We start from the raw sequence: 230,686 nt of genomic DNA, 5'->3' as shown, positions 1-230,686 counted from the left end.
TCCTGGCCTTCAGCGTCGCGCTGTAGGAAAGTACAAAAAATGGTTCTGGCCATACTCATTCCTCTTTGTCTTGCCGATGCTAAACCATTGCACCGACACGTAATTGCTGTAACAGGCGCTCCACGGGAGCCGCCAGCCCGACTGATGGCGGTTGCGCTAAGTTATACCAGATAGCGTTGCCTTCATCCATGCACGACGTGAATGAGGACACGGGAAGCCACATCGGCACAATATCCAGATGGAAATGGCTGAAGGTATGACGGAACGCGTTGAGTTGCGTCAGGGTATCGGCCGCAATGCCGCGCTGTTCAAGCCATGCCCGAAGCGAGGCTTCATCCTCAAACTGTGGGAAGCAGTATAGACCACCCCACAGGCCACTCGGCGGGCGCTGAGCGAGAAACACCTCGTCGCCATGCTGCATCAGCAGCATGTACCCGGTGCGTTCAGGCAGCGTCTGCTTCGGTTTTTTCCCCGGATACTGCGCCCAGGTGTGGTTCGCATACGCCACGCAGAGGTTGTTTACCGGGCAGAGTTCGCACTTCGGTTTTGAACGGGTGCAGACCATCGCGCCCAGATCCATCATCGCCTGGTTAAAACGCTCCACTCCTTTCGCCGGAGTGACCGCTTCACTGATCTCCCACAGGCGTTTCTCAACCTCTTTCTTGCCCGGCCAGCCATCTACGGCGTAGCAGCGTGCGAGCACGCGCTTGACGTTGCCGTCGAGAATAGGGAAATGTTTGCCTAAAGAGAGGGAGAGGATTGCGCCTGCGGTTGAACGCCCGACGCCGGGCAAATCCGCCACCTCGTCAAAGGTCTCCGGGAATTTACCGTTGTGGCGGGTGGCGACCTGCTGTGCGGCTTTGTGCAGGTTGCGCGCGCGGGCGTAATAGCCGAGGCCGGTCCACAGGTGCAGTACCTCGTCCAGCGGCGCGTTGGCCAGATCGGTGATTGTCGGGAAGCGCGCCATAAAACGCTCGAAGTAAGGAATGACCGTCGCGACCTGCGTTTGTTGCAACATCACCTCAGAGAGCCATACTTTGTACGGCGTTTTTTCAATTTGCCAGGGCAGGGTTTTACGCCCGTATTTGTCGTACCAGTCCAGCACCTGGGCTGAAAATTGAGAGGCTTGCATGGTCATCGATTCGCTTAATCAGGGACGCAGATTGCAGCACAGCGTCAATCTGCTGTAAACCGGATCTTTCCCATGCTTGCATAGAAGCCTTAACTTTGGATAATGCCCGTTTCCCGAACATTCTCACAAGCAGACAACTCTTTTATGAAAAACGACGTCATTTCACCGGAATTTGATGAAAACGGTCGCCCGCTGCGCCGTATTCGCAGCTTTGTCCGCCGTCAGGGGCGCCTGACAAAAGGGCAGCAACACGCGCTGGACAACTACTGGCCGGTGATGGGCGTTGAGTTCAGCGAGCAACCGCTCGACTTCACCGACCTGTTTGGCCGCGACGCGCCAGTGACGCTGGAGATTGGTTTTGGCATGGGCACCTCGCTGGTGACCATGGCGAAAGCGCGCCCGGAGCAGAACTTCCTCGGTATCGAAGTACACTCGCCGGGCGTCGGCGCGTGCCTGGCAACGGCCCACGAAGAGGGCGTTGAGAACCTGCGCGTCATGTGTCACGACGCGGTGGAAGTGCTGCACAAAATGATTCCTGACAATTCTTTGAACATGGTTCAGCTCTTTTTCCCTGACCCATGGCACAAAGCGCGTCATAATAAACGCCGTATCGTTCAGGCACCGTTTGCCGAGCTGGTGAAAAGCAAGCTTAAGCTGGGCGGCGTCTTCCACATGGCGACCGACTGGGAACCTTATGCGGAACATATGCTGGAAGTGATGTCGTCCCTGGACGGGTATAAAAATCAGTCTGAAAGCAACGACTACGTACCGCGTCCGGATTCACGTCCGGTGACAAAATTTGAACAGCGTGGCCATCGTCTTGGTCACGGTGTATGGGACTTAATGTTCGAGAGGGTGAAATAATGGCAAAGAATCGTAGCCGTCGTCTGCGTAAAAAGATGCACATCGAAGAATTCCAGGAAGTGGGTTTCTCCGTTGCCTGGCGTTTCCCGGAAGGCACCAGCGTTGAGCAGATCGATCAGGACGTTGATGCATTCATCAACGAGGTGATCGAGCCAAACAAGCTGGCCTTCGACGGTAGCGGCTATCTGGCGTGGGAAGGTCTGATTTGCACCCAGGAAGTGGGGAAATGCACCGAAGAGCATCAGGCGCTGATACGCAAATGGCTTGAAGACCACAAACTGGAAGATGTCCGCGTTAGCGAACTTTTCGACGTTTGGTGGGACTAATAAAGCAAGAACGGGGCCAGCATTAGCTGGCCCATTTTGTCTGAGGGAGTGTTAAAGATGCGCAAAACGTTGCTGGCTGTTGCATTACTGGCAATCGGATCCACCGCCCATGCGGAGTATAAATGTAGCGTCACCCCGCGTGATGACGTGGTGCTGAGTCCGCAAACCGTGCAGGTTAAGGGCGAGAATGGCAATCTGGTGATTACGCCGGATGGCAACGTGACCTTTAACGGCAAACCGCAAAACCTGACGGCCGCTCAGCGCGAGCAGGCGATGGACTACCAGGCCGAGTTGCGTACCGCGCTGCCCTGGATCAACGATGGCGCGCTGACCCGCGTCGAGAAAAGCCGCGTGGCGCTGGATAAAATCATCACCAAAGAGGTGGGGGAGAGCAGCAATATGCGCACCCGCCTGACGAAGCTGGATAAACAGCTGAAAGAGCAGATGAACCGTATTATCGAGACGCGCTCTGATGGCCTGACGTTCCACTATAAGGCGATCGATCAGGTGCGTGCCGACGGTCAGCAGCTGGTGAACCAGGCGATGGGCGGCATTCTCCAGGACAGCATCAACGAGATGGGCGCCAAAGCGGTGCTGAAGGGTGGCGGTAATCCGTTGCAGGGTGTACTGGGTAGCCTGGGCGGACTGCAAACCTCGATTCAGAACGAGTGGAAGAATCAGGAAGCCGATTTCCAGCAGTTCGGCAAAGACGTGTGTAAACGCGTGGTGTCGCTGGAAGACAGCCGGAAGGCGCTGGTGGGGACGTTGAAGTAACGCCTCTGCGCGAAGGACCCCTCACCCCGGCCCTCTCCCACAGGGAGAGGGAGTAACCAGTTCCCTCTCCCTGTGGGAGAGGGTTAGGGTGAGGGCATCAGGCATTGCAGTCGTTGAAGAATGATATTTAACACTTCATCTTCGTTAACGCGAAATTCATTATTCCAGAACCGTACGACTTCCCATCCGTTCGTATTCAAAAACGCGGTACGACGTGAATCATAGTTCTCCTCATCCTGATGCTGCCCACCGTCCAGCTCAATAATCAGCTTCGCCTTAAAGCAGGCAAAATCCACGATATACGGCCCAACCGGCATCTGACGACGAAACTTATACCCGAAGAAACGACGACCTCTGAGCAAATACCAGAAGCGTAATTCTTCGGGTGTCATTTGTTTGCAGAGTTGTTTTGATTTTTCCATCCCCACACTCTGCCAGCCTTTCCCTCAGCCAGCAGAACGGGATGTAAAATCCTGAATCAGCCTTCAGGATTTTCAGCGAGGAACAGCTCAAGAAGGGAGTTTAAGAACAGCTTGCCGTGCTCGGTGATCTGCCAGGACTCATCACACTCGGTCAGATACCCCTGCGCCAGCGCCTCGTCAATCTGCGGACGAATCACCGACTCCGGCAGCCCGGTGTAGAGCGCAAACTCCGCGCGCGGTGCGGCTTCCAGCAGACGGAAGCGGTTCATAAAGAACTCAAACGGTTTATCCGCCGCCTCGACGTCGTGCTGACGCTCCAGGTAGCGGCCTTCCATATACCCGCGCGGGTGACGCGTTTTGGCGGTACGCAGAATGCGTCCGTCCGGGAAGGTCACTTTGCCATGTGCGCCGCAGCCAATTCCCAGATAATCACCAAAACGCCAGTAGTTCAGATTGTGCTGACACTGATAGCCCGGCTTCGCATACGCCGACGTTTCGTATTGCTGATACCCCGCCGCGGTCAAAAGCTGGTGGCCCTGCTCGAAGATATCCCACAGCGCGTCGTCATCCGGCAGCACCGGCGGGCGCGAGCCAAACAGGGTGTTTGGCTCGATGGTGAGCTGATACCACGACAGGTGCGGCGGGTTCAGTTCGATCGCCTGACGCAAATCGTCCAGCGCTTCTTCGAGCGACTGATCCGGCAGGCCATGCATCAGGTCGAGGTTAAAGCTGCGCAGCCCAAGCCCCGTTGCCAGGTTTGCCGCGCGCTTTGCCTCTTCCGGGCCGTGGATACGCCCCAGACGCTTCAGCTTTGGCTCGCTAAAGCTCTGCACGCCGATAGAGATACGGTTCACGCCCGCACGCTGATACTCGACAAAACGGTCGGCCTCAACGGTACCGGGGTTGGCTTCCATCGTAATTTCAGCATCCACTGCCAGGTTCAGGCGTGCGCGCACGCCATCCAGCAGCGTCTGCATCGCCGGGCCTGACAGCAGGCTCGGTGTACCGCCACCAATAAAAATGGTCTTCACTTCACGTCCCTGCGCGTACGGTACATCGGCATCCAGATCGGCCAGCAGATGCGCGACGTAATCATCGTGCGGCACTTCGCCCTTCAGCGCGTGCGAGTTGAAATCGCAGTACGGGCATTTCTGCACGCACCATGGGATGTGAATATAAAGACTCAGAGGCGGCAAATTAGCCATTACGCAGTGCTTCCAGTAACAGTTTCAGGGCGCGTCCACGGTGGGAGATCGCGCTTTTCTCTTCGCGGGTGAGTTCCGCAGCGGTTTTTCCCTCGGTCGGGACAAAGAAAATCGGGTCGTAACCAAAGCCGCCGTTGCCCGCCGCTTCACGGGTGATCACGCCCGGCCAGCTGCCGTGACAGACAATCGGCGTGGGATCTTCCGCGTGACGCATGTAGACCAGCACGCAGTGGAACTGCGCGGTACGCTGTTCGTCAGGGACGTTTTTCAGGGCCACAAGCAGCTTTTCCAGATTCTGCTGGTCGGTGGCGTCCACCCCGGAATAGCGGGCGGAGTAAATCCCCGGCGCACCGCCCAGAAAATCCACGGCCAGACCGGAGTCATCGGCTATCGCGGGCAGTCCGGTGATCTGCGCGGCGTGGCGCGCTTTCAGAATGGCGTTTTCGATAAACGTCAGGCCGGTCTCTTCGGCGGAGTCCACGCCCAGCTCGGTCTGGGCCACCACGTCCAGCCCAAAATCATTTAATAGCGAGGCCAGCTCGCGCACTTTACCGGCGTTACCGGTGGCGAGAACAACTTTCTGCATGGTTTAGTCCTGTTCTTTCAGAGCCGCGACTTCCGTCGGGATAGATTGCGGGTTAAGGATTTTTACCTGTTTATGCCGGCCAAGTTCACCTTTCTCAATGATGACCTGGCTTTTAGCGACGCGAAACTGTTTAGCCAGATATTTGGTCAGATGCGCATTCGCCTGGCCGTCAACCGGCGGGGCAGTGATGGCGACTTTTAGCTCGTCGCCATGCAGCCCAACAATACTGTCGCGGCTGGCTTTCGGCTGAATGTACAGCCGTAAAACCAGCCCGTCGGCGCAGGAGCTAACTGCACTCATAACGCCATCCACAGCCCCGGCAGCAGCATATTACCCGTCGCCTGTAACAGTTCCGCGATACCCATATTCAGCACGTACAGCAGCAGAACGAGAAGCATCGGGGAGAAGTCGATTCCGCCCATTGCAGGCAGCAGGCTACGAATCGGACGCAGCAACGGTTCAGTCAGCTGAATCAACGCGTACTCCACCGGGCTACGGCCCCGGCTTACCCAGCTCATGATCGCCATCACCAGCAGGACCCAGAAGATCAGCGAGCCGACGGTTTTAACCAGGATCAGAACGGCTGAAATCCAGATAATCGGCTGGAAAGTGATGACCATAAACAGCACGATCGCTTTGATAACGCTCAGAATAAACGCCATCAGCAGAGATGAACTGTCAATTGGCCCCATTGCCGGAATGACGCGGCGAAGCGGCCCCACAACGGGCTGCGTGATTTTCACGATAAATTGTGAGAATGGATTGTAAAAATCACAACGGGCCCACTGCATCCAGACGCGCAACAGCAGCGCCATCGTATACAGTTCAATGACCGTTGAAAGCAGGAAAGTCAACGTCTTCATGGCGTTCCTCAGGTTTCCTTATTATTGGGGGTAATCGCGCGCACCGAAAATTGCCGTGCCGATGCGCACCATGGTGCTGCCTGCCGCGATGGCGGCTTCCATATCGTCCGACATGCCCAGAGAAAGCGTGTCTACCGTGTCATAGCGCGCCTTAAGCGCCTCAAATGCTACAGCCATTTGCTGTGCCACGGCAAACTGCCTTTCATAACTTGACTCTGGCGCCGGGATAGCCATCAGCCCGCGCAGGGTTAAACGCGGCAGCGCCGCCACGTCCGCCGCCAGCGCATCCAGTTCGCCCAGCGTAATGCCGGACTTGCTGTTTTCATCACTGATGTTGATTTGAATCAGCACGTTAATCGCTGGCATCTCCGCCGGGCGCTGGTCGCTCAGACGGGTGGCGATGCGCAGACGATCGATCGTGTGGCACCAGTCAAAGTGCTCTGCTACCAGACGGCTTTTGTTCGACTGTAGCGGACCGATAAAGTGCCATTGCAGGTCTGTATTTCCCCGTTCCCGGAAAGCGCGAATTTTATCCACGCCTTCCTGCACATAGTTTTCGCCAAAGGCACGATGACCGGCGGCTATCGCTTCTGCGATGGCGCTCGCAGGCTTGGTTTTGCTGACTGCAAGCAACGTAATTTCTTCTGGAGCACGGCCGCAACGCGTTGCCGCGGCTGAGATTTTGTCCCGGACCTGTGCCAGGTTATGCGCAATGTCGTTCATTTTCCGAGGAGTAGTCTATGGATGTGGAAGAAATTGTGGCCCTTAGTGTAAAGCATAACGTCTCCGATCTACACCTGTGCAGTGATTCGCCACCGCGCTGGCGCAGGTCAGGCCGTCTTGAACCTGCGCCGTTTCCGCCCCCGGATGTGGAGGCATTATTAAAAGCGTGGCTCAACGATGAACAGCAGGGCGCATGGTGGGCAAACGGGCAGGTGGATTTTGCCGTTACCCTCGCAGACGGTCAGCGGCTGCGCGGCAGTGCGTTTAAGCATATGCACGGCGTTTCGATTGCGCTGCGGCTGTTGCCGCTGACGTGCCCGCAGCTCTCTGCGTTAGGTGTGCCGCGAGCGATCCCGGAACTGCTGTCTAATGACAATGGCCTGATTCTGGTCACCGGCGCCACCGGCAGCGGAAAATCGACCACCCTGGCCGCGATGGTCGATTTCCTCAATCATCAGACAGACGGGCATATTCTGACCCTGGAAGATCCGGTGGAGTTTATGTACCAGAGCGAACGTTGCCTGATCCAGCAGCGGGAGATAGGCCAGCACAGCCCGTCCTTTGCCGAGGCGCTACGCAGCGCGCTGCGTGAAGATCCGGATGTGATTCTGCTTGGTGAGCTGCGCGACAGCGAGACGATACGCCTGGCGCTGACGGCGGCGGAAACCGGCCATCTGGTGTTAGCCACGCTGCATACGCGCGGCGCGGCGCAGGCGATTGAGCGCCTGGTCGACACCTTTCCGGCGCAGGAGAAAGATCCGGTGCGTAATCAGCTGGCGGGAAGCCTGCGTGCGGTCCTGGCGCAGAAGCTGCGTCAGGATGTCCAGGGCGGGCGCGTGGCGCTGTATGAGCTGCTGGTGAATACGTCGGCGGCGGCCAACCTGATCCGCGAAGGCAAAACCTGGCAACTGCCGGGCATTATTCAAACGGGGCAGCAGGCGGGAATGCAGAACTTTGAGCAGAGTCTGGCGGAGCGACGGGCGCAGGGGCGGCTGTAGGCCCCGGCGCTCAGTAACCCTGTTCGAAATAGCTTTCGAGGATAATGACGGCTGAAGCGGAATCCACGCTGCCTTTGTTCAGCGCCCGGAAGCCACCGTGCTCGAACAGGCCAGCGCGTGCCTCGACGGTGCTTAAACGTTCATCGTGCAGCTTAACGGAGACGCCAAAGCGGCCATGGATTTTGTTCGCGAACTTGCGCGCGCGGGCGGTAAGCGGTTGCTCGGTGCCGTCCATGTTTAGCGGCAGGCCGACAATCACGTCGTCCGGCTGCCACTCTTTGAGCAAGCGCTCAATAAGGTTCCAGTCCGGCGTGCCGTCGTTAGCTTTCAGCGCCGTGAGCGGGCGGGCGGTGCCGGTGATCCGTTGACCCACAGCGACGCCGATGCTTTTGGTGCCGAAGTCGAAGGCGAGAAGGGTGCCGCTCATTACGCGTGCCCCGCAACGCCAGGCATGGTCAGAATATCAATGCCAATCAGTTTTGCCGCGTCACGCCAGCGATCGGCGATAGGGGTTTTAAACAGGATATTCATATCCGCAGGGGCTGTCAGCCAGGCGTTGTCCAGAATTTCTTGTTCCAGCTGCCCTTTTTCCCAGGAGGCGTAGCCGAGCGCAACCAGCACCTCAGAAGGCTGACTGGCAGTGCCCAGCGTTTCAAGCACGTCGCGAGAGGTGGTGACGACGGTGTTATCGGAGATACGAATGCTGGACGAGAAAACCGGCGGGGTATGCAGGATAAAGCCACGATCTTCTGCAAGCGGGCCGCCGAGCATCACCGGTTTATCGAGACGGATTTCCGGCAGCCGCGCTTCAGCAGGGATTTTCAGCTTGTCCAGAATGCCTTCCACATGGAGGTTTTCCAGCGGCTTATTGATGATAATCCCCATCGCGCCGTCTTCGTTGTATTCGCAAATATAGACCACGGAGCGGCGGAAAATCGGATCCTGGAGAGCAGGCATGGCAATAAGAAAGTGATGCTGTAAATTCATTGTCAGAGGTACTGTTTCCTGGTTTAAAAAGCGACAGCGCCCAGTATGGGGATAAACACAGGCGCTGTCACAGGTTATTTCTGTAAACGTTTTTCGATAGCGTCCATCAGCATTCCGGTGATCGAGATCGGGAATTCCGCTTCGATTTCACGAATGCAGGTCGGGCTGGTGACGTTCACTTCGGTCAGACGATCGCCGATGATATCGAGACCGACGAAGATCAGGCCTTTGGCTTTCAGCGTAGGGCCGACGCGGCGGGCAATTTCCCAGTCGCTTTCGCTTAACGGACGCGGTTCGCCACGGCCGCCAGCCGCCAGGTTGCCACGGGTTTCCCCTCCCTGCGGGATACGCGCCAGGCAGTAAGGCACCGGCTCGCCGTCTACGACCAGCACACGCTTGTCGCCGTCTTTAATGGCTGGCAGATAGTTCTGCGCCATGCAGTAGCGGGTTCCCAGCTCGGTCAGCGTTTCGGCAATCACGCCAATGTTCGGATCGCCCTCTTTCACGCGGAAGATCGACGCGCCGCCCATGCCGTCCAGCGGTTTCATGATGATGTCGCCGTGCTTCTGCCAGAATTCTTTCAGCTGCGTTTTGCTGCGGGTGACGAGCGTTTCCGGCGTCAGGTCAGAGAACCATGCGGTATAGAGCTTCTCGTTGCAGTCGCGCAGGCTCTGCGGCTTGTTGACGATCAGCGTTCCTTTCTCTTCGGCACGCTCAAGGATATAGGTGGCGTAAATGTATTCGGTGTCGAACGGCGGATCTTTACGCATCAGGATCACGTTAAGGTCGGCCAGGGCAATATCCTGCTCGGTACCGAATTCGTACCATTTTTCGTAGTTCTGCTCGACGTTAACGATGCGGGTGCGTGCGCGGGCTTCACCGTTGATCAGGTAAAGATCGTTCATCTCCATATAGTGGAGTTCATAGCCGCGACGCTGCGCTTCCAGCAGCATAGCGAAGCTGGAGTCTTTCTTGATGTTAATGTTTGCGATGGGGTCCATCACGATGCCGAGCTTAATCATCTTCTTCTCCGGTTATGGGTCAGGCTTTGCTTCAACCCAGATCGCCAAATCGCACCTGTAGCGCGGTAATGGCGGTGAGTGCCGTTGTCTCAGTGCGCAGAACGCGAGGTCCCAACAGAATATCAGTAAACTGGTAACGCGCCGTCATGGCAATTTCGTCAGCCGACAGGCCGCCTTCCGGGCCAATCAGCAGGCGTACACGCTCAACGGGCAGCGGCAGCGTATTGATGCTGGCGCTGGCGCGCGGATGAAGATTGAGCTTAAGCCCGCTTTCCTCTTCTGCACACCAGTCCTCCAGATCCATCGCCGGGCGGATCTCCGGGATACGGTTGCGGCCGCTCTGTTCGCAGGCCGCAATGGCAATTTTTTGCCACTGCTGGATCTTTTTGTTCAGACGTTCCGCATCCAGTTTAACGCCGCAGCGCTCAGAAAAAAGTGGCGTAATGAGGCTTACACCCAGTTCAATGGATTTCTGAATGGTGAACTCCATCTTTTCCCCACGCGACATCACCTGGCCCAGGTGAATGTGCAGCGGGGATTCCCGGTCGTCCACGTCGCCACGCAGCACCTTCACGTGCACGCTTTTTTTATCGGCGCGCGTAATTTCAGCGTCGAAAACCTGATTAGAGCCGTCAAAGAGCTGAATCGCCTGGCCTGCCCCCATGCGCAGCACGCGGCCTACATGGTTTGCGGCATCATCAGACAGGGCGATTTCGCCGCCTGGGGTAATCAGTTCAGGGTGATAGATGCGAGGGATGCGCATAGTCAGAAATTCCATGTGTCATGCGATATAAGCGAATTGCCGTAGTGTAGGTTAGCTCTTTTGCGCCTGGCAAGCCCGCTGGACGTAAGGGTTGTGATTCCCCTGGACTTTGGCGATACGTTCGTCGCGCTGGCATTCCCAGTCCGTCACCGGGTAGAGCTTGTCCCAGGCATTGAAGAGCTGCGTCTGCTGGCGGGAAAGATTGAGATCGTAGCGGTCGCGCATATAGAAATAAGTGCGGGCGATGCTGCCGCGTGCGCGGGCAGGTGGTTCGGCGACTTTCTCTTTGAAATCGACCTTCATGGCGCACTGACCGTACTGGCCTTCGCCACCGTTCCACTGGCTGTACATGAAGTTTCCGCGGTCGCCATTAACCTCACCCACGGCGGGTTGCAGGTTGTGCATATCGCTTTCCATCTGGCGGTAGACCGGATCTTTTGCGCAATTTTTACGTCCACCGTCCTGCCAGCACTGGCGCTGGTGGCCAAACTGCCAGGCCGGAACAACGTGTTCCCATTCGATTCGGCTGGCGCGGTTCTCGTTCTTGCGCACCTTATAGCCGCAGGATCCCAGATCCACGACCCCTTTCTTACCCTGCCAGTTAATTTTACAGCCGCAGTAGAAATCACCCGGTACGTCGGCGTTAATCTTTACGCCCGCGGTTTTTGCCTGAGAGAAACTGTGAATACCGTCGGCCAGAGCATGGCCGGAGAGCGCTGTCGCCAGAAAAGCGACCGCGAGAGAAACATTACGGGACATCTTACACTCCGTGTCAAAACGAGCCCGCAACGTAACGAATGTTGTTCCCGTATGCAATCAGTCAGATCAGGAAAGTTCCTGAAAGTTCGAGTGATTATTCCGCAACCAGCGGTTCGCCGCATTTAACGCAGCGATAGGTCGCCTCGCCGCGCACCACGCGGTTATGGCGGCGGACGGTAAGCTGGTGCTGCTGACACTGGCAGCGGTAGGGGAAGGTATTGCGGCGTACCGATTCCAGCTCGAACTGATGGGTGCGGCGAGCCGGAACCCCGAGCACCGCCTCCATCATCCATTTCCACTCTTTGCCGTGCGGCGCGACGCGGCCAAAGTGTTTCCACACCAGCAGGTGCGCCAGTTCGTGCGGGACGACTTCGTCGATAAACGCCTGCTGGTTTTCCATCATCAGCACCGGATTCAGGCGGATCTCATACGATTCCAGCCAGGCGGTGCCTGCCGCGGTGCCACGCTGCTGATAGACCAGCTTCGGTTCAGGATAATTGCGGCCGAGCTTCAGGTTGGCCTGGGCGAGTTTTTCCCGCAGGCTGCGCATGACGGCTTGCTGAATGGCGATGGGGAGACGGGGAGCTTTCATAGGGGCAGAGCATAAAGCGGGAAGCGGGGAGGCGCAAGAGGCGCCTCCCGCAGGAGGATCAGTCGTGTGCGCCGATTTCGCGCAGAGGACGACCTTTCATCAGGTTACGTTCAATGTGTTCCAGTGAAACATGTTTGGTTTCAGGAACCAGCCAGATAGTGAGAACGATAAAGAACAGGTTCAGACCGGCGTAGACCCAGAAGGTATTGGCGTTACCCAGGGTATTGAGCATGGTCAGGAACGTTGCGCCGACGATCATGTTGGCAATCCAGTTGGTTGCGGTAGAACAGGTGATACCAAAATCACGCCCTTTCAGCGGCTGGATCTCAGAGCACAGCACCCAAATCAGCGGACCGGCGCTCATCGCAAACCCAATGATAAACATCAGCAGCATCGCCACGGCGAAGTACTGTGCCGTTGGGGAATGAATGCCCATGTGCATCATGGTACCCAGCACGCCCATCCCGACGGCCATCACCAGGAAGCCTAGCGTCAGGGTTGGCTTACGTCCCCAGCGGTCCACCAGACCGATAGCGATAAAGGTCGCCAGCACGTTGGTCAGGCCGACGATCACGGTGCCCCACATCTGCTCGGTGGTGTTGGTGTAGCCCGCCAGTTCGAAGATTTTCGGCGCGTAATACATTATGACGTTCATCCCGGTGAACTGTTGCATGATCTGTAACAGCACACCGAGGAACACCGCGCGACGGAAGTTGCTGTTCTCTTTAAACAGCGCCCAGCCGGACTGTTTGACCTTCAGGCTTTCGCGGATCTCTTCCAGCTCGTTTTTGGCTTCGGCGCTGGTATCACGCAGGCGTAAGAGCACGCGTTCGGCATCATGGAAGCGGCGTTTGGCGGCGAACCAGCGTGGACTGTCCGGCAGGAAGAAGACGCCAATCAGCAGCAGGATGGCAGGAATGATGATTACGCCCAGCATCCAGCGCCATGCGCCGCTGTAGCTGAATGCGGTATCCGAGAGATAAGCCCCCAGAATACCGATGGTGATCATCAGCTGATACATGGAAATCATGCTGCCGCGGATTTTTTCCGGAGCGATTTCAGACAGGTACAGCGGGGCAGTATAAGACGCCACGCCCACTGCCAGACCGAGCAGCACGCGGGAGATGATCAGCACTTCAACGTTAGGCGCAGCCGCAGAGAACAGTGAGCCGGCAACGAACAGGATCGCGCCGATCATCAGGCTCTTTTTACGCCCGAGCTTAAAGGAGAGCCAGCCGCTGCCGACCGCGCCGACGGCGGCACCGAACATCATGGAGCTAACCACCCATTCCTGGGTGTGTGCGCTAATCTGGAACTCATCGGTGATGAAAGGTAATGCACCGGCAATTACGCCAATATCCAGGCCAAAGAGTAATCCTGCCAGAGCGGCGAGGAAGCAGACGAAGAACGTCATTGCCTTATTGGACGTACGCCCCTGTTTATTATTGTCAGGCATTATGCCCTCCAGTTGGGTTATCAGTTTTTACGATATTAAGAGTAGGTGAGCGGCTCATAAAAATATGTGAGTCAAATCACAACGGTGTAATCGGTTACACTGGCTTGTAACCGTAAAAATAATTAAAGCTTTGAAAATATAGAGGTAAATTAATTGATGTGCATCGCGTTTGCACAAATTTCAGACTTAACTGAAAGGGAATGTAACAGCAGAAGAAATGCGTTCATGCAAAGAGAATATTCTGAAAGCGGGGTATAGAGAGTGAGGTGTAAACGGTTCCAAACATTGCCGGGTGGCGGCTGCGCCTTACCCGGCCTACAAAAACTCACTACCCGTAGGTCGGGTAAGGCATAGCCGCCACCCGACATAAAAAAGGCCAGCACAAAGTTATATACAGTTAACTTAAACGTGTATAAAGTGTACTAAAGCAGATGGATCTGCTTTTTTTTCACCCAAAAACTAAGCAAAGTATACAGTGTGTATTGTGTATTCTACTTAAAGGAAAACATGATTTGTCATCAGTTAAAGTCAGGGCAACGATTGTAGAAGATAACACTGGTATCAAAAGCCAAATCCCTATCCTTCTGACAGAGCAGGGAGAGTTGAGTGTGGTAACAGATTACCTGCTTAAGTTAGAAGCCGACGATGTAAGCCACTCGGTAATGAATGGGGTCCTCCAGGCTGTGTCCTTATTGCTGGATTACATGGAGGCAAATAGAGGCGACTTTGACGACCCAATGCTGCTCTTCCAGACTTTTTCTAAGCGTTTATATACCGGAACGATTGGCGAGAATGGGATTGACCCTTCAGGTTTGTATTGGGTGCCGGCCTCAACCAGTAACGTGAATAAACATATTCAACGACTGACTGCCTTCACCGACTGGCTGGCACACAAACAAGGTGTAGAGCCTGTGAATCCGTTGTGTGAAGCGACCCGGCATGAACAGAGGTTAAATTACGCCGCATGGTATCGCAAAAATCAGAACGATTTTTTAGGTCATATTGAAGATAAAACTGTCAACAAAACCATCCGTAAGGCTAGAACGATCAAAGGCCGTACTCCTCTCACAATAGCTGAACATGATGCTATCGCATTTCCCGAAATGCACTGGGAAAAATTCTATATGTGTGGTGTTGGTGGCTCTGGCGATCCACGAGTGGCACTAAGAGATAAATTAATTCTTCTGCTTATGCACGGTGGTGGGGTGCGCGAAAGTGAGGCGTTAACACTTTGGGTGACGGATGTATTTGAAGACCCGTATAACCCAGACAGTGCTGTGGTCAGGATCTATAACGAGACTGATGGTAAGGCCCCTGAAGGTTGGCGTAATCGCTCTGGTGCATCAACCAGAGCGGCATATTTAAAAGAACAATATGCCCGGATACCACGACAGCGAATGAAAGGAACTGCCCGACTTGGCTGGAAGAACCGCGTGGTTGATCATAAAGATAATTACCTACAGGTTCAGTGGTTTCCTGCCGACTATGGAAAAGTGTTTATGTCACTATGGAAAAACTATCAAAAGTATCGCGCCAGTATCGACTGTCACCACCCTTATGCATTCATTTCTTTTCATCACAGCGCCCTCGGTAACCCTTACACAATTTCCGCTTTTCATGACAACTACATCAATGGATTAAAACGAATTGGTTTAGAACCAAACAAGGCAGAAGGTTTAGGCCCTCACGGACATCGACATAACTACGGAAGACGATTAGAACGTTCAGGGCTGAGCCCGCTGGTGATCCGCCGTTGCATGCATCACAAGTCTCTGGATTCACAAATCCCATATACAGGCAAAGGTCAGAAAGAAATTTCGGACGAACTCACTAAAGCTACACTGCTGCTGGCAAACCCTGATTCGAAAGTCAAAATTCTTGACTGGAAAGCTCTAACTGAACATGGCTTTAATGACATTGACCCGCAGGGTTATTTCACAGGCCGGAATCCAAAGCTGAGAGGTAAATAATGTTGCCACCAAAAAGCAAAAAAAATGATGGGCGTACATCCGATTTAGCTTTCTTATGGATGCTGACTACGCTTGGAGCAGAATGGCGGCAATGGCAGGAGCTGGCAGCAAAGTGGATGGCAACACAAACCCTCGGTATAAGTGATAAACGCGAGGCCCTGGGACGCTTCTTTGAGTCCTATATTGCTGAGCACGCCCCGTATGCAATAAGTGATTTGTCATTATTTTTTAAAGGCTACCAGGGACATAAGTGCTCCAGTGAAGAGTTTGAGCAAATTATAAGGAGCACTGTTGTCGCATCCGCGAACATTCAAAAAGGCATGAACTATGCTTATGAATTCATTGATTTTGTCGTCAGAGACGTTTTTTCGGAAAAAGATAACTATGGCAATTTAGTTCCATTGGTTTTAAATCCACTCCGAAAAATTAAAAAAGGATATGTTGCTACAGAAACAGTGCGCAACCCCTTACCATATCGCTATATTCAGAACCTGCGCCAGATCCTTTGTCCATTACCGGATAAAACTGAACTCACCATTATCGGTCAGAATCTTAAACAGGAAGAAAAATTACTTCCTGCCTGGCATTACCGTCACTTTAAATACTGGATTTGGGCGCAGCATGCTGGAAGCGACTGGTTTGAAGTCGGGCCAGAACTGATTGATAAAAATGACCCCGACTGCGTATGGCGTACCAGAGAAGTGACCCGTAAAGGTAAAAAAATCACCCTTTATCAAATCTGGTCGCCTGTAAAAGCAATGATGATTTTCATTAAGCTCCACCTGCCTCTTCGTTCCTCGCAGGTTCGTATGCTGGACAGCGGAGAAGCTGATACGTGGCGCTATGAAAATGGTCGATGGATTCTTAACACTCGACATGATTTCGCCCTTGGCAGTGCAAAGCGCCCATTTGGAAAAGGCATATTCCGTCGGATTTACGATACCATGACTGGACTATACTCGACGGGGTTGTACATCAATACCAACAAGACTGCTGACCAGAATAAAAATGAACTGGAACGTGGTTACATCATACCGTGGCAAAACGAAGAAGTGCTGTACTGGCTGGAGAAATTGAGGAACTGGCAAGAAAAATACAATCCGATTGCGAAGCCTACCGAATGTACTTTGCTGCTGAGAAAGCATATACACCACCAGGGATCAGACAGACAACTGAAAAGTATGGGAGAAATCGCTTTTCTGTTCCGTGACGCATCTGCCAGAGGCGAGGATAAACAAAAACCTATTCCTTATAACGCGTCAGATTCATTCTGGTATCAATTGCTGCTTGAATTAGAAAATCAACTCGCAGCCCGCGGGGATACCCTGGATAACGACGAGCGTTTAAAGCTGGTTGTGGATTATCCCGAGGGAAGAATGAAAGGTACAGCTACGCTGTTTCCTCTTCACAGCCTGCGTGTCTCTCTCATCACTGCGTACACAATGGACACACAACTGCCATTACCTGTGATTTCAAAACTCCTGGCAGGCCATACTCGCCTGTTGATGACCATCTATTACAACAAAATCACACCTTCTGTCATGGCAGATAAAATGAGCGAAGCACATGACACTCTGGATGCTAAATCCAGGCTGTCGGTTCGCAACTTTCTCAAAGATGCTTCAATGGAGCAGATTCAGTGCAGGATGGCATATCACAGCGAGGGGAGTATTCAGACAGCTCTGGTTAATCGTAACCCGATTGGCTGGGAAGAGCGTTCGTGTGGGCTGTGCCTGATGGGAGGTAACACCGTGAAGCCTGATGAAATTAATACCCTAGGAGGATGCTGGAATGGTGGGGTATTGATGAAAGACTCAGGCTCCGCTGCCAGCCGTATTTATGAAAGTGTCCCCCATGGCCCTCAAAACTGCATTCGTTGTCGATGGTTTATCACTGAGGCCCGGTTCCTTCCTGCGCTCAATGCCCAATTTAACCAGCTGAGTTACAGGGCACACCAGGCTTCTGCCTTATCTGTGGAAATTGAAGGTGAACTGGACATACTTAAAGATGAACAGTTTTTCTTTGAGGAACAAGGAAAACCCTTTATCAGACATGATGAACTGAAGGCACTACAGCGCCGTTATGAAATACAGCAAGCAGAAGCAGATGAGTATACGAAAGACTGGATTGCGTGTTTTGAACTTATTAACAAAATCATTCGTGTCGAAGAACTCAGGAAAGACGGCGACCTCAAAGATAAATTGATTGCGGTTGGTTCAGAGCAGGACGTTTGTCATGCTCTGAAGTTTATCGAAACTGACTCGGAATTATTGCATCTGTCCTTATTGTGCGAGGATGCTGAGTTCTATCCAGATTTGCTGGATGAACTTCGCAAAACACCGGTCATTCAAAAGCGTTCTGTGCAGCTGAGTCGGGTATTAATGAAAAAAGGTTTTGAGCCTGTTTTTATGGAAATGGACGATAAACAGCAGCTTATTGCTGCCAACGCAATGCTGCGCCAGATGGCTAAAATAGCTGATCCTGACGATAAACTTGAAGGATACCGCAAGGTGGTCGGTTATATTGAGGCAAGTGAATACCTGACTAATAATAACCTTTTTTCTGAAGGGATTCAGGCCCTTACCAGCAAAGCCATTCACCTTAGTCACATTGCCCTGCCTGACTTACTGGAGAACTAATGGAATTAAATATTGATATCATTCTTGCTGATTTGAAAGAAGGCAAAGTAAAGCGGACTCAGCAGAACCTTGAAAAGCTTAATGACACCTTGAAGAAATATGCTGAATCAGGCCAGCGAGACTTCTCCATCACAAAAATTGGGTTGGTGTCCGCTGCCGATGGCGGTCTTGCTTATGAAGCCCTGCGGGCAACCCGTAACGAGCATTACCGCACACTGATAAAGGCCTGGGCAGCCACGTGTAATACCAGTATCCAAAAGCCATTATCCGGTACCTCCCGGTCTAAATCTGTTCCCGCAGACTATAAGCTTTTAGAGCGCATCCCGGACCTGGCGGTACGCGCCTTGTTTGGCCAAATCATTGCCGAGCGTAACCGCTACCGCAATGAAGTAAATCTGCTCAAACAACATGCCAATATCATCATCGACAAACGCCCCGTGCGGCAGTTTCATACGACACCAGAATCTACGGTGGAGGTATTACCGTCCCTGTCAGGAATTCTCACTCACTCAGAAAAGAAAGCCCTGGCGTATTCCATATCTGAGGAATGCATGGATAAGAACAACTGGCAGATTACCCAGGCCGGGCAAGTAAAAGACACGGACTACAACAGTGAAGTTTTTCCACGAGGTTTTGTCACAGGGCTTCGAAAGTTATTGGATGTGGCAGATGAATAACGGCAAATGGCTATGTAAGCATCCCACATAATTGTCACCATTTCTCCCGTCTGGCGGGAGAAAATTCATATTTGTCTTTCTCTTCTGTTGAGGAAGCTGGAGTTGAAGGTTTGTTCGAAGATAAAGAAAGCTCAATCCCTAAAACAGTAAACACTCTGAATAGCCTTTCAAAACTGGCACTCGATGGATTGGATTCGAAACGTGCATAAGCTTGCTGCGACACTCCTAATCGCTCTGAAATAGCTTTCTGTGTGAGCCCATTAACTTTGCGAAAACCAATCAATATTGGACGTAAATGATCAAGATGCTTTATCGGATAGGCTGTATTCATTTTGAGATAACCACGCGTTGTTGCGTCTGAAACATGCTTCTGGAGTCTCATTTAACAACGTACAGGGTGTTAAAACAAGAATACAAACTATAAATTGTTAAACAAACATGTAGTAGCACTTAAACCCTTATTGAAAGGGCTTTCTGCATGATGCTCGACTCAGAGAACATTATCAGTATGTTGCAGGATCTCTAAAGGTGAATAGTTCGTTTGCGAGAACTTAAGCAGTATGGAGGAAGAGATCCTGAAAGAAGGCGTGGATTGCGGTCACTCGTTAAAATGGATAGCGCCTGCGTCCTTGTTGCCTAAGGATGGAGAATAGCGCAAGTCAGCCGCGCCTTGTGCGTATCGCGTGGGCAGTTGTCACTACGAGTTAAACTTTCTGCCGGTTAGCAGGGCAAGCGCTGTGACCCGCGTAACGACGAAGCACTTCCCCCATGGATGGACAGATAAGTTCTCTGATAGAAAGCAATTTATTATATTTAAAATACCATCCAATAATTCACAAAGTAAATATTAAAAGACTCTCTAAATTAAATTCAGAGTCTCGTCATGAGATTTAAAAATACATGATTGAAATGAATCGCTTTGAAACTGGCTGTTTAGACCTGATTAAACCTGCAAATTGTTTTTGCTCAGGGTGTCCCTAAGTTAAAAACTACTCACAAGTGCATGAACAGGCTCTATTTTTATTATCTGGATAATTTGCCTTTTCCTTTCAAAAGTTAGAAATCAAACCCAAACAACTCTTCCTTTTTTTATCCAGAAATGAGATTGACAACCATCTTTTAACCATACAGAAGGATACAGGGAAGGTAAGCTGTTATCGTCAAGAGCATAATCCCATCTGGGGTTGGCTTCTTCTATAACCAGTAACTCAATGGTTCGCTCACATCCACAGGGACACTTAAATCCAATACACCAATCCTCCGTGCCCTCTCTGGCGAGAATTATGGAACGAAGAGGCATCTTATCCGGTAATGAATCTTCATTAACGATAATCAGTTGCCTTGCCGGAAGTAAATATTCAAACTTGCGTAGAAAATAATAAAGAACCTTGTTGAAAAAAGACATTACATATCTCCCAGTTCAGGAATACCCAAAAGTGGTTCTTTCCTGCCAGCGGCTATACGGGGATTGGGAGCCCTGGCAATTGCATCTTCATCGATATAGTCCTCTTCAACGCCAGAAAGGCTGAACAACGTTCGCGCATATCCCTTGTTAGGGTATTCACGAAAAGGGAAACATCTGGCGATATATTCCAGTACACATGCTGACGCTGCCCTCATATTCAGTGTTATTACAGCTGGAGCCTCTTCCTGTAGCCCTGTGATGTAACCTCTTTCGACTTGCTCGTCATACTCTTCTTCGCTCAGGTTTTCACGGTAGATAAGCTCCGGGGTGTATACATGCCGATCAGATAACGTAGAGCCACCGGGTTTTACATAGTCTATCCGTCCCGTGACATCCGTAATTTTTCTTCCATCCTCAGGATCAACATGCGTTGGTATTTTTACACCCACATCAAGCAGTGGGATTAAAAATGACGAAGCAATGCGATCTGCAATCATCCGAGCCTGGAAAGTATCAACACAGCAAAAAATCACATCTGCATTTGCCGCTGACAGAACGGCTTCTCGCGAGAAGATGGTGTCCTGAATGGGTTGGGCAATATCTTTTCCCCGTATATTGCGAATAGCTTGCGCAAACATATCAACCTTCGACCGGCCGTTCAGGGCATCATCAAGAGTCGAGTTCAGGATCCTGTTCAGATTTTTCTTTTCAATATGATCATGATCAATAAGAACTATTTCCCCAAATCCTAGCCGGGCAACCTGTTCGGCCACAATTGAACCTGTGCCAGATACACCAATGATAGCTGCGGTAAGTTTGTTAAAGGTGTCAGTCATACCCGATGTAAAAGCTATCGGTTGCTGGCTTAACTCATAAATACCATCCCACCAGTAGTGAATATCATCACCTGCGACAGTTACTAAATCCACATTCTCAGCGTATTTCCCCTTACGATAGAGCCGTGCACGCATGCTTCCTTCAGAGACCATAATTGCTGAACCATGAACAGTGTCAACGCCCTGATAAAGAGAAAGCATCGTCTGAGCATCACTTGCATCATCCGTATCCGAGAATTCAAGCAAACCGCCGGGATGTGAATGTACAAGAATAACAGTCATTAAAGTTTCTTCAGCGGCATCAATGGCTTTCTCCAGATAGCTACCAGGCCATGATATAAAGTCACTCGTCCTGGATACGCACTCTTCATATGGAACCGGAATTAGCTCCTTTGCCATGAGCTTCAGACGAACTCCTTCATAACGGTTACACACCAGGATTGCAGCAGCCTCTTTTCCGTCTCCTGGAAAAAGATGTTTCTTCAGAGAGGTATGGAGTTCCTGAGTTAAGATTAGACGACTTCCGTGGCTCATTGCTCCACCTCCTTTTGCAGACAACCATCAGCCATGGCCAGTTGAGAAATAACTGAATCGGTCTCAGGATCCCATGAGCGATGGCGAGACCATCGCTGATACGCAACATTATCAATAACTGCCGTAGCTTCCGTAGCCGGAATGTTGACGCCATTGACCCGAGCCAATGGTGGAAAGACATAAAACATATCCAACATGTTTACGGGATAGCCAGATGTTATCGACAGCGCCAGATTTACCTGTTGAAGATTATATCCTTCCGGCACCTCAAAACCGTGAATAATCAGCCATCGTGCATTGCCGTTCAGGCTGGTCTCCCAAAAATACCCCATTTCGTTAAGATAGCGCTCATCACTGGGTAGAAGACTGAACTCACGGCGCTTGGCAGGGGACTCTTCGCCATTGTTCACATCTTTCGGCGTAAGTCGCAGTTTCTCTATCCCGGGCGTGCGCAAATCGATGACATCATCAATATTCTTCTCAACTTTTGGCTGCCCTTCAACTTTGAGAAAGATATGCCATGCCTGATTGGGATTCAGCCCTGCCCGGATAACGGCATCTCGGATGACAACGGTCGGGGTATCAAAAGTAAATTCCTTACCCTGAACATTCAGCTTCCACGTTGCCTTTCTGCTGATGAAATGCTCAATCCCATCACCATCCAGATCGATAATCTGGTCATTTTGTATTTCAAGATCGGCTTCGTCTTCACGTTCAAGAAGAAGTTTTTTATTGTCGTCAATGTTTCCGAGCTTACGGACGTTATAACCAGTGATAAAGCGGCATGGCCACTCAAGACGTGCCCCGTCAATTGTAAAAAAATACGTGCGATCTGATTCAATAACGATGAAACGGCGAACATCAGAGCCAAGATGGACAACTTCATCAGGACGGATATCTTCCAGTGAACCATTCGGAAGAAACATCAGGACAACAGGCATTTGATCTGGTTTAAAACCTGATGCAGCAGAAATCTGTGAACCGTTTGGTGTACGGTCCTCAAGCGCGACCTGACGGAAAACGAGATGTGCATCTGCCACCTCAATGAAGTGGTCGTGGGGGTGTTGGAAACGAATCTCTTGCATAAATATCTCCAGGATTTCTTCAGCAGTAGCGCTTCAGAATCTCATTAAATAAAGCTGTTTAACCAGGTATCAGAAAAAAACTGAACCACTGCGGTAACTATACATGCGGTAATCTGGTTAAATCAAGCTGTTTAAGCGGAAATATTTGGACCGGAGTATATAAACTCAATGCCTCCTGTTGGTGAGGACACTTCAGACCTCATGATAACCCCTTCACTGGAAAGTTTTTTTAGCCTTGTGCTCGCATTTTGAACTGATATGTTGAGAGACTTAGCGACATTTGCCGTACTGACGCCATTACGTCCTAACACGACGTCAAGCAACGCCTTTGTTGAGCTTTTCGCTTCAGGGCCAATAACCCGCACTCCGCCAGCCAAAACCACTATCATAGACTGTTGCTTTGCAATGGCAGCATAGTCCCAGTTATCGATGAGATCTGTTGAGCTGACATCGGTGATAAAGAAATACTTTTCCCCACAAAGCTGCTTTGCAAGCGCAATGACACTTTCACGTGGAAAAGAGGAATCGGTAGCCACAATTCCTTCAAGAGAGATTTCAAAAGACTTGCAGCCAGGGTTTGAGTCAACAACATTTTGAAGTCGCTTAAACACTTCCCGCCCCAAAACATTTCCAAATGGATGGTTATTGTTTTCAGTGAGTTCCAGCAGTTTGACTTTCATACAATCCTGCTTCTTATGGTTAATTTAAGGAGATGATATTAATCATAGCCCAGGAAAAAATCAAAGCAAACTTGTGTGCCCTTAATCAACGCGAGCCTTTTTTTGCTGGTAATTTCTGTTATAACACCATTCTTGTAGGTAATTCTCAACTCAAAGTCAGGTTGTCGGACAAGTACAACAGCATCATATTTTGCGGCCAGATCCTGAGAACGCTTCAGACCCAGTCCCCGAGCTGCCTCGTCAGGTGCAGACCCAAATTGGCTCAACCCACCATTTTTAAGCGCATGGGTAACCAAGAATAAATCAGCATCTTCGCCTGATGACTCCAGTTCCTCGAAAATTTCAGGATAATGTTTTTTAAGATTACGTTTCAATGTCGTGGCAATACCCAAACCACTATCTGAAATGACGGTCTGAATGTGGCGCCTCTTACCTTTATATAACTGTAATGCTGCAAACCCAGGAATAGGGCTCTCACTATGATCCCGGACATTACCAATCAGCTCTGAAAATATGGTGAACACCGCCATGTAGTACTTTTGGCCGGCATGGACTACAAACTTCTTAGTTAACTTTACAGGGATAGAGTTATCAAAATCATCAAGGTCTATAGAGGCTATCTCAACCAGATTGTCACTGTTGCCCTGATAGCGTTGTGCCCTTGAATTCGTTGGTCTCTCAGGCTTGACTAACACATCAGGATGCAAATGATCAAAAAAACCTAACCGGTTCAGGTAGTTTTTCGCAGAAGGGCATTTGCTAAAATCGAGTTCTATGGATTTTCCAGAATATGCAGCCTGATTTGCCAATGCAATTATCCTTGCTCCAGCCGCCAATAAAATAGAGCAACTTTCCGGGAAGCTTATGCTGCATCTGCGCGCAGATGCGCTCAACAGACATCCCGAAGCTGATAAGTTAGCTTCAAAAATATTTTCATCGATCCAGGCGTCGCCATCCAGAACCAGAACATATTCATCGTCAACATACCATTTCCATTCGACCCGTTTGAGTCCCTCTGCATGGCTATATAAAAATGAATTCAGGGCTGACTTGTCAGCATATCCGAGAGTTTTAGCTATCTGTTTGCCTGTCAGGCCGGGAGATTCCCGAAGCAGCTCTTTGATTTTCTCTGTATCGAACAGCATTCGATAAAATCCTTAAAGAGAAATTATTCCTTTCCCTGTCCGGCAACTACCGGCCCCCTGTAAAAATTCACAGGCTGAGAAAGAGCAGAGGGGTGCATCTGATGTAACAAAGCGATAATTATATGTGGTGCTCCGGTTCGAGGTAAACAGCCGACAAGATAAAAATGCAGATCCTGCGAGTCCTTTACATCTCAGCGCCTGGAGTATCTGTAGTAACACTTCATATCAATATCAACTGATGAGTAGACGAGGGATGCCTGTTTAGTGACCTGAGTGCATTTTACGCATGGGATCTGAATAAATGTGATGAATAATTGCGAGCAATAGAACAGAAAATATGAAGGAGATATGCATATAAAAAATCATTATTAGGCAACACGCCGGACTGAGTTATTGTCGCCTAATACTAATGATATTCATTTAGTTTAAATGTGAATAGTTACATTATTAAGACACAATAGTAAGGTGTATGAGGCAACAGGACCGCCACCTTTGAAATCTTTAGGAAGAAAATCGTACACACCAATATACACAGTGTGTACTCTTAAGATGCAGGCCAACAGATTGATATGTAATCATTATTTTCAAGCCACAATCAATAAACACCCTATCAACTGTATACTCAAGTATGCTGGCCTGTTTAAGCTACTGGCAGTCGATTATTTCAGACCGGCAGCATCACGCAGCAGGGCGGCTTTGTCGGTTTTTTCCCATGGGAAATGTTCACGACCAAAGTGACCGTATGCAGCCGTTTCCTGGTAGATTGGGTGCAGCAGATCCAGCATCTGAATCAGACCGTATGGACGCAGGTCGAAGAACTCACGCACCAGCAGGGTCAGCTGTTCAGAAGGCACTTTTTCAGTCCCGAAGGTTTCCACCATGATGGAGGTTGGCTCAGCCACGCCGATAGCGTAGGAAACCTGAATTTCACAGCGGTCAGCCAGACCGGCAGCAACGATGTTTTTCGCTACATAACGTGCAGCGTACGCCGCAGAACGGTCAACTTTAGACGGATCTTTACCGGAGAATGCGCCGCCGCCGTGACGTGCCATGCCGCCGTAGGTATCTACGATGATTTTACGACCGGTCAGACCGCAGTCACCCATTGGGCCGCCGATAACAAAGCGTCCGGTTGGGTTGATGAAGAATTTGGTCGCAGAGCTCAGCCATTCAGTTGGCAGAACCGGCTTGATGATCTCTTCCATCACCGCTTCTTGCAGGGATTTCTGGTCAATCTCTTCAGCATGCTGCGTGGAAAGAACCACTGCATCGATACCGACGATTTTCCCGTCGTCATACTGGAAGGTCACCTGGCTTTTCGCATCCGGACGCAGCCACGGCAGGGTGCCGTTTTTACGCACTTCAGCCTGACGCTGCACCAGACGGTGGGCGTAGGTTACCGGCGCTGGCATCAGCACGTCGGTTTCGTTGGTTGCGTAGCCGAACATCAGGCCCTGGTCACCCGCGCCCTGTTCCAGCGGATCGGCACGGTCAACGCCCTGGTTGATGTCCGGAGACTGTTTGCCAATCGCGCTCAGTACGGCGCAGGAGTTGGCATCAAAGCCCATATCAGAATGTACATAGCCAATCTCACGCACCGTGTTACGGGTGATCTCTTCGATATCAACCCATGCGCTGGTGGTGATCTCACCGCCAACCAGAACCATGCCGGTTTTGACATAGGTTTCACACGCTACGCGCGCCTTTGGATCCTGCGCGAGGATCGCATCCAGCACCGCATCGGAGATTTGGTCAGCAATTTTATCAGGATGTCCTTCTGATACGGACTCGGACGTAAACAGGTGTTTTGCCATGTTTTATTTCACCTAAGAGGAATTTGGTTAGCTCAAGCTGCTGTGTGGAATAGCCATAGGAGATAATTCTACCAAGGCCTACAGGATTTTGACACTGGCAGTCTGAGTGTTAATCGGTATGGATGGATTAACATCTGGACGTCTATTTTAGGTCACTTCTTCACCTGATTTCCAGTTTTTTTTGACTCACCTCTCACTGTGTTGAAAACGCTGCTGGAAATTTTTCCTGACGACGCTGGCAACATGCGCATTTTTGTTTTGCTTTTTAGCGACCTTCTCGGTATAAAACGCGGCGCGCGGCTCATATAAAATAAGCGCTCGATGAACACATCGTGTCGCCACTTCCAGCCGGGTTAAGCAGTGAACTTTTAGCTTTGGCTTGTGGTCCGTTTCAGCAGAGGCGGCCGTGGAGGTGATACGAGATAATGAACCATCGTTTTCCGCTCATTCAGCGCAGCCGTTCTGGCGCGCATTTGATTCCCACCCGCACTTCTGGTCTAAACACCTGCCGATGTTATACCCATCTCGGTGCTTCTCAGGATTCCAGAGCCGGTCACGCTTTGTGAAAACTGAACAAGGGCGCTCTTGTTAATACAGGAGTTTTCTCGTGGTTTCGCCGAACCTTGTCATACAGAGTTCGGATACGTGTTTTACAATGATATGAATAAGAAACCGGTCGCACGGTCTGGATTTCAGCATACTCTGCTGGGAAATGGAGCCGTTAATGGGTTGTTATCGCCGTATAACGCTGCGATAGTAGTCAACTGTTTTACACTTAATACAAAGAGTTGAGGTTCGCTATGTCTGACGACATGTCTTCGCTTTCGCCTTCGTCAGCAGGCGAACAGGGTGTACTACGTTCTATGCAGGAGGTTGCGATGAGCTCCCAGGAAGCCAGCAAGATGCTGCGCACTTACAATATTGCCTGGTGGGGCAATAACTACTACGACGTTAACGAGCTGGGCCACATCAGTGTCTGCCCGGATCCGGACGTCCCGGAAGCGCGCGTGGATCTCGCTAAACTGGTGAAAACCCGTGAAGCGCAGGGTCAGCGCTTGCCTGCACTGTTCTGCTTCCCGCAGATCCTGCAACATCGCCTGCGTTCTATTAATGCCGCGTTCAAACGCGCGCGGGAATCGTATGGTTATAACGGCGACTATTTCCTCGTTTACCCGATCAAGGTCAATCAGCACCGTCGCGTGATTGAGTCCCTGATCCACTCCGGCGAGCCGCTGGGCCTGGAAGCAGGCTCTAAAGCGGAACTGATGGCGGTTCTGGCGCACGCGGGCATGACCCGGTCGGTGATCGTCTGTAACGGCTATAAAGACCGCGAATACATTCGTCTGGCGCTGATTGGCGAGAAGATGGGCCACAAGGTCTATCTGGTGATCGAGAAGATGACCGAAATCGCGATCGTGCTGGAAGAGGCCGAGCGTCTGAACGTGATCCCACGCCTTGGCGTGCGTGCGCGACTGGCGTCGCAGGGTTCCGGTAAATGGCAGTCTTCCGGCGGTGAAAAATCCAAGTTCGGCCTCGCGGCGAACCAGGTGCTTCAGCTGGTGGAAATTCTGCGCGAGCGCGGTCGTCTGGACAGCATTCAGCTGCTGCACTTCCACCTCGGCTCGCAGATGGCCAATATTCGCGACATCGCCACTGGTGTGCGTGAATCCGCGCGTTTCTACGTTGAGCTGCATAAGCTCGGCGTGAATATTCAGTGCTTTGACGTGGGCGGCGGCCTGGGCGTGGACTACGAAGGGACCCGCTCGCAGTCTGACTGCTCTGTAAACTATGGCCTGAACGAATATGCCAACAACATCATATGGGCGATTGGCGATGCCTGCGAAGAGCACGGCCTGCCGCACCCGACGGTGATCACCGAATCCGGCCGCGCGGTCACCGCGCACCATACGGTGCTGGTCTCTAACATCATCGGCGTTGAGCGTAGCGAAATCACCGAAGCCACGCCTCCGGCAGACGATGCCCCACGTTCCCTGCAAAGCATGTGGGAAACCTGGCAGGAGATGCACGAGCCGGGCACGCGTCGTTCCCTGCGCGAATGGCTGCACGACAGCCAGATGGACCTGCACGATATTCACGTCGGCTACTCGTCAGGCACCTTCAGCCTGCAAGAGCGCGCGTGGGCCGAGCAGCTCTATCTGAATATGTGCCACGAAGTGCAGAAACAGCTCGACCCGAGCAACCGCGCGCACCGTCCGATTATCGACGAGTTGCAGGAGCGTATGGCGGACAAAATGTACGTCAACTTCTCCCTGTTCCAGTCGATGCCGGATGCCTGGGGTATCGACCAGCTGTTCCCGGTTCTGCCGCTGGAAGGGCTGAACCACGCCCCGGAACGCCGCGCCGTGCTGCTGGACATCACCTGTGACTCCGACGGCGCAATCGACCACTACGTCGACGGCGACGGTATCGCAACGACGATGCCAATGCCGGAGTACGATCCGGAGAACCCGCCAATGCTGGGCTTCTTTATGGTGGGGGCGTATCAGGAGATCCTCGGTAACATGCACAACCTGTTCGGTGATACCGAAGCGGTTGACGTGTTTGTCTTCCCTGACGGCAGCGTGGAGGTTGAGCTGTCCGACGAAGGGGACACCGTGGCGGACATGCTCGAATACGTTCAGCTGGATCCGAAAAAACTGCTCACCCAGTTCCGCGATCAGGTGAAAAACACCGGTCTGGACGATGCCTTGCAGCAGCAGTTCCTGGAAGAGTTTGAAGCGGGTCTGTACGGGTATACGTATCTGGAAGACGAGTAAGAAAACCTCCCTCTCCCTGTGGGAGAGGGGCGGGGTGAGGGCATCAGGCCGCTGTGCCGCCGATGCCCGGTGGCGCTGCGCTTACCGGGCCTATGAATGTAGGCCGGAGAAGGCGAAGCCGCCATCCGGCAGAATGCTATACTCACTTGAACCCATATGGATTAACGGCGATAATTCGCCCCAATATGCGATTTACGAATCAATCCCTTCCTCGTCGGGTTTAACGACGCGGAGGGGATTTTTTTTCATCTGTTTTTAATGTATCGACTTTATAAGAGGTCAGGACATGAGCACTTTAGGTCATCAGTACGATAACTCTCTGGTATCTAACGCGTTTGGTTTTTTACGCCTTCCGATGAACTTCCAGCCGTACGACAGCGATGCGGACTGGGTGATCACCGGCGTACCGTTCGACATGGCAACGTCCGGTCGCGCGGGTGGACGTCATGGCCCGGCGGCGATCCGTCAGGTTTCCACCAACCTGGCCTGGGAGCACAACCGCTTCCCGTGGAACTTCGACATGCGCGAGCGCCTGAACGTGGTGGACTGCGGCGATCTGGTGTACGCCTTCGGTGACGCGCGTGAAATGAGCGAAAAATTGCAGGCGCACGCCGAGAAGCTGCTGGCGGCCGGTAAACGCATGCTCTCCTTCGGCGGTGACCACTTCGTGACCCTGCCGCTGCTGCGCGCCCACGCGAAGCACTTCGGCAAAATGGCGCTGGTGCACTTCGATGCGCACACCGACACCTACGCGAACGGCTGTGAATTCGACCACGGCACCATGTTCTATACCGCGCCGAAAGAAGGCCTGATCGATCCAAACCACTCCGTGCAGATCGGCATCCGCACCGAGTTCGACAAAGACAACGGCTTCACCGTACTCGACGCGGGCCAGGTGAACGATCGCGGCGTGGACGATATTCTGTCTCAGGTTAAGCAGATCGTCGGCGATATGCCTGTCTACCTGACCTTCGACATCGACTGCCTTGATCCGGCATTCGCACCGGGTACCGGTACGCCGGTGATCGGCGGCCTGACATCAGACCGCGCCATCAAGCTGGTGCGCGGCCTGAAGGATCTGAACATCGTCGGGATGGACGTGGTGGAAGTAGCTCCGGCCTATGACCAGTCCGAGATCACCGCGCTGGCCGCGGCGACCCTGGCGCTGGAAATGCTCTACATCCAGGCGGCGAAAAAAGGCGAATAAGCCTTACGCGCTGATTGCTGCTGCGCGCCGCATGCGCAGCAGCAACATTCCCCCGGCAAGCAGGGTGACAACCTGCGAGACGACCAGCACCGAAAAGCCTGAACTGACCGACCCCACCGATCTCATCACCATCCCCATCAGCAGCGGAATAAACGCCGCGCAGATATTGCCTATCCCATTAATAATGCCGTACGCGCTGCCCACGGCGTCCCGGGCGGCGTGATGCTGGATTACCGCAGGAATAGCCGCTCCCTGAAGTCCCCAGAACACGTTGGCAGACAGCATAAAGAGCGCCAGCCATGCAGGCTGATGGCTGAGCATCAGCGCGACCACGGACAGCGCCGTCATCGCCCCGCCCACCACAAACAGCACCGGTGCCTGTTCCGGCCGCATTTTGTCGAGCAGCACGCCGCCCAGAAACTTTGACCCCAGGCTCAGCAGGAAGGGGACCGCCGCAAGCATGCCCGTCGCGTGCAGCGAGAAGTGGTGCTCGTCACGCAGCCATGCGGGCAGCCACGCGCTGCTGCCCCACAGATAGCTCAGCGTGGCGATTTCAACCAGCAGGATCCAGCCCAGCAGCGGCGTCTGCCAGGCCAGCGTGAAGGTGTGAACAAACCCCGGTTTTTTCATCTTCACTGGGCTGTGTGGCGCGGGCAGAAAACGCCAGATGAGCCCGCCGCCCAACACCAGATTCATCACCGCCAGCGCGTAAAACGACCCGGCCCAGCCGAGATGCGACATCAGCCAGGTCACCAGCGGAAAGCCCACGGCCAGCCCGAGCGAGACGCCCAGCGCGGTCACGGCGTTGGGTTTGCCGATCTCTTGCGCGCTAAAGTTATCGCTGATAAAGCGCGTTTTCAGTGAAAAAAGCGGTCCCTCCGCGATCCCCAGAATCACGCGGGCGATGAGCATTCCCGTCAGCGAGCCGAGCAAAGGTGAAGCCGCGCAGACCGCGGCCCAAATCGCAATGCTGCTTAATAATCCCTGCCGATAATGAAGTTTGCTTTCAATAACCGGCGTTAATAATAAAGCGGAAAATCCATAACCCAGAAGAAAGCAGGTCATGAGCAGGCCCTGTAACATTCTGTTTTCATTTAACTGAAAATGTTCGGCAAATTCCGGGTTTAAAATCATTACCGAGATATTTACCCGATCGACGTAGGAAATAATAATGAGTAATAAAAGTGCAATCGTGCCTTGCCATCTTGCCGTCATCATGTCCGCCTTACGTTTTTTGTAACTTATATTTTTCATCAATGTGATTGTCACGGAGCTAAAATGGTTCGCCTGTGAAACTCTTTGTTTAATAAAGATAAATAAAAAATAAGTTTCACAGGTGAAACGCGATAGAGGTAACGTTCATTTATTTTTAGAGAGTAAAAAGAAAAGAAGTCAATCTGTTTTATTGAAAATAAGAGACCATTAAAAAAAACTATTTCTCACGCTGCAATAATGAAAATTTCATATCGCTGCATTTTTTCGTGATCCCTTGCACACTTAGTTAATTAATTGCCGATCGATTAACAAATTCGTCACATTGTCGCTTGACGAAACATTCATCGCTTTTATATTGACCGTATTAAATAAGAAACAGAGTTTCATATATGAAACAAAAGCCTGGAGGATCGTGATGAGCTGGATAGGCGTATGTGACGCAGAACAAGTACAGGAAGATTTCCCTTTTAGCGGCAACGTCGACGGTAAAGAGATCGGCGTTTACCTGATCGACGGTGAATATTACGCGCTGGAGGACGTATGCCCGCACGCCTATGCCCTGCTGAGTCAGGGCTTCGTGGAAGACGGCAAGGTGGAATGCCCGCTGCACGAGGCGGTGTTCGACGTCAAAACCGGCCAGTGTCTGCACGGCCCCGGAGGACGCAACCTCAATCGTTACCCGGTTCGGGTTTTTGAAAACCAGATTCAGATTACCTTCGTTGAGGAGACCGTGGCATGAGCGACACGCTGAACTACAACCCGGCGCTGCCGGAAAGCCGCCAGTTTACCCCGCCGGCAGAGGGCGGTAATGGCGCCATTCATAAGCCGGGTGATTACACCAACCTGATCTGGCAGACCCGCAGCCGCGAGCCGGAAAGCTGGGAAGTGAAGCTGATTGCGACGCTGGAAGATCTCTTCGAGCAGGGCGTTGAAACCTTGCCGGAGCTGGTAAGCGGGCTGAACGCGGTGCGTATGCACGACCAGCAGGGCGAGCCGTGGAGCGACGCCAGCTTCCAGGCATTCTTACAGGTTAACGGCTACTGAGGGCAACGCGATGACGACGACCGTACAAAACTATCTTGATAAAGGCCTGCGCGGCCTCTGGTATCCGGTGCTGGCGAGCTGGGAAGTGCAGTCTGCGCCGGTGGGCATCACCCGCCTGGGCGAGCAGATTGTGGTCTGGCGCAATAAAGATGGACAGGTTCAGGCGCTGGAGGACCGCTGTCCGCATCGCGGTGCGCGCCTGTCGATGGGCTGGAACCTCGGGGACCGCATTGCCTGCTGGTATCACGGCGTAGAGGTGGCGGGCAACGGCGAGGTGAAAGACGTGCCCGCCGTGGATAAATGTCCGCTGGTCGGCCAGCAGTGCGTGCGCAGCTATAACGTGCAGGAGGCGCACGGCGCCATCTTCCTGTGGTTTGGCGTCACCGCGGACCAGCAGCCGGACGAACTGACCTTCCCGGATGAACTCGCCGACACGGAAAACTTCAGCAACTTCCTCTGCACCGCCGCGTGGAAATGCAATTACCAGTACGCGCTGGAAAACGTGATGGACCCGATGCACGGCACCTATCTGCACTCCTCGTCGCACTCGATGGCGGAAGGGGATCGCAAGGCCGACATGGTGCTCCAGCCGACCAAAACCGGTTTTATTTTCGAGAAGAAAGGGCAGAGCGGCGTCAATTTTGACTGGGTGGAGCTGGGCAACAGCGGCACCTGCTGGATGCGCCTCTCCATTCCGTACAAGAAGCGCTTCGGACCGGGCGGCCACTTCTTTATCGTCGGCATGGTGGTGCCGGAAGATAACGACAACTGCCGCGTCTTCTTCTGGCGTATCCGCCGCGTGCAGGGCTGGCAGCGCGATATGTGGCGCTTCATGTACCGCAACCGTCTGGAAAAACTGCACTGGGAAGTGCTGGAGCAGGACCGCGTGGTGCTGGAGAGCCTGGCGCCAAACGCGCGCGATCATGAATACCTGTATCAGCATGACGTTGGCCTCTCGCGCCTGCGCCGCATGATGCAAAAGGCCGCCAAAGAGCAGTTGGCGATGCGTGAAGCACAGCAGGGAGCCGCCTGATGAATGGGCTGCTGAGCGGCAAGCGCATCGTGGTGACCGGCGCCGCGCGCGGGCTGGGCTACCACTTTGCCCAGGCCTGCGCGGAGCAGGGCGCGGCGGTGGTGATGTGCGACATCCTCAAAGGCGAGCTGGCCGAGAGTGCCCACCGGCTGCGCGAGCAGGGCTATGCGATCGAATCGCACGTTATCGATCTGGCCGATCAGCACTCTATCGACCAGGTGTTCAGCGCCATTGGCGAGCAGGGGCAGATTGACGGCCTGGTGAACAACGCGGCGATGGCGACGGGCGTGGGCGGCAAAAACATGCTTGATTACGATCCGGATCTCTGGGATCGGGTGATGAGCGTCAACGTCAAAGGCACCTGGCTGGTGACGCGCGCCGCCGTGCCGCTGCTGCGCGAAGGGGCAGGCATTGTGAACGTGGCGTCCGACACCGCGCTGTGGGGCGCGCCGCGCCTGATGGCCTACGTTGCCAGCAAGGGGGCCGTGATTGCCATGACCCGTTCAATGGCGCGCGAACTGGGGGAAAAACGTATCCGGATCAACGCCATCGCACCGGGGCTAACCCGCGTCGAGGCGACGGAATATGTCCCCGCCGAACGGCATCAGCTCTACGAAAACGGACGCGCGTTAACCGGCGCGCAGCAGCCGGAAGATGTCACCGGCAGCGTGGTCTGGCTGCTTAGCGATCTGTCGAGGTTTATCACCGGACAGCTGATCCCGGTCAACGGCGGTTTTGTCTTTAACTAAGGTAGGGCGATGATGGCAAACGATCAGGAAGTGAAGTATCTGGTGCCGGGGCTAGAGCGCGGTTTACAGCTGCTGTTGGCCTTTGGCGAGCAGCATCGCGATCTGACCTTTGCCGAACTGCACCGGCTGGTGGATATGCCGAAGGCCACCGCCTATCGCGTGGTACAGACGCTGGAGTACATGGGATTTCTGGAGCGCAACACGCGCACCAATACCTTTTCGCTGGGCATGAACGTGCTGCGTCTTGGCTTTGAGTACATCGCCTCGCTGGACGTGGCGCAGGTCGGCCAGCCAGTGATCGAGCAACTGCGCGACGTGAGCCAGTGCAGCAGCCATCTGGCGATCCGCGACGGGCGCGACATTATCTACATCGCCCGCGTCAGCGCCGCCGGGTCGCGCATCAACCAGGTCAGCATTGGTACCCGCCTGCCGGTGCACTGCACCTCGCTGGGCCGCATGCTATTGACCGATATTTCCCGCGCTGATTTCGAACAGCTGTTCCCGCATGAGCGTCTGCCGGGCAACACGCCGGGGCAGCTTCACGACCGCGAAGCCCTGTGGCAGATGGTGCAGCAGGACAAAGCCCGCGGGTATGTCATCGGCGAATCCTTCTTCCGCCACGGCATCTCTTCCATCGTCTACCCGGTGTATGACCGAAGCGGCCGCGTGGCGGCGGTGGTCAGCATTCTGGTGCCGTCGGAGGAGATCCCGCAGAGCGACCGCGAGCGCCTGCAAAACGAGGTTCGCCTCGCGGCGGATAAAATTTCTGGCTTCTTAGGGTATTTGTCACAGGCCAGTTAAATCAGTGAGTTAACGTCAGGCGCTTGACTGCGTCGGGCATGTTTTACGCCCAATCTGGGCCAGATGAGGCAACGAACGATGAGTGTAACCGGAATTGAAAAGCTGGAATTTGGTGTGGAAGACCTGACGCACTGCGCCAAATTTATGCGTGATTTTGGCCTGACGGGCGATGCCAGCGGCCAGCGTTTCACCACCCTGAGCGGCGCGCGCGTGGAGCTTAACCCGATCGACAGCCCCGACCTGCCGCCCGCGTTTGAAGCGGGCAACACCCTGCGCCGCATGACCTGGGCGGTTGCCAGCCAGTCAGATCTGGACGCGCTGCGCTCGAAGCTGGCACAACAGCCAGGTTTTCGCGAAGTGGGCGACGCGCTGGAGTGCCTGGACCCGAACGGCATGACGCTGCGCGTGCAGGTCAGCCAGCAGACCGACGTGGAGCTTAACGTCGAGCCAATAAACCAGTGGGGCGACGCCCGCCGTATCGACACCCCCAGCCCGGTTTACGATCGCGCCCAGCCGATCAACGTGGGGCATGTGGTGTTCTTCGTGGAAGAGCTGGCGGCAGTGGAGAAATTCTACCGCGAGGTGCTCGGCTTCCAGGTCTCGGACCGCTATATCAACCGCGCCGTGTTCCTGCGCTGCGGCGTGCGCGGCGGCCATCACAACCTGTTCCTGCTGCAACTGCCGAACCGCAAGCGCGGCCTCAACCACGTGGCCTTCACCGTGCGCGACATCCACGAGGTGATCGGCGGCGGTATCGCGATGAATAAACATGACTGGAGCACCTTTATCGGGCCGGGCCGTCATCCGGTGTCGTCGGCGTACTTCTGGTACGTCAACAGCCCGACCGGCGGGGCGTTTGAGTATTACACCAACGATGATTACCTGACGGAAAACTGGCAGCCGCGTGAGCTGGAGCATTCCCTGGTCTCCTTTACCGAGTGGGCGGTGGAAGGCGGGATTGACCATGACACACGCCGCCAGCAGAAAAAGCCGGAGGCGGTATGACGTCGCGCATTGTCATTATCGGCGGCGGCCAGGCGGGCGGCTGGGCGGCGAAAACCCTGCGCGATGAGGGTTTCGACGGCGAGATTTGCGTGGTAGCGGAAGAAGAGTGGGATTTCTACGAGCGCCCGCCGCTGTCAAAAGCGTCTTTGCTGGAGCCGGACGCGGCGCTCCCAAGGCTGTTTAGCGACGAGGTGCAGCAGGCGCTGAACCTGGCCTGGTACCGGCCGCTGCGCGCTGAATCTGTCGATCGCGATGAGAAAAAAGTCGTTCTTAGCAACGGCGAGCATCTTAGTTACAACATCCTTTTAATCGCTACCGGCGGTCGGGCGCGCCTGCCTTCGCAGGCGTGGGCCAGCCATCCGCAGGTCTATACCCTGCGCCACTGGCAGGACGCGCAGCGCCTGAAAAGTCGTCTGGCGGAAAGTAAAAAACTGGCGATCGTCGGCGGCGGCTGGATCGGACTGGAGATTGCTGCCTCGGCGCGGAAAAGCGGCGTGGCGGTCACCCTGTTCGAGCAGCAGCCAGCGCTCTGCATGCGCTCAGTGAGCGGCGAGGTATCGCAGCGCTTAGAGGCCCTTCACCGCGAGCAGGGCGTGGATATCCGTACCGGCTGCGGTGCGCTGGAGCTGGAGGACGACGGCGGCCTGCCGGTCATCCACTGCGACGGCCAGCGTGAAACCTTTGATGCGGTCGTGGTCGGGATCGGCGTCGATCTCAATCTGGAGCTGGCGCGCGATGCGGGGCTGAAAACCGGGCGCGGGATCGTGGTTGATGCCCAGGGACGCACGTCGGATCCGTTCATCTTTGCCGCAGGAGATGTCGCCCAGCACCATCACTACGGGCTGTGCATCCAGTCCTGGGCCTTCGCCCAGAATCAGGCTGCGGCGACGGCGAAAGCGATGCTCAACCCCGATGCGCCAGGTTACGACGACGCGCCGTGGCTGTGGTCGGATCAATATCAGCACAATATTCAGATCCTCGGTATTCCGCAGCCAGGCAGCAGAACGGTCGTGCGTGAAGAGGCGCTGTACTTCTCGCTGGACGACAACGGGAGGCTGACGCAGCTGGTGGCGTTCGACGATGCGCGTACCGTCAAGCTGGCGAAGCGCTGGATGGCGGCGGGGCGGGATCTGTCCGACGTGCCGCTCGCCGACCCGACCTTTTCACTGATGTCACTGCGATAGCTAACCCGCACCCGTAGGGGGAGAGATGACCACACTAGAGACTAACACCGCACCGGTTGAGGCGAGCGGTGAGGGGACCCGCACGCCCGAAAAAGCGGTGCGCTGGGCCATCCCGCTGTCGCTGCTGGCCTGCGTGCTGCTGGCGTTTTTCGACAAAATCAGCATCGCGGCGCTCTTTTCGGATACCCATTTCCAGCAGGCGATGGGCATTGATTTCGACACCACGCGTCTCGGCATTTTGATGAGCGCTTTCCTGCTGAGCTATGGCTTCTCATCGGTGTTTTTAAGCGGTTTAGGCGACAAAATCGCGCCGCTGCGCCTGCTCACCGGGATGATGGCGGTGTGGTGCGTGCTGATGGTGGCGATGGGCTTTACCCATAACTACACGCTGATGATCGTCCTGCGTATTCTGCTGGGCGTGGCGGAAGGACCGCTGTTCCCGCTGGCCTTTGCCATCGTACGTCACAACTTCCCGCAGCATTTACAGGCACGCGCCACCATGCTGTGGCTGCTGGGTACCCCGGTGGGCGCGGCGATTGGTTTCCCGCTCTCCCTCTGGCTGCTGAACACCTTTGGCTGGCAGAGCACTTTCTTTGTGATGGCCATGCTTACCGTGCCGGTGCTTATCTTTGTGCGCATTGGTCTGCGCGGGATCCGCCTGGAGGCAAAACCCGGCACCTCGCAGGCGTCCCGGGACGAGCGGCGCGCGGCGCGGCGTGAGCTGTTCGTCAGCCCGCACTTCTGGATCATCTGCATCTTTAACATCGCTTTCCTGACCTACCTGTGGGGCATCAACGGCTGGCTGCCGGGCTACCTGATCAAAGGCAAAGGCATTCATCTGGAGCATGCAGGCTGGCTGTCGTCGATGCCGTTCATCGCCATGCTGGCGGGGGAAGTGATTGGCGCGTGGCTCTCGGACAGGGTCGATAAGCGCGCGGCGGCATGCTTTATCTCCATGGCGGGGGCGGCCGTCGGGCTGGCGGCGGTGATGCACCTTGATACCCCGCTGGCCGTCATCGCGGCGATGAGCTTCAGCACCTTTATGTGGGGCACCGGCGCGCCCAACATTTTCGCCCTGCTGGCGAAGGCCACCCATCCCCGGGTGAGCGCCACGGCGGGCGGTATCTTCAACGGGCTGGGAAACTTTGCGGGCGCGCTGTCGCCGGCGGTGATGGGTGCGCTTATCGCCTTCACCCACAGCATGGATTCCGGGCTGATTTTTCTGGCGGTGATGGCGGCGGTGGGCTGCGTCCTGTTACTGCCGCTGCTGAGACGTTACTGAGGAGAGTGTCATGACTGATTCAACCGTAACCAACAAAACGGGCATCAAACCTGACCATCTGACGATGGAAGAGTGGGTCGAGTCGCGCATCGCGCGCTTCGAAGGCCGTAAATACGACTGGAACGCGCTGAAGTTCCAGGCCGATTTTGACCCGAAATACCGCCGGGCGCAGATGCGCTACATCGGCACCGGCGCAACCGGCGTGGCGAACGACACCAACACCGTGCAGGCGGACCATTTTACCTTCTCCACCATGGTGCTGCCGTCGAAGTGCGAAGGACCGCTGCACCTGCACGACGACGTGGAAGAGGTGTTCTTCATGCTTAAAGGGCAGATCACGCTGATGATCCAGGACGGCGACAACTACACCGAAACCGTGCTGCGCGAGCGTGATCTGATCTCCGTTCCGCCGGGTATCTATCGCGGGCTGTTTAACCACGGCGAAGAAGAAGCGCTGATGTGCGTCATGCTGGGGACCAACAAGCCGGAAATCCCGACCTATCCGTCCGACCATCCGCTTTCCAAAGTGAAGCGGAACTAAGGGGGCATGATGACGGGTTTTCGTGAACAGGGAAGCGGCATTCCGCTGATGCTGCTGCACGGGATCAGCTCCGGCGCCGCCTCCTGGCACAAGCAGATGGCGCTGAACGGTTTTCGCGTACTGGCGTGGGACATGCCCGGTTACGGCGAAAGCCCGATGCTGGCCGTAGCGCGGGCGAACGCGGGGGATTACGCCGACGCGCTGGCAGCCATGCTGGATCGCGCCGGTGTCTGGCAGACAGTGCTGGTCGGCCATTCCCTGGGGGCGCTGGTGGCCAGCGCCTTTGCCGCGAAGTTCCCTGAGCGCGTCATCCATCTGGTGCTGGCCGACGCCGCGCAGGGGTACGGCAATGCCGCGCCGGAGCAGCGGGAGCAGGTCTGGCGCAACCGCGAGCAGCAGATGGCGCTGGGGGGCGACATCCTCGCCCAGACCCGCGCCGCGAAGCTGCTGCGCCCCGGCGCGCGCGCGGAAGATATCGCCACCGTCGCGGCGGGCATGCGGGCGCTGCGCCCGGAAGGCTACCTCGCTGCCGCATGGATGCTGGCACATGACGACATTCACGGCTGGCTTAAACGCTACTCCGGCACGTTTGAAGTCTGGTGCGGCGAGCAGGATGCCATCACCCAGCCGGAACTGGTTCAGGGTCTGGCGCTGCGCTACGGCATGCCGTTTATCGCCATTCCGCAGGCCGGGCACGCCAGCTATCTCGATAACGACGCGTTTTTCAACCAACAGCTTTTACGCATTAACGAAGAGGTGCGCGATGAATGCACAAATTGACGGGCGCGTAGCGGTCGTTACCGGTGGTTCTTCCGGCATTGGCTTTGAAACGCTGCGCCTGCTGCTGGGTGAAGGGGCGAAAGTCGCCTTCTGCGGCCGTGACCCGGACCGGCTCGCCAGCGCCCATGCGACGCTGCAAAACGAATTTCCTCACGGGGAGATTTTTGCTTACCGCTGCGACGTGCTGAACGCCGACGAAGTTCAGGCCTTCGCGGATGCGGTGCAGGCGCGTTTTGGCGCGGCGGATATGCTGATCAACAACGCCGGGCAGGGCTACGTGGCGCACTTCCATGACACCCCGCGCGAGGCGTGGCTGCACGAAGCCGAACTCAAACTGTTCGGGGTGATTAACCCGGTGCAGGCGTTTCAGCCTCTGCTGGAGCAGTCCGACATTGCCTCTGTTACCTGCGTGAACTCCCTGCTGGCGCTACAGCCGGAGGAGCACATGATCGCCACCTCTGCCGCTCGTGCCGCGCTGCTGAACATGACGCTGACGCTGTCGAAAGAGCTGGTGGGCAAAGGTATTCGCGTCAATTCCATTCTGCTCGGCATGGTGGAATCCGGCCAGTGGCAGCGCCGCTATGAAAACCGGGCGGACAAAAGCCAGAGCTGGCCGGAGTGGACGGCGGATATCGCGCGCAAGCGCGGCATTCCAATGGCGCGCCTCGGCAAGCCGCAGGAGCCCGCGCAGGCGCTGCTGTTCCTCGCCTCGCCGCTGGCCTCGTTTACCACCGGCGCGGCACTGGACGTTTCCGGCGGCTTCTGCCGTCATCTGTAAGGACACATCATGAAAAAGGTAATGTTGATTGGTTTTGGCGCCATGGCGCAGGCGGTGATTGAGCGCCTGCCCGCCGGTGTGGCTATCGGCTGGATCGTGGCGCGCGCGTCTCACCATGCCGCCATTCACGACCAGTTTGGCAATGCGGTCGAGGCGCTGACGTCGCCGATGGCGTGCGCGCAAACGCCCGATCTGGTGCTGGAATGCGCCAGCCAGCAGGCGGTGGCCCAGTACGGGGAAGAGATCCTGCGTCGCGGCTGGCATCTGGCCGTCATTTCCACCGGCGCGCTGGCGGACAGCGCGCTGGAGCAGCGTCTGCTCGCTGCGGGCGGAAAACTCACCCTGCTTTCCGGTGCGGTGGCCGGTATCGACGGGCTGGCGGCGGCGAAAGAGGGCGGCCTTGAGCGCGTCACCTATCAGTCGCGCAAAAGCCCGGCCAGCTGGCGCGGCAGCTATGCCGAGCAGCTTATCGATCTGAATGCGGTGTCAGAGGCAAAGGTTTTCTTCGAGGGCAGCGCCCGCGAGGCGGCGCGCCTGTTCCCGGCGAACGCCAACGTGGCGGCGACCGTGGCGCTCGGCGGCGTCGGGATGGACGACACCCGCGTGCAGCTGATGGTTGACCCGGCAACGAAACGCAATACCCACACGCTCCACGTGGAAGGATTGTTCGGCGAGTTTCATCTGGAGCTGAGCGGACTGCCGCTGGCTTCTAATCCTAAAACCTCCACCCTGGCGGCACTGAGCGCGGTGCGCGCCTGCCGCGAGCTGGCCCTGAGCTGAGGAGATACGATGGACGATCTGAAGATTTTTATCGGCGGCCAGTGGCGACACGGCGGCGGCAACCCGATGCAGAGCCACTTCCCGGCAGACGGGTCGATCAACGCGACGCTGAACGCCGCCAGTCTGGATGACCTGGAGGAGGCGGTAGACGCCGGAGAGCGCGCCTGGCGCGATCCCGCATGGCGTAACAGCCTGCCGCATATGCGCGCGAAGATCCTGCATAAGGTTGCCAATCTCATTGAATCCCGCATCGACGCGCTGGCGCAGATGCAGAGCCGTGATAACGGCAAGCCGCTGGCGGAAGCGCGCGGGCTGGTGATGAGCGCGGCGGGAACGGCGCGCTACTTTGCCGCCGCCTGCGAGCTGCTGGAAGGGGAACTTCCGACGCCGCGCCAGCCGGATCTGCTGACGCTGAGCCGCTATGAGCCGCTCGGCTTGGTGGCGGCCATCACGCCGTGGAACTCGCCGATTGCCAGCGAAATGCAGAAGGTCGCACCGGCGATTGCCGCCGGGAACGCGGTGATCCTCAAGCCCGCCGAAGCCACGCCGCTGATGGCGCTGGAGCTGGCGCGGATTTTTGAACAGGCCGGGCTGCCCGCCGGGCTGCTGAGCGTGCTGCCGGGCAAAGGCTCGGTGATTGGCGATGCGCTGGCGCGCCATCCTCGCGTGCGCAAAATCTCCTTTACCGGTGGAACCACCACGGGCCGCCATCTGGCGCACGTGGCGGCGGAAAAACTGATCCCGGCCTCGCTGGAGCTGGGCGGCAAATCGCCGACCATCGTGCTGGAGGATGCTGATATCGAACAGGCCGCGCGCGGGATCTGCTATGGCATTTTCAGCTCGGCGGGGCAGGCGTGTATCGCCGGGTCGCGGCTGTTTATCCACGAGAGCATTTACGCCCCGCTGATGGCGAGGCTGCTGGAATTAACTCGCGGGCTGCGCGTCGGACACCCGTTTACCGACGGCGTGCATGTCGGACCGCTGATCGGCGAAAAACATCGCCTGAGCGTGATCGAGTACGTAGAACTGGCGAAGCGCGAAGGGGGCCGCGTGCTGTGCGGCGGTGAGATACCCGCCGATCCCGCTCTGGCAAACGGCAGCTTTTTCCTGCCCACGATTATCGAAGGGCTGAGCAACATCGCCCGCGCCTGTCAGGAAGAGATCTTCGGCCCGGTGCTGGTGGCGATGCCGTTTGCCGATGAAGCCACGCTTATCCGCGAGGCGAACGACTCGGTTTACGGCCTGGCGGCGGGGATCTGGACGCGCGATACCGGGCGCGCCCTGCGTCTCAGCGAGCAGCTGGAGGCAGGCACGGTGTGGATCAACACCTACAAAGTCTTTGCGATTTCGACCCCGTTCGGGGGCTTTAAAGAGAGCGGTCTGGGCCGCGAGAAGGGTATACAGGGGCTGAAAGCCTGGATGCAACAAAAGAGCATTTATCTGGCGACGGGTAACAGCGTCAACCACTGGTGCGACTGAGAAAGGGTGAGCAATGAGCGAAATGATAACCGTCGGCGACGCCATCGCCAGAACGCTGGAGCAGTATCAGGTTGAGGCCATCTACGGCGTCATCTCTATTCACAACCTGCCGATCGCGGATGCGGTTGGGCAGCGGGGCAATATCCGCTTTGTGCCCGCCCGCGGTGAAGCCGGTTCCGTCACCATGGCCGATGCCCACGGGCGCTTTTCCGGCCTCGGCGTGGCGCTGACCAGCACCGGCGCGGGGGCGGGTAATGCGGTAGGCGCGCTGGTGGAAGCCATGAATGCCTGCACGCCGCTGCTGCATTTAACCGGGCAGGTTGAGAAAGCCTGGCTGGACGCCGACACCGGGTTTATCCATGAAACCCGTGACCAGCTGACCTTCCTGAAGGCCAGCTCAAAACGGGCGTACCGCATCAGCAATGCGAATCAGGCGATAGCGATTCTGCATAAAGCTATCCAGGACGCGCAGACCGCGCCGTGTGGACCGGTCTCGGTGGAAATCCCGATTGATATTCAGGGCGCCAAGATTCCGCTATCGCTGGTGACTAAACCGGTTAAACCGGCATCGGTTCCAGCCGTGGATACCGGAATGGTTGACGCGCTGTGGGCGCAGCTAAAACAGGCGAAACAGCCGCTGCTGTGGCTGGGGGGCGGGGCGCTGGGCAGCGCAGACGCGGTTAAAACGCTGGCGGATGCGGGCATCACCGTGATTTCCAGCACCCATGCGCGCGGCGTGCTGCCGGACAGCCACCGCGCCAGCCTGCGGGCGTTTCACAACTCGCCGTCGGTGGAGGCGCTGATCGCGCAGTGCGATTTTACGCTGGTGGCCGGTTCTCGCCTGCGCAGCAACGAAACCCGTTCCTGGACGCTTGAGCTGCCTTCCCCGCGGGTGCAGATCGATATCGACCCGGCGGCAGCAAGCCGTAACTATCTGATGGATAGCACGTTGATAGCCGATTGTTCAGCGGTGCTTGGCGCGCTTGCAGACAAAATTCAGGGCCGCGAGTGGGGCAACGCACAGTGGGATATGCAGGTGCAGCAGGCGGTCGGGCAAGCCGAACAGGGGCTGCGCGAGCAGTGCGGCGCCTATGCGAAGCTTAACGACGCCATAGCAAAAGCCCTGCCGACAGACGGCCTGCTGGTGCGCGATATCACCGTGTCCGGCAGCCTGTGGGGTAGCCGCCTGTTCAGGGCTAACGGTCCGATGATGAACATTCACTCCCTCGCCGGGGCGATTGGTATGGGGCTGCCGATGGCCATCGGCACCGCGATTGCCAACCCGCAGCGCAAGGTGGTGGGGCTGGTGGGCGACGGCGGCTTGAGCCTGAATTTAGGCGAGCTGGCGACGCTGGCGCAGGAGAAAGCCAACGTGACGCTGCTGGTCATGAACGACGGCGGCTACGGGGTGATGCGCGGTATTCAGGATAAGTATTTCGGCGGGCGTCAGTATTATAACGCGCTGCATACGCCGGACTTTACCCTGCTGGCGCAGGCGATTGGCCTTCAGGCGTGGAGCGTTGAGCGGGCAGAGGATTTTGATGCGGTGATGACGGAGGCGCTGGCGATGCCGGGGCCGTCGGTAGTGGAAGTGCGAATGGGGCAGATTGGTGCCCTGAAGTTTGCAGGACCGCCGCAGAAGACGCTTTACTAGCTGTTTCCCCTCATCCTAACCCTCTCCCACAGGGAGAAAACGGTAGGCCGGGTAAGGCGAAGCCGCCACCCGGCTTTTTTCATCAGAACACGTTAAACGGGTATTCCACGTAAGCGCGGATCTCGTCCCCGCCCACGTTGTACTCGCTGGCGTTGCTGGAGACGCGCAGTACGGAGTAGCGCAGCTTCAGCTTCAGATCTTTCGCCGGGCCATCCTGCACCTGGTACTGGATCTGGTTAAACCACTCGTGCTCTTTGCCATTGCTGGTTTCAGAGGTTTTGATGTTATCGCCGCGCACGTAGGCGGTGGTCCAGCTCAGGCCCGGTAAACCAAGGCCGCCAAAGTCCAGACCGTAGGATGCCTGCCAGGAACGTTCATCTTCGCCGTTGAAATCAGACCAGTAGGAGTTCGCCAGCCAGATGGTGTTACCGCCGTCACCCACGCCGCCTTTGTCGCGATAGCCGCCGTAGTTGTAGCCGGTACTGCCGCTGCTCTGCTGGTACGCCACTTTGAACGTGTGAATGTCCCAGATATAGCTCGCCGCCAGGCTCCAGATGGTGTTGCTGCGGCCCGTGTCGAGGCTGTCCGCGTAATGCTGGTCGAGACGGGAGTTATAGCCGTTGAAGTCGAGCACCAGCTGCTGCCCGGTACTGAACGGCTGTTTGAAGTTCATGCCCAGGTACTGCTTGTTCATCACCTCTTCGTTATGAGAGGCGTACAGCGCGCCGCTGAACTGGTCGTTAAACTGATAGCTCGCACCGCCGAAGGAGAGGCTCTTCAGCCCGCTGTCGTGGCGGTCATCGCTTTTACGCTGCTCGTCGGTGAAGTAACCGGCGTTGACTTCCAGACCGTCGATCTCTTTCGAGGTCAGCATGGTGCCGGTGTAGCTTTCAAACAGCAGGCGGGAGCTGTCGGATGTAATGATTGGCAGCTCAGGGCGCTGATTCCCGTAGCTCAGTACGGTATTCGATATGCGCATTTTGGCGGTTGCGCCAAACTTTGCCAGATCGGATTTTGCCCGGCCATCATCTTCCTGTTTAAAGAAGTCGATGCCGCCCGCGCCGCTCTTGCCGCGGCCACCGTCCAGACGCACGCCATACTGCGCAATACCGTCCACGCCGAAGCCCACCAGCCCTTCGGTATAGCCGGATGCAAACGTGGCGATGATCCCCTGACCCCATTCGGCTTTGTCCTGCTGGCCCTGATGGTAGTCGCGGCTGATATACGCATTGCGTAAAAACAGATCCAGATGGCTGTCGTCAATAAAACCCTTGCTGTCGGATTGCTGGCTTGCGGCGGCAGGTAATGCGGCAAATAAACTTAAAGCAATTAATGATAATTCTTTTTTCACGGAGGGAACGTCTCTGTCTGGATATATTAATTTGAATAACTGCGGAAGAGATAATTACCGGAAAAAGTAACCTTTGCAATAATTATGTGACCAGACATTTCAGAGTGGCAGGGTGGATTTGGCGGGGCTTTCAGGGGTGTTATCGATACGTGCTTTTAAGTTAACAATTCATGCGAAATAAAAAGGAGGCAAAACTGCCTCCTTCTGAAATTATTTAATTCCGTCTGCCGCCATACGGTCGCGAATATGCTGCGCACGCTCTTCCGAAGCCGGGTGATCGTCAAACATGGAGCTTTGACGGCCCTCCTCCAGTTTCGCCAGTTTTTCGAAGCTGGTAGCTAAACCCGATGGATTGATGCCGCGTTTGCGCAACAGATCGTAAGAGTAGTCATCCGCTTCCGACTCCTGACGCTGGGAGAACTGCGAGTTCACCAGTTTTTCGCCCACGTCGCCCAGCTGCGACTGGGACAGGCTGCCGACGATGCCGCCCGCAGAGGCCGCCGCTGCGCGCACGGCATTGGTGCCCAGCGCAACCTGCATCCCTTTCTTCACGTGACCCAGTGCAACGTGACCCATTTCATGGCCGATCACCGCTTCCACTTCGTTGTCGGTCATCATGTCCATCAGGCCGCTGTAAACGCGGATACAGCCGTTCGCCATCGCAAAGGCGTTGACGTCTTTCGCCATATACACCTTATAGTTCACCGGCTGACCGTTAATGTTGTCGCCCAGCGCGGAAGCAATCTTGTTCAGACGCTGCGTGTAGGTGCTGTTTGCCGGGGCAAGCGTAGCTTTTCCATCCATATCTTTACAGGCCTCGTCGCTCAGCGCTTTCACCTGCGCATCGCTCAATGAGTAGGCCTGAAAAGCTTCTGCGCCTGAGGTCATCAGGCCGTTAGAATCCATATTCTGACAGCCGCTTAGCAGGAGCGTTGTTCCCACAGCCAGCCCGATTGCACGCATTTTCATGATGTTGCTTCCGTACTCGTTAATCTGAATTAATTCCGAAAAATGCACCGTCAACGAAGCCGGTGTCGGGCTAAGTATAAGGAATATCGACAGAGGCGGGCGAGCAGATTGCGCAACATGCGAGCATGATCCAGAGATTTCTTAAGCTGCAAAAGAATGGTCCATGTACATGCCCTGCGGCTTGGGTTACATTGTTGGCACTTTTTTCCGGCGTAGCCCAAAACGCGCTGTCGTCAAGGGCATGGCCTTTAACAGTCCGATCTGGAGTTAAAATGTCCTCACGTAAAGAGCTTGCTAATGCTATTCGTGCGCTGAGCATGGACGCAGTACAGAAAGCCAAATCCGGCCACCCGGGCGCCCCTATGGGCATGGCTGACATCGCCGAAGTCCTGTGGCGTGATTTCCTTAACCACAACCCGCAGAACCCGGCATGGGCAGACCGCGACCGTTTCGTGCTGTCTAACGGCCACGGCTCTATGCTGATCTACAGCCTGCTGCACCTCACTGGCTACGATCTGCCAATCGAAGAGCTGAAAAACTTCCGTCAGCTGCACTCCAAAACTCCAGGTCACCCGGAAGTGGGCTACACCGCTGGCGTTGAAACCACTACCGGTCCGCTGGGTCAGGGCATCGCTAACGCCGTAGGGATGGCGATTGCAGAGAAGACCCTGGCGGCGCAGTTTAACCGTCCTGGCCACGACATCGTTGACCACTTCACCTACGCCTTCCTGGGCGACGGCTGCATGATGGAAGGCATTTCTCACGAAGTGTGCTCCCTGGCAGGCACCCTGAAGCTGGGTAAACTGGTTGCGTTCTACGACGACAACGGCATCTCCATCGACGGTCATGTTGAAGGCTGGTTCACTGACGACACCGCCGCACGTTTCGAAGCCTACGGCTGGCACGTTGTGCGCGGCGTTGATGGCCACGATGCTGACTCGATTAAACGTGCCGTAGAAGAAGCGCGCGCCGTGACCGACAAACCGTCCCTGCTGATGTGCAAAACCATCATCGGCTTCGGTTCTCCGAACAAAGCGGGCACTCACGACTCCCACGGCGCACCGCTGGGCGACGCGGAAATTGCACTGACCCGTGAAGCGCTTGGCTGGAAACACCCTGCCTTCGAAATCCCGTCTGAAATCTACGCTCAGTGGGATGCGAAAGAAGTGGGCCAGGCGAAAGAAGCGGCCTGGAACGAGAAGTTCGCGGCATACGCGAAAGCCTTCCCTCAGGAAGCGGCTGAATTCACCCGTCGTATGAAAGGCGACATGCCGTCTGACTTCGACGCGAAAGCGAACGAGTTCATCGCGAAGTTGCAGGCGAACCCAGCCAAGATCGCCAGCCGTAAAGCATCTCAGAATGCGATCGAAGCGTTTGGTCCTCTGCTTCCAGAATTCCTCGGCGGCTCCGCTGACCTGGCGCCATCAAACCTGACCCTGTGGTCCGGATCTAAGCCAATCAACGAAGATACTGCCGGTAACTACATCCATTACGGTGTACGTGAATTCGGTATGACCGCGATTGCCAACGGTATCGCTCTGCACGGTGGCTTCCTGCCGTACACCTCTACCTTCCTGATGTTTGTGGAATATGCACGTAACGCCGTACGTATGGCTGCGCTGATGAAACAGCGTCAGGTGATGGTCTACACCCACGACTCTATCGGTCTGGGCGAAGACGGTCCTACCCACCAGCCAGTAGAGCAGGTGGCTTCTCTGCGCGTGACCCCGAACATGAGCACATGGCGTCCATGTGACCAGGTTGAATCTGCGGTGGCGTGGAAATACGGCGTTGAGCGTCATGATGGCCCGACCGCACTGATCCTCTCCCGTCAGAACCTGGCGCAGCAGGAGCGTACCCCAGAGCAGCTGGCAAACATCGCGCGCGGTGGTTACGTGCTGAAAGATTGCGCAGGCCAGCCTGAGCTGATCTTCATCGCGACCGGTTCTGAAGTTGAACTGGCCGTTGCCGCATGGGAAAAACTGACTGCTGAAGGCGTGAAAGCGCGTGTGGTTTCTATGCCATCTACCGATGCGTTCGACAAGCAGGATGCCGCGTACCGCGAATCCGTACTGCCTAAAGCGGTCTCCGCTCGCGTGGCAGTGGAAGCGGGTATCGCTGACTACTGGTTCAAATACGTTGGCCTGAACGGCGCTATCGTCGGTATGACCACGTTCGGTGAGTCTGCGCCAGCTGAACAGCTGTTTGAAGAGTTCGGCTTCACCGTTGAGAACGTTGTCGCTAAGGCGAAAGAACTGCTGTAATTGCCGTTTTGCCCGGTGGCGCTAACGCTTACCGGGCCTACAAATGGCATAAAATGTAGGCCGGGTAAGCGTTAGCGCCACCCGGCTTTTTTGTATGCACGATTCCTCAGACATGTAACTGCTCTGTAAATTATTCCACCGAAAATGTGATGCAAGTCATATAGCTCGCTTATTCATCTGGACAGAGATTCCTTTTATTCCCCGATTCGCTTATTCTTGCTGAAGCGTTTCAGTCGATTAAATGTTCGACAATTGACCAATCAATCGCAGTTTGTGACAGCAAGGATTCCCCTTCGGGCGTCGCTGGATTACTCTTTCAGCCACCTCAAACTCAGGGATAGCTTTGCAGGAGATCTATGACCGTACGCGTAGCGATTAATGGCTTCGGTCGCATCGGACGCAACGTGGTTCGTGCTTTATATGAATCCGGGCGTCGTGCGGAAATCACCGTGGTGGCAATCAATGAACTGGCGGATGCTGCGGGCATGGCGCATTTGTTGAAATATGACACCAGCCACGGTCGCTTTGCCTGGGACGTTCGCCAGGAAAGGGAACAGCTGTTCGTCGGTGACGATGCCATCCGCGTGCTGCATGAGAACAGTATTGAAGGGCTGCCCTGGAGCGAACTGGGTGTGGATGTGGTGCTGGACTGTACCGGCGTGTACGGTAACCGTGAACATGGCGAAGCGCATCTGAATGCTGGCGCGAAAAAAGTGCTGTTCTCCCATCCCGGCAGTAACGACCTCGACGCCACCGTCGTGTTTGGCGTCAACCAGCACGAGCTGCAAGCTGAACACCGCATTGTCTCCAACGCCTCCTGCACCACCAACTGCATTATTCCGGTCATTAAACTGTTAGACGATGCGTATGGCATTGAATCCGGCACCGTGACCACGATTCACTCCGCCATGCACGATCAGCAGGTCATCGACGCTTACCATCCGGATTTACGGCGCACTCGCGCGGCGAGCCAGTCCATCATTCCGGTGGATACGAAACTGGCTGCCGGGATCACCCGTATTTTCCCGCAGTTTAACGACCGTTTCGAAGCGATTGCCGTGCGCGTGCCGACGATAAACGTCACCGCAATCGATCTTAGCGTGACGGTGAAAAAACCGGTAAAAGCCTGTGAAGTCAACCTGTTGCTGCAAAAAGCGGCACAGGGAGCATTTCATGGTATAGTTGACTATACGGAATTACCGTTGGTCTCAGTAGATTTTAACCACGACCCGCACAGCGCCATCGTGGATGGCACGCAGACGCGAGTCAGTGGTGCGCACCTTATCAAGACGCTGGTCTGGTGTGATAACGAATGGGGCTTTGCTAACCGAATGCTCGACACCACGTTAGCCATGGCCGCAAAAGGTTTCAGGTAGAGCGCACCTTGCGCTTGCAAAACTTTAAGAATCAACGAGAGGATTCACCATGTCTGTAATTAAGATGACCGATCTGGATCTGGCAGGTAAACGCGTTTTCATCCGTGCCGATCTGAACGTACCGGTTAAAGATGGCAAAGTGACCAGCGACGCGCGTATCCGTGCATCTCTGCCAACCATTGAACTGGCTCTGAAGCAGGGCGCTAAAGTGATGGTCACCTCCCACCTGGGCCGTCCAACTGAAGGCGAGTACAACGAAGAGTTCTCTCTGCTGCCGGTTGTTAATTACCTGAAAGACAAACTGTCCAGCCCGGTTCGCCTGGTGAAAGATTACCTGGACGGCGTGGAAGTTGCCGAAGGTGAGCTGGTTGTTCTGGAAAACGTTCGCTTCAACAAAGGCGAAAAGAAAGACGACGAAACCCTGTCCAAAAAATACGCTGCGCTGTGCGACGTATTCGTGATGGATGCATTCGGTACGGCTCACCGTGCGCAGGCATCTACCCACGGTATCGGTAAATTCGCAGATGTCGCCTGTGCAGGTCCGCTGCTGGCTGACGAACTGGAAGCGCTGGGTAAAGCACTGAAAGAACCTGCTCGTCCAATGGTCGCTATCGTTGGTGGTTCTAAAGTGTCTACCAAACTGACCGTACTGGATTCCCTGTCCAAAATCGCTGACCAGCTGATCGTTGGTGGTGGTATCGCGAATACCTTCGTTGCTGCGCAAGGCCACAACGTGGGTAAATCCCTGTACGAAGCGGATCTGGTTGACGAAGCCAAACGTCTGCTGAGCACCTGTGATATCCCGGTTCCAACTGACGTTCGTGTAGCTACCGAGTTCTCCGAAACCGCTACCGCAACCCTGAAATCTGTTAACGACATCAAAGATGAAGAGCAGATTCTGGACCTGGGCGACGTTTCTGCACAGAAACTGGCTGAAATCCTGAAAAACGCAAAAACTATCCTGTGGAACGGTCCTGTCGGCGTGTTCGAATTCCCGAACTTCCGCAAAGGGACTGAGATCGTGGCTAACGCTATCGCAGACAGCGAAGCGTTCTCTATCGCAGGCGGTGGTGACACCCTGGCAGCTATCGATCTGTTCGGTATCGCTGACAAGATCTCCTACATCTCCACTGGTGGCGGCGCATTCCTCGAATTCGTGGAAGGTAAAGTCCTGCCAGCAGTAGCAATGCTCGAAGAGCGCGCTAAGAAGTAAGCCATTCAGGGGCAGGGAAACCTGCCCAATTTTCAGCGCGCTTATCAGAGCTCGCACCTTTTCTAACGGCCGAAGATACAGGACTAAGCAACATGTCTAAAATTTTTGATTTCGTAAAACCTGGCGTTATCACTGGTGATGACGTACAGAAAGTGTTCCAGGTAGCTAAAGAAAACAACTTCGCTCTGCCAGCAGTTAACTGCGTAGGTACCGACTCCATCAACGCCGTACTGGAAACCGCTGCAAAAGTTAAAGCACCGGTTATCGTTCAGTTCTCTAACGGCGGCGCTGCGTTCATCGCAGGTAAAGGCGTGAAAACTGACGTTCCTCAGGGCGCTGCTATCCTGGGTGCTATCTCTGGCGCACATCACGTTCACCAGATGGCTGAGTACTACGGTGTTCCGGTTATCCTGCACACTGACCACTGCGCGAAAAAACTGCTGCCATGGATCGACGGTCTGCTAGACGCAGGTGAAAAACACTTCGCAGCAACCGGTAAGCCACTGTTCTCTTCTCACATGATCGACCTGTCCGAAGAGTCTCTGGAAGAAAACATCGAGATCTGCTCTAAGTACCTGGCGCGTATGTCCAAAATGGGCATGACCCTGGAAATCGAACTGGGTTGCACCGGCGGTGAAGAAGACGGTGTGGACAACAGCCACATGGACGCTTCTGCTCTGTACACTCAGCCAGAAGACGTTGATTACGCTTACACCGAGCTGAGCAAAATCAGCCCACGCTTCACCATCGCAGCGTCCTTCGGTAACGTACACGGCGTATACAAACCAGGTAACGTGGTTCTGACCCCGACCATCCTGCGTGATTCTCAGGAATACGTGTCTAAGAAACACAACCTGCCGCACAACAGCCTGAACTTCGTCTTCCACGGCGGTTCCGGTTCTTCTGCTCAGGAAATCAAAGACTCCGTAAGCTACGGCGTAGTGAAAATGAACATCGATACCGACACCCAATGGGCAACCTGGGACGGTATCCTGCAATACTACAAAACCAACGAAGCTTACCTGCAAGGTCAGCTGGGCAACCCGAAAGGCGAAGACCAGCCGAACAAGAAATACTACGATCCACGCGTATGGCTGCGCGCTGCCCAGACTTCTATGATTACTCGTCTGGAGCAGGCATTCAAAGAACTGAACGCGGTTGACGTTCTGTAATTTGAGCTGTTCATAGCGTCAAGAAGGTCCGCATATGCGGGCCTTTTTTTATGCCTTTTCAATAGCCTGATGCCTCTTTTTTTGTGATCTGTTTGGCAATATCATGGCTTTTTGTTTACCCTTTACTGACCTGCCTGTCTCCGTGTGGGATAGATTTTGTGGTTTTTATGAGCATAAGGAAAGATAAATGGAAGATCTCGGTGTTGTAGATAGCATCAATAACGCTGGCTCCTGGCTGGTGCGCAACCAGGCGCTCCTGATTAGTTACGCTGTGAATATTGCGGCGGCAATCGCCATTATTATTGTGGGGATGATCGTTGCCCGCACGGTTTCCCGGGGCGTTAATCGCGTAATGCTATCCCGTCATATCGATGCAACCGTTGCTGATTTCCTTTCTGCGCTGGTGCGTTACGGGATTATTGCGTTTACCCTCATTGCGGCAATGGGGCGGGTCGGTGTACAGACCGCTTCGGTCATTGCCGTACTTGGTGCCGCTGGTCTGGCCGTAGGTCTCGCTCTTCAGGGCTCGCTGGCTAACCTTGCAGCTGGCGTACTGTTAGTGACGTTCCGTCCTTTCCGTGCCGGAGAGTATGTTGATCTCGGTGGCACTGCGGGCACCGTGCTGAACGTGCAGATTTTTTCTACCACGCTGCGTTCGGCAGACGGCAAAATCGTCATTGTGCCAAACAAGAAAGTTATTGATGGCAACATTACTAACTTCTCTCGTGAGCCGGTTCGCCGTAATGAACTCATTATCGGGGTTGGCTATGATTCAGATACTGAGCTGGTGAAAAAGCTGATTACCGATATCATCGAATCAGATGATCGCATTCTTAAAGATCGCGAAATGACCGTTCGCCTGAACGAGCTGGGCGCGTCATCCATTAATTTTGTGGTGCGCATCTGGAGTAAAAGCGGCGATCTGCAAAACGTTTACTGGGACGTGCTGGAGCGCATCAAGCGTGAATTCGATGCTAACGGCATCAGCTTCCCTTATCCGCAGATGGATGTAAATCTCAAACGCGAGAAAGCAGCCGAATAATTTGCTTTAACGTAGGCCCGGTAAGCGTCAGCGACACCGGGCTTTTCTTTGATTAGCCCGGCTAATCCCCAATTAATATTATCAATTTCCTCTAATGTCGTTCCCGCAGTATAGTCTGCCTCCAGGACAACTCTGCGAGAATTACGTCATGTTATCTTATTATTTTCAGGGGCTTGCGTTAGGCGCGGCCATGATCCTTCCCCTTGGTCCACAAAATGCGTTTGTGATGAACCAGGGCATTCGCCGCCAGTATCATCTGATGATTGCCCTGCTGTGCGCGGTGAGCGATTTGCTACTGATTTGCGCCGGGATTTTTGGCGGCAGCGCCTTGCTGATGCAGTCGCCGTGGCTGCTGGCGCTGGTTACCTGGGGCGGCGTAGCGTTTCTGCTGTGGTACGGGTTTGGCGCCCTGAAAACGGCCATGAGCAGCAATCTTGAGCTGGCGAGCGCCGAAGTGATGAAGCAGGGGCGCTGGAAGATTATCGTCACCATGCTCGCCGTGACGTGGCTTAACCCGCACGTTTATCTTGATACGTTCGTGGTGCTCGGCAGCCTGGGTGGACAGCTGGACGTTGAGCCCAAGCGCTGGTTTGCGCTCGGTACGGTCAGCGCCTCCTTCCTCTGGTTCTTTGGTCTTGCGATCCTGGCGGCATGGCTGGCGCCACGTCTGCGCACCGCTAAAGCGCAGCGCATTATCAATACCCTGGTTGGGCTGGTGATGTGGTTTATTGCCTTCCAGCTGGCGAAAGAGGGGATTCATCACGTACAGGGACTGTTCAACTAAGCGTTGTCTTATGGACATCTGAACAAGACCCGCTAAGCTTGCTGGCATGAGCCCTGTTAACAGGGCACTCTTCGCAACATGGAGGAATGACAGTGAAGTTTAAGGTGATGGCCCTGGCGGCATTAGTAAGTTTAGGTACGGTGTCGGTGCAGGCGAATGAACTGCCAAACGGCCCGCACATTGTCACTTCAGGCACGGCAAGCGTGGATGCGGTACCGGATGTTGCAACCCTGGCAATTGAAGTGAACGTGGCGGCGAAAGATGCTGCTTCCGCCAAGAAACAGGCAGACGATCGTGTTGCGCAATACCTCTCTTTCCTGGAACAGAACGGTGTCGCGAAAAAAGACATCAGCTCTGCGAACCTGCGTACCCAACCGGATTACGACTACCAGAACGGCAAAAGCATCCTGAAAGGCTATCGCGCCGTGCGTACTGTGGAAGTGACTGTACGCCAGCTTGATAAGCTCAACGGATTGCTGGATGGTGCGCTGAAGGCTGGGCTGAACGAAATTCGTTCCGTCTCGCTGGGCGTTGCGCAACCGGAGAAATATAAAGACGAAGCGCGTAAAGCGGCGATTGATGATGCCATTCATCAGGCGCAGCAGCTGGCATCCGGCTTCAAGACCAAGCTCGGTCCGGTTTACAGCGTGCGCTACCACGTTTCAAACTACCAGCCAAGCCCGATGGTTCGGATGATGAAGGCGGACGCCGCGCCGGTTTCTGCTCAGGAAACCTATGAGCAGCCAACCATTCAGTTCGACGATCAGGTTGATGTGGTGTTCCAGCTGGAGCCGACTGAAAAGCCCGCTCAGTAACCCGTAGGCCGGGTAAGGCGAAGCCGCCACCCGGCTAGTTTTTCAATCCTGTCTTAACACCTTATGCCCAAACGCCAGCAGCGCGTCGGTGACGTTGCGCATCATGCGGCTTTCCGGGGCAAAACGGTGCCAGTACAGCATCCGGCGCTGATACAGCCCCGGGGTTAAATCAATCAGCTCACCGCTTTTCAACTCTTTCTCAATCTGCAAATGCGGGATCATGCAGCAGGTGGTTCCCTGACGCGCGAGCTGTACGAAGGCCTCGGACGAGTTAACGATATGACACGGCACGCTGCCCGGCGGCAGATCGAAGTTTTGTTGCAGGAAAGCCTGATGCATATCGTCCAGATGGTCGAACGCGACGGCAGGCGCTTTCAGCAGCGCGGCGCGGGTCACACCGTTCGGGAAGTAGCGCTCGGCAAAGGCTTTTGAACCGACAAACAGGTAATCCAGCGCGCCCAGCTGATCCACCAGACAGCTTGGCAACGCCTGAGGCTGAATACTGACCGCCCCAACCACTTCGCCACGGCGCAGGCGCTCCTGGGTGCGGGTCTCGTCTTCAACCTGGAGGTTCAGGCGGATCGGGGAGTCGGCCAGCACCGGCGCAAGGGCCGGCAGCAGCCACGTTGCCAGACTGTCGGCGTTCACCGCCAGCGACAGCAGCAGCGGCGTGGAGCCGGTCTGTTCATCGCCCAGCCACTCATCTTCCAGCAGTTCAACCTGCCGCAGCAGGGCGAGGAGCTTTTGTCCTTGCTCCGTCGGACGCGGCGGCACGGTACGCACCAGCAGCGGCTGCCCGAACATGTTTTCAAGCTGTTTGATACGCTGTGATACGGCGGACTGGGTGATGCACAGCTTTTGCGCCGCGCGCTCAAAACCGCGTTCACGAATAACTGCATCAAGTGCCTGTAGTGTTCTGTAGTCCGGACGTTTCATTGCTCTGGCTGACTCCTTAATTTTGCTTAATCTGCACTATGACACAATTTTCCCTTCGTGGCAGACGAAATCCATTCGACGTGTTCTATAATGCGCCCTGAGTTTTCACACCACAGGCAAAACGATCATGACGCAGGATGAACTGAAAAAAGCAGTAGGATGGGCCGCTCTCCAGTACGTACAGCCGGGTACCATTGTCGGTGTTGGTACGGGGTCGACGGCGGCGCACTTTATCGATGCGCTGGGCACGATGAAGGGGCAGATCGAGGGCGCGGTTTCCAGCTCCGATGCTTCCACGGAAAAGCTGAAAAGCCTCGGCATCACCGTTTTCGACCTCAACGAAGTGGACCGTCTGGGCATTTACGTTGATGGCGCGGATGAAATCAACGGCCATATGCAGATGATCAAAGGCGGTGGCGCGGCGCTGACCCGCGAGAAGATCATCGCTTCCGTGGCGGATAAGTTCATCTGCATCGCGGACGCCTCCAAGCAGGTCGACATTCTGGGGAATTTCCCGCTGCCGGTCGAAGTGATCCCGATGGCGCGCAGCGCCGTGGCACGTCAACTGGTGAAGCTGGGCGGTCGTCCGGAATACCGTCAGGGTGTGGTGACCGACAACGGCAACGTGATCCTCGACGTTCACGGCCTTGAGATCCTCGATGCCATTGCGCTGGAAAATGCGATCAACGGCATTCCAGGCGTCGTTACCGTAGGGTTATTTGCCAACCGTGGCGCGGATGTGGCGCTGATCGGCACGGCTGACGGTGTAAAAACCATCGTAAAATGATCTGACGGGGGGAGCGCTCCCCCCGCTAAAAAATTTTTGAAAAGCTAAATTCGGTGACTTGTGTCACGTTTTTCCGCCTCTTTTGCCGATCCTGCCACGTTCGTAATTTTCCGCAGCATTTTCCTCTGCCATTTTGCTCTGTATGACTTTTCTTCAGAGTGCCGACGCAAACGTTCATATTGCTGCAATAGTTTTTTTTGATATGTTGGCTGCACGGGATTTATATCCAGCACAACATCAGTTCAGATAAAAACAGGGTCGGCTAAATGGCAAAGGTATCACTGGAGAAAGACAAGATTAAATTCCTGCTGGTTGAAGGCGTGCACCAGAAAGCGCTCGATAGCCTTCGCGCAGCAGGCTACACCAACATCGAATTTCACAAAGGCGCGCTGGACACTGAAGAGCTGAAAGCGTCCATCCGTGATGCCCATTTCATTGGCCTGCGATCCCGTACCCAACTGACTGAAGACGTTATTGCTGCGGCGGAAAAGCTGGTGGCGATTGGCTGTTTCTGCATCGGTACCAATCAGGTTGATCTGAATGCCGCCGCCAAACGCGGTATCCCGGTCTTTAACGCGCCGTTCTCCAACACCCGTTCCGTGGCGGAGCTGGTGATTGGCGAGCTGCTGCTGCTCCTTCGCGGCATTCCGGAAGCTAACGCCAAAGCGCACCGCGGCGTGTGGAATAAGCTGGCTGCGGGCTCCTACGAAGCGCGTGGTAAAAAGCTCGGGATTATCGGTTACGGCCACATCGGTACGCAGCTCGGTATTCTGGCGGAATCCCTCGGCATGCACGTGTTTTTCTACGATATCGAAAGCAAGCTGCCGCTGGGTAACGCGACGCAGGTGCAGCATCTTTCAGACCTGCTGAACATGAGCGACGTGGTCAGCCTGCACGTGCCGGAAAATGCGTCCACCAAAAACATGATGGGGGCGGAAGAGCTGGCGCTGATGAAGCCGGGCGCTCTGCTGATCAACGCCGCGCGCGGCACTGTGGTTGACATTCCTGCGCTGTGCGACGCGCTGAAGCGTAAGCATCTGGCGGGTGCGGCGATTGACGTATTCCCGACGGAACCGGCCACCAACAGCGATCCGTTCACTTCACCGTTGTGCGAGTTCGACAACGTGATCCTGACGCCGCACATCGGCGGTTCTACTCAGGAAGCGCAGGAGAATATCGGCCTGGAAGTGGCGGGTAAGCTGAGCAAATATTCCGACAACGGTTCAACGCTCTCTGCGGTGAACTTCCCGGAGGTGTCTCTGCCGCTGCACGGTGGGCGTCGTCTGCTGCACATCCACGAAAACCGTCCTGGCGTGCTGACCGCCATCAACCAGATTTTTGCTGAGCAGGGTGTTAACATTGCCGCGCAGTATCTGCAAACTAACTCGCAGATGGGTTATGTGGTGATTGATATCGAAGCGGATGAAGACATCGCCGAGAAAGCATTGCAGAGCATGAAGGCCATTCCGGGGACGATTCGCGCGCGCCTGTTGTACTGATGGTGCAGTTTGTGGCGTCGGGTGGCGGCTGCGCCTTACCCGACCTACAGTTGTCGTGCGGTTTGTGTGTCGGGTGGCGCTTACGCTTACCCGACCTGTAATGTTCGAGGATTTATGTAGGCCGGGTAAGGCGTAGCCGCCACCCGGCTTTGTTCTACCAGGTCCAGGTTTTACTGGGCGTCACCACCGCCGGCAACGGCACATCCCATTTCTCTACGGGTAATGCCTCCACGCCCTGGCAATCATGCGCATACCCCACCGGCTGCAATCCGTACTGCTGCCAGTTTTGTAGCGTCCTGTCATAGAATCCCCCGCCCATGCCTAATCGCTGGCCCTGCTCGTCAAACGCCACCAGCGGCGTAATCAGCACATCCAGCCCGGAAAGCGGGAGCACGTCGCGCACGTCGAGTTTGGGTTCGGTGATTTTCAGACGATTCACCACCAGCTCGCTGTGCGGATGGTAGTGCAGAAACAGCAGATTGCCCGGGCTAAAGGGATGCAGAACCGGCAGGTAAACTTTTTTCCCGGCGCGCCAGAGCTGGTCGATAAGCGGTTGGGTATCCAGCTCACCATCAAACGAGATAAACAGGGCGACGGTGTTTGCCATCACCACAGGGGGATAGGCCATCATGCGGGCGGCGGCCTGCTGAGCAAACTGTGCCTGTTGCTCGGCGCTTAGGGCGCGACGACGCTGGCGAATAAGCTGACGGATGTCCTGGCGTGAAGCAGAAACTTCAGGGAGTTGAGTCATGGTAGTCGGTAGAAGAAAAGAGAGGGAATCTCCGAGATGCCGCCGCAGGCTGTAACCCTTGAACCCTTGGTTCAAGGTGAATGTGTCGTCATAGTTTTAAGGCTTCTCGGACGAACCGAGCATGCTCACCAACCATGGAGCGCCACATTCTTGTGGTATGAAATATCGGCTCAGGGGACTGGCCCGCTTGCGAACATCTCAGAGAAATTTTGTCTTCACTGCTACTCTACCATAGTCAACTGAGAAGTGTTATTCAAACTTTGGTCCCGGTCTTTCGGGACTGCGACCTTGATCAAGCAATGCCTGTTCTATGGTCTGCTGGAGCATTTTAATGCGCTGCTCCATGCTTGCCGCGTAATCGCGGGTCTTCGCTTTTTCCTGAGTCAGTTCATAGCTGATGTTCAACGCGGCGATGAAAACCAGCTGCTCAGTATTTGTGACTCTAGTGCGTTCTTTTAGATCTTGCAACCGCTGATTCAAATCGTCCGCAGCCTGATTCAAGGCATCCCTTTGTTCAGGCGGACAATTCACTCGCAGTGAACGGCCAAAAATCTGGAGATCGACGGGTTGTGCAGACATGCCACCTTCCTGCTGATTGACTGCGCTGCCTTCGCATACTGCCCCGGGGGCTGCGAAGGGGCGACACTATAGCTACCCTGATGTGAAGATACAAGCCCTTTTCTGGTATCACCAGGGTCCAAAGTGGTAGCATATCATGAATATCCTCCCTTTGATGACGAATGCGTATGTCTATACAGAACGAAATGCCTGGTTACAAGGATTTAAACCAGTTACTGAACCAGCAGGGAGTCGGTCTGACCCCTGCCGAAATGCACGGTCTGATCAGCGGCATACTGTGCGGCGGAAACAGCGACAGCTCATGGCAGCCGCTGATCCACGACCTCACCAACGAAGGGCTGGCGTTTGGCCACGAACTGGCGGAAGCGCTGCGTAAAATGCACGCCGCAACCAGCGATTCCCTGGAAGACGATGGCTTTCTTTTTCAGCTTTATCTGCCTGAAGGCGACGATGTCAGCGTCTTCGATCGCGCTGATGCGCTCGCGGGTTGGGTAAACCACTATCTTCTTGGCCTGGGCGTAACCCAGCCTAAACTGGATAAAGTGACCGGCGAAGCGGGTGAAGCGATCGACGATCTGCGCAACATCGCCCAGCTCGGCTACGATGAAGACGAAGACCAGGAAGAGCTGGAGATGTCTCTCGAAGAGATTATCGAGTACGTACGCGTGGCGTCTCTGCTGTGCCACGACAACTTTACGCGCTCGCAGCCGACCGCGCCGGAAGTTCGCAAGCCAACATTACACTAAGAAAAATAACGCACAGGAGGGTGTCATGGTTATCTCCAGTCAAGAGTATTCTCGCCGTCGTCAGGCGCTGCTGGCAAAAATGCAGCCGGGAAGCGCTGCCCTGATTTTCGCCGCGCCGGAAGTGACGCGCAGCGCCGACAGCGAATACCCCTATCGCCAGAGCAGTGATTTCTGGTACTTCACCGGGTTTAACGAGCCGGAAGCGGTACTGGTGCTGATTAAAAGCAATGACACCCACAACCACAGCGTGATTTTTAACCGCGTGCGCGATCTGACCGCGGAAATCTGGTTTGGCCGCCGCTTAGGACAGGAGGCGGCGCCAGAAAAACTGGGCGTGGACCGCGCGCTGGCCTACAGCGAAATCAACCAGCAGCTCTACCAACTGCTGAACGGTCTGGACGTGCTCTATCACGCGCAGGGCGAATACGCGTATGCGGATGACATTGTTTTCACCGCGCTGGATAAGCTGCGTAAAGGCTCACGTCAGAATTTGTCTGCACCCGCCACCCTGACGGACTGGCGACCGATGGTGCATGAGATGCGCCTGTTCAAGTCTGAAGAAGAGCTGAACGTGATGCGCCGCGCGGGCGAAATCAGCGCCCTGGCGCATACCCGCGCCATGGAAAAGTGCCGTCCCGGTATGTTCGAGTACCAGCTTGAAGGGGAAATTCACCATGAATTTAACCGTCACGGCGCGCGCTTCCCGTCCTATAACACCATCGTAGGCGGCGGGGAAAATGGCTGCATTCTGCACTACACCGAAAACGAAAGTGAACTGCGCGACGGCGATCTGGTGCTGATTGACGCTGGCTGTGAATATCAGGGTTACGCGGGCGACATCACCCGTACCTTCCCGGTGAACGGTAAATTCACCACCGCGCAGCGTGAAATCTATGACATCGTGCTTGAGTCTCTGGAGACCGCGCTGACGCTGTTCCGCCCTGGCACCTCCATACAGGAGGTTACGGGCGAGGTGGTGCGCATCATGATTACCGGGCTGGTGAAGCTCGGCATTCTGAAAGGCGATGTGGACACCCTTATAACCGAAAACGCCCATCGTCCGTACTTTATGCACGGCCTGAGCCACTGGCTGGGGCTGGATGTACATGACGTCGGGGCATACGGTCCGGAACGTTCGCGCGTGCTGGAGCCAGGCATGGTGCTGACCGTTGAGCCGGGGCTGTACATCGCGCCGGATGCCGACGTGCCGGAACAGTACCGCGGGATCGGCATTCGTATTGAAGATGACATCGTCATCACCGAAACCGGTAACGAAAACCTGACCGCGACCGTGGTGAAAAAAGCCGACGACATCGAGGCGCTGATGGCGGCGGCACGCGAATGAGCGTAATCATCGTTGGCGGAGGCATGACCGGCGCTACTCTGGCGCTGGCTATTTCGCAGTTAACCCATGGCCAGCTTCCGGTGCATCTCGTTGAGGCGGTCGCGCCGCAGGCGGCCGATCATCCCGGTTTCGACGCCCGCGCTATCGCGCTGGCGCAGGGAACCTGTCAGCAGCTTGCGCGTATTGGGATCTGGCAGGCGATAGCGGATTGCGCAACGGCGATCGGCACCGTTCACGTCAGCGATCGCGGGCATGCCGGGTTTGTGACGCTGGATGCCCACGATTACCGGATCGAGGCGCTGGGGCAGGTTGTCGAGCTGCATAACGTAGGGCTGCGGCTGTTCCGTCTGTTACAGGACGCGCCTGGCGTCACGCTGCACTGTCCGGCGCGCGTCGCCAGCTTTAGCCGTCGTGACGAGGCCGTCAGCGTGACGCTGGACAACGGCACCACGCTGGAGGGGCAACTGCTGGTGGCGGCAGATGGTTCACGCTCCGCGATCGCCACGCAGTGCGGCGTCGAATGGCGCTCTGAACCCTATGGGCAGGCGGCGGTCATCGCTAACGTCTCTACGGCTGGCGCGCATAACGGCAGGGCATTTGAGCGCTTCACGGAGCACGGCCCGCTGGCCATGCTGCCGATGTCGAACGGGCGCTGCTCGCTGGTATGGTGCCATGCGCAGGATCGGGCCGATGAGGTTCTCTCCTGGTCCGACGAACGTTTTTGTTCCGAGCTGCAAAAAGCCTTCGGCTGGCGGCTTGGGCGCATCACCCATGCCGGAAAACGCGTGGCCTATCCGCTCGCGCTGACGACCGCATCGCAGACTGTCTCCCATCGCGTCGCCCTGGTCGGCAACGCCGCGCAGACGCTGCACCCCATCGCCGGGCAAGGCTTCAACCTTGGCCTCCGTGACGTGATAAGCCTGGCAGAGCTACTGGCCCGGACGTGGAGCGAACAACAGGATTGTGGCGCATACTCAGTGCTGAGCCATTACCAGAAACGACGCCAGGCGGACAAAGCGGCGACCATTGGCGTCACCGACGGTTTAGTCCACCTGTTTGCCAATCGCTGGGCACCGCTGGTTGCGGGTCGCAACCTTGGGCTGATGGCGATGGAACTGTTCATTCCGGCACGTGACGTGCTGGCGCAGCGGACCCTGGGTTGGGTCGCGCGTTAAGGAGTATTGACCGTGCAAAATGTTGATGTCGCCATTGTGGGCGGCGGAATGGTAGGACTGGCGCTGGCCTGTGGTTTACAGGGCAGCGGCCTGCGCGTGGCCGTGCTTGAGCAAAAAGCGCCGCAGCCTGTGGCGCAGGATGCACCGCCGGAGCTGCGCGTCTCGGCGATCAATGCCGCCAGCGAAAAGCTACTGACGCACCTTGGCGTCTGGTCTGAAATCGTGGCGCTGCGTGCCAGCTGTTACCATGGCATGGAAGTGTGGGACAAAGACAGCTTCGGCCATATCGCGTTTGACGATGAAAGCATGGGCTACAGCCACCTTGGACACATCGTTGAAAACGCGGTGATCCACCACGCGCTGTGGCAGAAAGCACAGCAGTGCAGCGACGTCACGCTGATCGCACCGGCGAAACTCCAGCAGGTGGCGTGGGGCGAAAACGACGCGTTTATCACTCTTGAAAGTGGCGACATGCTGACCGCGCGTCTGGTGGTGGGTGCCGACGGCGCCAATTCCTGGCTGCGTAACAAAGCGGATATTCCGCTGACCTTCTGGGATTACCGCCATCACGCGTTGGTGGCCACAATCCGCACCGAAGAGCCGCACGGCGGCGTGGCGCGCCAGATTTTCCATAATGACGGCATTCTGGCCTTCCTGCCGCTTGCCGATCCGCATCTCTGCTCCATCGTCTGGTCCTTAGAGCCGGAGAAAGCGCAGCAGATGCAGGAGGCGACGCCGGATGCCTTCAGTCAGGCGCTATGCGTGGCGTTTGATAACCGTCTGGGCCTGTGCATGCTTGAAAGCGAACGCCAGACGTTTCCATTAACCGGTCGCTACGCGCGTCAGTTTGCCGCGCACCGTCTGGCGCTGGTGGGGGATGCGGCGCATACCATTCATCCGCTGGCCGGGCAGGGGGTGAACCTCGGCTTTATGGACGCGGCTGAGCTGGTTGAAGAGCTGCGTCGCCTGCATCGGGAAGGTAAAGATATTGGTCAGCATCTGTATCTGCGTCGCTACGAGCGCAGCCGCAAACACAGTGCGGCGATGATGCTGGCGGGTATGCAGGGCTTCCGCGAGCTGTTTGCCGGAGCGAATCCGGCGAAAAAACTGCTGCGCGATATTGGCCTCAAGCTGGCCGACACCCTTCCCGGCGTAAAACCGCAGCTTCTTCGTCAGGCAATGGGCCTCAACGATCTTCCCGACTGGTTACGTTAATCTCGATCCCCGTCACACTTTATTTTCCCGGCCTCCGCGCCGGGGAAATTTCCTCGTTTGAAATAATCTAATTTCACGTCATTTTTCGCATTAGAAAATCTAATCTAACTATTTTTATGTTACGGAAATTCGGCCCGTTTTTCCGCATGAAATATCACCATCTGCTAAACCCTGTTAGATCATTGTTAATTTTATGCGGGTTTAATCGCATTTTCCCAGTGAATAACTCTGTAGGCTTTTCAGCGATTTTTGGTCATAAGCTAATGTGATGACCCGTTTTACCTTATGGTTAACCGCCGGTTTCGGTGGTAAGTTCAGGTAAAAGAGAACGTTTGCGTCGGCCCCCGATCGCGAGGCCGACACCGGGTTTCACGGTGAATTTTTCAACGAGGAAAAGATGGCTCAACAGACTCCTTTGTACGAACAGCACGTGTTGTGCGGCGCCCGCATGGTGGACTTCCACGGCTGGATGATGCCGCTGCACTACGGCTCGCAGATTGATGAGCACCACGCGGTGCGCACCGATGCCGGTATGTTCGACGTGTCTCATATGACGATTGTCGACCTGCGCGGTAGCCGCACCCGGGAGTTTTTGCGTTATCTGCTGGCAAATGACGTCGCCAAACTGAAGACGCCGGGCAAAGCGCTCTATACCGGCATGCTGAATGCCTCGGGCGGCGTGATTGATGACCTTATCGTCTATTACTTCACTGAAGATTTCTTCCGCCTCGTTGTAAACTCCGCCACCCGCGAAAAAGACCTCTCCTGGATCACCCAACACGCCGAACCTTATGCCATCGACATCACCGTCCGTGACGATCTGTCACTGATCGCCGTGCAGGGGCCGAACGCGCAGGCGAAAGCCGCGTCTCTGTTCAGCGACGAGCAGCGCAAAGCCACCGAAGGCATGAAGCCGTTCTTCGGCGTGCAGGCGGGCGATCTGTTTATCGCCACCACCGGCTACACCGGTGAAGCGGGCTACGAAATTGCCATGCCAAACGATAAGGCCGCTGATTTCTGGCGTGCGCTGGTGGAGGCGGGCGTGAAGCCTGCGGGCCTGGGCGCGCGCGATACGCTGCGTCTGGAAGCGGGGATGAACCTCTACGGTCAGGAGATGGACGAAGGCGTCTCTCCGCTGGCGGCCAACATGGGCTGGACCATCGCGTGGGAACCGGCTGACCGTGATTTTATTGGTCGTGAAGCGCTGGAGATGCAGCGCGAGAAGGGCACTGAACAGCTGGTTGGCCTGGTGATGAAAGAAAAAGGCGTGCTGCGCGGCGAGCTGCCGGTGCGCTTCACCGATGCCGATGGCAATCATCGCGAAGGCGTGATCACCAGCGGAACGTTCTCCCCGACGCTCGGCTACAGTATTGCCCTGGCACGCGTGCCGGCGGGGATTGGCGAAACGGCGGTGGTGCAGATCCGCAACCGCGAAATGCCGGTCAACGTGACCAAACCGATTTTTGTTCGCGCCGGTAAGCCGGTCGCCTAACTATTTTTATCAGGAGAACTTCAATGAGCAATGTGCCAGCAGAACTGAAATACAGCAAAGAACACGAGTGGCTGCGCAAAGAGGCGGACGGCACTTACACCGTTGGGATCACCGAGCACGCGCAGGAGCTGCTGGGCGACATGGTGTTTGTTGACCTGCCGGAAGTGGGCGCAACCGTGAGCGCAGGCGACGACTGCGCGGTGGCGGAATCCGTTAAAGCGGCCTCTGACATCTACGCCCCGGTGAGCGGTGAAATTGTTGCCGTGAACGACGCGCTGAGCGACTCCCCGGAGCTGGTCAACAGCGAACCGTATGAAGGCGGCTGGATCTTCAAGATCAAAGCCAGCGACGAAGCGCAGGTTGCCGCGCTGCTGGATGCGACCGCGTACGAAGCACTACTGGAAGACGAATAACGTTGTGCCGGATGGCGCTGCGCTTATCCGGCCTACAGGTCAACGTAGGCCCGGTAAGCGTTAGCGCCACCGGGCAACAGTGTTACAGATAACTACGATTCACTGCACGTTTCAGGAACCATCGCTCATGACACAGACTTTAAGCCAGCTTGAAAACCGTGGCGCCTTCATTGAACGTCACATTGGGCCGGATGCTCAGCAACAGCAGGAGATGCTGAAGACAGTTGGCGCGGATTCATTAAACGCACTGATCGGCCAGATCGTGCCAAAAGACATCCAGCTTGCTACGCCGCCGCAGGTAGGCGAGTCCACGACGGAGTTCGCCGCGCTGGCGGAGCTGAAGGCCATCGCCGGCCTTAACAAGCGCTATAAGTCTTACATTGGCATGGGCTACACCAACGTGCAGTTACCGCCCGTGATCCTGCGTAACATGCTGGAAAACCCGGGCTGGTATACCGCTTATACCCCGTATCAGCCAGAAGTCTCCCAGGGCCGTCTGGAAGCGCTGCTGAACTTCCAGCAGGTGACGCTGGATCTGACCGGTATGGATATCGCCTCTGCCTCGCTGCTGGATGAAGCGACCGCCGCCGCCGAAGCGATGGCGATGGCGAAGCGCGTGAGCAAGCTGAAAAACGCCAACCGCTTCTTCGTGGCGGCGGACGTGCATCCCCAGACGCTGGACGTGGTGCGCACCCGTGCGGAAACCTTCGGCTTTGAGGTGATTGTCGACGACGCTGAAAAAGTGCTGGATCACCAGGACGTCTTCGGCGTGCTGTTGCAGCAGGTGGGCACCACCGGGGAAGTGCACGACTACGGCGCACTGATCGCCGAGCTGAAATCCCGTAAGGTTATTGTTAGCGTCGCCGCTGATTTTATGGCGCTGGTGCTGCTGACGGCGCCAGGCAAACAGGGCGCGGATATTGTCTTCGGCTCAGCTCAGCGTTTCGGCGTGCCGATGGGCTACGGCGGCCCGCACGCGGCGTTCTTTGGCGCGAAAGATGAATTTAAACGTTCCATGCCAGGCCGTATTATCGGCGTATCGAAAGATGCCGCCGGTAACACCGCGCTGCGCATGGCGATGCAGACCCGCGAGCAGCATATCCGCCGCGAGAAAGCGAACTCCAACATCTGTACCTCGCAGGTGCTGCTGGCTAACATTGCCAGCCTGTACGCGGTGTTCCACGGTCCGGCTGGCCTGAAACGTATTGCCAGCCGCATCCACCGTCTGGCCGATATCCTGGCCTGCGGTCTGCAACAGAAAGGTCTCAGACTGCGTCATGAACACTATTTCGATACCCTGTGCGTCGAGGTGGCAGACAAAGCGGCCGTGCTGGCGCGCGCCGAGGCAGCGCAAATCAACCTGCGCAGCGACATTCACAATGCAGTCGGCATTACGCTGGACGAAAGCACCACCCGTGACGATATCCTGACCCTGTTCAACGTATTGCTGGGTGACGCACACGGTCTGGACGTTGATACGCTCGACAAAGAGGTTGCGCTCGACAGCCGCTCCATTCAGGAAAGCATGCTGCGCGACGACGCGATTCTGACTCACCCGGTGTTCAACCGCTATCACAGCGAAACCGAGATGATGCGTTACATGCACTCTCTGGAACGTAAAGATCTGGCGCTGAACCAGGCGATGATCCCGCTGGGCTCCTGCACCATGAAGCTGAACGCCGCGGCTGAGATGATCCCAATTACCTGGCCTGAATTCTCTGAGCTACACCCGTTCTGCCCGGCTGAGCAGGCGGAAGGTTATCACATGATGATCAACCAGCTCTCCGACTGGCTGGTGAAGCTGACCGGGTACGACGCGCTCTGCATGCAGCCGAACTCCGGTGCGCAGGGTGAATACGCTGGTCTGCTGGCGATCCGTCACTATCACGAAAGCCGCAATGAAGGCCACCGTGATATCTGCCTGATCCCAAGCTCTGCCCACGGTACCAACCCGGCTTCTGCCCAGATGGCAGGAATGGAAGTGGTGGTTGTGGCGTGCGACAAAAACGGCAACATCGATCTGGCCGACCTGCGCGCCAAAGCCGAGCAGGCGGGCGACAAACTCTCCTGCATCATGGTGACCTACCCATCCACCCACGGCGTGTACGAAGAAACTATCCGTGAAGTGTGTGATGTGGTGCATCAGTTCGGCGGCCAGGTTTACCTCGACGGCGCAAACATGAACGCCCAGGTGGGCATCACCTCTCCGGGCTTTATTGGCGCGGATGTGTCGCACCTGAACCTGCATAAAACGTTCTGCATTCCGCACGGCGGTGGCGGCCCGGGCATGGGTCCTATCGGCGTGAAGGCGCATCTGGCACCGTTTGTGCCGGGCCACAGCGTGGTGCAGATTGAAGGCATGCTGACCCGTCAGGGCGCAGTCTCCGCGGCACCGTTCGGCAGCGCCTCTATCCTGCCAATCAGCTGGATGTACATCCGCATGATGGGCGCGGAAGGGCTGAAGCAGGCCAGCCAGGTGGCGATCCTCAACGCCAACTACATCGCAACGCGTCTGAAGGACGCCTATCCGGTGCTCTATACCGGCCGCGACGGTCGCGTGGCGCACGAATGCATCCTCGATATTCGTCCTCTGAAAGAAGAGACGGGCATCAGCGAGCTGGATATTGCCAAGCGCCTGATCGACTACGGCTTCCACGCGCCAACCATGTCCTTCCCGGTAGCGGGTACGCTGATGGTTGAGCCGACCGAATCTGAAAGCAAGGTGGAGCTTGATCGCTTTATCGACGCCATGCTGGCGATCCGCAGCGAAATCGACCGCGTGAAAGGCGGGGAGTGGACGCTGGAAGATAACCCGCTGGTGAACGCGCCGCATACACAGAACGAACTGGTGGCAGAGTGGAACCACGGTTATACCCGCGAGCTGGCTGTCTTCCCGGCAGGTGTGGCAAACAAATACTGGCCAACCGTGAAACGTCTTGATGATGTTTACGGCGACCGTAACCTGTTCTGCTCCTGCGTACCGATGAGCGAATACCAGTAACGTTGTTCCTGTAGTAACGTAGGCCGGGTAAGGCGAAGCCGCTACCCGGCTTTTTTATTGGGAGAAAAGAATGGCAATTGCACTGGTCACCGGCGCCAGCCGGGGTATTGGTAAAGCCACCGCGCTACAGCTGGCAAGCGAAGGCTACACCGTTGCGGTGAATTTTCATCACAACATCAAAGCCGCGACGGACGTCATTAATCAGATCGTGGACGCGGGCGGTAAAGCCTTTGCCGTACGCGCGGACATCAGCGATGAAGCGCAGGTGATGGCGATGTTCGACAGCATCGATCGCGAAGGTGAGCCGCTCGCCGCGCTGGTGAACAACGCCGGGATTTTGTTTAAACAATCCACCATCGAAAACCTCTCCGCTGAACGTATTAACCGCGTGCTGGCTACCAACGTCACCGGCTATTTTCTCTGCTGCCGTGAAGCGGTTAAGCGCATGTCGCATAAACACGGCGGCAAGGGCGGCGCGATTGTGAATGTCTCCTCGGCGGCATCACGGCTGGGCGCGCCGGGGGAATATGTGGATTATGCCGCCTCAAAAGGGGCGGTGGATTCCCTGACCACCGGCCTCGCGCTGGAGGTGGCGGCGCAGGGCATTCGCGTTAACTGCGTGCGGCCAGGCCTGATTTATACCGATATTCACGCCTCCGGCGGCGAGCCGGGGCGTGTGGATCGGGTGAAGTCGATGTTACCGATGCAGCGTGGCGGTCAGCCGGAGGAGGTCGCCCAGGCCATTGTCTGGCTGCTGAGCGACAAAGCCTCCTATGTCACCGGTAGCTTCCTGGAGCTGGCTGGCGGGAAGTAACGCTACGACGCCAGCCACAGCCGCAGGCGCATTCCCCAGCCGCTGGTCCAGCCGGTGGTGATCGACTTCACTTCACCGTGAGAGATCACCACCAGCGTTGGCGTAACCTTAACGTCCCACTCACGCGCCAGTTCTCCGCTGGCGTCGTTGACCGTGGGCATCGTCGCCTTCTTCTTCCTCATCCAGGTTTCGAGCGTCGCGTTATCGCCCGAGCGCAGCGCAACCGACATCACGTTACCCCCGTCCGCGGCAAGCGCCGCCACCGACGGCGTGGTGTAGCGGCAGACGCCGCACCATGTCGCCCAGACGTAGACCAGCAGCGGTCGCTCCTTACTCATGGCGATAAGATCGACGGGCTGGCCGTCGAGGGTGTGCAGTGCCGTCGCGGAGAAATTCTGCGGCAGCGCGGGCTGGCGGAAATAGTCCACCGCCAGGCTCACGGCTACGCCAATCAGCAGCCATACGCCCAGCTCGCGCAGCAGGCGCGGAAGCTTACTTGCCACGGGCGTTTGCCAGCTGTTCTTTGACCAGCTCCTCCAGGTCGTCATACGGGATTGCGCCCGCCACCATCTGGTCGCCGATAATGGTCGCCGGGGTACCCTGAATATTCAGCACCTGCGCCAGGATGAGGTTCATCTTTAGGCTGTCTATGGTTTTATCATCCGTTTTAATGCTGTCCGTTCCGGTCTTTGCCTTCGCGGCGGTGATGCTGGCGTCATCGTGATAGCCCTTTTTCATCATCAGCCGCTGGTGCAGCGCCCAGAATTTATCCGGCGCCTGCTGCCACGTTGAGAGTGCCGCTTTCGCGGCATTTACCGAGCTTTGTCCCTTGAACGGCAGCAGTTTGACGATGAGCTGCACGTCGGGATTTTCCTGCACGATTTTCTCAAGCATTGGGTCGAACTGCTTGCAATACGGGCAGTTGTAGTCAGTGAAGGAGACGATGGTCAGCTTCGGCGATGTCGCGCCGGTTCGCGGGCTGTTGGGGTCGTTAAACAGCAGTTTTGCCAGCTGGTCGCTGGAAGCGTCATCAGAAGGTGCGGCGAAACCGAACGTTGATAACGACAGCAGAAGTAAGGCAACGAAGGCTCTCATGTTATTTTCCTTTTGCATCGGACAGGTTGCTCAGCACCGCTTCGCGGCTTAACAACGCAGGCAGCACGTGGCCCTGCGGTAATCCCGGTCCGTAGATCTGGTTAAACGGCACGGCGGCGCTGCCGCGCGTGGTTAAGAACTGGCTGATGGTATCTGAGGGGCGGCTCCAGTCGCCGCGCAGGGCGACAACGTCCGGGGCGGAGAGCGCATCCTGCACGTCGTCGCGCAGCAGCACGTTGTATTTATTGGCTTTACAGGTCACGCACCAGTCGGCGGTCACGTCGACGAACACCCGTTTGTTCTCCGCCAGCGCGCGGGCAATGGCCTGCTCGCTGAGCGGCTGCCAGTGAATACGATCGCGGCGGGAACCCTCGCCGCCGGAACCGGATACAAACGCGACCGCCCCGGCCACCACTACAGCTAATACCCCGGCGCGCAGTGCCGTTTGCCAGCGGTAGCGCCAGGCGGTGACCAGCAGCAGCGTAAGGATCAGGAACACGCCCAGCGTGATGACGGGCAGGCTGCCAATGTGCACCGTCAGCAGGCTCAGCAGCCACAGCGATGAGCCGAGCATCATCATCCCCAGCACTACGCGTACGACGTTCATCCAGCGTCCCGGACGCGGCAACCGCTGGGCCAGCCCCGGCCAGGCCGCCACCAGCAGCCACGGCAGGCTCATGCCGATACCCATCGCCAGGAAGATCCCCCACAGCAGGGGAAGCGGTGCCGCCAGCGCGACCGAGACAGCCGTACCCAGGAACGGCGCGGTGCAGGGCGTCGCCAGCAGCGTGGCAAACGCGCCTTGCCAGAAATGACCCGCAAGCCCGTTGCCGCCGCGCGTGGCGAGGAAGGTGCTGGCGTCGGAAGGGAGACGGATTTCAAACAACCCCAGCAGGCTGGCGCTGAAAAGCACCATCACCAGCGCCATCGCGCCAATAAACCACGGGTTCTGGAACTGGATCCCCCAGCCGAGCGCCTGATTGCCTAAGCGTAAAACCGTCATCATCAGCGCCAGCGCGAGGAACGAGATCACGATCCCGGCTACCGACGCAAGAAACTGTCGGCGTACCTGACCCCGCGCCTGCCGTTCGGTTTGCATCAGCGTGCCCAGCTTCATGGCCAGCACGGGCAGTACGCAGGGCATGACGTTAAGGATCAGACCGCCCGCCAGCGCCATCAGCAGCACCCAGCCTAACGAGAGCGTCGGCGCGGCGTTCCCCGGCTGAATGCTCAGGCTGGACTCCTGCGCCTGCCCGCTATCGGCCAGAACCAGCGACAGGGTTTTGCCGCTGAGGTTGGGCGCGGCCTCGCCCCAGTTGTCCGTCACGGGCACGGTGGCGACCAGCGAGTCACCGCGAACGGTGAGGGCCGGTTTGCCGAAATCAACATCATCCATACCGTCGATAAACAGGGACGGTGCCTGCCAGCCTGCGTCACGCTGCGCCGTTACGGTCAGCTTGCCGGGGGCATAGGTGGCGTTAAGCGTTGAGGTCAACCCGCCGCTGAGCGGAAGGGTGCCCATGGCCCGACTGAAATCGTAATCAAAACCGGCGCCTGCGGATGCGGTCATGTTCAGCGAAAACGGGTAGTCGGTAAGAATACAGACGTTGCTACAGGTGGAGAGCGTCAGTACGCCGCTCAGGATCTTCGGGACGTCGCCCCGCAGAGTGATGGGAAAGCTGACATCGCCGTGGTAGCCCTGCGTGGTGATGCCCGCGACGTCGAAACGCTGCGGCACAGGCCAGCGCCAGATCGCCTCGACGGGCTGATGCCATTTAATCGCGGGTGCGACGCCGCCTTCACCCGGCGAGCGCCAGTAGGTTTTCCAGCCTTTTTGCAGGGCGACGTCCAGCAGCAGGCGGGTTTCGCCAGTGCTTTCGGGTTGCGCACGCAGCCTGACGCTGGCGTGCTGATTATCGGCGGCGCGCAGCCAGCCGCTGTCGGCAGCCTGGCTGAGGGGCAGCCATAGCCAAAGCAGGCAGACCAGCAGTCGCCTGAATACAGTAAACATAAATTTTCTCCGTAAATGATGAATTAACCTGAAGTAACAGGCGAAGGCTCATTCACGGAAGACGCATAATCGCAGATGCACCCTTAACCGGGGCGGGGAGATAACGCGGGGAGGCCACTGCCGTTCGCGGCGCGGTGGACTGGCTGCCAGCAACGCCAGCAGCAGGGTGACGGCAATCAGGGCGCCTTCAAATAAAACAGGCGGGACCGACATCAGCGACTTGGCGCTAAGCTCACACGGGGTTACCGGTGCGTCGGTACTCTCCTGCCCCTGCTGGACAGACTGGCTCGTGGCGGTGACGTTCATGACAAGCGCGTGCATCCCGGCCATCCGCTGGGCGGTGCATATCAGCACCACCAGGCAGGCCAGGGCTACAAGCAGGATAGCGTTGCGTTGTCGCTTGATCATGTTCGCCTCAAATATTCAGGACGCCTATATTATCGGGCGAACATATTTTGGCAACGCAAAAGCTGTAAAGAAGTGTCTGGAAGATAAGCGGTTTGCCCTCTCCGCTTGCAGAGAGGGCGAGCCATTACAGCGTTTCGCCGTTGCTGGCAATGACGGTTTTATACCACTCAAAGCTCTTCTTACGGGAGCGGGACATGTCACCGGTACCGTCGTCGTGCTTGTTGACGTAGATAAAGCCGTAGCGCTTACTGTACTGGCCGGTGGTGAAGGAGACGCAGTCGATGCAGCCCCACGGCGTGTAGCCCATCAGATCCACGCCATCCCAGGTCACCGCCTTCATCATCTCTTCCACGTGGGCGCGCAGGTAGTCGATGCGATAGTCATCGTTGATGCTGCCGTCCTCTTCCACGGTGTCGTAGGCGCCGAAACCATTTTCCACGATAAACAGCGGCTTCTGATAACGTTCGTACAGTTCACACAGCGAATAGCGCAGGCCTACCGGATCAATCTGCCAGCCCCAGTCGGACGCCTTGACGTGTGGGTTCGGCACGCTGCCCTCGAAGCCGGAAATGGCGTCACCGGTACCGCCTTCCGCTTTGACCGCGTTGGTCATGTAGTAGCTGAAACCTAAGTAATCGCAGGTGCCTTCACGCAGGATCTGCTCGTCGCCCGCTTCCATTTTGATGGAGAAGCCACGGCGCTCCCACTCGTTCAGCACGTAAGACGGGTAGTAGCCGCGCAGCTGTACGTCGGTAAAGACGTAGCGCTCGCGCATGGATTCCTGAGCGAACATGACATCTTCTGGCTTGCAGGAGTACGGATAGAGCGCCACCATCGCCAGCATGCAGCCGACTTTCATTTCCGGGTTAATGCGGCGTGCGGCTTTCACCGCCAGCGCGCTGGCCACGAACTGGTGGTGCAGCACCTGGTACATGGTCTCTTCCGGGTTGTCGTGCTCGGTATAGACCACGCCAGAGCAGCAGTAGCCGAACAGCGGCGCACGCCAGTTGCGCTGGTTGTTGATTTCGTTGAAGGTCATCCAGTATTTGACCTTATTTTTGTAGCGCTCAAATACCACTTCCGAGAAGCGCACAAAGAAATCGACCACTTTACGGTTGGTCCATCCGCCATATTCCTGAACGAGGTGCAGCGGCATTTCAAAGTGGGAGAGGGTGATAACCGGCTCGATGTTGTACTTCAGCAGTTCATCGAACATGTCGTCGTAAAACTTCAGCCCCTCTTCGTTTGGCTGAGTTTCGTCGCCTTTCGGGAAGATGCGCGTCCAGGCGATGGAGGTACGGAAACATTTGAAGCCCATCTCGGCAAACAGCTTAATGTCTTCTTTGTAATGGCCGTAAAAGTCGACGGCTTCGTGGTTCGGGTAATATTTGCCTTCAATCACTTCCTGCGTGATTTCTCGCGGAACGCCGTGTGCGCCGCCGGTGAGCACGTCGCAGATGCTTGGCCCTTTGCCGCCTTTGTTCCAGCCGCCTTCAACCTGGTGCGCCGCTACCGCGCCGCCCCATAAAAAATCTTTCGGTAAGGTGAGTTTTTTCATCTTTGCTATTCTCAATTCAGGACTTATTGATTTCGAGTCTAGCAAAGCGGAATTAAATGTCACGATATAACATTTTGCGGAAATTGTAATTTGTCACATCAAAAAAACAGGATGTTTTATTCTGTTAATTTCTTCGCCAGTTTCCGGCCTAATGATTCCAGAATATAGATGACGGGAATTTGCGTGGTGATATCGTAAACGCCGCCAATGCGCGTTTGCGGTACGTGCCAGGAGAGGTTAAAGTCCGCCAGCTTTGCGAGACGTGAATGTTCGTGGCTGGTGACTGAGAGCACCTTGCAGTGGTGCAGGCTGAACTGGCTGGCGAAGCGCAGGATCTCCTCGGTTTCGCCGGAGACGGAGAGTACAATAGCCAGCGCATTTTTAGCCATGTCGTTAGTGACCGGGAAATAAGGATCGTCGATATGGTTGCTGAATTTCCCGATATTTGAAAAGAAACGTGCGCCATATTTTGCCAGCGATCCGGAGGTGCCCGCACCGACAAAAATAATTCGTTCAGATGATAAAATAATATCGACCGCGTTATCTAATAGCGCATCAAACTCTTCGTTATTTACGCTTTTAAAGAAGCTGATAATTTCACTGGCACCAAAATTCGCCTGCTGCGGCTCGTTCTGCTCCAGATAGAGTTTAAAGCGCACCCGAAATTCCGAGTAGCCATCGCAGTTAAGCTTGCGGCAGAAGCGCAGGATGGTAGTAGTGGAAACGCCCGCCGCATCCGCCAGCTCGCGGATGGTCATGTACATCACTTTATCGCGGTTCTTAATGACATAGTTGTAGACCATCATTTCCAGATTGTTGAGGCTGGCAATGGCGGAATGGCTGAACATACTCACAATGGCTAAACTCGCTGTCGGACACTATTCCTGAAGCATACCATGATGACGAAGGGCGGGAGACGGATTTATCTCCTTGATTACTTAGATGTTAATGAAATTATTTACACCTGTGCGGTGGATTGTTTTTACATTATGCTGATTTATAAGGATAAATCATGAATGTGGATTTATTTTAGCTAACAGGTGTTCACTGGAATCATTCTCAGTTAGCATAGACTGGCGATGAATAATCATCTTTTGTTTTCCCGGAGTTAAGTATGGTGAGCAGACCATTAATCGCACAGGGATATTCGCTGGCTGAGGAAGTAGCCAACAGTATAAGCCACGGCATTGGCCTGGTTTTTGGGATTGTCGGCTTAGTGTTATTGCTGGTACAGGCAGTGGATACCAACGCCAGCGCGATGGCCATTACCAGCTACAGTCTGTATGGCGGGAGTATGATCCTGCTTTTCCTGGCCTCAACGCTGTATCACGCTATTCCGCATCAACGGGCGAAGATATGGCTCAAGAAATTTGACCACTGCGCTATCTATCTTCTTATTGCGGGTACCTATACGCCGTTTTTGCTGGTGGGGCTCAACTCACCGCTGTCGCGTGGCCTGATGATTGTGATCTGGAGCCTGGCGCTGCTGGGGATCCTGTTTAAGCTGACTATTGCGCACCGGTTTAAAGTGTTGTCGCTGGTTACCTATCTGACAATGGGCTGGCTGTCGCTGATTGTGGTGTATCAGTTAGCCATTAAGCTGGCGGTGGGGGGCGTGACGCTTCTGGCGGTGGGCGGGGTGGTCTACTCGCTGGGCGTGATTTTCTACGTCTGCAAGCGTATCCCGTATAACCATGCCATCTGGCACGGCTTTGTGCTGGGCGGCAGCGTGTGCCACTTCCTGGCAATTTATCTGTATGTTGGGCAGGTGTAGTTTTTTTGTAAGGTGCGGTCTGATGCCCTCACCCCGACCCTCTCCCACAGGGAGAGGGAGAATATCAACACCGTAGGCCCGGTAAGCGCAGCGCCACCGGGCGATACAGCATCAATCTTCCAGAGAATACGGTAGCGGCTCAATGCTGAGCGTGTTTGCATCATCCCGCACGCGGAACACGCTGTCGGGCTCCATATCATTATTCATGACAACCTGCACCAGCAGGCGGCCATCATCGAGCTGGACGGCGGCTAACACGGTGCCGGTACGGCGCCAGTTTTCGCCCATCTTCATCTCAAGATCTTCACCCGCTTCCGGCACACGGCTGGCGTGACCAGCCAGTGTCCACAGGGCGCGTTTGTTCGCGCCGCGGAATTTCGCACGCGCCACCATTTCCTGACCGGTGTAGCAGCCCTTCTTAAAGCTGATACCACCCAGCGCCTGGATGTTTGTCGCCTGCGGGATAAACTGCGCGCTGTTTGCCGCGTCAATCACCGGCAGGCCCGCTTCGATGTTCAGCGCCAGCCACTGCTGGCTGTTGTTGAGCTGTGCTTCACCGCGCAGGGCGTCAGTGACGCGTTCCGCCGTTGCTTCGTCGGTTACCAGCAGGAAGCGCTCCGCCGGGTGTTCGAACCACAGAATGGAGGTCGCTCCCTCGCTGACCAGCTGTTTTTCAGCATCCGGCAGCTGGGCAAACAGGTTTTTCAGCGCTGCACGCGCCTGGAAACCCGCGACCCCCAGCAGAACGTGTTCATCGTCCGGGGCGATGGTGACTTTAGAAAAGACCGCGTATTTTTTCAGCTCTTTAAGCTGGGCGTCACGCAGGCTGCGGCGCTCAATAAAGGCGAATCCGTCCTGACGGCGGAACAGACGCAGGTTGCTCCACATTTTGCCTTTTGGATCGCAATGCGCGGCCAGCAGATGCTGGTGCTCAGTCAACTGCGCCACGTCCGCCGTGACCTGGCCTTGCAGGTATTTTTCACTGTCCGCACCAGTCAGTGTCGCCAGTGCCCAGTCATCAAGAGTAATCAGCGTCAGCGGCAGACGCGCAGAGGCGGCGGGCTGGCGAGGAGAAAATGGTGTAAATGCCATAGTGATGTCCTGAATTGCTTAACGCTTTGATAATACCTAATGGTAAAAGAGACTGTATTCAATGCAAGCGCTTTCAGCAGGCCATTCGTGCCATTACGCGGTTATGCGTGGCGCTACGCAAAATAGTGTAATCCGCTGTCTTTATAAGGATTATTCAGGGAGCCTGCTCGAGGTTCGCAATATTCCAGTAAAGAAACGGTCAAAAACACGTTACACTAGCAGGTGTTCCCGGAGAGCAATAATGAATACCAAACGGGATACCGACTGTGCCAAACGTAATGCAGGAAACAGAACATGGATATTAACAACAAGGCCCGTATTCACTGGGCGTGCCGTCGCGGCATGCGTGAACTTGATATCTCCATCATGCCTTTCTTCGAGTATGAGTACGACAGCTTAAGCGATGACGATAAGCGCCTGTTTGTCCGTCTGCTTGAGTCTGACGATCCGGATTTATTCAACTGGCTGATGAATCACGGCAAGCCCGCCGACACCGAGTTGCAACGGATGGTGCAATTAATTCAAACACGGAATCAGGAACGTGGTCCTGTGGCAATCTGATCTTCGCGTCTCCTGGCGCTCACAGTGGATGTCCTTACTGCTCCACGGTCTGGTGGCGGCACTGGTGTTATTGGTGCCGTGGCCGCTTAGCTATACCCCTCTGTGGTTGCTATTGCTGTCGTTTGTGGTGTTTGACAGCGTGCGCAGCCAGCGTCGAATCAACGCCCGTCAGGGTGAAATTAAGCTGCTGATGGATTCTCGCCTGCGCTGGCAGGGAAAAGAGTGGGAGATGATGGGCGCGCCGTGGATGCTTAACACCGGGATGATGCTACGGCTGCGTCGGGTCGAGGATAACCGTCGCCAGCACCTGTGGCTGGCCGCAGACAGTATGGATCCCGCGGAGTGGCGAGATCTGCGCCGGTTGATCGTGCAACAGCCGACGCAGGAGTAAATCAGCTGAATTGCTCGGCCATCTCACCCAGAATCTGCTCGCACCAGCTCTGGAGGCGCTCGTCGCTAAGATCGTACTGGTTGGTTTCATCCAGCGCGAGCCCGACAAACAGCTGACCGTCGGCAATAATCGGTTTTTGACTGGTGAACTCATAGCCTTCCGTAGGCCAGTAGCCGATAAAGGTCGCGCCCTTTGGCGCCAGTTTGTCGTGCAGCATGCCGAGTGCGTCAAGGAACCACTCCCCGTAGCCCAACTGGTCGCCCATGCCGTACATCGCAATGATTTTGCCTTCAAAATTGACTGAATCGAGCTGATCCCAGATGGCTTCCCAGTCTTCCTGAATCTCACCAAAGTCCCAGGTAGGGATACCCAGAATCAGCACATCGTACTGCTCCATCAAGGCAACCGCGTCATCTTTCAGGTTATGCAGCGTCACCAGTTCCGGGCCAATGATGTCACGAATTTTCTCCGCCGCCATTTCGGTGTAGCAGGTGCTGGAACCATAGAACAGACCAATATTCATCGCGTAACTATCTCAATTCTTGCTATGACTTTGCGCGTAGTGTACCAGAAACCGATGGCAATCAGGCATAATGGCCAGATTGCAGAACCAAAGGGGCTGATGTGGAAAAGGATCTCGCGCTCATCGAACAGTTTCTCGACGCGCTGTGGCTGGAGAAAAACCTCGCTGAAAATACGCTCAGCGCCTATCGTCGGGATCTCACGCTGCTGGTCGAGTGGCTGGCACATCGTGGGCTGACGCTTGAAAGCGCGCAAAGCGATGACCTGCAAGGGTTACTGGCTGAGCGGATGGAAGGGGGGTACAAAGCCACCAGCTCTGCACGTCTGCTGAGCGCCATGCGCCGCCTGTTCCAGCACCTGTACCGCGAGAAGATCCGCGCGGATGACCCCAGCGCACTGCTGGCATCGCCTAAACTGCCTCAGCGGCTGCCAAAAGATCTCAGCGAAGCACAAGTTGAGAGATTATTACAGTCGCCCGCAGTTGACCTTCCGCTGGAGTTACGCGATAAAGCCATGCTTGAACTATTGTATGCCACGGGCTTGCGCGTTTCCGAGCTGGTGGGCCTGACGATGAGCGATATCAGCCTGCGTCAGGGCGTGGTGCGCGTTATCGGTAAAGGGAACAAAGAACGGCTGGTGCCGCTGGGTGAAGAGGCGGTCTACTGGCTGGAGACGTATCTGGAACACGGGCGTCCGTGGCTGCTGAACGGCGTCTCCATAGATGTATTGTTCCCGAGCCAGCGCGCGCAGCAGATGACGCGACAAACGTTCTGGCATCGCATTAAACATTACGCCACACTGGCGGGTATTGACAGTGAGAAGCTGTCGCCGCACGTCTTGCGTCACGCCTTCGCGACGCATCTGTTAAACCACGGCGCTGATTTACGCGTGGTGCAGATGTTGCTTGGACACAGCGATCTTTCAACGACGCAAATATACACCCATGTCGCGACGGAACGCCTGCGGCAGCTACACCAACAGCACCACCCTCGCGCGTGAGTGCCGACGAATTGTTACAGGAACAAATATGAAAAAGTCTTTAGCGCTGTTCACCCTGCTGGCAGCTTCGGTTTCCGGTTTTGCCCATGCGGACGATGCCGCTATTAAACAGTCTCTGACGAAACTCGGCGTCGCCAGCAGCGAGATCCAGCCAGCGCCGGTGGCTGGCATGAAAACGGTGCTGACCAACAGCGGCGTGCTGTACGTGACCGAAGACGGCAAGCACATCATTCAGGGGCCTATGTACGACGTGAGCGGCGCGCAGCCGGTGAACGTCACCAACCAGCTGCTGATGAAAAACCTGAACGCGCTCGAAAAAGAGATGATTGTCTACAAGGCGGCGCAGGAAAAGCACGTTATTACCGTCTTCACCGACATCACCTGCGGCTACTGCCACAAGCTGCATGAAGAGATGAAAGACTACAACGCACTGGGCATTACCGTGCGTTACCTGGCTTTCCCACGCGCCGGCGTGCAGAGCCAGCCTGAGCAGGATATGAAAGCGATCTGGTGTGCGAAAGACCGCAACAAGGCCTTTGATGACGCGATGAACGGCAAAGGCGTGAAGCCCGCGTCCTGCGATATCGACATCGCTAACCACTACGCGCTGGGCGTGCAGTTTGGCGTGAGCGGTACGCCAGCCATTGTGCTGAGTAACGGCTACGTGGTGCCGGGCTACCAGGGTCCAAAAGAGATGAAAGCGTTCCTCGACGAGCACCAGAAACAGATGGGTGGTAAATAATTCGCGTGAAAGCCCCGATAAAACTGCGCCGCCGCGATGCGGGTGAAACCGCGGATTTACCAGACACGCTTCCGCTGCTGCTAAAGCGGCTGTATGCCAGCCGTGGCGTGCGTACGGCAAGCGATCTTGAGCGCAGCGTCAAAGGCATGCTGCCCTGGCAAGCGCTGAGTGGCATCGAAAAAGCGACTGAAATGCTCTACGACGCGTTCCGTGAAGGCACGCGGATTGTCGTGGTGGGCGATTTCGATGCCGACGGCGCAACCAGTACCGCGCTGAGCGTGCTCAGCCTGCGTGCGCTGGGCTGCGATAACGTGACTTACCTGGTGCCGAACCGGTTTGAAGACGGCTACGGCCTCAGCCCGGAAGTGGTCGATCAGGCCCATGCCCGTGGCGCACAGATGATCATGACCGTGGATAACGGGATCTCCTCTCATGCGGGGGTCGATCATGCCCATGCGCTGGGGATCCCCGTACTGGTCACCGATCACCACCTGCCAGGCGAAACTCTGCCTGCCGCCGAAGCCATCATTAACCCGAACCTGCGCGACTGCGATTTCCCGTCGAAATCGCTGGCCGGGGTAGGGGTGGCGTTTTATCTGATGCTGGCGTTACGCACGTTGCTGCGAGATAAGGGCTGGTTCGAATCGCGCGGGATTGCCGTGCCGAACCTCGCGGAGTATCTCGATCTGGTGGCGCTGGGAACCGTGGCGGACGTGGTGCCGCTCGATACCAATAACCGTATTCTCACCTGGCAGGGCTTAAGCCGCATTCGGGCAGGTAAATGCCGTCCGGGGATTAAGGCGCTGCTGGAAATTGCCAACCGCGATCCGCTGAAGCTTGCGGCAAGCGATTTAGGCTTTGCCCTCGGCCCGCGCCTGAACGCGGCGGGGCGGCTGGATGATATGTCGGTTGGCGTTGCGCTGCTGCTGTGCGACAACATCGGCGAAGCGCGCGTGCTGGCCAGTGAGCTGGACGCACTCAACCAGACCCGTAAAGAGATTGAGCAGGGCATGCAGGCCGAAGCGCTGACCCTGTGCGAAAAGCTGGAGCGCAGCGGCGATACCCTGCCGGGCGGGCTGGCGATGTATCACCCCGAATGGCACCAGGGCGTGGTGGGCATTCTGGCGTCGCGCATTAAAGAGCGTTTCCACCGCCCGGTGATCGCGTTCGCCCCCGCCGGGGACGGCACGCTGAAAGGCTCCGGTCGTTCCATTCAGGGTCTGCATATGCGCGATGCGCTGGAGCGTCTGGATACGCTGCATCCGAACCTGATGATTAAGTTCGGCGGTCACGCGATGGCGGCAGGTCTGTCGCTGGAAGAGGCGAAGTTCGACGAATTCCAGCGTCTGTTTGGCGAACTGGTCACCGAGTGGATCGATCCGGCTCTGTTGCAGGGTGAAGTGGTTTCTGACGGTGAGCTTTCACCGGCTGAAATGACCATGGAGGTGGCGCAGATGCTGCGCGATGCCGGCCCGTGGGGGCAGATGTTCCCAGAGCCGCTTTTCGACGGACGTTTTCGTTTGCTGCAACAGCGCATCGTGGGCGAACGCCATCTCAAAGTGATGGTGGAACCGGTCGGCGGCGGACCGCTGCTCGACGGCATCGCCTTTAACGTTGATACCTCCATCTGGCCGGACAACGGCGTGCGCGAGGTTGAGCTGGCCTATAAGCTGGATATTAACGAGTTCCGCGGTAACCGCTCCCTTCAGATCATCATCGACAATATCTGGCCAATTTAGCGTCAGTAATCTCTATAAAAAAGGGCGTGGATTCGGTACAATCCCGCTCTTATCACCGCATTTTGACAAGCTCATAAAAGAAAACAGACCATGTTTGAAATTAATCCGGTAAAAAACCGCATTCAGGACCTCACGGAGCGCTCTGACGTTCTTAGGGGGTATCTTTGACTACGATGCCAAGAAAGAGCGTCTCGAAGAAGTAAACGCCGAGCTGGAACAGCCGGATGTCTGGAACGAACCTGAGCGCGCTCAGGCGCTGGGTAAAGAGCGTTCCTCCCTCGAAGCCATCGTAGATACGCTGGATCAAATGGCGCAGGGTCTGGAAGATGTTTCTGGGCTGCTGGAGCTGGCTGTCGAAGCCGACGACGAAGAAACCTTTAACGAAGCCGTGGCAGAGCTCGACGTGCTGGAAGAGAAGCTGGCGCAGCTGGAATTCCGTCGCATGTTCTCCGGCGAATACGATAGTGCTGACTGCTATCTCGATATTCAGGCAGGTTCTGGCGGTACCGAAGCGCAGGACTGGGCGAGCATGCTGATGCGCATGTACCTGCGCTGGGCGGAAGCGCGCGGTTTCAAAACCGAGATTATCGAAGAGTCCGAAGGTGAAGTGGCGGGTATCAAATCCGTCACCATCAAGATTATTGGCGATTACGCTTACGGCTGGCTGCGTACCGAGACCGGCGTTCACCGCCTGGTGCGTAAGAGCCCGTTCGATTCCGGCGGCCGTCGTCACACCTCCTTCAGCTCCGCGTTTGTCTACCCGGAAGTGGATGAAGATATCGATATCGACATCAACCCGGCGGACCTGCGTATCGACGTTTACCGCGCATCCGGCGCGGGTGGTCAGCACGTTAACCGTACGGAATCTGCGGTGCGTATTACCCACATTCCAACCGGGCTGGTAACACAGTGCCAGAACGACCGTTCCCAGCATAAGAACAAAGACCAGGCCATGAAGCAGATGAAAGCGAAGCTTTATGAGCTGGAGATGCAGAAGAAAAATGCTGAGAAGCAGGCGATGGAAGACAACAAGTCCGATATCGGCTGGGGCAGCCAGATCCGTTCTTACGTCCTTGATGACTCCCGCATCAAAGACCTGCGTACCGGGGTTGAAACCCGCAACACGCAGGCGGTGCTGGACGGCAGCCTGGACCAATTTATCGAAGCAAGTTTGAAAGCAGGGTTATGAGGAACCAACATGTCTGAACAACAAGCACAGGGCGCTGACGCGGTAGTCGATCTTAACAACGAACTGAAAACCCGCCGCGAGAAGCTGGCAGCGCTGCGCGAGCAGGGCGTGCCGTTCCCGAACGATTTTCGTCGTGACCACACCTCAGACCAACTGCACGCAGACTTCGACGGTAAAGAGAACGAAGAGCTGGAAGCGCTGAACGTTGAAGTGTCCGTGGCGGGCCGCATGATGACCCGTCGTATCATGGGTAAAGCGTCCTTCGTGACCTTACAGGACGTTGGCGGCCGCATTCAGCTGTACGTCTCTCGTGACGACCTGCCGGAAGGCATCTACAACGAGCAGTTCAAAAAGTGGGACCTCGGCGATATCCTGGGCGCTAAAGGTAAACTGTTCAAAACCAAGACCGGTGAACTGTCTATCCACTGCACCGAACTGCGTCTGCTGACCAAAGCCCTGCGCCCGCTGCCGGACAAGTTCCACGGTTTGCAGGATCAGGAAGCGCGCTATCGTCAGCGTTACCTGGATCTCATCTCTAACGATGAATCCCGTAAGACCTTCAAAATTCGCTCCCAGATCATGGCCGGTATTCGCCAGTTCATGGTTAACCGCGACTTTATGGAAGTAGAAACCCCGATGATGCAGGTGATCCCAGGCGGTGCCTCAGCCCGTCCGTTCATCACCCATCACAACGCCCTGGACCTGGACATGTACCTGCGTATCGCGCCGGAACTGTATCTGAAGCGTCTGGTAGTCGGCGGTTTCGACCGTGTGTTTGAGATCAACCGTAACTTCCGTAACGAAGGTATCTCCGTACGTCATAACCCAGAGTTCACCATGATGGAACTCTATATGGCGTATGCGGATTACAAAGATCTGATCGAGCTGACTGAATCCCTGTTCCGCACCCTGGCGCAGGACATTCTGGGCACCACCCAGGTGCCTTACGGTGAAGAGGTGTTCGACTTCGGCAAGCCGTTCGAAAAACTGACCATGCGCGAAGCGATCAAGAAATACCGTCCGGAAACCAACATGGCGGATCTGGATAACTTCGACTCTGCGAAAGCGATCGCTGAAAGCATCGGTATCAAGGTTGAGAAGAGCTGGGGCCTGGGCCGTATCGTGACCGAGATCTTCGAAGAAGTGGCCGAAGCGCATCTGATTCAGCCGACCTTCATCACCGAATACCCAGCGGAGGTGTCTCCCCTGGCGCGTCGTAATGACGAGAACCCGGAAATCACTGACCGCTTCGAATTCTTCATCGGTGGCCGCGAAATCGGTAACGGTTTTAGCGAGCTGAACGATGCAGAAGATCAGGCGCAGCGCTTCCAGGATCAGGTTAACGCGAAAGCGGCAGGCGACGACGAAGCGATGTTCTTCGACGAAGACTACGTGACCGCGCTGGAGCACGGCCTGCCGCCGACGGCTGGCCTGGGTATTGGTATCGACCGTATGGTGATGCTGTTCACCAACAGCCACACCATCCGCGACGTGATCCTGTTCCCGGCGATGCGTCCGGTGAAATAAGCCGTTAAGACGTAAAAAAAGCCCCGTGCGTTTATCGCCGGGGCTTTTTTATTGCGCCGCGAAGGCGCTGAGTTTTTCACGCGCGGTGTTCGCTTCCTGCACCATCCACGGGCTAAATGCCCACGGTGTGGCGTCCAGCGCGCGGAATAGCGCGTACAGCTCCACCCACTGATACTCCATCACTTCATCGTCATTGATTGCGAGGGTATTCGTGACGCGGGCGGCATAGACCGGGCAGATTTCGTTTTCAACGATCCCTGACGGGTCGGCTTCACGGTAGCGGAACTCCGGGGCAATGGGGGTGATGTCTGTGATTTCGGCGCCGACTTCAAAGCGACAGCGGCGGATAATCGCCTGCTCTGTCGCTTCGTCGGCCTGTGGATGACCGCAAACGGAGTTGGTCCATACGCCGGGCCAGGCTTTTTTACTTAATGCGCGCCGGGTGATCAGACATTCTCCATTAGCGTTAAACAGCCATGAAGAGAAGGCCAGGTGTAGCGGGGTGTGTGACGTGTGCGCGGCGTACTTCTCCTGAGTGCCAATCACCTTTCCCTGGTCATTTACCAAAATAACGTGTTCTTGAATACTCATTGATGCTCCAGTGCCAAAATGCTTAATGGTTCAGCACCATCAGCGGAATTATTATACTGCATTCTTATGCGAACGGTTTGGCCCACAGAGCGGAAAAGGGCATGACCCGCATCAGTTTGGGCTGCTATCATAGTGCGCCATTCACGCTGACCGAGGAGCTGTTTTGTTTGCAGGAAGCCTGACGAGAAACCCGATCATTGCCGTTTTCTGCCTGACGCTGACGCTACTTGTAGCAGGATGCTCGGGGAGTAAATCTTCGGATATGGGCAGTTATTCCGGTGCAGTCTATACCGTTAAGCGCGGGGACACGCTCTACCGCATCTCACGCGCCACGGGAACCAGCGTGAAGGAGCTGGCGCGCCTGAATAATATCTCTCCACCGTATACTATTGAGGTAGGGCAGAAGCTCAAGGTTAACGGCGGTTCCTCCTCAGGGAAAAAGTCCTCAACGCGTAAAACAGCCAAAGTCACGCCATCCTATCAGGTGCCTAAATCATCCTGGCCGCCGGTCGGTCAGCGCTGCTGGATCTGGCCTGCAAGCGGAAAAGTGGTTGCGCCGTACTCGCTCTCGGAAGGTGGCAATAAAGGTATTGATATCGCTGCCGCACGCGGCACACCGGTTTACGCTTCAGGGGCCGGGAAGGTGGTCTATGTCGGTAACCAGCTTCGTGGATACGGTAACCTGATCATGATTAAGCATGGTGAGGACTACATTACGGCGTATGCGCATAACGACACGATGCTGGTCAATAACGGCCAGAACGTGAAGGCGGGGCAGAAGATTGCGACCATGGGCAGTACCGGGACGGATACGGTTAAGCTGCACTTCCAGATCCGCTATAAGGCCACGGCCATCGATCCGCAGCGTTATCTTCCGGCGCAGGGCAGTAAGCCGAAGTGCTAAGTGATTATTTAATCGCCACTTAGTGGAGTAAAGGCTTGTATGAAGAGGCGTAAGGTCTATAATGCCTTACGCACCTCAAAGCGGGCGTAGTTCAATGGTAGAACGAGAGCTTCCCAAGCTCTATACGAGGGTTCGATTCCCTTCGCCCGCTCCAGATCTCTCCCCTTGTGGCAAAACTTCGATAAAACTCGTTTTGCTTTCAACAACTTACTTAACATAAGTTGTCGTGTTCGTTCTACCATTGAACGACGATTTACCAACACAAGGTACACTGTTAGTTGTCACGGATAGTTACTATGGAAGTAAGAGTATAACTTTTCGGCGGCGGCAGTTGTAGCCCTCACACCGCGATAGCACAACGTGAAGGAAAAGCCTGATCCGGGCATTGTCTCTTGCACCAGACCGATCACACGCATTTTAAGCCCGATGTGCAGCCTTGTGGCTGCGTAAACAGGTGTATAGTGGTAAACGTACCTGCACACGATATGCAGGCTCTGCCAGCGCTTCGCTCACGCTCCTAACGGTACACGAGCATCCTGATAAGGTGTGATCCCTCTGACAATCTGATGAAGTCGCTACGCTCCGCTTGTTGCTTGTACCACTAACGGGGCTTTATGGCTTCTATTGTCCAAAATCTGTTAGTTGCGCGTTGTATGCACCTTGGTTAATCTAAGATTAATCCGATAGGGGTGGTGTAGATGCGTGATGGGCGAAGCTCTGGTAGAGATTTGTATGTTAGATTTCAAGGAAGGGTAACTGCTGATGAAGAATAGTATTCTTGCTGATGCTTTGTTGAATGCTGCGAAAAATAGCGAGCCTGAAAGCGCTATCACCAAACTTGTTGCATCAAGTGCTGGAGAACAGCAAAAACAAACCAAAAGAAAACTTCATGCTCAAGAAATGTCTCTACCTGAATTGATCAGGGTAAAAAATGAATACTCTGAAAAAATAAACGATCCGGTAACATCTAACGAGAAGAAGAAAGAAATTTCAGAAATCATTAAATCATTAAATTATGAGATCAGGAATAGAACTAAGGATACGCCTGCACAAAGTCTAAAGGAACCTCGCTCAATATTTAAGCAGGAGAGGAGAGTTGCACGCGAAAATTATAGAAAATCTATTCAGGTTAGATCTTTCAAGAAAACTATCCCGCCGAATCAGTTTACCATTAGCCATGAAAATCGTAGTTTCCTGCCATTGAATGAGAAGACTTTGGAGCGTGAAAGATTGCGTAAAGAGTTAATAGCCAAAGAAGCTCAGGCTGAGCTGGAGAGAATGGCTTTAATTTCTCGCGTTACGCATACTAAAATTATTCAAGAAGAAAGAACTGATACGAAGAAGACATCACCTGCAAAGGTGATCACAAAATTAGATACCAATTCAACAACCAAAATTGAAGTGCCTGAATTTTATTTTAATAGCGAACTGTATAGCCAGTTGATAAGGACTATCCCTGTCACGCAAGCGTACAAGATCGCAAAAAGTCGTGAACTATCTTCAAAATATTATGACAGTAAAGTTGAACCAGGTAAGTTTTCATATTTTAACTCGCTCGCTTACTTAATTTCGTTAAGAAGTAAGAATGAAACAGATGCGCGTGAAATAGCCAAGGAACAAGGGCAATCTGAAAGGGTTTTGTATGACCTTATCACAGTAGGTTATAAGATTTCTCTAAGTAAAAAAGATTCTGGCGCGGTAAGAAAGAAACAAGAGAAAATTAGTTCCTATCCTGAATCAGTGGATCTTAAATTAATTTCGAGTAATGTTCAGCGTACATTGCAGTTAAGAAGAATTAGTGACCAACAAAGTTTCCGAAGGAGAGTTGAGACCAACTTCAAAGGTAGGTGTGCAGTAACTGGACAATCAATTCAATCTTTGCTTCAAGCCTGTCATTTAGAGGATTATTGTTCTTCGCACAATATGGATACCAGTAACGGCATCCTACTTACCTCGGATTGTCATCGAATGTTCGATAACGGCCAACTTGGTATAAATCCAGATACCCTAACCATACATTTTAATGTTGAATGTATATATGCCCATATGTTTGAGGGTAAAATAATAGGGGCACATACTGTGAAGTTAGACGAGAATAAACTGCGCAGTAAATGGAAATTATTTTTGAAGATCAGATCCAGTTGATATGTTACTTTCAACCTTTGGTCAATTTTAGAATAAGTACATTCCGTCACCACTCTAAAGAAAACTCCTCTGTTAAATCGTCCTGCACGTCCTGACCATACCCGATGTAATACATCGTTGAGCGCGGATCTGTCTGTCCCAGGAAATGGGCGATTGTTTCAATAGCCACTCCAGCATCGAACATCACGCGCCCACGGCTTTTACGTGGTGTATGGCATCCCACGTTAGAGAATCCTGCTCTACGTCCCATCTTCCCAAATTCAGTGAATACCGTGTTACGGGTTACGGCGTTGCCTTTGCTACGTATATCGCCCTTGCTAAAAATGAAATCCGTCTTCACTGGCATATCGGCTTGCTCTGCCTTACGTTGCGCTACGGCTGACAGCATCGCGGCTGTAACCTTTGGCCTTACTACGTTTCCCGTTTTCTCCTGCTTTACCTTGAGGTGAGATTGCCCTTCTACATCTTCGTACCGGAGTTTGAGCACGTCAGAGATACGTAAGCCCGATTCATACATAAACACCCACAAGCAATAGAACAGGTTGCTTCTGGCGTTGCGTTGTAGCTCTGCCGCCACTGCTTTAACTTCGTCTGCACTCTTTAGCGCCTGGCTAATGCCTTTCATCTTTATCCCTCCTCATGTTCGTTTCGTTGAAATCATCATTGATCATAAACTGATCATTTTCAACTGGTTGCAAGATACGTTTGTTTTTGAAGAGCACGAAATGATCAAAATGTGTGCGCGGTTGCTTGAGTTGCTTAACGGCGTGATCGAGGCCGCCCCAATTCTGCTGTTCGTCAGCACCGAATATCTGTAACATATTGAAAAATAACAAAAAATTAAATTTAATCAATGATTCATGAAACTGTGGTTATGTCAAGAAATTTATTTTCGATGACGGGGAGTTACCCCTGTTTGCACGGTGAAGTGATGGAAAAGTGTACTGATTGAATAGAATCAATGAGTTACAGAATACACTTTTCTAATGTGTATCGAAGTAGGGCATAATTGCACGGTAAATGAGAGTGGTTCTCACTTGCGTCTGATTGCATCATGAAATGATTAGAATGCTAATTAATTGGCGGATTTAGGCATGGAAAATCAGCGGAGTGATCTTTCGAGAATACTCGTTCAACGAATCCGGCACGGGTGCAAAGTGGTTTTCATGACAAACAGCCTGTATCCCGCACTACACAACGGTTTAGCTAAGCTGATCATTCTGACAATGAAAGTGAACAATATACTTTGGCTTACAGCTACACCGATTCTTTACCTGTCATTTAAGATAGTTTTTGACGTTATTAATGTCATGTTTTGATAGGTATTACCTAATATTTACCTCTGGCTATTCTTAGGATTGTTGCATGTGCGATTCGTAGTGAGCAGGGCGAAGATATACATCAAAATGATGTATGTCGAAACTGAGGATAAGCGGATATACATCAAAATGATGTACGGATGCATGGGATACGCATCAAATTGATGTATGGATCGGCAAACTACACATCAAATTGATGTTCTATACAAAGAGATTCTAAAAGCGATCTCTAAAAGAGAGCTTTTAGAAGATCTTGTGAAAGATTCGCTTTGCTGGCGCGTTTCGCCTGGCAAGTGACCTGATTCGCCTTTGGGGCTACTCGGTCAGCCGCTCACGACGCAGCGATCAGCGCATCTGTCTGTGATTGTGCCGGGGCTTCGCCCTCGTGAAACGAGGCACAGAAGCTATGCGCCGTGTGCGCAATGTCTTTCGGCATAACTTCTGCCTGTCTTCCATGCTCCGCATTCATCCATGCAAAGTTAGCCCACGGCTAAGGATTCACTGGTCGCTGATGGCTCCAGTTCATCCAGCCTCAATCCAACACCACCACCTACTATCCTGATAACTACCGTTATCCCTCAGTAGTTTGTGCTATTGGTTTCGGGAGTAAGTGCCAGAGGGCGGCGGTAACGCAAACGGAACGCCCCAGGCGCGCTGAGAGCGTTTTCGAAAGGATAGGGAGGGCATTGCACCTCTCAGGCTTTCAAACCTGTTAGGAAGCGATAGAACGTGTTTTATGATGATATGAATAAGTTGATCACAACGTGTAAGTGCGCTATGATATGAGATGGATAGAAATAAGTCTTGACATTTAAATCATTTCATGTTAGATTAAATGATGTAGGGTGATGAAAGCATTCATCCCGTCATCATCTCAGGCATCCAGCCTAACGCAAACAATCCAACTTACACCGCACTATCAGGCAACGTGATTAACGTTCTCCCTGGATGGTGTTTCTGTGTTTCTAACGCAAGGAGAACCAAAATTAAGTATTTTAATCCAGAACTTGTCTTCGAGGCTTTAAAGGCCGGAAGCCAGACGCGAAATGCAATAAACAGCCAGCGAGCAGCCGCACAACGGCAAGGATATTTCGAACACGCTGAAAGATTGCGTAAAGGAATCGAACTTTACGATCAATGGAAAGCTGAACAGGCTGAAACCACCGCCAACGAATAAACCAGAAGGAGAAAACAAATGAGCGAAATCCAGAAGAAGAAACCAGCCGGAACATTCGTAAAACTGCCGGATGAAGTGTTTAGTACTTTGTTCAAAGAGGCGCGAGCGAGAGGCGTAACAGTGCAGGAGATGTTAATTGACGCTGCAAGCACACTTTCCACATCAATTAAGAACGGAGAACGTTCTACCAAATAAGGATACACCCTAACATGACTGACATTATAAACAGTAAGGCTTTTAGTTTCACCAACACCGAAGACGCATTTAACGAATGCACCAGGCTCACCAATCTTAAAACAGGCGTTACAGAGTACCTTTCTCCTGCTGATAAGCAGTTTTACGTCAGAATGCGCCATCGTTATTATCGCTTTACGATAGAGTTGGGCGGTACTTATTACGATGACATTGATCAGCTTGGTGCAAGTATTGGTGTTAGTTCGGCAACAGCAACACGCATTGTTGCAAAGTTGAAGAAAATCGGACTGATTGCCAGTAATAAGCCAAAGCGCTCAAACCAATGGACCATAACGCCACTCACGCCGGAAAACTTCACCTTTGAACGTGATCGTAATGCGATGGAACGAGATTCCGCGCCGGAATGGGTAGATTGCCTAAAACATCCAGTGTTTGGCAAAGTTAGAGAAGACGTAGCGCCAGAGAGGCAGTGCGAAGAGGCCAAAGCAGATCCGATGTGCGAGCTTGACGAAACACCGGAGGAGGAAGCACCAGCACCGGAAAAAGTGGAGCCAACACCTACGCCAAAGCCCACGAAGAAACCAGCGGCAAGGAAAGCACCCTCCAAACAGCAAACCGTCTCCCCGTTCGAGTTTAAAACGCCACGAGATGAAAACCGGGATTTGTGGTATTTGGAACGCTACAACGATGCAGATCAGTTTACTGGATTTAATGACTTTGATTTGCCTTATCTGGCAATGTTTGAGAGTCAGGGGAAGTTAATAAATCAACATTCAATCCAGTATCTTAAAACCAAACGCGGAGCATACGAACGATCACAACAAACTTAGGAGTAACATTGAATAAACTATACCTATTGAACGAAGCCACACATCATCAAATAGAATGTAACACTGTCTGCCAACGTCTTTATTATCACCTTGCATCTCTTAAACGTGAAAGCGGAGCAATAAAAGCCACCGTGAAACATATCGCTGATGGGATCGGTATAAGTGAGAGCGGGGCGCGGTATTGGTTATTAATAATGAAAGATGCAGCGGTTATTACAATGGAGCGCCACGGCAAGTATTACGACATTACCGTAAACGAAGCGGTGAGCTTCATTACGACAACCAACTAAGAAACAATACGGGAAACTTTTATGATCATCGCTATCTATTGGCTGTTAGCATTTTACGCAGTATGGACATTAACGAGAAAACACGGAAGTTTCCCTCTACGAGGATAAATGAGTACAAGACAAAGAAACAACTTAGTGCGTATTGAGAAAGCAGCACGAGCCAGCAAACGTAAATACAGCCGTCAGTTGAAAGAACATGCAACTGAATCCATCCCTGGGGAGTGGATCACCGAAATAATAGAATACCCTGCAACGGTGCCAACCGGATCAGAGTTTGAACTATTGCAGGATGTTCTATCGTCAACGGATAACGTTTATTACAAACCACGATGCAGACGCGAATATATTATAGATAGTAGCCATCTCAAAAAATGGCAAATAGCAGGATTTGAACATTACGCCGATTATATTGGGTATTGCCAGACCTGGGGACTATCCCACCATACACAAGACTTTGACATTCTCTTTGACGACAAGGAAAACAATGAATAATAAAACTATGGACACAGTGAACACCCTAATTAACTCCTTCCACGACAACTGGCATTTACCAACCTTACAGCTTGTTAATGCAGCATGGCGTGACAGAACGCCAGAGGCGCTTCTGGAAGCTGTGCAATACAATGAACAGGCAATCACTGCCCTTGAACATCTGCAAACGTCTGTAACTCGTTTGGTGCAGCGTGACGGCAGTACGATCACACCAGAAGAGGCGTGGCGTGTAGCTAATGACCTTGAGGAGCTTGCTTGCTCTCTGCAATACATCACCGTTGAACTCGGAGAGCTTGCCATCCAGATCGCGGAAGAATGCGTCATAACATAAAAGTTACGAAATGTCTTGACAATATGTGCTATATGTGTCATAATGAGTTATAGGGTAAGTATTCGAATCACTCACCCTCGTATGACAATACGCACTCCCTGAGAATGCCGTTTCCCATGGCGGCACTCTCTCCCTCTGAATGCTATTTTTCTGAAAGTGTTGGTTCTTTCCTCTTTGTCTTGTTTAGTTCCGAAGGAATGCGCGGGATGTAATATCTCGTTGTGTTGGTATTGCATCGCAATCACCGCGCATCTCCGACTTTTTCAGAAAGGGCATTCGCTCTTTACTCATTCATTCCGTCAGGATGAATGTAGTCAGACTGAATAAACGCCGTCAGCGGTAGTTACGTTCAGGCTGGCAATCTCTTATTACTATTCCAGTGGTGATATTGAGATTCCATTTCCACTTCTCGCCATGACAGAAGGGCTTCTGTTTTGAAGTGGGAGCAATGACGGGCGATCCTACTTCTGTTATTCGTAACAGTTGCGCCCTTCATTTTATTCAAGAAACCATTCTTTAACTTCATAATCCTCTCAAACGATGACGTTAAACAATGCTTTCTAACAAGGGCATCTCTCCAGGGGCTTAATTGCCCCTTTTTAACAATCTGCATGTAACACTTCCGTTATTAATGAACGCAGTAACAATACGAAGGAAATCTCATGTTCCTTATGAATTATGATCGTGTAATAACACACAAAGGTGCTTCTCTTATTCTCTCTGAAAAGATGATGAAACAAGCGGCGAATGTATTAGGTGTAAGTGTCGAAGAGATTCGAGAGGCTACAGAGAAATTCTGGCCTACCGCCACTATCACCAAATCAAAAGAAGGTTCTCACCCATCATCAGGGCTTGAGGAACGATTAAAACTAAAAGCAATAGCAAAAGGAAAATAACCAATGCAATTTGGAACATTTCAAACTCTGAACGGGAATAACAGCCACGCCCGATATAAAGTAGTGGCTTACGCATCTGATGCAATTATGCAGGATAAGCTGATCAAGACAGCTACAGGAATCCCTGATTCCCTTATCGTAGGTGATCTTGTAGACGCTACAGGTAAGAAAGCTACCGCTCCTGGCAATATTGCGTATGTTGTCGTAGAACCTGCACGCGCTGGCGATAAGGCGTTTATTGTAGCTTCTCCAGAGCATACTATTTTAGCCCTGGTTGGCGTTGAATTTGGAAGTCTGGATAAATCTCTGGCTCAAGCGCAATTAGCAACTCTTGGCTTTACTTTCACTGACTACGACACCGTAGCCCTACGCACAACCTAATCAAGGATAATAATAAGAATGGCTTATTCAGATCTATTTTCTGGCAACATGTACGATTTTGCCAGCCCGTTTACATTCTCTACTCAGCTAAACCAGATTGTAACCAATCTTGGATTATTCAAAATTGAGAACCACGATGTGAACTCAATCGCTCTTGAGAAAATCACCGATGTGAAGAATCTCGTTGCACCTGAAAAGATGCCTTACGCCCAAAGCGATTGGAACAGTGCAGAACGTCCAGAATTCAGCAATGTGCTGTATCAGCTTAAATATACTAACTCCCTTAACTCCGTCACTTCTCGCGACCTTGAGCAGTATAAAGCGCGTGGAACAGTAGACACTGCTGATCAAATCACCCTCGCTATTAGTGATTTCAGCGATGCACAATACGCCCAGGTGAGTAATACGGTAGAGGTTGACCTGGTAGAGGCGCTGTTAGGGCTTCGTGTGCAGTCACAATACGCCGGACAGGGTAATTTAGATTTCCTCGCAGGTGGGAGCAAAACCGCATACACGATGGATATCAGTGCAAGCGCTAACGTGTTCCAGCAACTAAGCGAGATCGGGCGCATTCAGAATGTGAAACTTGGCTCAGGACTGGCACAGGCTAAACAGGGCGTAGTGATCCTGGCCTCCGGTAAAGCTGCCGTAGCGCTACGCTATCACCCATCAGTGAGAGACTTCATGGTGTATACGCTCCCTCTGGAGCAGGGAGACAACTTCTACACCCGCACTAAAGGTGCAAACCCTGCTTTCGAAACCTGGACGCTAAACGGCGTAACGGTGATTGATGTGACGGGCTACTCACTGATCACTGACAAAATCGGGGTTGATGGCTTTGTGAGTCTTCCTGTTATGTCTGAACAGTCTAATGCCTACGTTCTTCACTCTGGTGTTGGTGTTCGCCATGCGACACAAGGCAAAGGCGCAGAGCTATATCATCAGTATGTAATTGTTGATCAGCGTTGGGGATTCCCAGAGATCGCAACTGAATGCAGTTATCTGCCAATTGTGAATATTCCACAAGCGATCATCTTCGGTAGCGTTTCCGAATAACGAGCGATAGACGTTACCTCTTCACGTCTGAAATAAAGAAGAACTTTTGAATAGGGCGTGTGAACGTTGGGAACTAAGAGAGCGCAAATCTCCCCAGTGTTCCCGCCCTTTTTTTATTTCCAGAATGAGGAAAGATGAAATTGGAACTTATCCTAAAGAGTCGAGGCTTGCATTTACAACTAAATGATACAAATGCCGAGCAACTACTGAATTTAGCAGCCGTATCGAGAGCGCTTGATGTGAGCTATTCACATTTAAGACAACTTATTTTCAAAGGAATGAGTGTATCAGATGCACTAAATTATCTTGTGAACGAAAAGAAAGGTGGTGAATAATGCTTGATATCAACGTCGCACAAATAAAATCTACCGTCACATTTAGTGTTGATCGTAATTCAATGAAAGAAGCTATGGACGCTTTCGATCAAATTCAGAAGAAAGCCAAAGGCATTAAAGACCCCACGTTGAATATGAAAAAATTCAGCCAGGGGCTAAAGTCTGCTGAAAGGGAACTCGATAAGCTGAATAAGAAAGCCTCTAAGCCTCGTAGCAACGATGAACGAGAAAAGGCAAGGGCAGCTAAGGCGCAAGCTCGTGTAGAGGCTCAGGCAGCGAAAGAGGCCGCGAAAGAGGCCGCACGTTCGGCGGCTCGTCGTGAACGGGCTGAGTTGAAGCTCTTAGATACAGCCAGCAGCTTTAAATCAATGCAGCACCTTACCAATGTTGAGCTTACACAGGCAGCACTGGCAGCGTCACGGATCACTAAGGCTTATGCAGCAGGAACTATCTCTCTACAACGCCAGAACAGCGAGATTAAGCGCTTACAGCAGAGCTACAGACGCATTAACGCAGAGCGTAGGGCAGCAGCAAAGGCGGGAGGGGCTAACGCTCTTAGTGGCGGTGGTAAGGCTACAGGGGCTATCTCTGGCTCTCTGATGGGCTTAGGCACTGGTGCGCTTGCTGGCGCTGGTATCGGGGCGGCGGCTTATGGCGCTTATTCATGGGGCAAAGAGGCTGTTACAGCACAGGAAGAGCGTAGCGAGATTGTGCAGCGTGCCAGATTGGGCGGGGTGGATTATAACGTGTTACAGGCGCTTTCTCAGTATGCCACGGCTAACGGGATCGATAGTGGGATGGGGCTGCAAGGTCAGCGGAAGTTGCTCGACAACGGAAAGGACATTTCCGAAAAGCTGGCAGACAGTTACACCAACAGCACCTTTGATAAGAAGTCTGGAAAATGGAAAGGCGGTAGCGCTGCTGTGGATACAGCCCTGAACATGGGATTCACTAAAGAAGCCCTGAAAGGCTTTCAATCAAACCCGTTTGGCTTCGTTTCTGCTTACACCAACACCATGCAGGGGAAAGGGTATTCACAAGAGCAAATCCTTCATAACCTGGAAGACCTTGCAGACGATTTAGGCTTGTATCACAAGGCATTTTCTAATCAAGGAAAAGCGATCACTGATCAGGTGGACGTGCTCAAGCGTAACGGGCAGTGGCTGGATGAAGCCCAGCAGGATCAACTTGTGGCCTACCGTAAGTTTAACCAGGAACTTAGCATTCTATCCGATAGCCAGAAGCTGGCATTCTTCGAAGGTTTCATGGAGTCTCTCGACCCTGCGACGGTTAAAGAGTGGAAACAAGCGATGCAAGACGCTTTACCCTTCTTCAAGGGGATCGGGCGGGCGGCGGGGGATGCTGCCGTAGGATTGCTGAAACTCACTAACTGGATCACAGGCAAGCTAAACCTACTCAATGGGGATAACACCTCTAAAGAAGCTGTTAGCCAGCATTACGGCACAACGTCAGCACCTGCACAACCTGGAAGTAACGCTGTGGCTAACGCCTATGGAGCCAGCCAGCCGAAAGCAGACGGCACACACCAGCCTAATGTGTTCGATACATTCCATGATTGGTGGAACGGGACAAGCGACGCTAAAGACGTGAGCAGCTACGCGCAGAGCACCAACGGAGATTACTCTCCTGTTTCGATGTTGAAACAGAGTGCAGCAGCGCCAGCTAAGCCAGCCAGTACGCCGATCATGCAGCCTGTAGTGTTGCAGAATCAGCTACCGGAAGGGCTTATCCATCTAACTATTTCTCCTGATCCAACTTTTGGAAACATGCTTAATGCTACCGTTGATCAGCGTATCAATGATAACAATCAGCGTATGGTGCTGGCTGTTTCATCTGGACAAGGGGCGGGGGGCTAATGCCCCTCTTCGTAAGGAATAAAATAAAATGGCAACACCAGGAAGTTTAACAATCGGGGGCGATTCTGAATCGCCACGCGTTTAACAGACACCTCAGAGTCATTTAAGATGACTTAAAGAGAGGTGCCCATGAGCGGTAAGCGTTATCCTGAAGAGTTTAAAACTGAAGCAGTCAAACAGGTTGTTGATCGCGGTTATTCTGTTGCCAGCGTTGCAACACGTCTCGATATCACCACCCACAGCCTTTATGCCTGGATAAAGAAGTACGGTCCGGATTCTTCCACTAATAAAGAACAGTCAGATGCTCAGGCCGAGATCCGCCGTCTCCAGAAAGAGCTGAAACGGGTTACCGACGAACGGGACATATTAAAAAAAGCCGCGGCGTACTTCGCAAAGCTGTCCGACTGAGGTACGCCTTTATCCGTGACAACTCCTGTTGCTGGCCTGTTCGCCTGCTCTGTCGGGTGCTGGATGTTCATCCCAGTGGTTTTTACGCCTGGCTTCAGCAGCCGCATTCACAACGCCATCAGGCAGACCTGAGACTGACAGGACAGATTAAACAGTTCTGGCTGGAATCGGGATGCGTCTATGGTTATCGCAAAATCCATCTGGATCTGCGTGACAGCGGGCAACAGTGCGGAGTAAACAGAGTCTGGAGACTGATGAAACGTGTCGGAATAAAGGCTCAGGTCGGATACCGAAGCCCGCGGGCACGTAAAGGCGAGGCCAGTATCGTGTCACCCAACAGGCTCCAGCGACAGTTCAATCCGGATGCTCCTGATGAGCGTTGGGTAACGGACATAACCTACATCAGGACCCACGAAGGCTGGCTGTATCTTGCCGTTGTTGTTGATCTGTTCTCACGCAAAATTATCGGCTGGTCCATGCAATCCCGGATGACAAAGGACATTGTCCTGAACGCACTGCTGATGGCTGTATGGCGGCGTAATCCCGAAAAACAGGTGCTGGTTCATTCGGATCAGGGCAGTCAGTACACAAGCCATGAGTGGCAGTCGTTCCTGAAATCACACGGCCTGGAGGGTAGCATGAGCCGTCGCGGTAACTGCCATGATAATGCGGTTGCAGAAAGTTTTTTCCAGTTGTTGAAACGTGAACGGATAAAGAAAAAGATCTACGGAACGCGGGAAGAAGCCCGCAGTGATATTTTTGATTACATCGAAATGTTTTATAACAGTAAGCGTCGGCATGGTTCTAGCGAACAGATGTCACCGACAGAATATGAAAACCAGTATTATCAACGGCTCGGAAGTGTCTAGATTATCCGTGGCGATTCATTCCTCCCGAATCAATTCAACTCAGAACAGTAATAACAGCAGCGCTACCCGTACCAAAGGTGAAAACGGATTCACCATTCTTGCATCGGTATATAACCCAGCCTCTGATAACTATATTCGTAACTATCAGGCGATAGTTTTTGATGCTGTGACAGATACGGGAGTACGTAGACAGGCTGATATTACGAGCTATCCCGTTGAGAGCGGGGCTGAGGTGAGCGACCACATTCAGATTAAGAATAATACATTCAAAATGTCTGGAGTAATCACGGAAACTCCGATCAGACTTGAGAGAGATTTATTATACAGTGCTGGTGTTAATGGTACGCGAATATCACAAGCTATCACCTATCTCGATCAAATATTTGACAGTCGTCAGCCCATCACATTAGTGACAGAACATAAAGTGTACGAGAATGTTATTCTCTCCGGCATTTCCTACGATTATAAATCTGAATTTGCTATGCAATTCGATCTTGAATTCGAGCAAATTCGCCTCGTCAGCAAAGCTACGGTTAATGTGATTGCAACTAAAACGCAGGGAAATAAATCTGTAGGCGGTACGGTGAAACAGAAGGTGGTGAACAATGCACCTAAGAAAACCGAAGGTGATACGGTGACTACGGAGTTTAATAAAAAATAAGGGGGCTTGCGCCCCCTTTTATTAGATTAATGTTTTCACATCAAAATCTATGTTTGTATCGGTATCGGCTTCGTAGTTAACTTCTTCGAATCCGAACCCAAACAACTTCAGGAACTCTTCTTTATAAGCAATGTAATCTGTTAACTGCTCCAGATTTTCATCGGTAATGGTCGGCCAGATTTCGCGGCACGCCTGCTGCACATCTTCACGCAGTTCCAGATCGTCCATGCGGATTCGCTGCTCGTCATCAAGTTTGGCATTACCCCCATACAGGCTGGTAGTCATCAGACGATTAATTTGCTCGATGCAGCCTTCGTGTATCCCACGATCTTTCATGAGCTTGAACACGATAGAAATATAAAGCGGCATGACTGGAATAGCTGAAGACGCTTGGGTGACAACAGACTTTAACACCGCGACGTTTGCAGCACCGTTGAGAGGAGCCAGCTTGTTGCGTAACTCTTTTGCCACCCGATCCAGGTCTTCCTTCGCCTTACCGAGCGCACCGTGCCAGTAAATAGGCCAGGTCAAATCCGTGCCGATGTAGGAGTAAGCAACGGTCTTCACGCCATCAGCCAGAACGCCAGCGTTATTAAGCGCATCAATCCACAGTTCCCAGTCCTCGCCACCCATCACGGTAACAGTGTTACGCACTTCTTCTTCGGTTGCCGGTTCGATACTGGCAGTAATGATCTGATCTTTGTTGGTATCAATGGCTTTAGAGGTATAAACCTCACCGATTGGCTTCAGCGCAGAGCGAACAATTTCGCCTGTTTTTGGCATCTTTCTTACCGGAGATGCAAGCGAATAAACCACTAAATCAATCTGACCCAGATCTTCTTTGATGAGGCTGATAACTTCGTCGCGGCACTCATCGGAGAACGCGTCGCCGTTGATGCTTTTCGAGTAAAGACCTTCACGTTTCGCTGCTTCATCAAAAGCCGCAGAGTTATACCAGCCCGCTGAGCCTGGCTTGGCATCCGTCCCCGGTTTTTCAAAGAAAACACCGACAGTGGAAGCACCGCCGCCAAATGCTACAGAAATTCTGGAAGCAAGCCCATAACCAGTGGAAGCACCGATCACCAGCACGCGCGCAGGGCCATCAGTGAGTTTTCCGTTTTTGCGGATGTACTCGATTTGTTTGTTTACGTTGACTTGGCAACCAACCGGATGTGTGGTGGTACAAATGAATCCACGAATCTTAGGTTTAATTATCATGTTGATTTTAATCCATTTTCAAAATTTCTTTAGCATACAATAATGATAACTTTTTTATGAAAAGTTGTAATGAATAATACACTTTCATTAACTAACTCTGGGAAGGATAATGGTCTTGTTGAAACGTTACTATAATTAGATTTCAGGGTAGTCCACCAATTCGACATACCCTGCTAACTCTTCCATGCTCGCCCCCTTTGAATAGGTACGGAATGCTTCGGTTTTCGCTTTCTGTTCAGTGTGTCCGGTGATGGCCCCGATCCTTGTTTCGCTAACCCCTGCACGGTCTAAGCAGGTGATGAACATCCCGCGCAAGCTGTGGAAGCATTGACGATCTGTAGCGGTAGGCAATACTCGGCGGCGTAACCTGGTGAACGCTTGGGAGTAGAACGGGCCTTTCTTACCGTCAGCACGGTTAATCTTGTTAGCCTGTGGGAACAGGTACTCGCCGTAACTATGGCTCAGGTATTCATCGACAATCGCAGATAGCCTGGAATGAATAGGGACGTACCGTACCCCCGCCTTGGTCTTTGACTTCGAGATGTAGAAACAGCGTACACCTTCCATCGTTTGAATCTCTGATTTCTTAAGGCTTGCCAGTTCATCAAGGCGGCATCCTGAAAAAAGCCCCATGATTATGATATTCCTGATCTCCGGCTCTGCTGCATCCAGTAGCTTTTGCATATGATGAGCTTCAAATGGTTCATAGCTTACAATGCTGGCTCGTGCTTCGAGGTTGTGACCGTGAAACGGGTTATCTGGTGCTATGTCGTCGTAACCTCTCCGTGCATACTCGTACAGACTTCCCAGGCACGTCAGCCAGTTCTGCACGGTTTGGGGGGCTTTCTTGTCCTGCTGATTGATAAACATCGCCACTTGTGACCGTCTGATCTCCGTGACCTGAATGTCTGCACGGTCAAGCGAAGTGAGAAATACCTCTACGGCGCGAGCAGATTTAGCCAGCGTCGAGAATGAGCGCTTATCACTGTATCTGTCAGCGTATTGATCACGTATGGCGGTTAATGTTGGCACGGTCTGGAGTGGGGCGCGTAGCGTGGTTTGCTTATGTAATCCGGCTATGGCGTTTTGAATGCGCCGTTCCTCCGTGTTTGGGGAATACTGTTCCTTGAGTGTCTTCCACTCGATGAGCATGTGATTACGGAAGTGTTTAGCGGCGGCAAGATCTTTAGTTCCCGTTGATTTCCGGTATAGACGTTTCCCGCCGAATATGTGGCGCATGTACGCCGGAATGAAGATCTGAAACATCCAGACCCCTTCCGCAGTTGGGTATAGATAAGATTGACCCTTGATAGACATGAGAATGATCCTCTACAATCTCCGCTATCAACTACCAATGTTGAGATCTTTCGCGGTTCTTGGGGGGTTCTGTTCGATTCCCTTCGCCCGCTCCAGAATTTCCCCAAGTAGAACCGTTCAAAAACTTTCTTTATTTCAGTAGGTTGCTCAGTAGCGCTGACTAACTTGTTTAGGCGTTATGTCCTGTAGAGCATTGACGTCCTCCCTGCACACGAAATGCAGGTAACCCTCTGACAGTCTTATGAAATCGCTGTGCTTCGCTTGTCTTCTAACCTCTAAGGGGCTTAATGGTTTCTGTTGTCTAAAACCAGAAAAGAAAGAGCCAGCGTGGCAGCTGGCTATGTTTTTAGTATGGTGATGCGGTTAAATAGACAGGGACGGAGTAGATCGAGCCACCTGCCAGATAATCCGCAGGGCTGTGAAAGGTGTAAATGGTTCCCTTCACGGGAAGGTAGATCGCGTTATTCTCGACCTTCTTCAATGCATCTTTGTCCGTGGTGATCATGAAAGGCTGGTGATCGTTCTCCAGACTCGCCATAAACGCTTTATCATCTTTGGTTACATCATAGAGATAGAAACGGTAGGAAAAGCCTGTGGTGGCTCCTGCACTCGCTTCTGTGATGTAAAGATTAGCCAGATTGTTAACTTTCACCTTCTTAATAATCACTTGCTCAAGTGGTGAGAAGTGCAGCAAGTTGTATATCCCATAGGCGACAACAGCCAACAGGATCAGAAGTAGATACCGCTTCTTAAAAACCTGTGCGTTTTGCATAGTCGATACCCGCTCTTATCCAGTACTGGTCGTTAGGATCATCACCGTAAGGCGTTGAGCCAAACCAATCACCAAAAGCCGGATCCGTTGTTCCTGCGCGGCTTTGCGCCCATCCTGCGCCACCGTCATCTTTAAGCCATAGGTAAGCTGGAATAGCCATTTTCACTTTTCCTCATGCTGTTATAAAAAAAACCATAGAGAAAGTGTACCTATATGTGAGAGGGCAATAAACGATTAAATCTAACAAAATCATTAATTTAAATGTAATTAAATTTTAGTTAAGTTAAACTAAAGGGAAGGTAGGCATTGCACCCTCTCGATTATTGCAAAGCCCGTATGTAATCTGGCAAGGCTTTCAATTGGCTATCTTTCATCGCCGGAACAGGAATACCCCTATCAGTCTTTCCTGTACTGGCGTACCTGCTTCCCCCTTTCGTTCATTGTTATGATCGGTTGTCGGCATAACACGCTAAGTTGCACATTTCCTGTACCCTGGATACCCTGAGATTAATCCTAATAACTCAAGGGTGAGTATGGCTACCGGGAAGAGAAAGAACCAAAAGGAATCACCTGAAGAAGAGTTAGATCGCTTGCTGAATGAGCTTGAACTCACAGAGGAGCAACGGGAGTTTATCGAATCCATGCGGGAGGATAAGGGCGATCCCAGTAGTGAGTAACGCTTGCCTTCAGCCGAACGAATACGAATGGCCGCATAACGGCATTGTAAAGATCTTTTCTCCTCACGAGGGCTTTCCGTCAGCGTCGATGGCTCAGCGTACCGTGCCAGAAATTGTCCTGAAATGATGCGGTATTCAGACCGGATCGAACTACTATTCATTATGATTTATCAATGCATTATACCCTGACCATGTGCATGTAAAATCGCGGAGCCGGGAGAGTTGACGGCAATGTAAAAGAAATCATGAGGAAAGAAATATGGCTGCTACAAACGGTATGATTGATACTGATGACGCTGTAATTTTACTCATCGACCATCAGAGTGGCTTATTCAACACGGTACGTGATGTGCCTGTACCAGACCTTCGTAATTATGTGACAGCGATAGCCAAAGTTGCCACGCTTTTAAATATCCCGGTGATCACCACGGCCTCTGTTCCTGACGGTCCCAATGGCCCGCTCATCCCGGAAATTCACAAATATGCACCCCATGCCGTGTATGTTCCACGCACCGGGCAGATTAATACCTGGGATAATCCGGCGTTTGTGAAGGAAGTGGAAAAGACGGGCAGAAAGACCCTGATTATTGCCGGCACGCTCACCAGCGTCTGCATGGCGTTCCCTGCGGTTAGCGCTGTCCAGGAGGGGTATAAGGTTTACTGTGTTGTGGATGCCTCGGGGAACTGGTCCAAAATCGCGACCGATACCACCATCGCGCGCGTGGCTCAGGCGGGGGCGATCCCTACCGATACGTTTGCCATTGTCGCTGAATTAATGAGAACCTGGAACCGCGAGGAAGGTTCTCGCTTTGCTGAGATCCTGGCAGAGCATGTCTGTCCGGAATATAAGTGCCTGATTGAAAGTTTCGGCAAAGCTCAGGAAATTGCCAGAACGGGCCCGGAAACCAATCTGGAGCATTATAAGTAAGGCCGGATAAACCTGAACAAAATTCCTGAATTTTATCGTCCTGTACCTGAACGTATTACAGGTGCAGGACGTAGCGGCGCCTTATTCCGGACGTCGCTGAATTGTCAGAGATATTAAGAGGGGCTGAACCGCGCATAATTTAAAATTAAACCCTCTTCCTTTTTACGTCATCAGGCGCCCCTGTTATATCTGTCGGCAAATTTTTTATTTCCCGGATCGCAGATGAAAACACGACTCCTCCTGTGCGCGGGCTTATTTGCCGCCTCCAGTGCCCATGCCAGCGCCCTCTATTTTTATGAAGCCGGCACCGAAGATACCGCGCTTGCCGGAGCAGGGCAGGCGGCTCGTGCGCAGGATGCCTCGACAATCATGACCAACCCTGCTGGCATGACGCGCCTGCCAGATCATATGGTCACTGGCGGGTTACAGGTTATGGATGGCTCCATCGACAACCAGCTGGATAACCATGCCCATCAAAGCCCCGGCGACGTGATGAAAACCATCCCGAATGCCAGCGCCTTTTATAGCCAGAAGATAAACGACGATCTTTATGCCGGGATCGGGCTTTACGGTAATTACGGTCTGGGGATCGATTACGGTAGCTGGGCGGGCGACAGGCTGATTAAAAAGAGTACCCTGGTTGCAATGACGCTCAGTCCGTCACTGGCATACAAGCTCAACGACCGACTCTCAATAGGGGCGTCCGCCAACGTTAATTACGGTTATTTCTCGCTGACCCGCAACGTTAATGATAATGACTATCGGCAGCATGATGAGAACTGGGCCATGAGCTATCGGCTTGGGCTACTCATGCAACTGACCGACCAGACGCGAGCCGGTATTACATGGAACAGCGAGACGAACTATCGCTACTCTGTTAACGGCAAAGCTCGAGTACAGAATGGTGCCTACGACCTCCCGGTGTCGGCACAAATCAGCGCGCCGCAGCAAATCATGCTCAGTCTTGTGCATGATATTAACCCGCGGTGGTCGGTTATGGGCGATCTCGGCTGGCAGGACTGGAGCCAGTTCGGTGCCCCGCAAATCGTCGTTGGGGATCGGCAACTGAACAACGTCAGCCGCCTGAAGGATACGTGGCACGGCGCGGTGGGCGTGCAGTATCGTCCAACACCTCAGTGGCGACTGAATACCGGTGTGGCGTTCGACAGCTCGCCGTATGAGAGTCAGAGTGATGTGGCCTTAACTTTACCCTCCGGGGATGAGTGGCGATTTGGCACGGGAGCCCAGTATCAGATCACCCCGTCCAGCAATATTGGTATTGCCGTGTCGTATCTTCATATGCAGTCGTCGCATGTGAAATCCCCGACGGCGTTTGCCGGAAGTTACGATCATCCTTATCTTTGGTTTGCCAGCGTCAACTACAGCTATCAGTTTTGATCGGCTAACCGCTTAAAATATATGGTCTATAATGGCAGATATTGAATGTCAGAAGGTTGTACCATGCATATTTTACCGCCTGTTCGACCCGAAAGATCCATCGAACGACTGACCGCCATCCTTGAGCCGATAGCGGAGAAAGTGCACGTTGTTCCGCGTAAGCGACTCACCTGGTTACGGAAGGGGAAACAGCAGATGTACCTCTTTCTGGAAGGAGAGCTGTCCCTGCTGCGGGCTTCGGATGGACTGGTGGTAGTGACCGTTTACGAGCCGCATTTGTTTGGTATTGCAGAGATGATCCAGCCTACGCAGGGGCACCTTCTCCGTGCTGAAAGAGAGTCGACTATTTTACGTCTCGATGCGGACAAGGCGGCTGAGTTGTTTCGTGCCGAGGGCGTCTGGGAGGATGTCGCCGCGCTGCTCTCATACCATACGGCCTATTTAATATTCCGTGATGCCCAGGTACTCCAGCAGCGTACCTATTCCGTTATTCGTAACCACCTTCAGGAAATGATTTTGCTCCCGGAAGAGACGCGTTTGCGTACCACGATTCTGGAATATATCCAGGATCGTACGCTGCTCTCTCGCAGCAGTATACTCAATGTATTATCTGCCCTTAAGCAGGGGGAATATATCGCCTTTAAGCGCGGTGGATATCTGCTTGAGGTCAGACATTTACCCGAGTCATTCTAGCTGAAGTTTAAAATTAAACAGAAATGCAATTAACGCTACCGTTAATTTTCTATATCGTTTGCTTTCTCAGATTTAACATTATCAAGTAAACGGTATATTTATGAAAAAGACAGTTATCGCATTGATTATGGCTAATGCATTTACCGCCACTTCCGCGTTCGCCGCCGCTGATGCTGGCACCTGGTATAGCGGGGCTAAATTCGGCTGGTCTCACTATTTTGATACCAATATGGGTTCAAAAGCGTTTGAGAACACGCATTCCGATCACTTCGATTTTAACCATGATAATGTCGGCGGGGGTGTTTATACGGGTTATCAGATTACCCCATGGCTTGCGGTAGAAGGTGGTTATGATTATTTAGGCAACATGCAGATTAACGGTCAGCATGGCGCCGGGGCGCAAATGAAGACGCAGGGGCTGCAAATGTCTCTGAAGGCCAGTTATGCCCTGACCAATGACTGGGATATTTACGGCCGTGCCGGCGCAATGGGCTATCGCGCTGAATCCGATGTAAGTGGTCACAATCGTTTTGAAACCGGTGTGCGCCCGCTTGCAGCCGTGGGTACTGAATACGCTTTCAATAAAAACTGGGCGGGCCGCCTGGAGTATCAGTGGGTAAGCAACGTGGGCAATGTTAACCAGATCGGCGTGAGCAGCGACCTGAGTTCCGTCACCGCAGGGCTTAGCTATCGCTTTGGTCAGTACGACTGATGCCCGTGATATGCCCATTAATAAAAAACCCGGCTGCTTATATTGCCGGGTTTTTCGTTTTCAGCTGGTAAATAACGGTTCAAGAATGATATGAATATTTTGCAGGCCCGTGACATTATTATCTTTCAGGTATTGCTGATTAACCATATCTAACTGTTCCAGTTTGGTCAGCGAGGCATAGACGCGTTGAACGGCACTGTCCGCAACAAAAATTTCTTTTGCGGTGGTGTCCTGTAGATACTGAGATTTTACGCTGCGCGTTAAGGTCTCGATCTGCTGTTTATTTTCCTGATAAAGAGACGCGATATGCGATATCTGTGCCTGCGGCGGTTTTTCCCCCGGCAACACCAGTGGAATTTGCAGATGATTAATTTTTTCAACATTGTCTGGTTGGGGAGAACTACAGGCTGTTAATGTGCTGAGGGTTAATACAGCGAAAAAGAACGGCAGGCTCTTCATCGAATCACTCCGGGGAAATAACTGGACTCAGCATTATCCCTTAAGGACGCAGCGACGAAAGAATAAACTAATTTATTTATAAACGTTATTTCCATAGGTTAAAGATAAGCCTGGTGATAGCCTCCTTTCCCCCCATGTACCGCCAGCGTGAATATAACTCCTCGAGGAAGTATGAAATTTAAAACTCTCGTTAGTACGATAGCCGTTGCTGGTCTGCTATTAGTGTCGTTGACCTCATTGCCTGTCCTGGCACAAAAGGAAGGGAAGGGAGCCACTGTCCATACGAAAGAGATGAATGATGCACTTTATGGTCAACTGCCCTTCTTTGATAAGACGGATTTCCGAAATGCGCACAAAGGCTTTATTGCCCCGCTGCCACCCGCGGTGATTAAAGGCGAAAAAGGCGCCGTTATCTGGAACCCCCAGAAATACGCTTTTATCAAAGAAGGGCAAAAAGCGCCGGATACCGTCAACCCGAGCCTGTGGCGTCAGGCGCAGCTGAATAATATTGGCGGTCTGTTTGAGGTCACGGAAGGCGTCTACCAGATCCGTAACCTCGATCTGTCGAATATGACGATTATAGAGGGCAAAGAGGGGATCACGGTTATCGATCCGCTGGTGTCTGCGGAAACGGCCAAAGCGGGCATGGATCTTTACGTTCAACATCGTGGCAAACGCCCGGTTGTTGCCGTTATTTATACCCATAGTCATGTCGATCATTATGGCGGCGTGCGTGGCGTAGTCGATGAAGCGGGAGTGATAACCGGCAAAGTGAAAGTCTATGCTCCAGCAGGTTTTATGGAAGAGGCGGTATCGGAAAATATCATGGCCGGAAATGCCATGAGCCGCCGTGCCAGTTATATCTACGGAAACCTGTTAAAGGCCAATGTAAAAGGTCAGGTAGGGGCGGGTCTGGGGACGACCACCTCAGCCGGGACGGTCACGCTTATCGCGCCCACTCACGCCATTACCGAAGACGGGCAGAAAGAGATCATCGACGGTCTCACCTATGATTTTATGCTGGCGCCGGGGTCGGAAGCGCCGTCTGAAATGCTCTGGTATGTGGAAGAGAAAAAGCTGATTGAAGCAGCAGAGAACGTCACTCACACCCTGCACAATACTTACTCGCTGCGCGGGGCGAAAATACACGATCCGCTGGCATGGTCAAAATACATCAATAACGCCCTCGATCGTTGGGGGGATAAAGCGGAAATTATTATCGCGCAGCACCACTGGCCCACATGGGGTAATAAGAAAGTGGTGAAGCTGATGAAAAGCCAGCGTGATATCTACCGCTATATCAACGACCAGACGCTGAGGCTGGCGAATAAAGGGCTGACGAGGGATGAGATAGCCGCTAATTTCGCCCTGCCTTACGGGCTGGCAAAATCCTGGGCAGGCCGTGGCTATTACGGCTCGGTAAGCAACAATGTCAAAGCCACCTATGTCTACTATCTTGGCTGGTTCGACGGAAATCCGGCGACGCTCAATGAACTGCCTCCGGTCGAGGCAGCGAAAAAATATGTCGATTACATGGGCGGAGCCCGCGCGATCCTTGAAAAAGCTCGGGTTGATTATGCCCGGGGAAATTACCGCTGGGTGGCGCAGGTAGTGAGTAAAGTCATTTTTGCCGATCCAAATAATAAGGCGGCGCGCGAACTGGAAGCGGACGCGGTTGAACAGCTGGGATACCAGGCCGAGTCAGGACCCTGGCGTAACGCCTACCTCACCGGTGCGCAGGCGTTGCGTAACGGCGTGAAGAGGATGCCGACGCCCAATACCGCCAGCCCGGATGCGGTTCGTGCCATGTCGACTGAGATGATTTTTGACTACTTCGGCGTTCACCTTAACGGCGTCAGAGCTGCGAATGCCAGAGGGATTTTTAACGTTGATCTGGGTCGCGAGGGCGGCAGGTACAAGCTGGAGCTGGAGAATGGCGTGCTGACCCATAGCGCCAACGCTCAGGCAGAAGATCCGGATGCAACCATCACGCTCAGCCGCGAAACGCTGAATAAAATCATCCTCAAAGAGACCACGTTGAAAAAGGCGCAACAGGCAGGAGAGGTGACGATCGTCGGCAATGCCGCGAAGGTAAACGAAATGCTGCGCTGCATGGAGAGCTTCAGCTTCTGGTTTCCTGTCGTCACCCCTTAAACGTAAAAAAGGCTGCTTTCGCAGCCCTTTAGCTTTCGCCTGCAACAATTTGCCGGGTGGCAGCTTCGCCTTACCCGGCCTACACTCTGCGCGCCTTGAGCGCTAGATGACGCCATCCCCGCCGTCTGAACACCACACCTGCCCGGAGGTGTATGAACACTCATCCGAGGCCAGGGTGACATACAGCGGTGCGATCTCCACGGGCTGTCCCGGGCGTCCCAGAGGGGTACTCTCGCCAAAATGTTTCACTTTTTCCTGTGGCTGCCCACCGCTGGGCTGAAGCACGGTCCAGTAAGGTCCCGGCGCTACCGCGTTCACGCGGATCCCCTTCGGTCCCAGCTGTTTCGCCAGCGCTTTGGTGAACACCGCCAGACAGGCTTTGGTCTGCGCATAGTCAAGCAGTACGGCGCTCGGTTTCACCGCCTGTACAGATGAGGTGTTAATGATGGAGGCGGGGGCTTTCATGTGGCGCAACGCCGCCTTTGTGATCCAGAAAGGCGCATAGACGTTGGTCTTAAAGGTCGCGTCAAAATCTTCCGTGGTCAGTTCTTCCAGCGACTCACGGTACTGCTGGCGGCCTGCGTTATTCACCAGGATATCCAGCCCGCCCAGTTTTGAGACGGCCTGCTCCACAAGGCTCTGACAAAAAGTTTCGTCCCGCACATCGCCCGGAAGCGCGACGGCATTCCGTCCTTCCGCTTTAATCAGGGCGATGACTTCCGCTGCGTCTTCTTCCTCTTCCGGCAAATAGTTAATCGCGACATCTGCCCCTTCGCGGGCATAGGCAATGGCTACCGCGCGTCCTATGCCGGAATCGCCCCCGGTAATTAGCGCCTTCTTACCGGCAAGACGACCATGCCCTTTGTAGCTCTTCTCGCCGTGGTCGGGTACGGGTTCCATCTCTGAGGCCAGGCCCGGTGGCGTCTGAGGCTGCTCCGGGAAAGGTGGCGTTGGGTAAGCGTTCGTACGTTGTTCATTATCACTCATAGCTAACTCCTTGTTAGGGGTGAGATTTGATGGATAGTTACAGCGTTAACGCTTCGCTGAATTATTTTTGCAAGTGGCTGACCCGCACTACGGGTGGGGATGATTTTTTATCGAGCGAGCCGCTAATACTGATCATGTTGTCAGGTTCCACGGTTCTGTCGTCAAATACGGCTTTCGGGATAATAACGTCGATTTTCCCGGTTTTATCCTGGAATACGTATTTATCGCCATTGCCATCAATAAGATTGCCGCGCAATGAAATAGAGGCACCATCATGCATCTCTTTCGCCTGAGTAATAGTCATAATGCGCGCATCATCGGTACCACGATAACCGCTGTCCAGCGCATGCGGCGGTGGCGGCGCATCACCCTTTTGTAACCCGCCGTTATTATCTGCCCATGCGGTAGGGATAATTAATATAAACAAGGCTGAAATCACTGATAATTTCATCTGATACCCTTCATTTTGGATGTCTTGACTTATTAAGTATTGTTGCTATTCCTTTATGTGGCAAATGTGATAAGTCTTAAAAGCATTTGCACAGAAAAATCAAAAATTTCGGCAATTAAGCGAAACGGTGACCACAGCCATGGAACCAAAAAATGAAAAAGTGCCTGGGATAAAAGAGAGTAACCGTTTGCTGACGTTTGAGTACGCATTTCGTCAGGTGGGTTTTATTGTGCTGTTAGCTATTATCGTGGCGGCAATTGCCGGCCTGTTTTCCAGCGGCGCGGTCAGCGACGTGGAGAAAACAAACGAAGCAAAATCCCTGACCCTGAGCTATGAGCGCTTCGGTCGCCGCCAGACCGAATCGCGGATGGCACTGACGTTTCCGGTGACGTCTGAGGGGAAATATACCCTCAGCATGACCAGCGAAAGCAGCGACGCATATGAGCCCGGCAGCGTCTGGCCACAGCCGGACAGCATGTACAGCCGGGGGAATACCCTGTTTCTCGTCTACGATCGTTTACAACAGACCGATAAATTTACCGTTTTGTTATTCATCACGCCGTCAAAAGCAGGGAAGTGGACAAACAGCATCCGCGTAAACAACGAGCCAGATATCCATTTCTGGCAGTTTATTTACCCCTAGGAGTCGAATATGGACATGGTTTTTCGTGCCCTGGCAATTTACCTGTTTCTGGTCATTGTGTTTAAAGTTGCCGGGCGACGCGCCCTGCTACAAATGACCAGTTTTGACCTTATTTTGCTCTTAATTATCAGTGAGGCGACACAACAGGCGCTGCTTGGCGAAGATTTCTCCGTCACCGGCGCGATGATTACAATAACAACGCTGGTGGTGGTGGATATAATTTTTGGCCTGCTGAAAAAATATTTTTCCACTGTTGAGAATATTCTTGATGGCACGCCGGTGATATTGGTGGAGAACGGTGTTCCCCTTGCCGATAAACTGAAAAAGGTCGATGTATCCTGTGATGATATATTGGTATCAGCCCGCCAGAATCACGGTATTACAGAATTGAAGGAGATTAAATACGCTATTCTTGAGCGTAATGGTCATATTTCTATTATTCCTGACGAAAATTAAGGGGCAACGCGATGAGCAACCTTATTCACGACAGCAACAGCACCATCAGCGAGCTGACGAAAAAGCTCGCCACTCAGCTTACGGACAGAGGTTTGCGGTTAACCACCGCAGAGTCCTGTACCGGCGGCAATCTCGCGGTTGCGCTTTGTGCCGAAGAGAACACGGCGGAATTTTATGATGTTGGCATGGTGGTGTTCAGCGATGCGGCGAAGGAGAGGATCCTCGGCGTGCGGCACGAAACCATTGAGCGCTTCACCGCCGTCAGTGAACAAACGGTGACCGAGATGGCCGCTAAAATTCGCGAAATTGCCGAGGCGGATATCGGCCTTGCCATCAGCGGCTATGCGGGACCGGAAGGCGGAGACGATGGCACCGCAGCCGGTACGGTCTGCTTCGGCTGGAATATTCGCGGAAAGACGGAAACCCGCACCGTGCTGTTTTCCGGTGAATGTCAGGATGTGGTGGATAAAGCGGTGCGTTATTCCCTGTCTGAACTGATCGAAATCCTCTCCGGCTGGGATAACGTCTGAAACAAGGGGAAAGGCTATGGCTGTGATCGTTATTACCGGCGGTACGGCGGGCGTGGGGAAAGCCACGGCGCTGCACTTTGCCAAAGCGGGCTACGATGTGGGCATCATTGCCCGCGACGAGCAGAGCCTGCGCTCCACAGAAGAGGAGTTGCGCCGTTTTGGGATCAACGCCCGTGCCGTTCAGGCCGACGTGGCCGACAGCAAGGCGGTGACCGAGGCTGCTAACGAGATTGAATACCGGCTTGGGGCCATCGATGTCTGGGTGAATAACGCCATGGGCGGGATGCTGGCGCCGTTTCGCACCATGTCGCCTGAGGAGTTTCGCCGCGTCACCGAGGTGACCTATCTGGGCTATGTTAACGGCACCCGCGCCGCGCTGGAGTTAATGACCCCACGCGATCGTGGAACGATTATTCAGGTTGGCTCCGCGCTGGCCTACCGTTCCATTCCCTTGCAGTCAGCCTACTGCGGGGCGAAAGCCGCGATCCGCGGATTTACCGATGCCGTGCGCACCGAACTGATGCATGAAAACAGCCGGGTGCAGATCGCAATGGTACAGATGCCGGGCCTCAATACGCCGCAGTTTGAGTGGGCGAGGAATAAATTTGCCTGGGCGATGCGCCCGGTTCCTCCCGTGTTTCAGCCGGAAGTGGCGGCCAGCGCTATTTTTAAGGTGGCGCAGAAACCGGTGCGGGAACTGTGGGTGGGCAGCAGCACCGTCCAGTCGATTGTCGGGCAATTTCTTTTCCCCGGCTTTCTGGATCGGCTGATGGTTAAAAAGGCCTGGGAAGGGCAGATGACCGATACGTTAAATGCGGATGACCGTCAGGACTATCTGGATCAGCCGGTCAACGACCTGCATAAAATCCACGGTCACTTCACCGACGAAGCAAAAGAGCGCGCCACCAGCGTCACCTCCGGCATGCCGGGGAAAGTGCTGCTCGGCTCCCTTGCCGTCACGGGCGCGATCGTGGCCCGTCTGCTGCTCTCGCGGAGACGATAATCAGCGCAGTGCGGTACGATCGGTCCAGAACCAGCGGTAGCCATAGCCGCTGAGGTTAAGCGCGACGGTTTTACCGCACACCAGCGCGTCGTCGTAGCGTTTGTCCGCCAGGCAGGCGGTCCAGGTCGCATGCCGGATCCCTCTGGCGGTAAAATTAACGGGCTTATCGCTGAAGTTAACGAAGGTCAGAATGCTGCGCGTGTCGGTTTCGTAATAGATCCCCAGTACCGCATCGCTGTCGATATTAATAAGACGAAACGGCGCGACGCCGATCTCAGGGAACTCCGAGCGCGTATTGGCGATATCGATAATGCAGTGTAGGAGTGAGTTGCGGTGCAACAGCGAATCCGCCACGTTGATTTTTTGATAGCGGTACGGGCCGTGGTCAATCATCGGGGCGACAAAAGTTTCCGGGTCGGCATCTGAGAAACCGCCGCCTTGCGATCCGGCCCACTGCATCGGGGTGCGTACGGCGTAACGCTCCTCAAGATCCAAATCATCCCCCATACCAATCTCATCCCCGTAGCGCATGACCGGTACGCCCGGTAGCGAAAACAAGACCGCATGGCAAAAGGCCAGCCGCTTTCGATCGCCATTAAGCATCGGCGCCAGACGGCGGCGGATACCTCGCTGATACACACTCATCTCTTCATCAGGGGCAAAGGTATCGATGACGGTCTGCTTCGCTTTTTTTCCTATCCCTTCCAGATCCAGCTCATCATGATTGCGCAGCCAGTTGGCGAAGCAGCAGGAGTCCGGCGGCACAATCATCTTCTTCACCGCGTTGCGCAGCGGTCGTGCGCTCTTCTCTGCCAGGCTGACGTAAAAGTACTTATTGAGCCAGAAATTCAGCACCAGGTTGAGCCGGTCGTTCTGACCAAAATAATCTTTGTAGGCCTCGACCTCCACGTCGACTTCGCCGAGCAGGATCGCGTCCGGGTTACGCTGCCCGATAAGACAGCGCAGATGCTCCAGGATCCACAGGCCGCGTTTTTCATCCCCACGTCCGGCCTGTTTTGTCAGGTGCGATGCCGCATCCAGGCGAAAGCCCGACACCCCGAGCTTTAGCCAGAAGATGATGATGTTCTCAACCTCCTTCAGCACCGCAGGGGAGGCGAGATTGAGATCCGGCTCGTGGTGATAAAACATATGCCGGTAGTATTGCCCCGCCTCATCGTCCCATGTCCAGATGCTCTTCTCCACGCCGGGGAACATCGGCGGCGTATCGTCGTCGTCGGTGTCGGACCACAGGTAATAGTCACGGTAGGGTGACTGGGGGTTGCGGCGGGCCTGTTGAAACCAGGGATGCGCATCCGAGGTATGCTGGATCAGCAGCTCAATAATGACCTGCATCCCCAGCTCCCGCGCCTGTTCAATAAAGGCGATGATATCGTTGAGCTTGCCGAAGCGGGGATCGACCTGCAAATGGTCGCTCACGTCATAGCCTTCATCGAGAAAAGGCGTGAGGTAAAACGGGGTGATCCAGATAACCGTCGCGCCCATCCGGCGGATGTAGCGCAGCTTCGCGGTGATTCCGGCGATGTCGCCACAGCCATCGCCGTTAAGATCGTAAAACAGGGCGGTATCAATCTGGTAAATAATGGCGCGTGTATGCCAGCCTGCCATAGCAATCCTTAATGATAACCTTCGGTATCAGACACTTTGCCCCGGAAGACGTAGTAGCTCCAGGCGGTATAAACCAGGATCACCGGGATGATTAACAGCGTACCAATCAGCATAAACAGCTGGCTGGCAGGCGGCGCGGCGGCTTCCCACAGGGTGATGTGCGGCGGAATAATGTGTGGCCACAGGCTGATGCCCAGGCCGCTAAAGCCGAGGAAGATCAGGCCCAGCGTTAACAGGAACGGACGGGCATGGCTGTCAGGATTGCGCGTCAGCCGCCAGATCCACAGGCTGAATACCGCGACCAGAACCGGAACTGGCAGGAACCAGAAGAAGTTAGGCAGAGTAAACCAGCGCTCGGCGACAAACTGCCAGCCGAGCGGGGTCCAGATACTCACCACCGCAATAACGGCAATCAGCGCCAGCAGCACGTGGCGGGTCAGCTCGCGCATCCGGTTTTGCAGCGCGCCTTCACTTTTCATGATCAGCCACGTGGTAGCCAGCAGGGTATAGGCGACAATTAAGCCCAGCCCGCAGAACAGATTAAACGGGGTGAACCAGTCCAGCGAGGAGCCCACAAAGCGACGCCCTTCCACGTCAAAGCCGTTGATCATCGCGCCAACCACGATCCCCTGGCTGAAGGTTGCCAGCAGGGAACCGCCGGCAAAGGAGTAGTCCCAGAATTTGCGGTGTGAAGGGGTCGCCTTAAAGCGAAACTCAAACGCCACCCCGCGGAAAATAAGCCCGATCAGCATGGCCGTCAGCGGGATGGTCAGGGCATCGATAATCACTGCGTAGGCCAGCGGAAACGCGCCGAACAACCCTGCACCGCCGAGAACCAGCCAGGTTTCATTTCCGTCCCAGACCGGGGCGACGCTGTTCACCATCACGTCGCGCTCTTTGGCATCGCCCACAAAGCTGAACAGCATGCCGATACCGAGATCGAAACCGTCCATGATGATGTACATCAGCGTGGCGAAGACAATAATGGCAAACCAGATGACCGGGATATCGACGCCCATCAGATCTTCTCCTCTTCCGGAACGGACTCGGCGGCGGACAGCGGACGGGCAGGGGTGCCCGACGTATTAGACGTTAGCGTGCCCACAGGCTGCGGACCTTTCTTAATCAACCGGGCGAGATACACATAACCCACGCCAAACACCGAACAGTAGACCACGATAAAGGCCAGCAGGCTGATGCTCATCTGCAACGTGCTGTGCAGAGACACCGCATCTATCGTGCGCAGATAGCCGTAAACGACCCACGGCTGGCGGCCCACTTCGGTGGTGACCCACCCGGCGAGCAGCGCGAGCAATCCGGCAGGCCCCATACAGAGGGCAAACCAGTGGAATGGCCGCGAGTGATAGAGTCGACGGCGATAGCGCAGCCAGACGCTCAGCACGCCAAGGGTAATCATCAGCAGCCCCATGCCGACCATAATGCGGAAGGACCAGAAGACGATGAGCGAGTTAGGGCGGTCCTCTTTCGGGAAATCCTTCAGCGCCGGGACCTGTTTATCCAGGCTGTGCGTCAGGATCAGGCTGCCGAGCGCGGGAATTTCAAGCCCGTATTTGGTGCGCTCCTCTTCCATATCCGGTACGCCAAACAGCAGCAGCGGGGTGGCCTCGCCGGGCGGGTTTTCCCAGTGGCCTTCAATCGCGGCGATTTTGGCAGGCTGGTGCTCAAGCGTATTCAGGCCGTGCATATCCCCAACCACGGCCTGAATGGGCGCGACCAGCAGCGCCATCCACATGGCCATGGAGAACATTGTGCGAATAGCGGGCGTATCGTTACCGCGCAGCAGATGCCATGCCCCGGACGCGCCCACAAACAAGGCGCTGCACAGGAAGGCGGCGATGGACATATGGATCAGGCGGTAAGGGAATGAGGGGTTAAAGATAATGGCCAGCCAGTCTTCGGGAATGACCTGACCGTTCTGAATACTGAAGCCCTGCGGGGTGTGCATCCAGCTGTTGGAGGCGAGGATCCAGAAAGTGGACATCAGCGTGCCCAGCGCCACCATGCAGGTGGCAAAGAAGTGCAGGCCGGGGCCGACCTTGTTCCAGCCGAACAGCATCACGCCTAAGAAACCAGCTTCCAGGAAGAAGGCGGTTAGTACTTCATAGGTGAGCAGAGGGCCGGTTATGCTGCCTGCGAACTGGGAAAAGCCGCTCCAGTTAGTCCCAAACTGGTAAGCCATGACCAGCCCGGAAACCACGCCCATACCAAAGTTGACGGCGAAAATTTTCAGCCAGAAATGGTATAGCGAGCGCCAGACATCATTTTTGGTGCGAAGCCACATGCCTTCGAGAACCACCAGATAGCTCGCAAGCCCGATGGTGATCGCCGGGAAGAGAATATGAAAAGAGACGGTAAAGGCGAACTGTATCCTGGCCAGATGAAACGCATCAAGCTCGAACATGCTCCGTACCTCTGGAACTGATAGCGCACAAGGCATTGCCAGACAGCCTCAGGCTGCCTGGCAAAACCGGTTACGGTTTTTTCTTACCTGCGCCAAGCTCGGCACCGGTAAGCGGATCGGCATTAGGGTCGGATTTCGTGCGTGCGCACATCGCTTTGACCAGCGTTTCCTGCTCTGTAGTGAGCGTTACGCTTGCGCCGCCGTCACCGCCATCGACCGCTGGCTGAGGAGATTCCACGTAGTCGAAGTGCTTATCGCTGTTCCAGCTGCCGCGAACTTCTCCCCCCTCAGACATATTGTAGTACTTGTTGGTGTACTCTTCGATTGGCGGCAATTTACCCGGTGGGAAATTGTTACGGATCGACTGGAGTGCCTTCTCAAACGAGAGCTGGTGTGCTGCCTCACGCGTCATTAAAAACGCCAGCGCATCTTTAACACCCGGATCGTCCGTTACGTTAATAAGCCGTTCGTAGATAATTTTGGCGCGCGCCTCGGCCGCTATGTTAGAGCGCAGATCCGCGGTCGGTTCGCCAATGGTATCCACGTACGCCGCCGTCCACGGTACGCCTGCGGAGTTAGTAAGCGGAGTACCGCCGCCGTAGAGCAGGGAGGTGATATGACTGTCGTTGCCGTTCTCGGTCATGGAGCGGTACAGTTCCGCTTCATTTTCAACGCCTTCCGCCAGTTCGCCTTTCGCACCCTTATTGAGCATACCCACCAGGGTGCCGATAATTTCCAGGTGACTTAACTCCTCGGTCGCGATATCCATCAGCATATCTTTACGACCGGGATCGTCGTCGCTTAATCCTTGCGTAAAGTAACGACATGCCGCGGCAAGTTCGCCCTGTGGCCCGCCAAACTGCTCAAGCAGAAGATTGGCCAGGCCCGGATTCGGTTCGGCTACGCGTACCGTGTATTGCAGCTGTTTTACGTGTCGAAACATACATTCTCCCTATTTCGTTATTTTTTAGCTTCAACGCCGTCCGCGTCGGAGCGCAGCAGGAACTGTTCCGTCGTCTGTGGAATATGCTGGAGCAGCCAGTCTGCCATCTGGCGCTCTTCTTCCAGAATGGATTCAAGGGCTGGAATGGAGGCGGTATCGCCCGCTTGTTTGGCCGCAGCCAGCAGAGAGGTGTAGCAGGCAATTTCAAACTGCTCAAAAACGTAGCCGCTGATAGAGCCTTTAACAATTTCGTCGGAAGGGAACATGCCGCCAATGGACTGGCCGAGCGCCGCCATTTTACTCATGGAATCTTTTATGACCGAACGGGAAATATCATTGCGGTCGAGAATTTCTTCCAGCACGGTAATTTGGTGTTTAGTTTCATTAACATGTTGTTCAATTCGTGCACGTAAGTCGGGATAATTATCAATACGGCTGGCCATTGATTCCAGCATGGATTCGGCTTGCTTTTCCATCGCATGGGCATCGCGTAGCCAATCATGGTAGTGTTCTACATGATTCATAATTAACTCCTGTGATTTATTTTCTGGTTAATTTTTGGTGCTGATGCTCATCAGATATTAATTATCCTTTCTGGGCTTTTTGATTAATATTACCGACAGCCAGATCGGTTAATTTGAGATCGGTTTCTTTTTCTTCTTCCAGCGTTTCGGCAAGAAGTTTAACGGCTTTTTTATAGCCTAATTGTTCAGCCAGGGTGGCCAGGGTGCCATAGCTGGCAATTTCGTAATGTTCAACTTTCTGAGCTGCGGCAATTAATGCAGCGTCACGCACTTCATTTTTCTCAGTGCTCTCAATAACTTCGTTGGCTTCTTCAATTAAGCCTTCCATCGCAACGCATTTCATGCGCTTCAGTTTGAGACCGGATTCCTGCTCAATAATTTGATCGATTCGTTCGATCTGTCCCTGCGTCTCTTCGAGGTGAGCCGTGAACGCGGCACTCAGCTTCTCGCTGGATGCGGCGCGAGCTAATTTGCTTAGCGCGCGGGTCAGCTGCTTCTCAGCGCTGTAGGTGTCGGATAACAGGTGAATAAATACATCTTCAACAGTTTTCATATTCATATTTTCGCTCCAGTGAAATAAAGGGAAGGTACTGCGAGCCGACGGGCCCGCAGCATGCTCTCGGTATATTTATAAGAGCTTTAAATAAGATCAGGAGTTATCAGATTTACGGCCTCCGCCGTGACTACTCTGTCCCCCTTTCTTACCCGCTTCAGATGCGCGTTGCGGATCGTTTTTGAAATTACCGCCGCTGTGCTGGCCGCCTTTACGTCCAGCTTCTGATGCCTTTTCACGGTCTTCAGCGAAATTACCGGAACCACCACGATGTTGCTCTGCCATATATCAACCCTCATGTTGCGTTTATGTCAGGAGATACGATAAGTAATTCGTATCAGTTGTCGTTCAGAAATTAACATTAGTCGTTATGTGAGAAGAGTCAAATTTCTTGTCTGGGTTGTTTTGCGGTAATTTTGCAGGGAGTGAAGAAATACCGCTTCGTTACGAGTTTTAAAAACGGATGGGAAATCCATCAGTTAGATGAAAATAAATCCGGAGGTTAAGATTGCGCTTAGCTAATAATCCTAATGTGAACGTGGCGTGAATTATTACAAGAATTGACACAGCGCAAAAATATATCTTCGCAACGGGTGTTCTTGTATTCGGAATAATCCTATGAACGTGAAGAAGTCATGCGCTGAAAAGAGTGTGGCTAAACCTCGTTTTTGACGTGGTCAGGCGGATCGGGTGAGGGTATGCTTCTTTTGTCACCACAATAATTACAGAGGCAATGTCATGGATCAGGAGCTACTGGATGCGGGGTACCGGGCCTATACCGGTGAGAAAATCGATGTCTACTTCAACACCGGGATCTGCAAACACTCGGGCAACTGCGTGCGCGGCAGCGCGAAGCTGTTCGATCTGAAGCGTAAACCATGGATCGCGCCGGATGAAGTAGATGCAGAAACGGTTATGCGCGTAATTGATACCTGCCCGAGCGGTGCGCTGAAGTACCGCCAAAAATAAGCGAGGAACCATGGAAATTCTTGAAGGCCATAACAAGTTTTACGTCAACAACGCCGAAGGCAATCAGGTAGCGGAGATCGTCTTTGTCCCGACCGGCGAGCATCTGAGCATCATTGAGCACACCGATGTGGATCCGAGCCTGAAAGGGCAGGGTGTGGGTAAACAGCTGGTGGCGAAGGTGGTAGAGAAGATGCGCGGTGAGAATCGTAAAATTATCCCGCTGTGTCCATTTGCGAAGCATGAGTTTGATAATACGCGGGAGTATGACGATATTCGGGCGTAAAACAGATGCCCGGCATTGCGCCGGGCAGCATACTCAACCCACAAACATCACCGACACACACAGCACACCCACAATCAGCGTCAGCAGGTTACCGAAGGAGCGGTACGGTTTTAATGACGGGATCAGGTACGTCGACAGCGTCGGCATGATGAACAGGATCATGGCGATAAGCGGACCGCTGATGGCATAAATCATTGAGATCGCATTCGGGTTGATGCAGCAGACCGCAAAGGTAATCAGCGACACGCCGAGAATCGAAATCGCGCGGTTAAAGGCGCGGCTTTTCTTCACACCCACCTGATTCAGCGACGATTTCACAATTTCCGTTGCCCCTTCAATCACGCCAAAATAGGTGCCGAGGAACGATTTCGACATCGCAATAATCGCCACGATAATGCCGGAAATGCCCAGCCATGCCGGGGAGGAAGGCATCATCGACAGCGCGGACAGGATCGTCACCCCTTCCTCTTTTGCCGCCACGATATACGACGGTGGAATCGAAAGCAGGCAGCTGAACACAAAGAACAGCACGCTGAGGCAGATGATCAGGTACGCCACTTTCATGATTTTTTTGCATTTACCCATCGCCTCTTCACCGTATTTCTCGCGACGGTCCACGGCGAAGGTCGAGATGATCGGAGTATGGCTAAAAGCGAAAACCATCACCGGGATCGAAATCCACACCTGGTGCAGCGTATGCTGGTCGAAGGCCATCTGGCTGGTCAGCAGCGACGGCTGCCAGCTGCCCGTCAGATACAGCGAGACAAACAGGAAATAGGCGATCAGCGGAAAGACAAGGAAACCCATCACCTTAATGGTGATATGCCGCCCCATCAGGAAGATCAGATTCAAAATCAGCACTACGCCAAAGCTCACCAGCATCCGCATGCCGGTATCCACCGTCATCCGTTTCGCCAGCTGTTCAGTGAGTGAGTTGGTTATCGCCACCGCGTAAATCAGAACTACCACAAAGAAGGCCACAAAATAGAGCGTGGTGATCAGGTTGCCGATCTTTTTGCCGTAGTAATGCGAAACGGCACCGGTGATCCCTTCGTTGCCTTTCGTCTTCGACGACAGAATAAATTGCGCCAGCGCTTTATGCGGCCAGTAGGTTAAGGGATACGCCACAAGGGCGGTGATCAGCAGGACAATCGCGCCAGCAGAGCCGAGCTGAATGGGCAAGAACAGGGTTCCTGCGCCCACGGCAGTGCCGTAGAGGGCGAAACTCCAGAGAGTCTCTTCTTTTGACCAAATTTTCGACATTAGAGCAACGTATCAACTATAAAACGAACAAAAAGGAGTGCAATTTACCATAATTATGCGTTGAGGTCGCCGTTGCTTCGCAGGGGGTGGGCCGGAGCAGGTCTCCGGCCGGAAGGTTATTCGCTTGCCAGGGCGCGTCGTTGCTGGCGGCGCTTGATGATTTTCTCCCGCAGGGTGTCGTACGCCCAGTTGTAGAGCATGGTGTACGGCAGGAAGAACAGAAAGAAACCAATTTCCAGGGTAAAAGCCTGTAGCAGCGTCACGCCCAGCACGGCGGCAACGATGGTTACGCCAATCACAATAAAGCCGCATTCAAAACCCAGGGCATGCAGGGCGCGCACTTTCGCCGTGCGCTTCACCCGCTGGACGGGCCAGAAACGGTCGAAGCCAAAGTTATAGATAATGTTCCAGAGCATTGCCGTGGTCGCCAGAATAATGGTGAGACCCCCCATTTCAACCACCGAGCGCTGCATTAGCCACGCGGCAGTCGGGGCGAGGATCGCCGTAGCAATGCCTTCAAAACAGACGGCATGGAAGATCCGCTCCGGCAATTTACGTTGGAGTGCATCCTGATGTTGCATATTTACCTCATATAGACGCCAGTATGGGCGTTGATGCGGCCTATTCTTATCGTTTAAGGTGATATATAAAAGATGGTATCCATCGATAAAGTAGATACATCATGCGTTACTCTCCCGAAGCACTGACCGCGTTTGTTGAAACTGTCGCCGCAGGTTCGTTTTCTGCTGCGGCACGGCGGCTGCGTAAAAGCCAGTCCACCATCAGCACCTCCATCGCCAACCTTGAAGCTGACCTTGGCTTTGAGCTGTTCGATCGCTCGGCGCGTCACCCGGTATTAACCGCCCAGGGTGAACAGGTGCTGGGCTATGTCCAGTCGATACTCGCCGCCAGCGCGCGCCTGGATGAGCTGGCCGTATCGTTAACCGCGCAAACGGAGGCGCGTTTTACCTTTGTTCTCTCCGATACGCTTAACCCGGCCGTGCTGGAAGAGATGATGAGCCAGTTCGACCAGCGTTTTCCGCACACGGAATTTGAGTGCCTGATTGGAGAAGAGGAGGACGTGATCGATCTGCTGCAAAAGGAGCGGGCGCAAATTGGCCTGACGGAAGCGCGCGACAGCTACCCGACCGATATTGGCGCGACCCGTCTGCCTATGCAGACGCGGATGGCCATCTACGTTTCTGCCGGACATCCTCTGGCAGGGCAACATGAGACGCAGGCGGACGAGCTGCATGGCTGGCGCGAGCTGCGGCTGAGCACCTATCTTGAACGGGAAGCGCCCCTTTCGCGCGGGCCGGTCTGGTCTGCGCCGAATTACCTGTTACTGCTGAGCATGGCGGTACAGGGCTTTGGCTGGTGCGCGTTACCCTGCGCGCTGGTCGACGAATTTGCCGCGTCGAAATCGCTGGTGCAGCTGAACGTGCCGGGCTGGCCGAGGTCGATTGCCATCGATCTGGTATGGAACAAACGAACCCCGCCCGGCGTCGCCGGAAGCTGGCTGCGCCAGTACTTACAGGACGCACGATAATCCTGTGACTAAACTCACTAATTTTAAACATTTGCGTCAATTGTTGATAACAATCCTCTACTATCGTCATGTCATTTTGCACAGAGGTCGTGATGAAAGATGTCGTTATAGTGGGTGCGTTACGTACGGCTATCGGCTGTTTTCAGGGAGCGCTTGCGCGTCACTCTGCGGTTGATCTTGGCAGCGTGGTGGTAAGAGCGCTGGTGGAACGCAGCGGGGTTGCCGCACATGAAATTGATGAGGTGATCCTGGGCCAGGTGCTGACCGCTGGCGCGGGACAAAACCCTGCGCGCCAGGCGGCGCTGAAGGGCGGCCTGCCTAATACCGTTTCGGCAATTACCATTAACGACGTCTGTGGTTCAGGTTTGAAAGCGCTCCATCTTGCGACGCAGGCCATCCAGTGCGGTGAAGCGGACGTGGTCATTGCTGGCGGGCAGGAGAATATGAGCCGCGCCCCGCATGTCCTGACCGACAGCCGGACCGGCGCGCAGCTCGGGAATAGTCAGCTGCTTGACAGCCTGGTTCACGACGGGCTGTGGGACGCCTTCAACGACTACCATATGGGCGTAACGGCGGAAAACCTGGCGCGGGAATACGGTATCAGCCGCGAGCTTCAGGATGCATATGCCCTCAGCTCACAGCAAAAAGCGCGTGCAGCGATCGACTCCGGGCGTTTTCGCGATGAAATTGTCCCGGTCAGTACCCAGCGCCAGAACGGTGAAGCGCTCATCGTCGATACCGACGAGCAGCCGCGCACCGATGCCAGCGCAGAAGGGCTGGCAAAACTCGATCCGGCCTTTGAAACGCTCGGTTCCGTAACGGCAGGCAACGCCTCATCCATTAACGACGGTGCGGCGGCGGTGATGATGATGAGTGAAAGCAAAGCCCAGGAGCTGGCGCTGCCGGTGCTGGCGCGGATCAAAGCGTTTGCCAGCGTGGGCGTTGATCCCGCGTTAATGGGGATCGCCCCGGTCTATGCCACGCGCCGCTGCCTGGAGCGGGCGGGCTGGGAGTTGAACGATGTGGATCTGATTGAGGTCAACGAAGCTTTTGCTGCACAGGCGATCTCGGTCGGGAAAATGCTGGAATGGGATCCGCTGCGGGTCAACGTCAACGGCGGAGCCATCGCGCTGGGCCATCCCATTGGCGCCTCCGGCTGCCGCATTCTGGTGTCGCTGGTCCACGAAATGAAAAAGCGTAACGCCCGAAAAGGGATCGCAACGCTCTGTATTGGCGGGGGGCAGGGGGTGGCCCTGGCTATCGAACGGTAATTTCTCCCTCTGCGCACAGAAAACCTCCCACGGGAGGTTTTTTTGTGTCCGCAGAATCCTTTTTTAACACTTATGCGTTCTTTCTGAAGCCCGCAATAATTATTGCGCGGTTAATTATTGGCTTTGTGAAGTGCTTAATGTGATCTCACGCCTGAAATTTACAGTTAATACCCTTTTTTTGTTGATGGGGTTCACGTCAATCTTTGCCAAAAAAAATGAAACAAATAATTTCGATCCTTGTCACTAAAATAACGGTGCATAAAAAATAAACTCAAGTTTCATAAAAACGAAACGTTATTTTAATTGAGGGTTTTTTCATGTTTAAGAAATCTCTGCTCCTTGCTTCCCTTATTAGTGCCTCTTTTGCGGCTAGCGCCGTTACCGTCGATCTGCGTCACGAATATATTGACAGCGGCTCGAATGCCGACCGTGTTGCCGTCTCGCACCGCTTTGATAATGGCTTTGGTTTTTCAGTCGAGGCGAAGTGGAAATCAGGCGGGGACAAGGCAGATCAGCCATTCGCGGATGTAGTGGGGAACGGTCACGAAGATCAGATTAGCTGGCGCTGGAAAGCGACAGACAATATCGCCCTGACCCCTGCGTTTACGATTGAAAGCACAGACAGTCGCACCATTTATAAACCGAATCTGCATGTGCAATATAGCTTCGATAATGGCTTCTACGTGGCTGCGCGTTACCGTTACGAATATACCCGCTACCCGTCAAGCTCAAATAAGGACGATGATAAAGTTAACCGTGGCGATGCGTGGGTCGGTTGGGTATTAGGTGACTGGCGTACCGAGCTGAACTATGTTTACGCGAAAAGTTCTGAAGGCGTGGCCCGAAATAACAATAAAGATTATTCCAACGAATATAACGCCAAGCTGGCCTACAAATGGGATAAAAACTGGGCGCCGTATGTGGAGGTGGGCAACGTGGGGGTTAAAGACACGGACGAACGCCAGACCCGGTTCCGTTTAGGCGTGGCGTACTCCTTCTGATAATTTATCTTCTTCGCTAAAACCGCCGGGTGGCGCTTCGCTTACCCGGCCTACACCTTCCTTCCACTCCGTCGTTTCGTATGTCGCGTAATCACTCAAAAAAAAGCCCTCCGAATCGGAGGGCAAGGCCAGTTACAGAAACACTAACTCAAATCAGACATGCAACATTTCAGGTTGCTCGGGGAGTTTCGCGATATAGAGGGCCGGTTTGCCGTCTTTATCGGAACTGTACAGCACCGCTTTTTCGTCCGGCGTGAAGGACGGATGCGGGTGGGTTACCTGGCGGCTGTTCGCCACCGTAGCCCATGAGGTGTCATGACGGGCGATGCGGTAACAGGCTTTCTTCGTCACGTCAAAGGCATACAGATAAGGATCGTTATCAATGGTGTAGCCGCCGGTGTCTTTCACATCGACAGGCGTACCGGAGCCGTCGCCAACCAGCAGGGTGCCGTCGACGTTGCTCATCAGGTGCGAACAGGCGGGCATATTCATTACCGCTTCATTCACGCCGGTGTCCGGGTTGAAGCGGGAGATGGTGCGCCCTTGCTGACCTTTCAGGTAAGAAACGTAGATCAGCGCGGACCCGTCCGGCACCCAAAATTCATGTGTACAGCTTTCACCTTCCGCGTGCGTTTTCACTTTCCGCACGTTGCTGCCATCTTCGTTCACCAGCCACATGCGGGCGTCGACCAGGTCGTGCGGCCCTTCATGACAAAAGGCCACGGTATTGTCATCTAACGGGCGATAAATCGGATGTCCCAGCCAGATCTTCTCGTCATGAATGGTGGTGCTTTCACCCGTTTTCAGATCAACGCGCAGCAGGCGGCAGTGCGGCCCTTTGTGGAAGAAGTCGTGGAAAATTTTCCAGTCGTTGAGTGGCGTCCAGTCACGTCTGGCAATCTCAATACCCACCAGTTTGGTGCAGTCGCTGTTCGCGACCCAGGTGCCGTAGCCGACCCACTCTTCCGGGACGCGGTACACTTCGCGCTCTGCCAGCGTCTGTAAATCCACCTCCAGCAGGGTGCGATCGTTCTTCACATAGTAGAGGGATTTATCGTCCGGAGAGAGGAACCCGCCAAAGGTGTTATCGCCCGCGCCTTCGGTCAACTGTACCGCTTCGGCGTTTTTCAGATCCAACAGGTAATAGTTCCAGTGACCGTCGAACTCCCCGGCGAACAGCAGGTGGCTGCCATCGTTAAAGAAGCACTTCTGGTAAAAGTAGTTGCGATGACAGGTTACTTCCGGTGGGGTCAGGCGGGTGACTTCCACGCCTGTATCCGGATCGCGGCTGACCTCATAGTTCAGCTTGACCCGCATACCTTTAGCCATAATGCACTCCTTTGAACGCGTAATGTAGGTTGAAAACTAGGTGATAAATTATCAAAACGTTGTTTCATTATGTGTGACTGACAGCGCACTTTCTCAGTTTCATTAACCAGATTGAGGGTCTTAAAGATTTATCGTGATCGAAACACCATTTCTGGCATAAACAAGCAGGAAAAATGAAACGTTGTTTTAAATGCAATTGAAAACCCCGTGGTCAGGGGATAATATGTGTTCATCACGAAAACGGAACGTTGTTTCGTTATTTATCTTTGCCTTCGGGCACGATCAATTCTGGAGGTTTACGTGGACGTCAGACAAAGCATCCACAGTGCGCACGCTAAAACGCTGGATACTCAGGGGCTGCGCAGTGAGTTTTTAGTTGAGCAAGTGTTCGAAGCCGACAAGTACACCATGGTCTACAGCCATATTGACCGCATTATTGTGGGCGGGATTATGCCGGTGGCGAAAACCGTCTCCGTGGGCGGTGAAGTGGGCAAACAGCTGGGCGTGAGCTACTTCCTCGAACGCCGTGAACTGGGCGTGATTAACATCGGCGGGCCGGGCACCATTACCGTTGATGGCCAGTGCTACGAAATTGGTCACCGCGACGCGCTGTACGTCGGCAAAGGGGCGAAAGAAGTGGTGTTCGCCAGCATTGATGGCAGCAAACCGGCGAAGTTTTACTACAACTGCGCCCCGGCTCATACGACTTACCCCACCAAAAAAGTCACGCCAGCGGATGTTGCCCCGGTGACCCTTGGCGATAACCACACCAGCAACCGTCGCACCATCAACAAATACTTTGTTCCGGATGTGCTGGAAACCTGTCAGCTCAGCATGGGGCTGACCGAGCTTGCGCCGGGCAACCTGTGGAACACCATGCCGTGCCATACCCACGAGCGCCGCATGGAGGTCTACTTCTATTTCAACATGGATGAAGACGCCTGCGTGTTCCACATGATGGGACAGCCGCAGGAGACGCGCCATATCGTTATGCACAACGAGCAGGCGGTCATTTCGCCGAGCTGGTCCATCCACTCTGGCGTGGGAACGAAAGCCTATACCTTTATCTGGGGTATGGTCGGTGAAAACCAGGTCTTCGATGACATGGACCACGTCGCTGTTAAGGATCTGCGCTAGTCGCAGGCAGTTAAGTATATATCTGCCTGTTGCTGACAGGCGCTGAACGATTAAGGAATAAACATGATTCTGGATGCATTTTCTCTGCAAGGTAAAGTGGCTGTGGTTTCCGGTTGTGACACCGGGCTGGGGCAGGGTATGGCGTTAGGTCTGGCTGAAGCGGGCTGCGATATCGTCGGGATTAACATCGTTGAGCCAACGGAAACCATCGAGCGCGTTACCGCACTGGGCCGCCGTTTCCTGAGCCTGACCGCGGACCTGCGCAAAATCGATGCGATCCCTGAGCTGCTGGATCGCGCGGTGGCGGAGTTTGGGCATATCGATATTCTGGTCAACAACGCCGGCCTGATCCGTCGTGAAGACGCGATTAACTTCAGCGAAACGGACTGGGACGACGTGATGAATCTTAACATCAAGAGCGTGTTCTTTATGTCCCAGGCGGCTGCGAAGCACTTCATCGCCCTGGGGAAAGGGGGCAAGATCATCAATATTGCCTCCATGCTCTCTTTCCAGGGCGGCATCCGCGTGCCGTCTTACACCGCATCGAAGAGTGCCGTGATGGGCGTGACCCGTCTGCTGGCGAACGAGTGGGCGCAGCACAACATCAACGTCAACGCGATTGCGCCGGGCTACATGGCCACCAACAATACCCAGCAGCTGCGTGCGGATGAAGAGCGCAGCGCGGCAATCCTGGAGCGTATTCCAGCGGGTCGCTGGGGTCTGCCGAGCGATCTGATGGGCCCGGTTGTGTTCCTGGCGTCCCCGGCTTCGGATTATATTAACGGCTACACCGTTGCCGTTGACGGCGGCTGGCTGGCACGATAATTCACCCCGAATAAAGAACCTCTGCCCTCGGGTGGAGGTTTTTTTTGCGCCAAAATTGGCTTTATCCATATCCTTAAAGATGAAAAATCCATACTGAAAAGGAATGAATGACGGGTGTCACACATTTATTGCTTAAATATTAACTAATTAATAAAAAATAAGGTTAAACCACCCTGATTTGAAATTGTAATGTCCATCACAGATCGGTATGTCGTAGCGAAATAATCCATATCTTCACCAGTTCCGGCCTGACACTTTCTTCCGGTATCTCGTAATTTCACTTAACGAATTTCGCTGTTGAGGCAGGAAACTATGACATCTGTAAATGACTCTACCCTTATGCCCGCTGCGCTGCGCGATACCCGACGCATGAACCAGTTTGTTTCTGTTGCGGCCGCCGTAGCCGGTTTACTGTTTGGTCTGGATATCGGCGTTATCGCTGGCGCACTGCCCTTTATTACCGACCACTTTACCTTAAGCAACCGCCTGCAAGAGTGGGTGGTGAGCAGCATGATGCTGGGTGCGGCCATCGGCGCACTGTTTAACGGCTGGCTGTCGTTCCGTCTCGGGCGCAAATACAGCCTGATGGTTGGGGCGATCCTGTTTGTTGCCGGTTCCATTGGCTCGGCGTTTGCCATCAACGTTGAGGTGCTGCTGCTCTCCCGCGTGCTGCTGGGCGTGGCGGTGGGTATCGCGTCCTACACCGCGCCGCTTTACCTCTCCGAAATGGCGAGCGAAAACGTGCGCGGGAAGATGATCAGCATGTACCAGCTGATGGTGACGCTCGGTATCGTGCTGGCGTTCCTGTCGGATACATACTTCAGCTACAGCGGCAACTGGCGGGCAATGCTTGGCGTGTTGGCGCTGCCTGCGGTGCTGCTGATTGTGTTAGTCATTTTCCTGCCGAACAGCCCGCGCTGGCTGGCGCAAAAAGGGCGTCACGTGGAGGCGGAAGAGGTGCTGCGCATGCTGCGCGACACGTCTGAAAAAGCGCGTGAAGAGCTGAACGAAATCCGCGAGAGCCTGAAGCTGAAGCAGGGCGGCTGGTCGCTGTTTAAGGCAAACCGCAACGTGCGCCGCGCGGTGTTCCTCGGCATGCTGTTACAGGCGATGCAGCAGTTCACGGGGATGAACATCATCATGTATTACGCCCCACGCATCTTTAAAATGGCCGGTTTTACCACCACCGAACAGCAGATGATCGCCACGCTGGTGGTAGGGCTGACCTTTATGTTCGCCACCTTTATCGCGGTGTTCACCGTTGATAAAGCCGGACGTAAACCCGCCCTGAAAATTGGCTTTAGCGTGATGGCGCTCGGCACCTTAATACTCGGCTACTGCCTGATGCAGTTCGATAACGGCACGGCGTCCAGCGGCCTCTCCTGGCTCTCCGTCGGCATGACCATGATGTGCATCGCCGGTTACGCGATGAGCGCCGCGCCGGTGGTGTGGATCCTGTGCTCTGAAATTCAGCCGCTGAAATGCCGTGACTTTGGTATCACCTGTTCCACCACCACCAACTGGGTGTCGAACATGATCATTGGCGCGACCTTCCTGACGCTGCTGGATGCGATTGGCGCGGCAGGCACCTTCTGGCTCTATACGGTGCTGAACGTGGCATTTATCGGCGTGACCTTCTGGCTGATTCCGGAAACCAAAGGCGTGACCCTGGAGCATATTGAACGCAAGCTGATGAGAGGGGAGAAACTACGTAATATCGGCGTGTAATGTCATTGCCCGGTGGCGCTTCGCTTACCGGGCCTACGATAGCCTGTAGGCCGGGTAAGGCGTAGCCGCCACCCGGCTTTGTGTTTACCGCATCGCACGTCTCAAAATACGCTCCGCCTGACGCTGGAAGTCAGCGGCCGTCTCTTCCACGGTTTTCTGCCCGTAGTCGATATACTGCAAAGAAGTACCGAACTGCGCCACAATCTGTGGGTCGTCAAAGTATGGCGAGACGGTGAGTTTCGCCGGCAGCGACTGCGCCAGGCGCAGGCCCGCCACGGATGGATCGTCCTCTTTAATGGTGCCGTCTTCGGTCAGATACTGCACCGCCACTTTGCTCAACGGCACGCCGCGCTCAAGACCCAGCGTATCGACCCCTTCTTTGCTGTTGAGCAGGAAGTTAATCAGCTTCGCTGCCGCTTCCGGGTTTTTGGTCGTCTTACCAATCGACAGCATCTGCGCCGGTTTGAAGAACAGACCCGCGTCGGTGGCGCCCGGCAGCATTGGGTAGCTGCCCAGCTCCAGTTTCGCCGGTGGCTTCAGGTTGTCGGAATATTTGTTGATGGTGGAGTTCCACATGTAGGTGCCGCCCCATTCACCCTGGATCCACGGCTTCATCTCATACATGTTGCTCTTACCGAACGAGGCATAGTATTTGGTGTCCGGCATGACGTGGCTGTCGATCAGCTTTTTGTAGGTCTGGAAAAACTCCACCCACTGTTCCTTTGTGTAGCTGAACTTTTTGGTTTTCTCATCCACCGCAGGAATGTTGTACTTCTGGATCATGTACGAATTCAGCAGCGCCAGCGTATCCTGGTGCTCCAGGATCACCGGATAGTATTGCTTGCCGAGCTTGCTCTCGAAGGTTTTACCGGCCGCCATCAGCTCGTCCCAGGTTTTCGGGTACGCAATACCCGCTTTTTTCCAGGTTTCGTCATTGAAGTAGAACACGCGCGCCGTCACCGAGATCGGAATGCCGTTCAGCTTGCCGTCCACGGTGGTGGTTTGCAGCTCTTTGGGATCGAACTGCGACAGGTCGATCACGTCCTTCATCTTGTTCAGATCGTAGAAGCCATCACCGGTTTTGGAGAAGATCGGCAGCCAGTTCCAGTTGGTCTGCATCACGTCCGGCTCGGTGCCGCCCGCAATCTGGGTGGTCAGACGGGAGAGGTGACCGTCCCAGCCGGTGTATTCCGCTTTTACGTTGATGTCCGGGTTCTGCTTATGGAACTCTTCCAGCGCTTTCAGAGTGACCTGGTGACGGCCATTGCCGCCCCACCAGGACATCCGTAAATCCACATTCTGCGCCATCGATGGCAAAGCGGTAAGGCCCAGGGTCGCGGAGATTGCTGCGCTTAAAAGCACTTTTTTCATTTTTATCACTCCATCAGAGAGAGAGGTTCTGTTCAGTTTTTGCGTCAAAAATATGACACTTGTTCATCTCAAACGTGAAATACACCTTACGATGAAGCCCTTTATCAATCATTGGCTTAGCTTCATCGGACGGGATTCGGGCGGTCAGTTCGTAGTCCGCGACCTTCAGGTACACAAAGAATTCGTGGCCCATGTTCTCCACGCGCACCATCTCCCCGCTACAGCCGCCATTCGGGAAGGGCTCATCAGAGAGCGACACAAATTCCGGGCGCACGCCGTAGAAGATCTCCTGACCCGCGTAAGCCGCGACTTTCTCCTGCTTCTCCGCGTTCAGCGGCATGGTTTCATCGCCAATGGCGATGTGCAGCTGGCCCGCTTTTTCGACCAGCACGCTTTTGCGTATATTCATCTCCGGCGCGCCGATAAAGCCCGCCACGAACATGTTCTTCGGCTTGTGGTAGAGGTTGTCCGGCGTGTCCACCTGCATGATATGGCCGAGCTTCATCACGCAGATACGGTCGCCCATGGTCATCGCTTCGGTCTGGTCGTGGGTCACGTAAACGGTGGTCGCCGGTTTTCCTGACTTCTTCAACTGCTTGTGCAGGTCAGAAATACGGATACGCATCGAAGCGCGCAGTTTGGCGTCGAGGTTTGAAAGCGGCTCATCGAACAGGAACACATCCGGCTTTTTCACAATCGCACGGCCTACCGCCACGCGCTGCGCCTGGCCGCCGGAAAGCTGGCGCGGCAGGCGGTCGAGCAGCTCTTCCAGCTCAAGAATTTTGGCGGCTTCATTCACCTGAGACTCAATCTGATCTTTCGGCAGTTTGCTCAGCTTGAGACCAAAGGCCAGATTCTCGCGCACCGTCATGTGCGGATAGAGGGCGTAGTTCTGGAACACCATTGCAATACCGCGCTCTTTCGGCGCGAGGTTGTTCACGATCTTGTCGCCGATGCGCACCTCGCCGCCGCTGATGGTTTCCAGCCCCGCCAGCATGCGCAGGGTCGTGGATTTGGCGCAGCCGGATGGGCCGACGATCACCATGAATTCCCCTTCAGCAATTTTAAGATCGATAGCGTGTACCGCTTTAAAGCCGTTGGAGTAGACCTTTTCCAGCTTGTTGAAAATAACTTCAGCCATGGTATTTCCCTCTTAACCTTTAATTCCGCTGCTGGTGACGCCCTGTACGAAGTAGCGCTGTGCCAGGAAGAAGACAATGATGGATGGCAGAATGGAGATGCTCGCCATTGCCAGAATTTCGTTCCACGGCGCGCCTTCGGTGACGTCGATGGACATTTTCAGCGCCAGTGCGATGGGGTATTTATCCACGCTGTAGACGTAAATCAGCGGCCCGATAAAGTCGTTCATGGACCACATGAACTGGAACAGGGCGACGGAGATAATGGCCGGTTTCAGGATCGGTACCACCACGTACCACAGCACCTGGAAGGAGTTACAGCCGTCAATCTGCGCCGCCTCTTCCATGTCACGCGGGACGCCGCGCAGGAACTGGATCAGCATGAAGACGAAGAACCCCTGAGTGGCGAAGGCCAGCGGCAGGTACAGCGGCATATAGCTGTTGAGCATGCCCATTTCACGGAACATGAGGTACTGCGGGATCAGCAGTACGGTGCTGGGCAGCAGCATGGTGGTGATGAGCGTGGCGAACCAGAACTTCTTCCACGGGATCTCGAAGCGGGCAAAGCCGTACGCCACGATGGTGGAGGAGATAATGGTCAGGATCACTTTCGGGATCACATACTTAAAGGTATTCAGCATGTAATGGCCGAAGTTGTACTCGGTGCCGGTTTTCCAGCCGTTCACGAAACCATCCCAGGTGGCGTGGGCTGGCCACAGGCTCAGGGTGGTGAAGATCTCGTGGTTCGGTTTGAACGACGCGGAGAACATCCACACCAGCGGGTAAAGCATCAGCAGGCCGACAACCAGCAGGATCACATAGCGAACGGAGGCGTTGATTTTCTCTCTGCGCAGCGTGCGGGCCACTTCGCGTTCGGCGACGCTTCTTGCCGTGGAGAGTTGTTGAATATCAGCCATTTTTGCCTCCTTTATCGGCTGAGTAAAACACCCAGTATTTCGACGACTTAAAGGCGATACCGGCGAAGACGGCCACCACTAGGAACAGGATCCACGCCAGCGCCGCGCCATAGCCCATATCGAAATACTTAAACGCGGTGTCGTAGATGTAGAGCGAGAACAGATAGGTCGAATAGGTTGGCCCGCCGCCGGTAATGACGTACGGCCCGGTAAATTCCTGGAACGCCTGCGTGGTCTGCATGATGAAGTTGAAGAAGATCACCGGCGTAATCAGCGGCACGGTCACCTTCATGAACATCTGCCATTTCGATGCGCCATCGATCATTGCCGCTTCATACTGGGACTGCGGAACGTTTTGCAGCGCGGCCAGGAAGATGACCATCGCGGAACCGAACTGCCAGACACGTAGCAGGGTAACGGACATCAGCGCCAGCGACGGCTCGCCCAGCCAGTTCACCGGATCAAAGCCAAATACACCGATAAAGCTGTTCAGCAGACCATCAATGGCAAATAAGGCGCGCCACAGTACGGCAATGGCGACGGAGCTGCCGAGGATCGACGGAATATAGTAGGCCGTTCGGAAAAAGCCGATGCCGCGTAATTTAAAGTTCAGGACAAAGGCAATTCCTAATGCAAAGGCGAGCTTTAACGGGATGGTTAAAAATACATAGGCAAAGGTCACGCCCATGGATTTCCAGAAGAGCGTGTCTTCGGTAAACATGTAGCGATAGTTTTCAATGCCGTTAAACACCGGCGGACTCATCAAATCGTAATCCGTAAAGCTGAGGAAAAACGATGAGACGAAGGGGAATGCCGTAAAGAGTATCAGCCCGATGATGTAGGGTGATATCCATGCGAGCCCCAGCAGCTTGTTTTCATTCATACATACCTACCTGGCAATCAATGGTTTAATACGAAATCTGCTTTGTTACATTTTCCCAGGCCTGCGATGCGCGGCATGAGAGCTGAAATTCAGGGTGCAACGTCTGGCAACGGCGAAATCTACGTTTGTTTTTTAACGCTTTTTTGTCTTTCTTTGTGCTGTAAGCGCTTCTGGTTTCAAAAGAGCTGAACCGGCGTTCTTGGATACTAAAACATCGTTTTATTTTATATTATTGCGATTTATTTCTGCGTCATTCGCTTAATGGTGGAAATGTGATCGGCGTCGAAACGCTGTTTCAATATAGTGAGGGAGGTGGCATTTTTGACTTTTCACGAAGCTTTGCCGCCGGCCATGAGGAAGAGATAACGAAGCAAAAAGGGAGCGGGAATAAGAATAGTCACGCAGCGTGGCTAACTACCAGATCTGATAGCAGGTCTACAGATGTACCAATTCGTCATTCAGATAATTCTTACATTCTTGTATGATTTGTTACACCGGAACCAGTCAGGCAGAATTTCACTGCATCCTTAAAAGAAGAACAGTTATGTCAGCGATGGATTTCAAAAAACATACGGATCTCAACTTTCCTCACTATGCTCCCCCGGCGGTCAGCGCTAAAGAAATAGATCTTCTGGGTCTGCTGGACGTCCTGCTGGCAGCAAAAAAACGCATCATCACCATTGTCTTTGCATTTGCACTGGTCGGCCTGGCAATCGCCTTTCTGATACCGCAAAAATGGACCAGTAAAGCGGTCATTACGCCCGCGGAACAGACGCAGTGGAGTTCGCTGCGCCAGATGATGGTGGCGCTCCAGGTGCTTGATGTCGACGTGAAAATTACCCGTGCGGATGTGTTTAATCTGTTTATCAAAAAGTTTCAGTCCCAGTCTCTGCTTGAAGAGTACATGAAGAGCTCACCTTACGTGATGGCTCAGCTCGATGGCGCTCAGGTTGACCCGCTGGAGCTGCACCGCGCGGTGGTCAATATTGCCGAAAAGATGAAGGCTGTTGATAACACGCAGGAAAAAAATGCCGATAAAGCACCGTACCTCTCCTGGACGTTAAGCTTCACTGCCCCAACGGCAGAGGACGCGCAGAAAGTGTTGAATGGTTACATTCAGTACATCTCCCGCATCGTCGAGCAGGAGACCATGCAAAACATTCGCGATCAGCTGATCCTGAGAACCAAAACGGTTCAGCAGCAGCTGGAGCTGGATCGGGTCCGTCTGACAAATATCCACAATACCAACCTGCAACGCCTGAACTACTCGCTGGAAGTGGCGAACGCGGCGGGGATCAAAAAGCCGGTCTACAGCAATGGACAGGCGGTGAAAGACGATCCGGATTATTCCGTCGCCCTCGGTGCGGACGGGATTGCGCAGAAATTGCAGATTGAAAAAAATCTGAAGGACGTTTCTGAGCTGAACGCCGATTTCCAGAACCGCGAATACTACCTGGCACAGCTGCAAAAACTTTCCTTCGAAGATGTGAGCCTGGAGCCGTTCAAATACCAGCTTTCACCTTCTATGCCGGTGAAAAAAGATGGCCCGGGCAAAGCCCTGATCGTGCTGCTGGCGTGTATTCTGGGTGGACTGTTCGCCTGTGGCAGCGTGCTGCTGCGCGAGGCAATGAGCACCCGCAACCCGCTGCCGGAACAACTTCCTGAGCCGGTTACGGAATAACTTCAAAAAAGGCGCTCAACTGAGCGCCTTTTTTTATTTCAGGAAATCTTCGCGAACCGGCGTAAAGGTATCCAGCAGGGTGCCGGGTTTCAGGCAAACGCAGCCGTGCATCACGTGCGGCGCTTTATAGAGGGTGTCGCCCGCCATCACCACATGCTTCTCCTCGCCAATGGTGAACTCAAATTCCCCCGAGAGAACGTAGGTGAGCTGCTCATGCGGATGGTTATGCATCGGGCCAATCGCGCCTTGCTCGAAATTCACTTCCACCGCCATCATCCTGCCGTCGTGCGCCAGAATACGACGCGTCACGCCGTTGCCCAGATCCTCAAGCGTGGTCTCTTTATGGAAAATAAACATATTTTCGCCCTGTTATGTAATGAAACATTGTTTCAATTAATTTATCTCACCCGCGGCGAAAAGGAAACGTTTAGCCAAATAACTGGAAAGGCGATCACAAGTTTGCTTCACTGGGTGAAACGCACAGGAGGAAAGATGAAAACGATCGGTCTGTTAGGGGGCATGAGCTGGGAATCAACAATCCCGTACTACCGCCTGATTAATGAAGGCGTCAAACAGCGTCTGGGCGGTCTGCATTCGGCCAGCCTGCTGCTGCACAGCGTGGATTTCCATGAAATAGAAGCCTGCCAGTCGAGCGGGGAGTGGGACAAAGCGGGGCAGATGCTGGCGGACGCCGCGCTTGGGCTGGAGCGTGCGGGCGCGCAGGGTATTCTGCTGTGTACCAATACCATGCATAAGGTGGCGTCGCACATTGAAGACCGCTGTTCGCTGCCGTTCTTACATATCGCGGATGCCACCGGGCGTGCCATACGTGCCGCTGGCATGACGCGCGTGGCGCTGCTGGGGACGCGCTACACCATGGAGCAGGATTTTTACCGCGGGCGGCTGAACAGCCAGTTCGGGATTGAAAGCCTGATCCCTGAAGAGGCTGACCGGGCGCGCATTAACCAGATTATTTTTGATGAGCTGTGTCTGGGCACCTTCAGCGAAACGTCGCGCGCATGGTACGTCAGCGTGATTGAGAAACTGGCGCAGCAGGGGGCGGAAGGGGTTATCTTCGGCTGTACCGAAATTGGCCTGCTGGTGCCGGCAGACCAAAGCCCGATAACGGTCTTCGATACCGCCGCCATCCATGCCGCGGATGCGGTGGAGTTCATGCTGTCATAGTGGTTTTTGCAGGTCAGGTAAGCGAAGCGCCACCTGACGCGCGTGCGCAATCAGGTGTTCACTAAAGGCATCAACCAGCGCTGAGGCGGGCCGGTGCAGCGGGCGGATCAGGCTCACGGTAAAGGGAACGGAAACGCTAAAACGGCGCAGAACCACGCCGCTGCTGGCGTAGTCCATGGCCGTGAGCGGGTTCACCACCGAAATACCCACGCCCGCGCGCACCATCGCGCAAATAGACGCCGCACTGTGCGTTTCCATCACCATCCGCCGCTTCACCTGATGTTCGGCAAACAGGCCATCCAGAAGCTGCCGGTAGCTGTCGGTCTGCGACAGGCTGATATAGTTCTCACCGTGAAAATCCGCCGGCGTCAGCTCCGCTTTGTGGGCAAGCGGGTGGCTGGCAGGTAGCACGCAGACCTCATCCAGCGACAGCAGCTCCGTGCGTTCCGTTCCCGCTGGCGTGACGAGGGTTTCGGTCAGACCCAGATCGTGGCGCTGGGCCGAAAGCCACTCCTCCAGCAGCGGCGACTCCTGCGGCACGATGGTCAGGCTGACCTCCGGATAGCGGGCCAGAAACGGCTGTAACAGTACCGGCAGGAATGACTGGGAAAAGACCGGCAGGCAGACGATGGACAGCTCGCCCTGGCGGAACTCCCTCAGGCTCTCTGCCGCGCTCACGATCCTGTCCAGCCCGTACCAGGAGCGCTGAACCTCCTCAAACAGGCGTAAACCCTGCACCGTTGGATGCAGCCTGCCGCGGGCGCGTTCAAACAGCTTCAGCCCCAGCACTTTCTCAAAACGCGCCAGCTCGCGGCTGACCGTCGGCTGCGAGGTGTGCAGCATGTGCGCGGCTTCAGTGAGATTGCCGGTGGTCATTACCGCATGAAAAATCTCGATATGGCGTAGGTTAACGGCGGGCATAGGGCACCTGATGGCTGAGCGTAGTCCATATCATTTTTGCATAGACTCACGATAAAACGATATTTTTTATTCTCTCCAGGCTATGGCGTAATGATAAAAAACAGATTTCCGGAGACGACCATGCCACGCCCACTCAACCAGACTGAGACCGATTTAAACGCCGATAACCTGCTGCGCTTGCCTGCCGAATTCGGCTGCCCGGTGTGGGTCTACGATGCGCAGATTGTCCGCGAGAAGATCGCCGCGCTGCATCAGTTTGACGTGGTGCGTTTTGCGCAGAAGGCCTGCTCCAATATTCATATTCTGCGCCTGATGCGCGAGCAGGGCGTGAAGGTTGACTCCGTATCGCTGGGTGAAATCGAACGTGCGCTGGCGGCCGGGTTTGATCCGAAAGCCGACAGCGACGCGATCGTCTTCACCGCTGACCTGATTGACGACGCCACGCTGGCGCGCGTGCACGAGCTGCAAATCCCGGTCAATGCCGGTTCGGTGGATATGCTGGAACAGCTTGGGCAGGTCTCTCCTGGCCATCGCGTCTGGCTGCGCATCAACCCGGGCTTTGGTCACGGTCACAGTCAGAAAACCAACACCGGGGGCGAAAACAGCAAGCACGGGATCTGGTATGCCGATATGCCTGCGGCGCTGGAGGTTTTACAACGCTACAACCTCAAGCTGGTAGGCATTCACATGCATATCGGGTCCGGCGTGGATTATGGCCATCTTGAGCAGGTCTGTGGCGCCATGGTGCGTCAGGTTATCGATTTTGGTCAGGATCTGGAGGCGATCTCCGCCGGGGGAGGGCTTTCGATCCCTTACCGCGAAGGGGAAGAGGCGATCGACACGGATCACTATTACGGCCTGTGGAGCGCCGCGCGTGACAGCATCGCCGCCCATCTGGGCCATGCGGTGAAGCTGGAGATTGAGCCGGGTCGTTTCCTGGTTGCCGAGGCCGGCGTGCTGGTGGCGCAGGTGCGGAGCGTGAAGGAGATGGGAAGCCGTCACTTTGTGCTGATTGATGCTGGCTTCAACGATCTGATGCGCCCGTCCATGTACGGCAGCTATCATCACATCACCGCACTTGCCGCCGATGGCCGCGATCTGGTTAACGCCCCGCGCATCGAGACCGTTGTTGCCGGCCCGCTGTGTGAATCCGGTGACGTCTTTACTCAGCAGGAAGGCGGGAAAGTCGAAACCCGTTCGCTGCCAGAGGTAAAACCGGGAGATTATCTGGTGCTGCATGATACCGGTGCGTACGGGGCGTCTATGTCTTCCAACTACAATAGCCGCCCGCTGCTGCCGGAAGTATTGTTTGATAACGGCGTGGCGCGGCTGATTCGCCGTCGCCAGACCATTCAGGAGCTGCTGGCGTTAGAGCTGGTCTGATTAAACCAGGGCCCCGTCGTCACCGAATCGCGTAACACCAGCGTGCCGGTGAACGGCGGGATCGCTTCAACCGGCTGGTTTTTTGCCAGCCGGATCGCCTGGTCGATCGCCGTGACGATCATGTTGTCGATCGGCAGATACACCGACGACAGGGCAGGCTCCAGCCACTTTGCGCTGGGGGCATCGTCAAAACCAAACAGCGAAATATCCTGCGGGATCTTCAGCCCGGCCTGGTGTAATGCTTTGGAGGCGCCCAGGGCCATATCATCGTTACAGGCAAACAGGGCGCTGAACGATGTCTTTTCCGCAATCAGCTCCTTGCACAGCTCGTAACCCCGCGTCATGCCTGCATCGCCGTATTTAATCCGCCGCTCGTCGAGACGAATACCGTGCTTCTCCAGCGCCTTACGGTAGCCCATCAGTCGCGCTTTACCCGTTGGCGTGTGGATCGGGACGGTGATACAGGCGATCTCCCGGTGGCCCTGGCTTATCAGGTAATCCACCGCTTTGAAGGCTGCGTCCTGCTGTTCAAAGAACACGCAGCGATCCGCCGCCTGGCTCACTTCACGGTTAATGATCACCAGCGGCGTCTGCACGCTGTTGATCAGCTTCAGGATCGTCTTTTCGCTCATGTAACGCGTATACAGCACGATGGCGTCGCACTTGCGATCGGCGAGCATCTGCACCGCCTGTTCTTCCTGTTCAGGGGCGTCGTGACCGTCGGTAACAATCAGCTGTTTTCCGTGCTTTTCGGTCTGCCGTGACGCCTGCTGTAGCAAACGACCAAAGTAAAAACCGTCGAACGTCGAGACGACCAGACCAATGCTGTTGCTGGTCTGGTTAGCCAGCGAACGCGCGAGAAAGTTCGGACGATAGCCCAGCTCCTCCATCGCGCGAAATACCTGCTGACGCGTGCTCTCTTTAACCTGACCTGTGCCGTTCAGCACGCGCGAAACGGTGGCCTTCGACACGCCCGCACGCAGTGAGACATCCAGCATTGTTGCCATTCGAAATTCCTGTTTCCACGTAATGGTTTGCAGTTTAACACAGACCATCCGGCGCATAAGCGACGTGGGAAGGGCAAAACCCCATAACGATCACGCTTTTCGGTAACGATCCTCGCCCGCGGGATAAATGCCTGTCATTGGCATGCCAAAATGGTGATAAATCGCAATCTGGAATACCTCTTACCTCATTGAGAGCTTAATCACAGAACAAAGCGCCTGTGGACGCTATTTTTGGCATACCAATAGTATCCGGCTGTCCATCTTATTCAATAAAAGCCCTTTTACTGAGGTATTACCCTATGGCATTTCAGGAAAAACTGATCGACGCTCTGGGCAGTTTTGCCACCACCTTCAACAGCTATCGCTACATCCAGGCGATCAAGTCTGCGTTTATTACCTTAATGCCGGTCATCATTGTGGGGGCGTTCTCGGTACTGATCTCCAATATGGTGCTGGATCCGAAAAACGGCCTGGCGAGCTTTCAGTCGCTGTCGTTTCTGGCGGCGTTAAAGCCGATCACCAGTGCGCTGAACTATGCCACGCTCAACTTTCTCAACATCGGCGCGGTGTTTTTAATCGGCATTGAGCTGGGGCGTATTAACGGCATTAAGTCCCTGTTCCCCGGCCTGCTGGCGGTGATCTGCTTTATCTGCGTGACGCCGACCACGGTGGAAATGCTGGTGGACGGCGAGATGCACGTGGTGAAAGACGTGCTGCTGCGCCAGTTCTCGGATACCCGCAGCCTGTTCCTCGGCATGTTTATCGCCATCCTGTCAGTGGAGATTTACTGCTGGCTGGAAAACCGCAAGGGGCTGAAAATCAGGATGCCAGACACGGTGCCGCCGAACGTCGCCGCGTCGTTCTCTGCGCTGATCCCGGCCATTATCACCACCACCGCCATCGCCACCTTTGGCTTCGTGTTTCATCAGGTTACCGGAATGTATCTCTACGACGCGGTTTACCAGGTGGTGCAACAGCCGCTGGAGCGCGTGGTGCAAAGCCTGCCGGGGATCCTGCTGCTGATGTTTGTCGCCCAGCTGTTCTGGGTGATTGGTATTCACGGCAACCAGATGATCAAGCCGATCCGCGAGCCGCTGCTGCTGGGGGCAATCACCGTTAACATGAGCGCGTTCGAGCAGGGCAAAGAGGTGCCAAACATCATCACCATGCCGTTCTGGGACGTCTATATGAGCATCGGCGGCTCCGGCCTGACCATCGGCCTGCTGATAGCCGTCATGATTGCCACCAAACGTAAAGAGATGAAGGAGATCGCTAAGCTCTCCATCGGCCCGGGTATTTTTAACATCAACGAGCCGGTGATCTTCGGGATGCCAGTCATGCTCAACCCGATCCTGGCTATCCCGTTCATCATCACGCCGCTGGTGACGGGCTCGATTGGCTACTTTGCCACCGTGACCGGATTTGCCGGGAAAGCCGTGGTGATGGTGCCCTGGACCACGCCGCCGCTGATCAACGCCTGGCTGTCAACCGCGGGCTCCATGGGGGCGGTGATCACCCAGTTTATCTGCATCGTGACCGCGGTGATTATCTATCTGCCGTTTGTGAAAATTGCCTCACGCCGCGCAGATCAGGCCGCACTGCAACAAGCCACCGATAACGCATGAGGGCAGGATGAGCATAAAACAGATAACCATACCGCCAGATTTTATGCTGGGCGCGGCGGCATCGGCCTGGCAGACCGAGGGCTGGAGCGGCAAAAAGCCGGGGCAGGATTCGTGGATCGATCTCTGGTACAAGAACGATCGTCACGTCTGGCACAACGGCTACGGCCCGGCGGTGGCAACCGACTTTATCAATCGCTTTCGCGAAGACGTGGCGCTGATGAAGCAGGCGGGACTGACGCACTATCGCACCTCGATCAACTGGTCGCGCTTTTTGACCGACTATGAAAACGCCACCGTAGATGAAGAGTACGCCGCCTATTACGACGCGCTGTTCGATGAAATGCACCGTCAGGGCATTGAGCCGATGATCTGCCTGGAACACTACGAATTGCCGGGCGTGCTGCTGGAGACCTACGGCGGCTGGGCGTCGAAGCACGTCGTCGAGCTGTTCGTTCGCTATGCGGAAAAGGTGTTTGAGCGCTTTCACGGCAAAGTCACCCGCTGGTTTACCTTCAACGAGCCGATTGTGGTCCAGACGCGCGTCTACCTTGACGCACTGCGCTGGCCCTATGAGCAGAACACCAGCACCTGGATGCAGTGGAACCACCATAAGGTGCTGGCGACGGCGAAAGTGGTGAAGCTGTTTCGCGAGAAAGGGTATGACGGCACGGTGGGTTGTATTCTCAACCCGGAGGTGACCTACCCGCGCTCGCGCGCGCCGCATGACGTGCGGGCGGCAGAGATGTACGATCTGTTCTATAACCGCGTCTTTCTTGACCCGCTGGTGCACGGGCGCTATCCGCAGGCGCTTTTTACCCTGCTGGCGCAGCATCAGGTGCAGTGGGATTACACGGCTGACGAGCTGGCGCTGATTGCCGACAACACCGTCGACGAGCTGGGCATTAACCTCTATTACCCGCATCGCGTCAAAGCCCCGTCCCGCGCCTGGCACCCGGAGACGCCGTTCCACCCGGCGTACTACTACGAGCCGTTCGAGCTGCCGGGGCGGAGGATGAACACCTCCCGCGGCTGGGAGATCTTCCCGCGCATTATTTACGACATGGCGATGCGGATTAAAAACGAGTATCGCAACATTGACTGGTTTGTGGCGGAAAGCGGGATGGGCGTGGAGAACGAAGCGCAGTTTCGCAATCGCGACGGCATTATCGATGACGCGTACCGCATTGCGTTTCTCAGCGAACATCTTTATTACACGCTGCTGGCGCGGGAGGCGGGGGCTAACTGCCACGGCTATATGCTGTGGGCCTTCACCGACAACGTCTCCCCGATGAACGCGTTTAAAAACCGCTACGGGCTTATTGAGATCGACCTTGAAAACCATCGCGCACGGCGGGCAAAGAAATCGGCATCCTGGTTTCGCCAGCTGCGCGATGAGCGTGTGCTGACGCTCAGGGTTGACGATGAATGGAAGTAAGCCTTCTGGTAAAATAGCGCACAAACTGGCCGGGAGGACGTCCGGCCCGCGCATTAACTGATAAACACAGGTGAAAACGTGGATAAGGCTGTCATCCTGCCGGAAAAAAAACAGTACCAGGAGATTGGCGAGGATTTACGGGCGCAGATTATCCAGGGGCATTATCCCGTGGGATCGCGTCTGCCGCCGGAGCGCAACATCGCCGAGACGTATGGCGTGAGCCGCACTATCGTGCGCGAGGCGCTGCTGATGCTTGAGCTACAGGGGACGGTGGATATTCGCCAGGGGTCTGGCGTGTACGTGATGCGTATTCCGGAGGAGCATGAAAACGAGGAAGAACGTTTTCTGAACAGTGACGTGGGTCCGTTTGAAATTCTCCAGGCGCGTCAGCTGCTTGAAAGCAACATTGCCGCCTTTGCCGCAAAAATGGCGACGCGGGCGGATATCGACAACCTGCGCCGCATCATCGAGCAGGAGCAACGGGCTATTGCCGCCGACGATCGCAGCCAGGACAACAACAAAATGTTCCACCTGGTACTGGCGGGGGCCACACAAAACCAGATGCTGCTGGCGACCGTTGAAAGCGTCTGGCATCACATGGACAGCAGCCCACTGTGGCAGCAATTCAACGGCCACATCGCCAGCCGCGCATGGCGGCTGAAATGGCTCGGCGACAGGCAAACCATTCTCGCTGCGCTCCGCCGCCGCGACGTGATGGGGGCGTGGCAGGCGATGTTCCAGCATCTTGAAAACGTCAAAAAGAGCCTGCTTGAGCTGTCAGACGAAGACGCGCCCGATTTTGACGGCTATCTCTTTGAATCGGTCCCCCTTTTCCAGGGGAAACTGGTGTGAATATACTGCCGCTTCACGCTGCGCCGCAGTTTACACAGCGGGTGATCGACTGGATCTGGAACGCGTTTGGTGAAGGTATGCCGCGTGCCTTTTTCCAGAGCATTGTTGAGCACAGCCTGACGCCGGGCGAGTTACCGCTCACCTTTATTGCCGTTGAGGATGACCAGCTGCTGGGCACCGTTGGGTTGTGGCGTTGCGATTTAATTTCCCGGCAGGATCTCCACCCCTGGCTGGCTGCGCTGTATGTCGATGAAGCCGCCCGGGGAAACGGGCTGGCGGGAAAACTTCAGCAGCATGTTATCGGCTACGCGCGACGCGCCGGGTATCACGAGCTTCATCTCTGGTCTGCCTGCCGCGACTTCTACGAACGTTACGGCTGGCACTACATCGGCGATGCGCTGGAATACCCGGATAAAACCGTCCATCTCTATCGCTGTTCGCTCACGGCTTCCGCGGGCGATACCACCGAGTGACGGCGCACTAAGGTTGGGCTGAACAGGTGGGTAATTTCCGGTGGCGGGCGATGCTCGGCCAGCGCTAACGCCAGTTCTGCCGCCTGCGTTGCCATGGTCACAATCGGGTAGCGCACGGTGGTCAGGCGAGGGCGCACGTAGCGCGACACCAGCACATCATCAAAGCCAATCAGCGAAATTTCTGCCGGGACGTCAATCCCGTTATCATTCAGCACGCCCATTGCGCCGGCGGCCATGGAGTCGTTATAGCTGGCCACGGCGGTGAAATTCCGCCCGCGGCCCAGCAGCTCCGTCATCGCCTGCTCGCCGCCACTCTCATCCGGTTCTCCGTACGCCACAAGACGATCGTTGCACGGCAGACCGGCTTCGCGCAGCGCGTCGTAATAGCCCTGAAGGCGATCTTCCGCATCGGAAATTGGGTGGTTGGAGCACAGATAACCAATTCGGGTATGGCCCTGCTGGATCAGATGACGGGTTGCGAGCCATGCGCCGTAACGGTCGTCGAGCGCCACGCAGCGGGTTTCAAAACCGGGAATAATGCGGTTGATAATCACCATCCCCGGCATCTGTTTCATCAGATGGATCAGCTCGGCGTCGGGGATCATTTTTGCATGGACCACCAGCGCCGCACAGCGATGACGGATCAGCTGCTCAATGGCCTGGCGCTCTTTCTGTTCATTGTGGTAGCCATTACCAATCAGCAGGAAATTTCCGGTGTGATAAGAAACTTGTTCTACGGCTTTGACCATTGCACCGAAAAACGGATCGGATACATCCCCGACCACCAGCCCGATGGTTTCTGTCGACTGCTGGGCAAGGGCGCGCGCGTTGGCGTTAGGGTGATAATTCAGGTTTTCCATGGCGTCCTGCACGGCCTGGCGCGATGCATCACTCGCTTTAGGGGAGTTGTTGATCACGCGGGAGACGGTCGCGACGGAAACACCGGCCAGACGAGCCACATCCTTAATTGTCGCCATTCAATACCTTCTTATAGGGGTAAGCGTTTACACACTAACTAGTGTTGCGGAAAAGCGGCGCGCATTCAAGGGGAGCGGGTAAGCGTCCTCTGCAAACGTGAAGCAGAACATCCCTCGCGGTGTAATCGTTACACGGCCAGTCATGTCTGAATAATGTCAATCTGAACCTTTAGTTACACTTTGCCTCAGGCTGTTGCGATTGTCCGTTAGCAACGATGCGTAGTGAATTGCTAGAGTCGAGATCCCAGAGGTATTGATAGGTGGAATCAACTTCGGTTGATTAACACGATTTACACCAACCTGCGTTTTACGCAGGTTTTTTTTTGCCTGTAAGTTCAACCTGTAACAGCAAAAGAGAATATTCACACCTGGTTGCACTTCGGCTCATTCCCTTGCGTTTTCCCGCTGGCGAAGCCTGTCGCCGGAGGCCACAATCAAGATCCCAGAGGTATTGATTGGTGAGAATTCCTGGTACGTTTTCGTACTCTTCTCTTGCACCAACCTGCGCGGATGCGCAGGTTTTTTTTCGCCTCTGTTTTTGCTATCGCTCCCTCACTACTTCTCGTGTAATCTGCCACCATTTATACCTTTCACACTGGCTGGCAAAGGGAGTTGAAATGCTTTTTGGGTTCTTCCGCACACTGTTTCGTGTCCTGTTTCGCATCCGCGTGACTGGCGATACGCAGGCACTCTATGGCGAGCGTGTGCTTATCACACCGAATCACGTCTCTTTTCTTGATGGCGTATTGCTGGCGCTGTTTTTGCCCGTGCGGCCCGTCTTCGCGGTTTACAGCTCCATCAGTGAAAAATGGTACATGCGCTGGCTCAAACCGCTGATTGATTTTGTCCCGCTCGACCCAACTAAACCGATGATGATTAAACATCTGGTGCGTCTGGTTGGGCAGGGGCGCCCGGTGGTTATCTTCCCGGAAGGGCGTATTTCAGTGACGGGCTCCCTGATGAAAATTTACGACGGGGCCGGTTTTGTCGCGGCGAAGTCTCAGGCCACCGTCGTGCCGCTACGCATCGACGGGGCTGAGCTGACCTTTTTCAGCCGTCTGAAAGGGCTGGTGAAGCAGCGTCTGTTCCCGAAAATTACGCTGCATATATTACCGCCGACGTCACTGCCGATGCCCGAGGCGCCGCGCGCGCGCGACCGCCGTAAAATCGCCGGGGAAATGCTGCACCAGATTATGATGGAAGCGCGCATGGCCGTTCGCCCGCGCGAAACGCTGTATGAATCGTTGCTGTCGGCGCAGTATCGCTACGGTGCGAAGAAAAACTGCATCGAAGACATCAATTTTACGCCGGATACCTACCGTAAGCTGTTGACCAAAACGCTGTTTGTCGGGCGTATCCTGGAAAAGTACAGTAAACAGGGCGAAAAGATCGGCCTGATGCTGCCAAACGCGGGTATCAGCGCGGCGGTAATCTTTGGTGCCACCTCCCGGGGCCGCATTCCGGCGATGATGAACTACACGGCGGGCGTGAAAGGGCTCTCCAGCGCGATTACCGCGGCACAAATCAACACCGTCTTTACCTCCCGCCAGTTCCTGGATAAAGGCAAGCTGTGGCACCTGCCGGAACAGCTGACGCAGGTGCGCTGGGTGTTCCTGGAAGATCTGAAAGCAGACGTCACGACCGCCGACAAGCTGTGGATTTTCGCGCACCTGCTGATGCCGCGTCTGGCGCAGGTTAAGCAGCAGCCGGAAGATGATGCCATTATCCTCTTTACCTCTGGCTCTGAAGGTAACCCGAAAGGTGTGGTTCACAGCCACAAAAGCATTCTGGCGAACGTCGAACAGATTAAAACTATTGCTGACTTTACCGCCAACGATCGCTTTATGTCAGCGCTGCCGCTGTTCCACTCATTTGGTCTGACCGTGGGTCTCTTTACGCCGCTGCTGACCGGTGCCGAGGTGTTCCTCTACCCAAGCCCGCTGCACTACCGCATTGTGCCGGAACTGGTTTATGACCGTAACTGCACGGTGCTGTTCGGGACGTCCACCTTCCTCGGTAACTACGCGCGCTTCGCCAACCCGTATGATTTCTTCCGCGTACGCTACGTGGTGGCGGGCGCGGAAAAACTCCAGGACAGCACGCGCCAGATCTGGCAGGACAAGTTTGGCCTGCGCATTCTGGAAGGCTATGGCGTGACGGAGTGCGCGCCGGTGGTCTCCATCAACGTTCCGATGGCGGCAAAACCGGGAACGGTTGGCCGCATTCTGCCGGGGCTGGATGCGCGTCTGCTGGCGGTGCCGGGTATTGAAGACGGCGGACGTCTTCAGCTGAAAGGGCCGAACGTCATGAACGGCTATCTGCGTATGGAAAACCCGGGCGTGCTTGAGGCGCCGACGGCCGAGAACGTCAATGGCGAGGTTGAAACGGGCTGGTACGACACGGGCGATATCGTGCGCTTCGACGATCAGGGCTTCGTGCAGATCCAGGGACGAGCAAAACGCTTCGCCAAAATCGCCGGGGAGATGGTCTCTCTTGAAATGGTCGAAACGCTGGCGACCGCCGTCTCGGCGGAGAAAATGCATGCGACCGTGGTGAAAAGTGATGCCAGTAAAGGCGAGGCGCTGGTGCTCTTCACGACAGACGGTGAACTGAAGCGTGACGCACTGCTCAGGTATGCACGCGAACACGGTATCCCCGAGCTGGCGGTCCCCCGCGATATTCGTTACCTCAAACAGTTACCGGTGCTGGGCAGCGGTAAACCCGATTTCGTGACCCTGAAGGGCATGGTTGAAGAGGCAGAACAGCAAAATGCGTGAGTCAGTGCACACTAACACTTCAATCTGGTCGAAAGGCATGATGGCGGTTATCGCCGCCCAGTTTCTTTCCGCGTTCGGCGATAACGCGTTGCTGTTTGCCACGCTGGCATTGCTGAAAGCTGAGTTTTATCCCGACTGGAGCCAGCCGATCCTACAGATGGTGTTTGTGGGTGCTTACATCGTATTTGCGCCGTTTGTCGGCCAGGTGGCGGACAGCTTCCCGAAAGGTCGTGTCATGATGTTTGCCAACAGCCTTAAGCTTCTGGGCGCGGCAAGTATCTGCTTTGGTATCAACCCGTTTGTCGGCTACACGCTGGTGGGCATTGGTGCGGCAGCCTACTCCCCGGCGAAGTACGGTATTCTGGGTGAGCTCACCACCGGTGATAAGCTGGTGAAGGCCAACGGCCTGATGGAGTCCTCCACCATTGCGGCTATTCTGCTGGGCTCGGTGGCGGGAGGCGTACTGGCAGACTGGCATGTGCTCGCCGCGCTTGGCATCTGCGCCCTGATGTACGGTGGCGCGGTGATCGCCAACCTGTTTATCCCCAAACTGGCCGTGGCGCGTCCGGGGCAATCCTGGCGCTTCGGGCCCATGACCGGCAGCTTCTTCAACGCCTGCCGCGTACTGTGGCGTAACGGTGAAACACGCTTCTCGCTGATGGGCACCAGCATGTTCTGGGGGGCCGGCGTTACGCTGCGTTTCCTGCTGGTGCTGTGGGTGCCGGTGGCGCTGGGCATTACTGACAACGCCACGCCGACTTATCTGAATGCCATGGTCGCCGTCGGGATTGTTGTCGGGGCCGGGGCTGCGGCAAAACTGGTGACGCTGGAAACCGTCGCGCGCTGCATGCCTGCGGGGATCCTGATTGGCGTCGGCGTTCTGTTCTTCTCCCTGCAACATGCCCTATTGCCTGCCTATGCCCTGCTGTTGCTGATCGGCATGTTAGGCGGTTTCTTTGTGGTGCCGCTAAACGCGCTGTTGCAGGAGCGCGGCAAGCAGACCGTTGGGGCGGGTAACGCCATTGCGGTGCAAAACCTTGGTGAAAACATGGCGATGTTACTGATGCTGGGGATTTACTCGCTGGCGGTAAAAGCAGGTGCGCCGGTCGTGGCAATCGGGGTAGGATTCGGCGCGCTGTTCGCGCTGGCGATTAGCGGGCTGTGGGTCTGGCAGCGTCGTCGTTGATCTCACTGCCCGGTGGCGGCGTTGCCTTACCGGGCCTACAAAATCCACCAACATCACGAAACGTAGGCCGGGTCAGGCGAAGCCGCCACCCGGCAAGGCGTCCACTTACGGTGCCGGGTAGGTATAAACCTGATGCACCGCTTCAATCTCCGCTAATACCTCTTCACTCAGGTTCAGATGGAAACTCTCAATATTGGTTTTCAACTGATCCATCGTCGTTGCGCCGAGCAGGGTACTCGCCACAAACGGCTGACGACGCACGAAGGCCAGCGCCATCTGCGCCGGATCGAGTCCGTGGCGTTTCGCGATATCCACGTAGGCCGCAACGGCTTTTTGCGTCTGCTCGCCGCTATAGCGGGTGAAGCGGCTGAAAAGCGTGTTACGCGCGCCAGCCGGTTTCGCGCCGTTCAGGTATTTGCCCGTCAGGGTACCGAAGCCCAGACAGGAGTAGGCGAGCAGCTCCACCTCTTCGTACTGCGTCACCTCCGCCAGACCCACTTCATAACTGCGGTTCAGCAGGCTGTACGGGTTCTGAATGGTCACGATGCGCGGCAGATCGTGTTTATCGGCCAGATGCAGATAGCGCATCACGCCAAACGCCGTCTCGTTGGAAACGCCGATGTAGCGGATCTTACCCGCCCGCTGGCACTCCGTGAGCGCTTCCAGCGTTTCCAGCAGGGTAACGGCCGGAGCACTTTCGTTCCAGGTGTAGCCAAGCTTACCGAAGCAGTTCGTCGGACGCTGCGGCCAGTGCACCTGATAAAGATCGAGATAGTCGGTTTGCAGGCGCTTGAGGCTCGCATCCAGCGCGGCACGGATATTCTTGCGATCGAGGATCTGGTTAGGGCGGATCCCGGCATCGTTATTACGGGAAGGACCGCTGACTTTGGAGGCGATGACCAGCTTTTCGCGATTGCCGCGTTTCGCCAGCCAGTTGCCGACATACGTTTCAGTAAGACCTTGTGTTTCCGGGCGGGGAGGAACGGGGTACATCTCCGCCACGTCAATCAGGTTAATACCCTGGCTGACGGCGTAATCGAGTTGTGCATGGGCATCGGCTTCGCTGTTTTGTTCACCAAATGTCATGGTGCCCAACCCCAGTTGGCTGATCTCCAGAGCGCTGTGGGGGATACGGTGATAATGCATAGCCGGTTTCCTTTTTTAGACCTACAGACTGCGTCAGGAACCTCCCGACAAAGGAATATAAACATGGCAGAGGGAAGGCAAAAGGGGAAGGAAAAAATCAAAAAGGCCAGCAAGCTACTGACCTTTATCTGTTTAACGCTCGATGATCTGGGAGACTTCGTCGCGATTAATCTGCATTTGATTGCCTTCGCGATCGCGGTAACTCACCAGACCGGTATCGTCGTCGACTTCGGGTTTGCCATCGGTCAGGATCATACGACCATCTTTCGTTGACATGACATAGTCGCTGCTACAACCCGATACCGCAAACGCTAAACCGACTGCTGAGATAATTACTGCCCATTTTTTCATCGTTCTCATCCTCACCTGGCTCGTATCAAATCATAGTGTAGTAATAACCTGATATTACGACAGGTGAAAGGGGGGAAATCTTAAAAAGGAGGAGATTATGTTAGCCGGAGCGCAAAATTGGTAAAAAACTATGTTTTCAACAGGAAGTGGCGTGCCAGCAGCGCCCCGGTGAAATTCTTTTTAAGATAGAAACCGCGCGGCAGCGTCAGGATCGGTTCGCCCTGTGCGCCTACCGCTTCAGTGAGCGCTTTGCTGTTGGCGGCTTTGGGACGAAGTTGCAGCACTTCGCCATGCCGGGCGGTGATACGCTCAACCTGTCCCAGCACAATCATGTCCATCAGCTCTTCCCAGTCCTGGGAAAGCTGTCTCTCCTCTTCTTCATTCGGGCTCCAGAGCAGCGGGGCGCCAACGCGACGCTCAGCCAGCGGGATCTGCCTGTCGCCCTCAACGGGTACCCACAACACCCGCTTCAGCTTATGCCTGACGTGGCTGGTTTCCCAGGTCACTCCGCTGTTACCTGTGAGCGGCGCAACGCAGACAAAGGTGGTTTCCAGCGGCCGTCCCTGGCTATCGATGGGGATCGTCTTCAGTTCCACCCCCAGCGCCGCAAAATCTTGCTCGGGTTTACTGCCCGCGCTTGCGCCCAGCCAGCGTTCCAGCAACACGCCGATCCAGCCCTTATCACGCTTTAGATCGTTAGGTATCGTCAACCCCGCCATCACGGCCAGCTCGCCCAGTGAATAGCCTGCCAGGCGTTGTGCCTGCTGGAGCAACTGGGCTTCACTGACGGGAGGAGAGAGCAGTGGGGCGAGAGAATGCATGCTAACGACCTTTTGATTAAAAAATGAGCTGATATTTTATCCCTTGTGGACAGAGTTTACCTTTTTCTGTGCACCTATTCCATGTGGATGATTTATATCATCTTTTTTAGAATATAATCCGTCCCGCGGCGGCTAAAAAACAGGTTGTGCAATTCTGGTCACTGACAATAAACAGGATCTTACACCATGTTATCCACAGAAAAATGGGATAACTGGGAATAACTGCCACTACTGTTTCAATTTACAGCCTTGACGTGCGATGAAAATCGAATTTTCACACAAATTGTGCCTAACTTATTGGCACAAACTGTGGATAAAACCGACGCTGTTCGATCTTTCATCAGCAGGAGGATCTTTGATGTGATGATCGTCACGTTTATCGCCCTGGATACCCTTAATTTCAATATAATCATATGAATTTAAATGATTTGTTATAAGCGGGGTAAATTGGCGGCTCGTCGGGCTACAAGGTTGTTCATCGGTAATTCCGCACTTCTTCACAACTATATCCACAGAAAAGGTGAATAAAAATGGTCTCTGTCGCCCGCATCTGTTTATAACTCCGCACTAAATTGTGAGTTATTCAAATGTTATTAGGTTGCAGGCCTGTAAGAGAGTGGTTTACCGCCTCCCTGTAGTGTGAAACAATCATTCATATATCAGATTTAGTTTGGGGTAGTCCGGTGATTGATGACGATGGCTACCGCCCAAACGTAGGAATAGTAATTTGTAATCGTCAGGGCCAGGTGATGTGGGCCCGGCGATATGGTCAGCACTCCTGGCAGTTCCCGCAAGGCGGGATCAATCCCGGAGAGTCCCCAGAACAAGCGATGTACCGGGAGCTGTTTGAAGAGGTTGGTTTAAGCCGAAAAGATGTTCGCATCCTGGCTTCGACCCGCAACTGGTTGCGTTACAAGTTACCGAAACGTTTGGTGCGTTGGGACACAAAGCCGGTTTGTATCGGCCAGAAACAGAAGTGGTTTCTTTTGCAGTTGGTGGGCAACGATTCAGATATCAATATGCAAACCAGCAGCACGCCAGAGTTTGATGGCTGGCGCTGGGTAAGCTACTGGTATCCGGTTCGTCAGGTCGTGTCATTTAAGCGCGATGTATATCGTAGGGTGATGAAAGAGTTCGCAAGTGTCGTGATGCAGCTTCAGGAGACGCCTCCGAAGCCACAGAGCGCACCTGCCTGGCGACGTAAAAGAGGTTAAGCTACGCAAATCATGCTCACCCGCTTGCGAGAAATAGTTGAAAAGGTTGCCAGTGCGCCTCGCCTCAACGAGGCGCTGAATATTCTGGTGACGGACATCTGTCTTGCGATGGAAACCGAGGTCTGTTCGGTCTACCTGGCCGACCATGACCGACGTTGCTACTACCTGATGGCAACCCGCGGTTTAAAAAAACCACGGGGACGCACCGTCACGCTCGCGTTTGATGAAGGTATTGTTGGCCTGGTCGGGCGACTGGCGGAGCCAATCAACCTTGCCGATGCGCAAAAACATCCCAGCTTCAAATATATCCCTTCCGTCAAAGAGGAGCGGTTCCGCGCTTTCCTTGGCGTGCCGATTATTCAGCGCCGTCAACTGCTTGGCGTGCTTGTTGTCCAGCAACGAGAGTTGCGGCAGTACGACGAAAGCGAGGAGTCTTTCCTCGTCACGCTGGCAACGCAGATGGCTGCGATCCTCTCCCAGTCTCAGCTGGCAGCCCTTTTTGGGCAGTATCGTCATACCCGCATCCGCGCGCTTCCGGCCTCGCCGGGCGTCGCGATTGCCGAAGGCTGGATGGATGCCACGCTCCCCCTGATGGAGCAGGTCTATGAAGCCTCGACGCTGGATGAAGCGCTTGAGCGCGAACGGCTTACCGCTGCGCTGGAAGAGGCGGCGAATGAGTTTCGTCGCTACAGCAAACGCTTTGCCGCTGGCGCGCAAAAAGAGACGGCGGCCATTTTCGACCTCTACTCACACCTGCTTTCCGATGCGCGTTTGCGTCGTGAGTTATTTGCCGAGGTCGATAAAGGTTCGGTGGCAGAGTGGGCGGTTAAAAAGGTCATTGAAAAATTTGCCGAGCAGTTTGCGGTGCTGACTGACGGTTATCTGAAAGAGCGCGCCGGCGATTTACGCGCGCTTGGGCAACGTCTGCTGTTCCACCTTGATGATACTATTCAGGGGGCGAATGCCTGGCCGAGCCGGTTTGTACTGGTGGCCGATGAACTCTCGGCGACGACGCTGGCGGAATTACCGCAGGACAGGCTGGCGGGCGTAGTGGTGCGCGATGGCGCAGCTAACTCCCATGCCGCCATTATGGTGCGCGCGCTCGGTATTCCGACCGTGATGGGGGCGGATATTCAGCCCTCCGTACTGCACCGCCGTACGCTGGTGGTGGACGGATACCGCGGTGAGTTGCTGGTGGATCCTGAGCCGGTTCTCCTTCAGGAGTACCAGCGTCTTATCAGCGAAGAGAATGAATTAAGCAAGCTGGCGGAAGATGACGTCAACCTGCCCGCGCAGCTCAAGAGCGGTGAGCGGGTGAAGGTGATGCTCAATGCTGGCTTAAGCCCCGAGCATGAAGAGAAGCTCGGCAGCCGCATCGATGGCATCGGCCTCTACCGCACCGAAATACCGTTTATGCTGCAAAGCGGCTTCCCGTCAGAAGAGGAGCAGGTGGCGCAGTATCAGGGCATGTTGCAGATGTTTAACGACAAACCCGTCACGTTGCGCACCCTGGACGTCGGCGCGGATAAGCAACTGCCCTATATGCCTATCAGTGAAGAGAATCCCTGCCTCGGCTGGCGTGGGATCCGCATAACCCTCGATCAGCCGGAAATCTTCCTTATCCAGGTTCGTGCGATGCTGCGTGCCAACGCGGCCACGGGGAATCTCAGCATTTTGCTGCCGATGGTCACCAGTATTGACGAGATCGACGAAGCGCGGCGGTTAATAGAACGTGCAGGGCGCGAAGTGGAAGAGATGATCGGCTATGCGATCCCTAAACCCCGTATTGGCGTGATGCTTGAAGTGCCTTCGATGGTCTTTATGTTGCCGCAGCTGGCGACCCGCGTTGATTTTATCTCTGTTGGCACCAACGACTTAACGCAATACATTCTGGCGGTCGATCGCAACAATACGCGCGTTGCCAGCATCTACGACAGCCTGCATCCGGCGATGCTTCGTGCCCTGGCGATGATCGCCCGCGAAGCCGAGCAGCATAATATCGACCTGCGCCTGTGCGGTGAAATGGCCGGCGATCCGATGTGCGTGGCGATCCTGATTGGTCTTGGTTTCCGTCACCTGTCAATGAACGGACGTTCCGTTGCGCGTGTGAAATACCTGTTACGTCACATCGAACAAGATGAGGCGCGCGAACTGGCCGCGCGTAGCCTGGAAGCACAGCTGGCAGCCGAAGTGCGCCATCAGGTGGCTGCGTTTATGGAGCGACGCGGCATGGGCGGTTTGATCCGGGGCGGCCGCTGATCCCCACAAAATAATGACGGCTCCGACGACCCCCTCTCCCTTGAGGGAGAGGGATGGGGTGAGGGGGAACAGCGCGCATGAAACCCTATACACATCTTTTACATCTCAGGCGCATCCTCCACGCCTGCCTTATGCTATGATTCGCAACTTTGGAGCACCTGCCAACGGCGGGAATGCAATTCACCCGCTGTCCACTTTCAGCGGAATAACAACATCTTGTGGTGACAGATGAACAGTGGTTATCTGCATTTTCCGGAATTCGATCCGGTTATTTTCTCAATAGGACCTGTAGCGCTGCACTGGTACGGTCTGATGTACCTGGTGGGCTTCGTCTTTGCCATGTGGCTTGCTGGCCGTCGCGCCAGTCGTCCAGGCAGCGGCTGGACGAAGAACGAAGTGGAAAACCTGCTTTATGCCGGCTTCCTCGGCGTGTTCCTGGGCGGTCGCATCGGTTATGTCCTGTTCTATAATTTCCCGGTATTCCTGAACGACCCGCTCTATCTGTTCCGCGTCTGGGACGGTGGCATGTCTTTCCACGGCGGGCTGATTGGTGTGATCCTGGTCATGGTGATCTTCGCCAGACGCACCAAACGCAACTTCTTCCAGGTGGCTGATTTTATTGCGCCGTTAATCCCGTTTGGGCTGGGCGCAGGGCGTTTGGGCAACTTCATCAACGGTGAACTGTGGGGGCGTGTCGATCCGAGCGTGCCGTTTACCATGCTGTTCCCGGGCTCCCGCGCGGAGGATATCGCGCTGCTGCCTTCGCATCCTGAGTGGCAGTCCATTTTCGATACCTACGGCGTTCTGCCGCGCCATATGTCACAGCTCTATGAGCTGGCGCTGGAAGGCGTGGTGCTGTTCATCATCCTGAATCTGTATATCCGCAAACCGCGTCCAATGGGGGCTGTCTCTGGTCTGTTCCTGATTGGCTACGGCGCGTTTCGTATCATCGTCGAGTTCTTCCGCCAGCCGGATGCGCAGTTTACCGGTGAATGGGTACAGTACATCAGCATGGGGCAGATCCTCTCCATCCCGATGATTGTCGCGGGTGCCATTATGATGATTTGGGCGTATCGTCGTCGTCCACAGCAACAACTTTCCTGAGGAATCATGAAACAGTATCTTGAATTGATGAAAAAAGTGCTCGACGAGGGCACGCCGAAAAACGACCGTACCGGCACCGGTACGCTCTCCATTTTTGGCCACCAGATGCGCTTCAATCTGCAAGAAGGCTTTCCTCTGGTGACAACGAAGCGCTGCCATCTGCGCTCGATCATTCATGAACTGCTCTGGTTCCTGCAAGGCGATACCAACGTTGCTTATCTACATGAAAACAATGTCTCCATCTGGGACGAATGGGCAGATGAGAACGGCGACCTGGGGCCGGTCTACGGCAAGCAATGGCGTGCGTGGCCTACCCCGGACGGCCGCCATATTGACCAGATCACGACCGTCATGAACCAGCTGAAAAATGATCCGGACTCGCGCCGTATCATTGTTTCTGCCTGGAACGTGGGTGAACTGGATAAAATGGCGCTGGCGCCTTGCCACGCGTTTTTCCAGTTCTACGTGGCGGACGGCAAGCTCTCCTGCCAGCTCTATCAACGCTCATGCGACGTGTTCCTCGGCCTGCCGTTTAACATCGCCAGCTACGCGCTATTGGTGCACATGATGGCGCAGCAGTGCGATCTTGAAGTGGGCGATTTTGTCTGGACGGGCGGTGATACCCACCTCTACAGCAATCATATGGAACAGACGCACCTCCAGCTGACCCGCGAACCGCGTGCATTGCCGAAGCTGGTGATCAAACGTAAACCGGAGTCGATCTTCGATTACCGTTTTGATGATTTCGAGATTGAGGGTTACGACCCGCATCCCGGCATTAAAGCTCCTGTCGCCATCTGATACGGCAAATCCTGACACAACCGGTGCTCTTTAGCGCCGGTTTTTTTTCACGCCCGTTTTGTTTTTCGAGCCTGTTTCCAGAGATGATGCAACGCGTTGCAACGGGTGAAAATCTCCGGAAAGCGGCTCGTAAAGTTCTGGTTTGACGCTCGTACCGTTTCTGCTATTCCGCCACACTCCCGCCATGAAAAACGAACAAGGCTTTACGCTTATCGAAACCCTTATCGCCGTTTCGCTGGCAGTGATCCTCAGCGCCACAGGGCTCTATGGCTGGGACAGTTGGCAGCAGCGGCAGCGGCTTTGGCAAACTGCCTGCCAGGTGCGGGATTACCTGGTGTTTTTGCGCAATGACGCCAACCGTCACAACAGCGAGCACAGGATCGCGCTGTATAACGACGGTGAAAAGAACTGTCTGGCCAGTTCAGCGGTGACCGGTTGTGACAGCGGCGGACCGTTCGTGATGAAGCCGATGTGGCCCGAGGTCACGATAAGCGACATAACCCCTGCGCTGGGATTTTACGGTTTAAGGGATACCGCATGGGCCGGACATATCCGCGTGCAGAGCCGCGCTGGTGGGTGGTGGATTATTGTCTCAAATGGCGGACGTATCAGGCTGTGTAATGCCGCAGGAGAAGGTGCATGCCAGTAAATCGAAAAGGGTTTTCCCTGCTGGAAGTGCTTATTGCGATGACGATAAGCAGCATTCTGTTACTCAGCACGTCACGTTTTTTACCGGGGCTACAGCGGGGTGTTTTAGTGCAATCCGGACAGCAGGAGCTGGAGGATGAGGTCTGGCAACGTCTGTTCGCGATCGGTAAACAGTTTCAGAGGGCAGGATATTGTGCAGGGCATTGCCAGGGGCAGGGGATGATCATCGGCAGGCAAGGACGATGTGCGATTGTGCTATGGGATGCGAACAGCAACGGCCAGTGGGATAGCACCGCGTCAGAAAACGACAGTACGGGATTCCGGCTTGAGTCCGGATCGCTTGAAACGCTGCGGGGCGCCACATCCTGTGACGGTAAGGGATGGGATAAGCTCACCGACCCGGAACGGGTCCTGATAGAACAATTTATGGTCACTAAAACCGATCATGATGGCTTTGCGCCGGTCATTAGTATCGAGCTGCGTGCCCGCCGTAAAGGTGAACTGGCCGCACCCTTTTCGGCCCGCCACACCGTAACAGGGTTTAATCTGTGAATCGTCAGCGGGGCATGTCATCGCTGGCGCTGGTCCTGCTATTACTGGTGCTCGGCACGCTGATCCTCACCGGATTAAATCAGCAGCTGCAAACCTTTAGCACGCTGGTAAGTGGCGAGAGTTTGTCTGTTCGCCAGCAGGCTGCCGTGCAATCTGCACTGGAGTGGGGGCGCGTTCAGGAATGGGCTTTACAGCCAGAGGTTCAGTGCAAACAGACACAACGTTTGCGGGTCTGTATAAGGCTGTTTGGGGCGCGTGTGTTGCTTATTGCCGGCAATGACAATCTATTGCTATGGCGAGGCGGGGACATCTCGGAGGGGCAGATACGCTTTTCCGCCCACGGCTGGAGTGATTTCTGCCCCCTTAAGGAAAGTACGCTATGTCAGTTACCCTGAGCAGACAAAAAGGATTTAGCATGGTTGAGGTTTTGCTGGCAATGATGTTGCTGGTTGTGGTTGTGATGGCGTTATCCGGCTATCATCGCGCGCTGGCAGCCCGGTATGCGGCGCTTAGCCAGTATCGTCAGCTATGGCATCATGCGTGGAATCAGTCGCAGATCTCAACATTAACGCTCCCGCCGGGCTGGCAGGTCAGTCGGGGGCAGACAACACAGTCCGGATGTGTCAGCATCACGGTCACACTTATTTCTCCTATGGGGCGGCAGGGCGCGTTGACGCGTCTGCATTGCCCGGTTAGCCGCTAGTCGGGAGCGTTTATGCTAAGGGTTTACCACTCAAATCGTCTGGATGTGCTGGAAGCACTGATGGAGTATATCGTTGAGCAAGAGCGTCTTGACGATCCGTTTGAGCCAGAAATGGTGCTGGTGCAGAGCACCGGTATGGCGCAGTGGCTGCAAATGTCCCTCTCGCAGAAATTTGGCATTGCGGCCAACATCGATTTTCCGCTGCCCGCGAGCTTTATCTGGGAGATGTTTGTTCGCGTCCTGCCGGATATTCCTGAGCAGAGCGCCTTCAACAAACAAAGTATGGCCTGGAAACTGATGACGCTGCTGCCGGACATGCTGGCGCATGATGAGTTTGCCATGCTGCGCCACTACCTGAATGACGACACCGACAAGCGTAAACTTTTCCAGCTTGCCTCACGTACTGCCGACCTTTATGACCAGTATCTGGTTTACCGTGCAGACTGGCTGATTCGCTGGGAAGCGGGAGAATTAGTCGATGGGTTACCGGAAGCGCAAATCTGGCAGGCGCCGCTCTGGAAAGCGCTGGTCGAGCATACCGGGAAACTCGGTCAGCCTAAGTGGCACCGTGCTAACCTGTACGATCGCTTTATCTCAATACTTGAGAACAGCGCAGAACGGCCAACCCGTTTGCCGTCACGCGTGTTCATTTGCGGTATCTCCGCGCTGCCGCCTGTCTACCTGAACGCGCTAAAAGCGCTCGGTAAGCACACTGATATCCATATCCTCTTTACCAACCCGTGTCGGCACTATTGGGGGGATATTCAGGATCCGCGCTGGCTATCACGGCTGGTCACCCGTCAGAGAAAACGCCTCTTTGAGGAACGCGCTGTGCCGCTGTTTAAAGACAGTGAAAATGCGGCGCAGCTTTTTGATGAAGAGGGGATTCAGAACCTGCCGAACCCGCTGCTTGCCTCGTGGGGCAAGCTCGGACGCGACTATATTTATCTGCTTTCTGAAATCACCTCCTCGGGAGAAGGGGATGTGGATGCGTTTGCGGATATTACGCCGGACAGCCTGCTGCACAATATTCAGCTTGATATTCTGGATTTGGAAAACCGTGCCGTTGCCGGGATCACTGCCGAAGAGTTTGCGCGAAGCGATAAGAAGCGAAAACTGGATCCTGACGATCGCAGTATCGCGATCCACGTTTGCCACAGCCCACAGCGTGAAGTTGAAATTCTTCATGACCGCCTGCTGGCCATGTTACAGGACGATCCAACCCTGACACCGCGCGATATCGTGGTGATGGTGGCGGATATCGACAGCTACAGCCCGTTTATTCAGGCGGTATTTGGCAGCGCAACGGGCGACCGCTATCTGCCCTACGCAATCTCTGACCGTCGCGCTCGTCAGTCACACCCGGCGCTACAGGCCTTTCTCAGCCTGCTTTCGCTGCCTGATAGCCGGTTTATCTCTGAGGATGTGCTGGCACTGCTGGATGTGCCAGTTCTGGCCGCACGTTTCAACATTAACGAAGAGGGGTTGCGCTATCTGCGCCAGTGGGTCAACGAATCTGGTGTCCGCTGGGGTATCGACGATGATAACGTCCAGGAGTTCGAACTCCCTGCGACCGGCCAGCATACCTGGCAGTTTGGCCTGACGCGCATGCTGCTGGGGTATGCGATGGAGAGCATCCACGGCGAATGGAATGACGTGCTGCCGTACGATGAATCCAGTGGGTTGATCGCGGAACTGGTTGGTCACTTAGCCTCGCTGCTTATGCAGCTCAACCGCTGGCGCCGTGCGTTGATGCAGCCCCGCCCGCTCGAAGAGTGGCTGCCGATTTGCCGCGAAATGCTGAATGATTTCTTTCTGCCGGACAGCGAAACTGAAGCCGCCATGGCGCTTATCGAGAAGCAGTGGCAGGCCATCGTTGATGAGGGGGTTAATTCGCACTATCACGAGGCGGTTCCTCTTTCGCTTCTGCGTGATGAGCTGACGCAACGTCTCGATCAGGAGCGCATCAGCCAGCGCTTCCTTGCGGGGCCGGTGAATATTTGTACCCTGATGCCAATGCGTTCAATCCCGTTCAAAGTAGTCTGTCTGCTTGGCATGAACGACGGTATTTATCCGCGTGCGCTTCCACCTCTGGGTTTTGATCTCATGAGCGCACAACCGAAGCGGGGCGACCGCAGCCGCCGCGATGATGACCGTTATCTCTTTCTTGAGGCGCTGATGTCTGCGCAAAGCAGGCTGTATATCAGCTATATCGGTCGTTCAATTCAGGACAACAGCGAGCGTTTCCCGTCTGTGCTGGTGCAGGAGCTGGTGGATTACATCGGACAGAGTCACTATCTGCCGGGCGATGAAGCCTGCAACTGCGACGAAAGCGAACGTCGGGTGATAGCGCATATCACCTGTCACCATAGCCGTATGCCGTTTGATCCTGTCAATTACGTTCCTGATGAACTGCAAAGCTACGCCCGCGAGTGGCTTCCCGCCGCGAAGAAAGCGGGGACGCCGCAAACCGATTTTATTCAGACGCTCGAACCGCGCGTCATAGATACCCTCTCGTTTGAGCAGCTACAGCGTTTTTGGGCGCACCCGGTCCGGGCTTTTTTCCAGCAACGCTTGCAGGTGAATTTCCGCTCTGAAGAGAGCGAAATCCCCGATGCGGAACCGTTTATTCTTGATGGGCTGGAGCGTTTTAAACTTAATTCCCAGCTTCTGAATGCGCTGGTTGACGAAGAAGACGCCAGTAAACTGTTCCGACGTTACAGGGCGTCGGGATTACTTCCGTATGGTGCATTCGGCGAAATCGTCTGGGATGCCCAGTGCGAGGAGATGCGAGCGCTTGCTGACCGCGTTATCGCGTGTCGGCAGCCGGCGAGCAGCATTGAAATCGATCTCGATTGTAACGGTATGCACCTCAGCGGCTGGCTCACGCACGTGCAGTCTGACGGGCTGCTGCGCTGGCGGCCATCCATGCTCAGCGTTTCACATGGCCTGCAACTCTGGCTCGAACATCTTGTCTACAGTGCGAGTGGTCACGAAGGTGAAAGCCGGTTGTTTGTACGTAAGGACGGCGAATGGCGTTTCCCGCCGATGGAGCCTGAGCAGGCGTTGACGTATCTGTCGCTTTATATTGAAGGTTACCGTCAGGGCATGAACAAACCTCTGCTTTTGCTGCCTGAAAGTGGGGGGGCGTGGATAAAAGCCTGTTACGACGCGCAGAATGATGCCATGTTAACGGATGAGGCTTCGCTCCAGAAAGCGCGCAGCAAGTTTTTGCAGGCCTACGAAGGGAACATGATGGTACGTGGCGAAGGTGACGATGTCTGGTATCAACGTTTATGGCGAACGCTGGAGCCAGAATATTTCGACATTATCACCCAGGAGGCGCAACGCTACCTGTTACCGTTGTTCAAATTTAATCAGTCCTGAGTGCTGTATAAAAATTGCGCAGTATGAGGTGTTCATTTATGATGCACCTCTTATCACGGACTGATGTACCCAAAGAAAGAGATGCTGGCGTGTCCAGCACGCACGTTGTTAATGATGTAGCCGTGATAAAGAGGTCGTAATGCCAGGCAGCACCTTGTTCAAAGCGTTTGTTTTGTTTATCGCCCTTTGGGCTCCCGTCACTCAGGCCGATTCCGGTTGGCAACCTGTCAAGGAAACAATCCGTAAGAGCGATAAGGACACCCGTGAGTATCAGGCGATTCGTCTTGATAACGGGATGACCGTGCTGCTGGTTTCCGATCCTCAGGCGGTGAAATCGCTCTCCGCGCTGGTTGTGCCGGTGGGTTCGCTGGAAGATCCTGACGCCCATCCTGGACTGGCGCACTACCTTGAGCACATGACGCTGATGGGCTCTAAAAAATACCCACAGCCTGACAGCCTGTCCGAATTTCTGAAAATGCATGGCGGCAGCCACAACGCCAGTACCGCGCCGTATCGCACCGCGTTTTACCTGGAAGTGGAAAATGATGCGCTTGATGGGGCGGTGGACCGTCTGGCGGATGCCATCGCCGCACCGCTGCTGGATAAAAAATACGCTGACCGTGAACGTAATGCCGTAAACGCCGAACTGACGATGGCGCGCACGCGAGACGGTATGCGCATGGCGCAGGTTAGTGCTGAAACCATCAATCCGGCGCACCCGGGTTCGCGCTTCTCAGGCGGCAACCTTGAAACGCTGAGCGACAAGCCAGGTAGCCCGGTGCTCGATGCGCTGCATGCGTTTCGTGAAAAATACTATTCCGCCAATCTGATGAAAGCGGTTATCTACAGCAATAAACCGTTGCCGACGCTGGCAAACATGGCCGCGCAGACCTACGGCAGGGTGCCAAATAAAAATATCGATCTGCCGCAGATTAACGTGCCGGTTGTCACGGACGCGCAAAAAGGCATTGTTATTCACTATGTGCCGGCCTTGCCGCGCAAGGTGTTACGCGTTGAATTCCGTATTGATAACAACACGGCGCAGTTCCGTAGCAAAACCGACGAGCTGGTGACGTATCTTATCGGCAACCGCAGCCCGGGTACGCTCTCCGACTGGCTGCAAAAGCAGGGGCTGGTGGAAGGTATTCGCGCTGACTCCGATCCCGTTGTAAACGGGAATAGCGGCGTGCTGGCCATCTCCGCGACGCTGACCGATAAAGGGCTGGCTCACCGGGACGACGTCGTTGCGGCCATTTTCAGTTACCTCTCTCTGCTGCGCGATAAAGGCGTCGATAAACGCTACTTTGACGAGCTGGCGCACGTGCTGGATCTCGATTTCCGCTATCCCTCTATCACGCGTGATATGGACTACGTTGAGTGGCTGGCAGATACCATGATCCGCGTGCCGGTGGAACATACGCTGGATGCGGTAAATATTGCCGACCAGTATGACGCCGGAGCGCTCAAAGCGCGTCTGGCGATGATGACTCCGCAGAATGCCCGCGTCTGGTATATCAGCCCGAACGAACCGCATAACAAAATGGCCTACTTCGTTGATGCCCCGTATCAGGTTGAAAAAATCAGCGAACAGACCTTTGCGGGCTGGCAGAAAAAGGCCGGGGAAATTGCGCTGAAGTTACCGGAGCTTAACCCCTACATCCCGGACGATTTCTCGCTGATCAAACCCGCAAAGGCGTATCCGCACCCGGAGCTGATTGTTGATGAGCCGACGCTGCGCGTGGTCTACACCCCAAGCCGCTATTTCGCCGACGAGCCAAAAGCGGATGTTAGCGTGGTGCTGCGTAACCCCAAAGCAATGGACAGCGCCAGAAACCAGGTGCTGTTTGCGCTTAACGATTATCTGGCCGGTATTGCTCTCGATCAGCTCAGCAACCAGGCTGCCGTTGGTGGTATCAGTTTCTCCACCAATGCCAATAACGGCCTGATGGTGAATGCCAACGGCTATACCCAGCGTTTGCCGCAGCTGTTCCAGGCGCTGCTGGACGGTTATTTCAGCTATACGCCTACGGAAGAACAGCTCGAGCAGGCTAAGTCCTGGTATGCCCAGATGATGGATTCTGCCGAGAAGGGTAAAGCCTACGATCAGGCGATTATGCCAGCACAGATGCTGTCGCAAATTCCGTACTTCCAGCGCGAAGATCGCCGCGCGTTATTGCCCTCAGTCACCTTAAAAGAGGTGCTGGCTTACCGTGATGCGCTGAAAACCAATACCCGTCCGGAGTTCCTGGTTGTAGGGAATATGAGCGAAGATCAGGCTAAAACGCTGGCGCAAAACGTCCGTGCGCAACTGGGTTCAAAAGGCGATGAGTGGTGCCGTAACCAGGATGTGCTGGTAGAGAAAAAGCAGAACGTGATCTTCGAAAAAGCGGGAAGCAGCACGGATTCCGCGCTGGCCGCGGTGTTTGTCCCTGTCGGTTATGACGAATTTACCAGCTCTGCCCAGAGTGCGGTGCTTGGTCAAATTATTCAGCCGTGGTTTTACAACCAGCTGCGCACCGAAGAGCAGCTGGGCTATGCGGTATTCGCTTTCTCTATGAATGTGGGCCGTCAGTGGGGGCTGGGCTTCCTTCTGCAAAGCAGCGACAAGCAACCCGCTTACCTGTGGCAGCGTTATCAGGCGTTCTTCCCGCAGGCGGAAGCAAAACTGCGCGCCATGAAGCCGGAAGAGTTTGCCCAGATCCAGCAGGCGGTTATCGCCCAGGTGATGCAGCCGCCGCAGACGCTGGGTGAAGAGGCCTCGCAGCTGAGCAAAGATTTTGATCGCGGTAATATGAAATTTGATTCGCGTGATAAAATAGTGGCCGAAATAAAACAGCTGACGCCACAAAAGGTTGCCGATTTCTTCCATCAGGCGGTAGTAAAACCGCAGGGTATGGCCATCCTGTCTCAGGTTTCTGGCAGCCAGAACGGGAAAACGGACTACGTAAAATCAAAAGAGTGGACCGTCTGGAAGAGCGTCAGCGCGCTGCAACAAACTATGCCCTGGAGTAAGAAAGAATGACCCATACCGCTGAGCCGCTTGATCCCCTAAGTTTACCTCTACAGGGTGAGCGACTGATTGAAGCCTCAGCGGGAACGGGAAAAACCTATACCATCGCCGCGCTCTATCTGCGTCTGCTGTTGGGGCTCGGCGGCAACGCCGCTTTTTCGCGCCCGTTAAGCGTGGAAGAGCTGCTGGTGGTAACCTTCACCGAAGCGGCCACTGCCGAGCTGCGTGGCCGTATTCGCAGCAACATTCATGAGCTGCGCATCGCCTGTTTGCGTCAGACGACGGATAACCCCCTCTACGCGAGCCTGCTGGACGAGATTGCGGATAAGCAACAGGCTGCGCAATGGCTGCTGCTGGCCGAGCGGCAAATGGATGAAGCGTCCGTCTTCACCATTCACGGTTTTTGTCAGCGCATGTTAAGCCTGAATGCGTTTGAATCCGGCATGCTCTTTGAGCAGCAGCTTATTGAAGATGAATCCGAGCTTCGCTATCAGGCCTGTGCGGATTTCTGGCGTCGTCACTGTTATCCATTGCAGCGCGACATTGCCGAAGCGGTTCACGCCCTGTGGAAAGGTCCGGAAGAGCTTCTTCGCGCCATCGACCGTTACCTGCAAGGCGAAGCGCCGGTCATTAAATCTCCGCCGCCTGCCGATGAAACGCTGGCCTCGCGCCATGAAAAGATCGTCGCCAAAATTGCGACGCTTAAGCAGAAGTGGAATGAGTCGGTTGGTGAAATTGATGCAATCATCGAAAACTCAGGCATCGACAGACGCAAGTTCAACCGTGGGAACCAGGGGAAGTGGATCGAAAAGATCAGCGTCTGGGCCCAGGAGGAGACGCGGGGCTACCAGCTTCCGGACGCGCTGGAAAAATTTTCGCAGCGCTTTTTGACCGAGCGAACCAAAGCCGACGGCATTGTGCCTGAGCATTCCCTGTTTGTGGCGATTGATGCGCTGCTTGCGGAGCCATTAACGCTCAATGACCTGATGATCACACGCGCCATGACGGAGATCCGCCAGGCCGTCGCGCGCGAAAAACGTCGCCGGGGCGAGCTGGGGTTTGATGACATGCTGAGCCGCCTGGACGAGGCGCTGTCCAGCGAGAATGGTGAAGCGCTCGCCAGCGCGATCCGTACCCGTTTTCCGGTGGCGATGATTGACGAATTTCAGGACACCGACCCTCAGCAGTACCGCATTTTTCGCCGCATCTGGCGACAGCAGCCCGACACTGCCCTGTTGTTGATAGGCGACCCTAAACAGGCGATTTACGCCTTCCGTGGCGCAGATATCTTCACCTATATGAAAGCCCGTAGTGAGGTTGTCGCGCATTACACGTTAGACACTAACTGGCGTTCCGCGCCGGGGATGGTTGAGAGCGTCAATGCGCTGTTCAGCCGTATGGAGACGGCGTTCATGTTCAATGAAATCCCTTTCCTGCCGGTGAAATCCGCCCCAAAAAACGCATCCCTGCGCTTCGAAGTCAGTAGCGCGGTGCAACCCGCCATGACCTTCTGGCTGCTGGAAGGGGAAGGCTATGGGGTTGCCGACTATCAGGCGGCGATGGCCCAGCACTGCGCCGCGCAAATCCGTGACTGGCTGAGCGCAGGCGCGCGCGGCGAGGCGCTGCTGTGGAAGGGGGAACAGGCGAATCCAGTTAAAGCCTCTGATATTACCGTGCTGGTGCGCAGTCGTCAGGAAGCGGCGCTAATCCGCGATGCGCTAACGTTGCTGGATATTCCGTCAGTGTATCTTTCTAACCGCGACAGCGTGTTCGACACGCTGGAAGCCCAGGAAATGCTCTGGCTGCTTCAGGCGGTGCTGGCCCCGGAGCGCGAAAATACGCTTCGAAGCGCGCTGGCCAGTTCCATGCTGGGGTTGAACGCGCGCGATATTGATGAGCTCAACCATGACGAAAACGCATGGGATACGGTGGTGGAAGAGTTTGTCCATTACCGTGAACGCTGGCAAAAACGCGGCGTCATGGCGATGCTGCGCGAATTGATGACGCGGCGCCAGATTGCCGAAAATATGCTGGCGTCATCGGGCGGTGAAAGGCGTCTTACCGATATTTTACACATCAGCGAACTGTTGCAGGAAGCCGGCACCCAGCTTGAAAGTGAACATGCCCTCGTGCGCTGGCTGGCGCAGCAAATCGCGGATCCAAACAGTAACGCCTCAAGCCAGCAGATGCGTCTTGAGAGCGATAAGCATCTGGTGCAAATCGTCACCATTCACAAATCGAAAGGTCTCGAGTATCCGCTGGTCTGGCTGCCCTTTATCGCCAACTACCGCGTTCAGGATCAGGCCTATTATCATGACCGCGAGACTTTCGATGCGGTGCTCGATCTCAGCAAGGCGGAAACCAGCGTTGAGCTGGCGGAAGCGGAGCGTCTGGCGGAGGATTTGCGCCTGCTTTACGTGGCGCTGACCCGTTCTGTCTGGCATTGCAGCCTGGGCGTCGCGCCGGTTTTCCGCCGTCGCGGGGAGAAAACAGGGGAGAGCGATTTCCATTTAAGCGCCTTAGGGCGGCTTATTCAGCGTGGTGAGCCTAAAGATGCGGCGGGGTTGCGCCTCTGTATTGAGTCGCTTTGCGGAGACGATATCGCCCTCCATATCCCTTCTCTGCCAGACAACAGCCGCTGGGAAATGGCGCAAGAGCCCGCGACCGATCTTAACGCGCGCCAGATCACACGGGTGCTTGCCGACGACTGGCGCGTCACCAGCTATTCTGGCCTGCAACAGCACGGGCAAAGTATTGCGCAGGATCTCATGCCGAAGCTGGACGTGGATGCCGCAGGGGTGGGCGATGTTCCGGTTGAACCGACGTTAACTCCACATCAGTTCCCACGCGGCGCGTCGCCGGGCACCTTTTTGCACAGCCTCTTTGAAGAGCTTGATTTCACCCAGCCTGTCAGTGAGGAGTGGGTGCTGAAGATGTTGCAGAGCGGAGGCTATGACGCGCACTGGCAGCCCGTTCTCACTGACTGGATCAACGCCATTTTGCAGGCGCCGCTGACGGCGCAGGGCTTCTCTCTTCGCCAGTTAACGGCCAAAAATAAGCAGGTTGAGATGGAGTTTTATCTGCCCGTCGCAGGCCCGCTTAAGGCCGACGCGCTCGATGCGCTTATCCGTCAGTACGATCCGCTCTCAGCCGGTTGCCCGCCGCTGAACTTCCGTCAGGTGCAGGGCATGCTGAAAGGGTTTATCGACCTGGTCTTCCGTCACGAAGGACGGTACTACCTGCTGGATTACAAATCAAACTGGCTGGGCGAGAACAGCGAAGCCTATACCCAGCAGGCGATGGCGGCCGCCATGCAAATGCATCGCTACGATCTGCAATATCAGCTCTATACCCTGGCGCTGCACCGCTATTTGCGCCACCGTATTGCGGATTACCGCTACGACGATCATTTTGGCGGCGTCATCTACCTGTTCCTGCGCGGGGTCGACGCTGCCGATCCGCGCTCCGGGATCTTCAGCACCCGTCCGGATGCGGAATTGATTAATAAAATGGATAACCTGTTTGCAGCAAACACGGAGGAGATGGCATGACGATGCAGGACTTATTGCTGGATGCGGTAGAGCAACGCGTGCTGCGTCAGCTGGACGTGCAGTTTGCCATGATGATTGCCGCTGACCAGCCCGCCGTGATGCTTGCCGCTGCCCTGTTGAGTAAAGACGCCGGAGAGGGGCATGTGTGTCTGCCGCTCTCGCGTCTGGTGGCTGACGAGAAAATGCCGCCTGTCCTCCAGTCCTGCTTTGCGCTGCTGGGGGAGACGGTGGACTGGCAGAAAATCTTGCGTGAATCGTCAGCCGTCGGGCCGGGAGACAACCAGGCACCGCTGATCCTGACGGGGGAGCGCTTATACCTGAACCGCCTGTGGCGAAACGAACTGACGGTAGCGCGTTTCTTTAGTGAGACCAATGCGCCGCTTCCCTGCGACGAAGCACAGCTTCGCCAGACGCTGGACAGGCTGTTTGACTCCGGTGAGGCCACAGACTGGCAGAAAGTGGCGGCAGCCGTCGCCCTGACGCGGCGGATCTCGGTGATATCCGGCGGCCCGGGAACCGGGAAAACAACGACCGTCGCAAAGCTGCTGGCAGCCCTGATACAGCTTTCAGGCGAGCAGCGATGCCGTATTCGTCTGGCGGCGCCCACCGGGAAGGCCGCGGCGCGTCTGACCGAATCACTGGGCGGTGCGATGCAACGGCTGCCGCTCACCCAGGAGCAGCTTGCGCTTTTCCCGGGTGAAGCAAGTACTCTGCACCGTCTGCTCGGCGCGCAGCCGGGTAGCCAGCGGCTGCGCTACCATGCGGGCAATCCGCTGCATCTGGACGTGCTGGTGGTGGATGAAGCCTCCATGATCGACCTGACCATGATGTCGCGCCTGATCGATGCGCTACCACCCCATGCGCGCGTGGTTTTCCTGGGCGATCGCGATCAGCTCGCCTCTGTAGAAGCCGGGGCGGTGCTGGGAGATATCTGTACCTACGCCAGTTACGGTTATACCCCCGCGCGGGCGCAGGAGCTCGCCCGTCTGACCGGTTGCTCGCTTGAACCCGATCACACGCCGATCGCGGGCGCACTGCGTGACAGCCTGTGCCTGCTGCAAAAAAGCTACCGTTTCGGCAGCGACTCCGGCATCGGCCAGCTGGCTGCGGCGGTCAACCGTGGCGACAGGCACGCCACGCGCACGGTGTTTGACGGTTCCTTCGCTGACATTGAAAAGAAATCGCTGCAAAGCGGGGAAGAGTATCAGGCTATGCTTGAGGAGGCTCTCCAGGGATACCAGCATTTTCTGAGCTGCGTGCAGCAGCGCAGTCAGCCGGGGCAGGTCATCGCCGCATTTGGCGAATACCAGCTTCTGTGCGCATTGTGGGAAGGGCCGTTTGGCGTCACGGGCCTGAACGACAGGCTGGAGCAGTTGCTGGTGCAGAAGCGCAAAATTAACCGTCAACAGCATTCGCGATGGTATGAAGGCCGGCCAGTGATGATCTCCCGCAACGACAGTGCGCTGGGGCTGTTCAACGGCGATATCGGCATTGCGCTCGATCGCGGTAACGGACTGCGCGTCTGGTTCCAGCTACCGGACGGCAGCGTGAAGTCCGTCCAGCCCAGCCGCCTGCCAGAGCATGAAACGGCATGGGCGATGACGGTACACAAATCTCAGGGCTCCGAGTTCAACCATGCGGCGCTGATCCTGCCGACCCAGCTGTCGCCGGTTGTGACCCGCGAGCTGGTCTACACCGCCATTACCCGTGCGCGCCAGCGTCTGTCGCTGTATGCGGATGAGCGCGTGTTGAGTCAGGCGATAGCCACCCGTACTGAGCGCAGAAGCGGATTAAGCGTGATATTTGAATCTGTCTGAGTGAACGCCCTCTCCAGCAGGAGAGGGTGACTGTTATCCCAGGTCCGCCATTAACACTTTCGAGCGGCGCTGGTAGTTGTACATCTCTTTCTTACTTTCCGGCAGGGAATCAATATCCACCGGCGTGAAGCCGCGCTCTTGGAACCAGTGAATGCTGCGCGTGGTAAGCACGAACAGCTTGCTCAGACCCATCTGGCGCGCCTGTGCCGCCACGCGTTCAAGCAGCAGCTCCCCCCGTGAGGAGCTACGGTAATCAGGATGCACGGCGACGCATGCCATTTCGCCAATCTGCTCTTCCGGGAACGGATAAAGTGCCGCACAGGCAATGGTCAGGTTATCCCGCTGAATGATGGTGAACTTGTCGATCTCCATCTCCAGCTGCTCGCGGGATCGGCGAACCAGAATGCCCTGTTGTTCCAGCGGACGGATCAGCTCCAGAATGCCGCCGATATCGTTGATGGTGGCACGGCGGATCTGCTCGGCGCTCTCCATGACGATCTGCGTACCGATCCCGTCACGGGAGAACAGCTCCTGCAACAGCGCGCCGTCTTCCTGATAGCTGATCAGGTGGCTGCGGCGCACCCCGCTACGGCACGCTTTAACGGCGCCGCGCAGAAAACGCACGGTACCGGAATAGTAATCGCCTTCTGCTTCCAGCGCTTCGACGCGCGCCTGGGCTTCATTCGGAAAAAGTTCTGGCACAATCACGCCCTCATCGTTCACGACACCCTGTGAGGAGCAAAAGCCGATCATTTTTTCCGCTTTCAGCTTGATGGCCAACTGGGTGGCAATCTCTTCTGAGGTCAGATTAAAACTTTCACCCGTTACGGAGACGGCAACGGGTCCCATCAGGACGATCGCGCCATTATCTAACTGGCGGTGAATGGCTTCTTCATCAATACGGCGGATGCGGCCGCTGTGGCAGTAGTCCACGCCATCGTCCACGCCGAGCGGCTGAGCGATGATAAAGTTGCCGCTCACCACGTTGATGTGCGCGCCCTGCAACGGCGTATTATTCAGGCTCATCGACAGGCGGGCGGTGATATCGAGCTGCAACAGACCCGCCGCCTGTTTGACCAGCTCGAGGGTTTTCGCATCCGTCACGCGCGTGTGTTTGTGGTAGATCGGCTCATGGTGATGGGCGGCCAGGTTGGCTTCAATTTGCGGACGTGCGCCATACACCACCACCAGACGGATGCCGAGGCTGTGCAGCAGGCCGATATCATTGACGATGCTGGAAAAGTTTTCATGCTCAATGGCTTCGCCGCCAAGCATGATGACAAACGTTTTTCCCCGATGGGTGTTGATATAGGGAACAGAATGGCGGAATCCCTGGACCAGTTCGGTTCTGCGTTCCTTAACCATGACACAACCCCTAGTGAATGTTTATTCGTAATTTCTGTATTTTTATTCGATTGTGGCCGCGTGTGCAAGCCTAAATTTTCTGCGACCCACAGAAAATAATAAGTAATCCGTGCGTTAACGTATGATTGTTTACCCTTTTATAGATGACAGTTTATGCGTCATTCGTTAAAGTTTTCGGTCAATTTGGGCGTTTTGTTCATCAATCAGATTTCTTGCTCGGGAGAAGCATGTCGGGATCCAATTCAGCAATAAGCCGCCGCCGCCTGTTAAAAGGGGCCGGGGCGATGTGGTTGCTTAGCGTCAGCCAGGTGGGTCTTGCCGCCACAAGCCAGGTAGTCGCGGTGCGCGTCTGGCCGTCGTCGACCTATACGCGCGTGACGGTCGAGTCCAATCGCGTGCTGAAATACAAGCAATTTGCCCTCAGCAATCCTGAACGTGTGGTGGTTGATCTCGAAGGTGTGAACCTCAACTCCGTGCTTAAAGGCATGGCAGCTCAGATCCGTGGCGACGATCCGTTTATCAAATCGGCGCGCGTCGGGCAGTTCGATCCGCAAACCGTGCGCATGGTGTTTGAGCTGAAGCAGAACGTGAAACCTCAGCTCTTTGCCCTTGCGCCTGTAGCCGCCTTTAAGGAGCGTCTGGTGATGGATCTCTATCCGGCGAATGCGACGGATATTCAGGATCCGCTCCTGGCATTACTTGAGGATTACAACAAAGGCGATCTCGACAGCCAGGTTCCGCCAGCGCAAAGTGGCCCACAGCCGGGCAAGGCGGGGCGCGATCGCCCGATTGTGATCATGCTCGATCCTGGCCACGGCGGAGAAGATTCCGGCGCCGTCGGGAAATATCGCACCCTCGAAAAAGATGTGGTGCTGCAAATTGCCCGTCGTCTGAAGGCGTTGATCGACAAAGAGGGCAATATGCGCGCCTACATGACGCGCAACGAAGATGTCTTTATCCCGCTGAAGGTCCGCGTGGCAAAAGCGCAAAAGCAGCGCGCGGATCTGTTTGTCTCTATTCACGCGGATGCCTTCACCAGCCGCCAGCCGAGTGGATCTTCAGTGTTTGCCCTGTCAACGAAAGGGGCGACCAGTACCGCCGCGAGATACCTGGCGGACACGCAGAACGCCTCGGATTTAATTGGTGGCGTGAGCAAAAGTGGCGACCGTTACGTCGACCATACGATGTTTGATATGGTGCAGTCGCTGACCATTACCGACAGCCTGAAGTTTGGTAAAGCGGTGCTGGGCAAGCTGGGCCGGGTCAACAAGCTGCACAAAAACAGCGTCGAGCAGGCCGGATTTGCGGTCCTGAAAGCGCCAGATATTCCATCCATTCTGGTCGAAACCGCGTTTATCAGTAACGTGGAAGAGGAACGTAAGCTCAAGACGGCTAAATTCCAGCAGGAAGTGGCGGAGTCGATTCTGGCGGGGATCCGGGCCTACTTCTCAGACGGGGAAACGCTGGCGCGGCGGGGGTAGGGCATTAAGCCGGGTATCATGCCCGGCATTTTCACAAACGCCAGATACAAAAAAACACCCTTCAGGGTGTTTATTGTTTTAAGAAGTGTTGGTTGCGGGGGCCGGATTTGAACCGACGACCTTCGGGTTATGAGCCCGACGAGCTACCAGGCTGCTCCACCCCGCGTCCGTGGAAGCGCACTATACTCGGATAGGTTTGTGATGCAACCCCTTTTTCACATAATTCATTATTTTGTATGCAAAATGAACGGCAAAAGCCACTTTGGACTATTTTTTGTGCAGAATTTGCCAAAGGGAAGGCGATTGCATTTCATTAACACGGTGGGTTTGTTATCTTCATCTCGCGGAATTGGGCAACTAAAAGACGAGATATAATGAAAGGACGTTGGGCGAAGTATCTGATGACAGGCGCAATGGTGGCGATTCTTGCGGCCTGCTCTTCCAAACCGACCGATCGCGGTCAACAGTATAAAGACGGGAAGTTATCCCAGCCTTTCTCTTTAGTTAACCAGCCAGACGCCGTGGGCGCTCCGATCAATGCCGGAGACTTCTCCGAGCAGGTCTACCAGATCCGCACTGCTTCTCCGCGTTTATACGGTTCGCAGAACAACGTCTATAGCGCCGTGCAGGACTGGCTGCGTGCAGGCGGTGATACCCGCAATATGCGCCAGTTTGGTATCGATGCCTGGCAGATGGAGGGGGCGGATAACTACGGTAACGTCCGGTTCACCGGTTACTACACCCCGGTTGTCCAGGCGCGACACACACGCCAGGGCGAGTTCCAGTATCCCATTTACCGTATGCCGCCGAAACGCGGTCGTCTGCCGTCCCGCGCCGAGATCTACGCTGGCGCGCTGAGCGAAAATTACGTGCTGGCCTACAGCAACTCCCTGATGGACAACTTCATTATGGACGTGCAGGGCAGCGGCTATATTGATTTTGGCGACGGCTCGCCGCTGAACTTCTTTAGCTACGCCGGGAAAAATGGCCATGCCTATCGCAGCATCGGTAAGGTGCTCATCGACCGTGGCGAAGTGAAACGAGAAGATATGTCGATGCAGGCGATCCGCGAGTGGGGCGAAAAACACAGCGAAGCGGAAGTGCGTGAGCTGCTTGAGCAGAACCCATCGTTTGTCTTCTTCAAACCGCAGAACTTTGCGCCGGTGAAAGGGGCGAGCGCCGTCCCGCTGATTGGCCGCGCTTCTGTGGCATCGGATCGTTCGATTATCCCGGCAGGTACTACGCTGCTGGCGGAAGTTCCACTCCTCGACAACAACGGCAAATTCAACGGCAAGTATGAATTACGCCTGATGGTGGCGCTGGACGTGGGTGGGGCGATCAAAGGCCAGCACTTCGACATTTATCAGGGCATCGGCCCGGATGCCGGCCATCGTGCAGGCTGGTATAACCACTACGGACGCGTGTGGGTGCTGAAGGCAGCGCCGGGTACCGGAAACGTATTCAGCGGCTGATTGTGGTATTCTGAGGGCAAGACGGATTACGGTTCAGGGTGAGGAATACCTCACCCTTTTTACATCTGAGGTTTTATGTCTGTGGTAATCAGCGATGCCTGGCGCCAGCGTTTCGGCGGCACGGCACGGTTATATGGTGAAAAAGCCCTGCAACTGTTCGCGGATGCGCATGTCTGCGTGGTGGGCATTGGTGGTGTGGGTTCGTGGGCGGCAGAAGCGCTGGCGAGAACCGGCATTGGCGCAATTACGTTGATTGATATGGATGACGTCTGCGTCACTAACACTAACCGTCAGATCCACGCCCTGCGTGATAACGTCGGTCTGGCGAAGTCCGAGGTGATGGCGGAGCGTATTCGTCTCATCAACCCGGAGTGTAGTGTGACGGTGATCGACGACTTTGTGACGGCAGATAACGTCGCGGAGTACATGAGCAAAGGCTACAGCTATGTGATTGATGCCATCGACAGCGTGCGGCCAAAAGCGGCGCTGATCGCTTACTGTCGTCGTTACAAGGTGCCGCTGGTGACAACGGGCGGCGCGGGTGGACAAATTGATCCGACGCAGATCCAGGTGGCGGATCTGGCGAAGACCATTCAGGATCCGCTGGCCGCTAAGCTACGCGAGCGCTTAAAAAGCGACTTCAACGTGGTGAAAAATAGCAAAGGCAAGCTGGGCGTGGACTGTGTGTTCTCGACAGAAGCGCTGGTTTATCCGCAGGCGGATGGTTCGGTCTGTGCAATGAAAAGCACGGCGGAAGGGCCAAAGCGGATGGATTGTGCCTCAGGGTTTGGAGCGGCCACCATGGTGACCGCCTCCTTCGGCTTTGTGGCGGTCTCTCACGCCCTGAAGAAGATGATGGCGAAGGCGGAACGTCAGGCCTGAGCCTGATGGGCGGCATCCAGTACCGCGTCGTTTAGCGCAATCAGTCCCTGACCGCGCGAGGCGCTAAGCTGCGCGCGAAGTCCCAGCTCATCAAACAGCGCCAGCGGAGAATGCGCCAGCAGCTCTGCGGCGCTTTTCCCTTCGATTGCGGTCAACAGCACCGCCAGCAGACCGCGAACAATGCGTCCCTCGCTGTCGCCGAAGAAATGCAGTTTCTCTCCGGATACGCTAAACCCAAGCCAGACGCGGTTCTCGCAGCCTGCGATCTCCTTCGCCTGTGATTTCAGCTCGTCTGACAGCGTGGGCAACTGTTTACCCAGCAGGATCAGCTGACGATATTTATCTTCCCACTGCGTGAGCGGGACGAAGGTCTGTTTTAACGTCTCTTCAGTAATAACGGTGCCGAACGGGTGCCCGGCTAAAGCTGAACTTGTCATTAATCCACCAGTAATTCCAGGGCGCGGTCGACGGCGGAAACCAGCGCATCGACGTCGCTTTTTGTATTGTACGGTGCAAACGAGGCGCGCAGGGTACCGCTCACGCCAATGGCCGCCAGCAGCGGCTGGGCGCAGTGCTGTCCGGCACGCAGGGCAATGCCGTATCCGGCAAGCAACGTCACCATGTCGCTATGGTGCACGCCCGCGAAATCAAAGGCGAGCAGGCTGGAGTCCTGGACGCGGAACGAACGAAAACCCGGACGTTTTTTCAGTTCTTCTTCCGCCAGCGTCGCCAGACCCCGGCTCCAGCTTTCAGCCTGAACCACGTCCGTTTCTGCCAGCCATTCGAGCGCTGCGCTCAGACCGATAACCCCGGCCACGTTTGGGGTACCGGCTTCCAGGCGGTAGGGTACATCCTGCGTTTTAAAACCGTCGAAGGTGACTTCGGTAATCATCTTGCCGCCGCCGAGCCACGGCGTCATCCGGGCCAGCAGTTCAGCTTTGCCGTACAGCGCGCCGATACCGGTTGGCCCGTACAATTTGTGTCCTGAGAAGGCATAGAAGTCGATATCCAGCGCCTGAACGTCAGCCGGAAAATGCACCACACCCTGCGCACCGTCGACCATCACCACCACGCCGCTGGCATGGGCAATCTCAATGGCACGCGCCAGATCCGGGCAGCCGCCGGTGACGTTGGACATCTGCCCCAGCGCCAGAATACGGCTGCGCGGCGTAATCAGCTCAGGCAGACGCGCCACGTCAGGCAGGAAGTCCGCACCCAACGGGAGCTTTACAACCTGTGCCCCGGTTTGTTCGGCCACCATCAGCCAGGGTACCAGGTTGGCGTGGTGTTCCGCCTCGCTGACGATGATCTCATCCCCGGGCTGCAACAGCGGACGCGCGTAACATTGCGCCACCATGTTAATGGCCTCGGTGGTGCCCCGCGTCCAGACGATGTTCTTACCGCTGTCAGCATTGATCAGGCGCGCGACCTGATCCCGTGCGGCTTCGTATTGCGCCGTTAAGCGCTGCGCGTCGGCATACTGGCTGCGGTGCACGTTCCCGGCGCTCAGGCTGTAAAACTGGCGGGTTGCCTCAATCACCGCCTGCGGTTTAAGGGCCGTGGCGGCGCTATCAAGATAAATGCCGGCATCGGCCAGCGCAGGAAACTGTGCGCGAAACTGCGCAGGACTGAAAGCGTTCATGGAATTCCTCATATCGATTCTACGATCGTCGCGCAAATTCATCGGCAGGGCAAGGAAGTTGATATCTATCAGATTTGTCTGCTTATCCTGGCGAGTCTGAAAAAGCAGGTTATGCTAAATAGTGTTAGGCGGATGTTTTAGCCTGTTATAAATCGAGGTTTGAATAGCATTAATTGCTAAAGGAGATAATCATGAAAAAGACAGCTGCAATCATTTCTGCCTGTGCGTTGACCTTTGCCCTGAGCGCCTGTTCTGGTAATAACTACGTAATGCATACCAACGATGGTCGATCTATCGTCTCTGAAGGGAAACCGACAACCGATAATGATACCGGGATGATTTCTTACAAAGATGCTAACGGGAACAAACAGCAGATCAACCGCAGTGATGTGAAAGAGATGAAGGAAATCGAGCATTAACAGTTAGATAAGCGAAAAAAAAGCACCGCAAGTTGGCGGTGCTACATTAATCACTATGGACAGACAGGGTAAATGTACAGGAAGTGAAAAATTGGTAGCGTTGCTACCGTGGTCTGAATCGCAGACCAATTGCAAACACAACAACACAACATCACAACCGTAAGCCAAAAGCCCTTCAGAACACGCATTCCAAAAAAAGCTTTTCGTTCCGGCTCAGGAAGTGCCGCCACTATAGGTATTTGCTGGTAGTTCCTCAACGGACAAATTATAATGGCTCAGATAAAAAAAACTAATAGGTTAAACTTTGTTTCCTATATGTTAAATCTCGTTAACATCTAAGCCAGATAACCATGTCCAAGCGATTGCCACCCCTAAATGCATTACGTGTTTTTGATGCAGCAGCACGCCACCTCAGCTTCACCCGCGCAGCCGATGAGCTTTTTGTGACACAGGCCGCAGTAAGTCATCAAATCAAGTCTCTGGAGGATTTTCTGGGGCTTAAGCTGTTCCGTCGACGCAACCGTTCGTTGCTGTTGACCGAAGAGGGGCAGAGCTATTTTCAGGATATTAAAGAGATTTTTTCCCAGCTGACGGAAGCCACTCGCAAGCTTCAGGCCCGGAGCGCAAAAGGCGCTCTGACTGTGAGTTTATTGCCCAGTTTTGCCATTCAGTGGCTGGTGCCGCGACTCTCAAGCTTTAACTCAACTTATCCGGGAATCGATGTCCGAATCCAGGCGGTGGACCGTCAGGAAGACAAGCTGGCAGATGATGTGGACGTGGCGATTTTTTACGGTCGCGGTAACTGGCCGGGCTTGCGTGTGGAAAAATTATACGCAGAATATCTGTTGCCGGTCTGTTCACCGCTGCTGCTGACGGGGGATAAAGCGCTCAAAACGCCCGCCGATCTGGCGCAACATACGCTTTTGCACGATGCTTCGCGTCGCGACTGGCAAACTTATACCCGCCAGTTAGGTCTTAATCATATAAACGTGCAGCAGGGGCCCATTTTTAGCCACAGCGCGATGGTGCTACAGGCTGCCATTCACGGGCAGGGCGTGGCGTTGGCAAACAACGTTATGGCGCAGTCCGAAATTGAGGCAGGCCGTCTGGTTTGCCCATTTAACGATGTACTGGTCAGCAAGAATGCATTTTATCTGGTTTGTCATGACAGTCAGGCAGAACTGGGTAAAATAGCCGCTTTCCGGCAGTGGATACTGGCGAAAGCGGCAAGCGAGCAAGAAAAATTCCGCTTCAGGTATGAACAATAACGTTTGTGTGCCGGGCACGCATCAATTCAGGACTTAAACATGACCAGCCGATTCATGCTGATTTTCGCCGCGGTGAGTGGCTTTATTTTTGTAGCTCTGGGCGCGTTTGGCGCGCATGTCTTAAGCAAATCTCTGGGCGTTGTGGAGATGGGTTGGATCCAGACCGGCCTTGAATATCAGGCGTTCCACACGCTGGCAATTTTTGGGCTGGCGGTGGCGATGCAGCGCCGCATCAGCATCTGGTTTTACTGGAGCAGCGTCTTTCTGGCGCTGGGTACCGTACTGTTCAGCGGCAGTCTTTACTGTCTGGCGCTGTCGCATTTACGCCTGTGGGCGTTTGTTACACCTGTCGGCGGCGTCAGCTTCCTGGCGGGTTGGGTGTTAATGTTTATCGGAGCTATCCGTCTGAAACGCAAGGGCGTTGTTCATGAATAAGGTTGTTTTATATTGTCGCCCGGGGTTTGAGAAAGAGTGCGCCGCGGAAATCACCGATAAAGCGGCGAAGCGTGAAGTCTTCGGATTCGCTCGCGTCAAAGAGAACGCGGGCTATGTGGTATTTGAATGCTATCAGCCTGATGATGCCGACAAGCTGGCGCGCGAACTGCCGTTCAGCTCATTGATTTTCGCCCGTCAGATGTTTGTCGCGGGCGAACTGCTGAAAGATCTTCCGCCGGAAGATCGCATCACGCCGATTGTTGGCCTGTTGCAGGGTGTGGTGGAGAAGGGCGGCGATTTGCGCGTGGAAGTGGCCGACACCAACGAAAGCAAAGAGCTGATGAAGTTCTGCCGTAAGTTCACCGTGCCGCTGCGCGCGGCGCTGCGTGATGCGGGTGTGCTGACAAACTACGAAACGCCAAAGCGCCCGGTCGTGCATATCTTCTTTATTGCGCCAGGATGTTGCTACGCCGGCTACTCGTATACCACCAATAATTCGCCGTTCTTTATGGGGATCCCGCGTCTGCGCTTCCCGGCAGATGCGCCGAGCCGTTCAACCCTGAAGCTGGAAGAGGCGTTTCACGTCTTTATCCCGGCGGACGAGTGGGACGAACGTCTGGCAAACGGCATGTATGCCGTCGACCTTGGCGCGTGCCCGGGCGGCTGGACCTATCAGCTGGTGAAACGCAATATGTGGGTTTCGTCTGTGGATAACGGCCCGATGGCGCAAAGCCTGATGGATACCGGGCAGGTCACCTGGCTGCGTGAGGACGGCTTCCGCTATCGCCCGAACCGCAACAACATCTCCTGGATGGTGTGCGACATGGTAGAAAAACCGGCGAAAGTCGCGGCGCTGATGGCCTCCTGGCTGGTGAACGGCTGGTGTCGTGAGACGATTTTCAACCTCAAGCTGCCGATGAAAAAGCGCTACGAAGAGGTGTCGCAGAACCTGGCCTATATTCAGCAGCAGCTGGACGAACACGGGATTAACGCGGAAATCCAGGCGCGTCAGCTTTATCACGACCGCGAAGAAGTGACGGTCCATATCCGTCGCTGGTGGGCGGCAGTGGGTGGGCGTCGCGACGAGCGATAACGTTTGTAACGCCCGGTGGCGCTGCGCTTACCGGGCCTACAAAATCGTGTAGTTGTTTTAACGTTCTAACCTTAACTGCTGTAAATTCCCGTCCAGCTGTAAATCCGTCTGTAGCGTCGCCACCTCCCGGCAGATAAACGCCATCTCTTTATGCGCCTCCAGCTTTTTGCGCCATTTTTCCGGCACTTCATCAAGCCTGGCGTAAATTCCTTCCAGACTCTGAAACTCCGTCAGCAGCTGTGCGGCGCTTTTGGGTCCAATACCGGCGACACCCGGCACTTTAGAGCTGCTGATCCCCGCCAGCCCCCAGTAATCCGGCAGTTGCTCAGGCGATACCCCAAACTCGCTGGCAATGAATGGCGCGTCCAGCCAGCGTTTTTGAAAGTAGTCCCGGATGCGGATCGTTGGTGAGAGCAGCTGGCAGTAGCCTTTGTCGGTTGAAACGATAGTTGCCTGATGCCCGGCGCTCGCGACTTTAACCGCCAGCGTTGCGGCTAAATCGTCAGCCTCATTACCGTGGGCGCCCCAGCACGGAACGCCGCGCTGCTCAAAGGCCGCGCGGATAGCGGGCATTTCTGCGTGCAGATCGTCCGGCATTGGCGCACGTCCGGCTTTGTAGTCCGGCAGGCGCTGGTGCCGCCAGCCGGTATTGCGTGCTTCATCGTCGAATACGGCAACAGCGTGGGTGGGTTCGCTATGGCGAATGAGCTGCTCCAGCGCGTGTAAACAGGTGTCCTTGCAGGGGGTGCCCTGTACCGCATGAATACGGCGAATCAGGTTAAGTGCATCGACGATAAGCAAATGAACGGCCACAGATAATCTCCCTTCTGTCTAATGGGTGAAGGGTAACACTGAGCGCAGCATGAAACTATGAATGGTGGGGAAAACAGGAAGAAGCCTCGCAAAACGAGGCTTCCTGAGAGGCTTAATCGCAGGTGACGATCTTCATCGCCAGGCCACCGCGGGAAGTTTCGCGGTATTTGGCGTTCATATCTTTACCGGTTTCGTACATGGTTTCGATAACCTTGTCGAGGCAGACGCGCGGTTCGCTGGTACGACGCAGCGCCATACGGGCCGCGTTCACCGCTTTCACAGAGGCGATGGCGTTACGCTCGATGCATGGCACCTGGACCTGTCCGCCGACCGGATCGCAGGTCAGCCCCAGGTTATGTTCCATGCCGATTTCCGCCGCAATACAAACCTGCGCAGGACTTGCGCCCAGTAATTCGGCCAGACCCGCCGCCGCCATAGAGCAGGCGACGCCCACTTCACCCTGACAGCCCACTTCCGCGCCGGAAATCGAGGCGTTCATCTTGTACAGTGAGCCAATCGCACTGGCGACCAGCATATACCGCGCGAGTGAGTTTGCATTCACTTCACGGATAAACTTGTCGTAATACGCCAGAACCGCCGGAACAATTCCGCACGCCCCGTTGGTTGGCGCGGTGACGACGCGGCCACCCGCGGCGTTCTCTTCGTTCACCGCCAGCGCGAACATGTTGATCCAGTCGACGACGGCCATCGGGTCGGTGGTGGTTTTGTCGGTGCTGACCAGCATGCGGCGCAGCGCAGCCGCACGACGCGGAACACGCAGTTTACCCGGCAGCACGCCTTCGGTGGTGATCCCGCGCTCAATGCCGCTGCGCATCACTTCCCAGACGTTAGCGAAGTGCTGTTCCAGCTCCTCTTTGCTGTGCAGGGCCAGCTCGTTTTTCATCATCAGGCCGGAGAGAGAAAGCCCTGTCTCCTGGCAGTGACGCTGTAAGTCGGCCGCGTTTTTGTAAGGGTACGGCACATCAACGGCAGAATTGGTGCTTTGACCAAAATGGTCCTCGTCGACGATAAACCCGCCGCCGATGGAGTAATACGTCTGGCTGTAAACCGCTTTGTCGCCGGCCAGCGCGGTAATGCGCATGCCGTTTTCGTGCAGCGACAGGTTATCTGCATGGAAATTCATGCAGTGATCAACCGGGAATTCAACCTCATGCTCGCCGTTCGCCAGCAGCAAACGACCATGGGTGTTCACGTCCTGGATAAAGCCAGGTATTGCATCAATATCAACGGTATCCGGCAGATTACCCGCCAGCCCCATGATAATGGCAATATCGGTATGGTGGCCTTTACCGGTCAGGGAAAGGGAACCATATACATCGACAACCACGCGGGTGATGTCGTGCAAAATGCCGCGTGCAATCAAGTCATCCGTGAATTGTTTACCGGCTTTCATTGGTCCGACGGTGTGAGAGCTGGAAGGACCAATACCGATTTTGAAGATATCGAATACGCTAATCATGATGCGTCCATTGCTTCAGTCAGAGGGGAGAAGTGCGCCGTCCGCAGACGGCGCAGGAGGTATTAGCTGAACAGCGAGTAGAAAATAGCGGAGATGGCAATCAGGCCCATCACAACAACGAACACGTTGCTGATATGGCCGCTGTATTTACGCATCGCAGGCACTTTCTGAATCGCGTACATCGGCATCAGGAACAGGATCATCGCGATAATCGGGCCGCCCAGGGTTTCAATCATGCCCAGAATGCTTGGGTTCAGGGTGGCTACCGCCCAGGTGGTCACCAGCATGAACAGCGCAGTGATTTTGTTCAGACGGTTGATTTCAATGGTCTTGCCTTTACCACGCAGAGATTTAATCACCATGCCGTTGAAGCCTTCACGTGCGCCCAGGTAGTGGCCCAGGAAGGATTTGGTGATGGCGATAATTGCGATGATCGGCGCCATCCACGCAATCAGCGGTGCGTTAAAGTGGTTTGCCAGGTAAGACAGAATAGAGATGTTCTGCTCTTTCGCCGCCGCCAGATCCGCCGGGGAGAGGCTCAGCACGCAGCTGAACACGAAGAACATTACGGTCAGTACCATCATGATGTGCGCGCGAGCCAGGATGCTGGAGCACTTCTTCTCTGCGCCATTGCCGTACTCTTCACGCTTCGCTACTGCGAAGGAAGAGATGATTGGCGAGTGGTTGAAGGAGAACACCATCACCGGGATCGCCAGCCACAGGGTCAGCAGCAGACCGTTGCCGGTCGTGGATGCGCTGCTCAGAGACAGGGTTTCCAGCGCAGCGCCGTTCCACTGTGGGATCAGGTATAGAGCCAGCACCATCAGAGCCGCAACAAACGGGAACACCAGCACGCTCATCGCTTTCACAATCATCTGCTCGCCGAAGCGCACGATGGTCATCATACCGACGATCAGGATCAGGGACAGAATCGCACGTGGCGGCGGGGTCATCTGAAGCTGGTGCATCATAAAGCTTTCTACGGTGTTGGTGATAGCAACGCTGTACACCAGCAGAATCGGGTAAATCGCGAAGAAGTAGAGCAGGGTAATCAGCTTACCTGCGCCGACGCCGAAGTGTTCTTCAACGACTTCAGTGATATCTTCGCCCGGGTTTTTACCGGACAGCACGAAGCGGGTCAGGCCTCGGTGCGCAAAGAAGGTCATCGGGAAGGCAATGAGGGCCATGATGATCAGCGGGATCATACCGCCGACACCTGCGTTGATAGGAAGGAACAGTACACCAGCGCCGATTGCTGTGCCGTACAGGCCAAGCATCCACATGGTATCCGTTTTGCGCCAACCGCTTCGGGATTCAATCGAAGCAACGGTGCTGGTTTGAGTGGTTTCCATCTGTATCTCCTGGAGGAAGCAAATTGTCAGGTTTTTAGTCAAATCCGATGAAAAAGCGCCTGACGGTAATATGAAATTCGTTCAGTGACGGTTTTTTAATAATTTTTGCCCGTAACTATTGGCGGGCGGAAAGATACATTCTAGTTATGAATCTATCAGTGATCGCGATCCCAAATGCAATAATCCACTTGTGATGTGGGTATCTTTAGACCATTTATCTGTTAAAAAAACATCAAAGAGAATTTACGGGCGCGAAGGCTACCATTAACGACATGTTTTCGAAAAGGTCGACCCGCGATATAGGTGTCTTTCGCTGTAAAGAAATGGGATTTTAGGATTTTCTGGCGGGTAATTTCGATTAAGGCTGATTATTTACGGTTTCAAAAACGAGGTAATCGTTTGCGCTGGCGTCAGATTTGTTAATAACATTGAAGATCGCTATGAATTGCAACACGAATAAAAAAGCCGGATGACGATCCGGCTTGAGAGGAGAGAAATGTCGCTTTACTTGATGATTTCGTAACACGGAATATAGGCAGAGCCTGGAAGCTTCATGCGGTGCTGAGCGACAAAGCCCTGCAACATGTCATCCATGCGGCGCATCATCTCCGGATCACCGTGGATCTTATACGGGCCAAACTCTTCAATTGCGCGTATCCCCACCTCTTTCACGTTCCCCGCCACAATGCCGGAGAAGGCGCGACGCAGGTCGGCAGCCAGCACTTCCACCGGCTGATCCGGATAGAGTTTGAGGTTCGCCATGTTCTCATGCGACGGCTCGAAGGGGATCTGAAGATCCGGTGCGATACGGATGGACCAGTTAAAGCTGTAGGCATCCCCGGTATCACGACGATTCTCTTTCACCAGCGGCATTGCTTTTTTCATCTGACGGGCCACTTCTGCGGCATCGTCAATAATAATGCGGTAGTGACGGCGCGCGTCTTCGCCCAGCGTATGCACGATAAACTCGTCCAGCACGCGGAAGTAGTCGGCGCTCTCTTTCGGGCCGGTCAGGATCAGCGGCAGGACCTGATCTTTGTTGGCCGGGTTCATCAGGATCCCGAGCAGATAAAGCAGCTCTTCCGCCGTACCTACGCCGCCCGGGAAGATGATGATGCCGTGCGCGATACGGACAAACGCCTCAAGACGCTTTTCGATATCCGGCATAATAATCAGTTCGTTAACCAGCGGGTTAGGCGGCTCAGCGGCGATGATCGACGGCTCGGTCATGCCGATAAAACGGCCTTCTTTATAGCGTTGCTGCGCGTGACCTACTGCCGCGCCTTTCATTGGCGCTTCCATCGCGCCAGGACCGCAACCGGTACAGATATTCAGTTCGCGCAGGCCGAGCTGCGTCCCCACGCGGCGGGCATACAGGTATTCGGTTTCGTTAATGGAGTGACCACCCCAGCAGACGACCATGTTCGGCGCTTCGCCCACGTGCAGGGCGCGGGCGTTACGCAGAATGGAGAAGACCAGGTTGGTGATATGAACGGAACTTTCCAGGTCAAGATGCTGGAATCGTCCGGCGTTGCTGATCTGTCCGTTAACAAACAGAATGTCGCGCAGCACGGCAAACAGGTTGGCCTGAAGTGAGCGAATAATACGCCCGTCGACAAAAGCGTCTTCCGGCGGGTTGATCACTTCCAGCTTCACCCCGCGCTCGCGGCGCAGCACGTTGATATCAAAACTTTCGAAGCGGGACAGCAGCTCTTTACTGTTGTCGGTCAGGCTTCCGGAGTTCAGTACGGCAAGTGAACAGTTACGAAACAGTTGATAAAGGTCGCTACTGGCGGTGCGTTTAAGCATGTCCACTTCCAGCTGCGACAACATATCCATAGAGCCAAGCGGGCTAATATGTGTAATCAAGTGAGCTCCTTATGGGACGATTATCGTCTTTCCCTGTTGATTACAATAGCCCTGGCTTATGACGTTTCACAACACTTCGGGCGGAATACCGCCCGCATATTGTGAAAATATTTATCTTACTGGCGCACCAGCCGTCCGGTGGCAGGGACAAAATCGGTATTGGTGCGCCACGGATTGATATCCAGACCGCCGCGACGGGTGTAGCGGGCGTAAACGCTCAGCTTTTCGGGCTGGCAGAAACGCTGGATGTCGTTGAAGATGCGCTCCACGCACTGCTCGTGGAATTCGTTGTGATGACGGAATGACACCAAGTAACGCAGCAGCTTTTCACGGTCAATCTGCGGGCCGCGGTACTGGATCTGTACCGAGCCCCAGTCCGGCTGATGGGTGATAAGGCAGTTGGATTTCAGCAGATGGCTGACCAGCGTCTCGTTGACCACTTTTCCGCCCGCCGCATTTTCCAGGTAGTCGGTGCTAAATTCATAGCTTTCCACCTCAATGTCCTGATCGTCGATGCAGGTGCCGTGGAAATGGGCGACAGGCTGTCCTTCCAGCTCATGCAGACGGTATAACGAGACGGTTACGTTCCCCTGCGCGCACGCGCTTAAATCACGCTCAAGCGTCTGTTGCACCTCGTCCCAGCTGTTAAATTTGGTCTGGTTAAAGCTGTTGAGATAGAGCTTAAAGCTCTTGGATTCGACCAGGTTTACGCTGGCGTAATCCAGCTCGACGTGGCCCACGGCCACCTGCGGCAGACCGCGCGCATTCAGCCAGGAGAGTTCGTACAGCGTCCAGATGTCGCCGCCGACAAACGGCAGCGCGTCAGCGTGCAGCCCGAGCGGATCGCGGTTCAGACTGCGCGGCACGCCCTGCAACAGGCTTGCATCGTAGGTGTCGCGGTAATCGGTCGATTTACCCAGCGTTAAGCCCGTTAACGCCTGATGATTTTCGTAAGACATGTTTCATAGCCACTTTACAGGTACACTTATGGGCTGAGTTTATCCTGTCTTACAAGAAGAGAGAAATCGGTGGATATCGAAACTGCAAATGCCCTGACGTCCTTCACGACCCGCTATTGCGATGCCTGGCATGAAAAGCGGGGGACGTGGCCGCAAAGTGCTGACTTATATGGCGTGCCGTCACCGTGCATTATCGCTTCGCAGGATGATTACGTTATCTGGCAACCGAAACCGTTCACGGTCGAGCAGAATGTAAATGCGGTTGAACGCGCGATGGACCTTGTGATACAACCTGCGCTTCATACATTTTATACCACGCAGTTTGCCGGGGATATGACTGCATGTTTTGCAGGACAGCCGCTGACGCTGCTGCAAACCTGGAGCGAAGACGATCTGCAACGCGTTCAGGAAAACCTCATTGGTCACCTGGTCACGCAAAAACGCCTTAAGCTCTCTCCGACTCTCTTTATTGCGACGCTCGACAGTGAACTGGACGTCATTTCAGTCTGCAATCTGTCTGGCGAGGTCATCAAAGAGACGCTCGGCACCCGCAATCGCGACGTTCTCGCGCCTTCACTTGCGGATTTTCTTACCCGAATTGAGCCGCTTCTGTAATCCATGATGCTACTGGACGTGTGAGAGATCTCTTACACGCTCTGTGAGACATCGCCGAAACAATTAGCATTGTCTTAGGGATTTCAGATTAATATTAACTTCTCTTTCAACAAGTTAGTGGTTTTCTGAAAGGAAATCCCCCGTTTCGCCTGGCTTACATTGCTCACAAGGTGGGTTGTAAGACGAAGCAGAATAGCGGATTCTATCTGTGTCGACAGGATGCCGACACGAGAAACGAACATCAGGATGATGGCGTTTCTTACCAGGAACACGTCAGGATGACGCCGCAGGAAGGCTTCAGGATGAAGCAAAGTGGATCACGCAGGACGCGTAAGGGACACCTCCAGGAAGGAGAACGAGAGCCGGTCAGGATGGTCGGTGGGTCAGGATGGCCAGGACGTTTCAGGATGAAACCTACACATCAGGACGATGTGAGCAGGAAGCAAAAGGTAAAGGGATGACCAGGCCTTCGGGCATCAGGAAAAGTTGTCACGGATGAGCAGGGAGCACGTATTGTAGCTGGAATGCTGCGAAACGAACCGGGAGCACTGTTTTTACAGTGCTCCCTTTTTTTATTTCTGTCGTCCGCAATGCTATGCTTCGCGCCATTCCGTTTTTCAGTTGAGGTATATATGTCGCATCATGACAACGTTCGTGCGCAGTTGCACGCCATCGAAGCCCTTATGCGCCAGCATCAGCTGTGGCAGGATAACGCGCCGCAGCCAGACGCGTTCGCCAGCACCCAACCGTTTTGTCTGGATACGCTGGCCCCGTTCGAGTGGCTCCAGTGGGTCTTAATTCCGCGTATGCACGCGCTGCTGGAAGGTGGTCACGCGTTGCCCGCGTCTTTTGCCGTCTCTCCCTATTACGAAATGGCGCTGGAAGCGACCCACCCGGCGCGTGCCATGATGCTGGTGGAGCTGGAAAAGCTCGATGCGCTTTTCGCCGGTGACGATGCATGACGCTTGAGATCCTTTATCAGGATGAGTGGTTAGTGGCGGTGAATAAACCGTCCGGCTGGCTGGTGCACCGTAGCTGGCTCGATCGCGATGAGAAAGTCGTGGTCATGCAAACCGTGCGCGATCAGATCGGTCAGCACGTCTTTACTGCCCATCGTCTGGATCGGCCAACCTCTGGCGTTCTGCTGATGGGGCTTTCCAGTGAGGCGGGTCGACTGCTTTCGCAGCAGTTTGAGCACCACCAGATGCAAAAGCGCTACCACGCCATCGTGCGTGGCTGGCTGACGGATTCCGCCACGCTTGATTATCCGCTGGTGGAGGAACTGGATAAAATCGCCGATAAATTTGCCCGCGAAGATAAAGGCCCGCAGCCTGCGGTGACCGACTATCGCGGTATGGCGACCACAGAACTGCCGGTGGCGACCAGCAAATTTCCGACCACGCGATACAGTCTGGTTGAGCTTTTGCCCAAAACCGGGCGCAAGCACCAGCTTCGCCGCCACCTTGCACATCTGCGCCACCCGATTATCGGCGACAGCAAGCACGGCGATCTGCGCCAGAACCGCAGCGCGGCCGAGCACTTTGGCTGTAACCGGCTGATGCTGCACGCCAGCGAGCTACGCCTGGCGCACCCGTTTACCGGCGAACCGCTGACTATTCGCGCGGGGCTGGACGAGGTCTGGATGCAGGCGCTGTCACAGTTTGGCTGGCTGGGACAACTCCCCGAAAATGAAAGGGTTGAGTTTGCCGCAGTCAACGTTCAGGATGAACAGCAAGCGCAATAATTACGGGAGCAAAGCATGGCTGAAGTAGGCATTTTTGTCGGCACGATGTACGGCAACTCGCTGCTGGTGGCGGAGGAAGCGGAAGCAATCCTTGTAAACCAGGGCCATAAAGCAACGGTCTATGAAGATCCGGAGCTGGCGGACTGGGAAAAGTATAAAGATAAATACATCCTGGTGGTGACCTCCACCACCGGGCAGGGCGATCTGCCGGACAGCATCGTCCCGCTTTTCCAGGGCATTAAAGACCAGCTCGGCTATCAGCCAGATGTTCACTATGGCATCATCGCCCTCGGCGATAGCTCTTACGCTAATTTCTGCGGTGGCGGTAAACAGTTCGACGCGCTGTTGCAGGAACAGAGCGCTCAGCGCGTCGGAGAGATGTTGCTGATTGATGCGGGTGAACACCCTGAGCCAGAAAGCGAGTCAAACCCGTGGGTCGAGCACTGGGCAACGCTGCTTAAATAACCCTGCGCTATACCAATGCCAGGCCGGGTCAGGCGTAGCCGCCACCCGGCATTACACCCCGCCCCAAACGCCATTTCCGTGAACCACCTTCCACTCCTCTGGGCTTATGCCCTAAACAACCTCCCTCACGCCCTTCAATACTGTGTTTTTGCACGGTGAGGTGAAGAGGCACTCCTTCATATACTTTTCCCGTCACTATAAAACGGCTTCTGGCCGTACCAAAACCAAACACAAATCTCTCATTCTGATTACCCTACAGGTGCTGTACAGAATGAACCAGGCGAAAGCTATGTTTCAGGAGTGCAACAATGAGTACATTAAGCCACGCGGCGAGCAGCGCTGAGAAGCGCACCAACGCCCGCTACTGGATAGTGGTGATGTTGTTTATCGTCACCTCTTTCAACTACGGCGACCGTGCCACGTTATCCATTGCCGGCTCTGAGATGGCAAAGGACATCGGACTTGATCCGGTAGGTATGGGTTATGTTTTCTCCGCATTTTCATGGGCCTACGTAATCGGCCAAATCCCTGGCGGCTGGCTGCTGGACCGCTTTGGTTCAAAACGGGTCTATTTCTGGTCCATTTTCATCTGGTCGATGTTTACCCTGTTACAGGGCTTCGTGGATATCTTCAGCGGCTTCGGCATTATCATTGCGCTCTTTACCCTCCGCTTCCTGGTGGGCTTAGCGGAAGCGCCATCATTCCCTGGCAACAGCCGTATTGTGGCCGCCTGGTTCCCGGCGCAGGAGAGGGGAACGGCGGTAGCCATCTTTAACTCGGCGCAATACTTTGCGACGGTTATTTTCGCGCCAATCATGGGCTGGCTGACGCACGAAGTGGGCTGGTCGCACGTCTTCTTCTTCATGGGCGGGCTGGGGATCGTCATCAGCTTCATCTGGCTGAAAGTGATCCACGAACCAAACCAGCATCCGGGCGTGAACAAGAAAGAGCTGGACTACATTGCTGAAGGTGGGGCGCTGATCAACATGGATCAGAAAACCCAGAAAGCTAAAGTTCCGTTCAGCCAGAAATGGGGGCAGATCAAACAGCTCGTCGGCTCACGAATGATGATCGGTATCTATCTCGGCCAGTACTGCATTAACGCCTTAACCTACTTCTTTATCACCTGGTTCCCGGTTTACCTGGTGCAGGCACGCGGGATGTCGATTCTGAAGGCGGGGTTTGTCGCCTCCGTGCCGGCCATCTGCGGCTTCGTGGGTGGGGTGCTTGGCGGGGTCATCTCCGACTGGCTGATGCGTCGTACCGGTTCGCTGAATATTGCGCGTAAAACGCCAATCGTACTCGGCATGCTGCTCTCCATGACCATGGTGTTCTGTAACTACGTCAGCGCGGAGTGGATGATTATCGGCTTTATGGCGATGGCCTTCTTCGGTAAAGGCATTGGCGCACTGGGCTGGGCGGTGATGGCAGATACCGCGCCGAAAGAGATCAGCGGCCTGAGCGGCGGTCTGTTCAACATGTTTGGCAACATTTCCGGCATTGTCACCCCAATCGCTATCGGTTACATCGTCGGCACCACTGGCTCCTTCAACGGCGCGCTGATTTATGTAGGCGTCCATGCGCTGGTGGCGGTACTCAGTTATCTGGTGCTGGTGGGTGACATCAAACGAATCGAACTGAAACCTGTTGGGGAGCGCGGATGATGACAATGCAATCAAGCCCGATCGTGACGGAGATGAAGGTCATTCCGGTGGCGGGGCAGGACAGCATGCTGCTCAACATTGGTGGCGCGCATAACGCCTGGTTCACCCGCAACATTGTGGTGCTGACCGACAGCGCAGGGAATACCGGCGTCGGGGAAGCGCCTGGCGGAGAGGTGATTTACCAGACGCTGGTCGACGCCATCCCGCAGGTGGTTGGGCAGGAGGTCGCCCGCCTGAACAAGGTGGTTCAGCGGGTGCATAAGGGTAACCAGTCGGCGGATTTTGATACCTTCGGCAAAGGCGCCTGGACGTTTGAACTGCGCGTTAACGCGGTGGCGGCGCTGGAGGCGGCCCTCCTCGATTTACTGGGCAAGGCGCTGAACGTGCCGGTCTGCGAACTGCTGGGGCCAGGCAAACAGCGTAATGCGGTAACGGTGCTGGGCTATCTGTTCTACGTTGGCGACCGGACGAAAACCGATCTGCCGTATCTGGAACGCTCGCCGGGCAGCCACGAGTGGTATCACCTGCGTCATCAGGAGGCGCTCTCTGGCGAGGCGGTGGTACGCCTTGCAGAGGCGGCGCAGGATCGCTACGGCTTCAAAGACTTCAAGCTGAAAGGCGGCGTTCTGCCCGGCGAGCAGGAGATTGACAGCGTGCGCGCGTTGAAAAAACGCTTCCCGGAGGCACGCATCACCGTCGATCCGAACGGCGCCTGGCTGCTGGATGAAGCTATCGCGCTGTGCAAAGGGCTGGGCGACGTGCTGACCTACGCGGAAGATCCGTGCGGCGCCGAGCAGGGATTTTCTGGCCGCGAGGTGATGGCCGAATTCCGCCGCGCTACCGGGCTGCCGGTTGCGACCAACATGATCGCCACCAACTGGCGTGAAATGGGCCATGCGGTGATGCTGAATGCGGTGGACATACCGCTGGCGGACCCGCACTTCTGGACCCTTTCCGGCGCGGTGCGCGTGGCGCAGCTGTGCGATGACTGGGGGCTCACCTGGGGCTGCCACTCCAATAACCATTTCGACATTTCGCTGGCGATGTTTACCCACGTTGGCGCGGCGGCGCCGGGCAACCCGACCGCCATCGATACGCACTGGATCTGGCAGGAAGGCGAAGCGCGCCTGACCAAAAATCCACTTGAAATCAAAAACGGCACAATTGCCGTACCGGATGCGCCGGGGCTGGGCGTGGAGCTTGACTGGGATCAGATCCACAAGGCGCATGAAGCGTATAAAAAACTGCCGGGCGGCGCGCGCAACGACGCAGGCCCGATGCAGTACCTTATCCCCGGCTGGACATTTGACCGTAAGCGCCCTGTATTTGGACGTCACTGATAAAAGGATCGAACGATGAGCACATTTTCTACCCCTGTAGTCACCTCCATGCAGATCATTCCTGTCGCGGGACATGACAGCATGCTGATGAACCTGAGCGGCGCCCATGCGCCGTTCTTCACCCGTAATATTGTGGTGATCAAGGACAACTCAGGGCATACCGGTGTCGGTGAAATCCCGGGCGGGGAGAAGATCCGTAAAACGCTGGAGGACGCCATTCCGCTGGTGGTGGGTAAAACGCTGGGCGAGTACAAAAATGTGCTGACTCGCGTGCGTACAACCTTTGCCGATCGTGATGCGGGTGGCCGTGGTCTGCAAACGTTTGATCTGCGCACCACTATCCATGTGGTCACGGGCATTGAAGCCGCGATGCTGGATCTGCTGGGCCAGCATCTGGGCGTCAATGTCGCTTCCCTGCTGGGCGACGGCCAACAGCGCAGTGAAGTGGAGATGCTCGGCTATCTGTTCTTTATCGGCAACCGCAAACTCACCCCGCTGCCGTACCAGAGCCAGCCGGACGAAAAATGCGACTGGTATCGTGTGCGTCACGATGAAGCGATGACCCCGGACGCGGTAGTGCGCCTGGCGGAAGCCGCGTATGAAAAATATGGCTTTAATGACTTCAAGCTGAAAGGCGGTGTACTGGCGGGTGAAGAAGAAGCAGAGGCGATCGCCGCGCTGGCGAAGCGCTTCCCGCAGGCGCGCGTCACGCTGGATCCGAACGGTGCCTGGTCGCTTGATGAGGCGATAAAAATCGGTAAGCAGCTTAAAGGCGTGCTGGCCTATGCGGAAGATCCGTGCGGTGCAGAGCAGGGGTTCTCCGGACGTGAAGTGATGGCGGAGTTCCGTCGCGCCACCGGGCTGCCAACCGCCACCAACATGATCGCGACCGACTGGCGTCAGATGGGGCACACGCTCTCGCTGCAATCGGTGGACATTCCGCTGGCAGACCCGCACTTCTGGACGATGCAGGGCTCGGTTCGCGTGGCGCAGATGTGCCATGAGTTCGGCCTGACCTGGGGCTCGCACTCCAACAACCACTTCGACATCTCGCTGGCGATGTTCACCCACGTGGCGGCTGCCGCGCCGGGCAACATTACCGCCATCGACACCCACTGGATCTGGCAGGAGGGCAACCAGCGCCTGACCAAACAGCCGTTTGAAATCAAAGGCGGTATGGTACAGGTTCCTGCTACGCCGGGTCTGGGCGTAGAACTGGATATGGACCAGGTCATGAAAGCGCATGAGCTGTACCAGAAACACGGCCTGGGTGCGCGTGATGACGCGCTGGCGATGCAATACCTGATCCCAGAGTGGACATTCGACAATAAACGTCCGTGCATGGTACGATAAGCACATTGGGACCGCTCCCATGAGTGGTCCCTTACGTGGTGTATGCTTAACGTAACTAACATGCGTAAGGATGGCTTATGAAAATTGTTATCGCTCCGGACTCGTATAAGGAAAGCTTGAGCGCGCTGGAGGTGGCGACAGCGATAGAGGTCGGTTTTCGCGACATTTTCCCGTCAGCGGACTATGTCAAATTACCGGTTGCCGATGGTGGCGAAGGGACGGTGGAAGCGATGGTGGCAGCCACGCATGGGCGTCTTGTCCATGTTCCCGTTACCGGGCCTTTGGGTGAACGCGTGGAAGGGTTTTTCGGGTTATCCGGAGACGGGAAAAGCGCTTTTATCGAGATGGCGGCAGCGAGCGGTCTGGAGCTTGTTGCTCCCGCAAAGCGTAACCCGTTAATCACCACCTCCTGGGGAACCGGGGAACTGATCCGTCATGCGCTGGATGCGGGCGTTAAGCATATCATTATTGGCATTGGAGGCAGCGCGACCAATGACGGTGGCGCAGGCATGGTGCAGGCGCTGGGCGTAAAACTGCTGGATGCGAAAGCGCAGCCCGTAGGGCCGGGCGGCGGCGAACTGGCAAGCCTTGCGCATATCGATCTTAGCGGGCTGGATAAGCGGCTGGCAGACTGTCGAATTGAAGTGGCCTGCGATGTGACCAACCCCCTGATCGGCGAAGCTGGCGCTTCTGCGGTATTTGGTCCGCAGAAAGGGGCGACGCCGGAGATGGTCAGGACGCTGGACAACGCGCTGGCGCATTACGCAAAAATTATCGCCCGGGATCTGGATATTGACGTCTTAAACCTGGCGGGCGGCGGTGCGGCTGGCGGAATGGGGGCGGCGCTGTATGCATTTTGCGGCGCACAGCTCCGTCAGGGGATTGAGATTGTCACCGATGCCCTGCATCTTGATGAACAGGTCGCGGACGCCGATCTGGTGATCACGGGCGAAGGGCGTATCGACAGCCAGACGATCCACGGCAAAGTGCCCGTTGGCGTGGCGAGAGTCGCGAAACGCTATAACAAGCCAGTTATCGGCATTGCCGGCAGCCTGACGGCGGATGTTGGCGTGGTGCATGAGCATGGACTGGATGCCGTATTCAGCGTGATTTACACCATCTGCTCGCTGGAGGATGCGCTGGAAAATGCGCAACAGAATGTACAGATGGCCGCAAGGAATATTGCGGCGGTGATAAAGATGGGGCAGGGGATGTCGCGTTAACGTTCGTGCTCCTGTAGGCCCGGTAAGCGAAGCGCCACCGGGCTTTGGTCTTAGCTCCCCAACACCTTCATTGCTTCCCGCGTCACGTTGTCCATCTCGTCCAGCAGCTCCAGGAACTCCGGTTCGAGATCGGATTCTGGCGTACCCGCGCGGAGCTGCTGTTCAAGCAACTGGCAGAGATTTTTCAACCGCGGTACGCCGCTGTAGCCGCAGCTGCCATGCAGTTTATGAATGGCTTCCAGCAGTCCTTCGGGGTTTTCACCCACCAGCTGTTCTTCAACCTTGTTACGGATCTCAGGCAGGAAGTCCACCAGCATTTGCAGCATATCGCGGGCCAGATCGGGTTTGCCCGCCGCCTGGCGCAGCGCCAGTTGCCAGTCAAACGTGGCATTCTGGTTAACGCTGATCTCCGGCGATTCAGCTGTAATGGTGTATGTCCCGCCAATGTGCCCCGGCTTGTAGCGCAGCAGCAGGCTGTGCAGCTTCTCTTCGTCGATCGGTTTCGCCAGATAATCGTTCATGCCCGCACCCAGCAGTTTCTCCTTTTGCCCCGCCATCGCGTGCGCCGTCACGGCAATCACCGGCGTCTGCTGCTGGTGCGGAAGCTGGCGAATCAACTCGCAGGCGCGGATGCCATCCATGCCCGGCATCTGAATATCCATCAGGATCAGGTCGAACTGCATCTGTTTGGCTTGTTCCACGGCTTCGGCGCCGCTGGTACACAGCTCAACATGCTGAACCTGATCCTCAAGCAGCACGCCAATCAGCTTCAGGTTCGCCGGGTTGTCGTCCACGGCCATCACCGTCATCGGCAGCTTATGTTCGTCGTTTTCCAGCGGCAGGGACTGATGCGTCAGACGGCAATATTCGGTCAACGCAGGTAACAGCCTTGTGGCGGTGAGGGGTTTCAGCAGACACGCCGCCGCTCCGTCGTTTTTCAGCTCTTCGGCGTTGATTTGGGCGTGGCACGGCAGCGCCAGCAGCAGGTAGTCCGTCATTGAGGCCGCCTTCGCCAGGCGTTCCTGCTGCATGGTCAGTTCTCCGGTAAACGTCACCGGAATCCCCAACAACAGGATATCGTAATGATCGTTCGCCAGCGCGGAGAAGGTCGGGCTGTAGATGACCTCCAGCGGCGTGCTGCTTAATACATCCAGCGTACACTGCGCCGCCGCGGCGTTCGGTTCCACATAGGCCAGACGCATCCCTTTCAGGCAGCCGGTGACCGGGCCGTCGGTCTGCACGTTCGGGTTAAGATCAAGGTTGATATGGAACCAGAAGGTTGAGCCCCGGTTAGGCTGGCTATGGAAGGAGATATCGCCTCCCATCTCTTTCACCAGCTTTTGGGTGATCACCAGCCCCAGGCCCGTTCCGCCGTGACGACGGGAAATGCTCGCATCGGCCTGGCGGAAAGCCTGGAACAGACGCGTCTGATCGCGCTCCGGAATACCAATGCCGGTATCCCGGATCTGCACTTCAATCTGGACTTTGTTATTACTGAGCGCCCTTTTTTCGACCAGAATGTCGATGTTGCCGCTCTCGGTGAACTTAATCGCGTTGCCCACCAGATTGGTAATGACCTGTTGCAGGCGCAGCGGGTCGCCAATGACGTTATCCGGCACATCATTTTTAATATTGAGCGTCAGTTCCAGACCCTTATCATGCGATGAGTGGGCAAGAAGCGTGACCACGTCATCCAGCGTGCTGCGCAGCGGGAAGGGAATACTCTCCAGAATCAGCTTGCCCGCTTCCAGCTTCGAGAAGTCCAGTACGTCGTTAATAATGGTCAGCAGGTTGTTGGCTGAGCGTTCAATGGTATGCAGATGGTCACGCTGGGTCGGGTTCAGCTCGCTTTTGAGCGTCAGACGGGTGAAGCCAATCACCCCGTTCAGCGGCGTGCGCAGCTCGTGCGACATGTTCGCCAGGAACTCAGACTTAATTCGTGCCGCCTCCTGCGCACGTTTTTTCGCCAGATCCAGCTCCACGTTCTGGATCTCCATCTGCTCCAGCGTTTCGCGCAGGTCAGAGGTGGCCTGGTCAACGTTGTGCTGCATCTCTTCGTGATAAGCCGCCAGCGACATCGCCATTGAGTTGATGCCATTTTTCAGCATATCCAGCTCGCCGAGCATAAAACCTTCCACGCGGCTGTCGAGCTGACCCCGGCGGATCCGGTCAACGGTATTCACCATGTTGCGGATAGGCCCCGTGACGTCGCGCATCAGTCGCCAGCCGAAGATCAGCGCGATGCCGATGCAGAACAGCATCATCACGCCGGAGATGAAAATTTCTTTGTACTGCTGGAGCCGCACCGACTTGAGATCCAGCTCCAGCGCCACATATCCCAGCATATTATTGCTGGACTTCGCATCGGACTGGGCGGATTCATCGGGTGAATAACTTTCGGAGATAATCGGCGTGCGCAGGATCATGATATCGCCGCGCCGCAACACCGTAAGATGACGCGGGAAGGGGGTACCTTCCGGGATTTTCAGCGACGTGGGGTCCAGATGGAAATTCGAGGTGACGAACAGACGGTTATGCTCATCGTAAACGGAAATGGCGCGCACGATCTCTGAATGACGGCGGTGCAGCACGCTGATTAACTGACCAATGGATTCACGGTTTTGCAGGTTCATACCGTACTCGCTGGAGACGGCCAGCGGTTCGATAATGCTGGCCCCAGCATCTTCAAGCTGTCTCTGCAAATCGTTATAGCGATGCACCACAAAGAAAATGCTCAGCAGCAAACCGATGAGAACGGTAGGAGCGAGGATCAAAATCATCATGCGCGCGCGCAGGCTGTAGTTGGTCATGGAGTTCCGTTATGGGACAATCAGGCTAATTATGTTTATTTGAGAACAATCTCGGCGATGGCGCAATTCTACTCTGCAAAACGACGCGTGACGACGCGTCAGATCATAACTGTTGAAGCCACGGACCTCGATCCTTTTGGACAGGGGGTGGCGCGTCACAAGGGTAAGACACTGTTTATCACAGGTTTGCTGCCAGGAGAACGCGCAGATATTACGCTGACGGAAGACAAACGTCAGTATGCGCGCGGTCAGGTCAAGCGCCGTCTTAATGATAGCCCGGAGCGCGTGACGCCTCGCTGCCCCCATTTTGGCGTCTGCGGTGGCTGCCAGCAACAGCATGCCAGCACAGAATTACAGCAAAAAAGTAAAAGCAGCGCGCTGGCCCGCCTGGTCGGACACGACGTGAATGACATCATTGCCGATCGGCCCTGGGGCTACCGTCGCCGCGCTCGCCTGAGCCTCAGCTACCAGCCCAAAACCGAGCGGCTGGAGATGGGTTTTCGCAAAGCCGGCTCCAGCGATATCGTCTCTGTCACGCAGTGCCCTGTTTTGGTGCCCCATCTTGAGGCGTTGCTCCCGGACGTGCACCACTGTCTTGCATCGCTGGATGGCGTGCGTTCGCTGGGCCATGTCGAACTGGTGCTGGCCAACAGTGGCCCGCTGATGGTACTGCGCCACACCGCGCCGCTGTCAAAGGCGGATCGCGAAAAACTGGAACGCTTTTCGCATTCTCATGAGCTTGCGCTTTTCCTCGCGCCGCAAAGCGAGATACTTGAGCAGGTCAGCGGAGAAGCGCCCTGGTATGCGTCAGACGGGCTACGCTTAACGTTCAGCCCGCGGGATTTTATCCAGGTCAACGACGGCGTGAACCAGCAGATGGTAGCGAACGCGCTGGCGTGGCTGGACGTAAAGCCCACCGATCGGGTGCTCGATCTGTTCTGCGGTATGGGGAACTTTACCCTGCCGCTGGCCCGCAAAGCAGCAAGCGTGGTCGGGGTGGAAGGCGTTGAGGCGCTGGTGGTGAAAGGCCATGAAAACGCCCAACAGAACGGCTTGCAAAATGTGACATTCTTTCATCAAAATCTTGAGGATGATGTTACTCAGCAACCGTGGGCTAAGCAGGGCTTTGATAAGATCCTGCTCGACCCGGCGCGCGCAGGTGCGCCGGGCGTGATGCAGCATATAATTAAACTCGCGCCTGAACGCGTGGTCTATGTTTCCTGTAACCCGGCGACGCTTGCCCGTGACAGCGAAGCATTATTGAGCGGGGGTTACCAGATTCGACGTCTGGCAATGCTGGACATGTTCCCGCACACTGGTCATCTGGAATCGATGGTGTTGTTCGAGCACATCTAATGAGTTTGGCTTGTCGACTTCGACAGGCCCTTGTCCCTAAAGGAGAGGACGATGGTTGCGGTAAGAAGTGCACATTTAAATAAAGCTGGTGAGTTTGACCCTCAAAAATGGATCGCAAGTCTGGGGATTTCCAGCCAGCAGTCGTGTGAACGCTTAACCGAAACCTGGGCCTATTGTTTACGCACAACGCAGGGGCATCCGGACGCTGAACTGCTGTTGTGGCGCGGCGTGGAGATGGTTGAAATTCTCTCCATGCTGAACATGGATATCGAAACGCTACAGGCCGCACTGCTGTTCCCCCTGGCGGACGCCGACGTGGTGACGGAAGACGTCCTGCGTGAAAGCGTCGGCCAGTCCGTCGTGGCGCTTATCCACGGCGTGCGTGACATGGCAGCCATTCGTCAGCTTAAAGCCGCGCAAACGGACTCTGTCTCTTCCGAGCAGGTGGATAACGTCCGTCGCATGCTGCTGGCGATGGTAGATGATTTCCGCTGCGTGGTTATCAAGCTGGCCGAACGGGTTGCCCATCTGCGTGAAGTGAAGGATGCGCCGGAAGACGAGCGCGTCCTGGCCGCTAAAGAGTGTACGAATATCTATGCGCCGCTGGCGAACCGTCTCGGTATCGGGCAACTGAAGTGGGAGCTGGAAGATTACTGCTTCCGCTACCTGCATCCGGCGGAATACAAACGCATTGCAAAATTGCTGCACGAACGCCGCATTGACCGCGAGCACTATATCGAGGAATTTGTCGGCGGGCTGCGCCAGTCGATGAAAGAGGAGAATGTGCGCGCCGAGGTTTACGGGCGTCCGAAGCACATCTACAGCATCTGGCGCAAAATGCAGAAGAAACACCTCGCCTTTGACGAGCTGTTTGACGTGCGCGCCGTACGTATCGTGGCGGAGCGTCTCCAGGACTGCTATGCCGCGCTGGGGATAGTGCATACTCACTTCCGCCATCTGCCGGATGAGTTCGATGACTACGTCGCCAACCCCAAACCAAACGGCTATCAGTCTATTCATACCGTGGTACTCGGCCCTGGCGGCAAAACGGTGGAAATTCAGATCCGTACCAAACAGATGCACGAAGACGCCGAGCTGGGCGTGGCGGCGCACTGGAAATACAAAGAGGGTACCTCCGGTGGCGGTCGCTCCGGTCACGAGGACCGTATCGCCTGGCTGCGTAAGCTGATTGCGTGGCAGGAAGAGATGGCCGACTCCGGCGAAATGCTCGACGAAGTGCGCAGTCAGGTCTTCGACGATCGCGTCTACGTCTTTACCCCGAAAGGGGACGTGGTTGATTTGCCGGCAGGCTCTACGCCGCTCGATTTTGCCTACCACATCCACAGCGATGTGGGACACCGTTGCATCGGGGCGAAGATCGGCGGACGTATCGTACCGTTTACCTACCAGCTCCAGATGGGCGATCAGATTGAAATCATCACCCAGAAGCAGCCAAACCCAAGCCGCGACTGGCTGAATCCGAACCTCGGTTACGTTACCACCAGCCGTGGGCGCTCTAAAATCCACGCCTGGTTCCGCAAGCAGGATCGTGACAAGAACATCCTTGCCGGTCGTCAGATCCTGGACGACGAGCTGGAACATATCGGGATAAGCCTGAAAGAGGCGGAGAAATTCCTGCTGCCGCGCTACAACTTCAACGAGCTCGACGAACTGTTAGCGGCGATTGGTGGCGGCGATATCCGCCTGAACCAGATGGTGAACTTCCTGCAAGCGCAGTTCAACAAGCCAAGCGCAGCGGAGCAGGATGCGGCAGCGCTGAAACAACTCCAGCAGAAAACCTACGCTCCGCAGCAGCGCAGTAAGGACAATGGCCGCGTGGTGGTTGAAGGGGTGGGTAACCTCATGCACCATATTGCCCGCTGCTGCCAGCCGATCCCGGGAGACGATATTGTCGGCTTTATCACCCAGGGGCGCGGGATCTCGATTCACCGCTCCGACTGCGATCAGCTTGCAGAGCTGCAATCGCATGCGCCGGAACGTATCGTGGAAGCCGTCTGGGGGGAGAGCTACTCGGCGGGTTACTCGCTGGTGGTGCGCGTCACTGCCAACGACCGCAGCGGCCTGCTGCGCGACATCACCACCATTCTCGCCAACGAGAAGGTCAACGTGCTGGGCGTTGCCAGCCGCAGCGATACCCGCGAGCAGCTTGCCACCATCGATATGACTATCGAAATCTATAACCTTCAGGTGCTGGGCCGCGTACTCGGCAAACTGAATCAGGTGCCGGATGTGATTGACGCGCGTCGTCTGCACGGCGGCTAAACATCCTCTTCTGTAGGCCGGGTAAGGCAACGCCGCCACCCGGCTCAGGCATTTAATGGAATCTGTTATGACTCAAATCGACCGCCTGCTTGGCATCATGAAACGCCTGCGCGACCCGGAAAACGGCTGCCCGTGGGATAAAGAGCAGACTTTCGCCACCATTGCGCCTTACACGCTGGAAGAGACCTACGAAGTGCTGGACGCGATTTCGCGCGAAGATTTCGACGACCTGCGCGGTGAGCTGGGCGACCTGCTGTTCCAGGTGGTGTTCTACGCGCAGATGGCGCAGGAAGAGGGGCGCTTTAACTTTGACGATATCTGCGCCGCTATCAGCGACAAGCTGGAGCGTCGTCATCCGCATATTTTTGGCGATGCCTCCGCAGGCAACAGTGCGGAAGTGCTGGCGCGCTGGGAGCAGATAAAAAGCGCCGAACGCGCTGAAAAATCCCAGCACTCGGCGCTGGACGACATTCCCCTGAACCTTCCCGCGCTGATGCGCGCGCACAAAATTCAAAAGCGCTGCTCGGCGGTAGGGTTTGACTGGAACTCTCTCGGCCCGGTGCTGGAAAAAGTGCACGAAGAGATCGACGAAGTGATGCATGAAGCGCAGCAGGCCGTTGTGGATGAAGCAAAGCTGGAAGAGGAGATGGGCGATCTGTTGTTTGCGACCGTCAACCTTTCGCGCCACCTCGGTGTAAAAGCGGAAACCGCCCTGCAAAAAGCGAACATTAAATTCGAGCGACGCTTTCGCGAAGTTGAGCGGATTGTGGCCTCGCGCGGCCTGGAAATGAGCGGGATTGACCTCGACGCGATGGAAGAAGTCTGGCAGGAAGTAAAACGCCAGGAACATGATCTCTAACGAGATTTTGCGATCAAGCGCAATTTGTGTGATTTTTTAAATGACAAGCGCTTGATTTGCGTCAAAAACATTTACCCAAAAGGGGCTATTTTCTCACTCCTTATGTTTGTCATGGCCTGGAGTGGAGACGGAGAATGAAAGTTTGTGGCGCTCGTCGTGTTCGGGTATACTACTTTCCCGTCCTGGTTATTCCATCGTTTCACCCTAACTTCTCAGGTTCAGCATGACAACGAACTATATTTTTGTGACCGGCGGGGTCGTATCCTCTCTGGGTAAAGGCATTGCCGCAGCCTCCCTCGCAGCCATTCTTGAAGCCCGTGGCCTCAATGTGACCATGATGAAACTGGATCCGTACATCAACGTCGATCCTGGCACCATGAGCCCAACCCAACACGGGGAAGTGTTCGTTACTGAAGACGGCGCTGAAACCGATCTGGATCTTGGCCACTACGAGCGTTTCATCCGTACCAAAATGACCCGTCGTAACAACTTTACGACTGGCCGTATCTACTCTGACGTTCTGCGTAAAGAGCGCCGTGGTGACTACCTGGGCGCGACCGTGCAGGTCATCCCACACATCACTAACGCCATCAAAGAACGTGTCCTTGCCGGTGGCGAAGGGCATGACGTTGTGCTGGTTGAAATCGGCGGTACCGTAGGGGATATCGAATCCCTGCCGTTCCTCGAAGCGATTCGTCAGCTGGCGGTAGATATTGGTCGTGAGCACGCGCTGTTCATGCACCTGACGCTGGTGCCTTACATGGCGGCAGCAGGTGAAGTGAAAACCAAACCGACTCAGCACTCTGTTAAAGAGCTGCTCTCCATCGGTATTCAGCCTGACATCCTGGTTTGCCGTTCCGATCGCGCGATTCCGGCGAACGAACGCGCGAAAATTGCATTGTTCTGTAACGTGCCTGAAAAAGCCGTTATTTCAATGAAAGATGTCGATTCCATTTATAAAATCCCGGGCCTGTTGAAATCACAGGGTCTGGACGATTATATTTGTAAACGATTCAGCTTGAACTGTCCGGAAGCTAACCTGTCTGAATGGGAGCAGGTGATTTACGAAGAAGCCAATCCGGGCGGCGAAGTGACTATCGGTATGGTCGGCAAGTACATCGAACTGCCGGATGCCTATAAGTCAGTTATCGAAGCGCTGAAACACGGTGGTCTGAAGAATCGCGTCTCTGTGAACATCAAGCTGATTGATTCGCAGGATGTGGAGACACGCGGCGTCGAAATTCTTAAAGATCTGGATGCTATCCTCATCCCTGGCGGCTTCGGCTACCGTGGTGTTGAAGGCAAGATCGCCACTGCACGCTATGCGCGTGAAAACAATATTCCATACCTCGGTATCTGCCTGGGTATGCAGGTTGCGCTGATTGAATTTGCGCGCAACGTAGCGGGAATGGAAAACGCGAACTCTACGGAATTTGTGCCAGACTGTAAGTACCCTGTTGTGGCGCTGATTACGGAATGGCGCGACGAAGACGGTAACGTCGAAGTCCGTACCGAGAAGAGCGATCTGGGTGGCACCATGCGTCTTGGCGCACAGGCCTGCCAGCTGTCCGACGATAGCGTGGTACGCAAGCTGTACGGCGAGCCAGTCATCACCGAGCGCCATCGTCACCGCTATGAAGTCAACAACATGTTGTTGAAACAAATTGAAGCTGCGGGTCTGCGTGTTGCGGGCCGTTCCGGGGATGATCAGTTAGTCGAGATCATCGAAGTGCCTAACCATCCGTGGTTCGTGGCCTGCCAATTCCACCCGGAATTTACTTCAACGCCGCGTGACGGGCATCCGCTGTTTGCAGGCTTCGTGAAAGCCGCCAGCGAGTACCAGAAGCGTCAGGCGAAGTAAAAAAAGTTAGAACGGCAACGCGTACCCTTGGTACGCGTTGTTTGTCTGGAGTTTTAGTTTAACTTGTACTGAGGAAAATCTAATGTCCAAAATCGTTAAAGTCATCGGTCGTGAAATCATCGACTCCCGTGGTAACCCGACCGTTGAAGCTGAAGTTCATCTGGAAGGTGGTTTCGTCGGTATGGCAGCGGCTCCATCAGGTGCTTCTACAGGTTCCCGCGAAGCGCTGGAACTGCGTGATGGCGACAAATCCCGTTTCATGGGCAAAGGCGTACTGAAAGCGGTTGGCGCTGTTAACGGTCCTATTGCTCAGGCTATCGTTGGCAAAGATGCTAAAGATCAGGCTGGCATCGACAAGATCATGATCGATCTGGACGGTACTGAAAACAAATCTAACTTCGGTGCGAACGCAATCCTGGCCGTTTCCCTGGCGAACGCCAAAGCGGCAGCGGCAGCTAAAGGCATGCCACTGTTCGAGCACATCGCTGAACTGAACGGCACCCCAGGTAAATACTCCATGCCTGTACCAATGATGAACATCATCAACGGTGGTGAGCACGCAGACAACAACGTTGATATTCAGGAATTCATGATTCAGCCAGTTGGCGCGAAAACCCTGAAAGAAGCGGTACGTATGGGTTCTGAAGTGTTCCACAACCTGGCTAAAGTTCTGAAAGCTAAAGGTATGAACACGGCTGTTGGTGACGAAGGCGGCTACGCGCCAAACCTGGGTTCTAACGCAGAAGCACTGGCTGTTATCGCTGAAGCGGTTAAAGCAGCAGGCTACGAGCTGGGCAAAGACATCACCCTGGCGATGGACTGTGCAGCATCTGAATTCTACAAAGACGGTAAATACGTTCTGGCTGGCGAAGGCAACAAAGCGTTCACCTCTGAAGAGTTCACCCACTTCCTGGAAGACCTGACCAAACAGTACCCAATCGTGTCTATCGAAGACGGTCTGGACGAGTCTGACTGGGATGGTTTCGCATACCAGACCAAAGTACTGGGCGACAAAATCCAGCTGGTTGGTGACGATCTGTTCGTAACCAACACCAAGATCCTGAAAGAAGGCATCGAGAAAGGCATCGTTAACTCCATCCTGATCAAATTCAACCAGATCGGTTCTCTGACCGAAACGCTGGCTGCGATCAAAATGGCGAAAGACGCTGGCTACACCGCGGTTATCTCTCACCGTTCTGGCGAAACTGAAGACGCTACCATCGCTGACCTGGCTGTTGGTACCGCTGCTGGCCAGATCAAAACCGGTTCTATGAGCCGTTCTGACCGTGTTGCTAAATACAACCAGCTGATTCGTATCGAAGAAGCGCTGGGCGAAAAAGCACCTTACAACGGTCGTAAAGAGATCAAAGGCCAGGCATAAGCCTGAACCTTCGTTCTTATGAAAAAACCCGCTTCGGCGGGTTTTTTGTTTTCTATAGCAGAAGCGGCAACGTGGCGCTTGCCGTTTGCTGGCTAACGTCACCGTAATGGCTGTCTACTGCAATAAGGGAAGTGGTTAGCAGTTCAACCAGTAGCATCACGCCAACCTTGGCGTTGAGCGCACCCGCGCTCAGCGGTCCCTCGGGTTTGGCTGCAACCAGCTGTAAATCGCTCAGGGAGGCCAGCGGGCTGCGAGGCGTATTGCTGAGTGCCAGTACCTTAACGCCCCTCTTGCGGGCGAGTTTCACCACGTGAAGCAGATCCCGTGTAGAGCCGGAACTTGAGATGGCCACCACCAGCGTCTCTTTCGAGAGCGTCGTCGCATTCATGGCGGCGCGATGCATATCGCTAAACAGCTGTGCAGGTTTGCCGAGTCGCAGCAGCTTGTAATGCAAATACTCCCCCAGAATCGCGCTGGCCGCCACTCCGTAAATTTGCACTGACTGCGCCTGATGCAGGGCCAGTGTCGCCTGTTCAAGCTGGGCCCGGTCGAGGAGTTTTGCGGTATCTTGCAGCGCCTGGACAGACTCATCCACCACGTTATCTATTGCATCTCCTGCCTGACGCTCCGGCAAACCCTGCTGAATATCCAGCGCAAGCGCCATTTTAAATTCGTTATATCTCTTACAGCCCAGCGTGCGGCAAAGGCGTGTGACGCTGGCCTCGCTGGTGCCGCTTTCACGCGCCAGCTCGGTGATCGTCAGGTAGAGCACCCTGGCAGGATCGTTGAGGACAAACTCCCCCAGTTTTTGTTGCGTTGGGCTGTACCCGGAAGCCTCCTGGCGTAGCTTCAGCAGCAGGTTTTCATGGTCCGACATGCTAGATCCTTAATGCGTTTCTCTGCCAACTAGTGTGGCGGAAAGCGGGGGAGAGATGCCAGTCATTTCGAAAAAGTATGATCGGCGTCCTGGTTTTTGGTGGTAATTTTCACAATTAAAAATATATGTGGTAAAAATTTTCATCAATAACCAGGGGGATAAAAAAATGATGCAAATGTTCAGCGGAGCGTCTTCCGGCGGATGGTTTGAAAAAGCGCAGCGCTTTGGCAAATCCTTTATGTTACCCATCGCCATACTGCCCGCAGCAGGTCTGTTGCTGGGGATTGGCGGGGCGCTATCGAATCCGAATACGCTTACCGCGTATCCATTTTTAGACGTTGGCTGGCTACAGGCCATCTTTACCATCATGAGCAGCGCAGGCTCGATTGTGTTTGCAAACCTGTCGGTACTGTTTGCTGTTGGGGTCGCCGTTGGGCTGGCGAAAAATGATAAAGGCACGGCAGGGCTGGCGGCGTTGCTCGCTTATCTGGTGATGAATGCCACTATCAATGCGCTGCTGATCCTGACCGGAAAACTGGCGCATGACAACCCGGGCGCCGTAGGGCAGGGCATGACGCTGGGTATTCAGACGCTTGAAACGGGCGTATTTGGTGGGGTAGTTATTGGGCTGGTGACCTGCGCACTGCATCATCGATTTAATAAAATCGCGCTTCCGCAATTCCTGGGCTTTTTTGGCGGCTCACGCTTCGTTCCCATTATCAGCTCACTGGCAGCGATACTCGTCGGCGCGCTGATGACCGTGGTCTGGCCGCATTTCCAGAAGCTGATCTTTGGCCTCGGCGGGCTGGTGGATGCCACCGGCTATCTGGGGACGTTGCTGTACGGCTTCATCCTGCGCATGCTTGGCCCGTTTGGTCTGCACCACATTTTCTATCTTCCGTTCTGGACCACCGCGCTTGGCGGCAGTGAAATTGTTAACGGTCACCTGGTTGAGGGCACGCAGCGGATCTTCTTCGCCCAGCTCGCCGACCCGAACACGCAGCATTTCTATGAGGGCACGTCGCGCTTCATGTCCGGGCGCTTTATTACCATGATGTTTGGTCTGCTCGGCGCCTGCCTTGCGATGTACCACACGGCCAGGCCGGAGAACAAAAAGCGGGTTGCCGGGCTGCTGCTCTCTGCGGCATTAACCTCATTCCTGACGGGAATTACCGAGCCCATAGAGTTCTCATTCCTGTTTATTGCCCCGGTGCTGTACGTCATTCATGCGCTGTTCGACGGGCTGGCGTTCATGCTCGCGCACATGCTGCACATCACCATCGGACAAACATTCTCCGGCGGGTTTATTGATTTCGTGCTGTTCGGCATTTTGCAGGGTGAAGCGAAAACTAACTGGATGTTCGTCCCGCTGGTGGGCGTACCGTGGTTCTTCCTTTACTACTGTACCTTCCGTTATCTGATCAAACGTTTTGATTTTGCCACGCCGGGCCGTGAAAAGGAGGCGTTGGCGGACGAGGCTACCCTGCCGCAAAGCGAGCGCGCCGCGGCGGTGATCGCCGGGCTGGGAGGAAAAGACAATCTGGATGACGTTGACTGCTGCGCCACGCGCCTTCGCGTCACGGTGAAAGACGGTAGCAAAGTCAATGAATCTGCACTGAAAGCGACCGGCGCCCGCGGCGTAATCGTCCGCGGCAACGGTGTCCAGGTCATCTATGGACCGCACGTCACCATTATCAAAAACGAAGTAGAAGAGATCTTATCGTAATGAAAACTGTACTGGATAACCTGAAAGGAAAACTGGTCGTCTCCTGCCAGGCGCTGGAAAACGAACCGCTGCACAGCCCGTTTATTATGTCGCGAATGGCGCTGGCGGCGGCCCAGGGCGGTGCCGCTGCGATCCGCGCCAATAGCGTGGTGGATATTGAGGCTATCAAAGGGCTGGTCTCACTGCCGGTAATCGGCATCATCAAACGAGACTATCCGGACAGCGAGGTGTTCATCACCGCAACGCTCAAAGAAGTGGATGAGTTGATGGCGGTCGGCCCGGAGATCGTTGCGCTGGATGCGACCGCCCGGAAACGGCCCGGTGGCGGATCGCTGGACATGCTGATCGCGCAGATCCGCACCCGTTACCCTTCGCTGCTGCTGATGGCGGATATTGCCACCGTGCAGGAGGCCGTGGCCGCGCAGGCGCTGGGGTTTGATTGCGTCGGAACCACCCTTTACGGTTATACGGCGGAGACTGCGGGCCATTCGCTACCGGAAAATGACTGCGCGTTTTTGAAAGAGGTGCTGTCTGCCGTCACGATCCCCGTGATTGCTGAAGGTAACGTGGATACGCCTGAACGCGCGGCCAGGTGTCTGGCGCTGGGGGGGCACACGGTTGTCGTCGGCGGGGCGATCACCCGACCACAGCAAATTACGGAACGGTTTATGGCGGCAATTGGCGCGCAAAGCACCGATGGAGCATGATCATCTGACGGGGATCTGCGATACTTATCGTTTATCCCCTTAACAGAGTTGACTATGCAGTACCCGATTAACGAGATGTTCCAGACCCTGCAAGGCGAGGGTTACTTTACCGGCGTTCCCGCTATCTTTATTCGTTTACAGGGATGCCCGGTTGGCTGCGCCTGGTGTGATACCAAACATACGTGGGATAAGCTCGCAGATCGGGAAGTGTCGCTGTTCAGCATTCTGGCGAAAACCAAAGAGAGCGATAAATGGGGCGCGGGCAGCGCGGAAGATCTGCTTGCCATTATTGGTCGTCAGGGCTGGACGGCGCGGCATGTGGTGATCACCGGCGGGGAACCCTGCATTCACGATCTGATGCCGCTCACCGAACTGCTCGAGAAGAACGGCTATAGCTGTCAGATCGAAACCAGCGGCACCCATGAAGTGCGCTGCTCCCATTCAACGTGGGTCACGGTTTCACCAAAAGTGAATATGCGCGGCGGGTATGACGTACTGTCGCAGGCGCTTGAGCGTGCTGATGAGATCAAACATCCGGTGGGGCGCGTGCGTGACATCGAAGCGCTGGATGAACTGCTGGCGACGCTGACGGACGAAAAGCAGCGCGTGATCGCGCTACAGCCTATCAGCCAGAAAGACGATGCGACCCGTCTGTGCATTGAAACCTGTATCGCCCGCAACTGGCGGCTGTCGATGCAGACGCACAAATATCTGAACATTGCCTGATACTTTTGTGGCCCCGCTTAACGCGGGGCTTTTGTTGTTGGCAGTAAAGCCCAGGTCACGACTGCCGACCCAAGGCAAATCGCACTGTTGAAAAGCAAGGCATACTGCGCGGCACTGGCCGTTCCCATCGGCAGCCATAGCGCGTACAGCGATGCGGTGACCGCGATCCCCATGGCTCCGCCCAGGGAGCTGCCCATCTTATAGATCCCTGAAGCCACCCCCACTTTGTTTTCAGGGGCATTCATTACCGCCGTGTCCGTTGAGGGCGTGGCGTAACATCCGAGCCCCAGCCCGAATAAAATATTGCTCAGAAAAACGGTAACAATGTAGACCTCTTTGCTTAAGAAGGTGCATGAAATCAGCGAAATACCTGTAGCGGTCAGCAGAGGGCCGGTCATCATCGGCAGCCTGGCGCCATAGCGCTGAAGCAGTTTTTCACCCACCCGGATCATCGCCAGTACGGTAACCAGATACCCCAGCGTCATCATGCCGGTCTGTAGCGGTGACAGATGATGGCCTTGCTGCAACCAGATGCTGGCAATCATCATGGTGCCAATGCAGCCGTTGAGCAGGAAATTTGAGAATACCGAGGCGCTATAGGCCCGGTTTTTAAACAGGGCGAAATCGATCAGCGCCGCATCGCCTTTCCGCCGCCCGGTAACGACAAAACACATCAGTGCAATCACGGCTCCACACAGTACAAGAAGCGATAAACTGCTGCTCCAGCCCCAGCTGTGTCCTTTGCTGATAAACAGATTGAACAGCACCAGCATAAGGACAAAACTCACCAGGCCGCTGATATCCAGTTTGTGTCGACACGCATCAGGGCTGCGGCTTTCCGGCGTGGCGCGGATAAGCAATAGCGCGACCAGCGCTACCACCATCGAAAGAATAAAAATCCAGCGCCAGCCCAGCGTGGTGGCGATGGCACCTCCCACAAACGAGCTCAGGCCACTCCCGCCCCATGAACCGATAACCCAGAAACTGATTGCGCGCTGGCGTGCTTTACCTTCATACCAGGTTTTAATCAGCGCCAGCGTGGCGGGCATAATGCAGGCCGCTGATAGCCCCTGTATCGCTCGTCCCAACAGAAACAGGACGGGCTCCCATGAAATGAACAGCAGACCACTCCCGATCATGCTCAGGATCAGGCCAATCATGGTCAGGCGCATGCGCCCAAACTTATCGGCAAACCCACCGCAGGCGACGACAAAACAGCCGCTGAACAACGCGCTCAGGCTGACGGCCAGCGTAAGGGTTTCGAGGGCAATATCGAGGCTATTCTGCATGGCCGGAACCACGTTGATAACCGACTGGGCAAACAGCCAGAATGTCAGAACGCTCATGACGATACCCGCCAGCAGCCGATCGTTACCGGCGTAGGCGGATGCGCCTGTCAGGGAAACGGTACTCATAGTGCAGCCCTCCCGGGAAGGTGCGAATCAGCGCAGATAGTGTTCGGTCAGTGCGACCCACAGCGCCGCGCCGGTGAGGAGAATGTTGTCGTTAAAGTCGTAGCCCGGGTTATGTACCATGCAGCGGTCAGGCTCATCCCCGGCGCCAAGCGTGAAATAGCAGCCATTGGGATTTTTCTCGAGCATGAAAGCAAAGTCCTCGCTGCCCATAAACGCATTGACCTCCGCGACGGCATCCTGACCGAACAGATCGGTGGCGACGCTGCGCACCATCTCGTTGGCTTGCGGATTGTTTTTCAGCACCGGGCTGCCGTTAATGTGTCGAATGGTGGCCGTCGCATTGAAACTTTCCGCCTGTGCAACGGCGATATCATGGATACGCTGTAGCACGGTTTGCCGCACGCGTTCATCCAGCGTGCGTACGGTAAGTTTCATCAATACTTTGTCGTTGATAATGTTAGGGGCGTGCCCGGCCTGAATGCTGCCTACGGTAACGACGGCTGGCTGGAAGGGGGTAATGTTGCGCGAAACAATCGACTGCAACGCGATAGTGATATGACAGGCAACCAGGGTGGCGTCAACGGTATGTTCTGGCACCGCGCCGTGCCCCCCCACGCCGTTAACCTCAATATGAAGGGTGTCGGAAGAGGCCATCATGGCGCCATCGCGCAGACCAATTTTTCCGAGGGGCTGTGACGGCATATTGTGCAGGCCAAAGATGTGGTCGCAGGGGAACAGGTCAAACAAACCGTCCTCTACCATAACGCGTCCGCCATACAGAAGTTCTTCCGCGGGCTGAAAAATAAGGTGCAGCGTGCCGTTAAAATTGCGGGTGCGTGCCAGGTACTCCGCTGCATACAGGAGCGTTGTGGTGTGGCCGTCATGACCGCAGCCGTGGAATTTACCCTCAACGGTACTGCTCCACGCCTTGCCGTTGTTTTCCTGCATTGGCAGCGCATCCATATCGGCGCGCAGGCCCAGGCGTTTATGCCCGTTACCCACCTTCAGTGTGCCGACCACACCGGTTTTCGCCAGGCCGCGATGAACCTCATATCCCCATTCCTGAAGCAGCGCTGCAACGCGATCGCTCGTGTTGTGCTCCTCAAAACCAATTTCAGGATGCTGATGAAAATAGTGACGTAATTCAGTGAACCGGGCTTCGTTGCCACGCAGAGCTTCGATAATTGGATGTGTCATTTTTGTTATCCTTTTTCTGCCAAACGATGATAATTTCGAGTCTATGACGATCGTCCCGCCTGAAAATGCATTTTTTTGTTGTAAAGCGACGGCTTTATTTTGATTGTTTTTCATACAATTCAGTTATGACAAAAAAGATCAGGTCATTTTTTGTCTTTGGTGAGGGGTAAGATGGCGCAACGGGGAGATGAATTTTGGATAGAGATTCAGGACATTCGCCACTGCGTGGAGGATGAAGGCGATACGCTAACGTTGCTCTGGGTGCTGGAAGGGCGGGCAGAGCTGAACACCGATGTGGGACGTGACATCCTGGAGGCCAATACCCTTGCTATCATCAACCGTCATCGGCGCTGGCAGTTCACGAGCGAAACGGCAAATGTCACCCTGCGCGTAACCCTTTCCGGGCGCTGGGTCGTCCAGCTCTGCAATGATTTTTTTGCCCATGATTATGCTGTACCGGCAGAAGCCGGAGGCGTCTGGCCCCAATGCGATGCGCTTCGCGATCTGCTGCGCCAGCTTCTTGTGGTCACCCTCATCAACGACCCGCACCGCTACCGGCTGGAGGCGTACCGCTGGCTGAGCGAGATATTGCTGTTGCTGACCAGCCGCTTTCAACAGCCCGCCCGTATGCTGTCCCGGGAACTTTCATCAGCGCACAGCAAACGCATCGCCCGGGTGATAGAGCGGATCAATGCCAGTTATTCCCGCCGTATTACGCTTGCGGAAATCGCCGCGAGTGAATATGTCTCTGAAGCCTGGCTCTCTCGTCTCTTTCGCAAGGAGGTGGGGATCAGTTTCATGCAGTACATCACCCACCTGCGGCTGGAAAAGGCGGCCGACGCTCTCCGGCTGACGAACCGACCGCTGCATCAGATTGCGCTTGAGCAGGGTTTCGCCAGCACGCGTATGATGAGCGATCGGTTCAGGCGTGTTCACAATATGTCTCCGGGTGAGTTTCGTAAGGCCCGGCGCCAGCACCCGGAGGCGGCACGTATTCGGACGGACAGGCGTGAGCAGCGCTATCCGGTCGCCGTGGACAAGCTGTTTAGCCTGCTCAATGAACCGGTGGCGCGCGGTTGGGGAGCCTCGCCGCTCATCGTTCATCCGCAGCAGGAGCAGAGCCTGGATCTTGAGCAGCTTAATCCTCTTTCTGCCTCGCTGCGCCGTATGCGGGTGGTCATTACCCTGCGTGAGCTCGACGATTTGCTGCGTGAGGACGTTCGACAAAATCTGGAGGCGATAAATGAGGCCATTCCCATTGAGGGGATTGATATCGCCGAACCTTTTCTCAGCAGTCGTCTGTTTGCCACCGGGTGGGATGACCCCCAGATGGCGGGCTACGCCTGCTGGTACAATCTGCATCAGCTCTTCACCTGGCTGGCAAAAAAGCAGTGGACGGTGCTACTGCACACCGGCGTAACGACCCGTCGCGATCTTCTGACCCGTTTTTTACAACAGTCGGTTAATCATTTTTCGCCAGAGATCACCGCGGGCTGGCACTTCGTCATGCACTGGTCAACACAGGCAAGTGAGGAGACCCGGGAGCAGGTCTGGCTGGCCCAGCAAAAGGCAATACGAACTTATCTTCCGCAGGCAAAGTTTGGTTTATGGCACCGATTTGCCCCCGTCAGCGCGGGCGTAAGCGACGATACCCTGTTCAGTTCAGCCATCCTGATGCAGGCCGATTTTCTTGCCTGTTCGGCCGATGCCAATGAGCTTCTCGATCCCGCGCAACTGGGGGCAACCCCTCTCTCCTCAACGGAAAATTATCCGATACTGAAGGTCCGCCAGATCCTCGCTGCCCTTCGCTTGCGTAAATGTTCGCTTCCCGTCTGGCTTCTCTCCTGGAATACCCTCACCGGCAACACGCGGGCGACAAACGGCTGGTTTTTTCGTGGGGCGTTGCTGATGCAGAACCTGCTCGGACTTTCGGAGCAGGTCTGGCTGGCGGGATTCTGGCTCAATTCGGGCCTTCAGGGAGAAGCCCGTGCAAACAACACCATCGATACCTCAAGCCTGGCGCTACAGTATAACCATGGTCTGCCGCGTCCGGTTTATTGGGTACTCTGGCTCTGGCAACGTCTGCGGGGCGAGGTGCTGGTCAATGATAAGCGTGTCCTGCTTACGCGCCATCTCAATGGTTATCAGCTGTTGCTGCGTAATGTGGTGGTTTTTAATCCGCTGCTTTCCAGTGAAGAAGCATTCATCCAGCGTTTTCGCCAGCAGTATCATTTACACCTGAAGGGAATGTGCGGTAAATGGCGAATTAAATGTCATCTGTTTGATCAGCACAACGGCGCGCTCTATCCGTTACTTGAAGGGGTTGGCAGCGAAAGCGGCCCTGATGAAGAGATGTGGCGCTGGATAGCGCATAAAGCGCGTCCAACGCTTTCCGTACGCGATGAACGCCTTTATGACGGCTGGCAACTGAGTGAATCACTGGAGAGTAATGCGCTGGTGCTCTACGAGTTTACGCCGCTCGTGCCTCGTGAGGCCGCAACGGAGGAGATTCACTCCCCGCGGTAGACGCAGCCTGCCGTGCAGGTCTCTTTGATCATCACTGCGCTCAGCAGCGGGACCAGCGGTTTCATCTGATCCCAAATCCATTTCGCCAGCACTTCGCTGGTCGGGTTTTCAAGGCCCGGAATATCATTCAGATAGTAGTGATCGAGACGATCGTAGGTCGGCTTAAACGCAGCCTTCAGTTCGGCAAAGTCCATGATCCAGCCCGTATGGGGATCGACTTCACCGGTGATTTCAAGACGCACCATAAACGAGTGTCCATGCAGGCGGCCACATTTGTGCCCGGCAGGAACGTGTGGAAGGTGGTGTGCGGCTTCGAAGGTGAAATCTTTAAACAGTGTGGTGGACATCATAGCTCTCAGGAATGCGGAAAAAACCGCCGCATAGTACCGGAAAGCACAATTTTTATCATTAACTAAAACGGCTCTGAATGGTCACCGCCTCGTATTCATGGTGTTTATCGGCCTTTATTGTTTTATTTCAAATAGTTATTTAATCGCTTTTATCGTTAAGAACGATAACTAAAACAGGTTAGTCCATTTGGTTATTTATTATTTCCATCCCTTCTTTAATTGTTATTATCCCCGCCGTTAACCTTATCTTCAGTTTGGATTTATTCGCTTAAAGTCCGCTTTGCTACTGGAACATAACGACGCATGACAACACAGGCCCCACCTTCAAATTTGCTTCCCCTTAACCCGGAGCAACTGGCGCGCCTACAGGCCGCGACTTCCGATTTTTCACCCACCCAGCTCGCCTGGGTCTCCGGCTATTTCTGGGGAATGCTCAATCAGCAGCCGGGTGCTGTGGCTGGCGTCCCGCCAACGGCCGTTGAAATTCCTGCCATCACGCTTATCTCCGCTTCGCAAACGGGTAATGCCCGTCGTGTGGCCGAAGCGCTGCGTGATGACCTGCTCGCCGCGAAGCTGAACGTCAACCTGGTCAACGCCGGGGATTATAAATTCAAACAGATCGCGTCAGAAAAACTGCTGGTGGTGGTGGCCTCAACGCAGGGGGAAGGTGAGCCTGCGGAAGAAGCCGTCGCGCTGCATAAGTTCCTGTTCTCGAAAAAAGCGCCCAGGCTGGAGGGCACCGCCTTTGCCGTCTTCGGCCTCGGTGATACGTCCTATGAATTTTTCTGCCAGTCCGGTAAAGACTTCGACAGCAAGCTGGCGGAGCTGGGTGCAGAGCGCCTGCTGGATCGCGTAGACGCTGATGTCGAATACCAGGCCGCCGCCGCCGAATGGCGGACGCGCATCGTTGAGGTGCTAAAGGCCCGCGTCCCGAAAGAGACGCCAGCGCAAGCCGCCGTTACCGCAGCGGGCACCGTCAACGAAATCCACACCAGCCCTTACACGAAAGAGGCGCCGCTGACGGCGAGCCTGTCGGTAAACCAGAAAATCACGGGCCGTGATTCGGAAAAAGACGTGCGCCATATCGAAATCGATCTCGGTGACTCCGGCCTGCGTTATCAGCCTGGCGATGCGCTGGGCGTCTGGTATCAGAACGATCCGGCGCTGGTGAAAGAGCTGGTCGAGCTGCTGTGGCTGAAAGGCACGGAGCCGGTCCAGGTGGAAGGTAAAACCTTACCGCTCTCTGAGGCGCTTCAGTGGCATTTCGAGCTGACGGTGAACACCGCCAACATCGTTGAAAACTTCGCCACCTTAACGCGCAGCGAGTCCCTTCTGCCGCTGGTGGGGGACAAGACGAAGTTACAGCATTACGCCGCGACGACGCCGATTGTCGACATGGTGCGTTTCTCCCCGGCACAGCTGGATGCCGACGCGCTGATCGGCCTGCTGCGTCCGCTGACGCCGCGTCTTTACTCCATCGCCTCTTCACAGGCGGAAGTGGAAAACGAAGTCCACATCACCGTTGGCGTGGTGCGTTACGACATCGAAGGCCGCGCGCGGGCGGGCGGGGCGTCGGGCTTCCTGGCCGACCGCGTGGAAGAAGAGGGCGAGGTGCGCGTCTTTATCGAACACAACGACAACTTCCGCCTGCCGGCGAACCCGGAAACGCCGGTGATCATGATTGGCCCGGGCACCGGCATCGCACCGTTCCGCGCCTTTATGCAGCAGCGTGCAGCGGACGAGGCGCCGGGTAAAAACTGGCTGTTCTTCGGCAACCCGCATTTTACTGAAGATTTCCTCTACCAGGTTGAATGGCAGCGCTACGTCAAAGAGGGAGTGCTGACCCGCATCGATCTGGCCTGGTCCCGCGATCAGAAAGAAAAAGTATACGTACAAGACAAACTGCGCGAACAGGGCGCAGAGCTGTGGCGCTGGATCAATGACGGCGCCCACATTTATGTCTGCGGCGACGCCAATCGCATGGCGAAAGACGTTGAGCAGGCACTGCTGGAAGTGATTGCCGAATTCGGCGGTATGGATGCCGAAACGGCGGATGAATTTTTAAGTGAGCTGCGCGTAGAGCGCCGTTATCAGCGAGATGTCTACTAATGAGCGAAAAACATCCTGGCCCACTGGTGGTCGAAGGCAAACTGTCTGATGCCGAGCGCATGAAGGTAGAGAGCAACTACCTGCGCGGTACCATTGCCGAAGATTTAAATGACGGCCTGACCGGCGGTTTCAAAGGCGACAACTTCCTGCTGATCCGTTTCCACGGTATGTACCAGCAGGACGACCGCGATATCCGCGCCGAACGTGCCGAACAGAAGCTGGAGCCGCGTCATGCGATGCTGCTGCGCTGCCGCCTGCCGGGTGGCATCATCACCACCAAACAGTGGCAGGCGATCGACAAGTTTGCCGGTGAAAACACGATTTACGGCAGCATCCGTCTGACTAACCGTCAGACCTTCCAGTTCCACGGCATTCTGAAGAAGAACGTCAAGCCGGTGCACCAGATGCTGCACTCCGTGGGGCTGGACGCGCTGGCGACCGCCAACGACATGAACCGTAACGTGCTTTGCACCTCGAACCCGTATGAGTCCGAGCTGCACGCCGAAGCGTACGAGTGGGCGAAGAAGATCTCCGAGCACCTGCTGCCACGCACGCGTGCCTATGCGGAGATCTGGCTCGATCAGGAGAAAGTCGCGACCACGGACGAAGAGCCGATCCTCGGTCAGACTTACCTGCCGCGCAAATTCAAGACCACGGTGGTTATCCCGCCGCAGAACGATATCGACCTGCACGCCAACGACATGAACTTCGTGGCGATTGCCGAAAATGGCAAGCTGGTCGGCTTTAACCTGCTGGTGGGCGGCGGTTTGTCCATCGAGCATGGGAACAAGAAAACCTACGCCCGCACCGCGAGCGAGTTCGGCTTCCTGCCGCTGGAGCACACGCTGGCCGTGGCTGAGGCGGTGGTTACTACCCAGCGCGACTGGGGCAACCGTACCGACCGTAAAAACGCGAAAACCAAATACACCCTGGAGCGCGTGGGCGTCGAGACGTTCAAAGAAGAAGTGGAGCGTCGCGCGGGGATCAAGTTTGAGCCGATCCGCCCTTACGAATTCACCGGTCGCGGCGATCGCATTGGCTGGGTGAAAGGTATCGATAATAAATGGCACCTGACGCTGTTTATTGAAAACGGTCGTATTCTGGATTATCCGGGCCGCCCGCTGAAAACCGGTCTGCTGGAAATTGCTAAGATCCATAAAGGCGAGTTCCGCATTACCGCCAACCAGAACCTGATTATTGCCGGCGTGCCGGAAAGCCAGAAGGCGAAGATCGAGAAGCTGGCGCGCGATCATGGGTTGATGAATGCGGTTAAACCGCAGCGTGAAAACTCGATGGCCTGCGTGTCGTTCCCGACCTGCCCGCTGGCGATGGCCGAAGCCGAGCGTTTCCTGCCGTCCTTCACTGATAAAGTGGAAGCGATTCTGGAAAAGCACGGTATTCCGGACGAGCATATTGTTATGCGCGTCACCGGCTGCCCGAACGGCTGCGGTCGCGCGATGCTGGCCGAGCTGGGTCTGGTGGGCAAAGCGCCGGGTCGTTACAACGTGCACCTTGGCGGCAACCGTATGGGGACGCGCATTCCGCGTATGTACCGTGAAAATATTACGGAACCGGAAATTCTTGATTCCATCGACGAGCTTGTCGGGCGCTGGGCGAAAGAGCGCGAAGCGGGTGAAGGCTTCGGCGACTTTACGGTGCGTGCGGGCATCATTCGCCCGGTGCTCGATCCCGCAAGGGATTTCTGGGAGTAACGCATCCTTTGCCCGGTGGCGCTTCGCTTACCGGGCCTACGGGTTTTGTAGGCCGGGCAAACGCAGTGCCGCCCGGCAAAACAGGCAAACGAGGTTCTTATGTCCGTACTCGATCTAAACGCCCTTAATGACCTGCCAAAAGTCGAACGCATTCTGGCCCTGGCAGAAACCAACGCCCAGCTGGAAAAACTCGACGCCGAAGGGCGCGTGGCGTGGGCGCTGGAAAACCTGCCGGGTGACTATGTGCTGTCGTCAAGCTTTGGCATCCAGGCGGCGGTCAGCCTGCACCTGGTGAATCGGATCCGCCCGGACATTCCGGTGATCCTCACCGATACCGGCTATCTGTTCCCGGAGACCTACCAGTTTATTGACGAGCTGACGGACAAGCTCAAGCTGAACCTCAAAGTTTACCGCGCGACGGAAAGCGCGGCCTGGCAGGAGGCGCGCTACGGCAAGCTGTGGGAACAGGGCGTTGAGGGCATTGAGAAATACAATGAGATCAACAAGGTCGAGCCGATGAACCGGGCGCTGAAAGAGCTGAACGCTCAGACCTGGTTCGCGGGCCTGCGCCGCGAGCAGTCCGGGAGCCGGGCAACGCTGCCGGTGCTGGCGGTGCAGCGCGGCGTGTTCAAAGTGCTGCCGATTATCGACTGGGATAACCGCACGGTGTACCAGTATCTGCAAAAGCACGGGCTGAAGTACCATCCGCTGTGGGATCAAGGCTACCTGTCGGTAGGCGACACCCATACCACGCGTAAATGGGAACCGGGAATGGCGGAAGAAGAGACGCGATTCTTTGGGCTGAAGCGCGAGTGCGGGCTGCACGAAGGGTAATGTTTTTTCGCCCGGTGGCGCTGCGCTTACCGGGCCTACAACGGCACAAAACGTAGGCCCGGTAAGGCGTAGCCGCCACCGGGCTTAACGACATCAGGCTTTCCCCGCTTTCGCCAGCTCCTTCACCAGCGGCAGCATCACCTTCACGACATCCCGGCTGCGGTGCTCAATCCGCTGCGGCAGCGCTTTATCAATGTGCTGCTGATTATCCAGCCGCACATCATGCCAGCTGGTCCCGTCCGGAAAGGCTTTCGATTTGCTGCGCTGCTGATAGCCATCTTTTTTGCCCAGCGCCCAGTTCGTCGCCTCGACGTACAGCACCGGAATGCCCGCTTTATCAAACACTTCACCGTCATTACAGCAGCCTGTGCCTTTAGGATACTGCGGGTTACCGCCCGGATTTGTCGCGGCATAGACGCCATGCGTGCGGGCAAGCGCCAGCGCGCGGTCGCGGGTGAGTTTACGTACGCTGCTCGGTGTGTTCTGTCCGCTATTAAAATAGAGCTTATCCCCCACGATCAGATTATCGAGGTTAATCACCAGCAACGTATTTTTCTTCTCCTCAGCGCTCATGCGCTTAAGGAGATTCTCAGCGCCGAGTTTTCCTTCTTCTTCGCCGCTGGTCGCAACAAAGCGAATGCTGTATTTCGTCGGAATATTCTTCAGGCGTTCGGCCAGCTCAAGCATCACGCCCAGACCCGCCGCATTGTCATCCAGTCCCTGAAGCGTCAGCCCGCCGAGGTTATTATCGACATCGGCGTCGCTCAACGGCGTGTAGGTATCAAGGTGCGCCATAATAATAATCTGCTCAGCCGCCTTTCCTTCGTGCGCCGCAATGACCGTGCTGCCGGTTACGTTATGCCAGTTCTGCGTTTTATTGCGTGTGGTATAGATGTAGCGGCTGTGGAAAGCGCGAATGTCGCTCTCATAGCCCATATCCGCAAACTGCTGACGAATATAGTCTGCCGAGAGCATCTCGGCTGGGGTTCCGGTCATACGGCCCGGAAAGACCGTCGCAATATGCCGCGCCTGCATACTGGCTATTTCACCGTAAGATTGATTTTTTGCCTGAGCCGGAAGGATAAAGCAAACGCCGAGCGCCAGGGCAACGAATCGGTGGCGCATTGCGGAAAACATAGTGAGTCCTTAAAAACAGAGCAAAATTTTAACCCGCATAGTATGAAACTGTGATCGGGTAGACACAATTTGAATTGCTCCTAAATGCCCGAAATTTCGCGTGTTAAGCATTTTTTGATATTTGCTTTTCCACGGCGTTATTCCATTGAGTAACTACTCATTCCAATTCGTAATTTCATTCGATCTAAGCCGCCCCCTATAGTCCCTTTATTCGTGGTTGTTAGTGAGTTGTTGCCTGTGGACTATCTCCCCCTTTTTGCTGCCTTAAAAGACCGACCGGTACTGGTTGTCGGGACAGGTGAAATTGCCGATCGCAAAATCGCCTTCCTGCAACGCGCCGGGGCGCAGGTGCAGATCGTTGCAGAGGCGGGTTTTGAAGAGTCTCAGATCGACAGCGTGGTGCTGGTGATTGCGGCAACCGAAGATCGGGCGCTCAACCGCCGCATCTCCGACGCAGCTCAGGCCCGTCACCGTCTGGTGAACGTGGTAGACGACCAGCCGTTATGTTCATTTATCTTCCCGTCGATTGTCGACCGCTCGCCGCTGCTGGTAGCGATCTCCTCCGGCGGCACCGCCCCGGTGCTGGCGCGCGTGCTGAGAGAAAAAATCGAAGCGCTGCTGCCGACCAGCCTCGGACGCATGGCGGAGAAGGCCAGCTACTGGCGCAACCATTTGAAAACGCGTCTGACCAGCGTGACGGAACGCCGTCGCTTCTGGGAGCGTGTGTTTCGCGGCCGCTTTGCCAGCCTGATGCAGGCCGGTAACGAGACGGCAGCGCAACAAATTCTCGAAGACGAACTGGATAACCCCGGCAGTACGGGCGGGGAGATCATTCTGGTGGGCGCCGGGCCGGGCGATGCCGGGCTGCTCACGCTGCGTGGCCTCCAGGTTCTTCAGGATGCGGATGTCGTGTTCTATGACCACCTGGTCACCGACGGTATTCGCGAGCTGATCCGCCGTGACGCGGAGCAAATTTGCGTCGGCAAACGTGCCGGCGAGCACTCCGTGCCCCAGCACGACACCAACCAGATGCTGATTGCCGCCGCGAAAGCGGGCAAGACCGTGGTGCGCCTGAAAGGGGGCGACCCGTTTATCTTCGGTCGTGGTGGCGAGGAGTTGCAGGCGGCAGCTGAAGCGGGCGTCCCGTTCCAGGTGGTTCCCGGCATTACGGCGGCGTCTGCCGTCACGGCCTACGCCGGTATTCCGCTGACCCATCGCGATTACGCCCAGAGCGTGACCTTTGTGACCGGGCACTATAAAGCCGACAGCACGCCGTTTGACTGGTCGCATCTCGCCCAGAGCCGACAAACGCTGGCGATTTATATGGGCACGATGAAAGCGGCTGACATCAGCGAACAGCTTATTCAGCACGGTCGCGATGCGACGACGCCGGTAGCGGTGATCTCCCGCGGGACACGCGTCGATCAGCATGTCGCCATCGGCACCTTACAAGACCTTGCAACCCTGGCGAAAGACGCCCCAATGCCCGCCCTGATCGTGGTGGGAGAAGTGGTGCAGCTGCACAGCACGCTCGCCTGGTTCCAACATACAACCGACACAGAAGGCTTTGGCGCTTCTGTTATAAATTTGGCTTAAGGAACGGTTATGGACCAAAAACGACTTACTCACTTGCGGCAGCTCGAAGCGGAAAGTATCCACATTATCCGCGAAGTGGCCGCCGAGTTTTCTAACCCGGTGATGATGTACTCCATCGGTAAAGATTCCAGCGTCATGCTGCACCTGGCGCGTAAAGCGTTTTATCCGGGTACGCTGCCGTTCCCGCTGTTACACGTGGATACCGGCTGGAAATTCCGCGAGATGTACGAGTTTCGTGACCGTACCGCCAAAGCCTACGGCTGCGAGCTGCTGGTGCACAAAAACCCGGAAGGGGTGGCGATGGGCATCAACCCGTTCGTGCACGGCAGCGCCAAGCATACCGACATCATGAAAACCGAAGGGCTGAAGCAGGCGCTGAATAAATACGGTTTTGATGCGGCCTTCGGCGGCGCGCGACGTGACGAAGAGAAATCCCGCGCCAAAGAGCGTATCTACTCTTTCCGCGACCGCTTCCACCGCTGGGACCCGAAAAACCAGCGTCCGGAGCTGTGGCACAACTACAACGGCCAGATCAACAAGGGCGAAAGCATTCGCGTCTTCCCGCTCTCCAACTGGACCGAGCTGGATATCTGGCAGTACATCTATCTGGAAAATATTGAGATCGTTCCGCTGTATCTGGCGGCCGAGCGCCCGGTGCTGGAGCGCGACGGCATGCTGATGATGATCGACGACGATCGCATTGATTTACAGCCGGGCGAAGTGATCAAAAAACAGATGGTCCGTTTCCGTACTCTCGGCTGCTGGCCGCTGACCGGCGCGGTGGAATCCAGTGCGCAGACGCTGCCCGAGATCATCGAGGAGATGCTGGTGTCGACCACCAGTGAGCGACAGGGCCGCGTGATTGACCGCGACCAGGCAGGCTCCATGGAGCTGAAGAAACGTCAGGGTTATTTCTAAGGAGCCGCCATGAATACGACTATTGCCCAACAAATTGCCGATGAAGGCGGCGTAGAAGCTTATCTGCACGCCCAACAGTACAAAAGCCTGCTGCGTTTCCTGACCTGCGGCAGCGTGGATGACGGGAAAAGTACCCTGATTGGTCGTCTGCTGCACGACACGCGCCAGATCTACGAAGATCAGCTCTCTTCCCTGCACAATGACAGCAAACGCCACGGCACCCAGGGCGAAAAACTCGACCTGGCGCTGCTGGTGGACGGCTTGCAGGCGGAGCGCGAGCAGGGCATTACCATTGATGTCGCCTATCGCTACTTCTCTACCGAAAAGCGCAAATTTATTATCGCCGACACCCCGGGGCACGAGCAGTACACCCGTAACATGGCGACCGGCGCGTCCACCTGTGACCTGGCGATCCTGCTGATCGACGCCCGTAAAGGTGTGCTGGATCAGACTCGTCGTCACAGCTTTATCTCTACGCTGCTGGGGATCAAGCATCTGGTGGTGGCGGTGAACAAAATGGATCTGGTGGACTACAGCGAAGCGCGTTTCGACGAGATCCGCCAGAGCTACCTGACCTTTGCTGAACAGCTGCCGGGCAACCTCGATATTCGCTTTGTGCCGCTGTCGGCGCTGGAAGGGGATAACGTCGCCTCTCAGAGCGCGAACATGCCGTGGTACAGCGGCCCGACGCTGCTGGAAGTGCTGGAAACCGTTGAAATTCAGCGCGTGGTCGATACCCAGCCGATGCGCTTCCCGGTGCAGTACGTGAACCGTCCGAACCTCGATTTCCGCGGCTTCTCGGGCACGATTGCCTCCGGCGCAGTGAAGGTGGGCCAGCGCGTCAAGGTGCTGCCGTCCGGCGTGGAATCGGCCATTGCCCGAATCGTCACCTTTGATGGCGATCTGGACGAAGCCGGGGCAGGTGAAGCGGTAACCCTGGTACTGAAAGACGAAATTGATATCAGCCGCGGCGACCTGCTGGTCGACGCGCAGGAAACGCTGGCGGCGGTGCAGGGCGCATCCGTGGATGTAGTGTGGATGGCCGAACAGCCGCTGACCGCAGGCCAGAGCTATGACATTAAAATCGCCGGCAAGAAAACCCGCGCCCGCGTGGACGGCATTCAGTTCCAGGTGGACATCAACAACCTGACCCACCGTGACGTGAGCGAGCTGCCGCTGAACGGCATCGGTCTGGTGGACCTGACCTTCGACGAGCCGCTGGTGCTGGATCCGTATCAGCAGAACCCGGTGACGGGCGGGCTGATCTTCATTGACCGCCTGACCAACGTCACCGTCGGTGCGGGGATGGTGCGCGAGCCTGACGCGCAGGCGAGCGTGACGTCTGAGTTCAGCGCCTTCGAGCTGGAACTGAACGCGCTGGTGCGTAAGCACTTCCCGCACTGGGGCGCACGCGATCTGCTGGGAGGCAAGTGATGGCCGCCCATGATGAGAACGTCGTCTGGCATCCTCATCCGGTCACCGTCGCCCAGCGCGAACAGCTCCACGGTCACCGTGGGGTTGTGCTGTGGTTTACCGGGCTGTCTGGCTCCGGTAAATCCACGGTGGCAGGCGCACTGGAAGAGGCGCTGCATCAGCAGGGGGTGAGCACCTACCTGCTGGACGGCGACAACGTGCGTCACGGCCTGTGCAGCGATTTAGGGTTCAGCGATGAAGACCGTAAAGAGAACATTCGTCGGGTAGGGGAAGTCGCCAGCCTGATGGCGGATGCCGGGCTGGTGGTGCTAACGGCGTTTATCTCACCGCACCGCGCCGAACGTCAGATGGTGCGCGAGCGTGTGGGGCAGAATCGCTTTATTGAAGTGTTTGTGGATACGCCGCTGGCAATCTGCGAAGCGCGCGATCCAAAAGGGCTGTACAAAAAAGCCCGCGCGGGAGAGCTGCGAAACTTCACCGGCATTGACTCGGTTTACGAAGCGCCTGAATCCCCTGAGATTCATCTGGAAGGCCAACAATTGGTAACAAATTTAGTAAGCCAATTATTAGACCTGCTCAGACGGGACGATATTATCAGATCCTGAGACGGTATCGTTCGGGAGCTGTCTTCCCGAGCGATGAGTCACGGTCACAGGATTAGCTATGCGCAACAGTGAAAACTACATGATTACCACCGGGTCGGAACCGTTAACGACCGACGACGAGACGACCTGGTCCTTCCCTGGGGCGATAGTCGGCTTCGTATCGTGGCTACTGGCGCTGGGTATCCCGTTTTTGATCTACGGTGGTAACACCCTCTTTTTCTTCCTCTATACCTGGCCTTTCTTTCTGGCGCTGATGCCCGTTGCGGTGGTTGTGGGCGTGGCGCTGCACTCCCTTTTCAACGGCAAGCTCCTGTATAGTACGCTCATCACTATCGCCACCGTTGTGGTCATCTTTGGCCTGCTGTTTTTATGGCTGATGGGCTAACTTACGGCATAATTAAAACCCCGCAGTAGAGTCCAGCGGAAAGTTATGGGATGATGATGCCGTTTTTTCAGGGGGCAGGATGGGTAAACTAACGCTGCTGTTGCTGGCTTTGCTGGTCTGGCTGCAATATTCGCTGTGGTTCGGCAAAAACGGACTGCACGACTACAGCCGGGTGAGCGATGACGTCGCGGCACAGCAGGCTACAAACGCCAAACTTAAAGCGCGTAACGATCAACTTTTTGCTGAAATTGATGACCTCAATGGCGGCCAGGAGGCGATTGAGGAACGCGCACGCAATGAACTCAGTATGACTAAGCCGGGCGAAACGTTTTATCGCCTGGTTCCGGATGCGTCTAAACGCAATCAGGGCTCCGCACAAAACAATCGATAATCAGGCCCAGGATTACGACATGGCAGCAACTTTTTCGGACGTCTGTGCCGTGGTGCCGGCCGCAGGTTTTGGCCGGCGCATGCAGACAGAATGTCCTAAGCAGTACCTCTCAATTGGCGATAAAACGATCCTCGAGCACGCCGTGGCAGCGCTGCTGGCGCATGCCCGGGTGAAACGCGTGGTTATTGCCATCAGCCCCGGCGATGCGCGTTTTGCACAGCTCCCGCTGGCAAATCATCCTCAGATTACCGTTGTTGACGGCGGCGCCGAGCGGGCCGACTCTGTTCTGGCGGGCATTCAGGCTGCCGGGAACGCGCAGTGGGTGCTGGTGCACGATGCCGCGCGTCCCTGTCTGCATCACGACGATCTGTCACGTCTGCTGGCCCTGAGTGAAACCAGTAACGTGGGCGGCATTCTGGCCGCCCCGGTGCGTGACACCATGAAGCGTGCCGAACCGGGTAAACCGGCGATTGCCCACACCGTCGAGCGCGTCGATCTCTGGCACGCGCTGACGCCACAATTTTTTCCCCGCGAATTACTCCACGACTGCTTAACGCGTGCGCTTAAAGAAGGTGCGACCATTACGGACGAAGCCTCGGCGCTGGAGTATTGCGGTTTTCACCCAACGCTTGTTGAAGGGCGCGCTGATAATATAAAAGTGACGCGCCCGGAAGACTTACAGCTCGCGGAATTTTATCTTACCCGTACGACCCCTCAGGAGAAGGCATAATGCGTATTGGACACGGTTTTGATGTACACGCCTTTGGCGGCGTTGGCCCAATTATCATTGGCGGCGTGCGCATTCCTTACGAAAAAGGTCTGCTGGCGCATTCTGATGGCGACGTGGCGCTGCATGCGCTGACCGACGCGCTGCTGGGTGCCGCCGCATT

General features: G+C 54.9%; 218 protein-coding genes, 2 tRNA genes and 1 other RNA gene (2 of these 221 only partly in view). 139 read left to right on the top strand and 82 right to left on the bottom strand.

Going from position 1 to position 230,686, the window contains the following annotated elements; all coding sequences use genetic code 11:
• Together L379_RS04375 and mutY are read right to left on the bottom strand one after the other, a co-directional pair.
• Positions 1-53 carry the start of an oxidative damage protection protein gene (locus tag L379_RS04375; RefSeq protein ID WP_003862425.1) on the bottom strand. Its footprint begins 220 nt before the window's first position, so the window shows 53 of its 273 coding nt (coding positions 1-53); its start codon is at positions 51-53; the stop codon falls past the left edge of the window.
• Between the two features lie 26 nt (positions 54-79).
• On the bottom strand, positions 80-1,132 hold the full coding sequence (gene mutY / locus L379_RS04380; RefSeq protein ID WP_169815223.1) for an A/G-specific adenine glycosylase: 1,053 nt from the start codon (positions 1,130-1,132) through the stop codon (positions 80-82).
• Positions 1,133-1,276: 144 nt separating this feature from the next.
• Here mutY and trmB point away from each other — a divergent pair, with 144 nt between their 5' ends.
• The 3 genes from trmB to L379_RS04395 are packed head-to-tail and all read left to right on the top strand — an operon-like array spanning position 1,277 to position 3,096.
• Positions 1,277-1,996 carry a tRNA (guanosine(46)-N7)-methyltransferase TrmB gene (gene trmB, locus L379_RS04385; RefSeq protein WP_015571843.1) on the top strand — a complete coding sequence of 240 codons (720 nt, stop codon included), beginning with the start codon at positions 1,277-1,279 and terminating at the stop codon, positions 1,994-1,996.
• Positions 1,996-2,322 (top strand): YggL family protein, encoded by a 327-nt coding sequence (locus L379_RS04390; RefSeq protein ID WP_023304407.1) that lies wholly within the window; start codon positions 1,996-1,998, stop codon positions 2,320-2,322. Before trmB ends, L379_RS04390 begins: the two co-directional genes overlap by 1 nt.
• A 57-nt stretch (positions 2,323-2,379) precedes the next feature.
• On the top strand, positions 2,380-3,096 hold the full coding sequence (locus L379_RS04395; protein WP_003862419.1) for a YggN family protein: 717 nt from the start codon (positions 2,380-2,382) through the stop codon (positions 3,094-3,096).
• 83 nt (positions 3,097-3,179) lie between these two features.
• Here L379_RS04395 and L379_RS04400 read toward each other — a convergent pair whose 3' ends face one another.
• The 6 genes from L379_RS04400 to L379_RS04425 are packed head-to-tail and all read right to left on the bottom strand — an operon-like array spanning position 3,180 to position 6,895.
• On the bottom strand, positions 3,180-3,518 hold the full coding sequence (locus L379_RS04400; protein WP_032654993.1) for an endonuclease domain-containing protein: 339 nt from the start codon (positions 3,516-3,518) through the stop codon (positions 3,180-3,182).
• A 56-nt stretch (positions 3,519-3,574) separates the two neighbouring features.
• Positions 3,575-4,723, bottom strand: a complete 1,149-nt coding sequence (gene hemW, locus L379_RS04405; RefSeq protein WP_032654990.1) for a radical SAM family heme chaperone HemW — start codon at positions 4,721-4,723, stop codon at positions 3,575-3,577.
• Positions 4,716-5,309 (bottom strand): XTP/dITP diphosphatase, encoded by a 594-nt coding sequence (locus L379_RS04410; RefSeq protein WP_032654987.1) that lies wholly within the window; start codon positions 5,307-5,309, stop codon positions 4,716-4,718. Before L379_RS04410 ends, hemW begins: the two co-directional genes overlap by 8 nt.
• 3 nt (positions 5,310-5,312) lie before the next feature.
• Complete coding sequence (yggU, locus tag L379_RS04415; protein ID WP_032654984.1) at positions 5,313-5,609, bottom strand: DUF167 family protein YggU; 297 nt, start codon at positions 5,607-5,609, stop codon at positions 5,313-5,315.
• On the bottom strand, positions 5,606-6,172 hold the full coding sequence (locus tag L379_RS04420; RefSeq protein ID WP_015571838.1) for a YggT family protein: 567 nt from the start codon (positions 6,170-6,172) through the stop codon (positions 5,606-5,608). The genes yggU and L379_RS04420 overlap by 4 nt, the downstream gene beginning before the upstream one ends.
• Before the next feature lie 21 nt (positions 6,173-6,193).
• Positions 6,194-6,895 (bottom strand): YggS family pyridoxal phosphate-dependent enzyme, encoded by a 702-nt coding sequence (locus L379_RS04425; protein WP_017382925.1) that lies wholly within the window; start codon positions 6,893-6,895, stop codon positions 6,194-6,196.
• Between the two features lie 17 nt (positions 6,896-6,912).
• Between L379_RS04425 and L379_RS04430 the strand changes: the two genes are divergently transcribed.
• Positions 6,913-7,893, top strand: coding sequence for a type IV pilus twitching motility protein PilT (locus L379_RS04430; RefSeq protein WP_017382924.1), 981 nt, complete (start codon positions 6,913-6,915; stop codon positions 7,891-7,893).
• Between the two features lie 10 nt (positions 7,894-7,903).
• Here L379_RS04430 and ruvX read toward each other — a convergent pair whose 3' ends face one another.
• The 7 genes from ruvX to galP all read right to left on the bottom strand — a co-directional run bounded on the left by ruvX (position 7,904) and on the right by galP (position 13,472).
• Complete coding sequence (ruvX, locus tag L379_RS04435; RefSeq protein WP_006811925.1) at positions 7,904-8,320, bottom strand: Holliday junction resolvase RuvX; 417 nt, start codon at positions 8,318-8,320, stop codon at positions 7,904-7,906.
• Positions 8,320-8,880, bottom strand: a complete 561-nt coding sequence (locus L379_RS04440; protein WP_032654982.1) for a YqgE/AlgH family protein — start codon at positions 8,878-8,880, stop codon at positions 8,320-8,322. Before L379_RS04440 ends, ruvX begins: the two co-directional genes overlap by 1 nt.
• Positions 8,881-8,954: 74 nt before the next feature.
• On the bottom strand, positions 8,955-9,902 hold the full coding sequence (gshB, locus tag L379_RS04445) for a glutathione synthase (RefSeq protein ID WP_015571835.1): 948 nt from the start codon (positions 9,900-9,902) through the stop codon (positions 8,955-8,957).
• Positions 9,903-9,933: 31 nt separating this feature from the next.
• Positions 9,934-10,665, bottom strand: coding sequence for a 16S rRNA (uracil(1498)-N(3))-methyltransferase (rsmE, locus tag L379_RS04450; RefSeq protein ID WP_017382923.1), 732 nt, complete (start codon positions 10,663-10,665; stop codon positions 9,934-9,936).
• Between the two features lie 51 nt (positions 10,666-10,716).
• A complete protein-coding gene (gene endA, locus L379_RS04455) occupies positions 10,717-11,424 on the bottom strand; it encodes a deoxyribonuclease I (RefSeq protein WP_003860034.1) in 708 nt (235 codons plus the stop codon).
• A gap of 94 nt (positions 11,425-11,518) precedes the next feature.
• Positions 11,519-12,016 (bottom strand): SprT family zinc-dependent metalloprotease, encoded by a 498-nt coding sequence (locus tag L379_RS04460; RefSeq protein WP_015571833.1) that lies wholly within the window; start codon positions 12,014-12,016, stop codon positions 11,519-11,521.
• A 58-nt stretch (positions 12,017-12,074) separates the two neighbouring features.
• Entirely contained in the window at positions 12,075-13,472 is a 1,398-nt protein-coding gene (gene galP / locus L379_RS04465) for a galactose/proton symporter (protein ID WP_015571832.1), read from the bottom strand.
• A gap of 512 nt (positions 13,473-13,984) precedes the next feature.
• Between galP and gmtY the strand changes: the two genes are divergently transcribed.
• From gmtY to gmtX, 3 genes are read left to right on the top strand one after another with little or no spacing between them, the layout of a single operon-like run.
• A complete protein-coding gene (gene gmtY / locus L379_RS04470; RefSeq protein WP_032654980.1) occupies positions 13,985-15,442 on the top strand; it encodes a gamma-mobile-trio recombinase GmtY in 1,458 nt (485 codons plus the stop codon).
• Positions 15,442-18,081 carry a gamma-mobile-trio integrase GmtZ gene (locus tag L379_RS04475; protein ID WP_032654977.1) on the top strand — a complete coding sequence of 880 codons (2,640 nt, stop codon included), beginning with the start codon at positions 15,442-15,444 and terminating at the stop codon, positions 18,079-18,081. Before gmtY ends, L379_RS04475 begins: the two co-directional genes overlap by 1 nt.
• Positions 18,081-18,758: a gamma-mobile-trio protein GmtX gene (gmtX, locus tag L379_RS04480; protein ID WP_032654975.1), complete on the top strand. Its 678-nt coding sequence runs from the start codon at positions 18,081-18,083 to the stop codon at positions 18,756-18,758. The genes L379_RS04475 and gmtX overlap by 1 nt, the downstream gene beginning before the upstream one ends.
• 34 nt (positions 18,759-18,792) lie before the next feature.
• Here gmtX and L379_RS25280 read toward each other — a convergent pair whose 3' ends face one another.
• The 7 genes from L379_RS25280 to metK all read right to left on the bottom strand — a co-directional run bounded on the left by L379_RS25280 (position 18,793) and on the right by metK (position 26,257).
• A complete protein-coding gene (locus tag L379_RS25280) occupies positions 18,793-19,089 on the bottom strand; it encodes a helix-turn-helix domain-containing protein (protein WP_071992889.1) in 297 nt (98 codons plus the stop codon).
• Between the two features lie 732 nt (positions 19,090-19,821).
• The gene (locus tag L379_RS25275; protein ID WP_071992888.1) at positions 19,822-20,163 is read right to left on the bottom strand and encodes a ubiquitination-like system serine protease family protein; all 342 of its coding nucleotides are present in this window, start codon (positions 20,161-20,163) and stop codon (positions 19,822-19,824) included.
• Positions 20,163-21,533 (bottom strand): ThiF family adenylyltransferase, encoded by a 1,371-nt coding sequence (locus L379_RS04485; protein ID WP_001567863.1) that lies wholly within the window; start codon positions 21,531-21,533, stop codon positions 20,163-20,165. The genes L379_RS25275 and L379_RS04485 overlap by 1 nt, the downstream gene beginning before the upstream one ends.
• On the bottom strand, positions 21,530-22,618 hold the full coding sequence (locus L379_RS04490) for a multiubiquitin domain-containing protein (protein ID WP_032654972.1): 1,089 nt from the start codon (positions 22,616-22,618) through the stop codon (positions 21,530-21,532). The genes L379_RS04485 and L379_RS04490 overlap by 4 nt, the downstream gene beginning before the upstream one ends.
• Positions 22,619-22,749: 131 nt before the next feature.
• Positions 22,750-23,298, bottom strand: a complete 549-nt coding sequence (locus L379_RS04495) for a winged helix-turn-helix domain-containing protein (protein ID WP_001567865.1) — start codon at positions 23,296-23,298, stop codon at positions 22,750-22,752.
• A 38-nt stretch (positions 23,299-23,336) separates the two neighbouring features.
• The gene (locus tag L379_RS04500) at positions 23,337-24,443 is read right to left on the bottom strand and encodes a hypothetical protein (RefSeq protein ID WP_001567866.1); all 1,107 of its coding nucleotides are present in this window, start codon (positions 24,441-24,443) and stop codon (positions 23,337-23,339) included.
• A 659-nt stretch (positions 24,444-25,102) separates the two neighbouring features.
• Complete coding sequence (gene metK, locus L379_RS04505) at positions 25,103-26,257, bottom strand: methionine adenosyltransferase (RefSeq protein WP_003860037.1); 1,155 nt, start codon at positions 26,255-26,257, stop codon at positions 25,103-25,105.
• Positions 26,258-26,917: 660 nt separating this feature from the next.
• On the opposite strand from metK, the gene yqgB reads away from it, so the two are divergent.
• The 3 genes from yqgB to speB all read left to right on the top strand — a co-directional run bounded on the left by yqgB (position 26,918) and on the right by speB (position 30,241).
• On the top strand, positions 26,918-27,049 hold the full coding sequence (gene yqgB / locus L379_RS25265) for an acid stress response protein YqgB (protein WP_057979949.1): 132 nt from the start codon (positions 26,918-26,920) through the stop codon (positions 27,047-27,049).
• Positions 27,050-27,057: 8 nt separating this feature from the next.
• Positions 27,058-29,034, top strand: a complete 1,977-nt coding sequence (gene speA, locus L379_RS04510; protein ID WP_017382922.1) for a biosynthetic arginine decarboxylase — start codon at positions 27,058-27,060, stop codon at positions 29,032-29,034.
• 286 nt (positions 29,035-29,320) lie between these two features.
• Entirely contained in the window at positions 29,321-30,241 is a 921-nt protein-coding gene (speB, locus tag L379_RS04515; protein ID WP_003860040.1) for an agmatinase, read from the top strand.
• 3 nt (positions 30,242-30,244) lie between these two features.
• Here the strand turns inward: speB and L379_RS04520 are convergent, their stop codons facing one another.
• Positions 30,245-31,456, bottom strand: coding sequence for an MFS transporter (locus L379_RS04520; RefSeq protein ID WP_032655704.1), 1,212 nt, complete (start codon positions 31,454-31,456; stop codon positions 30,245-30,247).
• Positions 31,457-31,871: 415 nt separating this feature from the next.
• On the opposite strand from L379_RS04520, the gene L379_RS04525 reads away from it, so the two are divergent.
• The 14 genes from L379_RS04525 to L379_RS04590 all read left to right on the top strand — a co-directional run bounded on the left by L379_RS04525 (position 31,872) and on the right by L379_RS04590 (position 44,566).
• A complete protein-coding gene (locus L379_RS04525; RefSeq protein ID WP_003860044.1) occupies positions 31,872-32,195 on the top strand; it encodes a Rieske (2Fe-2S) protein in 324 nt (107 codons plus the stop codon).
• Complete coding sequence (locus L379_RS04530) at positions 32,192-32,500, top strand: recombinase-like helix-turn-helix domain-containing protein (RefSeq protein WP_017382919.1); 309 nt, start codon at positions 32,192-32,194, stop codon at positions 32,498-32,500. The genes L379_RS04525 and L379_RS04530 overlap by 4 nt, the downstream gene beginning before the upstream one ends.
• Positions 32,501-32,510: 10 nt before the next feature.
• The gene (locus L379_RS04535; RefSeq protein WP_006811913.1) at positions 32,511-33,533 is read left to right on the top strand and encodes an aromatic ring-hydroxylating oxygenase subunit alpha; all 1,023 of its coding nucleotides are present in this window, start codon (positions 32,511-32,513) and stop codon (positions 33,531-33,533) included.
• Positions 33,533-34,282, top strand: coding sequence for an SDR family oxidoreductase (locus tag L379_RS04540; protein ID WP_017382918.1), 750 nt, complete (start codon positions 33,533-33,535; stop codon positions 34,280-34,282). The genes L379_RS04535 and L379_RS04540 overlap by 1 nt, the downstream gene beginning before the upstream one ends.
• Positions 34,283-34,294: 12 nt before the next feature.
• Positions 34,295-35,083: an IclR family transcriptional regulator gene (locus L379_RS04545; RefSeq protein ID WP_003860053.1), complete on the top strand. Its 789-nt coding sequence runs from the start codon at positions 34,295-34,297 to the stop codon at positions 35,081-35,083.
• A gap of 78 nt (positions 35,084-35,161) precedes the next feature.
• Entirely contained in the window at positions 35,162-36,088 is a 927-nt protein-coding gene (locus tag L379_RS04550) for a VOC family protein (RefSeq protein WP_032654967.1), read from the top strand.
• Positions 36,085-37,272 (top strand): NAD(P)/FAD-dependent oxidoreductase, encoded by a 1,188-nt coding sequence (locus tag L379_RS04555; protein WP_032654964.1) that lies wholly within the window; start codon positions 36,085-36,087, stop codon positions 37,270-37,272. The genes L379_RS04550 and L379_RS04555 overlap by 4 nt, the downstream gene beginning before the upstream one ends.
• A gap of 25 nt (positions 37,273-37,297) precedes the next feature.
• Complete coding sequence (locus L379_RS04560; RefSeq protein ID WP_015571825.1) at positions 37,298-38,554, top strand: MFS transporter; 1,257 nt, start codon at positions 37,298-37,300, stop codon at positions 38,552-38,554.
• Positions 38,555-38,564: 10 nt separating this feature from the next.
• Complete coding sequence (locus tag L379_RS04565; protein WP_017382915.1) at positions 38,565-39,095, top strand: cupin domain-containing protein; 531 nt, start codon at positions 38,565-38,567, stop codon at positions 39,093-39,095.
• 9 nt (positions 39,096-39,104) lie between these two features.
• Positions 39,105-39,875, top strand: coding sequence for an alpha/beta fold hydrolase (locus tag L379_RS04570; protein WP_032654961.1), 771 nt, complete (start codon positions 39,105-39,107; stop codon positions 39,873-39,875).
• Positions 39,859-40,653: an SDR family oxidoreductase gene (locus L379_RS04575; RefSeq protein ID WP_032654958.1), complete on the top strand. Its 795-nt coding sequence runs from the start codon at positions 39,859-39,861 to the stop codon at positions 40,651-40,653. The genes L379_RS04570 and L379_RS04575 overlap by 17 nt, the downstream gene beginning before the upstream one ends.
• 9 nt (positions 40,654-40,662) lie before the next feature.
• Positions 40,663-41,433 (top strand): aspartate dehydrogenase, encoded by a 771-nt coding sequence (locus tag L379_RS04580; RefSeq protein ID WP_015571821.1) that lies wholly within the window; start codon positions 40,663-40,665, stop codon positions 41,431-41,433.
• A 9-nt stretch (positions 41,434-41,442) separates the two neighbouring features.
• Positions 41,443-42,912, top strand: a complete 1,470-nt coding sequence (locus tag L379_RS04585; RefSeq protein WP_032654955.1) for an aldehyde dehydrogenase — start codon at positions 41,443-41,445, stop codon at positions 42,910-42,912.
• A 13-nt stretch (positions 42,913-42,925) separates the two neighbouring features.
• Positions 42,926-44,566 (top strand): thiamine pyrophosphate-binding protein, encoded by a 1,641-nt coding sequence (locus L379_RS04590; RefSeq protein ID WP_032654952.1) that lies wholly within the window; start codon positions 42,926-42,928, stop codon positions 44,564-44,566.
• 82 nt (positions 44,567-44,648) lie between these two features.
• On the opposite strand, the gene L379_RS04595 is transcribed toward L379_RS04590, so the two are convergent.
• Together L379_RS04595 and L379_RS04600 are read right to left on the bottom strand one after the other, a co-directional pair.
• Positions 44,649-45,917: an OprD family outer membrane porin gene (locus L379_RS04595; protein ID WP_032654949.1), complete on the bottom strand. Its 1,269-nt coding sequence runs from the start codon at positions 45,915-45,917 to the stop codon at positions 44,649-44,651.
• 210 nt (positions 45,918-46,127) lie between these two features.
• On the bottom strand, positions 46,128-46,886 hold the full coding sequence (locus tag L379_RS04600; RefSeq protein WP_017382909.1) for a metalloprotease LoiP: 759 nt from the start codon (positions 46,884-46,886) through the stop codon (positions 46,128-46,130).
• 272 nt (positions 46,887-47,158) lie between these two features.
• Between L379_RS04600 and tkt the strand changes: the two genes are divergently transcribed.
• From tkt to L379_RS04635, 7 genes are all read left to right on the top strand, one after another.
• Positions 47,159-49,150 carry a transketolase gene (gene tkt / locus L379_RS04605; protein WP_017382908.1) on the top strand — a complete coding sequence of 664 codons (1,992 nt, stop codon included), beginning with the start codon at positions 47,159-47,161 and terminating at the stop codon, positions 49,148-49,150.
• 356 nt (positions 49,151-49,506) lie between these two features.
• Entirely contained in the window at positions 49,507-50,526 is a 1,020-nt protein-coding gene (gene epd, locus L379_RS04610; RefSeq protein ID WP_032654946.1) for an erythrose-4-phosphate dehydrogenase, read from the top strand.
• Between the two features lie 49 nt (positions 50,527-50,575).
• Positions 50,576-51,739: a phosphoglycerate kinase gene (gene pgk / locus L379_RS04615; protein WP_015571809.1), complete on the top strand. Its 1,164-nt coding sequence runs from the start codon at positions 50,576-50,578 to the stop codon at positions 51,737-51,739.
• Between the two features lie 92 nt (positions 51,740-51,831).
• Positions 51,832-52,911, top strand: coding sequence for a class II fructose-bisphosphate aldolase (gene fbaA, locus L379_RS04620; RefSeq protein WP_032654942.1), 1,080 nt, complete (start codon positions 51,832-51,834; stop codon positions 52,909-52,911).
• 187 nt (positions 52,912-53,098) lie between these two features.
• The gene (gene mscS / locus L379_RS04625) at positions 53,099-53,953 is read left to right on the top strand and encodes a small-conductance mechanosensitive channel MscS (protein ID WP_032654939.1); all 855 of its coding nucleotides are present in this window, start codon (positions 53,099-53,101) and stop codon (positions 53,951-53,953) included.
• A gap of 148 nt (positions 53,954-54,101) precedes the next feature.
• Positions 54,102-54,737: an arginine exporter ArgO gene (argO, locus tag L379_RS04630; RefSeq protein WP_003860085.1), complete on the top strand. Its 636-nt coding sequence runs from the start codon at positions 54,102-54,104 to the stop codon at positions 54,735-54,737.
• A 92-nt stretch (positions 54,738-54,829) separates the two neighbouring features.
• Entirely contained in the window at positions 54,830-55,552 is a 723-nt protein-coding gene (locus tag L379_RS04635; protein WP_032654935.1) for an oxidative stress defense protein, read from the top strand.
• Between the two features lie 42 nt (positions 55,553-55,594).
• On the opposite strand, the gene argP is transcribed toward L379_RS04635, so the two are convergent.
• Positions 55,595-56,488, bottom strand: a complete 894-nt coding sequence (gene argP / locus L379_RS04640; protein WP_003860089.1) for a DNA-binding transcriptional regulator ArgP — start codon at positions 56,486-56,488, stop codon at positions 55,595-55,597.
• Between the two features lie 127 nt (positions 56,489-56,615).
• Here argP and rpiA point away from each other — a divergent pair, with 127 nt between their 5' ends.
• Positions 56,616-57,275 (top strand): ribose-5-phosphate isomerase RpiA, encoded by a 660-nt coding sequence (gene rpiA / locus L379_RS04645; protein WP_003860091.1) that lies wholly within the window; start codon positions 56,616-56,618, stop codon positions 57,273-57,275.
• A gap of 266 nt (positions 57,276-57,541) precedes the next feature.
• Complete coding sequence (gene serA, locus L379_RS04650) at positions 57,542-58,774, top strand: phosphoglycerate dehydrogenase (protein ID WP_015571805.1); 1,233 nt, start codon at positions 57,542-57,544, stop codon at positions 58,772-58,774.
• Between the two features lie 154 nt (positions 58,775-58,928).
• Here serA and L379_RS04655 read toward each other — a convergent pair whose 3' ends face one another.
• The 3 genes from L379_RS04655 to zapA all read right to left on the bottom strand — a co-directional run bounded on the left by L379_RS04655 (position 58,929) and on the right by zapA (position 60,104).
• Positions 58,929-59,525, bottom strand: a complete 597-nt coding sequence (locus tag L379_RS04655; RefSeq protein ID WP_015571804.1) for a 5-formyltetrahydrofolate cyclo-ligase — start codon at positions 59,523-59,525, stop codon at positions 58,929-58,931.
• Between the two features lie 24 nt (positions 59,526-59,549).
• A non-coding RNA gene (ssrS, locus tag L379_RS25255) (6S RNA) lies at positions 59,550-59,733 on the bottom strand.
• A 41-nt stretch (positions 59,734-59,774) separates the two neighbouring features.
• Positions 59,775-60,104, bottom strand: a complete 330-nt coding sequence (zapA, locus tag L379_RS04660) for a cell division protein ZapA (RefSeq protein ID WP_003860096.1) — start codon at positions 60,102-60,104, stop codon at positions 59,775-59,777.
• A gap of 167 nt (positions 60,105-60,271) precedes the next feature.
• On the opposite strand from zapA, the gene L379_RS04665 reads away from it, so the two are divergent.
• From L379_RS04665 to L379_RS04700, 8 genes are all read left to right on the top strand, one after another.
• Positions 60,272-60,850, top strand: a complete 579-nt coding sequence (locus L379_RS04665) for a YecA/YgfB family protein (RefSeq protein ID WP_003860099.1) — start codon at positions 60,272-60,274, stop codon at positions 60,848-60,850.
• A 31-nt stretch (positions 60,851-60,881) separates the two neighbouring features.
• Positions 60,882-62,195 carry a Xaa-Pro aminopeptidase gene (pepP, locus tag L379_RS04670; protein WP_026094261.1) on the top strand — a complete coding sequence of 438 codons (1,314 nt, stop codon included), beginning with the start codon at positions 60,882-60,884 and terminating at the stop codon, positions 62,193-62,195.
• Positions 62,192-63,370 (top strand): 2-octaprenyl-6-methoxyphenyl hydroxylase, encoded by a 1,179-nt coding sequence (ubiH, locus tag L379_RS04675; RefSeq protein WP_032654933.1) that lies wholly within the window; start codon positions 62,192-62,194, stop codon positions 63,368-63,370. The genes pepP and ubiH overlap by 4 nt, the downstream gene beginning before the upstream one ends.
• 12 nt (positions 63,371-63,382) lie before the next feature.
• Positions 63,383-64,585, top strand: coding sequence for an FAD-dependent 2-octaprenylphenol hydroxylase (gene ubiI, locus L379_RS04680; protein WP_023295388.1), 1,203 nt, complete (start codon positions 63,383-63,385; stop codon positions 64,583-64,585).
• A 397-nt stretch (positions 64,586-64,982) separates the two neighbouring features.
• Positions 64,983-66,077 (top strand): glycine cleavage system aminomethyltransferase GcvT, encoded by a 1,095-nt coding sequence (gene gcvT / locus L379_RS04685; RefSeq protein ID WP_023304391.1) that lies wholly within the window; start codon positions 64,983-64,985, stop codon positions 66,075-66,077.
• A gap of 23 nt (positions 66,078-66,100) precedes the next feature.
• Positions 66,101-66,490 (top strand): glycine cleavage system protein GcvH, encoded by a 390-nt coding sequence (gene gcvH / locus L379_RS04690; RefSeq protein WP_006811885.1) that lies wholly within the window; start codon positions 66,101-66,103, stop codon positions 66,488-66,490.
• A 127-nt stretch (positions 66,491-66,617) separates the two neighbouring features.
• On the top strand, positions 66,618-69,491 hold the full coding sequence (gene gcvP / locus L379_RS04695) for an aminomethyl-transferring glycine dehydrogenase (protein WP_032619074.1): 2,874 nt from the start codon (positions 66,618-66,620) through the stop codon (positions 69,489-69,491).
• Between the two features lie 70 nt (positions 69,492-69,561).
• Positions 69,562-70,305, top strand: a complete 744-nt coding sequence (locus L379_RS04700) for an SDR family oxidoreductase (protein ID WP_032654929.1) — start codon at positions 69,562-69,564, stop codon at positions 70,303-70,305.
• Between the two features lie 2 nt (positions 70,306-70,307).
• Here the strand turns inward: L379_RS04700 and L379_RS04705 are convergent, their stop codons facing one another.
• From L379_RS04705 to L379_RS04730, 6 genes are all read right to left on the bottom strand, one after another.
• Positions 70,308-70,808: a protein disulfide oxidoreductase gene (locus tag L379_RS04705; RefSeq protein ID WP_017382895.1), complete on the bottom strand. Its 501-nt coding sequence runs from the start codon at positions 70,806-70,808 to the stop codon at positions 70,308-70,310.
• Complete coding sequence (locus L379_RS04710) at positions 70,798-71,400, bottom strand: DsbA family protein (RefSeq protein ID WP_023304388.1); 603 nt, start codon at positions 71,398-71,400, stop codon at positions 70,798-70,800. The genes L379_RS04705 and L379_RS04710 overlap by 11 nt, the downstream gene beginning before the upstream one ends.
• A 1-nt stretch (position 71,401) precedes the next feature.
• Entirely contained in the window at positions 71,402-73,411 is a 2,010-nt protein-coding gene (locus L379_RS04715; RefSeq protein ID WP_032654926.1) for a protein-disulfide reductase DsbD family protein, read from the bottom strand.
• A gap of 48 nt (positions 73,412-73,459) precedes the next feature.
• Positions 73,460-73,819 (bottom strand): hypothetical protein, encoded by a 360-nt coding sequence (locus L379_RS04720; RefSeq protein ID WP_003863427.1) that lies wholly within the window; start codon positions 73,817-73,819, stop codon positions 73,460-73,462.
• 124 nt (positions 73,820-73,943) lie between these two features.
• Positions 73,944-75,377, bottom strand: a complete 1,434-nt coding sequence (bglA, locus tag L379_RS04725; protein ID WP_023295383.1) for a 6-phospho-beta-glucosidase BglA — start codon at positions 75,375-75,377, stop codon at positions 73,944-73,946.
• Between the two features lie 116 nt (positions 75,378-75,493).
• Positions 75,494-76,225 (bottom strand): MurR/RpiR family transcriptional regulator, encoded by a 732-nt coding sequence (locus tag L379_RS04730; RefSeq protein ID WP_015571796.1) that lies wholly within the window; start codon positions 76,223-76,225, stop codon positions 75,494-75,496.
• Between the two features lie 266 nt (positions 76,226-76,491).
• On the opposite strand from L379_RS04730, the gene L379_RS04735 reads away from it, so the two are divergent.
• Complete coding sequence (locus tag L379_RS04735) at positions 76,492-77,151, top strand: PAQR family membrane homeostasis protein TrhA (RefSeq protein ID WP_003863433.1); 660 nt, start codon at positions 76,492-76,494, stop codon at positions 77,149-77,151.
• Between the two features lie 111 nt (positions 77,152-77,262).
• Here the strand turns inward: L379_RS04735 and ygfZ are convergent, their stop codons facing one another.
• Positions 77,263-78,243: a tRNA-modifying protein YgfZ gene (gene ygfZ / locus L379_RS04740; protein WP_017382888.1), complete on the bottom strand. Its 981-nt coding sequence runs from the start codon at positions 78,241-78,243 to the stop codon at positions 77,263-77,265.
• 294 nt (positions 78,244-78,537) lie between these two features.
• Here ygfZ and sdhE point away from each other — a divergent pair, with 294 nt between their 5' ends.
• Together sdhE and L379_RS04750 are read left to right on the top strand one after the other, a co-directional pair.
• Positions 78,538-78,804 (top strand): FAD assembly factor SdhE, encoded by a 267-nt coding sequence (sdhE, locus tag L379_RS04745; protein WP_003863437.1) that lies wholly within the window; start codon positions 78,538-78,540, stop codon positions 78,802-78,804.
• Positions 78,785-79,195: a protein YgfX gene (locus tag L379_RS04750; protein WP_023295382.1), complete on the top strand. Its 411-nt coding sequence runs from the start codon at positions 78,785-78,787 to the stop codon at positions 79,193-79,195. Before sdhE ends, L379_RS04750 begins: the two co-directional genes overlap by 20 nt.
• Position 79,196: 1 nt before the next feature.
• Here L379_RS04750 and fldB read toward each other — a convergent pair whose 3' ends face one another.
• Positions 79,197-79,718, bottom strand: coding sequence for a flavodoxin FldB (fldB, locus tag L379_RS04755; protein ID WP_015571793.1), 522 nt, complete (start codon positions 79,716-79,718; stop codon positions 79,197-79,199).
• Positions 79,719-79,819: 101 nt separating this feature from the next.
• Between fldB and xerD the strand changes: the two genes are divergently transcribed.
• From xerD to lysS, 5 genes are all read left to right on the top strand, one after another.
• Positions 79,820-80,716 carry a site-specific tyrosine recombinase XerD gene (gene xerD, locus L379_RS04760; protein ID WP_003863442.1) on the top strand — a complete coding sequence of 299 codons (897 nt, stop codon included), beginning with the start codon at positions 79,820-79,822 and terminating at the stop codon, positions 80,714-80,716.
• A gap of 28 nt (positions 80,717-80,744) precedes the next feature.
• Entirely contained in the window at positions 80,745-81,458 is a 714-nt protein-coding gene (gene dsbC / locus L379_RS04765) for a bifunctional protein-disulfide isomerase/oxidoreductase DsbC (protein WP_003863443.1), read from the top strand.
• Between the two features lie 5 nt (positions 81,459-81,463).
• The gene (gene recJ, locus L379_RS04770) at positions 81,464-83,197 is read left to right on the top strand and encodes a single-stranded-DNA-specific exonuclease RecJ (protein WP_017382886.1); all 1,734 of its coding nucleotides are present in this window, start codon (positions 81,464-81,466) and stop codon (positions 83,195-83,197) included.
• A gap of 90 nt (positions 83,198-83,287) precedes the next feature.
• Positions 83,288-84,386, top strand: a protein-coding gene (gene prfB / locus L379_RS04775; RefSeq protein WP_096147815.1) for a peptide chain release factor 2 whose coding sequence is annotated in 2 segments (ribosomal slippage) — positions 83,288-83,362 and positions 83,364-84,386 — 1,098 coding nt in all. Because the reading frame shifts where the segments join, the coding sequence is not laid out codon by codon here.
• A gap of 9 nt (positions 84,387-84,395) precedes the next feature.
• Positions 84,396-85,913 carry a lysine--tRNA ligase gene (gene lysS / locus L379_RS04780; protein ID WP_003863452.1) on the top strand — a complete coding sequence of 506 codons (1,518 nt, stop codon included), beginning with the start codon at positions 84,396-84,398 and terminating at the stop codon, positions 85,911-85,913.
• A gap of 48 nt (positions 85,914-85,961) precedes the next feature.
• On the opposite strand, the gene idi is transcribed toward lysS, so the two are convergent.
• Entirely contained in the window at positions 85,962-86,504 is a 543-nt protein-coding gene (gene idi / locus L379_RS04785) for an isopentenyl-diphosphate Delta-isomerase (RefSeq protein WP_032654921.1), read from the bottom strand.
• A gap of 163 nt (positions 86,505-86,667) precedes the next feature.
• Here idi and actS point away from each other — a divergent pair, with 163 nt between their 5' ends.
• From actS to L379_RS24600, 3 genes are all read left to right on the top strand, one after another.
• On the top strand, positions 86,668-87,408 hold the full coding sequence (actS, locus tag L379_RS04790) for an amidase activator ActS (RefSeq protein WP_022651807.1): 741 nt from the start codon (positions 86,668-86,670) through the stop codon (positions 87,406-87,408).
• Positions 87,409-87,488: 80 nt separating this feature from the next.
• A tRNA-Gly gene (locus L379_RS04795) sits at positions 87,489-87,562 on the top strand.
• A gap of 608 nt (positions 87,563-88,170) precedes the next feature.
• Complete coding sequence (locus L379_RS24600) at positions 88,171-89,553, top strand: HNH endonuclease signature motif containing protein (protein WP_050597046.1); 1,383 nt, start codon at positions 88,171-88,173, stop codon at positions 89,551-89,553.
• Between the two features lie 46 nt (positions 89,554-89,599).
• On the opposite strand, the gene L379_RS04800 is transcribed toward L379_RS24600, so the two are convergent.
• A complete protein-coding gene (locus L379_RS04800) occupies positions 89,600-90,178 on the bottom strand; it encodes a tyrosine-type recombinase/integrase (RefSeq protein ID WP_032654919.1) in 579 nt (192 codons plus the stop codon).
• A gap of 1,622 nt (positions 90,179-91,800) precedes the next feature.
• Here L379_RS04800 and L379_RS25955 point away from each other — a divergent pair.
• The 13 genes from L379_RS25955 to L379_RS04860 all read left to right on the top strand — a co-directional run bounded on the left by L379_RS25955 (position 91,801) and on the right by L379_RS04860 (position 100,670).
• The gene (locus L379_RS25955; RefSeq protein WP_131678078.1) at positions 91,801-92,049 is read left to right on the top strand and encodes a hypothetical protein; all 249 of its coding nucleotides are present in this window, start codon (positions 91,801-91,803) and stop codon (positions 92,047-92,049) included.
• Positions 92,050-92,067: 18 nt separating this feature from the next.
• Positions 92,068-92,244 (top strand): hypothetical protein, encoded by a 177-nt coding sequence (locus tag L379_RS26130; RefSeq protein WP_162876112.1) that lies wholly within the window; start codon positions 92,068-92,070, stop codon positions 92,242-92,244.
• A 14-nt stretch (positions 92,245-92,258) separates the two neighbouring features.
• On the top strand, positions 92,259-93,074 hold the full coding sequence (locus L379_RS04815) for a Fic family protein (protein ID WP_032654913.1): 816 nt from the start codon (positions 92,259-92,261) through the stop codon (positions 93,072-93,074).
• A gap of 8 nt (positions 93,075-93,082) precedes the next feature.
• Entirely contained in the window at positions 93,083-93,364 is a 282-nt protein-coding gene (locus L379_RS04820) for a helix-turn-helix domain-containing protein (protein ID WP_032654910.1), read from the top strand.
• A 108-nt stretch (positions 93,365-93,472) separates the two neighbouring features.
• Positions 93,473-93,856, top strand: a complete 384-nt coding sequence (locus L379_RS25950) for a hypothetical protein (protein ID WP_032654907.1) — start codon at positions 93,473-93,475, stop codon at positions 93,854-93,856.
• Positions 93,849-94,187 carry a hypothetical protein gene (locus tag L379_RS04830; RefSeq protein ID WP_032654904.1) on the top strand — a complete coding sequence of 113 codons (339 nt, stop codon included), beginning with the start codon at positions 93,849-93,851 and terminating at the stop codon, positions 94,185-94,187. Before L379_RS25950 ends, L379_RS04830 begins: the two co-directional genes overlap by 8 nt.
• A gap of 671 nt (positions 94,188-94,858) precedes the next feature.
• Positions 94,859-95,083 carry a hypothetical protein gene (locus tag L379_RS04835; protein WP_155858415.1) on the top strand — a complete coding sequence of 75 codons (225 nt, stop codon included), beginning with the start codon at positions 94,859-94,861 and terminating at the stop codon, positions 95,081-95,083.
• A 3-nt stretch (positions 95,084-95,086) separates the two neighbouring features.
• A complete protein-coding gene (locus L379_RS04840) occupies positions 95,087-95,464 on the top strand; it encodes a hypothetical protein (RefSeq protein ID WP_032654901.1) in 378 nt (125 codons plus the stop codon).
• An 18-nt stretch (positions 95,465-95,482) separates the two neighbouring features.
• Positions 95,483-96,520, top strand: a complete 1,038-nt coding sequence (locus tag L379_RS04845) for a major capsid protein (RefSeq protein ID WP_045260929.1) — start codon at positions 95,483-95,485, stop codon at positions 96,518-96,520.
• Positions 96,521-96,654: 134 nt separating this feature from the next.
• The gene (locus L379_RS0124290) at positions 96,655-96,855 is read left to right on the top strand and encodes an uL22 family ribosomal protein (RefSeq protein ID WP_224310681.1); all 201 of its coding nucleotides are present in this window, start codon (positions 96,655-96,657) and stop codon (positions 96,853-96,855) included.
• Entirely contained in the window at positions 96,855-98,732 is a 1,878-nt protein-coding gene (locus L379_RS04850; protein WP_032654898.1) for a hypothetical protein, read from the top strand. The genes L379_RS0124290 and L379_RS04850 overlap by 1 nt, the downstream gene beginning before the upstream one ends.
• 129 nt (positions 98,733-98,861) lie before the next feature.
• Positions 98,862-100,009, top strand: a protein-coding gene (locus tag L379_RS0124285; protein WP_085949497.1) for an IS3 family transposase whose coding sequence is annotated in 2 segments (ribosomal slippage) — positions 98,862-99,099 and positions 99,099-100,009 — 1,149 coding nt in all. Because the reading frame shifts where the segments join, the coding sequence is not laid out codon by codon here.
• Positions 99,972-100,670, top strand: a complete 699-nt coding sequence (locus L379_RS04860) for a phage baseplate protein (protein WP_050597045.1) — start codon at positions 99,972-99,974, stop codon at positions 100,668-100,670. The genes L379_RS0124285 and L379_RS04860 overlap by 38 nt, the downstream gene beginning before the upstream one ends.
• Positions 100,671-100,691: 21 nt before the next feature.
• Here L379_RS04860 and fabV read toward each other — a convergent pair whose 3' ends face one another.
• The 4 genes from fabV to L379_RS25945 all read right to left on the bottom strand — a co-directional run bounded on the left by fabV (position 100,692) and on the right by L379_RS25945 (position 104,137).
• Positions 100,692-101,888 (bottom strand): enoyl-ACP reductase FabV, encoded by a 1,197-nt coding sequence (gene fabV, locus L379_RS04865; protein WP_023309081.1) that lies wholly within the window; start codon positions 101,886-101,888, stop codon positions 100,692-100,694.
• A 135-nt stretch (positions 101,889-102,023) separates the two neighbouring features.
• On the bottom strand, positions 102,024-103,205 hold the full coding sequence (locus L379_RS04870) for a tyrosine-type recombinase/integrase (protein ID WP_023309080.1): 1,182 nt from the start codon (positions 103,203-103,205) through the stop codon (positions 102,024-102,026).
• A 346-nt stretch (positions 103,206-103,551) separates the two neighbouring features.
• Positions 103,552-103,977, bottom strand: coding sequence for a hypothetical protein (locus tag L379_RS04875; RefSeq protein ID WP_032654895.1), 426 nt, complete (start codon positions 103,975-103,977; stop codon positions 103,552-103,554).
• Positions 103,955-104,137, bottom strand: coding sequence for a hypothetical protein (locus L379_RS25945; protein ID WP_072134569.1), 183 nt, complete (start codon positions 104,135-104,137; stop codon positions 103,955-103,957). Before L379_RS25945 ends, L379_RS04875 begins: the two co-directional genes overlap by 23 nt.
• A gap of 373 nt (positions 104,138-104,510) precedes the next feature.
• On the opposite strand from L379_RS25945, the gene L379_RS26125 reads away from it, so the two are divergent.
• From L379_RS26125 to L379_RS04900, 5 genes are all read left to right on the top strand, one after another.
• Positions 104,511-104,654 carry a hypothetical protein gene (locus L379_RS26125; protein ID WP_032654893.1) on the top strand — a complete coding sequence of 48 codons (144 nt, stop codon included), beginning with the start codon at positions 104,511-104,513 and terminating at the stop codon, positions 104,652-104,654.
• 259 nt (positions 104,655-104,913) lie between these two features.
• On the top strand, positions 104,914-105,582 hold the full coding sequence (locus L379_RS04885) for an isochorismatase family protein (RefSeq protein ID WP_017382881.1): 669 nt from the start codon (positions 104,914-104,916) through the stop codon (positions 105,580-105,582).
• Between the two features lie 222 nt (positions 105,583-105,804).
• Positions 105,805-106,980 (top strand): OmpP1/FadL family transporter, encoded by a 1,176-nt coding sequence (locus L379_RS04890; RefSeq protein WP_032654890.1) that lies wholly within the window; start codon positions 105,805-105,807, stop codon positions 106,978-106,980.
• 63 nt (positions 106,981-107,043) lie between these two features.
• Positions 107,044-107,673, top strand: a complete 630-nt coding sequence (locus tag L379_RS04895) for a winged helix-turn-helix transcriptional regulator (RefSeq protein WP_017692717.1) — start codon at positions 107,044-107,046, stop codon at positions 107,671-107,673.
• A gap of 100 nt (positions 107,674-107,773) precedes the next feature.
• The gene (locus tag L379_RS04900) at positions 107,774-108,385 is read left to right on the top strand and encodes an outer membrane beta-barrel protein (protein ID WP_032654887.1); all 612 of its coding nucleotides are present in this window, start codon (positions 107,774-107,776) and stop codon (positions 108,383-108,385) included.
• Positions 108,386-108,445: 60 nt separating this feature from the next.
• Here the strand turns inward: L379_RS04900 and L379_RS04905 are convergent, their stop codons facing one another.
• Positions 108,446-108,844 carry a hypothetical protein gene (locus L379_RS04905; protein ID WP_023295374.1) on the bottom strand — a complete coding sequence of 133 codons (399 nt, stop codon included), beginning with the start codon at positions 108,842-108,844 and terminating at the stop codon, positions 108,446-108,448.
• A gap of 171 nt (positions 108,845-109,015) precedes the next feature.
• Here L379_RS04905 and L379_RS04910 point away from each other — a divergent pair, with 171 nt between their 5' ends.
• Positions 109,016-110,998: an alkyl/aryl-sulfatase gene (locus L379_RS04910; protein ID WP_032654884.1), complete on the top strand. Its 1,983-nt coding sequence runs from the start codon at positions 109,016-109,018 to the stop codon at positions 110,996-110,998.
• Positions 110,999-111,100: 102 nt separating this feature from the next.
• Here the strand turns inward: L379_RS04910 and L379_RS04915 are convergent, their stop codons facing one another.
• On the bottom strand, positions 111,101-111,985 hold the full coding sequence (locus tag L379_RS04915; RefSeq protein WP_023295372.1) for an SDR family oxidoreductase: 885 nt from the start codon (positions 111,983-111,985) through the stop codon (positions 111,101-111,103).
• A gap of 61 nt (positions 111,986-112,046) precedes the next feature.
• Positions 112,047-112,436, bottom strand: coding sequence for a YdeI family stress tolerance OB fold protein (locus L379_RS04920; RefSeq protein ID WP_032649404.1), 390 nt, complete (start codon positions 112,434-112,436; stop codon positions 112,047-112,049).
• A 139-nt stretch (positions 112,437-112,575) separates the two neighbouring features.
• Here L379_RS04920 and L379_RS04925 point away from each other — a divergent pair, with 139 nt between their 5' ends.
• From L379_RS04925 to L379_RS04940, 4 genes are read left to right on the top strand one after another with little or no spacing between them, the layout of a single operon-like run.
• Positions 112,576-113,079, top strand: a complete 504-nt coding sequence (locus L379_RS04925) for a hypothetical protein (protein WP_032654881.1) — start codon at positions 112,576-112,578, stop codon at positions 113,077-113,079.
• 9 nt (positions 113,080-113,088) lie between these two features.
• Positions 113,089-113,535, top strand: coding sequence for a DUF421 domain-containing protein (locus tag L379_RS04930; RefSeq protein ID WP_006811854.1), 447 nt, complete (start codon positions 113,089-113,091; stop codon positions 113,533-113,535).
• Between the two features lie 11 nt (positions 113,536-113,546).
• Positions 113,547-114,065: a 2-oxo-tetronate isomerase gene (locus tag L379_RS04935; protein WP_017382875.1), complete on the top strand. Its 519-nt coding sequence runs from the start codon at positions 113,547-113,549 to the stop codon at positions 114,063-114,065.
• A 16-nt stretch (positions 114,066-114,081) separates the two neighbouring features.
• On the top strand, positions 114,082-115,068 hold the full coding sequence (locus L379_RS04940) for an SDR family oxidoreductase (RefSeq protein ID WP_032654879.1): 987 nt from the start codon (positions 114,082-114,084) through the stop codon (positions 115,066-115,068).
• Here L379_RS04940 and L379_RS04945 read toward each other — a convergent pair whose 3' ends face one another.
• From L379_RS04945 to L379_RS04975, 7 genes are all read right to left on the bottom strand, one after another.
• The gene (locus tag L379_RS04945; protein WP_032654877.1) at positions 115,069-116,694 is read right to left on the bottom strand and encodes an alpha-amylase family protein; all 1,626 of its coding nucleotides are present in this window, start codon (positions 116,692-116,694) and stop codon (positions 115,069-115,071) included.
• A gap of 8 nt (positions 116,695-116,702) precedes the next feature.
• Positions 116,703-117,713, bottom strand: coding sequence for a cytochrome d ubiquinol oxidase subunit II (gene cydB, locus L379_RS04950; RefSeq protein ID WP_015571779.1), 1,011 nt, complete (start codon positions 117,711-117,713; stop codon positions 116,703-116,705).
• Positions 117,713-119,116, bottom strand: coding sequence for a cytochrome ubiquinol oxidase subunit I (locus tag L379_RS04955; protein WP_017382872.1), 1,404 nt, complete (start codon positions 119,114-119,116; stop codon positions 117,713-117,715). Before L379_RS04955 ends, cydB begins: the two co-directional genes overlap by 1 nt.
• Positions 119,117-119,186: 70 nt before the next feature.
• Positions 119,187-120,059, bottom strand: a complete 873-nt coding sequence (locus L379_RS04960) for a manganese catalase family protein (RefSeq protein ID WP_015571777.1) — start codon at positions 120,057-120,059, stop codon at positions 119,187-119,189.
• A 17-nt stretch (positions 120,060-120,076) separates the two neighbouring features.
• On the bottom strand, positions 120,077-120,583 hold the full coding sequence (locus tag L379_RS04965) for a ferritin-like domain-containing protein (protein ID WP_017382870.1): 507 nt from the start codon (positions 120,581-120,583) through the stop codon (positions 120,077-120,079).
• Between the two features lie 61 nt (positions 120,584-120,644).
• The gene (locus tag L379_RS04970) at positions 120,645-121,142 is read right to left on the bottom strand and encodes a YciE/YciF ferroxidase family protein (protein ID WP_003862851.1); all 498 of its coding nucleotides are present in this window, start codon (positions 121,140-121,142) and stop codon (positions 120,645-120,647) included.
• A gap of 90 nt (positions 121,143-121,232) precedes the next feature.
• The gene (locus L379_RS04975) at positions 121,233-121,421 is read right to left on the bottom strand and encodes a con-10 family general stress protein (protein WP_015571775.1); all 189 of its coding nucleotides are present in this window, start codon (positions 121,419-121,421) and stop codon (positions 121,233-121,235) included.
• A gap of 453 nt (positions 121,422-121,874) precedes the next feature.
• Between L379_RS04975 and yjdI the strand changes: the two genes are divergently transcribed.
• A complete protein-coding gene (yjdI, locus tag L379_RS04980) occupies positions 121,875-122,105 on the top strand; it encodes a 4Fe-4S mono-cluster protein YjdI (protein ID WP_015571774.1) in 231 nt (76 codons plus the stop codon).
• 10 nt (positions 122,106-122,115) lie between these two features.
• On the top strand, positions 122,116-122,388 hold the full coding sequence (locus tag L379_RS04985) for a GNAT family N-acetyltransferase (RefSeq protein ID WP_032654874.1): 273 nt from the start codon (positions 122,116-122,118) through the stop codon (positions 122,386-122,388).
• Between the two features lie 33 nt (positions 122,389-122,421).
• On the opposite strand, the gene L379_RS04990 is transcribed toward L379_RS04985, so the two are convergent.
• Positions 122,422-123,651, bottom strand: coding sequence for an amino acid permease (locus tag L379_RS04990; RefSeq protein ID WP_032654873.1), 1,230 nt, complete (start codon positions 123,649-123,651; stop codon positions 122,422-122,424).
• 116 nt (positions 123,652-123,767) lie between these two features.
• Positions 123,768-124,232: a multidrug/biocide efflux PACE transporter gene (locus L379_RS04995; RefSeq protein WP_022651793.1), complete on the bottom strand. Its 465-nt coding sequence runs from the start codon at positions 124,230-124,232 to the stop codon at positions 123,768-123,770.
• 101 nt (positions 124,233-124,333) lie between these two features.
• On the opposite strand from L379_RS04995, the gene L379_RS05000 reads away from it, so the two are divergent.
• From L379_RS05000 to L379_RS05010, 3 genes are all read left to right on the top strand, one after another.
• The gene (locus tag L379_RS05000; RefSeq protein ID WP_015571771.1) at positions 124,334-125,200 is read left to right on the top strand and encodes a LysR family transcriptional regulator; all 867 of its coding nucleotides are present in this window, start codon (positions 124,334-124,336) and stop codon (positions 125,198-125,200) included.
• A gap of 92 nt (positions 125,201-125,292) precedes the next feature.
• Positions 125,293-126,471 carry an acetyl-CoA C-acetyltransferase gene (locus tag L379_RS05005; protein ID WP_017692722.1) on the top strand — a complete coding sequence of 393 codons (1,179 nt, stop codon included), beginning with the start codon at positions 125,293-125,295 and terminating at the stop codon, positions 126,469-126,471.
• 317 nt (positions 126,472-126,788) lie between these two features.
• On the top strand, positions 126,789-127,472 hold the full coding sequence (locus L379_RS05010) for an oligogalacturonate-specific porin KdgM family protein (protein ID WP_003862842.1): 684 nt from the start codon (positions 126,789-126,791) through the stop codon (positions 127,470-127,472).
• A gap of 153 nt (positions 127,473-127,625) precedes the next feature.
• Here the strand turns inward: L379_RS05010 and L379_RS05015 are convergent, their stop codons facing one another.
• The gene (locus L379_RS05015) at positions 127,626-128,801 is read right to left on the bottom strand and encodes an oligogalacturonate lyase family protein (RefSeq protein ID WP_032654871.1); all 1,176 of its coding nucleotides are present in this window, start codon (positions 128,799-128,801) and stop codon (positions 127,626-127,628) included.
• Between the two features lie 300 nt (positions 128,802-129,101).
• Between L379_RS05015 and kduI the strand changes: the two genes are divergently transcribed.
• From kduI to L379_RS05030, 3 genes are all read left to right on the top strand, one after another.
• Positions 129,102-129,938 (top strand): 5-dehydro-4-deoxy-D-glucuronate isomerase, encoded by an 837-nt coding sequence (kduI, locus tag L379_RS05020; protein WP_032654870.1) that lies wholly within the window; start codon positions 129,102-129,104, stop codon positions 129,936-129,938.
• A gap of 63 nt (positions 129,939-130,001) precedes the next feature.
• Positions 130,002-130,763, top strand: coding sequence for a 2-dehydro-3-deoxy-D-gluconate 5-dehydrogenase KduD (gene kduD / locus L379_RS05025; protein ID WP_032654869.1), 762 nt, complete (start codon positions 130,002-130,004; stop codon positions 130,761-130,763).
• Between the two features lie 312 nt (positions 130,764-131,075).
• Positions 131,076-132,491, top strand: coding sequence for an arabinose-proton symporter AraE (locus L379_RS05030; protein ID WP_023295370.1), 1,416 nt, complete (start codon positions 131,076-131,078; stop codon positions 132,489-132,491).
• Positions 132,492-132,575: 84 nt separating this feature from the next.
• On the opposite strand, the gene L379_RS05035 is transcribed toward L379_RS05030, so the two are convergent.
• The 4 genes from L379_RS05035 to L379_RS05050 are packed head-to-tail and all read right to left on the bottom strand — an operon-like array spanning position 132,576 to position 136,801.
• Positions 132,576-133,862, bottom strand: coding sequence for an ABC transporter substrate-binding protein (locus L379_RS05035; RefSeq protein WP_017382862.1), 1,287 nt, complete (start codon positions 133,860-133,862; stop codon positions 132,576-132,578).
• Positions 133,863-133,875: 13 nt separating this feature from the next.
• Entirely contained in the window at positions 133,876-135,003 is a 1,128-nt protein-coding gene (locus L379_RS05040) for an ABC transporter ATP-binding protein (RefSeq protein WP_023295369.1), read from the bottom strand.
• A gap of 12 nt (positions 135,004-135,015) precedes the next feature.
• A complete protein-coding gene (locus L379_RS05045) occupies positions 135,016-135,918 on the bottom strand; it encodes a carbohydrate ABC transporter permease (protein WP_017692724.1) in 903 nt (300 codons plus the stop codon).
• On the bottom strand, positions 135,911-136,801 hold the full coding sequence (locus L379_RS05050; RefSeq protein ID WP_003862825.1) for a carbohydrate ABC transporter permease: 891 nt from the start codon (positions 136,799-136,801) through the stop codon (positions 135,911-135,913). Before L379_RS05050 ends, L379_RS05045 begins: the two co-directional genes overlap by 8 nt.
• A 544-nt stretch (positions 136,802-137,345) precedes the next feature.
• Between L379_RS05050 and wzz(fepE) the strand changes: the two genes are divergently transcribed.
• Positions 137,346-138,482, top strand: coding sequence for an LPS O-antigen length regulator Wzz(fepE) (gene wzz(fepE) / locus L379_RS05055; protein ID WP_017382859.1), 1,137 nt, complete (start codon positions 137,346-137,348; stop codon positions 138,480-138,482).
• A 33-nt stretch (positions 138,483-138,515) separates the two neighbouring features.
• Here the strand turns inward: wzz(fepE) and L379_RS05060 are convergent, their stop codons facing one another.
• Positions 138,516-138,839, bottom strand: a complete 324-nt coding sequence (locus L379_RS05060) for a cupin domain-containing protein (RefSeq protein ID WP_015571763.1) — start codon at positions 138,837-138,839, stop codon at positions 138,516-138,518.
• A gap of 135 nt (positions 138,840-138,974) precedes the next feature.
• On the opposite strand from L379_RS05060, the gene L379_RS05065 reads away from it, so the two are divergent.
• Positions 138,975-139,667: an aspartate/glutamate racemase gene (locus L379_RS05065; RefSeq protein WP_015571762.1), complete on the top strand. Its 693-nt coding sequence runs from the start codon at positions 138,975-138,977 to the stop codon at positions 139,665-139,667.
• Here the strand turns inward: L379_RS05065 and L379_RS05070 are convergent.
• On the bottom strand, positions 139,662-140,588 hold the full coding sequence (locus tag L379_RS05070; RefSeq protein ID WP_017382857.1) for a LysR family transcriptional regulator: 927 nt from the start codon (positions 140,586-140,588) through the stop codon (positions 139,662-139,664). The genes L379_RS05065 and L379_RS05070 overlap by 6 nt on opposite strands.
• Before the next feature lie 120 nt (positions 140,589-140,708).
• On the opposite strand from L379_RS05070, the gene lysA reads away from it, so the two are divergent.
• Positions 140,709-141,971 (top strand): diaminopimelate decarboxylase, encoded by a 1,263-nt coding sequence (lysA, locus tag L379_RS05075; RefSeq protein ID WP_017692727.1) that lies wholly within the window; start codon positions 140,709-140,711, stop codon positions 141,969-141,971.
• Here lysA and L379_RS05080 read toward each other — a convergent pair.
• Positions 141,941-142,978, bottom strand: coding sequence for a LacI family DNA-binding transcriptional regulator (locus L379_RS05080; RefSeq protein ID WP_003862814.1), 1,038 nt, complete (start codon positions 142,976-142,978; stop codon positions 141,941-141,943). The two genes, lysA and L379_RS05080, sit on opposite strands and share 31 nt — an antisense overlap.
• 299 nt (positions 142,979-143,277) lie before the next feature.
• On the opposite strand from L379_RS05080, the gene L379_RS05085 reads away from it, so the two are divergent.
• The 4 genes from L379_RS05085 to L379_RS05100 all read left to right on the top strand — a co-directional run bounded on the left by L379_RS05085 (position 143,278) and on the right by L379_RS05100 (position 147,363).
• Entirely contained in the window at positions 143,278-144,603 is a 1,326-nt protein-coding gene (locus tag L379_RS05085) for a PTS sugar transporter subunit IIC (protein ID WP_015571758.1), read from the top strand.
• Positions 144,604-144,610: 7 nt separating this feature from the next.
• The gene (locus tag L379_RS05090) at positions 144,611-146,038 is read left to right on the top strand and encodes a glycoside hydrolase family 1 protein (RefSeq protein ID WP_032654866.1); all 1,428 of its coding nucleotides are present in this window, start codon (positions 144,611-144,613) and stop codon (positions 146,036-146,038) included.
• Between the two features lie 78 nt (positions 146,039-146,116).
• On the top strand, positions 146,117-146,890 hold the full coding sequence (locus L379_RS05095; protein ID WP_003862809.1) for a GntR family transcriptional regulator: 774 nt from the start codon (positions 146,117-146,119) through the stop codon (positions 146,888-146,890).
• Positions 146,887-147,363, top strand: coding sequence for a GNAT family N-acetyltransferase (locus L379_RS05100; RefSeq protein WP_017382852.1), 477 nt, complete (start codon positions 146,887-146,889; stop codon positions 147,361-147,363). Before L379_RS05095 ends, L379_RS05100 begins: the two co-directional genes overlap by 4 nt.
• Here the strand turns inward: L379_RS05100 and galR are convergent.
• Complete coding sequence (gene galR / locus L379_RS05105) at positions 147,318-148,340, bottom strand: HTH-type transcriptional regulator GalR (RefSeq protein ID WP_003862806.1); 1,023 nt, start codon at positions 148,338-148,340, stop codon at positions 147,318-147,320. The two genes, L379_RS05100 and galR, sit on opposite strands and share 46 nt — an antisense overlap.
• A gap of 617 nt (positions 148,341-148,957) precedes the next feature.
• Between galR and aas the strand changes: the two genes are divergently transcribed.
• Positions 148,958-151,117, top strand: a complete 2,160-nt coding sequence (gene aas, locus L379_RS05110; RefSeq protein WP_032654863.1) for a bifunctional acyl-ACP--phospholipid O-acyltransferase/long-chain-fatty-acid--ACP ligase — start codon at positions 148,958-148,960, stop codon at positions 151,115-151,117.
• A complete protein-coding gene (lplT, locus tag L379_RS05115; protein WP_003862801.1) occupies positions 151,110-152,303 on the top strand; it encodes a lysophospholipid transporter LplT in 1,194 nt (397 codons plus the stop codon). The genes aas and lplT overlap by 8 nt, the downstream gene beginning before the upstream one ends.
• 105 nt (positions 152,304-152,408) lie before the next feature.
• Here lplT and L379_RS05120 read toward each other — a convergent pair whose 3' ends face one another.
• From L379_RS05120 to mutH, 3 genes are all read right to left on the bottom strand, one after another.
• Complete coding sequence (locus L379_RS05120; protein ID WP_015571754.1) at positions 152,409-153,449, bottom strand: NADP(H)-dependent aldo-keto reductase; 1,041 nt, start codon at positions 153,447-153,449, stop codon at positions 152,409-152,411.
• Between the two features lie 132 nt (positions 153,450-153,581).
• Positions 153,582-153,800: a YgdI/YgdR family lipoprotein gene (locus L379_RS05125; RefSeq protein ID WP_003862794.1), complete on the bottom strand. Its 219-nt coding sequence runs from the start codon at positions 153,798-153,800 to the stop codon at positions 153,582-153,584.
• Positions 153,801-153,928: 128 nt separating this feature from the next.
• Positions 153,929-154,621 carry a DNA mismatch repair endonuclease MutH gene (mutH, locus tag L379_RS05130; RefSeq protein ID WP_017692735.1) on the bottom strand — a complete coding sequence of 231 codons (693 nt, stop codon included), beginning with the start codon at positions 154,619-154,621 and terminating at the stop codon, positions 153,929-153,931.
• Positions 154,622-155,304: 683 nt separating this feature from the next.
• Between mutH and rppH the strand changes: the two genes are divergently transcribed.
• The 12 genes from rppH (at position 155,305) to recD (ending at position 173,667) form a co-directional block, all read left to right on the top strand.
• Entirely contained in the window at positions 155,305-155,835 is a 531-nt protein-coding gene (rppH, locus tag L379_RS05135) for an RNA pyrophosphohydrolase (protein WP_003862791.1), read from the top strand.
• 12 nt (positions 155,836-155,847) lie between these two features.
• The gene (gene ptsP / locus L379_RS05140) at positions 155,848-158,094 is read left to right on the top strand and encodes a phosphoenolpyruvate--protein phosphotransferase (RefSeq protein WP_015571752.1); all 2,247 of its coding nucleotides are present in this window, start codon (positions 155,848-155,850) and stop codon (positions 158,092-158,094) included.
• A gap of 228 nt (positions 158,095-158,322) precedes the next feature.
• The gene (gene lgt / locus L379_RS05145; RefSeq protein ID WP_003862787.1) at positions 158,323-159,198 is read left to right on the top strand and encodes a prolipoprotein diacylglyceryl transferase; all 876 of its coding nucleotides are present in this window, start codon (positions 158,323-158,325) and stop codon (positions 159,196-159,198) included.
• 6 nt (positions 159,199-159,204) lie between these two features.
• A complete protein-coding gene (thyA, locus tag L379_RS05150; protein WP_015571751.1) occupies positions 159,205-159,999 on the top strand; it encodes a thymidylate synthase in 795 nt (264 codons plus the stop codon).
• A gap of 184 nt (positions 160,000-160,183) precedes the next feature.
• On the top strand, positions 160,184-160,648 hold the full coding sequence (locus L379_RS05155) for a prepilin peptidase-dependent protein (RefSeq protein WP_017382848.1): 465 nt from the start codon (positions 160,184-160,186) through the stop codon (positions 160,646-160,648).
• Positions 160,639-161,199, top strand: coding sequence for a prepilin peptidase-dependent protein (locus L379_RS05160; RefSeq protein ID WP_017382847.1), 561 nt, complete (start codon positions 160,639-160,641; stop codon positions 161,197-161,199). Before L379_RS05155 ends, L379_RS05160 begins: the two co-directional genes overlap by 10 nt.
• The gene (locus L379_RS05165) at positions 161,196-161,594 is read left to right on the top strand and encodes a DUF2509 family protein (RefSeq protein WP_017382846.1); all 399 of its coding nucleotides are present in this window, start codon (positions 161,196-161,198) and stop codon (positions 161,592-161,594) included. Before L379_RS05160 ends, L379_RS05165 begins: the two co-directional genes overlap by 4 nt.
• Positions 161,579-161,902 (top strand): prepilin-type N-terminal cleavage/methylation domain-containing protein, encoded by a 324-nt coding sequence (locus tag L379_RS05170; RefSeq protein WP_023295356.1) that lies wholly within the window; start codon positions 161,579-161,581, stop codon positions 161,900-161,902. The genes L379_RS05165 and L379_RS05170 overlap by 16 nt, the downstream gene beginning before the upstream one ends.
• A gap of 12 nt (positions 161,903-161,914) precedes the next feature.
• A complete protein-coding gene (gene recC, locus L379_RS05175) occupies positions 161,915-165,289 on the top strand; it encodes an exodeoxyribonuclease V subunit gamma (protein ID WP_032654861.1) in 3,375 nt (1,124 codons plus the stop codon).
• 139 nt (positions 165,290-165,428) lie between these two features.
• The gene (ptrA, locus tag L379_RS05180; protein WP_023304348.1) at positions 165,429-168,311 is read left to right on the top strand and encodes a pitrilysin; all 2,883 of its coding nucleotides are present in this window, start codon (positions 165,429-165,431) and stop codon (positions 168,309-168,311) included.
• Complete coding sequence (recB, locus tag L379_RS05185; RefSeq protein WP_032654855.1) at positions 168,308-171,850, top strand: exodeoxyribonuclease V subunit beta; 3,543 nt, start codon at positions 168,308-168,310, stop codon at positions 171,848-171,850. The genes ptrA and recB overlap by 4 nt, the downstream gene beginning before the upstream one ends.
• Positions 171,847-173,667 carry an exodeoxyribonuclease V subunit alpha gene (gene recD / locus L379_RS05190; RefSeq protein ID WP_032654850.1) on the top strand — a complete coding sequence of 607 codons (1,821 nt, stop codon included), beginning with the start codon at positions 171,847-171,849 and terminating at the stop codon, positions 173,665-173,667. The genes recB and recD overlap by 4 nt, the downstream gene beginning before the upstream one ends.
• Before the next feature lie 33 nt (positions 173,668-173,700).
• Here recD and argA read toward each other — a convergent pair whose 3' ends face one another.
• The gene (gene argA, locus L379_RS05195) at positions 173,701-175,032 is read right to left on the bottom strand and encodes an amino-acid N-acetyltransferase (RefSeq protein WP_015571744.1); all 1,332 of its coding nucleotides are present in this window, start codon (positions 175,030-175,032) and stop codon (positions 173,701-173,703) included.
• Between the two features lie 227 nt (positions 175,033-175,259).
• On the opposite strand from argA, the gene amiC reads away from it, so the two are divergent.
• Positions 175,260-176,513, top strand: coding sequence for an N-acetylmuramoyl-L-alanine amidase AmiC (amiC, locus tag L379_RS05200; RefSeq protein WP_032654847.1), 1,254 nt, complete (start codon positions 175,260-175,262; stop codon positions 176,511-176,513).
• A gap of 89 nt (positions 176,514-176,602) precedes the next feature.
• Here the strand turns inward: amiC and L379_RS05205 are convergent.
• Positions 176,603-176,679, bottom strand: a tRNA-Met gene (locus tag L379_RS05205).
• A gap of 208 nt (positions 176,680-176,887) precedes the next feature.
• Between L379_RS05205 and mltA the strand changes: the two genes are divergently transcribed.
• Positions 176,888-177,985, top strand: coding sequence for a murein transglycosylase A (mltA, locus tag L379_RS05210; protein WP_032654843.1), 1,098 nt, complete (start codon positions 176,888-176,890; stop codon positions 177,983-177,985).
• 75 nt (positions 177,986-178,060) lie between these two features.
• On the top strand, positions 178,061-178,867 hold the full coding sequence (gene tcdA / locus L379_RS05215) for a tRNA cyclic N6-threonylcarbamoyladenosine(37) synthase TcdA (protein WP_015571741.1): 807 nt from the start codon (positions 178,061-178,063) through the stop codon (positions 178,865-178,867).
• On the opposite strand, the gene csdE is transcribed toward tcdA, so the two are convergent.
• Both csdE and csdA read right to left on the bottom strand, forming a co-directional pair.
• The gene (csdE, locus tag L379_RS05220) at positions 178,858-179,304 is read right to left on the bottom strand and encodes a cysteine desulfurase sulfur acceptor subunit CsdE (protein WP_015571740.1); all 447 of its coding nucleotides are present in this window, start codon (positions 179,302-179,304) and stop codon (positions 178,858-178,860) included. The two genes, tcdA and csdE, sit on opposite strands and share 10 nt — an antisense overlap.
• Entirely contained in the window at positions 179,304-180,509 is a 1,206-nt protein-coding gene (gene csdA / locus L379_RS05225; RefSeq protein WP_015571739.1) for a cysteine desulfurase CsdA, read from the bottom strand. Before csdA ends, csdE begins: the two co-directional genes overlap by 1 nt.
• Before the next feature lie 191 nt (positions 180,510-180,700).
• On the opposite strand from csdA, the gene L379_RS05230 reads away from it, so the two are divergent.
• The 4 genes from L379_RS05230 (at position 180,701) to rlmM (ending at position 183,724) form a co-directional block, all read left to right on the top strand.
• Positions 180,701-180,928: a YgdI/YgdR family lipoprotein gene (locus L379_RS05230; protein ID WP_015571738.1), complete on the top strand. Its 228-nt coding sequence runs from the start codon at positions 180,701-180,703 to the stop codon at positions 180,926-180,928.
• Positions 180,929-181,278: 350 nt separating this feature from the next.
• Positions 181,279-182,196, top strand: coding sequence for a glycine cleavage system transcriptional regulator GcvA (gene gcvA / locus L379_RS05235; RefSeq protein WP_003862758.1), 918 nt, complete (start codon positions 181,279-181,281; stop codon positions 182,194-182,196).
• Positions 182,197-182,235: 39 nt separating this feature from the next.
• On the top strand, positions 182,236-182,631 hold the full coding sequence (locus tag L379_RS05240) for a DUF423 domain-containing protein (RefSeq protein ID WP_003862756.1): 396 nt from the start codon (positions 182,236-182,238) through the stop codon (positions 182,629-182,631).
• A complete protein-coding gene (gene rlmM / locus L379_RS05245; RefSeq protein ID WP_003862754.1) occupies positions 182,624-183,724 on the top strand; it encodes a 23S rRNA (cytidine(2498)-2'-O)-methyltransferase RlmM in 1,101 nt (366 codons plus the stop codon). The genes L379_RS05240 and rlmM overlap by 8 nt, the downstream gene beginning before the upstream one ends.
• A 57-nt stretch (positions 183,725-183,781) precedes the next feature.
• Here rlmM and xni read toward each other — a convergent pair whose 3' ends face one another.
• From xni to queF, 5 genes are all read right to left on the bottom strand, one after another.
• The gene (gene xni / locus L379_RS05250; RefSeq protein ID WP_023295348.1) at positions 183,782-184,537 is read right to left on the bottom strand and encodes a flap endonuclease Xni; all 756 of its coding nucleotides are present in this window, start codon (positions 184,535-184,537) and stop codon (positions 183,782-183,784) included.
• Positions 184,538-184,649: 112 nt separating this feature from the next.
• Positions 184,650-186,017 carry an L-serine ammonia-lyase gene (locus L379_RS05255; RefSeq protein ID WP_015571736.1) on the bottom strand — a complete coding sequence of 456 codons (1,368 nt, stop codon included), beginning with the start codon at positions 186,015-186,017 and terminating at the stop codon, positions 184,650-184,652.
• A 62-nt stretch (positions 186,018-186,079) separates the two neighbouring features.
• The gene (locus tag L379_RS05260; protein ID WP_003862749.1) at positions 186,080-187,369 is read right to left on the bottom strand and encodes an HAAAP family serine/threonine permease; all 1,290 of its coding nucleotides are present in this window, start codon (positions 187,367-187,369) and stop codon (positions 186,080-186,082) included.
• Between the two features lie 504 nt (positions 187,370-187,873).
• On the bottom strand, positions 187,874-189,238 hold the full coding sequence (gene ppnN / locus L379_RS05265; protein WP_003862748.1) for a nucleotide 5'-monophosphate nucleosidase PpnN: 1,365 nt from the start codon (positions 189,236-189,238) through the stop codon (positions 187,874-187,876).
• Positions 189,239-189,354: 116 nt separating this feature from the next.
• Positions 189,355-190,197 (bottom strand): NADPH-dependent 7-cyano-7-deazaguanine reductase QueF, encoded by an 843-nt coding sequence (queF, locus tag L379_RS05270; RefSeq protein ID WP_015571734.1) that lies wholly within the window; start codon positions 190,195-190,197, stop codon positions 189,355-189,357.
• A 69-nt stretch (positions 190,198-190,266) separates the two neighbouring features.
• Between queF and syd the strand changes: the two genes are divergently transcribed.
• The 8 genes from syd (at position 190,267) to L379_RS05310 (ending at position 198,601) form a co-directional block, all read left to right on the top strand.
• The gene (gene syd / locus L379_RS05275; protein WP_032654840.1) at positions 190,267-190,812 is read left to right on the top strand and encodes a SecY-interacting protein; all 546 of its coding nucleotides are present in this window, start codon (positions 190,267-190,269) and stop codon (positions 190,810-190,812) included.
• A 632-nt stretch (positions 190,813-191,444) separates the two neighbouring features.
• The gene (locus L379_RS05280) at positions 191,445-191,774 is read left to right on the top strand and encodes a YqcC family protein (protein WP_017382834.1); all 330 of its coding nucleotides are present in this window, start codon (positions 191,445-191,447) and stop codon (positions 191,772-191,774) included.
• Entirely contained in the window at positions 191,771-192,556 is a 786-nt protein-coding gene (gene truC, locus L379_RS05285) for a tRNA pseudouridine(65) synthase TruC (protein WP_032654838.1), read from the top strand. The genes L379_RS05280 and truC overlap by 4 nt, the downstream gene beginning before the upstream one ends.
• 15 nt (positions 192,557-192,571) lie before the next feature.
• A complete protein-coding gene (locus tag L379_RS05290; protein WP_015571732.1) occupies positions 192,572-193,021 on the top strand; it encodes a flavodoxin in 450 nt (149 codons plus the stop codon).
• Positions 193,022-193,329: 308 nt separating this feature from the next.
• Positions 193,330-194,685, top strand: coding sequence for a galactarate/glucarate/glycerate transporter GudP (gudP, locus tag L379_RS05295; RefSeq protein ID WP_003862734.1), 1,356 nt, complete (start codon positions 193,330-193,332; stop codon positions 194,683-194,685).
• On the top strand, positions 194,685-196,025 hold the full coding sequence (locus tag L379_RS05300; RefSeq protein ID WP_032655694.1) for an enolase C-terminal domain-like protein: 1,341 nt from the start codon (positions 194,685-194,687) through the stop codon (positions 196,023-196,025). Before gudP ends, L379_RS05300 begins: the two co-directional genes overlap by 1 nt.
• A 15-nt stretch (positions 196,026-196,040) precedes the next feature.
• On the top strand, positions 196,041-197,378 hold the full coding sequence (gene gudD / locus L379_RS05305) for a glucarate dehydratase (protein ID WP_032619132.1): 1,338 nt from the start codon (positions 196,041-196,043) through the stop codon (positions 197,376-197,378).
• Positions 197,379-197,455: 77 nt separating this feature from the next.
• A complete protein-coding gene (locus L379_RS05310; protein ID WP_017382830.1) occupies positions 197,456-198,601 on the top strand; it encodes a glycerate kinase in 1,146 nt (381 codons plus the stop codon).
• A 50-nt stretch (positions 198,602-198,651) separates the two neighbouring features.
• Here the strand turns inward: L379_RS05310 and barA are convergent, their stop codons facing one another.
• Positions 198,652-201,411 carry a two-component sensor histidine kinase BarA gene (gene barA, locus L379_RS05315; RefSeq protein ID WP_017692749.1) on the bottom strand — a complete coding sequence of 920 codons (2,760 nt, stop codon included), beginning with the start codon at positions 201,409-201,411 and terminating at the stop codon, positions 198,652-198,654.
• 57 nt (positions 201,412-201,468) lie between these two features.
• On the opposite strand from barA, the gene rlmD reads away from it, so the two are divergent.
• The 5 genes from rlmD (at position 201,469) to eno (ending at position 209,151) form a co-directional block, all read left to right on the top strand.
• The gene (rlmD, locus tag L379_RS05320) at positions 201,469-202,767 is read left to right on the top strand and encodes a 23S rRNA (uracil(1939)-C(5))-methyltransferase RlmD (protein WP_032654834.1); all 1,299 of its coding nucleotides are present in this window, start codon (positions 201,469-201,471) and stop codon (positions 202,765-202,767) included.
• Between the two features lie 51 nt (positions 202,768-202,818).
• Entirely contained in the window at positions 202,819-205,050 is a 2,232-nt protein-coding gene (relA, locus tag L379_RS05325; RefSeq protein ID WP_032654831.1) for a GTP diphosphokinase, read from the top strand.
• A 67-nt stretch (positions 205,051-205,117) separates the two neighbouring features.
• Positions 205,118-205,909 carry a nucleoside triphosphate pyrophosphohydrolase gene (gene mazG / locus L379_RS05330; RefSeq protein WP_017382826.1) on the top strand — a complete coding sequence of 264 codons (792 nt, stop codon included), beginning with the start codon at positions 205,118-205,120 and terminating at the stop codon, positions 205,907-205,909.
• Between the two features lie 223 nt (positions 205,910-206,132).
• Positions 206,133-207,770 carry a glutamine hydrolyzing CTP synthase gene (pyrG, locus tag L379_RS05335; protein WP_003862718.1) on the top strand — a complete coding sequence of 546 codons (1,638 nt, stop codon included), beginning with the start codon at positions 206,133-206,135 and terminating at the stop codon, positions 207,768-207,770.
• 82 nt (positions 207,771-207,852) lie between these two features.
• Entirely contained in the window at positions 207,853-209,151 is a 1,299-nt protein-coding gene (eno, locus tag L379_RS05340; RefSeq protein ID WP_006811784.1) for a phosphopyruvate hydratase, read from the top strand.
• A 52-nt stretch (positions 209,152-209,203) separates the two neighbouring features.
• Here eno and L379_RS05345 read toward each other — a convergent pair whose 3' ends face one another.
• Entirely contained in the window at positions 209,204-210,028 is an 825-nt protein-coding gene (locus L379_RS05345; protein ID WP_032654828.1) for a MurR/RpiR family transcriptional regulator, read from the bottom strand.
• A 166-nt stretch (positions 210,029-210,194) separates the two neighbouring features.
• Here L379_RS05345 and L379_RS05350 point away from each other — a divergent pair, with 166 nt between their 5' ends.
• The 3 genes from L379_RS05350 to queE are packed head-to-tail and all read left to right on the top strand — an operon-like array spanning position 210,195 to position 213,187.
• A complete protein-coding gene (locus L379_RS05350) occupies positions 210,195-211,754 on the top strand; it encodes a maltose/glucose-specific PTS transporter subunit IIC (RefSeq protein WP_023304337.1) in 1,560 nt (519 codons plus the stop codon).
• Complete coding sequence (locus L379_RS05355) at positions 211,754-212,461, top strand: N-acetylmannosamine-6-phosphate 2-epimerase (protein ID WP_023304336.1); 708 nt, start codon at positions 211,754-211,756, stop codon at positions 212,459-212,461. The genes L379_RS05350 and L379_RS05355 overlap by 1 nt, the downstream gene beginning before the upstream one ends.
• A 54-nt stretch (positions 212,462-212,515) precedes the next feature.
• Entirely contained in the window at positions 212,516-213,187 is a 672-nt protein-coding gene (queE, locus tag L379_RS05360) for a 7-carboxy-7-deazaguanine synthase QueE (protein WP_006811780.1), read from the top strand.
• 17 nt (positions 213,188-213,204) lie between these two features.
• Here queE and L379_RS05365 read toward each other — a convergent pair whose 3' ends face one another.
• Positions 213,205-214,602 (bottom strand): MFS transporter, encoded by a 1,398-nt coding sequence (locus tag L379_RS05365; RefSeq protein WP_032102901.1) that lies wholly within the window; start codon positions 214,600-214,602, stop codon positions 213,205-213,207.
• Positions 214,603-214,629: 27 nt separating this feature from the next.
• The gene (locus tag L379_RS05370) at positions 214,630-215,799 is read right to left on the bottom strand and encodes a M20 aminoacylase family protein (protein ID WP_032654825.1); all 1,170 of its coding nucleotides are present in this window, start codon (positions 215,797-215,799) and stop codon (positions 214,630-214,632) included.
• A gap of 171 nt (positions 215,800-215,970) precedes the next feature.
• On the opposite strand from L379_RS05370, the gene L379_RS05375 reads away from it, so the two are divergent.
• Positions 215,971-218,325 carry a helix-turn-helix domain-containing protein gene (locus tag L379_RS05375; protein WP_032654822.1) on the top strand — a complete coding sequence of 785 codons (2,355 nt, stop codon included), beginning with the start codon at positions 215,971-215,973 and terminating at the stop codon, positions 218,323-218,325.
• Here L379_RS05375 and queD read toward each other — a convergent pair.
• Entirely contained in the window at positions 218,310-218,675 is a 366-nt protein-coding gene (queD, locus tag L379_RS05380) for a 6-carboxytetrahydropterin synthase QueD (protein ID WP_006811776.1), read from the bottom strand. The two genes, L379_RS05375 and queD, sit on opposite strands and share 16 nt — an antisense overlap.
• Positions 218,676-218,978: 303 nt before the next feature.
• Between queD and cysJ the strand changes: the two genes are divergently transcribed.
• From cysJ to cysH, 3 genes are all read left to right on the top strand, one after another.
• Positions 218,979-220,784 carry an NADPH-dependent assimilatory sulfite reductase flavoprotein subunit gene (cysJ, locus tag L379_RS05385; RefSeq protein ID WP_032654820.1) on the top strand — a complete coding sequence of 602 codons (1,806 nt, stop codon included), beginning with the start codon at positions 218,979-218,981 and terminating at the stop codon, positions 220,782-220,784.
• Complete coding sequence (cysI, locus tag L379_RS05390) at positions 220,784-222,496, top strand: assimilatory sulfite reductase (NADPH) hemoprotein subunit (protein WP_015571717.1); 1,713 nt, start codon at positions 220,784-220,786, stop codon at positions 222,494-222,496. The genes cysJ and cysI overlap by 1 nt, the downstream gene beginning before the upstream one ends.
• A 99-nt stretch (positions 222,497-222,595) precedes the next feature.
• Positions 222,596-223,330, top strand: coding sequence for a phosphoadenosine phosphosulfate reductase (cysH, locus tag L379_RS05395; protein ID WP_017382820.1), 735 nt, complete (start codon positions 222,596-222,598; stop codon positions 223,328-223,330).
• Between the two features lie 93 nt (positions 223,331-223,423).
• On the opposite strand, the gene L379_RS05400 is transcribed toward cysH, so the two are convergent.
• A complete protein-coding gene (locus L379_RS05400) occupies positions 223,424-224,467 on the bottom strand; it encodes an aminopeptidase (RefSeq protein ID WP_032654817.1) in 1,044 nt (347 codons plus the stop codon).
• A gap of 237 nt (positions 224,468-224,704) precedes the next feature.
• Here L379_RS05400 and cysG point away from each other — a divergent pair, with 237 nt between their 5' ends.
• From cysG to ispF, 8 genes are all read left to right on the top strand, one after another.
• Positions 224,705-226,063 carry a siroheme synthase CysG gene (gene cysG, locus L379_RS05405; RefSeq protein WP_032654814.1) on the top strand — a complete coding sequence of 453 codons (1,359 nt, stop codon included), beginning with the start codon at positions 224,705-224,707 and terminating at the stop codon, positions 226,061-226,063.
• 9 nt (positions 226,064-226,072) lie between these two features.
• Positions 226,073-226,981 (top strand): sulfate adenylyltransferase subunit CysD, encoded by a 909-nt coding sequence (gene cysD / locus L379_RS05410; RefSeq protein WP_006811770.1) that lies wholly within the window; start codon positions 226,073-226,075, stop codon positions 226,979-226,981.
• A gap of 9 nt (positions 226,982-226,990) precedes the next feature.
• Positions 226,991-228,415, top strand: coding sequence for a sulfate adenylyltransferase subunit CysN (gene cysN / locus L379_RS05415; RefSeq protein ID WP_023304330.1), 1,425 nt, complete (start codon positions 226,991-226,993; stop codon positions 228,413-228,415).
• Complete coding sequence (gene cysC, locus L379_RS05420; protein WP_015571713.1) at positions 228,415-229,020, top strand: adenylyl-sulfate kinase; 606 nt, start codon at positions 228,415-228,417, stop codon at positions 229,018-229,020. The genes cysN and cysC overlap by 1 nt, the downstream gene beginning before the upstream one ends.
• Positions 229,021-229,078: 58 nt before the next feature.
• Positions 229,079-229,405 carry a DUF3561 family protein gene (locus tag L379_RS05425; RefSeq protein WP_006811767.1) on the top strand — a complete coding sequence of 109 codons (327 nt, stop codon included), beginning with the start codon at positions 229,079-229,081 and terminating at the stop codon, positions 229,403-229,405.
• A 79-nt stretch (positions 229,406-229,484) separates the two neighbouring features.
• Positions 229,485-229,796, top strand: a complete 312-nt coding sequence (ftsB, locus tag L379_RS05430) for a cell division protein FtsB (protein ID WP_003862095.1) — start codon at positions 229,485-229,487, stop codon at positions 229,794-229,796.
• Positions 229,797-229,815: 19 nt separating this feature from the next.
• Entirely contained in the window at positions 229,816-230,526 is a 711-nt protein-coding gene (ispD, locus tag L379_RS05435) for a 2-C-methyl-D-erythritol 4-phosphate cytidylyltransferase (RefSeq protein ID WP_017692759.1), read from the top strand.
• A protein-coding gene (gene ispF / locus L379_RS05440) for a 2-C-methyl-D-erythritol 2,4-cyclodiphosphate synthase (RefSeq protein ID WP_003862097.1) crosses the window boundary here: on the top strand, positions 230,526-230,686 show its 5' end (the start). 319 nt of this gene lie beyond the right edge of the window; the window shows 161 of its 480 coding nt (coding positions 1-161); it begins with the start codon at positions 230,526-230,528; its stop codon lies beyond the right edge, outside the window. Before ispD ends, ispF begins: the two co-directional genes overlap by 1 nt.

Source organism: Enterobacter sp. MGH 33 (assembly GCF_000534535.1).
In the GTDB taxonomy this organism is placed as follows: domain Bacteria; phylum Pseudomonadota; class Gammaproteobacteria; order Enterobacterales; family Enterobacteriaceae; genus Enterobacter; species Enterobacter hormaechei_C.
The sequence above is the reverse complement of the archived record's forward strand: the minus strand, read 5'-3'. Positions and strand labels throughout refer to the sequence as shown.

Coding starts and splice junctions, on each gene's coding strand:
- idi (WP_032654921.1), bottom strand. CDS start 86,504: ATGAGTATTCAAGAACACGTTATTTTGGTAAATGACCAGGGAAAGGTG.
- barA (WP_017692749.1), bottom strand. CDS start 201,411: ATGACCAACTACAGCCTGCGCGCGCGCATGATGATTTTGATCCTCGCT.
- lysA (WP_017692727.1), top strand. CDS start 140,709: ATGCCACGCCCACTCAACCAGACTGAGACCGATTTAAACGCCGATAAC.
- amiC (WP_032654847.1), top strand. CDS start 175,260: ATGTCGGGATCCAATTCAGCAATAAGCCGCCGCCGCCTGTTAAAAGGG.
- pyrG (WP_003862718.1), top strand. CDS start 206,133: ATGACAACGAACTATATTTTTGTGACCGGCGGGGTCGTATCCTCTCTG.
- L379_RS04730 (WP_015571796.1), bottom strand. CDS start 76,225: ATGTTCAGCCATTCCGCCATTGCCAGCCTCAACAATCTGGAAATGATG.
- L379_RS04490 (WP_032654972.1), bottom strand. CDS start 22,618: ATGCAAGAGATTCGTTTCCAACACCCCCACGACCACTTCATTGAGGTG.
- L379_RS05080 (WP_003862814.1), bottom strand. CDS start 142,978: ATGGCAACAATGCTGGATGTCTCACTGCGTGCGGGCGTGTCGAAGGCC.
- csdE (WP_015571740.1), bottom strand. CDS start 179,304: ATGACAAGTTCAGCTTTAGCCGGGCACCCGTTCGGCACCGTTATTACT.
- L379_RS04550 (WP_032654967.1), top strand. CDS start 35,162: ATGAGTGTAACCGGAATTGAAAAGCTGGAATTTGGTGTGGAAGACCTG.
- L379_RS04710 (WP_023304388.1), bottom strand. CDS start 71,400: ATGAGAGCCTTCGTTGCCTTACTTCTGCTGTCGTTATCAACGTTCGGT.
- L379_RS05050 (WP_003862825.1), bottom strand. CDS start 136,801: ATGAATGAAAACAAGCTGCTGGGGCTCGCATGGATATCACCCTACATC.
- tcdA (WP_015571741.1), top strand. CDS start 178,061: ATGTCTGTGGTAATCAGCGATGCCTGGCGCCAGCGTTTCGGCGGCACG.
- L379_RS05375 (WP_032654822.1), top strand. CDS start 215,971: ATGGCGCAACGGGGAGATGAATTTTGGATAGAGATTCAGGACATTCGC.
- ptrA (WP_023304348.1), top strand. CDS start 165,429: ATGCCAGGCAGCACCTTGTTCAAAGCGTTTGTTTTGTTTATCGCCCTT.
- L379_RS04815 (WP_032654913.1), top strand. CDS start 92,259: ATGACTGACATTATAAACAGTAAGGCTTTTAGTTTCACCAACACCGAA.
- L379_RS05425 (WP_006811767.1), top strand. CDS start 229,079: ATGCGCAACAGTGAAAACTACATGATTACCACCGGGTCGGAACCGTTA.
- L379_RS04885 (WP_017382881.1), top strand. CDS start 104,914: ATGGCTGCTACAAACGGTATGATTGATACTGATGACGCTGTAATTTTA.
- L379_RS05345 (WP_032654828.1), bottom strand. CDS start 210,028: ATGTCGGACCATGAAAACCTGCTGCTGAAGCTACGCCAGGAGGCTTCC.
- L379_RS05355 (WP_023304336.1), top strand. CDS start 211,754: ATGAAAACTGTACTGGATAACCTGAAAGGAAAACTGGTCGTCTCCTGC.
- recC (WP_032654861.1), top strand. CDS start 161,915: ATGCTAAGGGTTTACCACTCAAATCGTCTGGATGTGCTGGAAGCACTG.
- cysH (WP_017382820.1), top strand. CDS start 222,596: ATGTCCGTACTCGATCTAAACGCCCTTAATGACCTGCCAAAAGTCGAA.
- L379_RS05090 (WP_032654866.1), top strand. CDS start 144,611: ATGAGCATAAAACAGATAACCATACCGCCAGATTTTATGCTGGGCGCG.
- L379_RS04485 (WP_001567863.1), bottom strand. CDS start 21,533: ATGAGCCACGGAAGTCGTCTAATCTTAACTCAGGAACTCCATACCTCT.
- L379_RS04585 (WP_032654955.1), top strand. CDS start 41,443: ATGGACGATCTGAAGATTTTTATCGGCGGCCAGTGGCGACACGGCGGC.
- L379_RS04970 (WP_003862851.1), bottom strand. CDS start 121,142: ATGAATATGAAAACTGTTGAAGATGTATTTATTCACCTGTTATCCGAC.
- L379_RS04530 (WP_017382919.1), top strand. CDS start 32,192: ATGAGCGACACGCTGAACTACAACCCGGCGCTGCCGGAAAGCCGCCAG.
- L379_RS04590 (WP_032654952.1), top strand. CDS start 42,926: ATGAGCGAAATGATAACCGTCGGCGACGCCATCGCCAGAACGCTGGAG.
- L379_RS04990 (WP_032654873.1), bottom strand. CDS start 123,651: ATGTCGAAAATTTGGTCAAAAGAAGAGACTCTCTGGAGTTTCGCCCTC.
- L379_RS05300 (WP_032655694.1), top strand. CDS start 194,685: ATGACAATGCAATCAAGCCCGATCGTGACGGAGATGAAGGTCATTCCG.
- L379_RS25275 (WP_071992888.1), bottom strand. CDS start 20,163: ATGTCTTTTTTCAACAAGGTTCTTTATTATTTTCTACGCAAGTTTGAA.
- L379_RS05120 (WP_015571754.1), bottom strand. CDS start 153,449: ATGCATTATCACCGTATCCCCCACAGCGCTCTGGAGATCAGCCAACTG.
- rlmD (WP_032654834.1), top strand. CDS start 201,469: ATGGCGCAATTCTACTCTGCAAAACGACGCGTGACGACGCGTCAGATC.
- cydB (WP_015571779.1), bottom strand. CDS start 117,713: ATGGGCGTCGATATCCCGGTCATCTGGTTTGCCATTATTGTCTTCGCC.
- cysI (WP_015571717.1), top strand. CDS start 220,784: ATGAGCGAAAAACATCCTGGCCCACTGGTGGTCGAAGGCAAACTGTCT.
- L379_RS04735 (WP_003863433.1), top strand. CDS start 76,492: ATGGTGAGCAGACCATTAATCGCACAGGGATATTCGCTGGCTGAGGAA.
- L379_RS04420 (WP_015571838.1), bottom strand. CDS start 6,172: ATGAAGACGTTGACTTTCCTGCTTTCAACGGTCATTGAACTGTATACG.
- L379_RS04460 (WP_015571833.1), bottom strand. CDS start 12,016: ATGAAAGCTCCCCGTCTCCCCATCGCCATTCAGCAAGCCGTCATGCGC.
- fabV (WP_023309081.1), bottom strand. CDS start 101,888: ATGATAATTAAACCTAAGATTCGTGGATTCATTTGTACCACCACACAT.
- L379_RS05350 (WP_023304337.1), top strand. CDS start 210,195: ATGATGCAAATGTTCAGCGGAGCGTCTTCCGGCGGATGGTTTGAAAAA.
- L379_RS04920 (WP_032649404.1), bottom strand. CDS start 112,436: ATGAAATTATCAGTGATTTCAGCCTTGTTTATATTAATTATCCCTACC.
- L379_RS04915 (WP_023295372.1), bottom strand. CDS start 111,985: ATGAGTGATAATGAACAACGTACGAACGCTTACCCAACGCCACCTTTC.
- mltA (WP_032654843.1), top strand. CDS start 176,888: ATGAAAGGACGTTGGGCGAAGTATCTGATGACAGGCGCAATGGTGGCG.
- L379_RS04995 (WP_022651793.1), bottom strand. CDS start 124,232: ATGCAACATCAGGATGCACTCCAACGTAAATTGCCGGAGCGGATCTTC.
- ruvX (WP_006811925.1), bottom strand. CDS start 8,320: ATGAGCGGCACCCTTCTCGCCTTCGACTTCGGCACCAAAAGCATCGGC.
- L379_RS04395 (WP_003862419.1), top strand. CDS start 2,380: ATGCGCAAAACGTTGCTGGCTGTTGCATTACTGGCAATCGGATCCACC.
- gudP (WP_003862734.1), top strand. CDS start 193,330: ATGAGTACATTAAGCCACGCGGCGAGCAGCGCTGAGAAGCGCACCAAC.
- ispD (WP_017692759.1), top strand. CDS start 229,816: ATGGCAGCAACTTTTTCGGACGTCTGTGCCGTGGTGCCGGCCGCAGGT.
- bglA (WP_023295383.1), bottom strand. CDS start 75,377: ATGAAAAAACTCACCTTACCGAAAGATTTTTTATGGGGCGGCGCGGTA.
- L379_RS05035 (WP_017382862.1), bottom strand. CDS start 133,862: ATGAAAAAAGTGCTTTTAAGCGCAGCAATCTCCGCGACCCTGGGCCTT.
- gcvA (WP_003862758.1), top strand. CDS start 181,279: ATGTCCAAGCGATTGCCACCCCTAAATGCATTACGTGTTTTTGATGCA.
- rlmM (WP_003862754.1), top strand. CDS start 182,624: ATGAATAAGGTTGTTTTATATTGTCGCCCGGGGTTTGAGAAAGAGTGC.
- queD (WP_006811776.1), bottom strand. CDS start 218,675: ATGATGTCCACCACACTGTTTAAAGATTTCACCTTCGAAGCCGCACAC.
- gshB (WP_015571835.1), bottom strand. CDS start 9,902: ATGATTAAGCTCGGCATCGTGATGGACCCCATCGCAAACATTAACATC.
- L379_RS05065 (WP_015571762.1), top strand. CDS start 138,975: ATGAAAACGATCGGTCTGTTAGGGGGCATGAGCTGGGAATCAACAATC.
- queF (WP_015571734.1), bottom strand. CDS start 190,197: ATGTCTTACGAAAATCATCAGGCGTTAACGGGCTTAACGCTGGGTAAA.
- galP (WP_015571832.1), bottom strand. CDS start 13,472: ATGCCTGACAATAATAAACAGGGGCGTACGTCCAATAAGGCAATGACG.
- L379_RS04430 (WP_017382924.1), top strand. CDS start 6,913: ATGGATGTGGAAGAAATTGTGGCCCTTAGTGTAAAGCATAACGTCTCC.
- L379_RS05170 (WP_023295356.1), top strand. CDS start 161,579: ATGTCAGTTACCCTGAGCAGACAAAAAGGATTTAGCATGGTTGAGGTT.
- L379_RS05255 (WP_015571736.1), bottom strand. CDS start 186,017: ATGATTAGCGTATTCGATATCTTCAAAATCGGTATTGGTCCTTCCAGC.
- ygfZ (WP_017382888.1), bottom strand. CDS start 78,243: ATGGCATTTACACCATTTTCTCCTCGCCAGCCCGCCGCCTCTGCGCGT.
- tkt (WP_017382908.1), top strand. CDS start 47,159: ATGTCCTCACGTAAAGAGCTTGCTAATGCTATTCGTGCGCTGAGCATG.
- cysD (WP_006811770.1), top strand. CDS start 226,073: ATGGACCAAAAACGACTTACTCACTTGCGGCAGCTCGAAGCGGAAAGT.
- ubiH (WP_032654933.1), top strand. CDS start 62,192: ATGAGCGTAATCATCGTTGGCGGAGGCATGACCGGCGCTACTCTGGCG.
- L379_RS05045 (WP_017692724.1), bottom strand. CDS start 135,918: ATGGCTGATATTCAACAACTCTCCACGGCAAGAAGCGTCGCCGAACGC.
- yjdI (WP_015571774.1), top strand. CDS start 121,875: ATGGATCAGGAGCTACTGGATGCGGGGTACCGGGCCTATACCGGTGAG.
- kduD (WP_032654869.1), top strand. CDS start 130,002: ATGATTCTGGATGCATTTTCTCTGCAAGGTAAAGTGGCTGTGGTTTCC.
- zapA (WP_003860096.1), bottom strand. CDS start 60,104: ATGTCTGCACAACCCGTCGATCTCCAGATTTTTGGCCGTTCACTGCGA.
- L379_RS04425 (WP_017382925.1), bottom strand. CDS start 6,895: ATGAACGACATTGCGCATAACCTGGCACAGGTCCGGGACAAAATCTCA.
- L379_RS05310 (WP_017382830.1), top strand. CDS start 197,456: ATGAAAATTGTTATCGCTCCGGACTCGTATAAGGAAAGCTTGAGCGCG.
- L379_RS04945 (WP_032654877.1), bottom strand. CDS start 116,694: ATGGCAGGCTGGCATACACGCGCCATTATTTACCAGATTGATACCGCC.
- L379_RS04600 (WP_017382909.1), bottom strand. CDS start 46,886: ATGAAAATGCGTGCAATCGGGCTGGCTGTGGGAACAACGCTCCTGCTA.
- mazG (WP_017382826.1), top strand. CDS start 205,118: ATGACTCAAATCGACCGCCTGCTTGGCATCATGAAACGCCTGCGCGAC.
- thyA (WP_015571751.1), top strand. CDS start 159,205: ATGAAACAGTATCTTGAATTGATGAAAAAAGTGCTCGACGAGGGCACG.
- L379_RS04575 (WP_032654958.1), top strand. CDS start 39,859: ATGAATGCACAAATTGACGGGCGCGTAGCGGTCGTTACCGGTGGTTCT.
- L379_RS04655 (WP_015571804.1), bottom strand. CDS start 59,525: ATGACTCAACTCCCTGAAGTTTCTGCTTCACGCCAGGACATCCGTCAG.
- rsmE (WP_017382923.1), bottom strand. CDS start 10,665: ATGCGCATCCCTCGCATCTATCACCCTGAACTGATTACCCCAGGCGGC.
- sdhE (WP_003863437.1), top strand. CDS start 78,538: ATGGATATTAACAACAAGGCCCGTATTCACTGGGCGTGCCGTCGCGGC.
- L379_RS05125 (WP_003862794.1), bottom strand. CDS start 153,800: ATGAAAAAATGGGCAGTAATTATCTCAGCAGTCGGTTTAGCGTTTGCG.
- L379_RS05240 (WP_003862756.1), top strand. CDS start 182,236: ATGACCAGCCGATTCATGCTGATTTTCGCCGCGGTGAGTGGCTTTATT.
- L379_RS25950 (WP_032654907.1), top strand. CDS start 93,473: ATGAGTACAAGACAAAGAAACAACTTAGTGCGTATTGAGAAAGCAGCA.
- L379_RS04975 (WP_015571775.1), bottom strand. CDS start 121,421: ATGGCAGAGCAACATCGTGGTGGTTCCGGTAATTTCGCTGAAGACCGT.
- L379_RS04580 (WP_015571821.1), top strand. CDS start 40,663: ATGAAAAAGGTAATGTTGATTGGTTTTGGCGCCATGGCGCAGGCGGTG.
- L379_RS04555 (WP_032654964.1), top strand. CDS start 36,085: ATGACGTCGCGCATTGTCATTATCGGCGGCGGCCAGGCGGGCGGCTGG.
- L379_RS04845 (WP_045260929.1), top strand. CDS start 95,483: ATGGCTTATTCAGATCTATTTTCTGGCAACATGTACGATTTTGCCAGC.
- lgt (WP_003862787.1), top strand. CDS start 158,323: ATGAACAGTGGTTATCTGCATTTTCCGGAATTCGATCCGGTTATTTTC.
- mutH (WP_017692735.1), bottom strand. CDS start 154,621: ATGCATTCTCTCGCCCCACTGCTCTCTCCTCCCGTCAGTGAAGCCCAG.
- L379_RS04900 (WP_032654887.1), top strand. CDS start 107,774: ATGAAAAAGACAGTTATCGCATTGATTATGGCTAATGCATTTACCGCC.
- L379_RS05060 (WP_015571763.1), bottom strand. CDS start 138,839: ATGTTTATTTTCCATAAAGAGACCACGCTTGAGGATCTGGGCAACGGC.
- aas (WP_032654863.1), top strand. CDS start 148,958: ATGCTTTTTGGGTTCTTCCGCACACTGTTTCGTGTCCTGTTTCGCATC.
- L379_RS04715 (WP_032654926.1), bottom strand. CDS start 73,411: ATGTTTACTGTATTCAGGCGACTGCTGGTCTGCCTGCTTTGGCTATGG.
- L379_RS05290 (WP_015571732.1), top strand. CDS start 192,572: ATGGCTGAAGTAGGCATTTTTGTCGGCACGATGTACGGCAACTCGCTG.
- ftsB (WP_003862095.1), top strand. CDS start 229,485: ATGGGTAAACTAACGCTGCTGTTGCTGGCTTTGCTGGTCTGGCTGCAA.
- L379_RS04545 (WP_003860053.1), top strand. CDS start 34,295: ATGGCAAACGATCAGGAAGTGAAGTATCTGGTGCCGGGGCTAGAGCGC.
- L379_RS04560 (WP_015571825.1), top strand. CDS start 37,298: ATGACCACACTAGAGACTAACACCGCACCGGTTGAGGCGAGCGGTGAG.
- argA (WP_015571744.1), bottom strand. CDS start 175,032: ATGGTTAAGGAACGCAGAACCGAACTGGTCCAGGGATTCCGCCATTCT.
- L379_RS05040 (WP_023295369.1), bottom strand. CDS start 135,003: ATGGCTGAAGTTATTTTCAACAAGCTGGAAAAGGTCTACTCCAACGGC.
- L379_RS04500 (WP_001567866.1), bottom strand. CDS start 24,443: ATGCTGTTCGATACAGAGAAAATCAAAGAGCTGCTTCGGGAATCTCCC.
- L379_RS04520 (WP_032655704.1), bottom strand. CDS start 31,456: ATGACGGCAAGATGGCAAGGCACGATTGCACTTTTATTACTCATTATT.
- fldB (WP_015571793.1), bottom strand. CDS start 79,718: ATGAATATTGGTCTGTTCTATGGTTCCAGCACCTGCTACACCGAAATG.
- L379_RS04720 (WP_003863427.1), bottom strand. CDS start 73,819: ATGATCAAGCGACAACGCAACGCTATCCTGCTTGTAGCCCTGGCCTGC.
- truC (WP_032654838.1), top strand. CDS start 191,771: ATGACGCTTGAGATCCTTTATCAGGATGAGTGGTTAGTGGCGGTGAAT.
- yqgB (WP_057979949.1), top strand. CDS start 26,918: ATGAATAAGAAACCGGTCGCACGGTCTGGATTTCAGCATACTCTGCTG.
- argP (WP_003860089.1), bottom strand. CDS start 56,488: ATGAAACGTCCGGACTACAGAACACTACAGGCACTTGATGCAGTTATT.
- L379_RS04890 (WP_032654890.1), top strand. CDS start 105,805: ATGAAAACACGACTCCTCCTGTGCGCGGGCTTATTTGCCGCCTCCAGT.
- L379_RS25945 (WP_072134569.1), bottom strand. CDS start 104,137: ATGGCTATTCCAGCTTACCTATGGCTTAAAGATGACGGTGGCGCAGGA.
- L379_RS04985 (WP_032654874.1), top strand. CDS start 122,116: ATGGAAATTCTTGAAGGCCATAACAAGTTTTACGTCAACAACGCCGAA.
- L379_RS04800 (WP_032654919.1), bottom strand. CDS start 90,178: ATGAAAGGCATTAGCCAGGCGCTAAAGAGTGCAGACGAAGTTAAAGCA.
- L379_RS04400 (WP_032654993.1), bottom strand. CDS start 3,518: ATGGAAAAATCAAAACAACTCTGCAAACAAATGACACCCGAAGAATTA.
- mutY (WP_169815223.1), bottom strand. CDS start 1,132: ATGCAAGCCTCTCAATTTTCAGCCCAGGTGCTGGACTGGTACGACAAA.
- gcvT (WP_023304391.1), top strand. CDS start 64,983: ATGGCTCAACAGACTCCTTTGTACGAACAGCACGTGTTGTGCGGCGCC.
- eno (WP_006811784.1), top strand. CDS start 207,853: ATGTCCAAAATCGTTAAAGTCATCGGTCGTGAAATCATCGACTCCCGT.
- endA (WP_003860034.1), bottom strand. CDS start 11,424: ATGTCCCGTAATGTTTCTCTCGCGGTCGCTTTTCTGGCGACAGCGCTC.
- serA (WP_015571805.1), top strand. CDS start 57,542: ATGGCAAAGGTATCACTGGAGAAAGACAAGATTAAATTCCTGCTGGTT.
- L379_RS0124290 (WP_224310681.1), top strand. CDS start 96,655: ATGAAATTGGAACTTATCCTAAAGAGTCGAGGCTTGCATTTACAACTA.
- epd (WP_032654946.1), top strand. CDS start 49,507: ATGACCGTACGCGTAGCGATTAATGGCTTCGGTCGCATCGGACGCAAC.
- L379_RS05005 (WP_017692722.1), top strand. CDS start 125,293: ATGAAAGATGTCGTTATAGTGGGTGCGTTACGTACGGCTATCGGCTGT.
- queE (WP_006811780.1), top strand. CDS start 212,516: ATGCAGTACCCGATTAACGAGATGTTCCAGACCCTGCAAGGCGAGGGT.
- L379_RS05280 (WP_017382834.1), top strand. CDS start 191,445: ATGTCGCATCATGACAACGTTCGTGCGCAGTTGCACGCCATCGAAGCC.
- mscS (WP_032654939.1), top strand. CDS start 53,099: ATGGAAGATCTCGGTGTTGTAGATAGCATCAATAACGCTGGCTCCTGG.
- cysC (WP_015571713.1), top strand. CDS start 228,415: ATGGCCGCCCATGATGAGAACGTCGTCTGGCATCCTCATCCGGTCACC.
- L379_RS04875 (WP_032654895.1), bottom strand. CDS start 103,977: ATGCAAAACGCACAGGTTTTTAAGAAGCGGTATCTACTTCTGATCCTG.
- L379_RS05260 (WP_003862749.1), bottom strand. CDS start 187,369: ATGGAAACCACTCAAACCAGCACCGTTGCTTCGATTGAATCCCGAAGC.
- L379_RS04965 (WP_017382870.1), bottom strand. CDS start 120,583: ATGAATCATGTAGAACACTACCATGATTGGCTACGCGATGCCCATGCG.
- yggU (WP_032654984.1), bottom strand. CDS start 5,609: ATGAGTGCAGTTAGCTCCTGCGCCGACGGGCTGGTTTTACGGCTGTAC.
- L379_RS04850 (WP_032654898.1), top strand. CDS start 96,855: ATGCTTGATATCAACGTCGCACAAATAAAATCTACCGTCACATTTAGT.
- L379_RS04905 (WP_023295374.1), bottom strand. CDS start 108,844: ATGAAGAGCCTGCCGTTCTTTTTCGCTGTATTAACCCTCAGCACATTA.
- L379_RS05030 (WP_023295370.1), top strand. CDS start 131,076: ATGACATCTGTAAATGACTCTACCCTTATGCCCGCTGCGCTGCGCGAT.
- ptsP (WP_015571752.1), top strand. CDS start 155,848: ATGCTCACCCGCTTGCGAGAAATAGTTGAAAAGGTTGCCAGTGCGCCT.
- L379_RS26125 (WP_032654893.1), top strand. CDS start 104,511: ATGGCTACCGGGAAGAGAAAGAACCAAAAGGAATCACCTGAAGAAGAG.
- hemW (WP_032654990.1), bottom strand. CDS start 4,723: ATGGCTAATTTGCCGCCTCTGAGTCTTTATATTCACATCCCATGGTGC.
- L379_RS04935 (WP_017382875.1), top strand. CDS start 113,547: ATGAGCAACCTTATTCACGACAGCAACAGCACCATCAGCGAGCTGACG.
- L379_RS04440 (WP_032654982.1), bottom strand. CDS start 8,880: ATGAATTTACAGCATCACTTTCTTATTGCCATGCCTGCTCTCCAGGAT.
- L379_RS24600 (WP_050597046.1), top strand. CDS start 88,171: ATGAAGAATAGTATTCTTGCTGATGCTTTGTTGAATGCTGCGAAAAAT.
- L379_RS04525 (WP_003860044.1), top strand. CDS start 31,872: ATGAGCTGGATAGGCGTATGTGACGCAGAACAAGTACAGGAAGATTTC.
- pgk (WP_015571809.1), top strand. CDS start 50,576: ATGTCTGTAATTAAGATGACCGATCTGGATCTGGCAGGTAAACGCGTT.
- L379_RS04540 (WP_017382918.1), top strand. CDS start 33,533: ATGAATGGGCTGCTGAGCGGCAAGCGCATCGTGGTGACCGGCGCCGCG.
- argO (WP_003860085.1), top strand. CDS start 54,102: ATGTTATCTTATTATTTTCAGGGGCTTGCGTTAGGCGCGGCCATGATC.
- L379_RS05070 (WP_017382857.1), bottom strand. CDS start 140,588: ATGCCCGCCGTTAACCTACGCCATATCGAGATTTTTCATGCGGTAATG.
- L379_RS04940 (WP_032654879.1), top strand. CDS start 114,082: ATGGCTGTGATCGTTATTACCGGCGGTACGGCGGGCGTGGGGAAAGCC.
- gcvH (WP_006811885.1), top strand. CDS start 66,101: ATGAGCAATGTGCCAGCAGAACTGAAATACAGCAAAGAACACGAGTGG.
- L379_RS04925 (WP_032654881.1), top strand. CDS start 112,576: ATGGAACCAAAAAATGAAAAAGTGCCTGGGATAAAAGAGAGTAACCGT.
- trmB (WP_015571843.1), top strand. CDS start 1,277: ATGAAAAACGACGTCATTTCACCGGAATTTGATGAAAACGGTCGCCCG.
- L379_RS04535 (WP_006811913.1), top strand. CDS start 32,511: ATGACGACGACCGTACAAAACTATCTTGATAAAGGCCTGCGCGGCCTC.
- relA (WP_032654831.1), top strand. CDS start 202,819: ATGGTTGCGGTAAGAAGTGCACATTTAAATAAAGCTGGTGAGTTTGAC.
- L379_RS05155 (WP_017382848.1), top strand. CDS start 160,184: ATGAAAAACGAACAAGGCTTTACGCTTATCGAAACCCTTATCGCCGTT.
- L379_RS05365 (WP_032102901.1), bottom strand. CDS start 214,602: ATGAGTACCGTTTCCCTGACAGGCGCATCCGCCTACGCCGGTAACGAT.
- L379_RS05010 (WP_003862842.1), top strand. CDS start 126,789: ATGTTTAAGAAATCTCTGCTCCTTGCTTCCCTTATTAGTGCCTCTTTT.
- L379_RS04960 (WP_015571777.1), bottom strand. CDS start 120,059: ATGTTTCGACACGTAAAACAGCTGCAATACACGGTACGCGTAGCCGAA.
- L379_RS25280 (WP_071992889.1), bottom strand. CDS start 19,089: ATGAATACAGCCTATCCGATAAAGCATCTTGATCATTTACGTCCAATA.
- recD (WP_032654850.1), top strand. CDS start 171,847: ATGACGATGCAGGACTTATTGCTGGATGCGGTAGAGCAACGCGTGCTG.
- L379_RS04495 (WP_001567865.1), bottom strand. CDS start 23,298: ATGAAAGTCAAACTGCTGGAACTCACTGAAAACAATAACCATCCATTT.
- L379_RS04895 (WP_017692717.1), top strand. CDS start 107,044: ATGCATATTTTACCGCCTGTTCGACCCGAAAGATCCATCGAACGACTG.
- L379_RS04860 (WP_050597045.1), top strand. CDS start 99,972: ATGAAAACCAGTATTATCAACGGCTCGGAAGTGTCTAGATTATCCGTG.
- L379_RS04570 (WP_032654961.1), top strand. CDS start 39,105: ATGACGGGTTTTCGTGAACAGGGAAGCGGCATTCCGCTGATGCTGCTG.
- L379_RS04665 (WP_003860099.1), top strand. CDS start 60,272: ATGTCTATACAGAACGAAATGCCTGGTTACAAGGATTTAAACCAGTTA.
- dsbC (WP_003863443.1), top strand. CDS start 80,745: ATGAAAAAGTCTTTAGCGCTGTTCACCCTGCTGGCAGCTTCGGTTTCC.
- L379_RS05000 (WP_015571771.1), top strand. CDS start 124,334: ATGCGTTACTCTCCCGAAGCACTGACCGCGTTTGTTGAAACTGTCGCC.
- csdA (WP_015571739.1), bottom strand. CDS start 180,509: ATGAACGCTTTCAGTCCTGCGCAGTTTCGCGCACAGTTTCCTGCGCTG.
- gmtX (WP_032654975.1), top strand. CDS start 18,081: ATGGAATTAAATATTGATATCATTCTTGCTGATTTGAAAGAAGGCAAA.
- L379_RS04835 (WP_155858415.1), top strand. CDS start 94,859: ATGAATTATGATCGTGTAATAACACACAAAGGTGCTTCTCTTATTCTC.
- cysN (WP_023304330.1), top strand. CDS start 226,991: ATGAATACGACTATTGCCCAACAAATTGCCGATGAAGGCGGCGTAGAA.
- cysJ (WP_032654820.1), top strand. CDS start 218,979: ATGACAACACAGGCCCCACCTTCAAATTTGCTTCCCCTTAACCCGGAG.
- L379_RS04475 (WP_032654977.1), top strand. CDS start 15,442: ATGTTGCCACCAAAAAGCAAAAAAAATGATGGGCGTACATCCGATTTA.
- L379_RS04700 (WP_032654929.1), top strand. CDS start 69,562: ATGGCAATTGCACTGGTCACCGGCGCCAGCCGGGGTATTGGTAAAGCC.
- gcvP (WP_032619074.1), top strand. CDS start 66,618: ATGACACAGACTTTAAGCCAGCTTGAAAACCGTGGCGCCTTCATTGAA.
- lysS (WP_003863452.1), top strand. CDS start 84,396: ATGTCTGAACAACAAGCACAGGGCGCTGACGCGGTAGTCGATCTTAAC.
- recB (WP_032654855.1), top strand. CDS start 168,308: ATGACCCATACCGCTGAGCCGCTTGATCCCCTAAGTTTACCTCTACAG.
- L379_RS04870 (WP_023309080.1), bottom strand. CDS start 103,205: ATGTCTATCAAGGGTCAATCTTATCTATACCCAACTGCGGAAGGGGTC.
- rpiA (WP_003860091.1), top strand. CDS start 56,616: ATGACGCAGGATGAACTGAAAAAAGCAGTAGGATGGGCCGCTCTCCAG.
- L379_RS05370 (WP_032654825.1), bottom strand. CDS start 215,799: ATGACACATCCAATTATCGAAGCTCTGCGTGGCAACGAAGCCCGGTTC.
- L379_RS05085 (WP_015571758.1), top strand. CDS start 143,278: ATGGCATTTCAGGAAAAACTGATCGACGCTCTGGGCAGTTTTGCCACC.
- L379_RS04390 (WP_023304407.1), top strand. CDS start 1,996: ATGGCAAAGAATCGTAGCCGTCGTCTGCGTAAAAAGATGCACATCGAA.
- L379_RS26130 (WP_162876112.1), top strand. CDS start 92,068: ATGAGCGAAATCCAGAAGAAGAAACCAGCCGGAACATTCGTAAAACTG.
- L379_RS04930 (WP_006811854.1), top strand. CDS start 113,089: ATGGACATGGTTTTTCGTGCCCTGGCAATTTACCTGTTTCTGGTCATT.
- L379_RS05230 (WP_015571738.1), top strand. CDS start 180,701: ATGAAAAAGACAGCTGCAATCATTTCTGCCTGTGCGTTGACCTTTGCC.
- lplT (WP_003862801.1), top strand. CDS start 151,110: ATGCGTGAGTCAGTGCACACTAACACTTCAATCTGGTCGAAAGGCATG.
- L379_RS04830 (WP_032654904.1), top strand. CDS start 93,849: ATGAATAATAAAACTATGGACACAGTGAACACCCTAATTAACTCCTTC.
- fbaA (WP_032654942.1), top strand. CDS start 51,832: ATGTCTAAAATTTTTGATTTCGTAAAACCTGGCGTTATCACTGGTGAT.
- speB (WP_003860040.1), top strand. CDS start 29,321: ATGAGCACTTTAGGTCATCAGTACGATAACTCTCTGGTATCTAACGCG.
- L379_RS04840 (WP_032654901.1), top strand. CDS start 95,087: ATGCAATTTGGAACATTTCAAACTCTGAACGGGAATAACAGCCACGCC.
- speA (WP_017382922.1), top strand. CDS start 27,058: ATGTCTGACGACATGTCTTCGCTTTCGCCTTCGTCAGCAGGCGAACAG.
- L379_RS04910 (WP_032654884.1), top strand. CDS start 109,016: ATGAAATTTAAAACTCTCGTTAGTACGATAGCCGTTGCTGGTCTGCTA.
- L379_RS04955 (WP_017382872.1), bottom strand. CDS start 119,116: ATGTTCGAGCTTGATGCGTTTCATCTGGCCAGGATACAGTTCGCCTTT.
- L379_RS04565 (WP_017382915.1), top strand. CDS start 38,565: ATGACTGATTCAACCGTAACCAACAAAACGGGCATCAAACCTGACCAT.
- L379_RS05015 (WP_032654871.1), bottom strand. CDS start 128,801: ATGGCTAAAGGTATGCGGGTCAAGCTGAACTATGAGGTCAGCCGCGAT.
- L379_RS04410 (WP_032654987.1), bottom strand. CDS start 5,309: ATGCAGAAAGTTGTTCTCGCCACCGGTAACGCCGGTAAAGTGCGCGAG.
- L379_RS05400 (WP_032654817.1), bottom strand. CDS start 224,467: ATGTTTTCCGCAATGCGCCACCGATTCGTTGCCCTGGCGCTCGGCGTT.
- gudD (WP_032619132.1), top strand. CDS start 196,041: ATGAGCACATTTTCTACCCCTGTAGTCACCTCCATGCAGATCATTCCT.
- galR (WP_003862806.1), bottom strand. CDS start 148,340: ATGGCGACAATTAAGGATGTGGCTCGTCTGGCCGGTGTTTCCGTCGCG.
- L379_RS05160 (WP_017382847.1), top strand. CDS start 160,639: ATGCCAGTAAATCGAAAAGGGTTTTCCCTGCTGGAAGTGCTTATTGCG.
- metK (WP_003860037.1), bottom strand. CDS start 26,257: ATGGCAAAACACCTGTTTACGTCCGAGTCCGTATCAGAAGGACATCCT.